This is a genomic window from Clostridium sp. CTA-5, assembly GCF_054768135.1.
The window spans coordinates 346,029-576,714 of the sequence record NZ_BAAAAT010000002.1; the positions used below are offsets into that span (position 1 = coordinate 346,029).

General features: G+C 26.5%; 174 protein-coding genes and 3 pseudogenes (2 of these 177 only partly in view). 20 read left to right on the forward strand and 157 right to left on the reverse strand.

The window, feature by feature from the left end:
- On the reverse strand, positions 1-1,741 hold the 5' portion of the coding sequence (locus ACYUET_RS06775) for a methyl-accepting chemotaxis protein (RefSeq protein WP_460278550.1). The gene continues 323 nt to the left of window position 1, outside the view; the window shows 1,741 of its 2,064 coding nt (coding positions 1-1,741); it begins with the start codon at positions 1,739-1,741; its stop codon lies beyond the left edge, outside the window.
- Between the two features lie 482 nt (positions 1,742-2,223).
- Between ACYUET_RS06775 and ACYUET_RS06780 the strand changes: the two genes are divergently transcribed.
- Positions 2,224-2,811 carry a hypothetical protein gene (locus tag ACYUET_RS06780; RefSeq protein WP_460278551.1) on the forward strand — a complete coding sequence of 196 codons (588 nt, stop codon included), beginning with the start codon at positions 2,224-2,226 and terminating at the stop codon, positions 2,809-2,811.
- Between the two features lie 48 nt (positions 2,812-2,859).
- On the opposite strand, the gene ACYUET_RS06785 is transcribed toward ACYUET_RS06780, so the two are convergent.
- The 19 genes and pseudogenes from ACYUET_RS06785 to ACYUET_RS06875 form a co-directional block, all read right to left on the reverse strand.
- Positions 2,860-4,605 carry a methyl-accepting chemotaxis protein gene (locus tag ACYUET_RS06785; protein WP_460278552.1) on the reverse strand — a complete coding sequence of 582 codons (1,746 nt, stop codon included), beginning with the start codon at positions 4,603-4,605 and terminating at the stop codon, positions 2,860-2,862.
- 260 nt (positions 4,606-4,865) lie between these two features.
- Positions 4,866-6,134 carry a PTS sugar transporter subunit IIC gene (locus tag ACYUET_RS06790; RefSeq protein ID WP_460278553.1) on the reverse strand — a complete coding sequence of 423 codons (1,269 nt, stop codon included), beginning with the start codon at positions 6,132-6,134 and terminating at the stop codon, positions 4,866-4,868.
- 278 nt (positions 6,135-6,412) lie between these two features.
- The gene (locus tag ACYUET_RS06795) at positions 6,413-7,498 is read right to left on the reverse strand and encodes a DUF871 domain-containing protein (protein ID WP_460278554.1); all 1,086 of its coding nucleotides are present in this window, start codon (positions 7,496-7,498) and stop codon (positions 6,413-6,415) included.
- 179 nt (positions 7,499-7,677) lie between these two features.
- On the reverse strand, positions 7,678-8,562 hold the full coding sequence (locus ACYUET_RS06800) for an N-acetylglucosamine kinase (RefSeq protein WP_460278555.1): 885 nt from the start codon (positions 8,560-8,562) through the stop codon (positions 7,678-7,680).
- 210 nt (positions 8,563-8,772) lie between these two features.
- Positions 8,773-9,078 (reverse strand): PTS lactose/cellobiose transporter subunit IIA, encoded by a 306-nt coding sequence (locus ACYUET_RS06805; protein WP_460278556.1) that lies wholly within the window; start codon positions 9,076-9,078, stop codon positions 8,773-8,775.
- A 21-nt stretch (positions 9,079-9,099) separates the two neighbouring features.
- Positions 9,100-9,411, reverse strand: coding sequence for a PTS sugar transporter subunit IIB (locus ACYUET_RS06810; protein ID WP_460278557.1), 312 nt, complete (start codon positions 9,409-9,411; stop codon positions 9,100-9,102).
- Positions 9,412-9,747: 336 nt separating this feature from the next.
- A complete protein-coding gene (locus tag ACYUET_RS06815) occupies positions 9,748-10,032 on the reverse strand; it encodes a hypothetical protein (protein ID WP_460278558.1) in 285 nt (94 codons plus the stop codon).
- 2 nt (positions 10,033-10,034) lie between these two features.
- Positions 10,035-10,277 carry a hypothetical protein gene (locus tag ACYUET_RS06820; RefSeq protein ID WP_460278559.1) on the reverse strand — a complete coding sequence of 81 codons (243 nt, stop codon included), beginning with the start codon at positions 10,275-10,277 and terminating at the stop codon, positions 10,035-10,037.
- Positions 10,278-10,704: 427 nt separating this feature from the next.
- Positions 10,705-10,860 (reverse strand): annotated as a pseudogene (locus ACYUET_RS06825) (Rpn family recombination-promoting nuclease/putative transposase); the annotation flags it as partial.
- Positions 10,861-11,200: 340 nt separating this feature from the next.
- Positions 11,201-11,695 carry an SUKH-3 domain-containing protein gene (locus ACYUET_RS06830; protein WP_460278560.1) on the reverse strand — a complete coding sequence of 165 codons (495 nt, stop codon included), beginning with the start codon at positions 11,693-11,695 and terminating at the stop codon, positions 11,201-11,203.
- Positions 11,696-11,840: 145 nt separating this feature from the next.
- Complete coding sequence (locus ACYUET_RS06835) at positions 11,841-12,644, reverse strand: DUF4176 domain-containing protein (RefSeq protein ID WP_460278561.1); 804 nt, start codon at positions 12,642-12,644, stop codon at positions 11,841-11,843.
- 53 nt (positions 12,645-12,697) lie between these two features.
- Positions 12,698-12,847, reverse strand: a complete 150-nt coding sequence (locus tag ACYUET_RS06840) for a hypothetical protein (protein ID WP_460278562.1) — start codon at positions 12,845-12,847, stop codon at positions 12,698-12,700.
- Between the two features lie 277 nt (positions 12,848-13,124).
- A complete protein-coding gene (locus ACYUET_RS06845; RefSeq protein WP_460278563.1) occupies positions 13,125-13,625 on the reverse strand; it encodes a DUF5673 domain-containing protein in 501 nt (166 codons plus the stop codon).
- Positions 13,626-13,742: 117 nt separating this feature from the next.
- Complete coding sequence (locus tag ACYUET_RS06850; RefSeq protein ID WP_460278564.1) at positions 13,743-14,084, reverse strand: hypothetical protein; 342 nt, start codon at positions 14,082-14,084, stop codon at positions 13,743-13,745.
- Between the two features lie 81 nt (positions 14,085-14,165).
- Positions 14,166-14,486 (reverse strand): metallophosphoesterase, encoded by a 321-nt coding sequence (locus tag ACYUET_RS06855; protein ID WP_460278565.1) that lies wholly within the window; start codon positions 14,484-14,486, stop codon positions 14,166-14,168.
- The gene (locus ACYUET_RS06860) at positions 14,471-15,025 is read right to left on the reverse strand and encodes a metallophosphoesterase (protein ID WP_460278566.1); all 555 of its coding nucleotides are present in this window, start codon (positions 15,023-15,025) and stop codon (positions 14,471-14,473) included. Before ACYUET_RS06860 ends, ACYUET_RS06855 begins: the two co-directional genes overlap by 16 nt.
- Before the next feature lie 381 nt (positions 15,026-15,406).
- Entirely contained in the window at positions 15,407-15,805 is a 399-nt protein-coding gene (locus tag ACYUET_RS06865) for a hypothetical protein (RefSeq protein WP_460278567.1), read from the reverse strand.
- A 238-nt stretch (positions 15,806-16,043) separates the two neighbouring features.
- Entirely contained in the window at positions 16,044-16,619 is a 576-nt protein-coding gene (locus ACYUET_RS06870; RefSeq protein ID WP_460278568.1) for a cupin domain-containing protein, read from the reverse strand.
- 97 nt (positions 16,620-16,716) lie between these two features.
- Positions 16,717-17,538, reverse strand: coding sequence for a DUF4097 family beta strand repeat-containing protein (locus ACYUET_RS06875; protein WP_460278569.1), 822 nt, complete (start codon positions 17,536-17,538; stop codon positions 16,717-16,719).
- Positions 17,539-18,122: 584 nt separating this feature from the next.
- Between ACYUET_RS06875 and ACYUET_RS06880 the strand changes: the two genes are divergently transcribed.
- The gene (locus ACYUET_RS06880) at positions 18,123-19,130 is read left to right on the forward strand and encodes a hypothetical protein (protein ID WP_460278570.1); all 1,008 of its coding nucleotides are present in this window, start codon (positions 18,123-18,125) and stop codon (positions 19,128-19,130) included.
- A 758-nt stretch (positions 19,131-19,888) separates the two neighbouring features.
- On the opposite strand, the gene ACYUET_RS06885 is transcribed toward ACYUET_RS06880, so the two are convergent.
- The 3 genes from ACYUET_RS06885 to ACYUET_RS06895 form a co-directional block, all read right to left on the reverse strand.
- Entirely contained in the window at positions 19,889-20,314 is a 426-nt protein-coding gene (locus ACYUET_RS06885) for a GNAT family N-acetyltransferase (RefSeq protein ID WP_460278571.1), read from the reverse strand.
- Positions 20,315-20,407: 93 nt separating this feature from the next.
- Positions 20,408-20,986, reverse strand: a complete 579-nt coding sequence (locus ACYUET_RS06890) for a DJ-1/PfpI family protein (protein WP_460278572.1) — start codon at positions 20,984-20,986, stop codon at positions 20,408-20,410.
- A 106-nt stretch (positions 20,987-21,092) separates the two neighbouring features.
- Positions 21,093-21,572 (reverse strand): NUDIX domain-containing protein, encoded by a 480-nt coding sequence (locus ACYUET_RS06895; RefSeq protein ID WP_219779269.1) that lies wholly within the window; start codon positions 21,570-21,572, stop codon positions 21,093-21,095.
- Between the two features lie 436 nt (positions 21,573-22,008).
- Between ACYUET_RS06895 and ACYUET_RS06900 the strand changes: the two genes are divergently transcribed.
- Complete coding sequence (locus ACYUET_RS06900) at positions 22,009-22,356, forward strand: four-helix bundle copper-binding protein (protein ID WP_460278573.1); 348 nt, start codon at positions 22,009-22,011, stop codon at positions 22,354-22,356.
- A 569-nt stretch (positions 22,357-22,925) separates the two neighbouring features.
- On the opposite strand, the gene ACYUET_RS06905 is transcribed toward ACYUET_RS06900, so the two are convergent.
- Together ACYUET_RS06905 and ACYUET_RS06910 are read right to left on the reverse strand one after the other, a co-directional pair.
- Positions 22,926-23,345, reverse strand: coding sequence for a GNAT family N-acetyltransferase (locus ACYUET_RS06905; protein WP_460278574.1), 420 nt, complete (start codon positions 23,343-23,345; stop codon positions 22,926-22,928).
- An 839-nt stretch (positions 23,346-24,184) separates the two neighbouring features.
- Positions 24,185-24,748 (reverse strand): nitroreductase family protein, encoded by a 564-nt coding sequence (locus ACYUET_RS06910; protein WP_460278575.1) that lies wholly within the window; start codon positions 24,746-24,748, stop codon positions 24,185-24,187.
- Between the two features lie 197 nt (positions 24,749-24,945).
- On the opposite strand from ACYUET_RS06910, the gene ACYUET_RS06915 reads away from it, so the two are divergent.
- The gene (locus tag ACYUET_RS06915) at positions 24,946-26,157 is read left to right on the forward strand and encodes a CynX/NimT family MFS transporter (protein ID WP_460278576.1); all 1,212 of its coding nucleotides are present in this window, start codon (positions 24,946-24,948) and stop codon (positions 26,155-26,157) included.
- A gap of 58 nt (positions 26,158-26,215) precedes the next feature.
- Here the strand turns inward: ACYUET_RS06915 and ACYUET_RS06920 are convergent, their stop codons facing one another.
- The 16 genes from ACYUET_RS06920 to ACYUET_RS06995 all read right to left on the reverse strand — a co-directional run bounded on the left by ACYUET_RS06920 (position 26,216) and on the right by ACYUET_RS06995 (position 39,957).
- Complete coding sequence (locus ACYUET_RS06920; protein WP_219779276.1) at positions 26,216-26,869, reverse strand: FadR/GntR family transcriptional regulator; 654 nt, start codon at positions 26,867-26,869, stop codon at positions 26,216-26,218.
- Between the two features lie 248 nt (positions 26,870-27,117).
- Entirely contained in the window at positions 27,118-28,032 is a 915-nt protein-coding gene (locus ACYUET_RS06925) for a class I SAM-dependent methyltransferase (RefSeq protein WP_460278577.1), read from the reverse strand.
- Positions 28,033-28,334: 302 nt separating this feature from the next.
- On the reverse strand, positions 28,335-28,946 hold the full coding sequence (locus ACYUET_RS06930) for a cyclase family protein (protein WP_460278578.1): 612 nt from the start codon (positions 28,944-28,946) through the stop codon (positions 28,335-28,337).
- 205 nt (positions 28,947-29,151) lie between these two features.
- Positions 29,152-29,334: a hypothetical protein gene (locus ACYUET_RS06935; protein ID WP_460278579.1), complete on the reverse strand. Its 183-nt coding sequence runs from the start codon at positions 29,332-29,334 to the stop codon at positions 29,152-29,154.
- Positions 29,335-29,393: 59 nt separating this feature from the next.
- Complete coding sequence (locus tag ACYUET_RS06940) at positions 29,394-30,101, reverse strand: hypothetical protein (protein WP_460278580.1); 708 nt, start codon at positions 30,099-30,101, stop codon at positions 29,394-29,396.
- A gap of 132 nt (positions 30,102-30,233) precedes the next feature.
- Positions 30,234-30,719: a hypothetical protein gene (locus tag ACYUET_RS06945; RefSeq protein WP_460278581.1), complete on the reverse strand. Its 486-nt coding sequence runs from the start codon at positions 30,717-30,719 to the stop codon at positions 30,234-30,236.
- 795 nt (positions 30,720-31,514) lie between these two features.
- Positions 31,515-31,988, reverse strand: coding sequence for a hypothetical protein (locus ACYUET_RS06950; RefSeq protein ID WP_460278582.1), 474 nt, complete (start codon positions 31,986-31,988; stop codon positions 31,515-31,517).
- Positions 31,985-32,449 (reverse strand): DUF3990 domain-containing protein, encoded by a 465-nt coding sequence (locus ACYUET_RS06955; protein WP_460278583.1) that lies wholly within the window; start codon positions 32,447-32,449, stop codon positions 31,985-31,987. The genes ACYUET_RS06950 and ACYUET_RS06955 overlap by 4 nt, the downstream gene beginning before the upstream one ends.
- A 255-nt stretch (positions 32,450-32,704) precedes the next feature.
- Entirely contained in the window at positions 32,705-33,394 is a 690-nt protein-coding gene (locus ACYUET_RS06960; protein WP_460278584.1) for a hypothetical protein, read from the reverse strand.
- Between the two features lie 211 nt (positions 33,395-33,605).
- Complete coding sequence (locus tag ACYUET_RS06965) at positions 33,606-33,749, reverse strand: hypothetical protein (RefSeq protein WP_460278585.1); 144 nt, start codon at positions 33,747-33,749, stop codon at positions 33,606-33,608.
- 126 nt (positions 33,750-33,875) lie between these two features.
- Positions 33,876-34,514 carry a hypothetical protein gene (locus ACYUET_RS06970; protein ID WP_460278586.1) on the reverse strand — a complete coding sequence of 213 codons (639 nt, stop codon included), beginning with the start codon at positions 34,512-34,514 and terminating at the stop codon, positions 33,876-33,878.
- Positions 34,515-35,468: 954 nt separating this feature from the next.
- On the reverse strand, positions 35,469-36,083 hold the full coding sequence (locus ACYUET_RS06975) for a type II toxin-antitoxin system PemK/MazF family toxin (RefSeq protein WP_460278587.1): 615 nt from the start codon (positions 36,081-36,083) through the stop codon (positions 35,469-35,471).
- A gap of 715 nt (positions 36,084-36,798) precedes the next feature.
- Positions 36,799-37,515, reverse strand: a complete 717-nt coding sequence (locus ACYUET_RS06980) for an SDR family NAD(P)-dependent oxidoreductase (RefSeq protein WP_460278588.1) — start codon at positions 37,513-37,515, stop codon at positions 36,799-36,801.
- A gap of 46 nt (positions 37,516-37,561) precedes the next feature.
- Positions 37,562-38,026 (reverse strand): glyoxalase/bleomycin resistance/dioxygenase family protein, encoded by a 465-nt coding sequence (locus ACYUET_RS06985; protein WP_460278589.1) that lies wholly within the window; start codon positions 38,024-38,026, stop codon positions 37,562-37,564.
- A gap of 225 nt (positions 38,027-38,251) precedes the next feature.
- The gene (locus ACYUET_RS06990) at positions 38,252-38,740 is read right to left on the reverse strand and encodes a prolyl-tRNA synthetase associated domain-containing protein (RefSeq protein WP_460278590.1); all 489 of its coding nucleotides are present in this window, start codon (positions 38,738-38,740) and stop codon (positions 38,252-38,254) included.
- Between the two features lie 335 nt (positions 38,741-39,075).
- Positions 39,076-39,957, reverse strand: coding sequence for a LysR family transcriptional regulator (locus ACYUET_RS06995; protein WP_460278591.1), 882 nt, complete (start codon positions 39,955-39,957; stop codon positions 39,076-39,078).
- A 132-nt stretch (positions 39,958-40,089) separates the two neighbouring features.
- On the opposite strand from ACYUET_RS06995, the gene ACYUET_RS07000 reads away from it, so the two are divergent.
- Entirely contained in the window at positions 40,090-40,707 is a 618-nt protein-coding gene (locus ACYUET_RS07000) for a histidine phosphatase family protein (RefSeq protein WP_460278592.1), read from the forward strand.
- A 1,360-nt stretch (positions 40,708-42,067) separates the two neighbouring features.
- Here ACYUET_RS07000 and ACYUET_RS07005 read toward each other — a convergent pair.
- From ACYUET_RS07005 to ACYUET_RS07020, 4 genes are all read right to left on the reverse strand, one after another.
- Positions 42,068-42,400, reverse strand: a complete 333-nt coding sequence (locus ACYUET_RS07005) for a hypothetical protein (protein ID WP_460278593.1) — start codon at positions 42,398-42,400, stop codon at positions 42,068-42,070.
- A gap of 42 nt (positions 42,401-42,442) precedes the next feature.
- A complete protein-coding gene (locus ACYUET_RS07010; protein WP_460278594.1) occupies positions 42,443-42,775 on the reverse strand; it encodes a hypothetical protein in 333 nt (110 codons plus the stop codon).
- 244 nt (positions 42,776-43,019) lie between these two features.
- Positions 43,020-43,589: an L-2-amino-thiazoline-4-carboxylic acid hydrolase gene (locus ACYUET_RS07015; protein ID WP_460278595.1), complete on the reverse strand. Its 570-nt coding sequence runs from the start codon at positions 43,587-43,589 to the stop codon at positions 43,020-43,022.
- A gap of 52 nt (positions 43,590-43,641) precedes the next feature.
- Positions 43,642-43,833 carry a hypothetical protein gene (locus tag ACYUET_RS07020; protein WP_460278596.1) on the reverse strand — a complete coding sequence of 64 codons (192 nt, stop codon included), beginning with the start codon at positions 43,831-43,833 and terminating at the stop codon, positions 43,642-43,644.
- Positions 43,834-44,030: 197 nt separating this feature from the next.
- On the opposite strand from ACYUET_RS07020, the gene ACYUET_RS07025 reads away from it, so the two are divergent.
- Positions 44,031-44,408: a hypothetical protein gene (locus ACYUET_RS07025; protein ID WP_460278597.1), complete on the forward strand. Its 378-nt coding sequence runs from the start codon at positions 44,031-44,033 to the stop codon at positions 44,406-44,408.
- Positions 44,409-44,737: 329 nt separating this feature from the next.
- Here ACYUET_RS07025 and ACYUET_RS07030 read toward each other — a convergent pair whose 3' ends face one another.
- The 6 genes from ACYUET_RS07030 to ACYUET_RS07055 all read right to left on the reverse strand — a co-directional run bounded on the left by ACYUET_RS07030 (position 44,738) and on the right by ACYUET_RS07055 (position 48,256).
- On the reverse strand, positions 44,738-45,148 hold the full coding sequence (locus ACYUET_RS07030; RefSeq protein WP_460278598.1) for a GNAT family N-acetyltransferase: 411 nt from the start codon (positions 45,146-45,148) through the stop codon (positions 44,738-44,740).
- Between the two features lie 69 nt (positions 45,149-45,217).
- Positions 45,218-45,592, reverse strand: coding sequence for an RNA 2'-phosphotransferase (locus ACYUET_RS07035; protein ID WP_460278599.1), 375 nt, complete (start codon positions 45,590-45,592; stop codon positions 45,218-45,220).
- Between the two features lie 178 nt (positions 45,593-45,770).
- Complete coding sequence (locus tag ACYUET_RS07040) at positions 45,771-46,199, reverse strand: hypothetical protein (protein ID WP_460278600.1); 429 nt, start codon at positions 46,197-46,199, stop codon at positions 45,771-45,773.
- Positions 46,200-46,458: 259 nt separating this feature from the next.
- Positions 46,459-46,806, reverse strand: coding sequence for a hypothetical protein (locus tag ACYUET_RS07045; protein ID WP_460278601.1), 348 nt, complete (start codon positions 46,804-46,806; stop codon positions 46,459-46,461).
- 71 nt (positions 46,807-46,877) lie between these two features.
- Positions 46,878-47,012 (reverse strand): hypothetical protein, encoded by a 135-nt coding sequence (locus ACYUET_RS07050; protein WP_460278602.1) that lies wholly within the window; start codon positions 47,010-47,012, stop codon positions 46,878-46,880.
- Positions 47,013-47,386: 374 nt separating this feature from the next.
- Entirely contained in the window at positions 47,387-48,256 is an 870-nt protein-coding gene (locus ACYUET_RS07055) for a CPBP family intramembrane glutamic endopeptidase (RefSeq protein ID WP_460278603.1), read from the reverse strand.
- A gap of 464 nt (positions 48,257-48,720) precedes the next feature.
- Here ACYUET_RS07055 and ACYUET_RS07060 point away from each other — a divergent pair, with 464 nt between their 5' ends.
- Positions 48,721-48,975 carry a hypothetical protein gene (locus ACYUET_RS07060; protein WP_460278604.1) on the forward strand — a complete coding sequence of 85 codons (255 nt, stop codon included), beginning with the start codon at positions 48,721-48,723 and terminating at the stop codon, positions 48,973-48,975.
- Positions 48,976-49,049: 74 nt separating this feature from the next.
- On the opposite strand, the gene ACYUET_RS07065 is transcribed toward ACYUET_RS07060, so the two are convergent.
- The 23 genes from ACYUET_RS07065 to ACYUET_RS07175 form a co-directional block, all read right to left on the reverse strand.
- Positions 49,050-49,922, reverse strand: coding sequence for a PdaC/SigV domain-containing protein (locus tag ACYUET_RS07065; protein ID WP_460278605.1), 873 nt, complete (start codon positions 49,920-49,922; stop codon positions 49,050-49,052).
- A 466-nt stretch (positions 49,923-50,388) separates the two neighbouring features.
- Positions 50,389-52,272, reverse strand: coding sequence for an FUSC family protein (locus ACYUET_RS07070; protein ID WP_460278606.1), 1,884 nt, complete (start codon positions 52,270-52,272; stop codon positions 50,389-50,391).
- Positions 52,273-52,297: 25 nt separating this feature from the next.
- Positions 52,298-52,705 carry a MarR family winged helix-turn-helix transcriptional regulator gene (locus tag ACYUET_RS07075; RefSeq protein ID WP_460278607.1) on the reverse strand — a complete coding sequence of 136 codons (408 nt, stop codon included), beginning with the start codon at positions 52,703-52,705 and terminating at the stop codon, positions 52,298-52,300.
- A gap of 166 nt (positions 52,706-52,871) precedes the next feature.
- Positions 52,872-53,651, reverse strand: a complete 780-nt coding sequence (locus ACYUET_RS07080; protein ID WP_460278608.1) for a hypothetical protein — start codon at positions 53,649-53,651, stop codon at positions 52,872-52,874.
- A 343-nt stretch (positions 53,652-53,994) separates the two neighbouring features.
- Positions 53,995-54,855, reverse strand: a complete 861-nt coding sequence (locus ACYUET_RS07085; RefSeq protein ID WP_460278609.1) for an ankyrin repeat domain-containing protein — start codon at positions 54,853-54,855, stop codon at positions 53,995-53,997.
- Positions 54,856-55,775: 920 nt separating this feature from the next.
- Positions 55,776-57,644 (reverse strand): heavy metal translocating P-type ATPase, encoded by a 1,869-nt coding sequence (locus ACYUET_RS07090; RefSeq protein ID WP_460278610.1) that lies wholly within the window; start codon positions 57,642-57,644, stop codon positions 55,776-55,778.
- Between the two features lie 9 nt (positions 57,645-57,653).
- Positions 57,654-57,875: a cation transporter gene (locus tag ACYUET_RS07095; RefSeq protein ID WP_252213985.1), complete on the reverse strand. Its 222-nt coding sequence runs from the start codon at positions 57,873-57,875 to the stop codon at positions 57,654-57,656.
- A gap of 461 nt (positions 57,876-58,336) precedes the next feature.
- On the reverse strand, positions 58,337-59,329 hold the full coding sequence (locus tag ACYUET_RS07100) for a helix-turn-helix domain-containing protein (RefSeq protein WP_460278611.1): 993 nt from the start codon (positions 59,327-59,329) through the stop codon (positions 58,337-58,339).
- 155 nt (positions 59,330-59,484) lie between these two features.
- Positions 59,485-60,855: an MATE family efflux transporter gene (locus ACYUET_RS07105; protein WP_460278612.1), complete on the reverse strand. Its 1,371-nt coding sequence runs from the start codon at positions 60,853-60,855 to the stop codon at positions 59,485-59,487.
- A gap of 80 nt (positions 60,856-60,935) precedes the next feature.
- A complete protein-coding gene (locus ACYUET_RS07110; RefSeq protein WP_460278613.1) occupies positions 60,936-61,073 on the reverse strand; it encodes a FeoB-associated Cys-rich membrane protein in 138 nt (45 codons plus the stop codon).
- A gap of 35 nt (positions 61,074-61,108) precedes the next feature.
- Positions 61,109-63,148, reverse strand: a complete 2,040-nt coding sequence (feoB, locus tag ACYUET_RS07115; protein ID WP_460278614.1) for a ferrous iron transport protein B — start codon at positions 63,146-63,148, stop codon at positions 61,109-61,111.
- A gap of 4 nt (positions 63,149-63,152) precedes the next feature.
- On the reverse strand, positions 63,153-63,371 hold the full coding sequence (locus ACYUET_RS07120) for a FeoA family protein (RefSeq protein ID WP_460278615.1): 219 nt from the start codon (positions 63,369-63,371) through the stop codon (positions 63,153-63,155).
- Positions 63,372-63,859: 488 nt separating this feature from the next.
- Positions 63,860-64,930 (reverse strand): Gfo/Idh/MocA family oxidoreductase, encoded by a 1,071-nt coding sequence (locus tag ACYUET_RS07125; protein WP_460278616.1) that lies wholly within the window; start codon positions 64,928-64,930, stop codon positions 63,860-63,862.
- A 24-nt stretch (positions 64,931-64,954) separates the two neighbouring features.
- Positions 64,955-69,271 (reverse strand): amino acid adenylation domain-containing protein, encoded by a 4,317-nt coding sequence (locus ACYUET_RS07130; protein ID WP_460278617.1) that lies wholly within the window; start codon positions 69,269-69,271, stop codon positions 64,955-64,957.
- Entirely contained in the window at positions 69,271-77,112 is a 7,842-nt protein-coding gene (locus ACYUET_RS07135; protein ID WP_460278618.1) for an amino acid adenylation domain-containing protein, read from the reverse strand. The genes ACYUET_RS07130 and ACYUET_RS07135 overlap by 1 nt, the downstream gene beginning before the upstream one ends.
- A gap of 27 nt (positions 77,113-77,139) precedes the next feature.
- The gene (locus tag ACYUET_RS07140; RefSeq protein ID WP_460278619.1) at positions 77,140-78,693 is read right to left on the reverse strand and encodes an AMP-binding protein; all 1,554 of its coding nucleotides are present in this window, start codon (positions 78,691-78,693) and stop codon (positions 77,140-77,142) included.
- 27 nt (positions 78,694-78,720) lie between these two features.
- A complete protein-coding gene (locus ACYUET_RS07145; RefSeq protein WP_460278620.1) occupies positions 78,721-79,461 on the reverse strand; it encodes a 4'-phosphopantetheinyl transferase family protein in 741 nt (246 codons plus the stop codon).
- A gap of 8 nt (positions 79,462-79,469) precedes the next feature.
- The gene (locus tag ACYUET_RS07150) at positions 79,470-80,216 is read right to left on the reverse strand and encodes a thioesterase II family protein (protein WP_460278621.1); all 747 of its coding nucleotides are present in this window, start codon (positions 80,214-80,216) and stop codon (positions 79,470-79,472) included.
- Positions 80,217-80,633: 417 nt separating this feature from the next.
- Entirely contained in the window at positions 80,634-82,658 is a 2,025-nt protein-coding gene (locus tag ACYUET_RS07155; protein ID WP_460278622.1) for a glycoside hydrolase family protein, read from the reverse strand.
- 192 nt (positions 82,659-82,850) lie between these two features.
- Positions 82,851-83,576 (reverse strand): LytR/AlgR family response regulator transcription factor, encoded by a 726-nt coding sequence (locus ACYUET_RS07160; protein WP_460278623.1) that lies wholly within the window; start codon positions 83,574-83,576, stop codon positions 82,851-82,853.
- A 3-nt stretch (positions 83,577-83,579) separates the two neighbouring features.
- On the reverse strand, positions 83,580-84,890 hold the full coding sequence (locus tag ACYUET_RS07165) for a sensor histidine kinase (RefSeq protein ID WP_460278624.1): 1,311 nt from the start codon (positions 84,888-84,890) through the stop codon (positions 83,580-83,582).
- 195 nt (positions 84,891-85,085) lie between these two features.
- A complete protein-coding gene (locus ACYUET_RS07170; protein ID WP_460278625.1) occupies positions 85,086-85,259 on the reverse strand; it encodes a cyclic lactone autoinducer peptide in 174 nt (57 codons plus the stop codon).
- On the reverse strand, positions 85,231-85,866 hold the full coding sequence (locus ACYUET_RS07175; RefSeq protein WP_460278626.1) for an accessory gene regulator B family protein: 636 nt from the start codon (positions 85,864-85,866) through the stop codon (positions 85,231-85,233). Before ACYUET_RS07175 ends, ACYUET_RS07170 begins: the two co-directional genes overlap by 29 nt.
- Before the next feature lie 1,727 nt (positions 85,867-87,593).
- Here ACYUET_RS07175 and ACYUET_RS07180 point away from each other — a divergent pair.
- Positions 87,594-88,559, forward strand: a complete 966-nt coding sequence (locus ACYUET_RS07180; RefSeq protein WP_460278627.1) for a CAP domain-containing protein — start codon at positions 87,594-87,596, stop codon at positions 88,557-88,559.
- A gap of 447 nt (positions 88,560-89,006) precedes the next feature.
- On the opposite strand, the gene ACYUET_RS07185 is transcribed toward ACYUET_RS07180, so the two are convergent.
- From ACYUET_RS07185 to ACYUET_RS07200, 4 genes are all read right to left on the reverse strand, one after another.
- The gene (locus ACYUET_RS07185) at positions 89,007-91,814 is read right to left on the reverse strand and encodes a sigma 54-interacting transcriptional regulator (protein WP_460278628.1); all 2,808 of its coding nucleotides are present in this window, start codon (positions 91,812-91,814) and stop codon (positions 89,007-89,009) included.
- Positions 91,815-92,115: 301 nt separating this feature from the next.
- Positions 92,116-92,253: a hypothetical protein gene (locus ACYUET_RS07190; RefSeq protein ID WP_460278629.1), complete on the reverse strand. Its 138-nt coding sequence runs from the start codon at positions 92,251-92,253 to the stop codon at positions 92,116-92,118.
- Positions 92,254-92,439: 186 nt separating this feature from the next.
- Complete coding sequence (locus tag ACYUET_RS07195; protein ID WP_460278630.1) at positions 92,440-93,795, reverse strand: 6-phospho-beta-glucosidase; 1,356 nt, start codon at positions 93,793-93,795, stop codon at positions 92,440-92,442.
- Between the two features lie 1,099 nt (positions 93,796-94,894).
- Complete coding sequence (locus ACYUET_RS07200; RefSeq protein WP_460278631.1) at positions 94,895-98,779, reverse strand: leucine-rich repeat protein; 3,885 nt, start codon at positions 98,777-98,779, stop codon at positions 94,895-94,897.
- A gap of 541 nt (positions 98,780-99,320) precedes the next feature.
- Between ACYUET_RS07200 and ACYUET_RS07205 the strand changes: the two genes are divergently transcribed.
- Positions 99,321-100,241, forward strand: coding sequence for a metallophosphoesterase (locus ACYUET_RS07205; protein ID WP_460278632.1), 921 nt, complete (start codon positions 99,321-99,323; stop codon positions 100,239-100,241).
- A gap of 70 nt (positions 100,242-100,311) precedes the next feature.
- On the opposite strand, the gene ACYUET_RS07210 is transcribed toward ACYUET_RS07205, so the two are convergent.
- The 8 genes from ACYUET_RS07210 to ACYUET_RS07245 all read right to left on the reverse strand — a co-directional run bounded on the left by ACYUET_RS07210 (position 100,312) and on the right by ACYUET_RS07245 (position 112,881).
- On the reverse strand, positions 100,312-102,342 hold the full coding sequence (locus tag ACYUET_RS07210) for an N-acetylmuramoyl-L-alanine amidase (RefSeq protein WP_460278633.1): 2,031 nt from the start codon (positions 102,340-102,342) through the stop codon (positions 100,312-100,314).
- 568 nt (positions 102,343-102,910) lie between these two features.
- The gene (locus tag ACYUET_RS07215; protein WP_460278634.1) at positions 102,911-103,633 is read right to left on the reverse strand and encodes a hypothetical protein; all 723 of its coding nucleotides are present in this window, start codon (positions 103,631-103,633) and stop codon (positions 102,911-102,913) included.
- A gap of 370 nt (positions 103,634-104,003) precedes the next feature.
- Positions 104,004-106,499 carry a GH39 family glycosyl hydrolase gene (locus tag ACYUET_RS07220; protein WP_460278635.1) on the reverse strand — a complete coding sequence of 832 codons (2,496 nt, stop codon included), beginning with the start codon at positions 106,497-106,499 and terminating at the stop codon, positions 104,004-104,006.
- A 153-nt stretch (positions 106,500-106,652) separates the two neighbouring features.
- Positions 106,653-107,300 carry a beta-phosphoglucomutase gene (gene pgmB, locus ACYUET_RS07225; protein WP_460278636.1) on the reverse strand — a complete coding sequence of 216 codons (648 nt, stop codon included), beginning with the start codon at positions 107,298-107,300 and terminating at the stop codon, positions 106,653-106,655.
- Complete coding sequence (locus tag ACYUET_RS07230; protein WP_460278637.1) at positions 107,294-108,952, reverse strand: glycoside hydrolase family 3 protein; 1,659 nt, start codon at positions 108,950-108,952, stop codon at positions 107,294-107,296. Before ACYUET_RS07230 ends, pgmB begins: the two co-directional genes overlap by 7 nt.
- Positions 108,946-110,337 carry an MFS transporter gene (locus tag ACYUET_RS07235; protein WP_460278638.1) on the reverse strand — a complete coding sequence of 464 codons (1,392 nt, stop codon included), beginning with the start codon at positions 110,335-110,337 and terminating at the stop codon, positions 108,946-108,948. Before ACYUET_RS07235 ends, ACYUET_RS07230 begins: the two co-directional genes overlap by 7 nt.
- Positions 110,338-110,803: 466 nt before the next feature.
- Entirely contained in the window at positions 110,804-112,207 is a 1,404-nt protein-coding gene (locus ACYUET_RS07240; protein ID WP_460278639.1) for a histidine kinase dimerization/phospho-acceptor domain-containing protein, read from the reverse strand.
- Positions 112,204-112,881 carry a response regulator transcription factor gene (locus ACYUET_RS07245; protein ID WP_460278640.1) on the reverse strand — a complete coding sequence of 226 codons (678 nt, stop codon included), beginning with the start codon at positions 112,879-112,881 and terminating at the stop codon, positions 112,204-112,206. The genes ACYUET_RS07240 and ACYUET_RS07245 overlap by 4 nt, the downstream gene beginning before the upstream one ends.
- 218 nt (positions 112,882-113,099) lie before the next feature.
- Here ACYUET_RS07245 and ACYUET_RS07250 point away from each other — a divergent pair, with 218 nt between their 5' ends.
- A complete protein-coding gene (locus ACYUET_RS07250; RefSeq protein ID WP_460278641.1) occupies positions 113,100-113,306 on the forward strand; it encodes a hypothetical protein in 207 nt (68 codons plus the stop codon).
- A gap of 220 nt (positions 113,307-113,526) precedes the next feature.
- On the opposite strand, the gene ACYUET_RS07255 is transcribed toward ACYUET_RS07250, so the two are convergent.
- The 11 genes and pseudogenes from ACYUET_RS07255 to ACYUET_RS07305 form a co-directional block, all read right to left on the reverse strand.
- The gene (locus ACYUET_RS07255) at positions 113,527-115,632 is read right to left on the reverse strand and encodes a sensor domain-containing diguanylate cyclase (RefSeq protein ID WP_460278642.1); all 2,106 of its coding nucleotides are present in this window, start codon (positions 115,630-115,632) and stop codon (positions 113,527-113,529) included.
- A 549-nt stretch (positions 115,633-116,181) separates the two neighbouring features.
- Positions 116,182-117,606, reverse strand: coding sequence for a cadherin-like beta sandwich domain-containing protein (locus ACYUET_RS07260; protein ID WP_460278643.1), 1,425 nt, complete (start codon positions 117,604-117,606; stop codon positions 116,182-116,184).
- Positions 117,607-119,380: 1,774 nt separating this feature from the next.
- Entirely contained in the window at positions 119,381-120,610 is a 1,230-nt protein-coding gene (locus ACYUET_RS07265; RefSeq protein ID WP_460278644.1) for a cadherin-like beta sandwich domain-containing protein, read from the reverse strand.
- A gap of 613 nt (positions 120,611-121,223) precedes the next feature.
- On the reverse strand, positions 121,224-122,519 hold the full coding sequence (locus ACYUET_RS07270; protein WP_460278645.1) for a cadherin-like beta sandwich domain-containing protein: 1,296 nt from the start codon (positions 122,517-122,519) through the stop codon (positions 121,224-121,226).
- Between the two features lie 474 nt (positions 122,520-122,993).
- Complete coding sequence (locus ACYUET_RS07275; RefSeq protein WP_460278646.1) at positions 122,994-124,631, reverse strand: N-acetylmuramoyl-L-alanine amidase family protein; 1,638 nt, start codon at positions 124,629-124,631, stop codon at positions 122,994-122,996.
- A gap of 1,020 nt (positions 124,632-125,651) precedes the next feature.
- Entirely contained in the window at positions 125,652-127,364 is a 1,713-nt protein-coding gene (locus tag ACYUET_RS07280; protein WP_460278647.1) for a methyl-accepting chemotaxis protein, read from the reverse strand.
- A 739-nt stretch (positions 127,365-128,103) separates the two neighbouring features.
- Complete coding sequence (locus ACYUET_RS07285; protein ID WP_460278648.1) at positions 128,104-128,406, reverse strand: hypothetical protein; 303 nt, start codon at positions 128,404-128,406, stop codon at positions 128,104-128,106.
- Between the two features lie 1,389 nt (positions 128,407-129,795).
- Positions 129,796-132,453 carry a LuxR C-terminal-related transcriptional regulator gene (locus ACYUET_RS07290; RefSeq protein ID WP_460278649.1) on the reverse strand — a complete coding sequence of 886 codons (2,658 nt, stop codon included), beginning with the start codon at positions 132,451-132,453 and terminating at the stop codon, positions 129,796-129,798.
- A 100-nt stretch (positions 132,454-132,553) separates the two neighbouring features.
- Positions 132,554-134,296: pseudogene (locus ACYUET_RS07295) on the reverse strand (N-acetylmuramoyl-L-alanine amidase family protein).
- A gap of 852 nt (positions 134,297-135,148) precedes the next feature.
- Positions 135,149-137,383, reverse strand: a complete 2,235-nt coding sequence (locus tag ACYUET_RS07300) for a cadherin-like beta sandwich domain-containing protein (RefSeq protein ID WP_460278650.1) — start codon at positions 137,381-137,383, stop codon at positions 135,149-135,151.
- A 714-nt stretch (positions 137,384-138,097) separates the two neighbouring features.
- Positions 138,098-139,462 (reverse strand): N-acetylmuramoyl-L-alanine amidase family protein, encoded by a 1,365-nt coding sequence (locus tag ACYUET_RS07305; protein WP_460278651.1) that lies wholly within the window; start codon positions 139,460-139,462, stop codon positions 138,098-138,100.
- A gap of 205 nt (positions 139,463-139,667) precedes the next feature.
- Here ACYUET_RS07305 and ACYUET_RS07310 point away from each other — a divergent pair, with 205 nt between their 5' ends.
- On the forward strand, positions 139,668-141,146 hold the full coding sequence (locus ACYUET_RS07310; RefSeq protein ID WP_460278652.1) for a flotillin family protein: 1,479 nt from the start codon (positions 139,668-139,670) through the stop codon (positions 141,144-141,146).
- A 224-nt stretch (positions 141,147-141,370) separates the two neighbouring features.
- Here ACYUET_RS07310 and ACYUET_RS07315 read toward each other — a convergent pair whose 3' ends face one another.
- The 12 genes from ACYUET_RS07315 to ACYUET_RS07370 form a co-directional block, all read right to left on the reverse strand.
- Positions 141,371-143,083 carry a hypothetical protein gene (locus ACYUET_RS07315; protein ID WP_460278653.1) on the reverse strand — a complete coding sequence of 571 codons (1,713 nt, stop codon included), beginning with the start codon at positions 143,081-143,083 and terminating at the stop codon, positions 141,371-141,373.
- Between the two features lie 135 nt (positions 143,084-143,218).
- The gene (locus ACYUET_RS07320; protein WP_460278654.1) at positions 143,219-144,133 is read right to left on the reverse strand and encodes a hypothetical protein; all 915 of its coding nucleotides are present in this window, start codon (positions 144,131-144,133) and stop codon (positions 143,219-143,221) included.
- A 12-nt stretch (positions 144,134-144,145) separates the two neighbouring features.
- Positions 144,146-144,436, reverse strand: a complete 291-nt coding sequence (locus ACYUET_RS07325; protein WP_460278655.1) for a hypothetical protein — start codon at positions 144,434-144,436, stop codon at positions 144,146-144,148.
- Between the two features lie 230 nt (positions 144,437-144,666).
- Positions 144,667-147,171, reverse strand: a complete 2,505-nt coding sequence (locus tag ACYUET_RS07330) for a hypothetical protein (RefSeq protein ID WP_460278656.1) — start codon at positions 147,169-147,171, stop codon at positions 144,667-144,669.
- A 314-nt stretch (positions 147,172-147,485) separates the two neighbouring features.
- A complete protein-coding gene (locus tag ACYUET_RS07335) occupies positions 147,486-148,634 on the reverse strand; it encodes an N-acetylmuramoyl-L-alanine amidase family protein (RefSeq protein WP_460278657.1) in 1,149 nt (382 codons plus the stop codon).
- Between the two features lie 72 nt (positions 148,635-148,706).
- Positions 148,707-150,188, reverse strand: a complete 1,482-nt coding sequence (locus ACYUET_RS07340; protein WP_460278658.1) for a hypothetical protein — start codon at positions 150,186-150,188, stop codon at positions 148,707-148,709.
- A 31-nt stretch (positions 150,189-150,219) separates the two neighbouring features.
- Positions 150,220-150,912 carry a hypothetical protein gene (locus tag ACYUET_RS07345; RefSeq protein WP_460278659.1) on the reverse strand — a complete coding sequence of 231 codons (693 nt, stop codon included), beginning with the start codon at positions 150,910-150,912 and terminating at the stop codon, positions 150,220-150,222.
- Positions 150,913-151,178: 266 nt separating this feature from the next.
- Positions 151,179-151,691, reverse strand: a complete 513-nt coding sequence (locus ACYUET_RS07350; RefSeq protein ID WP_460278660.1) for a VanZ family protein — start codon at positions 151,689-151,691, stop codon at positions 151,179-151,181.
- Positions 151,692-151,797: 106 nt separating this feature from the next.
- Entirely contained in the window at positions 151,798-152,676 is an 879-nt protein-coding gene (gene galU, locus ACYUET_RS07355) for a UTP--glucose-1-phosphate uridylyltransferase GalU (RefSeq protein WP_460278661.1), read from the reverse strand.
- 299 nt (positions 152,677-152,975) lie between these two features.
- Positions 152,976-154,253 carry a phage replisome organizer N-terminal domain-containing protein gene (locus ACYUET_RS07360; RefSeq protein ID WP_460278662.1) on the reverse strand — a complete coding sequence of 426 codons (1,278 nt, stop codon included), beginning with the start codon at positions 154,251-154,253 and terminating at the stop codon, positions 152,976-152,978.
- A gap of 155 nt (positions 154,254-154,408) precedes the next feature.
- A complete protein-coding gene (locus ACYUET_RS07365; RefSeq protein ID WP_460278663.1) occupies positions 154,409-155,029 on the reverse strand; it encodes a YqaJ viral recombinase family nuclease in 621 nt (206 codons plus the stop codon).
- Positions 155,030-155,129: 100 nt separating this feature from the next.
- The gene (locus tag ACYUET_RS07370) at positions 155,130-155,384 is read right to left on the reverse strand and encodes a helix-turn-helix domain-containing protein (RefSeq protein ID WP_460278664.1); all 255 of its coding nucleotides are present in this window, start codon (positions 155,382-155,384) and stop codon (positions 155,130-155,132) included.
- A gap of 610 nt (positions 155,385-155,994) precedes the next feature.
- On the opposite strand from ACYUET_RS07370, the gene ACYUET_RS07375 reads away from it, so the two are divergent.
- The 4 genes from ACYUET_RS07375 (at position 155,995) to ACYUET_RS07390 (ending at position 157,623) form a co-directional block, all read left to right on the forward strand.
- Positions 155,995-156,561 carry a sigma-70 family RNA polymerase sigma factor gene (locus ACYUET_RS07375; RefSeq protein ID WP_460278665.1) on the forward strand — a complete coding sequence of 189 codons (567 nt, stop codon included), beginning with the start codon at positions 155,995-155,997 and terminating at the stop codon, positions 156,559-156,561.
- Positions 156,562-156,573: 12 nt separating this feature from the next.
- The gene (locus tag ACYUET_RS07380) at positions 156,574-156,753 is read left to right on the forward strand and encodes a YvrJ family protein (RefSeq protein ID WP_460278666.1); all 180 of its coding nucleotides are present in this window, start codon (positions 156,574-156,576) and stop codon (positions 156,751-156,753) included.
- Between the two features lie 184 nt (positions 156,754-156,937).
- On the forward strand, positions 156,938-157,162 hold the full coding sequence (locus ACYUET_RS07385; protein WP_460278667.1) for a DUF1659 domain-containing protein: 225 nt from the start codon (positions 156,938-156,940) through the stop codon (positions 157,160-157,162).
- Between the two features lie 242 nt (positions 157,163-157,404).
- Complete coding sequence (locus ACYUET_RS07390) at positions 157,405-157,623, forward strand: DUF2922 domain-containing protein (protein ID WP_460278668.1); 219 nt, start codon at positions 157,405-157,407, stop codon at positions 157,621-157,623.
- A gap of 446 nt (positions 157,624-158,069) precedes the next feature.
- Here ACYUET_RS07390 and ACYUET_RS07395 read toward each other — a convergent pair whose 3' ends face one another.
- The 4 genes from ACYUET_RS07395 to ACYUET_RS07410 all read right to left on the reverse strand — a co-directional run bounded on the left by ACYUET_RS07395 (position 158,070) and on the right by ACYUET_RS07410 (position 162,976).
- Complete coding sequence (locus tag ACYUET_RS07395) at positions 158,070-159,005, reverse strand: Rpn family recombination-promoting nuclease/putative transposase (protein ID WP_460278669.1); 936 nt, start codon at positions 159,003-159,005, stop codon at positions 158,070-158,072.
- A 584-nt stretch (positions 159,006-159,589) separates the two neighbouring features.
- Entirely contained in the window at positions 159,590-160,258 is a 669-nt protein-coding gene (locus ACYUET_RS07400; RefSeq protein ID WP_460278670.1) for a CatB-related O-acetyltransferase, read from the reverse strand.
- Positions 160,251-161,423 carry a glycosyltransferase family protein gene (locus ACYUET_RS07405; protein WP_460278671.1) on the reverse strand — a complete coding sequence of 391 codons (1,173 nt, stop codon included), beginning with the start codon at positions 161,421-161,423 and terminating at the stop codon, positions 160,251-160,253. The genes ACYUET_RS07400 and ACYUET_RS07405 overlap by 8 nt, the downstream gene beginning before the upstream one ends.
- Positions 161,424-161,512: 89 nt before the next feature.
- Entirely contained in the window at positions 161,513-162,976 is a 1,464-nt protein-coding gene (locus ACYUET_RS07410) for a flippase (RefSeq protein ID WP_460278672.1), read from the reverse strand.
- A 360-nt stretch (positions 162,977-163,336) separates the two neighbouring features.
- On the opposite strand from ACYUET_RS07410, the pseudogene ACYUET_RS07415 reads away from it, so the two are divergent.
- A pseudogene (locus tag ACYUET_RS07415) lies at positions 163,337-163,474 on the forward strand (IS6 family transposase); the annotation flags it as partial.
- A gap of 154 nt (positions 163,475-163,628) precedes the next feature.
- On the opposite strand, the gene ACYUET_RS07420 reads toward ACYUET_RS07415, so the two are convergent.
- From ACYUET_RS07420 to ACYUET_RS07490, 15 genes are all read right to left on the reverse strand, one after another.
- Positions 163,629-164,837, reverse strand: a complete 1,209-nt coding sequence (locus tag ACYUET_RS07420; RefSeq protein WP_460278673.1) for an O-antigen ligase family protein — start codon at positions 164,835-164,837, stop codon at positions 163,629-163,631.
- Positions 164,830-165,576, reverse strand: a complete 747-nt coding sequence (locus ACYUET_RS07425) for a glycosyltransferase family 2 protein (protein ID WP_460278674.1) — start codon at positions 165,574-165,576, stop codon at positions 164,830-164,832. The genes ACYUET_RS07420 and ACYUET_RS07425 overlap by 8 nt, the downstream gene beginning before the upstream one ends.
- Positions 165,573-166,877, reverse strand: a complete 1,305-nt coding sequence (locus ACYUET_RS07430; protein WP_460278675.1) for a glycosyltransferase family 4 protein — start codon at positions 166,875-166,877, stop codon at positions 165,573-165,575. The genes ACYUET_RS07425 and ACYUET_RS07430 overlap by 4 nt, the downstream gene beginning before the upstream one ends.
- A 30-nt stretch (positions 166,878-166,907) precedes the next feature.
- Positions 166,908-168,008 (reverse strand): glycosyltransferase, encoded by a 1,101-nt coding sequence (locus ACYUET_RS07435; protein ID WP_460278676.1) that lies wholly within the window; start codon positions 168,006-168,008, stop codon positions 166,908-166,910.
- A 449-nt stretch (positions 168,009-168,457) separates the two neighbouring features.
- Positions 168,458-169,621, reverse strand: coding sequence for a glycosyltransferase family 4 protein (locus ACYUET_RS07440; protein ID WP_460278677.1), 1,164 nt, complete (start codon positions 169,619-169,621; stop codon positions 168,458-168,460).
- A complete protein-coding gene (locus tag ACYUET_RS07445; RefSeq protein WP_460278678.1) occupies positions 169,621-170,376 on the reverse strand; it encodes a WecB/TagA/CpsF family glycosyltransferase in 756 nt (251 codons plus the stop codon). The genes ACYUET_RS07440 and ACYUET_RS07445 overlap by 1 nt, the downstream gene beginning before the upstream one ends.
- A gap of 13 nt (positions 170,377-170,389) precedes the next feature.
- Positions 170,390-171,325: a GDP-L-fucose synthase family protein gene (locus ACYUET_RS07450; protein ID WP_460278679.1), complete on the reverse strand. Its 936-nt coding sequence runs from the start codon at positions 171,323-171,325 to the stop codon at positions 170,390-170,392.
- A 3-nt stretch (positions 171,326-171,328) separates the two neighbouring features.
- A complete protein-coding gene (locus tag ACYUET_RS07455; protein ID WP_460278680.1) occupies positions 171,329-172,402 on the reverse strand; it encodes a glycosyltransferase in 1,074 nt (357 codons plus the stop codon).
- Positions 172,402-173,487, reverse strand: coding sequence for a GDP-mannose 4,6-dehydratase (gene gmd, locus ACYUET_RS07460; RefSeq protein WP_460278681.1), 1,086 nt, complete (start codon positions 173,485-173,487; stop codon positions 172,402-172,404). Before gmd ends, ACYUET_RS07455 begins: the two co-directional genes overlap by 1 nt.
- A 65-nt stretch (positions 173,488-173,552) precedes the next feature.
- Entirely contained in the window at positions 173,553-174,599 is a 1,047-nt protein-coding gene (locus ACYUET_RS07465; protein WP_460278682.1) for a mannose-1-phosphate guanylyltransferase, read from the reverse strand.
- 19 nt (positions 174,600-174,618) lie between these two features.
- Positions 174,619-175,965 carry a UDP-glucose dehydrogenase family protein gene (locus tag ACYUET_RS07470; RefSeq protein ID WP_460278683.1) on the reverse strand — a complete coding sequence of 449 codons (1,347 nt, stop codon included), beginning with the start codon at positions 175,963-175,965 and terminating at the stop codon, positions 174,619-174,621.
- A 12-nt stretch (positions 175,966-175,977) separates the two neighbouring features.
- Entirely contained in the window at positions 175,978-176,643 is a 666-nt protein-coding gene (locus ACYUET_RS07475; RefSeq protein ID WP_460278805.1) for a sugar transferase, read from the reverse strand.
- Between the two features lie 841 nt (positions 176,644-177,484).
- Positions 177,485-178,252 (reverse strand): tyrosine-protein phosphatase, encoded by a 768-nt coding sequence (locus ACYUET_RS07480; protein WP_460278806.1) that lies wholly within the window; start codon positions 178,250-178,252, stop codon positions 177,485-177,487.
- Positions 178,253-178,801: 549 nt separating this feature from the next.
- On the reverse strand, positions 178,802-179,512 hold the full coding sequence (locus ACYUET_RS07485; RefSeq protein ID WP_460278684.1) for a CpsD/CapB family tyrosine-protein kinase: 711 nt from the start codon (positions 179,510-179,512) through the stop codon (positions 178,802-178,804).
- Positions 179,513-179,529: 17 nt separating this feature from the next.
- Positions 179,530-180,225 (reverse strand): YveK family protein, encoded by a 696-nt coding sequence (locus tag ACYUET_RS07490; protein ID WP_460278685.1) that lies wholly within the window; start codon positions 180,223-180,225, stop codon positions 179,530-179,532.
- 510 nt (positions 180,226-180,735) lie between these two features.
- On the opposite strand from ACYUET_RS07490, the gene ACYUET_RS07495 reads away from it, so the two are divergent.
- Complete coding sequence (locus ACYUET_RS07495; protein ID WP_460278686.1) at positions 180,736-181,926, forward strand: N-acetylmuramoyl-L-alanine amidase family protein; 1,191 nt, start codon at positions 180,736-180,738, stop codon at positions 181,924-181,926.
- A 340-nt stretch (positions 181,927-182,266) separates the two neighbouring features.
- Here the strand turns inward: ACYUET_RS07495 and ACYUET_RS07500 are convergent, their stop codons facing one another.
- The 3 genes from ACYUET_RS07500 to ACYUET_RS07510 all read right to left on the reverse strand — a co-directional run bounded on the left by ACYUET_RS07500 (position 182,267) and on the right by ACYUET_RS07510 (position 189,522).
- A complete protein-coding gene (locus ACYUET_RS07500) occupies positions 182,267-183,976 on the reverse strand; it encodes a methyl-accepting chemotaxis protein (protein ID WP_460278687.1) in 1,710 nt (569 codons plus the stop codon).
- Between the two features lie 1,459 nt (positions 183,977-185,435).
- Positions 185,436-187,280, reverse strand: coding sequence for an N-acetylmuramoyl-L-alanine amidase family protein (locus tag ACYUET_RS07505; RefSeq protein WP_460278688.1), 1,845 nt, complete (start codon positions 187,278-187,280; stop codon positions 185,436-185,438).
- Positions 187,281-187,602: 322 nt separating this feature from the next.
- Positions 187,603-189,522: an N-acetylmuramoyl-L-alanine amidase family protein gene (locus ACYUET_RS07510; RefSeq protein WP_460278689.1), complete on the reverse strand. Its 1,920-nt coding sequence runs from the start codon at positions 189,520-189,522 to the stop codon at positions 187,603-187,605.
- Positions 189,523-190,371: 849 nt separating this feature from the next.
- Here ACYUET_RS07510 and ACYUET_RS07515 point away from each other — a divergent pair.
- Positions 190,372-191,883: a DUF2334 domain-containing protein gene (locus ACYUET_RS07515; RefSeq protein WP_460278690.1), complete on the forward strand. Its 1,512-nt coding sequence runs from the start codon at positions 190,372-190,374 to the stop codon at positions 191,881-191,883.
- Between the two features lie 52 nt (positions 191,884-191,935).
- Here the strand turns inward: ACYUET_RS07515 and ACYUET_RS07520 are convergent, their stop codons facing one another.
- The 21 genes from ACYUET_RS07520 to ACYUET_RS07620 all read right to left on the reverse strand — a co-directional run bounded on the left by ACYUET_RS07520 (position 191,936) and on the right by ACYUET_RS07620 (position 218,787).
- Complete coding sequence (locus ACYUET_RS07520; RefSeq protein ID WP_460278691.1) at positions 191,936-193,246, reverse strand: DUF4026 domain-containing protein; 1,311 nt, start codon at positions 193,244-193,246, stop codon at positions 191,936-191,938.
- A 519-nt stretch (positions 193,247-193,765) separates the two neighbouring features.
- Entirely contained in the window at positions 193,766-195,799 is a 2,034-nt protein-coding gene (locus tag ACYUET_RS07525) for a M13 family metallopeptidase (protein ID WP_460278692.1), read from the reverse strand.
- A 632-nt stretch (positions 195,800-196,431) separates the two neighbouring features.
- The gene (locus ACYUET_RS07530) at positions 196,432-198,081 is read right to left on the reverse strand and encodes a leucine-rich repeat domain-containing protein (protein WP_460278693.1); all 1,650 of its coding nucleotides are present in this window, start codon (positions 198,079-198,081) and stop codon (positions 196,432-196,434) included.
- 533 nt (positions 198,082-198,614) lie between these two features.
- Complete coding sequence (locus ACYUET_RS07535) at positions 198,615-198,881, reverse strand: nucleotidyltransferase domain-containing protein (protein WP_460278694.1); 267 nt, start codon at positions 198,879-198,881, stop codon at positions 198,615-198,617.
- Positions 198,882-199,001: 120 nt separating this feature from the next.
- Complete coding sequence (locus ACYUET_RS07540) at positions 199,002-199,322, reverse strand: hypothetical protein (protein WP_460278695.1); 321 nt, start codon at positions 199,320-199,322, stop codon at positions 199,002-199,004.
- On the reverse strand, positions 199,289-200,245 hold the full coding sequence (locus ACYUET_RS07545) for an LTA synthase family protein (RefSeq protein ID WP_460278696.1): 957 nt from the start codon (positions 200,243-200,245) through the stop codon (positions 199,289-199,291). The genes ACYUET_RS07540 and ACYUET_RS07545 overlap by 34 nt, the downstream gene beginning before the upstream one ends.
- 1,023 nt (positions 200,246-201,268) lie before the next feature.
- Positions 201,269-201,469, reverse strand: coding sequence for a hypothetical protein (locus ACYUET_RS07550; protein WP_460278697.1), 201 nt, complete (start codon positions 201,467-201,469; stop codon positions 201,269-201,271).
- Between the two features lie 233 nt (positions 201,470-201,702).
- Positions 201,703-202,137 (reverse strand): GtrA family protein, encoded by a 435-nt coding sequence (locus ACYUET_RS07555; RefSeq protein WP_460278698.1) that lies wholly within the window; start codon positions 202,135-202,137, stop codon positions 201,703-201,705.
- Positions 202,138-202,151: 14 nt separating this feature from the next.
- Positions 202,152-203,273 (reverse strand): radical SAM/SPASM domain-containing protein, encoded by a 1,122-nt coding sequence (locus ACYUET_RS07560; protein WP_460278699.1) that lies wholly within the window; start codon positions 203,271-203,273, stop codon positions 202,152-202,154.
- Positions 203,274-203,307: 34 nt separating this feature from the next.
- Positions 203,308-203,862, reverse strand: coding sequence for an HAD family hydrolase (locus ACYUET_RS07565; protein WP_460278700.1), 555 nt, complete (start codon positions 203,860-203,862; stop codon positions 203,308-203,310).
- Positions 203,862-205,790: a lysylphosphatidylglycerol synthase transmembrane domain-containing protein gene (locus ACYUET_RS07570; protein ID WP_460278701.1), complete on the reverse strand. Its 1,929-nt coding sequence runs from the start codon at positions 205,788-205,790 to the stop codon at positions 203,862-203,864. The genes ACYUET_RS07565 and ACYUET_RS07570 overlap by 1 nt, the downstream gene beginning before the upstream one ends.
- Complete coding sequence (locus ACYUET_RS07575; protein ID WP_460278702.1) at positions 205,790-206,533, reverse strand: sugar phosphate nucleotidyltransferase; 744 nt, start codon at positions 206,531-206,533, stop codon at positions 205,790-205,792. Before ACYUET_RS07575 ends, ACYUET_RS07570 begins: the two co-directional genes overlap by 1 nt.
- The gene (locus tag ACYUET_RS07580; RefSeq protein ID WP_460278703.1) at positions 206,526-207,338 is read right to left on the reverse strand and encodes a glycosyltransferase family 2 protein; all 813 of its coding nucleotides are present in this window, start codon (positions 207,336-207,338) and stop codon (positions 206,526-206,528) included. Before ACYUET_RS07580 ends, ACYUET_RS07575 begins: the two co-directional genes overlap by 8 nt.
- 80 nt (positions 207,339-207,418) lie before the next feature.
- Positions 207,419-209,014 (reverse strand): hypothetical protein, encoded by a 1,596-nt coding sequence (locus tag ACYUET_RS07585; protein ID WP_460278704.1) that lies wholly within the window; start codon positions 209,012-209,014, stop codon positions 207,419-207,421.
- 108 nt (positions 209,015-209,122) lie between these two features.
- A complete protein-coding gene (locus tag ACYUET_RS07590; RefSeq protein ID WP_460278705.1) occupies positions 209,123-211,750 on the reverse strand; it encodes an acyltransferase family protein in 2,628 nt (875 codons plus the stop codon).
- Between the two features lie 16 nt (positions 211,751-211,766).
- Complete coding sequence (locus tag ACYUET_RS07595; protein WP_460278706.1) at positions 211,767-213,020, reverse strand: glycosyltransferase family 2 protein; 1,254 nt, start codon at positions 213,018-213,020, stop codon at positions 211,767-211,769.
- Entirely contained in the window at positions 213,008-214,000 is a 993-nt protein-coding gene (locus ACYUET_RS07600; RefSeq protein ID WP_460278707.1) for a glycosyltransferase family 2 protein, read from the reverse strand. The genes ACYUET_RS07595 and ACYUET_RS07600 overlap by 13 nt, the downstream gene beginning before the upstream one ends.
- Positions 214,001-214,170: 170 nt before the next feature.
- Positions 214,171-216,405, reverse strand: a complete 2,235-nt coding sequence (locus tag ACYUET_RS07605; protein WP_460278708.1) for a glycosyltransferase — start codon at positions 216,403-216,405, stop codon at positions 214,171-214,173.
- Positions 216,406-216,421: 16 nt separating this feature from the next.
- Entirely contained in the window at positions 216,422-217,150 is a 729-nt protein-coding gene (locus ACYUET_RS07610) for an ABC transporter ATP-binding protein (protein ID WP_460278709.1), read from the reverse strand.
- Between the two features lie 28 nt (positions 217,151-217,178).
- A complete protein-coding gene (locus tag ACYUET_RS07615) occupies positions 217,179-217,964 on the reverse strand; it encodes an ABC transporter permease (RefSeq protein ID WP_460278710.1) in 786 nt (261 codons plus the stop codon).
- Positions 217,951-218,787, reverse strand: coding sequence for a glycosyltransferase family 2 protein (locus ACYUET_RS07620; protein WP_460278711.1), 837 nt, complete (start codon positions 218,785-218,787; stop codon positions 217,951-217,953). The genes ACYUET_RS07615 and ACYUET_RS07620 overlap by 14 nt, the downstream gene beginning before the upstream one ends.
- A gap of 401 nt (positions 218,788-219,188) precedes the next feature.
- Here ACYUET_RS07620 and ACYUET_RS07625 point away from each other — a divergent pair, with 401 nt between their 5' ends.
- Together ACYUET_RS07625 and ACYUET_RS07630 are read left to right on the forward strand one after the other, a co-directional pair.
- Positions 219,189-220,643 (forward strand): undecaprenyl-phosphate glucose phosphotransferase, encoded by a 1,455-nt coding sequence (locus tag ACYUET_RS07625; RefSeq protein WP_460278712.1) that lies wholly within the window; start codon positions 219,189-219,191, stop codon positions 220,641-220,643.
- Positions 220,640-221,773 (forward strand): glycosyltransferase, encoded by a 1,134-nt coding sequence (locus tag ACYUET_RS07630; protein ID WP_460278713.1) that lies wholly within the window; start codon positions 220,640-220,642, stop codon positions 221,771-221,773. Before ACYUET_RS07625 ends, ACYUET_RS07630 begins: the two co-directional genes overlap by 4 nt.
- Positions 221,774-221,788: 15 nt before the next feature.
- Here the strand turns inward: ACYUET_RS07630 and ACYUET_RS07635 are convergent, their stop codons facing one another.
- The 5 genes from ACYUET_RS07635 to ACYUET_RS07655 all read right to left on the reverse strand — a co-directional run.
- Positions 221,789-222,796 carry an acyltransferase family protein gene (locus ACYUET_RS07635; protein WP_460278714.1) on the reverse strand — a complete coding sequence of 336 codons (1,008 nt, stop codon included), beginning with the start codon at positions 222,794-222,796 and terminating at the stop codon, positions 221,789-221,791.
- A 31-nt stretch (positions 222,797-222,827) separates the two neighbouring features.
- Positions 222,828-225,935 (reverse strand): LTA synthase family protein, encoded by a 3,108-nt coding sequence (locus tag ACYUET_RS07640; protein WP_460278715.1) that lies wholly within the window; start codon positions 225,933-225,935, stop codon positions 222,828-222,830.
- Between the two features lie 176 nt (positions 225,936-226,111).
- The gene (locus tag ACYUET_RS07645) at positions 226,112-227,308 is read right to left on the reverse strand and encodes an ABC transporter ATP-binding protein (RefSeq protein WP_460278716.1); all 1,197 of its coding nucleotides are present in this window, start codon (positions 227,306-227,308) and stop codon (positions 226,112-226,114) included.
- Positions 227,309-227,328: 20 nt separating this feature from the next.
- Positions 227,329-228,132 (reverse strand): ABC transporter permease, encoded by an 804-nt coding sequence (locus tag ACYUET_RS07650; protein ID WP_460278717.1) that lies wholly within the window; start codon positions 228,130-228,132, stop codon positions 227,329-227,331.
- A 68-nt stretch (positions 228,133-228,200) separates the two neighbouring features.
- Positions 228,201-230,686 carry the 3' portion of an HAD-IA family hydrolase gene (locus tag ACYUET_RS07655; RefSeq protein ID WP_460278718.1) on the reverse strand. It continues 673 nt past the right edge of the window, so the window shows 2,486 of its 3,159 coding nt (coding positions 674-3,159); its start codon lies beyond the right edge, outside the window; it ends in the stop codon at positions 228,201-228,203.

Consider the following 230,686-nt stretch of genomic DNA (forward strand, 5'->3'; position numbering starts at 1 on the left):
TAACCCCATTTGATTCTGTTGAAATAGTATCCATAAGTTTAATATTTTCATTAATAATATCTTCTATTTCTTTTGCAGCTTGTCTGCTTTGTTCTGCTAAATTTTTAACCTCATCTGCAACAACTGCAAATCCTTTTCCTGCTTCCCCTGCACGTGCTGCTTCAATTGATGCATTTAATGCTAAAAGATTAGTCTGCTGAGACATTCCATTTATAACGCCTATAATTTCCCCAATCTTAGTTATACTGTTTCCTAAAGTTCCTATCTTATTATTAAATTCCTTAACCTTTGAAGAAACATCATCTGAACTAGAAACTATTCCATCCATGATTATCTTATTTTCAATATTAGCTGATTTAACCTCTTTTGCACTACTATTTAAATTATCAATATTTGTAACTATCTTCTTAATCTTTTCATTAAAATCATTTAATACATTATTAATATCCATTAGACTACTTGCTTGTGTACTTGATCCTTCTGCAACATTTTGTACAGATAATAATACTCTGCTTGATGAATTATTTACTGTTGATGAAACATCATTTAATTTAATGATTCCACCTTCAACTTTTTCCACACTTTCATTTAACTGCTCAACCATTCCTCTAATTGAGTCTTTCGTTTTACTTATACTATTATAAATTATTCCAATTTCATCTTTTCTATCTAAAAGTTCTTTTTCAATTTCAATATTTAAATTTCCATCCCCTATATTACCTAATAATTTTATAATTTTATTCATTATATTACTTATCTTCTTACCTAATTTAATCCATATAAAAATTAAAATTATTATTATTAAAATTGTTATTATTGATATAATAGAAACTGTATTTTTTGCACAACCTAACATTTCAGATTTAGATATCATAGAAACTATTGTAAGATCTAAATTATCTTTCTTAAAGTTGTCAATAACAGTTTGATATTTGTTACCCTTATAATTTAAGATCATATTTTTATTTAATAGCTTGTCTTTATACTCATCTTTTAATTCAATATCTTCTATTTTTTTACTAGTATACTCCTTATCACTATCCACAATAATTACCTTATTTGAATCTACAACTAAAATTCTTCCTAAATCACCTGTCTTATAATTTCCTGTAGTATTAACTATTGTATCTAGCGATAAACCTATATTAAAAACTCCTATAACTTCACCATTTACCTTAAGCTGTTTTACAGCAGCAACAGCTAAATTTCCATTAGTAGTTGAGAATATATTGTATTTTATTCCATCTCCATTTAATGCATCTTTATACCAACCTCTTTCTCTTGGGTCATAATTATTCTTTCTGTCTTCTGCTGGATATTGTACATAACCACCATCTTTTTGTGATGCAAAACTCATTGTTTTAATCATAGGATTACTTTCTGTAATACTCTTAAAATAATTATATAAATCTGCTTCAAATTCTCCATTTTGATCTGGTGTCATCTTTACAATTCCACCTTCACCTATTTTATCAACATATGTAGTTATTGAATTATTAGTTAATTCACTTGCATTTTTTGATTTCATAATACCATCTAAATTTAGTTCTATACTATTAAAATATGATGTTAACGTTTGCTCTAAATTTTCATTATACTTATTTGCATTTCCTATAAAATTATCATGATTGTCTTTAACCACCATAAAAAACACAGCTACTGCTAATATCATTATGCTAATAACTGTAACCGTGACTGAACTTATTGCTATTTTTTTGACTATAGATTTTTCCCTCTTCATAATTCCTCCTTACCTATTAATGGTTATTTTATTAAATAATTCATATTCTGCTTTATTATCGTATTTAATTCCCATTTTTTTATATCTATATATCATTTTTAAAAAATTTATATTTTTTCCAATAACTATGTATATTTTTTAATATAATGGATAAATTTCTCTACAAGGTACCCTAGCCATACCCCAGGGGGGATATTTTAAATTCTTACAATTTAGAATATTTAAGTAGAAAACTATCATATATGTTATATTTGTCCTCTAAACAGTTAATACTTATTTTAATATCTTTTATTATGTTAATTTGTTATAATAACTAAATAACATAATAAAAGATATTAAGTACATACGAAGAACAATAGACTGAAATGCTTGTCTATTATTTTTTTGTATGTATCTAAATATAAAGAAAGAAGGTATATATCATAAATACTAATTATAAAACTACAAAGAATGAATTCGAATCTAAAGAAAGCTTTACACTAATGACCATCTTAAAGAAAAACGGAACTCAACTTACTGCTAAAATAGATAATGTTGACTTAGAAAAAGTTAAAAATGCTGGAATTTGGTTTGCTGAATGGCATAAAGATTTTAATAATTATTTAGTTCAAAATATAAGTTCAACTAAGCTTAATAAAAAATCTAAGCCTTTAAAGCAAAGTCTACAAACAGTTATCATGGATGTTAATCCTGCTACACCTGTTATACATATAAATGGTGACACTTTAGACAACAGAAGAGCTAATTTAAGAATCTTTAAAAGAAATGAATTAAACGAAGTTGAAAAAATTGATGATAAAACTATTGCTATAATATTAAAAGATAAATATGGTAATGCACATTCAAAAGCTTTAATTTCCGCTAGAGATTTAAAAACTGTTGTAACTGATGAATATACTTGGGTTAATCATAGAATAAATGGAGAACCTTGTGTTGTGGCCAACACTCCAAATGGTAGAGTTTATTTAGATAGACTTATTTTAAATGCTGATGAAAACAAAAGAGTTCACCACATAAATCTTAATCCATTAGATAATAGAAGAGAAAATTTAGAATCAACTGATATATAAAAATATTAGCACCCCAGGTTTACTTTAGGGGTGCTTTCTATAATGATTTTAATTATGAATACTAAAAACTTTAATTGAATCCTCAAGTTTTTCAGATACCGAATTTAATTCTGAAGCATATCTTAGTATTTCTTCTGAAGACACAAATTGTTCTTCTAATATCTTTGATATACTTTCACAGCTTTTAGATAACTTTTTAATGTTCTCGTCTGCATCTTTAACTGCAATTAAAATATCCTCTGTTTCTTTTGAATAATTATTTATACTTCCTAATACTTCTGAAGTATTATTTTTCACATTATTGCTTGAAGTAAATATATTTTCAAAATATTTTTGTGCCTCTTTTGAAGTTGATGTGCCTTCTTTTAGCTCATTATAAGTTTTATCAATTGATGAAAAAACTTCTTTAGAACTTAAATCAATAGCTTTAAGAATACCTGTTATTTCTTTAGTTACTTTAGAAGATTCATCTGCTAATTTTCTTACTTCTTCAGCAACTACACTAAAGCCTCTTCCAGCCTCTCCAGCTCTAGATGCTTCTATTGAAGCATTCAATGCTAAAAGGTTAGTTTGATCAGAAATGTTAGTTATTACTTCTACAAAATTTGTAATTACATTTATATTTTTGTCCAGTTCTAAGATTTTTTCCTTAGATGCTTCCATACTGTTATTAGCCGTTATAATTTTATCTGTAGAATTCTTTATTATATTTTCACCTTTTTGTGCTTGACTGTATGATGATTCAATTTCTAGTGAAACTTTTTTAAGTTTATTAATAATATTTTCTACTTCTAAATTAATATTTTGTGCCTTTTTTACAATTAATTGTGTTTTATCATACTGTACTTCAGAAAACTCTGCTATTTCTCCAGTTTTAAAAACCACTTGTTTTGCTGAAGATGTAAATTGTTCAGATTGCGCCTTTAAATCGTTAGAATACATAAGTACATCTTCAGAATTATTACCTATATTAATAACCATATCATTTAAATTTCTTCCCATTTCATTCATAGCCTTAGAAATTTTACCTATTTCATCTTCTGATTTTACATCTAAAGAGACATTCAAATTTCCTTTAGCAATACTTAACGCTACATTTTTTATTTTCTTCATAGGCTTTAATGCTCTAACTAAATAAATACCTATACAAATAGCTATAAGAATTCCACCAAAAATCAAGTTAGTTATAATAAAATATGTAATTTTATTTAAACTACTGTTATAATCATTTGCATTCAAATCTGCTGCTAAAATTGCTACTGGTTCATTTTTGCTATTATAAATAGCTACATTAGCACTTATTAAATATCCCCACTCCTCATAATATTCTATGTTTGTAACATAACTTCCAGTTTTTAGAGTTTCATTTTCATTTTTATAATTATCATTCTTTCCTTCTAAAATCTCAACTTTTTCTCCAAATTCCGAAAATTCTTCATTATCTTCATCCAATCCATCTACTAAATAATAAAAATTATTATCCTTAAACTTACCTATTGTATATAAAAATTTAAAATCACTTTTTTCTCTAGCATCTTCTAAATATTGATGTAGATTATCATAATAATCATTACTCTCTTCTCCATTTTTTATCAACTCTTCAAGTTTATCTCCATCTATATTTGCAGTAATTACATTTAATGTATTAATAATATTCTTATTAACTTCTTGCTTAATATTACTCTTGGTTTTTATAGATGTTACTGTTCCTAAAATTACACTATATATCAAAAGCATTATTGTAATAAATGTAACTATTTTTTTAGCTAAAGACCACTTTTTAAAATAAATCATCTAAGCTTACCCCTTATATATCAAAATTTTTTTCTTTATACTTATCGTATAAAATTTAATACACTTAATTTATTAACTTTATTTTTTATTTTGATATTATAAGAATAAATTGTATTATATGGTATTTAAAAAAATCTGCTGAAGCTTATTCTATAAGTATTTATATGTAATAAGCACCCCAGGGGTACACCTGGGGTGCTTTTTGTAAATAAAACATTTATATAATATGGGTTATTTTAAGAGGCAAATTTAAATTAAGTTTATTTATTATTTTTTAATTCTTGTCTTCCAGCTACATATACAAATGGAAGATATATTAATACACTTACAGCTAAACAAATTAAAGCTGTTACTGCACCCATAATTGAGTTAGTTGATAAAAATGCACCTAAAACTGGTGGTGTTGTCCATGTTGCCATAATAGAAACCTTTGGTACAAAGTGTATTACAGTTAAGCCATAAGCTATTACTGCTGATGCTAATGGTGCTAACATAAATGGAATAAAATACATTGGATTTAATACTATTGGCATACCAAAAATTATTGGTTCATTTATATTAAAACATCCTGGTGCTATACTTAAGTTTGCTATCATCTTTTGTTGAGAACCAGCTTTCTTTCCTAAAATATATATTGCTAAAATTAATGCAATTGTAGCTCCAGAACCACCCATATTTACATATGAATCTAAGAATTGGCTACTTACAATATGCTCTGGTTCTAGTCCAGCTTTAACTGCTTCTGTATTCAAAATAAGTAATGGTAGTAATAATGCATTTATAAGTGGTGCAAGTATATTTGAACCATGTAATCCAAAGAACCATAATAATTGAGATACAAAAATTATAAGTAATACTCCACCTAAACTACCTGCAACTCCTTGTAATGGTTGTTGTAATGCTACAAATAATGCTTTATGAATATCAGGAATATTAATTGTTATAAATATTTCTTTAATTCCTGCTGTTATTGCTAATATTATCATTGAAGGAAATAATGCTGCAAAAGATTTAGAAACTGCTGGTGGAACACCATCTGGCATCTTTATTACTAATTTAGGATTTCCTATTAATTTAACAAAAAGTTCTGTTGCTATTAATGCTACTATTATAGAAACAAATAATCCTTGTGCACCTAAAAAATCAAATGGTAATGCACCTTCAGCATTAGTTGCATATAAAATCATTGCTGCTGATAAAGAAACTATTCCAGCAGACATTCCATCTTTACCATAACTGTTAGCTAAATGATATGATATTGTAAATACAATTAATATGGACATTACCCCAAAGGATCCATTCCATATAGCTCCACCCCAATCTGTCCATCCTACCGGTAATAACCAGTTCATAAAGTTTTGATACCATTTAAATCCCAAATTATTGAATAATACCGCAAATGCTCCAGCCATAACTAATGGTGTTATTGTTGCAAAACCATCACGTATTGCTACAAGATGCCTTTGTGAACCAATCTTTGCTGCAATCGGTACAAAATGCTCTTCCATCCAATCAAAAAATTTTTTCATTGATATTTCCTCCTCTATTAAATATTTATTTTAATTCAGTTATTATTCTATTGATTAAATTTTAGATTTTAAGTTATAAGGTTTATATTAAATTTTAAGTTTTAAGTTAATACAAAGTTTTTTAAAAATCAATTTACTAATTTAATATTGTTTTAGTCTAAGTTAAATAATAATTATAATTTCTAATTTTTTTATTTATTTGACTGTGTTTTAAAAATACCTGTTGATATTTTAGGATAAGGTAAAACTAAAAATATCAACTTTTCTTTAAAACATAATTATTTCTTAAAGCCAAAGCTTGTCCAAGGCTTTATATAATCTAATAAAAATATTTCTTCATCTACTATCTTTCCAACAACATTTGTCTTACCAGTATTTTTCATATCTTTTAAAGCAACTTGAAGTTCCCCTGCATATCTTGTATATAAGTCTGAATCTATTAATATATCTCCTCTTTTAATATCTGGAGTATTAACTGCTGGAAAACTTTCTCCTTTGTATTTTACTCTGCTTTGCGTAGATCTTAATATATACTCTGAGACATCCCCCCTATTATAGTGATATTCTTCAAGAACTATTTTTTTATCAAGTTCAGTTGCATATTCATTAAACTGAACATTAAACACTAATTTTTCTTTATTTAAATCACTTAATGCCTTTAGTTCCTCTTCTGATGCAAAAGAATTTGCTATTATTACATCATCAATTAATCCAGTTGCTAAAAAATGTTTAGCTTGTACCTCTATATTTAAATCTCTATGAGATTCCAATGTGCATATCCCTTCTGAAACAGGCCAAGGACCATACTTTGCACTCTTTGAATTTACAAATGCTGCTGTATTTATTCCAAGTTCCTTAAACTGTTTTGAACATTTCATAAAATGTTCAAGTGAAAGCCCTGTGTATTTATGAGGATAAAAATTATGACATCCATATAAATTGTTCACATTAGAATTATAAGAAAGAATGTTATCCACATATTTAGTCCCATTACTCATGTTTAATTCTATTTTTAAACCATACTCATTAAAACTCATGATAGATTCTTCCATTCCACTAAAGCCTAAATCTAATCTTATACCATCTAAGCCCATATCTTTAAACGCTTTCAAATCATATATGGATGCTCCTAAGAACTTAAATACAGCTGGCTCTAAATCTGCAATTACTTCCATATCTTCTTCCTTTGCAGTATTTAACATAAGCTTAAAATCACCTAGTACATCATCTAAATTTTTATCAGCTACAGAAATTAAACACGTAAATATTCTTTTAAATCCATACTTTCCTGCTAAATGTATATATTTAACGATTTCATTTATATCAGTATGATTTGGATATACTGAAATCCCTAATCTCTTCATTCCTTTCCCTCCATTTTCTTCTTTATATTGTATTAATCTAAAAAGTTTAATAATTAATTTCACTAATTTTGTATCTATTATTATCAATCTATAACTCTTACATATAAATAATTGTGCTTTAAAATATTATTTATATTGTGGAATAATGATAAACTAAAATCTGAATTTAACATTTGAAGCTATTGTTTATTCAGATAATAAGCTCCTATCGTAGGAGAAATTTCTTCATCTACAATCTCATTAATAACTATAGTTTCTTTTAAATACTCCTCAAAAGCTTTTCTAAATACCTTTGCTTTTCTAATTACACCTCCAACTAATGCTATAGAACAACTTTCAAAATTTAATTTTTTATATACATTTTCAACTGTCTTTCCAAAACTCCTTGCTTCATCTATTAATATTTTACTTGCTATAATATCTCCTTCTTCAGCTAATCTAGCAACTATTTTTGTTAATGATGCTATCTCATCTTTAGTTGAAGAATATACAAACTTTGTTATTTCATTAACTGAACTAATTTTTAGATTCTCTAAAATCCTTTTAGATAATTCTGATTGCTCTAAAGAATATTCTTCTTCTGATATCATTCTTTTTATTGATTCTATTGCTATTTTATATCCACTACCTTCATCACCTAATAGATTTCCCCAGCCTCCACACTTCACATTTATATTATCTTTAACTCCAAATGCTACTGAGCCTGTCCCTGCTATAACTAATATTCCATCTTTTCCTTTTAACATTGCCTTTAAAGCTATTTCTGCATCATTCATAACTATACAATCAATGTTAAGCTTCTCTTTGACTGCATCCTTTATTACTTTGGAATTGTCTCCAACCTCTACTCCAGCGATACCAAGATATACACCATTAAGTCCTTCATATCCAAGTTTTTCTACTATTTCTTTTATAGAACCTACTATATTTTCTAAAGCTTTTTCCTTATTATTTAATAAATTAGCAAATCCCTTTATTGAAGTCATAATAGCTTTTCCATCTGAAGAATAGGCACTAGCTTCAGTTTTAGTTCCTCCACCGTCAACTCCTATAATATATTTCACATAATCACCACACTTTTTTATTTACTATTCACCCTTTGATTTTGTTCATAAGTTTTATCCAATACCTAGTATCTATAACTTCATGACACCTACGCGCTCCTGGATAACGATTTCTAACCCTTCATTCAAAGGCAAGCTTTTTTTGAAGGCTAAGAACTCTGTTTATACTCCAATATTAACTTTTCCTTAAAATACAACCACAAGACTTTTTTATTTATTTTGCAGTCTTTCATGTATATCTATAATTTCAACTGCAAGAGATTTTACTGTCATGCTTGTCATTAAATGGTCTTGAGCATGTACCATTAATAAAGTAACTTCTGTTTTCTCTCCATTAGCCTCTTTTTGTATTAAAGATGTTTGAACACTATGCGCCCTTGATTCTTCTTCTTCAGCTTTTTTAATAAGTTCTCTTGCTTCATCTATATTTCCACTTTTAGCACATTGAATTGCTTCCATTGAATAACTTCTAACTTCTCCACTGTGTACTATAAGAGTCATTATTATTTCTTCCATTAAGTTTCTCCCCTTCATGCTTTAATTATTTTCTATAACTTCTAAAGCTCTTTCTAAAACTTTTTTACCATTCATTGTTCCATAATCAATTGTGTTTATTACTTCTACTGGTATATTTTTATCTGCTAAACTCTTCTTAAATTTTGATAATAAAAATCTAACTTGTGGACCTAATAATAAAATATCTGTATTATCTATATACTGTTTAACCTCAGCCTCTCCTGTTGCTTGTATATTACACTCAACCCCTTTTTCCTTTGCTGCCTGCTGCATTTTTGAAACCAATAAGCTTGTAGACATTCCCGCACAACAAACCAATAATATATTTTTCATTTATATTCCTCCTATATTTTTTTATTGTGTTTTAATAACTATAATCCTTTTCTAAACATAAATTTCATTCTTCTTGTAAACATATTCATTTAAACTTAATATTCTTTATCGTACACCTTTTATATAAAGCAAATTACATGCCAACTTTTAATATATAGATAAAATTCCTTAAAATGGCTTTATTACTTACTTTCAGATTATTTTTATAGTGTAAAAATAGAAAAAAATAAGTGTGTAAATACACTTACACACATTTTTATTTTACACTATATTCCATTTAGAATTTAATACTTTCACTTCATTTATTAATTACTCCTCCTTTCAGAAGTCTATAATTTAATTCTTTAATATATTAAATATTTTTTTCCATGTAGGTAATATAAATTTTGTAAATACTCGTATAAAAACACAAAGTCCACTAAAAAGTATAGTTCCTGCAAGAATTGTTGCTACTAAGATAGGTAAAATTAATAAACCATACTGACTAATTGATGATATACTTGTAGTATTAAACAATGCTTGTTTAATATAATTTTTTCTAAGAATATATTGTATTAATACAACTCCCAAGCATGCTATATATAATTTATTGGTTATTATTCTTTTTATTAAATTTTTCATAATTATTTGTCCCCCTTTGCTAACTCTTCTAAAGAATATTTTTTATCACATTTGTGGCAGTAATAAAAAAATTTTACTTCATAAGCTCTTCTAGCAGTATTATATTTCCCCCACCTTGTTATACCTATATACTCTTCATTTGTAATTTTTCTCATTTTTGTTCCACAAATTTTACACTTTTTTTTATTAAAAAATAAAAATTTTAGTTCTGCAAAAGTTAATGACACTTCTTTTGATTTTTTCATATTTATCAACTCCATATTTATTAAGTCAGCTATTTTACTACTTTTTTACTTATAAATTTATCTAGATATTTCTACATTAATTGCTAACAACAATTCTAATTTAATACTTAAATATATAAAAAAAACTTATTTTTAATTTTTTACCAAACAAATTTATTATCGATTAATTTGCAATTAGCTTTACTCTTATTACATTTTCCCAAAATAAAAGGCTTAGAATTAACCTTTTATTTGGTTAATTCTAAACCTTTTTTCTATATTTTAATACTTTAATTCATTTCACTTCATACTATAATTATTTTCAAGCTTTAAAATAGTAATTTAATTTTTAATTCTTTAAGTGAATCATAAGTATAGTTTTTCAAATAAAAAATAACAGCAATATCACTATTTCCGATTATCGCTGTTACTTTAATTCATAATTATTTTAATTTAATCTTAATTTCTTTATTTCATCAATGCTAAGGCCTGTTTTTAATGCTATTGTTTCATCATCTAAAACATCTAATAAATTTTTAGCGACCTCAATCTTGCCTTCTTTTTTACCTTCCTCTCTTCCTTCTTCTTTTCCTTTTTCGATTCCTTCTTGAATTCCAACTTCTTTACCTTTTTGTTCATAATACTTTTGTCTTATTTGATCAACAGTCATTTTTACAGCACCTCCTCTTTCTCTTTTATATTCTTCAAATTTTTGTTCTAACTCTTTATCTTTTATTAAAAATAAATATTCCAAAAAATCTGCTAAACTTAATCCATCTTTAGGATAATATTTTTCTACTGAAATTCTTTCTATTGGATACTTTATAAACCACTTTTCTGCTTTAAATATTTTACAGTCATAATTATATCCTTTTTTCTTTTTTACACCTAAATATTCTCCTTCAAATACAAGTATATTATTACCCAATATATCTTGTTACATTTTATAAATACTCTTCATTTTTATATTTTGAACGCTGAATTTTTTTACCTGACTTATAATCTTTCCAATTTAAAAAACCACCCTTATATTCACCAAAAAGTCCATTCCAAAAATTATAACTATTTTCTGCCCACATTCCCTCACTAACAAAGAATTTACCTGACTCAGAAATACATATAATATATTCGCCTTGATATAATTCACACACTGGGATTGTTTGTTCTCCAACTTTTTCATTATAATTTGCATTATGTTCATAATAATATTTCATATCTTCATAACACGTTGAATGTTCATCATAATCTTCTTTTCCAAAAAAATCTATATATTTAGCTCTAATATGCAATTCACCAAACCGTTTCATAAATTTTCTTGCAGCCTCAAATACTTCATATCCATTACTTTCAAGTATTTTAACTTGATTTGTTATATCTATTTTTTTATTTTCAATCCATCCAGCTCTTATCAATACTTTTTTCACTTTTTCTTCCAACATATTATTTCACCTATCTCTCCTTTAAATTTGGCAAATGTATCTATTCCTTTTTCTTTACATAACTCAATCAAATTAGGGTTGTTTTGAAATTGTATTTATTTAATGGACATAAATTAAATTTTTCATCTATAATTTTATAATCAACTTATTTTTTTAAAAGCTCTCTATTCTTTAAAAGTTGTTTATTATATTTTATTTCTTTTTCATCTTCATATCCTCTAAAATATACCTTATTGATATCTTCTGCATTAAATGCATAATTCGTATCTTTATTAATATTTCCTTCTGGATATATACAACCTGCATAATCATATACAGTATCAGAATTATCTCCTTTTATACTTGCAACTCTTCCTATTATCATTAATTTTTTATTACTTCCTTCAACTGTAATTATTGAACCTAATGCTAATAGTTTCTCTTTATCATTAACTATATTTTCTGTTTCATTTTTATTATCTTTATCTATTTTTTCACTATATTTTGTTTCTGTACCTCTTATTTTATTTCTAAAATCTATTAATTGYTTATTATATTCTATTTCATCTTTATCTTCATATCCTCTGAAATATACTTTTTCAATTTGATCTGTATTAAAACCATAACTATCATTATCACTCATAAATCCTCTTGGATATGAACATCCTGAATAATCCCATATCTTTTCAGTTGAATCTCCTGCAAGTCTTTGCATTCTTCCTGTTATAACTAATTCTCTTTTAGAATCCTTTAATAATACAATTGTTCCTAATGGCAACAATTCATCTTTATTATATTCCACTTCACTCTGTTGACTAACTGTTGTATTTTTATCATCTTTTTTATCTGCATTCCCAATTGTTAATTTAAACCCACATCCATTTAACATAACAACTATACTTATTACAAATACTCCCAAAATGATATTTTTCTTGTACAATCTTTTTTCTACTAAATTAATTATTTTCATTTAACTTCCACCTTATATATTAAATACTTATAAATTACTCATTCTAAAATCTTTTAATCTGTATCTTTCTTGTATTCTAATTCAGGACCGCTTCCCATTCTATCAGCTAATCCTACTTCACAATCTCCATTAATAAAATCTTTTGTTGAATTAAAGCCAAGTGCATCCAAATATCCCTCTGCTTTTAAATGATGACTTTTCACAACTATACCTGTTATTGTCGTCTAAATTATGGTTATCTTTACTTAAATTAGATTTAAGGGGACAAAATGGTTTGAGTTGTATTTAGCTAAAAATAAGCAGGAATGAAAAAGTCCCTAAGATAAATACATTCTAAATGTTGCTAAAATAATAATAAAAAAACACTCCATTAAGTAAATTTTATAACAGTACTTTTACTGTATTTACTTAACCAGAGTGTATTTTATTTTAAATGATATGTATAAATACTTATTAATAAGAATAAATAGTCATAGCGTATTATAAAACAATATTTTTCTGTATTACTTCATCTACTATTAATTTAAATTCCTCTTTTATAGTCATTTCAATATTTTGATTAGTTTTTAAAAACGCATTTGCTTTAAATTGAATTGTATTTGATGATATCCAATTATAAGTCTTAATTTTAGACCATTTATAAAAATAGCCAGATCTATATATTCCATTTTCTCTTATTTCTGAACCTTTTAATGATTTTATTATATTTGAGATTGAAAATTCTATCCAAAATATATCTGTTAAAACATTATAAATAACACCATTTTTCTCATAGCTAATATAAAAATTTATATTAGACCAGAGTAATATAAGCCATATTATTAACATCACACTCCAGAAAATAGTTAACTTTTTATTTTCTTTTACCTTTATAACACATTTTCCATGATGGCATGATGCATATAAATCTGTTAATAATAAACCTGTTCCAAGAATAATTAATACTATAGAAAAAATTGTCCATAAAGAAAAGTAATTCAATCAATTCACCGCCTTTTAAATTATTCTATGTCTTAAGTGAATGTTGATATTTTTTAAAACATAGCCTTAAGTTAAATGTATTTACTTGCAAATATGATCAAATTATAACATATTTATTTAGAGCTTTCCTTTATTTGATTTTAGTAAATCATTATATAAAAACATCATAGTCATAATAAAACTTGCTATTACTATTGCTATAAACAAAACATTATTAGATATTAATCCCTTTATAATAGGAATTGCCACAAGAAAATAAACTGCAATTAATGGATATAATAACTTCTTGAAAACCTGTGTTTTGATAGCTTCCAATATGGTAATACCAAATAGCAATACAGTAGATATTATTAACATTATAGATGGAACTTTAATATTTATTAGCAACATAAAAAATTCAATTATAGAAACAATAAATAAAATAATTGTTAGATCCCTTGTAAATAAGTTTTTCTTCACAACACCATCTCCCATCATAAATCATTATTATGTATATGATAAGATATAAAAATTATATAACTAGTGTTTATTTGAATTTATTTATCGTGTTTTTAATGTTACTTGAATGATTTCTGGTCTATTAAAAATTCTTATAGGGAAAATACTGTTACCTAGTCCTCTGCTTACAAACATTGTAGATAAACCTTTGTTGTAACTTCCACTTGTATAATTAGGAAATATCCCTTGATCAGGAGCAACCACACCCCCTATACCTGGAATTCTAAATTGTCCACCATGTGCATGTCCTGTAAAAATCAAGTCCATATTATTTTGAACATACAAATCAAAAAGTTCAGGCCTATGAGAAAGTAAGATTTTAAAATTTTTATCAGTTGACCACCTATTTAATTGTTCTTCCATTTTACTAGTGTCTGTACCATCTCTATAGTTACATGTAAGAAAATCTGGATCAGATAAACCCAATAAGTATATTGAACTACTACCCTTTGAAAGTTTAATGATTTATCATCAAGAATATGAACACCCATGTCTATAAGTTTTTCTTTTATTAAAGGAAATTTTCCAGACCAAGCCTCATGATTACCTGAGACATAATATACAGGAGCAATTTTTACAGCACCTGAAATAAACAGTAAAGCAGTATCTAAATTATATTTACGTCTGTCTACTAAATCACCTGTAATAATGATTATATCTGGAGAAATACTTTTAACTTTATTTAATAACTTAATTTGATTTTTTCCAAACATTTTATTATGCAAATCAGAAACATGAGCTATGGTAAAATTATTAAAATCCTGTGGTATCTTAGAATTGACATAATTATATTTTGAAATCATGATACTATTATTTTGCCAGATGCAAAAAAATATAAATCCAATAATAAACATTATAATAGCTAATAACTTAACAACTTTTCTTGGTATCTTTTTAATCATATTAACCTCACAGAATATAGATTTTATCTACCATTGTTATATGTTTCAATTACATTTTTACATAAAAATTATTTGTAGTTTATTTATTATTACAAGTTTTTAGATGTAGATTTATTATTACAATATATAACTTTAAAACTTACTATTTTCCTTTATTAAAATTATGCTATGTTTTATAAGAATAGAATTACTTAAATTTTTTAAGAATACCTTTAATATTACCCTATTAACTAAACTAGTTAAAATTTCTGCACCATGAGCACTTACACTTTTTTAGACTTATAAAACAAAAAAATACCACATTATCCAAAATGAAAATGTGATATTTCAGTATGTTATCTATTTTTACTTATACATATTATTAAAACTTTATACATTAAACTATTCTAATTCTTTTTCTTTTTTCAAGAATATAATATCAATGAAAGCCAAACCAAAAGATAAACCTAAGGCATGAGAACATGAATTAAATATATCTATATTAGAACTTTTAAAAATATAATCAAAAGCACAATTAACAATAAAAATTGTTATAAATAAAAAAATAAATTTCTTTAATACCTTTTTTATATAATTCCACTTTAAATTCCTTGCATTAAATAGAGTAATTATAGGTATGTACAATAACATAAAGAAAGTGAATAGTGCATATCCGATTACAGCTTTTAAAGCTATATTATTGTTTACATTGTTGTAAATAATAAAAAATGTAAGTATTGTCCATATGATAAATATGGAATAAAGAACCTTTGTAAAAAGTAATGTTTTCCCTTTGTTCATAATACACCTCTAGTATTTTATATTAACATTCATTTGCCCACTGTTGTTAATCAATTATATCATATTTTGTAAATATAATATTATTCAGTTGTAAATTCCTCTGTCCATGAGCTTTATACCATAATATCAATACTATTTTTAAACATAGCTAACAAAAAAAGTCTAACCTATGATATCAATTGATACATGGTTAGACAATATTTGTTTATTCCTTATTATTTATAGTTATTTGATCAAATTATTCAACTGGTTTAGTCACATTAACTACGCCATGAGGATGGTGAGGTGGTGCGTATATAGAATATACTTTAAGTGGTTTATTGCCTGTATTTATAATATTGTGCCATGTACCAGCAGGTATAATAATTGCAAAGTCATCCTGGGCATTTACTTGAAAATCTAATCTTTCTTTACTTCTTCCCATTTTGACAAGTCCTTGTCCTTCTTCAATACGTATGAACTGATCAGTGTCTGGATGAATCTCTAAACCAATATCACCACCAATATTGATACTCATCAAAGTAACTTGAAAATGTTCCCCTGTCCATAAACCAGTACGAAAATTATTGTTTTGCTTTGTAGCTTTATCAATATTAATTACTAAGGGTTGTGGACCATAATCTTTCAATATCATTTGGTTACTGCTCATTTCTGATTGTGAGGAATCAAATCTTAAGCCACACTCTGTGTCATCAAAAAGTGTATTATATGGAACGGCCTTAAAATGAGGACTATTATAATCACAATTATTATTATATATATGGTATGGGGTATCTTGATAATAATCTGATGGATACTTTCTAAAATTATTCATATTGTTTCTTCCTTTATATTAGTTCAGAATTATTATATGTTTTAGGTTTTACAAATGTGCTATATTAGCTATAGATAATTCGTGTGATTCCCCCAACCTAATTTCTTACATTTATTGAACCAACTCCAACCTCTAAATCAAAGGTATACGTTTCCTCACCTGATGTTTTAGCAGCAATATTGCAACGTCCAACACCGTTTCCTGCTAACAACTTAACTGGAGCATTTTTAGGTATTTTAATATCAATATCTCCTACGCCCCCTTGATATTTAAGGTTTCCTCCCACTTCTGCCATCTTAAGTTTTAATTTTCCAACTCCTCCACTAATGTCAATATCTCCACACTTTTCCTTTAAATTTAAATCAAATTCTCCAGCACCTGAACTTAGATTTAACTTATCAAATTTAATACCTTCACATTTTGCTTTTACTGAATCACCAGTAATATCAATATTTTTAACCTTTATTCCTTCTATATCAGCTGTTCCTGCTCCCTGCTTAAATATAAAATTCCCTTTAAATTTTGAAGGGACTAAAATATCAAACTTAGAACCATCATTTTCAACATCAATATCAAGATCTTTTGATTTATCTCTTTTTTCAATTATTTGAATTTTATTACCATCTTTATTTATATCAATATCATTACTTTTTTCTGAAAGTTCACCTGTCACTTTTATATCTTCCCCATCATAACTCTTAATAGATGCCTTTGCTGCACAGATTTCTATATCAATATCGGTTACATTATCAAGATTAATTTTTTCATCTATAACCTTCTTTTTATCTACAACCTTCTTTTCATTTAAAGTCTCAATTTCTTGATTAGATGTAGTGTCTTTAGTTTTAGAATTAGACTTACATCCTATAGATGAAATTAATAATATTCCTGCAATAGTTAAAATTAATACTTTTTTCATTATTATTCCCCCTTAAATACAATAAAGCTTATTTATCTATTATCTAATTATATAATATAAATTCTTCCATATATATTAATTTTTACTTAACTTTAATCTTGGCTATAAACTGAAAAGAGAATTGGAATTTTAATGATATTTTTTGTACATAATATTAATATATAAATTCAAATAAAGTTTGTTCATTAGTATAAATCTTTAAATATTAACCAATAACATAACTTGTCAGTGTAGTAATGAACTTATATAGAAAATTTATATAAATGTATTAACTTAATTAAAACATATATATAACTTCCTAAAATTATTGTTTGTCTTTAGATCTATTTTTTAGCATAGTTTCCTTTTTTGATTAATGATAATTTTGCCATCATTAATAATTATTATATTGATTACAATGTATAAATCATCATTTCTAAAAATACTATCATGATACATTGACAATGAAAAATGAATATGTTATTTTATATATAATGTTCAAATAATGAACACCGCATTTTATAAAAATACCGTTTAGTGAATTTAAAAATAATTGTTAAACAAAGGCTATATTTTAAACAACAAATGAGGAGAGTGGATGGATCTTGATTAAAAAAGGAAATACAATAGGCTTATTTTCTGGATTGACGTGGGGATTATATACGATAATACTATATACAGTGTTAAATTTGTATGCTAATGCAAAAGGAGATCTTTTAAGTTTAAATGGAGTAATGTTAATTATAATTACTACTATTCTAATTTCATTGGTAGATTTATTTTTTAATATTGTATTTGAACTAATTTTAATAAGTAAAAAGAATTTACTTAATGAATTTAAAAGTGTATTATTCTCAAAAAAAGGATTTGGAGTAATTCCAGCAGCTATATTAGCAGGACCATTGGGGTTAATACCCTATGCAATTGCCAGTGCCATATCAGCCCCAGTTGCAGGAGCATTTTCAGCATTATATCCTGTAGTTGGTGCAATAACATCATTTTTAGTCTTTAAAGAAAAATTACCTAAATTAAAGATAATTGGTGGTATAATAGCAGTTTTAGGAGTTATGGCAACTTATCAATTACAAACAGTTAGTTTAATTGTATATATAATAGCACTGATACCTGCTTTTGGTTGGGGATTAGAAGCTATATTTGGTTATAAATTAATTAAAGATGATATAAATCCAATTGTTACAATCACTATAAGACATATTTATTCAATTGTTATATTAGGAATATGTTTGTTAGTATTTTTACTTATAAGTGGAGAATATTCATATGTAATTGAATTTTATAGTGGAATTCAATATTCAGATATGTTTGCATATATTAATAAATCACTTGTAGTACCTACATTTATAATAGGTTCATTTATAGGTGGCGCTTCATATATTCTATGGTATGTTTCAATGAAATATATAAGTGTGGCTCCAGCAATGATTTTAAATATTACTTATGTACTTTGGATACCTATTATACTGATGTTACCTCCTTTTTCACAAACTATTTCACCTAATGTATTATTAGGCTGCACTATAATATTCTTAGGTACTAGTTTAGTTATTATAGGTGACACCATTAAAGCTAAAAGTAGAAAAAAACTTAGTTAATCTTTACTAAATTCAATGCTACTTACAAAAATATTTTAGCTTATTAATCTATCTTGTAATATTATTAGTTACATTTTTAGTCACTGTCTTTGTAACATTATTAATAGTTAAAAATAAGGCTATGTTTTAAGTGAATGTTGATATTGTAGTATAACGCTCATGGACAGGGGAATTCACTTTAAGAACTCTAAAACAAAGCTTAGTCCAATTAATGCGTGTTCCCAATGAAGGATTGTACTCTGTGAAAGTTCGAAGAAGCAAATATAAAATTTGGATTCTCACTTTTGACAAGCAATTAATTGCAAGACTAAAAGGAAACTCGACTCATATACATTCGCTGAGTAAGTTCAAGTAACAAAATATAAAATTTTGACTTTCACTTAAGAGTTCTAAAAAGCAAATTCCAATGCCAGTTCGCTATTATACTACAATATCAACACTGTTTTAAAACACAGCCAAAAATAAAAACATCCTTATAGCTACAAAATCAAAATTATAGCTATAAGGATATTTTATTGTACATCCTATGTTAAGGTTAAACTTATCTTGATGAAGATAATAAAATTTATTTTGAGTGATTTAAATACATCTCATGTTAAGGTTAAACCATAGTAAAATAGTCATTCTTTAAAATCAATAATATAACTAAGGCATTGAAACTTCAAGGTTTGAAAGAAACTTTACCAGGCGATTGTAAAATTCTTAGGGGAATTTAAAAAATCCACCTTATTCCTGTAATTTCAATAGATTAAGGAGTTTTATATATCCTTTTTCATATAATATCTTTTATGATTGTCTGGGCAATCATTTAGTACTCCAAAAATTTCATATCCTTGTTTTATATAAAAATCTTTTGCTTGAAAATCAAATGTATCTAAATGAATTAGCTTACCTCCTCTTTCTATAGCTATTTTTTCAATTTCATTTAAAAGTTTTGTACCAATTTTCTCATTCCGAAAATTATCATCAACCCATAAAGAATCTATATATAAACAATTCCAACAATACATTTTACTATTTATTCCTGCAATAATTTTGCCATCATTATCTTTAATAACTCTATTTATCCACATAAATCCTTGTTCTTGGGTTTGTGGAACTTTAGATAAATTATAATTCACTAAATTTTCTATAACTAACTTAGCTTCACTTTCATTACTTTCTTCTATAATATAATCATTCATAATTATAGCTCCTTAATCCTATTTATATGTACTTATAATTTTTTAATATTTTCAAATTACATATTTTATTGTATAGATTATGCTCACATCCTATTAAAACCCCATAGCGACTTTAACAATTTTCATTTCTTCTTTAGATGTAAGCATTTCTAAAAGTTTAAATGCTACACCTGAAGCTGTTTCTGGACAATATGAAGTAATAATATTTCTATCAACTACAATTGGTTCATTTACAACATTAACACCAAATTCTTTTAACTGTTTTTGCCTATATGCATCCCTTAAATGATATGTAGTAGCTTTACGATTCTTTAATACCCCACTTTTACCTACAGGTAAAGCAGCCACACAAATAGTAGCAATAATTTTTCCTTTTAAATTAAATTCTCTTATCAAATTCAAAAAACGCTCATCATAAGCTTCTTCATAAAAACCAAATTCTTCAAAGCCACCTGGAATAGCAAGTGCATCATAATCATCAACATTAATTTCATCAATTGTTTTATCTACTATTACAGGAATATTAAATGTACTTACAACTTGTTTCTGAAATCCACAAGTTACTACTGAAATATCATGATTATAATCATTTCTAGCCCATCCCATAACATCTACAAATACACTAAATTCCATTGTTTCAAACCCTTTAGCTAAAAAAAGTAGTATTTTCATTTTACAACCTCCATATTCTTATTCTATTAATAACTTTTATGAGGAAATTATAACATATTTTGTAAATATAACATCGTTTAATCTCCAGTTAATTGTAAAAATATTTTTAACCATGATTATATGGTATATGTTCAGAACCAAAAAACTGAGGAGTCTCACTATTTATCATTTTTAAAATATTATCATTTAAAAAACTAGGTAATAAATATATTTTGTTTAAATCATTAATATCAATCCATTCACTTTTGATTTGCATATCATCTATTTCTGTTGGTTCAACAGTTTTATCATTTTTTAATTTACATATAAAAATATGATACATTTTATGAATATATTCTGGATATAACTCTCGAAATTTAGGATTATCGCATATTTCCTCATATAAGGCAGAAAATCTTACTGGAATGACATTGTATCCTGTTTCTTCAAGACATTCTCTTATAGTAGCTTCATGTAAAGTTTCATCTGTATGTTGTCCTCCACCTGGTAATGAATAATAATCCCCATTCTTCTCATCAAAACACTTATTTAATAAAATTTTATTGTTATTTATAATAATCGCTTTTGCTGTACTTCTAATACTCATTTCTTTACCTCCATAATATTTATCTACATCATGTAAAAATTATTGACATAATAAATTACTGTACTAAATCGATTATAGCATATTTTGTAAATATCAAATTATTCAATTTTCAAAAATCATTTTTATTACTTGCTACATCAAATTTAAATACTATACGTTTTAATAGAATTGCATATAAAAAAACACCTAAGATAATTAAATCCTAAATTCTTATAAAAATATTAATTACCTTCTTTTGTCCTAAGATAATCTTAAATTCTTTAGAAAAACTGGTATTTAAAATTAAGAGAACTTATCTTTTTATCAACATATGAATATAAGAAGATAAGAAGCTATATTCTCTAAGAATATTTCAACTTTCAACTTTTGTATAATTATTGATTTATTACGGATAATAATTTTTGTGTAATAAAATAATTTTAAGGAGGCTATTATAATGGGGATAGCAACAAATTCAACAGATAAATTTCAAACCTGCATTGATGAATGCAATAGATGTGCTCAAGCATGTCATGAATGCTTTACAGCATGCTTAAATGAATCTGATGTCGCTGCAAGAAAAAACTGTATAAGCATGCTTGCTGAATGTGCATGTATGTGCCAAATGTCATCATCAATGATGTCTATGAATGCTCAATTTACAAAGGAACATTGTCAACTCTGTGCTACTGTTTGTGATAAATGTGCACAAGAATGTGAAATGTTTACAGATGATCACTGCAAAAAGTGTGCAGCTGAATGTAAAAAATGTTCAACTGAATGCAAAAATATGTCTAGCATGTAATTAATACTCCAAATAGAAAAGTAGTTAGTATAGAAACCACTTTTCTATTATTCTTAAAATTATCACATAAAATCTAAAGATTGTATACTTCAATATAATTACATAAAAAACATCTAAGATAATTAAATCCTAAACATTTCTAAAAGTATTAATTACTTTACTTTCCCAATATAATCTTAAATTCTTTCTCAAAATTGGTATTCAAAATTAAAAGAAGTTATCTTTTTATCAACATATTAATATAAGAAGATAAGAAGCTATGGTCTCTAAGAATATTTCAACTTGTTAATCTCTCTTGTAACATTACTGGTTACATTTTCAGTAACTATTTTTATAACATTATTAAAAGTTATAAATAAAAACATCCTTATAGCTACAAAATCAAAATTATAGCTATAAGGATATTTTATTGTACATCCCATGTTAAGGTTAAACTGAATTAAAACCAGGTGAAATTTTTAGAAAAGAGATATTTAAATACATCCCATGTTAAGGTTAAACCACAGTAAAATAGTCATTCTCTAAAATTAATAATTATATTATTCTATACATTATAGTTTATTATTTAGCTAATAAACTTTTCTAAATCCTCTCACGCTGTCTGTAAAGCCAACTTTTTCATAAAATTGATGTGCATTTTTTCTAAAATCAGATGATACAAGAATTGCATAAGCACAATTTTTTGTTCTAGCAAACTCATCAAGTGATTCCATTAACTTTCGTCCTATACCTTTTCCTTTTACTCCTTCTTTAACAATTACATCTTCAATTACTAAAAAAGATACTGCTAAGCATTTACAACATATCCCAATAGCCGAACCTATAATCTTATCATCTTCCTTAGCAACTGCTAAATAATAATTTTCATTCATTAGCATTTCTTTATATGTTTCAATAGCTTTATCAAAAGAAATTTCAAATGGTATAAGAGTACTATGCAATTCTAATACCTGATAAATGTCTTCTATCTTTAACTTTTCAATAATCATAATCTTAAAATATCCTTTCCTTATAAAGATTAAAGTTTTAATTACTAAATTATATCATATTTACAATTATTACATTATTCAATTTTTGAAGAACATTTTTATCAACATATAAATATAAGAAGATAAGAAGTTGTCTTCTCTAAAAATATTTCAACTTATTAATCTCTCTTGTAACACTACTAGTTACATTTTTAGTAACCATCTTTATAACATTACTAAGGAATTAAAAATAAAAACATCCTTATAGCTACAAAATCAAAATTATAGCTATAAGGATGCTTTATTATACATCTCATGTTAAGGTTAAACTCTTTTGCAAGTTCTACCAATTCTACTAATTGTTCTTTTATTATACATCTCATGTTAAGGTTAAACGTAATTCAAATGCTAATATTAATGTATCTATAGCAGATTTATTATACATCTCATGTTAAGGTTAAACGTTAAATCCTAAGCCTTGTAAAGTTTTAAAATCTTTATTATACATCTCATGTTAAGGTTAAACCATAGTAAAATAGCCATTCTCTAAAACTAATAATATCACTAAAGCATTGAAACCTCAAGCTTTGAAGGAAACTTTACCAGGCGATTGTAAAATTCTCAGGAAAATTTTTAAAACCCACCTTATCCCTGTAATTTCAATGAACTAATGAGTTTTATATAAATTCACGGCTGGTAAAATAGAATGTTTAATATTATAGTAAACTATACACTTTAGTAGTATCACTCAGTAAAAAATCGCAAATTCAATCTCTTGAATAATGCGACTTTACAACCTGTTATTTAATTTTATTAATTCATGATCTAAGAATTTTATGTATTACATATCTAAATAAAATTTATATCCATTTTACAACTTTATCTAGCAACTTTCGTGGTCGTGGATATGGTAATTGGTTGGAGTATCCAATTGCTACTGCTGCTACAAGTTCATCTTTAATATTTAACCATGAATATATTTCTTTGTCACAATGAAATATGTCACAAATCCAAAAAGTTCCTAATTTAAAATCCTGTGCTGCTAAAAGTAGTGTTTGTATAGCAGCACCAATTGATTGAGTATCAGTAAGCAATCTGTAGTGATTATAGTCCTCTTCAAAATTAGAAAATGTATTAAATACTAAAACTACTGCTGATGCTTCATTAATTGAATTAATGCTTAACTCAAAACTACCAGTAGGCTTATTCTGTTTCTTATCTCTATTTAAGGAGAACTTCATAAGGCTTACCAATTCATCTTTTCTTCTATCTTGTAAGACAATAAACCTCCATGGTTGACGATTTTTCCCTGAAGGCGCTTTAGTTGCTAATTCTAAAATTTTTTCTATTATCTCTTTTGATACTGTTTTATCTTGGAACTTTCTTATGCTTCTCCGCTCTTCTATTGCTTTTATTACATCCATATTAGCCCTCCTCAATTAGTACCAAATCTACAATATTCATAATAATTTACGATAATGCACTAATTATAACATACTTTATAATCATCACATTATTCAGTTTTCAAAGGACATCATTTTTATTGACTTTTGAATTATATATTATTATAATTAACTTGTCCAATGATTGGACAAGTTAATTGAAAGAAAGAAGGATTTAAATGAAAAAATCAACAAAAATATTTTTAATTTTAGGAATAATTTTCATATCTTTTAATTTAAGAGCGCCAATTACTTCCGTTGGATCTATAATAAATTTAATAAAAGGCCAATTTAATTTAAGTAATAGTATTGCAGGATTTATTACAACAGTACCTCTTATTATATTTGCTATTTTTTCACCGTTTGTTTCTAAAATAAATTCTAAGTTAGGATATGGGAAAACAATGATGGTTGGTCTAGCATTCATATTTATCGGAGAACTAATACGTTCTTATACAAATGCATTAGGATTATTTTTAGGTACTGCTATTATAGGAATTGGAATCGCTATAGGTAATGTTTTAATTCCAAGTATTATAAAGCTAAAATTCTCAAAAAATACAGGGGTAATTACAAGTGTTTATACAACAAGCATGTGTATTTTAGCAGCAGTAGGATCTGGTATAAGTGTACCATTAGTAAATAAATTCAACTTAAGTTGGAGAAATTCATTATGCATATGGTCAATACTAACATTAATAACTGTGTTTATTTGGATACCACAACTTAAAAATAATAATCAAATTAAAATGTCTAACAATAATACTGAAAACAAACAAAATTCATCTATTTGGAAATCTCCTCTTGCTTGGTGGGTTACTTTGTTTATGGGAATCCAATCCCTAATATTTTATTGCTTAGTTGCATGGCTACCATCAATTATAATTTCAAAAGGAATGAGTTCTGAATTTGCCGGTACTATGTCTTTTTTATTTCAGTTAGTAGGACTTCCAGCTACTCTATTATTTCCTATAATAGCTGATAAGTTTAAAAACCAAAGAGGAATAGCTACTCTATCATCTGCAATATATTTTGTAGGAATGATTTTTCTTATGGTTTTCAAATCAACTTCATTAATAATTATTTCACTTATTTTTGTAGGTATTGGTATGGGCGGAAGTATTAGTCTTGCTATTGCATTTATAGCTCTTCGTTCCCCAAATGATAAAAAAGCAACTGAACTTTCTGGAATGGCTCAATCAGCTGGATATGCATTTGCTGCAATTGGTCCTTTTATGCTAGGATTTATTTTTGATTTTACATCATCATGGATGATCCCCTTAATAATACTAAATTTCTGTATTTTATTATTAATTGGATGTGGATTAAAGTGCGGGAAAAATGAAGTTGTAGATGACTTTTTAGAAGACTTAACTGTAGAAAAGTGTTAAAAACATAAAGATGCTATACTATATCAAATTCACTTTTGATATAGTATAGCATTTTTCTTTATAGATTTAATATTTTTTCTATTGTATTAGATGCTTTATCAGGATTATGAGAAGATATATTTTCAAATAACTCTATATGAAAATTATCTATTTTATTTTCATCTAAGTTTTTAAGATTTTTATTATGTATTTCAGTTTGAATATACTTAGAAATACTTTTGTATAAATCATAAAAAATAGAATTATGACAAGCTTTTGTGATCTCTATATGAAACTTTAGGTCTGCAACAGAATTTTCCTTTACAGTATCTTTAATAGTGTTTCTTTCTAATAAAGCTTCTTTCATATTCCTAATATCATTTTCATTACATCTTTCTGCAGCTAAACGTACAATTTGTTTTTCTAGGAACCATCTAACTTCTGCTATCTCATTAACACTAGATTTTGTTAACATCTCTTTCATATTCGCTTCAAATCTACTACTTGCTATAACATAAGTTCCTGAACCTTGACGTGACGATAAAACACTAGCTTGAATTAATGATTGAAGAGCTTCTCTAATAGTATTTCTACTTACATTAAATTGGGTACACAATTCAGGTTCAGAAGGAATTTTTTCTCCAACTTTCCAATCCCCTCGTAAAATTGCATTTTCAAATTCATCTGCTATTTGTTTAGTTAATGATACTCGAATTGGTTTATTTATACTCATCTAAATTTATCTCCTATAAATTTCAAAAAATAAAATAGTTATATTTACTATATATTATAGACGAATATTATTATGCGAACAATAAATTTGATATCACATTTGCTATAAAAATAGTTTAATTATTTATTAAAACTAATATTCAAAATTAAAAGAAGTTATCTTTTTATCAACATATAAATATAAGAAGTTGTCTTCTCTAAAAACATATTAATTAAGCAAGGATTATACTAATCTCTTAAATTTTGCTTTTAGTTCTTAACTGCCAAACAATAATTCACATTATCAAATGCTTTTATAGGATGCTCTGGATTTGCTTGATTATATTTTTTGAAATACTGCTTAGTTATTTCATTTGGTGTTAAATGTTCATAAATTAAAAAATTGCTATTAGCCAATAGTTTTTCTAGCTCTGAATAAGAATAACTTGCAAGCATTTTTTCATTTGATGCACTAGTGAGTTCAATTTGTTTTTTAACTCTTTCACCTGCCTTTTCAGTATACGTATCTTCATCTTGATAATCAAAAACAATGCTACTGCCTTTTGGCACAATGCTTGAAATAGTATTAATTGCATATGCAAAATCTTTCTTACTCAAATAGTAATTCACCCCAAGTAAACTACAAAAACTTACTTTACTTTGCTCAAATTGAGAACATTTAATTATATTTCTTTCCCAAGTCTTTTCTGTAAAATCAATAGGTATATAGTGTAGATTAGACGGTATTTCTGGCATTACTTTTTGAATACGCTTTTGCTTATCTCTACCAGTTAAAGGATGGTCAAGTTCAAATATTTGAATATTTCTTGCCCAATCAGGCTGACGATATGCAAATGTATCATACCCAACAGCAAAAATCAAATATTGCTTTGCACCAATTTTTACTGCATTTTCAAGCGATCTTTCTGTAAATGCAGCTCTACCAATTGGAGTTGGGGATAACTGATTATCAACAATAAAGCGTAAAGCTTCATCCTGTGTACCCTCAAATGATGGATTAAAAAATTTGATACCTTTTGACATATTACTAGCAATTTGTTCATACTCATTCTGAGTTAGAATATCCTTTGCTAAATAATCATCAAAAACTTTCTCTTTGTTTTTCACTGAATGATATGCTCTTGAAAATGCACTTATGAGTGCAGTCATACTTTTTTGTTCCATAAAATTATCACCTCTAATAATTAATACCAATTTATTAAACATATTACAAGTATTTACATTTTTCGTGTTTTATGGTATACTAGATATAATAAAAGTAAAAAATTCATAAAAACGTCACATTTATAGTGGCGTTTTTTTAATACAATGACATATAAAAATATATATTTGATTTATGAACGATTATTTAAATAATCGTTGCTTCTTATTAATATAGTTAACTTGTATGCTTTAGTAATATTGCAAACAAAAAAATACTGCAAATTCATTTCTGAATAATGCAATATTTTAATTTATAAACTATATTAATATTCTACTAATATTCTTGCTGGGAAAGCATCTAATCCTTCTATCTTCATTGGCAAACAATAAACTTTAAAATTTTCTTCAGGTATACTATCAAGGTTAGCCAAATTTTCTATAGCATAAGTCTTATTTTTACCTAAATAAACATCTACAATTCCATGGTTTCTTCCAACCCCTAAACCTAAAGTATCTATTCCTATCATATTGACCTTTTTATCAACTAAATATTCTATAACTTCTATAGACACTTCAGGATGGTTATTATATTTTTCTTCGTCTTCAAAATACTTATCCCAACCAGTTTGAAAAAATACATAAACACCTTCTTTAATACGGTCAATATCTAAATCACTCAATTTAATAGGTCTATCTACTATATGTGAAACGTCAAACTTTATTCCTTCTGATATTAATCGTTCATTTTCTATTGAAACATCTGCCCCCATTACATCAATATGAGTGCCCATATTGTGAACATCACATGAAAAAGAAGTTGTGGTATACTCACTTCCACCTTTTGAAAAACGCGTAACTTTTTGAACTTTTAAAGGCTCTGAACCTGCCCTATAAACTCTCCCTATTCTAGTCGTTTGTGTAATATCAATTATCATGCAAAATCCTACTTTCTATTATATTGTCTTTATATTTTCATATAGTATAACATTTCTTATAACATAAACCATTATACCTAAATATTCAATTTTTAAAGAATATTTTTAATTACTTACTAAGTAAAATCTATAGATTATGTACTTTTTTTAAAATTGCATAAAAAAACACCTAAGATAATTAAATCCTAAGTGTTTCTATAAAATATTAATTGCTTTCTTTTTTCCTAAGAGCATCTACTTCATCTTCTGTTAATCCAGTTTTTGTAGCTATTGTTTTATTATCTAAAATATCTAATAAATTTTTTGCTATTTCTAATTTCCATTGTTTAATGCCTTCTTCTTTTCCTTGCTGTGTATAATGTCTTCTTCTTATTTCATCAACAGTCATTTTAAATGCTCCTCCCTTTTTCTTTTTACAATTATCATATCTTCTCAACTACAAATTAACTAAAATATAGTATATCTTTTTTCTTCATTTGTTTCTTTATTTAATATAACAATTTGCAAATATGATATTCCTTCAGCCCCCCCTGATTCTTTAGGATAAATTAAATAACATACATTACTATCATCTATTTTAAAGCAATTAGAGACAATATCCATATCAGTATATTTTTTAAAACGTTCAAAATCAAAATAATCTCTTTTATCATAGTCAGGTGTAAATTTTTTAGTATCAGTTTTTTCTAATGTATCATTTTCTATATTATATAAATATATATCTTTGTCATCTTTGTCATCTATGTCATCATTATATATTAATATTTGATTTGCATCTTTGTTTACATCCAATATAGTAACTTTATCACCTTGAATATGATTCATATTAATACATTTTAAATCTATTGCTCTATAAATTTGTTTATTCACCATATTATAAACAATTAATCCAACATCTCCATGCAAAATAACTTTATCTTTTGAAGCATATGCTATTTCAGTAAAACATGCAATTTGTGATTCTCTAATTTCTTTTATAACTTCATTCATATTTTTATCACTTGTTTCTTTGGATGTTTTAATTTCTTTAATATTCTTAGTACCACATCCTATAAAGTAATTTTCCAATGTTATAATCATAATAAGAACTAAAATCATGTTAAATATTCTATTTTTATAAATATTTTTTAATTTAAACAATCGTTTTAATAACATATATTTTTCCTCACTTAATCCATCAAAATATCCCTAATTTATTATAACATATTTTAGAAATATCATATTGTTCAATTTTTAAAAATCACTTTAACCATGTAATTTCAATGGATTAAACAGTTTTATATAAATTTATGGATTATAATTTTCATCTATTTCCAATATATCTGATAAAATATCTTTTGCCGCACAGCTAATAATATCATTTTGATTATTTTCATATTTAAGAAAAATAGGCAAATATTTATTATCACAAGTATGCCATAATGCATATAATGCCTTACTTAAAAGTTTAGGTTCTAATTTTAACAGTTCTATCTTATCAGCTAAATAATCTAATGATTTCTGTGAATAATTTAATAAATCTAAGATATCGTTCTTAACATCTTCATCATTATTTAAAAATAACTGTTCTTGAAGAAGAACACATATATCATCATGATAAGGTAAATTATAGCCATAATATGGATCAATATATTTATCTAAACACAGTAGTAAACTTTTCTTCTCAGAAATATTTGTGCCTCTTAAGACTTCTCTAATAGCATTTATGCCATTTTTAATAATATTACTCTGCCTTTTTGAATATGTTACAAACTCAACTTTATTTTCTCTCATTTAATTCACCTGATTAAACTGTTTACTATCAATAATAAATTATAAGATATTTTGTAAACATCACATTGTTCAAATTTTTAAGAGCATCTACTCTTCCCCTATTAAATCCAGTTTTCATAGCTATAAAATCAAAGTTATAGATATAAAAATATTTTATTGTACATCCTATGTTAAGGTTAAACGAAATTAAATATTTATAGCTGGTAAAAAATAATATTGATTCTATGACTATCAATATTATTCTATTTTCTTATATCCTTTACCTATCTCAAAATAATAAAAATCATTAACTTTATATTTTTCTTTTAATTTTTGTAGTACTTCTGATAAATTTTTATTTATTATTAAATATGAGTTACAAAAGAAAGACATTGTATTTTCATTATTGTATTTTCGTATAGTAAATAATCTATTTTCATTAATATCTTTAAACTCAAGAAGTATAAAATCATAATAGTAGTCTGCTTCTTTATCACAATCTATCTGCCTGTATTTATTTATAAAATATTTTATACCTTTAATGTTCCACTCCCAGTTTTCAAATTCAAATGGCTAATTATATACTAAATTATTTTCTAGCATTACTAACTCTCCTACTAGTAATTAATAATAATTTTCTATTCGGGATTAATTATAGCATATTGGGTAAATGTTATAATAATTCAATTTTTGAAGAACATTTTTTAATTTACTACATTACTAAAAATTATAGACTTTAATAGAAGTGCGTAGAAAAAAACACCTAAGATAATTAAATCCTAAGTGTTTCTATAAAATATAAATGTAATTTATTTTTTAATTAAATGATGAATTATAATAACTTCTAATAATTGTAGGTAGTGGTTCATAATATGCACTAGAATTATAATCATCAATAAATTCACAAACTTTTGAATTATATACTCTTATTAAACCATGAATATAATCTTCATTTGATTCTAATGTATTTAATATTAGTCTTTTATATACTTTTCCCATTTGCGTTTCCGATGGAACTTTTTCAACTAATTCCTTGTCTACATCTAATATATTAAAATCACCTTTTTTTAGATTATATTCTTTAATCCAATCATCTACTACTTTGAGTGGATTTTCACAGTGTAAAACATTTGCAAGGCTAATTTTCTTTACAAGTTCATCATAACCAATTGCATTAACCACATCTCTGTTTCTTGTATGCAAAGTTCTTGCTATTCTTTCAATTATATAACACATAAAATATAAATCATTTTCTGTGATTTTTTCGTCTTTAAAAAATATATTCATCATAAAGAATAACTCCTTTCATATTTTAATGTTTCTAATGCTTTATCATTACAAAAAACTATTTGATGTGTTGGATATTTAAATTTTACTAATACCCAAAATGCTTCTCGTGTAATTTCTCCCTCTATATAATCTTCTATATAATCCCAAATTGTATCATCTGCCATAGGACCTTCTACTAGATCATAGCTATGAGCAATTCCCCTTCTGCACGAAACAACAAAATCTAACCATTCATCTGTCATTTTTTCAAATTTAAGTATATTTAATCCATTATTTTCATTATAAGTATATATATTAACAATATGATTAGGTCTCTTAGACAAAGCCCATCTTTTAGCTTGCTTCTCAATGTTGGTACAATAAAAACCATATCCAAAGTCTTTATAAAATCCACTAATTAATACTTGTGGTTTTTCTACAACTATAGCACTACCATGAAATAATTCTATCTTATTTTCCATATTCCCCTCCCAATAATTAATTATTTTATAAGCTTTAAAATATATATTCATTATACTATTTATTATTCTCCTTGCATAATTTATATATAATACTTAACATAATCTGTATTACTATAACTTTTGCTTATATGCCTTTCTATATAAAATATTTCTTGCTTTCGTTAAACTCAAACCTATCATTGCCAATATAATATATATTGAAAAAATAAAAGACACCCATATTTCTACAAGTGTCATCTAATTACTTAATCTGGTTTAAATACTATTTATTTTAATTTTTTTATTGTGTTTAATTTTGGTTATCTTTAAATATACCTGATTTTGAATTTTAAATTCCTCTACATCATAAATTGTCCAATATAAATTATCAAAAATATCTTTACATTCTATTTCTATTTTTTCTACATTTCCTTCCATTCTATTTCCTTGAGAGTTTCTTATTGAATACTCTTTTATAACTCCATCTTTCTCTAATAAATTGATATAGAATTCACTAATATTAGAATTATTTTTAGTTATTACACTTATTTTTATATCTTTAGCAATCCCTATTCCTACATTTTTTATTTCATGTAAATTTACATTTGCATTATATATTGTGCCAATGCTAAATCTCACTTCTTTAACATAATCATTACCTAAATCTTGTTCTTTTAATATTAATATTGGTTTATTTCGTTTTACATCTTCCAGATATTCTTTGTACATTATAGCTTTCTTATTTTCTTGTTGAATTTTTCTTGTTTCTTCTGTAGTTATAACAACAGCTATTAAAGTTCCCATACCTCCAACAAATCCTCCTAACAGACATCCTATTGTTGAATAATATAACTTATAATCTCCACCTTTACTTATCCATAATAAAAATATACATAAAATAGCTAATACGATTATTATAATAAATGTTATTAAATATTTTTTTATTTTATCTTTATAATTATCCAAATAGGACACCTCCTAAAACAATACTTTACATTAAAACTATCTTATATCTATAAACTGTTATTTAATCAAATCCATAAAATTAGCCTTATTTTTAACTAGCTGCTGCCTAATCCATATTTAATTTTATTGCTATAAATATTTAAATTTCATATTATTATATATATTTACTTTACTGCATAATAAAAGAACCCTATTTCTAGAGTTCATAATTTTAATTTCTATTATATTTTACCCAATTAATAACTTCTTTATGTATTTTATTGCTAGCTTCATCACTCCTACTTATTTCTTCTATTTTATTTTGTCCGGTAACTATTTTTTTAATATTATTAAGAATTAAAAATAAAAACATCATTATATCCACAAAATCGACATTATAGCTATAAAGATGTTTTCTTGTACATCTCATGTTAAGGTTAAACGCAGAAAAGTTTGATGTGGTTGAAAACATAGAAACATTTAAATACATCTCACGTTAAGGTTAATTTTTTATACTACTTTTATCAAAACTAATTACAGTTGCCCCCATATTGTCTGGAGTATCTTTGCTTTCAAGAATAGCATATCTAATCGCATTATCTGAATATGTCTTTACCATTTTAGCGGAATATCTTGGATTCCCTGGTATGAATTTATTTTTATCAGCATACGTATCATATACTAAATCTTTAATTACTTTACCGTCAGTTTCATACTCTTCAAGTTTATTTACTAAAAATGTACCATCCTTTTCGATTATTCCCTTAATTACACGCACATAACCTTCTTTACCATTATTAAATGAATCAATAAAATTATCTAATGATGCTATATTATACACTTCCTGTTCTTTACTATTATATCTATTAATCATTATTACGCTACCATTTTTAAGAGATGCCTCAAAATCCCTAGCTTCTTCTATGTCAGGCTTCTTTAAATCACTTATTTCTTGAAATGATATTTCTAATTCCTTAACTTCTTCCTTTTTAACCTCTTCAGAATCACTTTCTTTTTGAAGTTTAGTAGTTTCACCAGAAACTGCAGACTCATTATTCATACTTTCATTAGTATTATTTGTACATCCACTAATAATTAAAACTACTGTTAGTATACTTACTAATAATATATACCTTTTCATGATCTTCTCTCCTTAAATTTTTTGATTACATACCGAATGGCAATGTAAATTATATAAAAACGTAACAAATTACTCTTGCAACCTATTTCCATAAATATATCATTATTGTATCATATTTTCCAAATACCACACTATTCAATTTTCAAAGAACATTTATATAATTTATCACATCAAATATACAGATTTTATGCTTTTCTAGAATTACATATAAAAAAACACCTAAGATAGTTAAATCTTATGCGTTTATAAAAATATGAAGATAAGAGGGTATATTCTCTAAAATATTTCAACTTAATTTATCTTGTAACATTACTAGTTACATTTTTAGTAACTATTTTTATAACATTATTAATCGTCAAAAATAGAAACATCCTTATAGCCACAAAATTAGGTTATAGCTATAAGGATATTTTATTGTACATCTGATGTTAAGGTTAAACGCTGGTGGCTTATAGTCCTGAACTGAATCTTGACTATTTAAATACATCTCATGTTAAGGTTAAACTAAGAAGATACATATTGTATTCTATTTGCCTTTTCATTTAAATACATCTCATGTTAAGGTTAAACTAGCTCTATCAAGCTTGTCTTTTTGTTCTGCATAAGCATTTAAATACATCTCATGTTAAGGTTAAACCCTAGTAAAATAGCCATTCTCTAAAATCAATAATACCATTAAGGCATTGAAACTTCAAGGTTTCAAGGAAACTTTCCCAGCTATTTATAAAATTCTTAGAAAGATTTTTAAATGTTACTTTAGCCCTGTAAATTCAATAGCTTAAAGAGTTTTATATAAATTCATGGCTGATAAAATATAATGTTTAATATTCTAGTTAACTTGTATACTTTCTTAGCATTACGCAATATTTGATGTATAAAAAATACCACAAATTTATTTTTATTCTGAATAATGCGGTTTCTACTGTATATTTTTTCTACTTTATAATTATAAAATTACAAATTTAATAAAGAAAAATCTATGTTTCCATCTGATAAATCTTTCATGTAGCTATCTGCTATAACATTATGTTTCTTACAAACATCTCTTACCATATTTTTTACAGGATCATGATAAGATTTTAATGCATTTTTAAGTTCTTCTTTTAAGTCCTCTTTTTTAATTAAAAAATTAATTGCTTCTAGGCCCTGTGATGATTCTTTTGCTTCTACTAAAAATTTATAAAAATATTTAAACATAGGCTTAGGAGATTGACTTAACTGTATTGATATTGTCTTATATATCATATATCTATATTCCTTATCTGTAATAGTGCCCCACTTTTCTAGTAAATTTTCCTCATGAAGCATTAACGCTTGTTCCGCTAAAAAAGTAGAATCTTCTTTCAAGCAACTTCTATTGGCTTTTATTAAGAAATGAACCGGAAGTTTCTTTTTTTCTTCCGTTGTCAAACAAAAGCAATTCAACGTAGTTATATATTCATCCCAAGCTGGATCATAATTGCTAACATTCCAAACCACTACAGGTCTAATCCCCTGTTGAACACTCCCTTTTGCCTTAGGTAACTTTGCTAAATAAACGTCATATCTATTATATTCATCTATACTCATAAATACCCCACCTTTATTTACTTTCATAGATAAATTATAGCATATTTGGTATATACTTCATTATTAAATTTTCAAAGAACATTTATAAAAATATGAATATAAGAAGATAAGAAGTTATATTCTCTAAAACATTTTAACTTAATTTATTTTGTAACATTACTAGTTACGTTTTTAGTAACTATTTTTATAACATTATTAAGTGTTAAAAATAAAAACATCTTATGTTAAGGTTAAACTCGAATCAAGCTCAAGGAATAGATATGGTTATAAAGTTTAAATACATCCTATGTTAAGGTTAAACGATTCGTTTAGGCAATTGTACTACAAAAGAACATATATTTAAATACATCCTATGTTAAGGTTAAACGCTTATAAGTAGGATTATAGATATATTAATTACCTATTTAAATACATCCTATGTTAAGGTTAAACCATAGTAAAATAGCCATTCTCTAAAATCAATAATACCATTAAGGTATTAAAACTTCAAGGTTTCAAGGAAACTTTACCAGGCGATTGTAAAATTCTAAGAAAAATTTTCAAAGACCACTTTAGCCCTGTAAATTTAATAGCTTAAAGAGTTTTATATAAATTCACGGCTGGTAAAATATAATGTTTAATATTCTAGTTAATGTATTCACTTTCTTAGTATTGAATAAAAAAATCGCAGATCCAATTCTTTGAATAATGCGATTTTACACTCTGTTATTTATTTTTATAATTTAGAATAAATTCTATCAGGCATATGCTTTAAAATAAACGCCATAACTCCCCATCTTTTAGTTACATATGCTATCTTCTTTTTTTGTTTTATTTTATCATATATTTGATATGATGCTTTCTCAAGTGGTTGAACCCAAAATAATCCTTCTCCCTTAGCCATATCTGTATCTACTAATCCAGGTCTAATATCTGTTATTGTTATATTAGAGTTACTTTTTCTAACCTTACATCTTATCCCCTCTAAATAATTAGAAAGAAATGCTTTAGAAGCGTTATATGAAGGTGCCCCTCTACTTCCTCTTAGACCTCCAACAGATGATATTACCACTAATTGGCCAGAGTTTTTTTCCATAAAATGTTTTAATGAAATATTTATCATTGATGTAACTCCAGATACATTAACATCAATTACTTCTTTTTCTTTATTCCAATCTAATTCCTCATTTAAATCTCCAATGCCTGAAGTTATTATTATTAAATCTACACCACCCATTTCATTAATTAATTCAGTTAATTTGCTCATTGCCTCATCTTGTTTAGAAATATCAATACTTTTTATATATGATTTTGTAGGTAATTCTTTTTGAAGCTCAGATAACAAATTACTTCTTCTTGCAGCTAATCCTAGATTATAATTCTCTTTTGAAAAAATTTTTGCTAATTCTCTTCCAATGCCACTACTTGCACCAATAATAATTGCCTTATTCATAAAACATTCCCCCCTTAAGACCAAATTGTTTAATAAACTGAATTCATCAGCTTTGTTTACACATTTCAACAAATTCAATAGGATGTTGAATAATTTTTGAAGTTTCCTCTATAGAATATCCCTCATTAAGATAACGTTTTGCTATAACTGTCATAGATTCTCCTATCTCTATAATATGATGGTCTGGATCATAAATACGAACAACTCTTTGTTGCCATTCATGTTTTTTAGGCTGATGAACATATTCAATATTTTTGTGCCCCTGTATCTTTTTTATAAATGCTTCAAAGTTATCTACCTCAAAATATAATTCCATATTATTTGACTTCTCCTTAACAGAATTAGGAGATAAATTTGTAAGCCACGCAAAATCCTCTTGTATTGCAAACCCACCACTAAACGTTACATTTTTACCTAAATCAAGAATAACTTTTTGGTCAAATAATTCCTTATAAAACTGTTTAGAGACATTAACATCTTTGACTGCTAATAGTGCCAATTTAAATTCCATATCTTATCTTTAGTAAGAGAGTGTATTATAAGTACCAAACTCTTACTAAAGTTCACCACCTCTCATTTTATATACTTTTAAGTGTATAACAAGTTATTAGTTGACATTGTATTTGAATTACGAATAAAAATACCGAATATTCATTTTTTGAATAATACGGTATTTTAATATGTTATTTATTTTCAAACTCAATAATGTACGAATAAGAAACTGAAATTTAAGGTCTTAAATCTCTATAAACTCTACAGAATTACCATGCTGTTTAATTATCCTCACTAAATCTACTACATTCAACCATATTGTTGCTGTATTTTCATTTGGGTGAATCCCTATAAGACTTTCATTAAATGTATTATCTAATATTACCTTTACTTTTCGCTCATCATCATTGATTATACCCAAGGGTGTTACAGAACCCTTAGAAAGCCCTAAAATAGAATTTAGATCGTTTTCAGAAGCAAAGCTAAGAGGTCTTGAACAAATTTTCTCTTTTAACTTTTTTAAGTTAACCTTCTTTTCATTCCGGATAACCAATAGATAATAATCACGTTTTTTATCATCTCTAACAAATAGATTCTTTGCTATAACATCGGTGTCAGGCAAGTTAAGTTCCATCATCTCATCAATATTATATACTTCCTTATGCTCAATAAATTTAAACCTAATCTCCATCCTATTTAAGAAATCATAAACTTCTTTTGACTTTTTTAACATTTTCGTATGCCCCCATTCATCTCAACACATGAAATTTATTATTATTTCATTTCCCACTTAAACCCAAGTCTTTCTGTGTTTTTAAACAATTATAACATATTTTAATACCATATTATTCAAATTTCAAAGGGCATTGCTCGTGTTTTCATTTATGATAGTTATGTTCCATTTTATACAGATTGTACACTTTCCTAGAATGATGCATCAAAAAATATCACATTTTTTCTAATTAATTCCATTTTTAAGTATTATTTCTTTTTATTAGTTTATAAAAAAATTTATACAATCACTTTTTTATTTCCTCTAAGCGAGCATAACACTAAATTATCTAGCACCTAAGAGTCTATAACAGAAATAAAGTTTTTAACTAAGCTCGGAACTTCTTCATTTTTACGTACACAAATAACAATTTTATTTTTAAGATTAATGTTATCTATATAAATTCTTGATAATTTCCTCATATCAATAAATTCTTTAGCCGCTATTGATGAGCAAAAACTAACACCATAGCCAAATGTAGAAGCCATAAGAGTTTCATGCAATCCATTGAATTCAATTGCTATTTTGGGCAATCTAATACCATAAGTATAACAAAGAGACTCCAAAAATATTCTTGCATAACTTCCTTTTTCCCTCATTATGAATGGTTCCAACATAATATCAGCTAAACTAACTTTCTTATTGGCATATTTGTGATTTGTTGAAGCCACGAACCATAAATCATCATCCATTATTTTAATAGAATTTATTTTATCTATATATTTCATTGCTCCACTTCCTAAGATTGCGACATCAACCTCGTATGAAATAAGATGCCTAATAGCATCTTCAGTATTCATGGTATTAATTTCAATATTGACATCCTCATTCTCTTGTTTCAATTTTGTTACCCACATAGGTATCAAAAAATTAGTTGAAAGATAATTACCTGCTATTTTCAAAGTACCATTTTTACCTTGTTTGTAATTATATATCAGCGTTTCTATTCTATTCTCTATTTTAAAAATCAAATCTGCCTCTTCTACCACTTTCTTACCTATTTCACTTAAACGAATCCCTCTACCTTGCGGTAAAAATAATGTAATACCATTTTCTTTTTCAAATTTTTTAATCTGTGCTGTAATCGCTGGCTGACTAATTTTTAATTGCTCTGCTGCAACTGTTACACTACCTGCTTTAGCTACTATATAAAACAATCTTAATCCATGTAAATTCATATCTTACTCCATTCATATATTTTATTTATGAATATAACAATATAATATATTATACATATATATTATCCTTTGGTATACTTTTCTTATAAATTATTGCCGGCATTTTTTATAAGAAATATATAGGAGGAAAATATGGTACAAACTATTATTTATTTAATTAGACATGGACAAACAGAGTGGAATCTGCAAACACGAATGCAAGGACATAAAGATTCACCTCTAACAAAACTTGGCATAAATCAAGCACAAAAACTACATGATAGACTCGCTAACGAAAAATTTGATTTAATATATTGTAGTGAAAGCAAACGTGCTTATGACACTGCTAATATTATCAAAGGCAATCGAAATATTCCTATGCATACAGCAAAAGAACTAAGAGAAATTCATATGGGAAAATGGGAAGGAATGAAACAATCAGATATAATTAACAGTTACCCAAAAGCATGGATTGACTTTTGGAATAATCCTCTAATATATACTCCAACTGATGAAGGTGAATCTTATCACGAATTAAAAGATAGAGTTATACCTAAAATTAAAGATATTATTAATTTGAATCAAGGTAAAAAAATCATCATTGTAACTCATAGAATTACGTTAAAAGTTATTATGTCACATTTTAAAAATCAGGATGTAAATAGTATTTGTAATAATCCAGATATAGAGCCAGCTAGCCTTTCAAAAGTATCTATCCAAGATGGGTTATCTAAAATCTTATTGTATGGAGATATATCTCATTACAGATAGTAAGTAGCCACCATCTGGTGGCTACTTACTAATGCAATAAATATTTTCTCTTTACTAATTATTGACTTACTTCTAAACATCCTAATAATAAACCAGTGAATGATTATTTTATTAGTTGTTACATCAAATATACAGATTGTACACTTTTTTAGTATTACACAACAAAAAAATATCACACTACTAAAATAATGTGATATTTTAATCTGTTACTTATTTTTGTTGATTTATTTAATAAAAGTGTTAAATTAGAGGATTACCTATTCTTCCTGCTAAATATAATATTATTTACTTTTTCTTGATTTTTCTTTCGATAGAAGGCATATATTAAATAAAATTCCTAGTGTCCCAATAACTCCTGATATAATATACACCAAATCACTTGTTTTTTCCCATATTATAATTGAACTAATTATTGTACAGATTAATACAACCCATAAAATGGAGACAACTATATTTACAATAGTATTATTTAAGGAATTTCTATTGTTGGCGTTTTTATTAAACATAATATATAATCCTTTCTTGAATAATAAAATTATTGGTATATATTAACATTATAATTTAATTATACCACACCATATAAATATCATATTGTTTTGACCTTAAATAGGCCTCTAATTTACCGTCATGATTACAATATTAATCTATCTTGTAACATTACTAGTAACTGGTTCTATAACATTATTAAGAGTTAAAAATAGAAATATCCTTATATCTATAAAATCAAAATTATAGCTATAAGGATATTCTCTTGTACATCTCATGTTAAGGTTAAACTGTTGAAATAAACAGAGCTAAAAATGCTGAATCTACATTTAAATACATCTCATGTTAAGGTTAAACAGCATCAGCGTGGTTACGTTGGGATGAACTTAATAAATTTAAATACATCTCATGTTAAGGTTAAACCTAAAGTAAAATAGCCATTCTCTAAAATCAATAATATCATTAAGGTATTGAAATTTCAAGGTTTCAAGAAAACTTTCCCAACCGATTATGAAATTCTAAGAAAAATTTTCAAAGATCACTTCAGCCCTGTAATTTCAATAGATTAAAGAGTTTTATATAAATTCATGGCTGGTAAAATAAAATGTTTAATATTCTAGTTAACTTATACACTCTTGTAGTATTACGCACTAAAAAAATCACAAACTCAATCTCTTGAATAATGTGATTTTACAATTTGTTACTTGTTTCTATTTATTAATAATATAAAACTATTATGTTACAAGAATAGTCTTTAAAGTTTCATTTACTAAAAATTTCAATAAATATAAGAATCCAATAGCTAATACAACTTATCTTTTTTTCTTTGAAAGGCTGTGATAATTTTTAATTAAGAGTTAAACAAAGTCACTATTTATGCTGATTTTGGAGTGATAGTTACTTCACCGCCACCAGTTACTACAAATGTGTACTCAGACGTCATGGGTACTGTATCGACATTTGATGAATTAGGCTCTAGTTGTAAATCTTGAATTGGAATATAATTTTTATTAAAAATCATCACACGGACACTATTAGTTTTTGAAATATTACTAACAGTATAAATATTACCTGATGCAATCTCAAAATCAGACAAGTTATAAATACCTTGCTTAAAGGTATTGGAAACTGAAAATGCAGGTTTTAATCCGATTGTATTAGAGAATAAACATAAAAAAATTAAGAATAAAATAGTAAACTTCTTCATAAATACATCCCCTTAAATTAAAGTGTTAAACAAAGTCACCATTTATGCTGACCTTGGAGTAATATATACTTCTCCTTTACCAATTATTAAAATGATATAGTTAGACTTGATAGGTATTGTATCAAGTTTTTGTATGCTTGGTATTAATCGTATTGATTCCATTACAACTTGATTTTCATCTAAAATATATAAATACATACCTTCGGTTTGTGAAACATTTTGAATGGTAAAAATACCGGTATTTGGAACGCCAAAATCAGATAATTTATAAATACCTTGAGAAAATATATTTCCAACTGCGAATACAGATACTGATCCAATTACATTAAATGTTAAACATAAAAAAATTAAGAATATAACAGCAAATCTTTTCATCATTCGCCCACCTTTCAGTTTTATTTTACGTAATAAATATATTAATATTCATATACTTTTAGAGCTAACGATAATAAGTATTAGTTCACATTTAATTATCATTACTAATCAATTTATATATTGTAAGTATCACATTATTCAATTTTCAAAGAACATTATTATTAGTTGCTACGTCATTTTTACAAATTGCATATAAAAAAGCACCTAAGATAATTAAATCTTAAGTGTTTCTATAAAATATTATTTACTTGATTTCATTATTTATAAATTTAAAATCACAATATTTTCCGTTGCACCCTAATGTTTGTGTTCTCTCAAAACTTATCTTTTTTATAGTACTATAGCATTCAATATCACCTTTGCAAAAAATTTGACACATTTCAGGACAATTCATCTCTATGCAAGTATCATTCCATATACATTTTTTCATAATAAACACCATTGAATTATTATCATTTTGTACAATTGTACTTTCCCAATTGTCACTTTTTAATGATTCACTAAAATTCATACGTAAAATTTCAAAAAAACACTCGCTTTTTTCCATCTTTTGAAGATTCAATATAACTTTCTGTAAATCTAGCAAAAATACTTTCTCTACAATTTGCAAAGCTAATTCCTTATATTGAGAGATATCTTGCAAAACTTTGTAAAGTGCTATTCTAGGAAGAATACTATTCTTTAGAGTTTCTAACTGTCCTTTACTTTTTCCTGTACTACTTAGTTTTATAAGTCTTTTAAGTTTCTCTTGCTGATGTTTGTATATTTTTTCTCCTTGTTCTTGTCCAAATTCATTAATTAAAAAACCTTTCACATTTTTCACCCTCTAAATTGATTCACGTTAATATTTTATATAATTACAATTATTAATCAATTATATAATATTTAGGATATACCAAATTATTTAACTTATCATTTATTCCATGTTCTTTACATCTTCTTATAGCCACATAAAACTTATACCCTGTCTTATGTAGTCTTAAATACAATCTAAAATCATTGTAGTAGTCAGATAATTCTTTCACTACTGTTTCTACTATCCTTATGCCATATTGCATTAACAAGTTTTTTCTCTAATTTATCACCTCATCCGCTTGTTGAAATGTACAGCAATTCATTTCTTTTAAGTTGTGCTGATTTTTCAATTCGCACAGGACATCAATTAAATAATTAAAACTTTTCTCATTGTAACAAAAGATTTATGCTGTGAATATATTGTAATAAAGTTACTATAACAAATGGAGGTAAAATATTTATGCCTGATATTGAACAAAATATAGATTTAACTGGGACTTGGAAAGGTAACGATGGATCAGTGACTTATTTAAGACAAGTAACACTTGGATCTGGTACTCAAATTTTTTGGGCATCTACTAACGTGTTTTCTCCTGTCTTTTCAAATATATTTACTGGATATCTTTTAGGTTCAAGTATCGTAGGTCAATGGGTTGATGTACCTCAAACATTTCAAGATTCAATTGGGGTATTATCTTTACAAGTAATAGATCCTATGACAATCCAACAAGTTTCTTCTTCTCTTGCTTACAATACACGAATATGGACTAAGATAAGAAGTGGCTTTCCAACTGAAGTAGAAACTAAAGCAAAAGGTGGCTTTCTACCTGAAGCATAAACAAAGAAATAAATTTTTATTTGTGATGTTCAATCCCTATCAACAGTGATTGAACATTTTTTTTCATCAAAAGTTATTGCACAAACATATTCTCAAACTATTATGACCGAAATTATATTTCTAACATTTATTAAAAATATATCTTCTACACTTAAAGTAATATATCCAAAAAATCTATTACTTATATATCCTCCCTATTACATACCTTATTAGAATTACGCACTAAAAAAATCGTAAATTCAATCTCTTGAATAATACAATTTTACAATTTACTATTCATTTTTAGTGATTCATACTGTAAGAAATATTCTGTCGCAACGGTATTTTAATTAAGGTCTATTAAACATAAATTTATAACAATCTTCTTCTTTAAATCCGCACTTCAAATATAATCTTTCAGCATATTTTGTCCAAAGAACTTTACTTGTATCTTTTATACTTGGATGGTTATTTATAAATTCAATTAGTTTTTTTCCCAAGCCATTACCCCTATATTTTTCATCAATAATTACATCTAATATTAGACTGTAGACAGCATAATCACTTACGACTCTTGCAAACCCAATTTGTATATCATTGTGATAAATTGCAAAACAAAGTGAAGTTTCAATCGTTTTAGCAATGGTTTCAACAGGTCGATTTTTACCCCAATGAGATTGCCTTAATAAGTTACAAACCTCATCTAAATTAATCAGAGTAGTGTTGTCTGTAAATATGTATTCATCTTCAATTATTTCCATTGTAAAAGCCCCCTATAAAGCGTTACTAAAATATTTTTATTGTTTATTTTATATTATGTTTGTTACACACTAATTTACTATTCTTAAATATTTAACTGGAACATAATCAGTTAACCATAATTTGTTTTTTGATAAATAAAAATTATAACCATCTTTATACATCTGCTGACTGTCAATCTCGAAAATAATTAAATTACCATGCCTTTTACCTACCTTAGTAGCTGTTTCAATATCTGATGATAGATGAACATATTGCCTCTTCATTTTATCTATTCCACTACAATATATGCCATTAACAGCTTTAGTTGATGTTCCATGATATAATATGTTCGAAGGTTTTATTGCCTCTAATTTAAGATTAACTTCAATAGAATGTCCTTGATTTGCTTTAATTTTTGTTTTATTTTCATTAAAAAAATATCTTTGTTTGTTATCTTCTTTCAATATCTGTGATATTTATTTTAGGCTATGTTAATGAATAGTGTTGATAATATAGTATATAATAATGGAACCCCTTTTCAAGAGTTCCATTATTTCATAATTTAAGAATGAAACGAAGTAAACTAACCCAATAGTTGTAATTTGATGAGCTTCGCATTATGACATTTTGTTTGTGATAATATTACAAGTTATATTTTTGTTGATTTTTATATTTTTTATCATATTTCCAACCCCAAAAAACTGACAACAACAATACTATAATAGCTGGTATAAATGTTAATAATCCTATCCACCCAAATGCTCCACCACATACGACAATACCTAAAAAAATAAATAATAAATAAAATGTAAAAACAAGGATAGGAAAAACAAATTTATTAAGTCCTGTAATTTTAAAGTAATAAAACAAATAAACGGCAACAAAGTAAATCAAAATAGCAGGTGCAATTACGCTTAATGCTTGCAGTACCTGCCAACTTGTGGGACCTACTGCCTCATTTTCATAGCCACCAATATTATTTAAAGCTGGCAAAAACACTTTTAAAATATAAACATATAACATTATGTTAATTAATATAAATCCTCCAAAACCAAATAATTTTCTTCTCATCATTTCACCTTTCTTATCACTAATTCTATTTTAATATTGCATTATAATAATATGAAAATATTCTTTTACCTTGTTATGAATGTATTACAGTATGAAGATTAATTGTTATGCTTTTTTACAATTACATTTGTTATTATTCACATCCTAAATTCACAAAATTTTTCTCTATACTTTAGATTAATGTTAATCTATCTTGTAACATTACCAGTTGCATTATTATTAAAATAATTATTTTCGAATTTAAATTTTATATGATTAATTACATAGTTAAACTCAAAAATATACCTTTAACTAATCCTAATATCACTGGAATTAAAAATAATCCACTTATAATAATAGCAATCTTAGGAAGTATTTTTTTTGAACCTTTTTGAAATATAGAAATTATCCCTAATATGAAACTACTAAAAGAAATTGCAGTTATTATTAATGTTTCTCTTACTAAGTCTATTTTTAATGGCAGAGTTGAAATTTGTGAAGTCTCTGCTTTTGAAAAAGAAATAGGAAATAAAATATCTCGTATAATTATAATGCTAAAAAATATTATCACAGTTAATGTAAGAATAAATGATGAAATTCCTATTTTGGTATGTTTTAAATTACTCAAAATGTTCTCTCCTTTTTGTAATTATCACCTTATGTTTTAATGTACTTGATTTAATTCATACTTTTACTTTACTAAGAATTTTTCTTGATATAAATCTTCAAAGCTTTAATTAATAAGACAAGAGCATAAATTCCTAGTCCCCATACTACTAAAGCTGGGATTCCAAATATTATTAATGGAATAAAACTTAATATTACACTATTCATTAATTCTCCCCCTCCTTTTTGTTATAAAATAATTTAATATATTAATTGTTACGCTTTTTTACAATTACATTTGTTATTATCGTCTAAATTATGGTTATCTTTACTTGGATTAGATTATAAGGGACAAAATGGTTTAAATTATATTACACCTAAAAATAAGTGATAATAAAAACTTTAGAATGAACAATTAAAATGAGAATCAAAATTTTATATTTATTTTTTAATTTTCTTTTTAAAATTTTTATTCTTAATTATTAATTTTAAAAAATCTCTAACAGTAGATTTTATCAAGAGTTAAGACTTTAAAAATTCTATAATTAGTTTGTACAAAAAAAACACCTAAGATAATTAAATCCTAAATGCTTCTAAAAATATTAATTGTTACAGTTTTTAACTTTTCTTTTCATTAAAAACAATGTAAAAGCAATAACAACAATATAACCTAATACAGGAACTATTGATGACTCTATTCCAAATTCTCCACCTGTTAATATAACTGACTCTGACACTAATTTATAAGAATAAATAGCTTTATCATTATAAACACCACTAATATTTAAAATTCTACCTATTATAATTACATTCCAAATTCCATGGACAATAGCACTACACCATACAGAACCACTTTCATATACAATTAGCGAGAACATAATACCGACACTAGTGCCAGCAATAAGAAGTAATAATATACTAATAATATCCATTTTCATCCCAATTAAGTGTATTAGCCCAAAAATAAAAGACGGAAGAATAATAGCTGTCATTTTTCCAAAGCGCTTATCAAAAGCTTTCATTATCATCCCCCTAAAAACCATTTCCTCAACAATACCTGCCCCCAAACCAGCACTAAAGATAGCACGCACTATTATACTTGCTGATTGAAATGTATTAATATGATTTTTTATTAATTCACCAGGAAAACATAATAAAATAGCTGTTACTGTTACTGGTAATACAATTGCAATTATTAACCAAGTTATCTTTATCCTAGGCTTTCCAATAAAACATTCATTCATAGAAATATGTAATATCTTTGTGCAACATAATCTAATAAAATTATATGAAAGTACAATATACAATATACTAGATAATATTGGTGATATTGTATCTGGTAATCGTAATCTATATACTAACCTACTTATTTCTTGTGCTAATATTATTGATGTAATTCCTAAAATAATAGCACGTATTACCTTTTTACTAGTAAAACTATGTTGGATATTTTGTTGTAATTTTGTATTCATAATAATTTCCTCTCTTAATATATATAGATTGCTCACTATACTGGTAATTCATATTATTTATAAATATTCTAAGATTTATATTAATTAACAAACTTTATTAGAACTTATATATTCTAATTTTAAAATCATAGGTTATTGAGTTCTTTCGTGAAAAAAATCCTTATATTTTAAAAAATACCATTATTTTGTTAAATTGTCCTTAAAATTCTCTTAAGCAAATATTAATATTATTTTCCTTTGCTTATATAAAATTTTGTAAATATCACATAATTCTATTTTCAAAGAATATTATTTTTTATTCATTACTGCATCAAACCTGCCGATTGTACGCTTTGATAGTATTGTAGATTGCTACCAATATCCATTCTTCTGTCATTTAAAACTAATCTGTAGATTTCTACTCATATTATTAATTCAATAATCATAATATGTAATATGCAAAATTCTTATAGGTAGGTGCAACAATGACCTGTTTAGATAATCTAAGTCCCGAAGATTTATTAATTTTAACTAATGCAATTGCTATTTCACTTTCAAAAAACAAAACTGCTGATGAAATTAACGTTCTTGGAAATTTTATAGTTGGTATAGGATGTTTAATGTTAACAGTTGCATCTCAGCAACAATATCTAGCAGTATTACAAGAACAATATAAACAACAATGTACTTCCAATACCTCACCAAAAACTACACCAGAAGATGATATAATAATTGGATAATACTTAGTTCTTTTTTCATCATCTACATGAACATAAATTGTAGTTGTTGATTATGCCATATACTCTTTCTTTTATTAATTAACCAATTTAAATTCTCCATAATCTCCAATTGCATGATTAACTTGTACACTAATTACTATTCCATCTTTATCAAGATAACTATATGTTCCTTTTTTAGGACTTTGTATCTCTCCATTTGCTTTATAAAAATCAGCATTTTTAAGCATATTAATTAATTTATCATCCTGAATATTTAAAAGAAAATTTCTTTGTGCTTCTGCTAATTCATCACTTTCTGCAATAACTTTAATATTCTTTGAATCTTTTAATTTCTTTAATATATTATCTATATTTTCATAATCTGAAAGCCTTATACTACTTCCTTTTTCCACATCTATATTAGTTGTATAAAAAATTGAAGTTGGATGTGCTGCCCCTTTTACATTACTTTCTCCTCTATAAACTATTGAAATATACTTTTCATTTTTTAATTTCACTTCATAATTTATACTTAAAGTTAAGGCTATAAGATTTGGATCATCCTCAGAATAATCATCTAAAATCTTTAATGCCGCTTCTTGTAAATCTTTATTAATCAATTTAAGTTTTTCAGAATCATTTAAATTTTTTATTTGAGGATAATTAATTTTAACATTATTTTTAGTGTAATTTTCACTTGTTATTTCATATTCATTTGACTTCTTTGTTGAATTTTTAGAAGTTTCTTTTTCTTTAGTTGTCTCTACTACTTTCTTTGAGGTATTAGCTTTAGTTTCATTTTCTATACTGCTTGTCTTTTTACTCTCAGACTCATTTATTGTTTGATTACCAGATAAATCCGTTTTGTTTTCTGAATTAGTAGCCATTGTTGTATTATTACATCCATTTAATATGCTTGTAATTCCTAATGATAAAATCACTAAGATTATTATTAATTTTGATTTCATATTTATATACTCCTTTTATAGTTATATAATCAATTGTAGAATTTCGTAAGTGTTGGTTTATCTAACTTTTTTAAATTAGATATTTATATTTTCCTCCATTGTATCAAAATAGTATTACCATTACAAAATATAACAAAATAGATGTAAACATCATGTTTTCTATTATTAACTCTAAACAATTGAATTTATTTGATGAAGTTCTAGAATTAAATTATCTTTCAAAAAAAACTTACTACTTTCCTAAAGATAAAAAAAGACAAATGCTATAATACTTCCGAAATACCATGTACAAATAGTAGATTAAATCGCATGATATATGTTTATGTAGATAAACATTTTAAACTTTATTCTGATGTTTAAGGTAATTCATCAAAATCAATTACATATATAAAAATAACCTGCTAAAATCTCATTTATTGATTTTAGCAGGCTTAATCTTGAAGGTGGAATATTCCCATCAAAAGTTTCATTTTATACTTAATGCTTCTTGAAGAGTATTAAGTTCTTCACAAAATTCCGATATTTCATTTATGTCATTAATTTTTCTAGGTTGTATTTGATTTTTTTGTTCAATATCATTTGCCATTGTTTCGTAAACAAGTATTATTTGAGCCAGTTCTTCGTCAGATAAGTTTAGACGTCCCTTTTCTATACAATATTGAGTAAGTAAATAGCTACTATGTTCTAATGAGTAAAATGCTGGCCACATGATTTCAAGCATTTCTTGATTATTAGGAATCTCTCCTAAAGCAGTGTTGTAAGCCATTTTAAAATTCATAAAATCCATTTCCATCTTTTCTTTTATAAGGCTTGTATTATTTCCTTTATTATTTGAACACAAAAATACCAAGACTCTCAAATGACTACGTAACAATTTAACCATTAGATCCGGTAATTTACTTGATGCTGATTTATGTCCAATAATATATGTTCCAATTAATCCTATGGCAGATCCAACAATTATATCTGTAATACGTGCTGTTGTAAAATATTCAACATTATAGATTTTAGTTGAATTTTCTGCAATAAGTATTGAGTTTGGAGTAATAAATATGGCCGCTAGTGCATAATTTTTAGAAATAGCAAGTTCAACCAATGCAGTTAAACACATATTAACTACAACTACCATTAAACCTTGTGGCTCAAAGCTCAAAATAATTATAGCCAATCCTATGCCAATCATTGTTCCAACTGAACGTTGGATTGCTCTATGAAAAGTTGCCATAATAGTTGCTCCACACATTACAGCAGCACAGGATAAGGTAATCCAATATGGTCTTGCAAATGGAAAATTAAATGCTACTATTGCTGATATTGAAAGTACTATTCCAAATCTAATTGAGTTAACAAATATTATTGAATCTTTATTGATACCTTTAATAAGTTTTGTGCTTATTGATGGTTTAGAAATTTCAATATTGTGTCCAATATATTCTAATGGTAAATTAATTATGGATTCAATATCATATATTATCTCTACTAGTTTATAATACTTTTTATCTAGTTCTTCACTTGATTTTCTTATTTTTATTGTTTTCCCATCCTTCAAATCAATTCCTGTTGATAATTCTCTTATCATTTCTATTAGTTCTTTAGATAATTTCTCATTGCTATTTAAATGAATTTCTAGCATTTCCAAAAATAATTTATTAGCATGTTTATTTAATAAAACTAAGCGATTAAATAAAAATGAAATTTTCCAATAAATATATCCCACATTAATAATTTCCTCTGATTCTTTTAAGGAATTAACCACATGATTTCTAATAACACTAATATCTTCATTCCCAACAGCTTCAGCAAATTCAGCCAAAGCTAAATACATGCCTTTAATCTTTTTTAATTCGGGTCCATGAGGATTAAAAAAATATCCTAACATGCTAACTATCCATGAAAACATGCTACTAGCAAATACAACGCCAATAAATATTGGTATTTCAGATTGCTCTATTTTAATCCCTGTTGTCATAGTAAAGCTTAATACAAAAAACATGGCTGCTGGTCCAGGTATTTTAAATATGCCAAATATAAAAGTCGCAATTATTCCAATTAAACCTACTATTAATATTATAAGTACTGGATAAGGTGCTGCAAAAATCCCCAATGTAACTGAAAAAGTAATGCCAAGAGCAATAAAAAATATTTTCTTTACACGTTGTGCATAGGGTTCATTAAACACATATAAATAAGTAAATCCTCCTATTGCACCTAATAATCCAAATTTTGTTTGATTTAATAAAAATCCAATAAGTATTGGAAAACCTCCACATATAGCTGCACTTATTGCCTTTTCCCAAGGGAAAGGATTTTTATTTAATTTAAATGCCTGTTTAATCATAGATATATACATATTATTTCTTCCTTTTATTTTACGTCTAATTTAAATTCAGCATCATTTTCTCTACTACTTTATTAAAAATATCTAATTCTTCTTCACTAATATTAGTTGTAGCTTCTAGTTCTACACTTATAGCCTCTTCATACCATTTAGAAAACTCTTCATTTGCCTTTTCAGTTAGCTTTATATTTTTTTCCCTTTTATCTTTTCCTTCTGTTCTAACTACAAGTCCCATTTTCTCCATTCTAGCTAAGGTTCTAGTTATAGTTGGTGCTTCTACCCCAAGATATTTACATAACTCAATTTGGGTGCATTGTCCTTTTTTATGCAAATATAAAACTATTCCCCACTGCGATGAATACAAACCAAGTGGAGAAATCTTTTCATTCAATTTCTTTGTAAAGTTTCTTCCTAATTGATTTACATTATGACCATATAAAATCATTTCTCTACCTCCAATTACTTACCTAGGTAACAATTACCTAGGTAAGTATATCATTCTATAAAATAATAATCAAGTTATATATTGCAAGTTTATTTAATTCTACGGCTTCTAAAATAAGTAATTATTTTTATATTACTTAAGAATTTCTTCTAAATCTTAAGTTTACTTATTTACTATGAATGAAGTACGGATTGTCTCTCAACAGTTTTTTCAATTTGATATTAGTCTGCTCAATATATTCTTCATCGTGATTAAACATAGTACAATAGAATCCGTCTGCTTTAGATAGTTTTGAAAAAACAGTTAATTTTGTAATAGCATCTGCAACCTTTGCAATAGTAGTCAACACCTTTTCTTCTTCTTTATCATCTAATGGTATATCTACTAAGTTACTACTGGCAAAATCAACATACTCCCAATCAGCAGGAGAATCCTTATCCACGCAATCACAAGTATCAGCAGATAATGAAAGATATCCATGACCAGGATAACACATGAAAGCCATTAACGTAATTTTCTTATCTGAATTTTGTTCTGTAAAACCTAAAATAGATTTTTCCATTTCATTCAAAAGCCTTTGTTCCAACCTTTTATAGTTAATTTTATCAGTAGTATAAACCACTTCTGTGCCACCACTGTCCCAACTTCTAATAATTTTTTGCAGAATACCATTCGATTTATAAAAAAAATTAAAATCAATTCCAATCTCTATTGTGTCCCGTTTTGTTTTGGATGCAATCTTCATAAGACAGGCGTTTTCATAGTAATATTTCTTGTATACTTCACTCTTATCACTACAAAAATAAACTTCTATAGGACCATTCTCTCCTAATAAGTAAACTGTAAAATTATAGAGGGTATCAGCATCCCAATACATTGTTTCTATCATATCATCATGATAAAAATACATAGTTGCATAGTGAAAATGTCCCAAAAACTCACTCATTTCCTCCACGAGAATAATACGCCCTTGCTCATCAAAGGAATATCGATAACAATCATTCTTGCATATTGGCTCAGCAATCTTTTTTCCTTTTACCTTATCTCCATTTAGCTCATTTTCGTATGGAAGTACATTATACAATACACCTTTGCTGATAACGGTACTTACACATTTTAACTGAACATCTGCCATTATTTTTGAGAAATTATTTTTTGCGGCTTTATATTTGATTTTCACATAATTTTCCATTATACTATTCATTGAATTCATCTCTCCTTGTACATTATATAAATTCGCCTGAGGTTATTTTTAGAGCAATCTTTAAACGATAAACTTCATATACTCTTTACATATCATTTTGAGTTGCCAACATATCTACAAAGGAAAGATTTTCTTGAATAAATGTACTTTCTGGGTATTTTTGCAATTTCTCTTTTGCATAGTCATATGGACTGAGTTTTGTTTTTTCTAATCCAAGTGTAACGGCTCGTACAGGAGTTTTTTTGAAATCTACTCCTACTCCAAACAATAATTTAATTATATCCATGCGGCTCCCTCGATTATTCAGTGCCAAAATATTATGATATAAAGACCTTTCTATGCCTTTACAGTTAGTATACATGTCTTCTAAATCTGCACCGTTTTCTAAAAGACATCTTACTGCATCAACAGAATTATAGATAATTGCCCAACAAAGTGCTTTATTCATACTACTGCTATCAATACCATTTGATAGCAAAAAAGAAATCACTTCTCTATTATTAAAGCTTGCTGCGCTTTCTAATAGAGTTTCTTTATGTCTTGCCGTAGCATTTATAATGCATCCTTTGCTCAAAAGGTATTCTGCAAAACTTTTATTCCATGAATAGCAAATTAACTGATTTAGTGCATTTCTATTTTGACATCCTTTTCTATTGATATTGGAGCCTTTTTCAATAAGATATCTTGCCATCTCTAACTTTCCTTTTTTGATGCAAGCAAGCATGGCATTGTTTCCCAAAAAATCTCCTTGCTCTAAATCTGCTCCTGCTGCCAATAAAAGATCCACAGCTTGTGTGTTCTGGTTTTGTGCTGCCAAATGAAGAGGAGTGCCAGTTTCCTGTATACTTTTCTTTAACTGCGATGGTTTTACATCTACAAGTTTTTCCTTTATAAGCTCAATATCATTTATCCAACAAGCATAAAGTAAAGAATTATCATTTTCCATATACATAACTCCTTTAAATATTGTATAACTTTCTTATAGTTCATCCTTTATAAACTGTTTATAGCTAAATAATCATAATCTATAAAAAAATCGCTAAGCGACTGTGGAGCGTCGATTTTTTTAGCTATGCACCCTTTCCAAACGTAGTGCAGGAATAATGGTGCGGCATATGATTATTTTTATTCTTTAGGTTTTATTTCTTAATCTTTAAGCAAAAATATAATCTAAGTTATCCACAGATTTTTTAAAATATAATTTCCCAAAGAATAAAAAAAGTAAAAGGCTACTATATAAGCTACCTTGCACAAGGCAAAAGGTAATGCCTATCAGTAACCTTTTTATAAAGGTATTACAGTTTTTAAATTATGTCAAGAACACTGCTAAATTCCTGTCACAGCTTTTTATATCCATTTTGTAAACCCTCTAAATCGGGAGTAAAAATACCTCCTGTTTCATTGTTGCTTTTAGCGATCTGATAATAAAAAAGTAATCTACAATAAGTTTTGTAGATTACTTTTTTGTTTTAAATTCTGCTTTTTGACTAATTACAAAAATACTCTATATGAACTTAACCTAATTAAGTATTTAAAATAATACATTAATATATCGGATCTAGTAACATTTCTTGTTACAAATTATTGTACAAATCTATTATAAAATTTAGTTACATTTTTACTATTTTTTTGTATAAATTTCTTATATATTTATTGATCTATATACTGTAAATACTATTATATATTAGGTTTCGATATTATTTATTGTTACCTATTTTGTTACTTTAATAATTACAATTCAAGTAACATTTTTAGTTACTATTTATTTAATTATTAAATTCAATTTTTATAAAAGAAGCAAAGTTTATAATCTACTAAATTTATTATGTCACATTACAAAATATAATATATAATCCTAAAAATATACTATTTTATTTTTAAAGCTCTAATAGCATTTAGAATTGCAATTACAGATACTCCAACATCTGCAAATACTGCTTCCCACATATTAGCTAGTCCAAATGCACCTAGCATTAAAACAATAGCCTTTACAATTAGTGCAAATGCAATATTCTCACCTACAATTTTTAATGTCTTACGTGCTATTTTAACTACAGTAGCTATTTTTTGAGGATTATCATCCATTAATACAATGTCAGCAGCTTCTATAGCAGCGTCTGAACCCATGCTTCCCATTGCTATCCCAATATCTGCACGTGATAAAACAGGCGCATCGTTTATTCCATCTCCAGTGAAAGCTAATTTTTGTTTAGATGGTAATTGATTTAAAAGCATCTCAACCTTTTCAACTTTGTCTGCTGGCATTAATTCTGCATAAACTACATCTATTCCTAACTTTTTAGTTACTGCCATACCAACTTCTTCTTTATCACCAGTTAACATAACAGTTTTCTTTACACCAAGTTTTTTCAATTCCTTAATTGCTAAATGTGATTCTTCCTTAATAGTATCAGAAATTACAATACTTCCAATAAACTTTCCATCTAGAGCAATATATACTATCGTTCCCATACTATTGCATTGTAAATAAAATACGTTCATATCCCTCATTAATTTATTATTACCTACAAGAATAGTATGACTATCAATATTTGCCTTTATGCCACGTCCTGATATCTCCTCTACATCTTTCACTAATTCAAGATCTAATTTCTCACCATAAGCCTCTTTAATTGATTTTGAAATTGGATGATCTGAATAACATTCTGCTAATGCAGCATATTTTAACAACGTTTCTTTACTTACACCAGCTGCATTAATCTCTGAAACTTTGAAATCCCCCTTAGTTAAAGTTCCAGTTTTATCAAACACGATAGTGTCCATTTTAGCAAGTACTTGTAAATAGTTGCTTCCTTTTACCAATATTCCAGATTTAGAAGCTGCCCCTATGCCACCAAAAAAGCTAAGTGGGACGGAAATTACTAAAGCACATGGACATGATATTACAAGAAATATGCAAGCACGTCCAATCCACTCTGACCAATTATAACCTAATATTAAAGGTGGAAATAATGCAAGAATTAAAGCTGAATAAACAACTATAGGGGTATAATATCTTGCAAATTTAGTAATGAAATTTTCAACTTCTGCCTTTTTACTGCTTGCATTTTCAACTAAATCTAATATTTTAGATACAGTGGAATCATCAAACTCTTTAGTAACTTTAACTTTTATTAATCCATTAGTATTTACACAACCACTAATAATTTCATCACCAGCATTAACTTTCCTTGGAACTGATTCTCCAGTTAATGCAGCAGTGTCAACCATTGAACTTCCTGAAACTACAATTCCATCTAATGGAATTCTCTCTCCAGCTTTAATAACAATTATATCTCCTATAGAAACATCATCTGGATCAACTTGTTCAAGCTGTCCATCTTTTTCAACATTAGCATACTCAGGACATATATTCATCAATTCTGTTATAGATTGTCTTGAACGATTAACCGCATATGCTTGGAAAAACTCTCCTATTTGATAAAACAACATAACTGCAACTGCTTCTGAATACTCTCCAATTCCAAATGCACCAAATGTAGCTACGCACATCAAAAAGTTTTCATCAAAAACTTGTCCATGTGTAATATTTAAAACAGCTTTATATATAATGTCCCATCCAATTAAAGCATATGGAATTAAAAATAAAATAGACATATAAATTTTAGGTAGACTATATGGTAGTACACTAAAATGATGAATGCATATCAATAAAATATATATGATTGCAGTTAATACAATTCGTGTAACCATTACCTTTTGCTTCTTACTCATCTCTATCCCCTACTCTAACACAATAGTACAATCAGATTCTACTTTTTTACATACAGAAACCACATTCTTCATGATTTCATCGAATCTCTCATCATCTGCATTAATTGTAAGCTTTTGTGCCATAAAACTTATACTTGCTTCATTAACACCTTCAATTTTATTAATAGCATTCTCCATCTTTGCAGCACAATTTGCACAGTCTAAATCCTTTAATTTAAATTTTTTCTTCATTCTAATCTCTCCTTCATTTTTTATTCTGCTATATTTTAAAACATAGCTTTTTATTTCCATTGTAAATTTAAATTTGCATTAATATATAGTCATTTTATTATGTTATCATGTGAACAGTCGTTCATATGAAGGGCAAAAAAAATTAGCCATTAAATTATTAAAATACTCCTCCTTTCTGTGACATAAGTTATTATCTAGTATACTAATATTATATATATTTTTCTCTTTATTGTCTGCTCCAAAAAAACAAATTTTAGCTCCATTTGGACATTTGGGTAAATAAAAAATATAATTTTAGAAATGACTATGTTTTAAAACAATATCAACATTCACTTAAAACATGATATAACTACTTTTTCTTTAACAAATAAATAGCTTGTTCTTATATAAAACATATAAGAACAAGCTATTTAGAATAAGAGTAAAGTTAATACATAACGTCTAATTAAAATCCTTAAATACTAATGCTGTAATATTATATCTTCTAAACATTTTTTTCGATACTCTAAAGGACTTATACCCATAATCTTTTTAAAAACAGCTGCAAATTTACTTTGACTTTCATATCCAACACTTAAAGCCACGTCTGCTATACTATTTTTAGTTTGTCGTAAACTTATTGCTGCATTTTTAATCCGGTATTGCTTAATATATGATGCAATTGAAGTTCCATATACTCCTTTAAAATATGTTTTTAACGTTGTAGGACTTATACAATACATTTTGGCTAATTCTTCAATTGTATATCTGCATTGTATATTTTCTGTAATAAATCTCTTTATTTGCTTAATTATTTCTACTTGATCCTTTGAATAATATTCTTTTTCTTCTTCTTCTGAAGGATCTATAATACTTAAAAATACTAAAAGCTCTAAAACTTTTAACTTAAAATAAGCCTTTTGTACTGATTCTGGCACCGAATATAACTCAGAAAATATATGTTCAATCTTATCTTTAGCTCTCATAATAAAACATTTATTATTATTACAAAATTTCTCTTTCAAACTATATATATCAATATTAACATCCTTCAAAATTTCAGGTACTTTATTAATAATTTCATTCATATATATAATAACTGAAATCCCTTTATAATGCTTAAGTGGAAATCCAATTGTATCTGCATGGTTACTCATCATATTAATAGAAAGGTCACCTTCCCCCATATATAAAGAACTACCATCAAGCAATATACATTCTCCTCTTCCTTCTTTGCAATGATTTATTTCAATTATATTATCGTATACTGGTAAATCGCATAAACAAGTTGTTGCTTCAAATTCATTGTATACTAATTCAATACCCGTAAATACTTTGTATACTGTCATTAATCCAAGACCTTCATTACAATTCATTTTATATATAGTTCTATAATCATCATTATCAAGTTTTTCAACAGAAGAAACTCTGTTTAAAAATTCATGATCTTGAACAATATCTATCCCCTGCATCATAAACTCTACTACTCAAAACTTGTTATTTATTTTTAAATATTTTAATGAGTAGCTTCTCCTTCCTCTTTTTAATTTCTTAATTTTATATTTTAAAGTTTTCTTTTCTTACATATTAATTTCTTCTATAATTAATTACTTTTATTTGTTGCTATATTTTAAACTGCATCAAGATTTGCTTTAACATTTGTTTTTGATGATAAAGATTTAAATTCAAACATCATCATACAAACAGTAATTAAAACAAGTATTCCATCATTTAAACCAATTGCCATCCAAATACCTTTAACTCCAAGCCATTTTGGTAAAATCATAATAAGAGGAATAAAAAGTATTACTTGACGTAATAGTACTACAATACTTGCTTTTTTAGCTTTTCCTAATGATTGGAATAACGTAACAACCATTATGAAAATTCCAAGGAAAATATAAGTACTAAACATAATTCTAAAATTAGATAGTCCTTGTTGAATTATATCAGGCTCTTTAATAAACAATGCTAGAACTGCTCCTGGTGCAATTTCAACTGGTAAATAAAAAACTAAAGATAATACAAGTGCACTTGCAATAAACACTAATGTCATAGTTTTTACTCTATCATATTTTCCAGCACCGTAATTAGTACCTGCAACAGGTTGGAAACCTTGACTGATTCCCCATAATGGAATAAATGAAAATGTTTGAACTCTTAAGGCAGCTCCTAATAAAATTTGAGAAGTTCCTCCACCATACTTTGAAGCACTATGAAAAATAAATGTTTGATATAATAATGTCATTACTTGCATAAGCATTGCTGAAAGTCCAACTGCAAATATTTCAGGTAAAATATTCATAGCCAATTTAATTTTATTAATTTTTAAATTTTCACTTTTTCTTATAAAATACATTAAAGTAATAACAGCTTGTATAAATTGTGAAATTATAGTAGCATAAGCTGCACCTTCAATTCCCATATTAAATTTATTAAATATACTTATTAAGATTGGATCAAGAATTATATTTAAAACAGCTCCACTACCTACAATCAGCATTGATTGTTTTAATGCTCCTTCTCCTCTCATTACCATATTAGCACTTTGAAAGAAATTTACAAATAATGAACCAATAAATATAATTTTAAGATAGCGAACAGCGCCATTTAAAATCTCACCTTCAGCACCAGTAACTGATAGTATTTGTTTTGTAAAAATAATACCAACTACAGTAATTATAAGTGATAATATAAATACAATCATTATAAGATTTCCCATAATTGAATCAATTGTTTTTTGATCTTTTTTACCAATAGCTCTTGATAATACTGATGCAGAACCAACTCCTATAAGCGTTGCAACTCCACTATTAATTAATGTGAATGGATATGAAATTGAGATAGCTCCCATCGCAGTTGAACCAATCATCTGCCCTGCAAATACTGCATCCATCAAATTATAAAGACCTACTACAAGCATACCTAAAACAGCTGGTATACTTAATGAAAGCATAAGCTTAAATGGTGATTCTGTAAGTAATTTTGTTCTATTATTCATTTTACTCTCCTTTTTATTTAACTTTTTAGCTATGTTTTAAGTGAATTTTGATATTATAGTTTTTAATTAATAACTAAGCTTTATTTGCAATTTTTAGATGCACAATTTGAGCAATTGCAATTACAAAACTTCCCTCTTTTAATATCTTTAATTTTTCTTTGTATAATCCAAATAGTGTATGACAATATTGAAAATGTTAATATTATCTTTACAAGCATTCTTTATTCTCCCTTCTATAATCAATTCGGTATATCTAAATCATAATTCCAATATGATATACAATAAATGTAATGCTCCATGCTACAGCAACTTGAAATACTGCAGACAGTGTTGTCCATTTAAAGCTTTCAGATTCTTTTTTTATAGTAGCAAGAGTAGCTACGCATGGAACATATAACAGACAAAATACCATAAGACAGTATGCATTTAATGCTCCAAACCCAGTAGAATTAAGTATACCTGTTAAAGTATTCATGCCTTCTTGTGAATTGATATTAGCTACACCAAATAATACTGCACAGCTTGAAACTACAACTTCTTTAGCTGACACTCCTGCAATCAATGCAACAGCAATTTGCCAAAATCCAAGTCCAATTGGTAAGAAAAATGGTACTATAAATTTTCCAATCGATGCACCAAAGCTAATTGATATATCACTTGAATATCCATTAATTCCAAAATTCAATATAAACCACATAATAATAGAGGCTGCAAATATTGTTGTTCCTGCTTTTGTTAAATAATCTTTCACTTTTTCCCATACATATATTGAAACTGTTCTTCCACTAGGTACTTTATACTCCGGAAGTTCTATTAATAAATTAACCTGACTTATTTTTTTATCAAATATGTGTATAACATAAGACGCCAATAATGCTACAATAATTCCTATTAAATACATTGAATAAGCAACCAAAATCGCATTTTCTTTAAAAAACATTCCTGAAAATAATATATATATTGGGAGTCTTGCACTACATGACATGAAAGGTGTAACAAGCATTGTTTTAAATCGATCACGCTTATTTTCTAATGCTCTTGATGCCATAATTGCTGGTACTGAGCACCCGAAGCCTAATATCATTGGTATAAATGCTCGTCCAGAAAGTCCGAGTTTACCCATAATATCATCCATAACAAATGCAACTCTAGACATGTAACCACTATCCTCTAAAAATGCTAAAGCTAAAAATAATATTGCTATATTAGGTAAAAATGCTAAGATTCCGCCTACCCCTGATATAATTCCATCTACAATAAGAGAAATTAGCATGTCACCAGCATTTATAGATTTTAATCCAATTGTTATAAGTCCTGAAATTAATTCAACAAAAGCTTCAAAGTATTCTTTTAAATAATCTCCTATTGTAAATGTCAAAAAGAATACTGCTGCCATTACAAGTAAAAATATTGGTATACTCAGCCACTTATTAGTAAGAATTCTATCAACTGCATCAGTAGCTGCCTCTTTCTTATTTTTATTAATTATTACCTCTTCAATAACTTCTTCAATAAAGTCATATTTTTGATTGATTATATCCGTTTCATAACTTTTATCAATTACATTTGGTAATTCTAATGGATATTTTTTCGAAACTTCTTTATCTCTTTCAAGAAGTTTAATCGCATGCCAACGGTAATTTTTAATATTATCATGATGTTTTTTTAACTCTCCTATAATAATATCTATTTTATCTTCAATGTTGTCATCATAAACCACAGTATATTCATCATGATGATTATGCTTATGTTTAGTTTCATTAGAATGGTTGTGCACCAATTTATCTGGTTTAGATTCGCTTTTATGATGTATTGCTGCATGAATCAAGACCTCAAGTCCAATTCTTTTTCTTGCTGAGACAGGAATTACAGGCGTACCAAGCATTTCTGGTAATCTGTGCAAATCAATTTCCATGCCCCTTTTTTTAACAATGTCCATCATATTAAGTGCTACAACAACAGGCTTTCCTAACTCAAGTAATTGCAACGTTAAGTATAAGTTGCGTTCTAGTGAAGAAGCATCTACTACATCGATAATAACATCTACATCATCACTTAAAATAAATTGTCTAGAAACTTGTTCTTCCATAGTATATGAAGTCAAACTATATGTTCCTGGCAAATCAATTAATTTTATTTTCATATCCTCATATTTCATAGAGCCTTCTACTTTTTCAACTGTTACACCTGGCCAATTAGCTACTTTAAGATTAGCTCCAGTATAAGCATTAAAAAGAGTTGTTTTACCACAATTAGGATTCCCAATAAAACCAATTGTTAGTTCCTTTCCCATAACATCAACCCCTAATTAAAATATTCCTTGTAATTCCTTTCCCAATAGCAAATCGTGTTCCTCGTACTTTTACTATTACTGTTCCATTACTTTTATTATTTAGAACATCAATTTTGGTTCCAGAAATCATTCCTAAAGACTCCAAACGTTTTTCTACATTCAATGGCAAATTTAACTGTTCGATAGCATACGTATTATCTATTTTTCCTTCTGCTAAATTCATAATATTACCGCCTCTACTTTCATTTATAAATTTAAAGTTATATAGATAAAATAATTAATTACCCTTAATAAAATAAATCTTTTTTGAAATTCGATAATGATAATTATTATCTCTATAATATTAGTTTAGACCATAATAATTAATTTGTACGCTCTACATTGACATTGTTTAGTCCCGTTTAGACATATATTTTCTTTAATGAAAAAATGATAAATTAAACAATCTTAGTTTTTCTCTAACCAAGAATGTTTAATTTTCTCTTTATTTTAAATAAATGTTAATATTGCAGTATAAGGGCGAACTGGCATTGGAATTTGCTTTTTAGAATTCTTAATGAAGATTTGTACAATTAATTGCTTGTCAGCAATCTTTGATTGGGAACATGCATTAATTGGACTAAGCTTTATTTTAGTGTTCTTAAAGTAAATTCCTCTGTCCATGAGCTTTATACTACAATATCAACACGTTCTTAAAACATAGTGTATTTTCTAAATATCATTAACTGTCAAAGCATTTCTATTGTTTGATTCTACTAATTGAGGTTTTCCAAGCATATCTGAAATTTCTTTCCATAATTGACAAGCTGTTAATTGATATTGCATTTGCATAGTTTGAGCTTTTTTATCTTTTATTAATTTTTCAAAATTTGATAAAGCTCTTTGAATCCCTAATGGCCATATATCTTCATAAACATTTTTGTATGTCATATCACATGTATTACTTATTAATTCAGTAACTGGGAGAGAAATATATTTATTATCTCCATACATATCTAAAACTCCATCTTCATTATGTGGCACATACATTTGTGGATTCCATAATACATCTCCATTAGAATCAGTTAAAATTAAACTACCTTCACTAGTTCCTAAAACAATCCTATGCAATAACATTCCATTATTATCTGGATCTTTTGGATCAATTTGATTTTGTACTTTTAATGTAACTGGTATCCCCTTAATCTCGCCAACTACCATACTAAAAGGTGAACTTTCCATTCCTTTTTCCACTGCATGAAGTTTCCATGGTCTAAATCCATTAAGTAATTCCCCTAAAATGTCTATCATAGGAAATAAAACTTGAATACTGCATGATGCATCAATATAAAGAGGAGTACTTTTATCTAATATTTTTTTTCCATATTTAATAAATTTGTGCACACTTGAAACATGTGGATAAAAACTATTTATTTTATATATACAATTATTCTCTCTTGCAATTTTTAATGATTTTACTAGATCATTATAGTGTACTGGATGTTCTTGCAATACGCTTATTCCTTTATTAAGTAACTGATTAGCTATATTTGATCCTTTACCGCCTACTACTGTTGAACGTACTACAACACAAGCTGCATCAAACATTGTTTTATCTATTTCTTTAATATCATTATATAAAGGAACTCCATATTCATTTGCAACTTGTTTAGATTGTTCACTTCCCTTTGATAAAATTCCTGCAATAGAAAATTGGTTTGATTTTTCAATACCCTTTAAATAAACTCGTCCAAAATTTGTACCACAAACTAATAAACGAGATAATTGTTTATTACTACACATCTTACTTTTCCTTTCAACATAAAACTATAAAATTTTAGCTAAATTCTCTGCATATGGTGATTGCATACATATTAAATGATTACCTTCAATTGGTGTGACCTTTAAATCACCAATTGCACATTGTTTCAAAAATTCCTCTGTTCCTGGCTTCATAACTGGTACAAAAGGTGAATCTTTATCAACACAACTAAGTGCATGCAAGTCTCCAACAAAAGGCATTGGCATATATCCAATAGAAGATCTATAATTTCTTCTATATATATAAAATAAAGTTGCTAATTTTTCTAATTCATTTTCTTGCAATTGACCTCCATTTGCTAAAATTGCATCTTTTAAATTATTTAATCGTGTTTCTTGTGAGATTTGTTTTTGCTTATTATAACAATCTGCTAATTCTTTCAATGAACCATCTAATGATAAAATCATATCCTCTGTAATCAACCCATTCTTTTCATTCTTTAAATTTTCTAACATATCTTTTATCATATTATTTTCTTTAACATGTCCAGCTTTTACTATGTCTGCACCTGTCATAAGCCCAAAACTTCTCTCCATTAAAATATCGCCTTCAATATTTAACACAATAGGAATAGTATCAATAGTAACTACAGGTTCAATATCTATGCCACTTTCTAAAAGTACTCTTGCTACTTCTATTGCTATTAAACCACCCATACAATATCCAATTAATTTAAAGTTCTTATATCCACTTTTTATTAAATGCTTAGCATAACGCTGTGCTATATTAATTATATGATTTTTATCATCACCTTTTAAATATAAAGGATCATTACTATAATTAAATCCCATAATTCCTTCTGTTCTATTTGGATCATTTAATAAATTTTGGATTAATGTATTAAACTGTCTAAGAGTACCAATTCCACCTGGGAAGAATACTTTCATGATTCCATTTTCTTTTGGTGCATCTGCAATAATTGTTAATGGGGACTTATTCTTATCTTTATCAGTAATACTTGAAATATTTTCTTTTTGATTTATTCGTAATTCTCTAGCAATTCCAGCAATTGTTGGAGCTTTTAAAAGAGCAATCATTAATCTATCCCATTCCCAATCCTTTGCTTCTGGAATAACTTCTTTCATTTTTGCTACAACTTGTGCGACAAGTAAAGAATCTCCTCCAATATCATAAAAATCATCATCTCTATTTATAACATTGTGATCTAAAGCTTCACACCATATTTTGGAGATATTCTTTTCAAGTAAATCTCTTGGTGGCTCCCCAACTTTGACTTCATTTATATTAAATTCATTAGCTTTTTGTTTTAATAATTTTCTGTTTACTTTTCCATTAGCAGAAAGAGGAATTTCCTTTAATACTTCAATTCTACTAGGCACCATATATTGTGGTAATTGTAATTCTAAATACTTCTTTAATTCTGGTTCTGTAACATTTCCTTGTACAAAAGCTATAATACGATAATTTATTGGAGAATCTCCTATAACTAAAGCTACTGCTGATTCAATAGAATAATGATTTTGTAAAATGCTTTCAATCTCACTTAGCTCAATTCTATGACCATGAATTTTAACCTGAGTATCTTTTCTTCCAAGAAATTCAATAGTTCCATTTGGTAAATAACGTCCTAAATCTCCTGTTTGATATAATCTTTGATTAGTCTCAGGATGATAAATAAACTTCTCTTTAGTTTGTTTTTCATCTCCTAAATATTCAATAGCAAGTCCAATTCCTCCAATGTATAAATCACCTTCTGTCCAGTCTGGACAAGGTTGAAGCCATTCATTTAAAACATAGAAACTTTGATTTGAAAGTGGTTTACCATATGGGATACTTGTAGCGTTATCTTTAACCTCATCTATTACATGATATATTGACCAAATTGCAGCTTCTGTAGCACCACCTAAACTTACAATCTCTGCTTTTTTGCAATGATTTCTGATTGCTTTAGGTAATGTTACAGGTATCCAATCTCCTGATAACATAATAAATCTTAAACCTAATTGTTGTTCATCTAAATTTCTACTTTCTAAGCAAGAAATAAACATTTGCATTTGAGCAGGTACTGAATTCCAAATAGTTACTTTTTGGTTTATTGCTATATCACACCAATGATTAGGATCTTTTTGCTTTTTAGGATCTGGAAGTATTAATGTTCCACCAGCAGTAAATATTCCAAAAATGTCGTAAACTGACAAGTCAAATGCTAAGTTTGCTAAGCCCATAATTTTATCTGATGATGTAACATTAAATTTTTCATTAATATCAATTATTGTATTCATTGCTGCCTTATGACTTACAACAACACCTTTAGGCTTTCCAGTTGTTCCTGACGTATGAATGATATATGCAGGTGAATTAGGATTTACAGAAATATTTATAAGTTCTTTGTTTAAACTTCTTTGCTCTTCTGCTGAAATAATAGTTATATCTCTTTTCCATTCAGAGTCATGTAAACTTTTATGTGTTATTAAAAATTTAACATTTGCATTTTCTAAAATACGATTTTGGCGGGCAATTGGTTGTGATGCATCAATCGGTAAATAAACTCCTCCAGTTAACAGAGTTCCTAAAACAGCTGCAATTTGCCAAACACCTTTTTCTAATACAATTCCAACAAAATCGCCCTTTTTACAGTTATTATCTATTAAACCTTGTTGAATGCTTGATACATATTCAGCTAGCTCTTTATATGTGTAACTTTTTCCTTCACTAATTAAAGCTATAGCATCAGGTCTATTCTGAACCTGTTTAAGAAATCCCTGTTGTAGTAAGCACTCATTAATAACTTTATCAGTTTTATTAACTTTTTTCCGAGTCTTCTCAGTGTAATCTGGCAATTTTACTGGCTGTGGTTCATACCATACACTTTTTTCTATAGTCATTCTTTGTATCAATTGTGTAAAAGAATTAAAAATATCTTCTATCATTCCATGTGGAAATACTCCATCACGAACATCCCAATTAATTAATATACCTCCATTAGATTGTTCAGACACTTGACAGTCAATCCATACTTGTGGAGTTTGACTGATCTTATATGTTAATTGTGCATCTCTCATAAATTCTTTACTTTTATCAATTTTATCTCCAACACCAATTGTGCTTGTATAAACTACAGGAATAATAACCTTCTTATTATGTTGCCTATTAATTTCACGAAGAACATTAATACCATTAAAAGAATTATGTCCTAAGTCTTCCCATAATTGTGTTTGTACCTTCATTGCACGTTCTGAGAAATTACTTGGATATTTTGGAGAAATTTCTAAAATATCTACTTCTGTAAAATCTCCAACTATATTATTTATTTGGTGATGTATATTAGGTCTATTTAAAATAGTGATATCAATACAAAAATTAGGCTGTTTTGACCATCTTCCAATCACTTCTGAATATGCAGCTAAAATGGTACCTGATGGTGTAATTCTATGAACTCTAGCTTGATTACATAAAAATTCCCATTGTTCTTTATTTATTGAATATTTATATTGCTTAAACACTACCTTATCTTTACTCTTCTTTTCAGTTAAAACTGGAAGTTCAGGTGACTCGGGCATTTTTTCAATTCTTTTTAACCAATACTGATAATCTTTTTCCCTATTTTTTAATTTCTGTGGTAATTTTTCTTGCTCTCTTTCAAAAAGTAAAACATCTCTAAAAGAAACCTCTAAGTTTTCTAATTCTTTGTCATTTTCATAATAGTAATGATCTAAATCATTCATAATAGTATTCATACTAATAAAATCTGAAATTAGCATATCAACAGAAAAATGTACGATACTTTCCTTTTCAGTTGTTGTTAAATACAAATCATATAATGGCCACTTATCAGTAGCATATTGTTTTTCTGATAATTCTTCTCTTATACTTTTTATTGTCTTATCAGTCTCTTCTCTATTGAGTCCTCTCATGTCATAAAATTTTAACTTTGGTAACATAACATCCCTTAAAATTTGTTGCATTCCATTTTTTAAAATAATGGATCTTAACATATCATGTCTCATAATTACCTTATGCCATGCCTTTTCTAAGCGAACTTCATCCATTACAGGCATAGTTAATTCAAAATATGCATGGCATCCGACTCCACCATATTCAAAATTACTATTTCTACCAAGTAAATAAGCTGATTGAATTTCAGTAAGTGGGAACGGTTCAAATCTATTTGATAAATCTGCTTTTAATGCAGATTTATCCTCTTTACTAAAATACTTAAGTAACTCATCCTTATTTATTCTTAATTCATTTTTATCTTGTGCATCTAAAGCACCAACAGGTGCTCTAAATCGCAATTGATTATTTTCACTCCAAAACTCTACTCCTTTTTTAGCATATTTCTCTACAATATCTTGAATCATTATAATACACCTTCCTCATAATCAATATCACTATCTTCTTGCTTATCTATTGAAAGCTCTCTAATTTTTTCTGCAAGTAAAGCTATTGTAGGAGCAATAAATAATGTTTGTATTGCTAAATCATCTGTAGATATCCCACGTGCTTTTAATTCACTAACAATTTTTACAGCTTTAAGGCTATCTCCACCACATAAGAAAAAGTCTTCATTTCTTGATATTTTTGTAACACCAATAACTTCTTCCCATACTTTTGAAATATCTCTTTCTAATTCATCCTTAGGTTCTTCATAATTATCATTCTTTAATGTATATTTTTGTTGAGAAGAAAGAATTTCTCTTAATGCTTTATGATCAACTTTTCCATTAATATTTAATGGGAACTTGTCCATAATAATAATTTTATTTGGAACAAGATATTCTGGTAATTTCTTTTGTAAATATTCATGTAATATCTCAACATTTGTTTCTACATTGTCTTGTAATAATACTGCTGCTCCTAAACCGTTTTTGTCCTTTTCAACAATAACAACAGCATTTTTTACATCTTTATGAATTTGTAATACATTTTCAATTTCACCAAGCTCAATTCTATGACCTCTAATTTTTACTTGAGAATCTTCACGTCCTAAAAATTCAATATTTCCATCTGGCCAATATTTACCCAAATCTCCTGTGTAATAAAGACGTTCTCCTGTATATGGATGAATAATAAATCTTTCTTCTGTACGTTTTAAATCATTCCAATAACCTCTTGCTAAACCTCTGCCTGCAATATATAATCTGCCTGGAACCCAAATTGGGCAATCCTTCATTTCATTATCTAAAATATAGAACTTTTGATTAGATAATGGTTTTCCATATGGAATACTTCTCCAGTTTTTATCAATATCTTTTATTTCAAAATAGTTTGACCAAATTGAAGCTTCTGTAGCCCCACCCATGCTTATAACTCTAACATTTTGTGAATGCTTCTTTATGCTATTTGGTAACTCTAATGGTATCCAGTCACCACTCATAATTACTAATTTTAAAGATAGTGAATTTTCTGGTTTACCTGAAAGATATTCCATAAACATTTGCATAAATGCTGGTACACTGTTCCATACTGTGATATCATACTTATTTATTAATTTTAACCAATGAGAAGGTTCTTTAATTTCCTTTGAATTAGGTATCACAATTTGACCTCCAGCAATTAAAAGTCCAAATACATCATATACTGATAAATCAAAGTTTAAGTTAGATAAAGCAATACATTTATCATTTTTTCCAATATTAAAACGTTCGTTAACATCAACAATTGTATTAACAGCACCTTGATGCTCAATCATTACTCCTTTAGGAACCCCTGTTGAACCAGATGTGTATATAACATATGCCAAATCTTGTGATTTTGCTTTACTAGTAAAATCTGTAGTATTCATTTGCTCATAATTTAATTTATCTATACATACCCTTTTAACATTCATTGGCCATTCAATCTTTTTATCTATCCAAGATTGTGTTAATACAACTTTAACATTTGCATTTTTTAATAAGAATTTAATTCGTTCATCTGGATTTTCTGGATCAATCGGTAAATATGCTGCTCCTGATTTTAATACTGCTGTTGCAGCTGGTATCTGCTCCCAACCTTTTTCCATTACAATAGCCACTAAATTATCAGTTTCAATACCATCATCTATTAACATATGTGCAATACCATTAGTGTATTTAAACAAGTCATAATATGATATTTGCTTTTCAGATGATATAATGGCATTTCTATCTGAATTTTCTTTGAATGATCTTTCTAACAATGATATTAGTGTTTCATTAGAAACATTTTTTTCTGTATTGTTTGCTTTTATTCTACTTTCAAGTCTTGGTGTATTTACAAGATTTTTTGTTTGTTTATTCCAAAACTCTTCTCTTTCAGCTAAACTATTTAGTAATTCAATATAAGCACTAAACATATCATCTAACATTCCATCTGGGAATATCTCTCTTACTGCATCCCATGTTAATACTAATTCACCATCTTGTTCAGTAACTTGATGATCAATCCATACTTGTGGAGTTTGTGAAAGCCCATAAACCATTTTTCCAAGATATTCATCATCATCATGTCCTTTTTTGATTCCAAGACCACTAGTGAATACAATTGGCATTATTACTTCTTGTTGCTTATTGTAATTTTTACTTAACTCTCTTTCTAATTCCACCCCACTATAATATGGATGTCCTAAATCTTGCCATAATTGTTTTTGTAAGTTTTTACATCTTTCCATAAACGAAGTTCCATTTGTGTTATCTACAGATAATAATGTTAAAGATGTAAAGTCCCCTACAACATCCATAATTTGATCATGGATAGGTAATCTATTAAATCTTGTTAAGTTAATTGTAAATTTAGAAGCTTTACTCCATTTACCAAGAATTTCTGCATATGCTGTAAGTAAAAATCCTGAAGCAGTAAGCCCATTTTTAGCTGCTATACTTTTTAATGATTTCCATTTTTCTTCTTTTAATTTTGTTTCAAATCTTACAAAATGTTGTGATGAAAGAGATTTTGAGTTTTGAACGACTGGCAAATTTGGTGCTGGGGCTATTTCTTTTAGTCTGTTTTTCCAATATGCCTCATCTCTTTTATATAAGTCTGTTTCTTTAATTTTTTCATATGCTAAAACGTAATCTCTAAAAGATAACTCTAATGGTGGTAATTCTAAATTTTCATTGTCATATAATTTTTTCCATTCTCTCAAAATATAGAACATGCTCCAACCATCAAAAATAATATTATCAAAGCTAATATGCAATCTTACATCTGAATTTGGAAGAGTTGATATCCTTACATCAAATAAGAATAAGCAATCTGTATTAAATGTTTGATGTGACATTTCATTACGTATTTTTTCTATTTCAATTGATGCTTTCGAATCTTTTAAATACCTTAAATTGTATTCTTTGATTTCATATTCTTTCACATTCTTAAATATCCTTTGATTTTGTCCATCAGGTAAGAATACAGCACGCATCATTCCATGTCTTTTTATTAACTTTTGCCATGCAAATTTTAATTTTTCTACATCGACATTCTTACAATTCATCTCAAAATAACAATGTGTAGAAACATCTCCTAATGCAAATCCACCATTTCTACCAATCCAATATGATTGTTGTACATCAGTTAATGGGAATGGTTCATACCAGTTATCTTTATCTGGAATAACCTTAGGTAATTGATCTAATGTTAAGTTTTTTACTTCTTGATCTTCTAATAATGAAGCAATATAAATTACTTGCTCTGAGAAAATTGGTTTTTCAAAAATTGTTTCTAATGGTACATTAATCTTAAATTCTTTATTAACTATAGAATTTAATTGAGTAGCTAGTAATGAATCTCCTCCTAGTTCAAAATAATTATCATTCATTCCAACTTTATCTACCTTAAGTACCTCTTTCCAAATTTTAGCTAATAAAATTTCTAATGAAGTAGATGGTGCAATATATGTTTCACTAGTACTATCTTTTAAAGATATATTAGGCACTGGTAATAACTTTCTATTAATTTTTCCATTTGCTGATAATGGAAGTTCATTCATAATCATAAATGATGTAGGAATCATATATGATGGCAACATATCTTCTAAAAATCCTTTAATACCCTCTGAATTAAATGTTTCAATTGTTAATGGTGACATAGCAATCATTACACTTTGATTGTAAATTTCATTCTTTAAACCTTGGCCTGATATTTTTGCACTCTTTATAAATCCATTTTTATCTAAAGTTTCAATCCATTTATTAGCTGTCAATAAAGGTAATTTTGTTTCTCTTCTACTATCATCAAAATTTATAAAACCTTTTTCTAATATTCCAGTACTTACTTGTTGCATTATAGTATTAGTTGTTGCTTCAACTAAAAGTAATATTCCTCCTGCCTTTAGTAAGTTTTGAGTATATTTAAGAGATTTATTAAGATTTTGACTACGATGAAGCGAATTAAATGAAATTACAATATCATAATTATGAAGAGCAATATCTTGAACAATTGGGTCATCATTAATATCAAATTGTTTGAATTCCACATTTGAATAATTGCTTAATTCAGTTTTTGCAGAATTAATATAAAATACTGAAGAATCTGAGCAAGTATATTCTAAGTTACTTTCTGAAAAATATTTAAGTAAAGTTTTTGTATCTTCAATACTTCTTGCACCTATTTCAAGTATCTTAATAGGTTCATTATCTTTCTTATTTTTATTTAAATATTCAATAGTTTGTCTTATTAATTCATTTTTATAAGTTTCTCCTGGAAGACTTCTCATATACTGAGCAGGTGATATATAATCTTTTGAAAGAAGTAGTTGTGTCGTATCCATTGTTCCAGTTAATAATTTTTTACTATTTTCCTCAAATGGCTTCAAAAATCTAATAAGATTATGTAACACATCTTTAAATTCTGAATTATTCTCAATTATTTCTAATTCATTTGTTACACCTACTGATAATGATTGTATATTCATATATGTTGCATCTGATAACTTCTTAATCATTCCTCTATTTACAAGAGTATCAATCCATTGCATAATTAATACTTTGTAAGATTCATCTATACATCCTTTTTCCATTAAATTATCAATAGAATAAATTTTGTTAGTTTCATATGCAATTTTTAATTTATTAAAAATCCTACAAATATAAATAACACTTATATCGTCAATACATTTGTTTAATATAGGATATTTTTCTTTTTCTGCTACATCCTCAAAATTTAATGCTTGTATATTTTTATAAGACTTATTTATTCCTATCCACTTATTTTCCATTTCATTACTATCAATTTCTTTTTTGCTAAATAAGCTTTCAGGATAACCTTCTTCTGGTACAATATATCCTACTAAATGTTTGTTTCCCTTTGCATCACCAACAGCTGATACTACAGAATTATCTATTCCTGAATATTTTTTCATAGCAGATTCTATTTCACCTAACTCAATACGATGTCCACGAACTTTTACTTGAAAATCTCTTCTTCCTAAAAACTCTATATTTCCATCTGGTAAGTAACGTCCCATATCACCAGTTCTATACCAAATATTTTTATTCCAAGTAACAAAACTTTTCTCTGTTATCTTTGGATCTCCAATGTATCCTTTAGCAACACCAGCTCCACCAATCCATAATTCTCCTGGAACTAAATTGGGGCAATCATACCCTTTATCATCAACAATTCTATAGTACTGATTGGTTAAAGGTTTTCCATATGGTATTGATTTCCACTCGTATGGTATTGGTAATGTAACATCAAAATAATTAGACCAAATAGAAGCTTCTGTAGCTCCACCCATAGCAACTAACTGTGAGTTTTCTGCAATATTTTTAAGCCTCATAGGAATATCTAAACCAATCCAATCACCAGATAACATTACAACCCTAAGTGATGGTATATTCACTTCATTACTTTCTGCTACAATTAAAAGCATATTTAATAAAGTCGGAACAGAATTCCATAATGTAATTCCAACATTATTTACAATATCTAACCAAGCAGCTGCATCTCTATTAATATCTTCTTTTATTAATACTAAACTACCACCTGCGCTTAAAACTCCAAATATATCATATACAGAAAGGTCAAAATCGTATGATGAAACAGCTAAAATCTTATCATTTTCATTAACATTATAACGATTATTAATATCAATAATTGTATTTACTGCTGCTGAGTGAGCAATCTCTACACCCTTTGGTTCTCCAGTTGATCCAGAAGTAAATATGATATAAGCTGAATTGCTATCTTTATAATCTACTATTTCAGAAAGTGGTTCAATATTATTCGCTTCTGATATATTTATTACTTTTATATCTGAAGGCCATTCTAAATTGTTAAGAAAATTTCCATCTGTAATAGAATATCTTATATTAGCCTTCTTATAGATTGATTTACGTCTTTCTAATGGTTGTTTTACATTAATAGGAATATAACATGCTCCAATTGCTAAAATTCCTAAAATTGCAGCAACTTGATTAACTCCTCTAGGTAAAGAAATTGCTACTAAATCCTTTTCTGAAACACCTTCTTTTTGAAGATATGCTGCAACCTTTAAAGCTTTTGTAGATAACTCTTCATAAGTGTATTTTAAGCCATCATTTTGATCAATAAGAGCAATATTAGATTTATTCTTTTTAGATTGTTCAAAGAAAGATGAGTGTAATAACTTATTTGAATTATTATTTAAAACCTTAATATCTTCTATACCTCTTACTTTTGGTAGTTCTTCTAATACATCATATGTATTATTCCAATTATCTTCAGTAAGTAATGATTTAATTAAATTAACATAAGAATTAAACATTTTATCTGGCATACCATCATAAAATAAAGAATCTATAACATCCCATGAAAGATGTAATCCGCCCTCTAATTCGAATACTTGAAAATCAATCCACACTTGTGGAGTTTGAGAAATCATATAATTAAGCTTACCAAATGTTTTAGTAAATTCTTCACTTATAAGTTGATTACCATAATTACAAGAGAAAACAACTGGAGCAATATTCTTTTCACCTGGATGAATTTTTGATAAATCTCTTATTACTTTTACTCCTGAATAAGCACTATGAGCTATATCATTATGAAATTGACTTTCAACTGTTTTTAATCTCTCTAAAAATGTGCATTTATTATTACAATCTGCATTAAATAATAAAACATTAGTAAAATCAGCTACTGCATCATCTACTCCTTCTTCACTTGTTTCACGATCAAAAATTGGTACGTTAATCAAGAATTCTGAATTTGAGCTCCATCTATCAAGTATTTCAATATAAGCTGTTAAAAGAACCATTGCAGGAGTAGTTTGATTTTTAGCTGCTTTTCTTTTAAGTTCATTCCATTGTTTATTATCAAGTAAATATTTTTTTCTATTAAAATGTGGTGACTTAATATTTTCTATTTGAACTGCTAATGGTAATTCTGGTGCTAGTGGCAATTTATTTATCTTTTCTTGCCAATATTGTTTTGACGATTCTAAATCCTTCTTCTTTATCGATTTTTCTTTATTTAAATATGATGCAAAATTCCAGTTTTCTTTAACTTTTGGCTTACTTCCATTAACATATAAAGATGCTAAGTCCCTAAAAATAATTTGTAAACTTTGCATATCCGCAACTAATAAATCTATATCAAAATGTAACATTATTTTGTTGTTGTTAAGAATACTTACTCCTAACTCTGCTACTTGTCCACTTTCTATATTTAACATCCTATGTGATAAATTTTTACGAATATTTTCAAGTTCATTAGGAATATTTTTTTTACCTTGTAAGTGATATATTTTTAACTTATTTGAATAGGGATTTTCAAGAATTTCTTGCATTCCATTAGGTAAAAACCTTGCTCTAAGCATTGAATGATGTTTTTGTAAAAGATACCAAGCTTCTTCTAATCTTTTAATATTTATATCTTGACTTTCAAATTCAAAATATGCATGACATCCATTTCCTCCTAGAACTTGATCACTTCTTCGTCCAATCCAATAAGCATATTGAACATCTGTAAGTTCAAAAGGACCTTCTATATCTTTAACACTATTAACTGTTTCTTCTTGTACGTCTTTCTTATATTCAAAGTTTAATAATTCCCACCATTTTGATACATATGGATAAGAAATCATTTGAGAAAAAGAAATTTTATATCCTTGTCTCCTCCAATTATTTGCTAATCTCATCATTTGTAGTGATGTTAATCCTAATTCCAATAGGTTCCTTTCTTTATCTAAATCTTTATCAAAAGGCACAAACTCACAAATTTGTTTGCAAAACAATTCATAATCTATTTTTTTTATATTTTCCATTAATCTATTTCTCCTTTCATATCAAAATTACATAAGAGCCAATTTTTTTAACTTATTCTTATTTATTTTTCCTATTTTTGTATAAGGCCATTCTTCAACCAATAGTATTTGATCTGGAATTTTATATTGTGCTACTCCTAACCCTGTAAATACCTTATGTATTTCAGATAGTTGTATTACTTTATGTTCTGTTTTTATACAAGCACAACATCTCTCTCCAAGTAATTCATCAGCCACTCCTATTACAATTGCATCATTTATTTTTTCATATGATTTTAAATATTTTTCTATCTCAGAAGGAGTAATTTTTTCCCCACATCTATTTATCTGATCATTAATCCTGCCTTCTACTTTTAAGTAACCTTCAGAATTAATCCTAACCTTATCTCCAGTGTAGAAAAAATTATCATCAGTAAAAAATCCTTTGTTATTTATTCCATAATAACCTTCAAATCTATAAGGACCTCTCACAAGTAACTGTCCAACTTCCCCTACACCTACCTCATTATTATTTTCATCAACAATTTTTATTTCATCATATGGAGATATTGGCTTTCCTTGATAATTACATATAACTTCTTTTGAATCATCAGGATCTGTAAGACTTAAAAATCCTTCTGACATCCCATATGCTTGAATTAATTTGCAATTAACAGTAGATATAAGTCTTGTTGCTGTTTCTTTATCTAATAAGGCTCCACCCACAATAACATATTCTAAGCTAGATATATCAAAAGTATCATCCCATTCTAAAACTTCAAGCCATATCTTTGCTAAAGTAGGAACAAGTGCTGTCATATTAACTTTTTCTTTTTCTATAAGTGGAAAAACATCTTCATAACTAACACTTCTACTCATTATTACTGTTCCTCCAGCAAATAACGTACCCATTATTCCTGGACTAAATAATGTTAACTTATGTTCAACTGGTAAAATTGCTAAGAACTTAGTTTCACTTGTTAATCTACATCTTTCTCCTGCCATTCTTGCATGATAAGCAAGTGCTCCATGAGTAACTGGAATTAATTTAGGGATATTTGTTGTACCACCAGATAATAAAATTAAGGCGATATCATCATATGATAGATCTGCAAAATCTATATTTTCTAATTTAGAACTTGACTTTGCAATATTCATAATGTCTTTCTCTGATAATGTATAACTTATTGAAGAATATCTTCTGCTTAAATTTCTTGTCATATCTAAATAATCAAATCCCATATAATTTATGGGATGTATATATGCCACTGGCTGTGCATGTTCAATTATTTTTTCAAGTTCTTTTTTCATAAGTCCTGGAACAGCAATAATTGGTATAGCACCTATTTTAAAAAGTGCAAAACAACTCATTACAAATTCAAAACTGTTAGGTAATTGTACAATAACTTTATCTTCTTTTTTAATTCCAATACTATGCAATCCATTTGCAAGTTTATTAACATACAATTCTAACTCCTTATATGAATATCTTATTCCTTCATCTATTATTGCTGTATTCATACCGAATTTAAAAGTCCACTCTCTAAGCCACTCATTCATTGTCTTATGATCAATACAATTATATGTTTTTTTCTTATACATACTTTCTTGCCTCCAAAGTCTTACATTCTATCTATTCTTAATAACAACAGCACAAGCATAATTTTTATCTATATTGGGTAATAAATATTCCCACTCTGATTTTTCTAACCAGTTATTAAGTTCAAATATTTTAAAAGAATTTTTGCTTGATACACAAAAAGAATCTAAAGACTGACTTAATCCTTCACCAGTTGCCTTTACAAATGCTTCTTTTATAGTCCATAACTTAAAAAAAACATCCAATTTTTTATCATCTTTGGATTGTTCAACTTTCAAACTCTCATTTCTACAAAAAAAATTTTGTGCTAATTCAACACAATTTGGAATCTCTCTAATTTTTTCAACATCTACACCGATTTCTTCAAATTTTGTAAAACTAAGTACAACCCTATTTTCTGAGTGAGAATGATTAAACGATATTTTTTTACTATTTTGATTTTTATCAAGTTCTATTTTTCCATGTCTACCTTTAGTTAAAACTAAATCACATGCAGAAATTTTAAGATATTTAGATAAAAGTATTCTTAAAAATCCATGTGCAATAATATATCGTTCTCTATCTCTGATCAAATTAAATTTTTGTGCCTTTTCTTTTTCATTAAATGACAACAGATTAAAAAAATATTTAACTTTTCCTCGTAATCTATTCATATCTGCTACCCATATATGAATTTCATTTTTACAAATGTCTAAAGTTTCAAACACTTCTTCAGTATTACAATATTTAATTAATAATTTTTTAGGAACATCTTTATGTGAATATTTCATTTTTCTCTTTATAAATACTGAATAGCTATGTCTGAAACTGAATGAAGTACACTTTCTTCATCTGTACTAATAAAAAAGTGTCCGCCTTTAAAAACTTTCTCATCAAGCCCTACATTTGTATACATATCCCATGCTTTCACAGATTCTGAATCTGTCTCTATATCAGAATCACCATTAAATGAAGTAATCTTAAAGTTAAATTTTTCTCTCTTCTTAAAGATATATTTTTCATCTAAAGTAAAATCTGCTCTAAATATAGGTAAAAATAGCTTCATTAATGCTTCATTTTGAAGGAATTCTTCACTCAATCCTGAATATCTTTTTAATTCTTTTATAAACATTTCATCTGATAATTCATGTAATGGTCTTGGTTCAGAAATATGAGGCGCACGACTTCCTGACACAATAATATGACAAGGCTCTAATCTCCATCTTTCACGAAGTTCACAAGTTACTTCATATAAAATTTTTGCTCCTAAACTGTGTCCAAAGAAAATAAATTTTTTATCAAGATAGGGAATAATTGCTTTTACTATAGCATCTGTTAACTCATTCATATCTGTATAAGCTTTTTCTATTATCCTATTTTCTCTTCCTGGTAATTGAATTGGATATACCCCTACACCTACTGGTAGATTTTTTTCCCAATTCTTATATATTGATGCTCCCCCACCTGCATAAGGAAAACAAAAAATACGAAGTTTATCCGATTCACGAGGAGCTGTTAAAAAAAATGAATTTGTTTTATCTGTCATTAGTATTTACCTCCTAATTACTCTTCACATAGCATCATTTATACTTAAATACTTAAGTACAATTTAACTAATCATAAATGTTTTTATTATGCTAAAATAGTAACATATGTGTTCTTAATTATATTTAAACTATAATAAAATCTCTTTTATTTATATTAAATGAGATAAAATTAGACCTATTTAGCAAAAATTACATTATATGAACACTTTATTCAATTTTTTCTATTTTTTGTATACTTAACTGATTATCATATAAGGCAAAACTAAAAAATTATAATTTCCTAAAGAATAAAAAAAGTAAAAATTCTACACCTAACTAATTAATATAGGTGTAGAATTTTTACTCTTTTATTTAACCGTATTTAGACATAATGAGATATTATCTGTTTTATCATTACTGTCTGTTTAATAAAGTTTTTATGTTATACTTTTCCATGATTTATATATAAATATTAGATCTATATTTATATTACTGCATTTTCTTATTAAACTATATCCATATCCTGTTATACCTTTTGTTAATGATATAGGTTTACTTCCATAATGTATTTCATCATAAATAGCAGGCTCTATAATCTTATTTACCATATCATTAAAAGTATTAACACATCTATTTTTAAGTTCTTTATTGTTTAATACTTCTGCAGCATATTCCAAAATCTCTATATTTACAATCTCATCAATAAACAATGAATTATCATCAAATCCATTATTAATTATATAGTTTAAACCTTCATTTATTTCTTCATTTATTAAATTATCATCATATTCTAATTCTTTTAACCTGATCCTATTAAGTAACATCTTAAAGTAGTTTTTATCTAAAGACTTCTTTCTTTGAAAGTCTAATAATTTTTCTATAGTGTTTTTTATTTCTTTATCTTTCGTTATACTCATAAAATTTATTAAAAAAGCTAAAGTTTCTTCACACTGATCATCAAACTTTATATTTTTATATAATAAATTAGCTAAATCTAATATTAATTCTTGAATTTTATTACATTCAATATTATTATAAATAGCTAATATTACTACCATATTACTAGCTGAAATATGTTCTTTCTTACTTTCTTTAATTATTTTAATGCCCTTATTTATAGTAGATTTTATTGTTTTACTTTTAGTAATAGAATATATTTCGGAAAGAGTAAAAAGTTCATAAAATAAAAATTTGGAATATTCACCCATGTTATCTATAGAATCTATAGATTCCTGCATGATTTCTAAAGCTACATTTATAAAATATTTCTTTTTTGTTAATTCACCTAAGTATACAAAAAATAATGCTATTCCATTGTTTATGTTATATGCATTACATGTTTTTTTACCCAAACCATATAGTATTGAATTTATCCAAGTCCTGCTTATATTCTCATTGTTATACCCAATTATACTCTTTTTTATTAAATAATCACCTAGACTATCAGCAAGTCTAATAAATTTTTTTCTATCTATTATTCCAGTGTTTTCATCATCTGAAAAAATAATCTGATCTCTATAAAACTCATTTTCTGAAAATCTAACATCTATAAGATACAATTGCATTTTTAAGTCTTCTTTATTAAGTATATTAAGTTTAGTTAATACGTTACCTAGGTATTTAATATCATTAATAAATATATCTTTTATAAAAAATATAAAATCAATCTTATTACTTACCATAACATTATACATATACTCAAATCCTGACTTTATAGCCTCTATATCATAGTGATTTAAATATCTTTTGTTAAAAGGCAAAAAATCAATTGTATACACAGAAACTTCTAATATATGATTGGCAACATTACTAGCTGAAAATTTATTTTGAATAATAGGATTTGTTAAAGAGAATAGCTTCTTTGTGTCTTTGCAACATAATAAATACAATACTGCCAGCAATTCTCCAGACTTAAAATAATATTTAGCTAAATCCTTATCGTTAACAAATGCTGAAGCTCCTAAAAAACCGTATTTTTTACAATGTACAATCTTTTTAACATCTAGATAATTTTCTTTAGCAATTTTTTTATTTAAATAACAAATAATCTCATTAAATAGAGAATGTTTTTTTAAAATGCTCTCGTCTAAAAATAAAATTTTACTACCATCTGTAAATGTTAAAATAGATATTTCATTATCTAATAATACTTTAATTCTTTTAATTTTTGATCCTTTCTTTTTAAGTTTCTCTTTTTCTAATTGAGGAAATTTTTTTTTAGTTAAATTCATAGTTTTAATAATTAAATTTAGATATTTTTCAATTTTATTCTTTTCTATTTTATACTTATTAAAATGAGCTAAAATATCTTTAAAAAACTCTTCTTCATTAAATACAATATCTGATATATTTCTAAATAAATTATTTATAATAACTGTTGTAACTGAAGCAGAATATCTATTAATTAAAATTGAATTGATGATTTCTTTAATCTCATCACAAGGATCTGATTTTGATAACATAATCTAATCCCCCCTTTTACTGTTACTAAAATTAACCTTATTATGGGCATAAAAAGAATATAACATGAATTTAAGCTTAAATATTAAATTTATAATATTCGCCAAATTTTTAGTCATTTTCATCTATATCTTTAGATTTTAAGTAAAAAAATTCCCTGTGAACATTTTAATGTACACAAGGGATTTTCAAAGTTAAGCTTTTAATCCTTTCATAAGTCTAGTTGATATAAGACACTGTTCTCCATTTATCATATATATGCATCTATTATTTAAGTCAATTTCTCTAATATTTTCTTTATTAACTATAAAGGATTTATGACACCTATAAAATCTATCATCAAGCTTTTCTTCAATTTCTTTCATCTTTGCATAAAATTCTATCTGTCTATCTGTAGCATGTACTATAACTTTATGAATTTTGGGCGATGTTTCAAAAAACAGTATTTTGCTATACTCTATGTTTACAATCTTATCTTCTGATTTTATAGAAAAAATCTTTTGAAGCTCTGTTGACTTTGCAGAGTATTTTGTATGGGCATCTTCTATACATTGATGTATTCTTTCACTTATATTATTATAATTATCCTTAATTATATAATCCATAGCTTCAACTTTATATATAAAGGTTAAATAACTCATCTCAGCATGAGTAGTTACAAATACAATAAATCCTCTAGGATCATATTTTCTTATTTTTGTTGCAAGCTGTATCCCATTAATTTCCGCTTTTAAATCTATATCAAGAAAATATAACCCTGATAAATCATTATTTGCTATATAATTAATAAGTTCATTTGGATCACTTGTAACTAAACCAAGTTCTATATCATAATTTTCAATTAAAATAATATTCTCAATTATTTTAGACAATCGTTCTCTTTGCTCTTTATTATCTTCACATACAAATACTTTAAGCATTTTTTATATCTCCTTTCCAATTTGAAGAAGTTGTTTAAATTCTCCATGCTCTATTAACGTATCAAGAGAAACATGATTATATTTATTTGTAATTTCTTTTAAATTATAAAGGCCTAATCCTCTGTTTTTACCCTTCGTAGAAAAACCTTTTTGAAAAATTTTATATATTGGAATTTCCTTATTTATACTATTTATTATTACTATAAGTATAGAATTTTCTTTATTTATAATAGCAAATTTTATAGAAGGCTTGTCACATTCTAATGCAGCTTCTACAGCATTATCAAGAAAAATTCCTATAACTCTACTTAAATCAATAATGTCCATATTTATCTTTTCAATAGGCTCCACAATATCTATAAATGTGTCTATCCCTAATTCCTGTGCTCTCATTAATTTTGATGATAAAATACCTTTAATTTCAGTAATTTTCACATTTTTAAGAACGCCTATTTTAAAATTATTAGATTCAACGCCTTTACTTAAAGGTAATATATGCTCATCAAAGTATTTTTCAAGTCCATCAATATCTTTATTCTGTATATATCCTATTAAAGATGATATTATATTTATATAATCATGTCTAAAGCTCCTCATATCTGTATATAACTTTTCCAAATTAGTTGTATATTCTTGTAGGTTTTCAAATTGAATGTGTTTATGTTTTAAATTTATTTCCTTAGTAATACTTGTGATTAATATATATATAGTTACAATAAGTAGTATAAAATATGACAGGAATAGAATTCCATTTACTTTTATAAGTTCTATTCTTAAATTGGTATTATGTTCAAATATAATATTAGTATAAAAAATAATTGTAGTTAAAACTAAGCTTGCAATTATTAAAATACTAAATTTTCTGTTTAAAAATAACTTTGAAGTTTTAATTTTTTTATTAATTAAATTTCCTAAAAGTTTGCTCGTACAAAATACCATCGGGAATTCTAAAGCATATAAGATTAAATACAATTTAATGCTCTCTCTTATTGCCTTTGGACCAATACCAAATGAAATAAAAAAGTTTGTTATTATATAATCAGAAAGTATATATATAAGTATTGAAGTTATAGAAAGTACAACACTTATAGCTATATTTTTATTTTTTTTATATATGAAAAAACCTGGTACAACAATCATAGGTATCATTACTATATATTCACTTAAATTTAATAGTAATATAATCATATTAAAACATTGTCCTAAAGAAATTATGCCAATAAACTCTTTTATATTAAATTTAAGAGAGCTTAAATTTAGCATCAATAAAAATAAAATAACACTTGCTCCCAAAGCTGCTATATATGTATTCACTTTTATTTATCTCCTCCCTTTATCCTATTTTATTACATTATATCACAATATTATACATTTATTCTAAAATTCTCAATTTTATGTAAATTGCTTGATTACTGATGACTACCCAATTTAACAGATGATTTTCTAAATGCTAAAGCATAAAATAAAAGCATCTTAAAATGATTAAAAATCATTTTAAGATGCCCTTATTTACTTTTCTTCTCTTAATAATTCCATTGGGATCTTAGGTTCATATGCACTAAATGCAGCACATCTTCCTCTAGATTTTTCACCTACTTTTATCGAAAAGGTGCATAATTCATTAATTATTTTATCACCTAATCTTTCCCCTGTATTAGCAATGTGTTTTCTCATATTTCTCATAATTCTTATACCCCCTATTTAATATTTTATATGTAATTGGCAATATGCTTATAATATTAAAGCCTACTGCCAATATTATCATAGTCTTTATTACTTCAATTTTAATAATTAGCGTAATAACCATAAATAATAAGGATTTCAAAACAGTTGTTTTTTTAAGTTTTAGTCTTAAATCTTTTCCTAATATAGGATGATTTTCAGTATCTGCTGGTGCATACTTATAAAAACAAAAATTCATAATTATAAATACTAATAATACTATATAATTATTTAATTTAATATGATAACTTACATATGGTCCCACTACAAACATAATAGTTGTTATTAATGTACATACTATACTATTTTTTGCATGAAGTCCAAAAGCAGTAGATCTTATAGTAGCAAAAACCAATGTCATAAATAACGATTCTTTTAAAAGATTAAAGTAACTTGCAATTAAAAATACTATAAAAAATTTACTTATATTTATAAGAAGTATTTCTAATCCTAATTTCATTTTAGCAAGTTCTAAACCTTCTTTTTTTACCTTTACATTAACCCTCTTTATAATTCCTTCTACCAATTTTTCTATAAGGCTCGTTTGACATTTTGTTTTACATATCATTTCTCATCACCCAAGTTAATTATATTATTTTTAATGACATAATTTTGAAAATATAATATATCAAAAAAACTATATAATAATTGTTTTAAAATTTCATCTTATTAGTAAAAACCGCTCTTATTTTTGTAAAAAACGTAGTAGTAATTTAAGCTTTTGTAAATATATTCTAAAATATCAAAATATATAAAAACTGATACTCTTATCTTTTAATATATATAATATCTAATCACAACTAAACATTTCGCTAAATTATTATTTTGTGAAATGTTTTTGGTGCAAAAATATACAATTTTTATAGTTTTAATGAAGTTTATTTATATATGTTGCAAATTTAAATCTTCAATAATGTAATATATATTATCAATCTATATTTTTGAACATTCTATTCATCAATATAGATATTACACATTTATAAATGGTGTTAAAAAACAATTTCAATTTATTTAAAAAATTAAATTAATCTAGTATTTATACATTTTTCATGAATTTAAAATTTAATTTTTCTTAGAATTAAATTTGTTATTTTTGGCTATATTTAGAGTAAATGTTAATACTTTAATATAAATTTAAATTGATATTCTTAACTATATTTTAATAAGATATTAATGATGAAGATGTTAGATCTTATGATTGAAAAGAAAGCTTTCTTTGTTAATGGTGGACTATTAGAAAAATTTGATTCTGCACAATTAACTCAAAGAGAAATCAAAAAATTCAATGTTGCTTAAGGTAAAAAGAGAGAATCTAAATTTTAGGTTATCTCTTTTTTATTTAGTTAAAATTATTAAATTATTCTATTTATTTTTATAAATTAATATTAGTTTATTTACTATTAAATCAAGTATATTCAAGAGTTTAAGTATTAATTATGTTACATTATTTTGTAACACAATTCCTAATATAACTAGTAACCTATTTAGTATCGATTTATGTTATGTTCTTAGTTACTAATTAAGTTACAGTTAAATCCATAGCTAAACTGGTTAATATAGAAGTTAATTTTTGTTTATTTCTCTTATTTTAAAATCATTAATAATAATATTTTTATTCTAAAATATCACACTTATTTTCTTCCAATTAAAATAATACTAATAAATTTAATATAACATTAAAGGGGTTACTTCTTTATTTAAGATTAGTATTGTAATGTAAATATTGTTAAATTAAAAGTATAAGTATATATAGATAATAAAATTTATAATATTATCATTAATTATTCTTTTTCATACTTTAATATATATCATGTTGTCTAAATTCAATATTAATTGGATAGTTAGTGGTACTATCAATGCTTTTATTATTACTTTAATTTTATACTTAAGCCTTGATTAGAATTTTAAAAAATGGCTATGTTTTAAGTGAATGTTGATATTGTAGTATAATGCTCATGGACAGGGGAGTTCGCTCTTATACTACAATATCAACACTGTTTTAAAACATAACCTAAAAAACAATAAGTTTAAATGTATTTTTTAAATATATTTAATTAAATTAAAAATTAAATATAAAATTAAGGAGTATTCTTTAGAATCATTAAAGAATTTCATGATAAAAAGAAGCTAATTTGTTTAAATGCTCTTATTTGTTTGTTGAAAAATGTCGTATATATGTTAGTATAAGAAACATGGATGGCGAAACAAATTTGAATATACAAAAACATTTAACAAAAATGAATATATTTAAATTTAAATACACATCTAAAAATAAATAGCGAGGGAGAGAAACTAATGAAGAAAGCTTTTTTAGGAAGAATATTAGGAGGTCTTGTAGCAGTAGCAACAATTACAAGCCTAAATCCATTAGGGGTATCCGCAGCAGTAAAAAATAATACTAACGATTGTAACATTACTACTAATTGGAGCAAAGTTTATGGAACTTGGTTCTGCTTAGATTCAAATGGAAAAATAAAATTAGAAGATTCTTTAAATAATTATATAAAAAATAATAAGACAAGCTGTAACCTACAATTTGGATGGATGACAAATCCAACTAACACTAATAATTCAGTAATAGCTAATAATGAATCAAATGATAAAACAGTACCAGGAGTTAGCAATGGATCAAACGATTCAAAAGTACCAAATACATCAACAGATAACAAAAAAGTAGATGATACAAAAGTTCCAACTGCACCTGAAACTAATAATGGATCAAATGATTCAAAAGCTCCAAACAATACTGGAAATCAAAATACAACTACAACTGAAAAACCAGTAAATAAGGAAGAAAATGCGCCAACTACAACTGGTGATTCTGTAAATGTAGCAGGATTAAGTAAATTACCAGAAAAGTATTCTATAAGTATTCAAAGTAGTGCAGAAAATAAGATTCTTCAATTAATGAATGAAAAAAGAGTACAAGCTGGCTTAAAACCATTAACTATGGATAATACTTTATTACAAGTAGCTAGATATAAGAGTGATGATATGATTCAAAATAACTTTTTTGATCATACAAATCCAGACGGAACTAAATGGACAAACTGGTTACAAGCAATCGGATATAAATACACTGCTACAGCAGAAAATATAGCATACAATACTTATGATCCAGTAGAATTATTTAACCAATGGTGGAATTCTCCAGGACATAAAGCAAATATGATGAATCCTTCATATACCAAAGTTGGTGTAGGAGTAATTTATGATAAAGATAATAATAAATATATGGGAACACAAACATTCTCAAACTAAGACACATTTTAAAATATACTAATTTTAAAAATTACTTAACAAAATTCTAAATAAGTTTTATAAAAAATCATCAATTCAAATTTGAAAATGAATTTAAATGATATATTTTAGGCAGAGATTTTATCTCTGCCTTTTTTGAATATTGTTTTACATAAAAACTATTATTTAAATCTTTTTTACAACTATATTTGTTATTATGATCTAATCCATGGTTATCTTTACTTAAATTATATTTAAAGATATAAAATGCTTATAATTCTATTAAGACTAAAAACAAACAGGAATGAAAAAACACCTAGGATAAATAAATCCTAAGTGTTGCTAAAATGATGCTACTCTAATTGGATTTTCAATAGTAGATTTTATCAATAGTTAAGACTTTAAAAGTTCTATACTTTTCTTGTACAAAAAATAAAAAGATTAGATTTAACTAATTGAAATAATACCTTAATTTATATTAGAATTTTCTATAACCATTCTAACTATATAAGCTAATTCATCATCATAAATTTTTATTTTATAAATTTTCTCTAAAACGTCTAAATTCTTTCTGATTAATATAAACTCTTTAAAATGTTTACATCGATATTCCTCTAAATTTTTAAATTCAATTTGATTTATACCACGCTTAACCTTGTCTATTAAAAAACTAACATGAATTAAAATTCCCACCTGCACATCATGCTGAATTTTAACATTTAAGCTCTCCTCTATTTGCCTTATCATTTCTCTAATATCACTAATTAATTTTATACAATTTAAATCCTTTATTTCGTTTGTAAGCGCTTTTCTTACTTTTAAAAAATCACTCTCAATATCTATTAATTCATCTAAATGCTTTATTCCTTCTTCCATAAAAATATCTTGGGCAGAAATAAATGCAACTCCTTCAATAAATATATTTACTGTTCCTACAACTGCTAAAATTATATATTTTTCTTTTAATAAACCTACCTTCTTTAAGAAATCTTCCTTATCTAAAATATCTAAAGGTATGATCTTTACTTTTTCTATATTCTTAAGTCCGCAATTTATTCTAGATTTTATTCTTTCTGCTGCGCCTTCTCCTGTAAAGCATGTTGTAATTATTATAAATTCTTTATTACCAGTGTAATCTTCCTTTGGCATTTGGATAGATGTTCTTCCTATCTCCTTGCATGAATTATAAATAGACTTCAAATTCCTACCGTTTATTGCCTTTCTTCCAGCTTCAATAACACTTAATGTTGTTACCCTATCAATTGTTTTGACTTTAATATCTAATTCATTACTAATAATGTCTCCAAAATTAATTAATGATCCCATATCAACTAAAATCAATAAGCCTTTTTTAGTATGCATTTGTTTAATTGTTTCCTTAGCCTTTTCAAGCATACTTTCTGCTTTCATTGTAAGTGGCATATCTAATGCTTGTATATATTCTTCGCCTATCAATGAATTAGCTACCTCAACCATACTACTAGCTGTACTTCTTCCATGCATCATAACAAGTACACCAACTTTTTCTTCTAATTGCTCATTACTTTCATAATCACATGCAGATAAAAACATAGTAACATACCCTATCTCATCTAATGGAACATCTAAATCAAACTCTTTTTCCAAAATTTTAACTATTTCCATTGCTACAATAAATTCTTCTCTACACTGAACTCTAATAACATTAAGTTTAGGATGATATATCTTTTTACCGGATGTAATTCTTTCAATACTTCCTTGCAAATGAAGTGATAATCCAAAATAAACCTTTTGATTAAATTCTCTCTTTAATTTTTCAGATGCTACATCCAACATCTTCTCAACAACTCTTATTATTCTTAAACCAACAATTTTAGATATTTCGTCTTTTTTAAAGCTTGTATTTATTGTGTTTATATATTTTTTAAAATACTGTTCAAAATCAATATTTAAAATATCATTAATATTTTTTTCATCCATGCCTTGATTTTTTAATATTTCTATCTTTTTTTCTATAGTTGAATAAAAACTTTTATTTGAAGAATTTTCTTCTTCACTAACTTCTAATTCAAAATTTCTTGATAAATTATCTTCAGTAGAAAATCTTAAAATATCTGTCATGCTTTTTACCAAAGATTCTATTTCTTTTCTATGCTCTTGAATCTTCATTAGCCCTTTTTGTACTCTAGGCTGTAATTCTCCCTGATCTATTAAAATATAATTATCCTTATTTATTTTATAATTTAAAAATGCCTTGGCACAAGAAAGTTGTACATCACTCTTTAATTGACCAATATTATTTGGACAATCATATAATAAAAATGATATAATTGCATTTTTACTTACATATATACTCTTTCCAAGTCTTAAAGACTCTGCTACTATAAATTCATTTAAAAGATAATATCTTTCCTTTAAACTTCTTTCCCGTAATGGGGGCAAAACTATTGTCATTGGGATTCTTCTAGTAAATGTCTTTAATAAAAATGATTGAGGAGATTCTGTTGTTGCAGCTATAATTTGTACCTCAGCTTTTATTTTTTTCTCTGTATCACCAAGTAGTCTAAAATATCCTTTATCAATAAAAGTAAAAAGCATTTCTTGTCCTTGTGGAGATAGCCTATGTATTTCATCTAAGAAAAATATCCCACCATCTGCCTTTTTTAATAATCCTTCTTTATCGCTATCTGCACCAGTAAATGCTCCTTTTTTAACCCCAAATATCTGTCCCACAACTAATTGAGGATTGTCTGCATAATCTGCACAATTAAACCTAACAAAAGGTGCATCTTCACTTATCATATTTGACTCTTTAGCAAAGTAATACATGACCTCAGCAAATAATGATTTTCCAACACCAGTTTCGCCTAAAATTAAAGTGTGTAAGCCTCTAGGTGGATACAATATTGCTGCTTTAGCTTGTTGTATAGGTAGCTTAAGTGAATGTTTAGCACCTACAAGCATTTCTAAACTATCTTTATTGATTGATACTAAATTTTCTTTATTTCTATTTAAAGAATTATTCTCTTTTAAATCATCTTTGATTTTACTTATTTTATTTTTCTCTATTGAAACTTCATCTTCTATTAAGCTTCCAATACTACTGTATATAACAGGTCTACCCTCTTTTTTATTTATTCTTTTTTCTTTATATAATTCATTTAAATATCTACTTACATTAGTACGATCTAAACCCATGTACGAACTTAATTCTGATGCTGTTACTCCTCCTTTTTTATTCTTTTCAAACTCAATTAGATGTTTCATAACCGTTTCTTTTCTAGTTACTACCCCCATCAAATTCTCCCCTTTATTAAATTCTTACGCTATGTTTTAAAACAGTGTTGATATTATAGTATAAGGGCGAACTGACATTGGAATTTACTTTTTAGAACTCTCAATGAAGATTTGTCCAATTAATTGCTTGTCAACAATCTTTGATTGGGAACATGCATTAATTGGACTAAGCTTTATTTTAGAGTTCTTAAAGTAAATTCATCTGTCCATGAGCTTTATACTATAATATCAACATTCACTTAAAACATAGCCAATTCTTAAAAATAACATTTCAATGGACAATTGACAGTTATGGCTCTTTTTATTTTTTTGATATTTTATTTATTTTTATGAATATACCAATCAATACTATGCTGATTATTGGCAATATAAACATTAATGTTTTTGCAATAATGTATAAAGAATATTCCGAATTCCAATAAGAATCAACTATCTCCATATTTATCCTCCTTTTTCTTAGAAATAACAAGGTGATTTCATCCTAAATTGTCAATCGTCCATTGTCCATTTAAAATATCTCATTTACCTTAGATTTTATCACTCTTTCAGTATTCAGAAATTCTATATTTTTCTATACATAAATAAAAGTGGCTGCCCGGTGTTTCAATTAATAGGTGGCACTTATTTACTTCTCTAACTTACTAATCACATCTTCAAATTTAGGTAAATATTTTTTATGCGCTAACAATAATTCATCTAATACTTCCTTAGCAACTTTTCCACTTGGGACTAAAGGATTTATTGTAAATGCATGAAGTGCTTCATTATAATCCCCATTAATAGCTGCTAAGATTGTTGATTGTTCCATTGATTTCATCAATTGAACCATTCCTCTTGGTGCTACATCCAATCTTCCAAAATTTATTGGCTCTGGACCATGAGATGTTATTATACTTGAAACTTCTGCCACTGAATCATATGGAAGATCTGAAAGTGATCCCTTATTAAGAGTGCTCACAACCATTATTTTCTTTTTATCATTGTATATTGAAGATATAACTTCACATGCAGAGTCACTATAATAAGCTCCTCCACGTTTAGTTAATTGTTCTGGCTTATAATCTAAATTAACATCTTTGTATAATTCAAATAATTCTGCTTCAGTTCTCTTCACAACTTCTGCTCTTGTCTCTCCTTTTGAAAAGCTTTGCAATTCTTCTTTTAACATATCATCTGTAGCATAATAATAATTATGATATGGACAAGGTAATAATCCCAAATCTTTTATTTGTTCATATAAAAATTTTGATTCCTTAATATTAGCTACTACAGCCTCATTATTAGAATCAGCATTTTCTGGGTTATATAATAATTCTATTAACTCTGATGTTTTTTCATTACCATTTTTATCCCAAACTCTATGCCAATGGAAATGATTTATTCCTCCAAACTTAAAAAACAAATCTTCTTCAGGAGTTTCTAAAGCTTTACTATCTTGCTTTATACAATTAATAGGAACATTGCATAGTCCAACTGTTTTTTCCCATCCACCATATTTAATTGCAGCTTCTGTTACCATTCCTGATGGATTTGTAAAATTTATAAGCCATGCATTAGGACATAACTCTTTCATATCTTCTATTATACCTAATATTACTGGGATTGTCCTAAATGCTTTAAACATTCCTCCTGCTCCATTTGTTTCTTGTCCAATTAACCCATGGCTTAAAGGAATTCTTTCATCTTTTATTCTTGCATCTAAAAGTCCCACTCTAAATTGAGTTGATACAAAATCTGCATCCTTTAACGCTTCTCTTCTATCTAAAGTTAAATTAATCTTCCAATCTAACCCGGCTTTTTTAACCATTCTTTTTGCCATAGCACCTACAATTTCTAGCTTTTCTTTTCCATCTTCAATATCAACAAGCCATATCTCTTTAATAGGTAATTCATTACTACGTTTTATAAATCCTTCAATTAATTCTGGAGTATAACTTGAACCCCCTCCAATAGTAACTATTTTTATCTTTTTATTATCCATAAAAATCCCTCCATATTTTTAATTTAAAATTACTGTTGAAAGTTTAGTATAAAGCTCATGGACAGAGGAATTTACTTTAAGAACTCTAAAAATAAAGCTTAGTCCAATTAATGCATGCTCCCAATCAAAGATTGTTGACAAGCAATTAATTGTACAAATCTTCATTAAGAGTTCTAAAAAGCAAATTCTAATGCCAGTTCGCCCTTATACTAAAATTTTAACAATATTAAAAAATATAACATCATTAATTAAAAATTTTATTTATATTTTTACACAAGTATATAAAGCAACTTTTTTAATGGCTATGTTTTAATTAAGTGTTAATATTCATATATAACAATCATTAAAAGAGGAGTGTACTTTAATGATCATGGACCAGCGAATATCAACATTATTTTAAAACATAGCCTTCTTAAGATATAATTTGTTTATTGTTAATTGAAGAATCTAATTTAAATTTTAAGCAAATTCACACTTTATTTAACTTTAAGATTCTTATAACAACTACACGCTTTCAGATTATAATTTCTGAAGCTAAAAGTACTTTATTATACTTTTTTACACTATTTATATAGAGCAATTATTATGCCAAGTTTTAATATATTTAAAATTAATATTTAAAAAAAGTTTAGATATTATAATATAGATAGAATTGTAAATCTTCAAGCAAAGCTTGTCTTTTAGATTAATACTTAAATAAGTCTTTCTACTCTTAAATAAACAACATCTTAAGAACTGTTTAGTTGTTATATAATTATAGCTACTAGCCATAGAATAAAGATTATATAATAAAATAATTTACTTCAATCTAAAGTAAATTATTTTATTATATGTTACAAATTTAAATCTTCAACAAAAGAGTATGCAGTTCTTTGATTTATTGAATAAGTACTATATACAACATATATAATTTAAATATTATTCCATCTATTCTGTGTAAAATTAATAAAAAGTGTGCAATTTACACTTAGGTTTACCCTAAATAAATTACACACCATTTTATATTACACGCTAAATTGTTATCATTAATTAATATAATCTCATCTATTTTGATTTAATTTTAAATTATATTACTGTTTAAAGTTTTCATCTTATAAGTTTATTCAGTCAAAGCTCCATTAGCTCCTAATTCATATCCATCTATTACTGTATTTGATGCCATTGAGCCATTGGAATTGAAGTAATACCATGATCCATCTATCTTCTTCCAACCAGTAGACATAGCTCCATTACTTTCAAGATTATACCAAGTATCTCCTTGTTGTTTCCAACCGGTCTTCATATCTCCAGTTGTTGTATCTAGGAAATACCAGTTTCCATTATTATAATGCCATCCTGTTTTCATCTCACCTTTTTCATCAAAAGCATACCATTTATTATTTATTAAATTCCAATTATTCTCTACTCTTACTTTTGAAGTATCATTAATATAGTACCAAGAATTATTTTCAAGTACCCAACCAGTCTTTAATTCTGAACCTTCAACTCTATAAGTAGATCCATTTACTGTATTCCAGCCTTCCTTTAATACAGCATTATCAGCTGCAGGTGATTTTGCAATATAATAAGTTTGATCTTTCTTTACTGGTAATTCTATATTATTTCCATCAACAGTTATTTCTACTGGAACTTTTATAAATAATTTAGTTACAGAATCATATTGATAAATATATTTTAAATCCTTAATTTCATCATGTCCTATTGATAATTTAGCTATACCTGATTCAGAAGCTGTTATGATAGAACCTTCATATTTTCCATCTTTATTTACTACATTTGAAATTGTTCCACTTAAGTTTTTATCTCCCCAACTATTGGTTAATGTAACTTTGTTATCATTTATTGTTTTTAACATTGAACCTAATTCTAGCTCTTTACTGCTTGGTTCTGCTGTTTTTCCATTACCAGTTTGTTCTTTAATAGTTGTCTCTTTGTTAGAAGAACTATTATCTTTCTTTGATGATTTCTTCTTGCTATGATGACTTGAACCACCACTTGAATCACTATTAGATAACTTAGCTACTATTTTCTTAAAGTAAACATCAATTACATTTCCATCCTCATCTTCTGCATTAACAGTTCCTTCTATATATCCAGCCTTAGCTTTAGTTGCTTTTTCCTTATTAAAATCAGAAATCTTTACTCTAACTGCTGAACCTGTAGTAACTTCAGTTAATGTATCTAGGATTTCACCCTTTGTAGTGTCATTATTTATAGACATCTTATCTAAAGTTTCTCTGATTAAATTTTCTAATTCTGAATTTCCACTCTCATTAGATAATTTGTCTATCATTTTCTTGAAGCAAACTGATACTATATTTCCATCTTTTTCTTCTGCATTAATAGTTCCTTCTATATATCCTTTTTTATTCTCAGTTGCCTTTTTCTTTTTAAAATCAGAAACGCTTATCTTAACTGCTGAACCTGTAGTAACTTGAGTTACAGTCTCTACAATATCATCTTCAGTAGTATCATTATCTACAGACATATCATCTAAAGTTTCCTTTATCATATCTTCTAATTCTGAATCATTATTGTTAGATAATTTGTCTATTATATTCTTAAAGTGAACAGATATTGCACTTCCATCACTTTCTTTTGCATTAATATTTCCTTCTATATATCCTTCTTTATTTTCAGTTGCTTCTTCCTTATTAAAGTCTGAGATAGTTACTATAATTCCTGTACTTTCTTTAACTTGATTTATAATATCATCTAAAGTGGTATTATTATCAACCTTTAACTCTTCTAAAATACTTTCTATTTTACCCTTAATATCTTCAGTATAACTAGCTTTGAATTTTGTTTCACTTACAACAGTATCAAATGTTGATTTTGATTCAGAATCTGTATTAACCCATCCTTTAAAAGTTTTACCTGTTTTAGTTGGTTCATCTGCAAGGCATTTTGCTGACATATATTGTTGTACATAACCAAAACCTAACATTGTAGTTCCATCTTCATCATAAAAATATACTTTATTAAAACCTAGTATATCTAATCTATCCATAGTTTCTTTACTTGCTTTTATTCTTCTTAGGGTTGAATTTGCAAATGCATCTTCTTCTACTCTTTGTATACTATCTGGAAGTGTTACAAAATCCCCTCCATTACAACTATAAAATGCATTTTTACCTATACTTTCTAGACCATTTGTAAGTGTTACCTCTCTTAATCTACCACAATTATAGAATGTAGCTTCCTCTATATTCTTTATACTTCCTGGGATTTCTACACTTGTTAAATCACTACATCCATAGAATCCGTATTTTCCTATGCTTGTCACACTATCAGGTATTGTTATATTTTTTAAATCACTACATCCATAAAATGCACTGCTTCCTATACTTTCTACTGTATCTGGAATTTTTAACTCTGTTAATCCACTACAGAAATTAAAAGCACTATTTCCTATATTTTTTAATCCCTTTGAAAGTGTTAATTCCTTTAATCCTCTACAACCATCAAATGCTTCTTCCTCTATATTTATTACACTCTCTGGAATTATTAAACTTGATAATTCACAATTATAAAATGCACTCTTACCTATACTTGTTACACCGTCTGGAATTGTTATACCTTTTAATTTTGCCAAATTATAAAATGCATTTTCACCTATGCTTGTTACTCTATAATCTTTTCCATTAACATTAATAGACTTAGGTAATTCTACTGACGTATCTTCACTTATTGTGTTACCAACTACAGAAACTGTATTATTATCTCCTTCACTTATATCTTTAAATGTAATATTACCTATAGTACACTTCTTCTCAGCGTTCCATGTTGTTTTAGCCTCTTCATAGGTAGCTTTAAAGCTTGTTTCACTACGAACATCATCAAACTTTGATTTTGATTCAGCATCTGTATTAACCCATTCTTTAAAAGTTTTACCTGGTTTAGTTGGATTCTCTATAAGTCCTGTTGCTGAATAGTATGTTTTTACGTAACCTGCTTCTAGTATCATTGAATTATCTTCATCATAAAAATATACCTTATTAAATTCTGGAATATCTAATTTATCCATAGTTTCTTTACTTGCTTTTATTACTGTTATATTTGAATCTCCACATGCCTTTTCTCCTACACTTGTCACACTGTCTGGGATTGTTAAACTTTTTAACTCCTTACAACCATAAAATGCTTGTGCTCCTATACTCGTTACACCTTCAGGAATTGTTATACTTGTTAAGTTACTTCCATAAAATGTACCTTCATTTATACTTGTTACACTATTGGGAAGAACTATACTTGTTAGTCTACAATTATAAAATGCATAGTTTTCTATATTGGTTACAGTATTGGGAATATTTATACTTTTTAATCCACTACTATAAAATGCACCTTTTCCTATACTTGTTACACCATCTGGAAGAACTATACTTTCCAAATTCCAACAACCATCAAATGAATGTTTACCTATACTTGTTACACTCTTTGGAATTGTTATATTGGTTAATCCTCTACAACCTTGAAATACTTCTTCCTCTATACTTGTCACACCATTTGGAATTTCTACACTTGTTAATCCAATACAATTATACAATGCATTTTTTCCTATACTCTTTACACCATCCGGAATTGTTATACCTGTTAACTTTTCACAACAATAAAATGCCTTATCCCCTATACTTGTTACATTATAAATTGTTCCATCAACTTCAACAGAATTAGGTAATGCTACGGCTTGCTCTTCATTTATTGTGTTACCGATTACAGAAACTGCATGAGTATTTCCTTCACTTATATCATTAAATATAATATTTTTAATAGTACATTTCTTTTCAGAATCAAACTTTATTCCTTCATCTGCCTTCCAAGCTATAGCTAAATCCTTATTAGTATCTTTCGAGCTTGTCTCTTCTTTATTAGAACTAACGTCTCCCATTGCAGTAGTTGTAGCAAAAGTCACCTTAGTATTTACTAAGCTTGTACTAAGTACTACTGCCATAATCCCCGCTATTGTTGCATTTCTTCTTAACATATTTACCCCTCTCAATCACCTTTTTATTTCTAATTTACAAATAATTTAATACTTTTGATATCTTATATATGTGTTATCATTATACATATATCAATCTCTCAAAATATATTAATTTTGTAATATATTCTCATTATATACATGTTATTGATAAAATGTAAACGTTATTTTAAAACAGGTATAAACACTTAAAAATAAGTAAAACATAGCAATAGAGCCAAAGTTCATATGTAAAATACAACTTTACTAAAAATAACATATTAAATTTATGAAGTCTTTAATAATAGTTCAATTAATGGAGGGTTTTATGCGTAATTTTAAATATATATTCTTTATAATAATTTTTCTCCTTATATTTATAGTATTAAATTATTATATAGGCAAACGTATCTTTTCAACTATTTCTAATCTACATAAAATAAATAAGAAAATTTTTTGGATTTTATTTTGGTTTATAGCCTTTTCTTATATAGTTTACGCCTTATTAAATAAATATTTTCCTAAATACTTATCCAGTCCAATTATGTATATAGGAATTCATTATATGGCTATATCTATTTATCTTTTAATACTTTTCTTTATTACAGATATTTTCTTGATAATAAACAAAAAGTTCAACTTTTTCCCTAATATTAAAGATAAGAGCTTACTTTTTTCTTTAATATTTTGCATTTTAATAATAGCTTTAGTAGCCATAGGCAGTTTTAATGCTAATAATTCTTATGTTAAAAATTATGATATTAAAATAGATAAAGATTTCAAAGAAGAAAAACTCAATATAGTACTAATATCTGATATACATCTTGGTGATATTATAGGAAATTCCAGACTTCAAAATATGGTTTCTGAAATAAACAATTTAAATCCTGACATAGTATTAATTTCTGGTGATTTAATAGATAGTTCTATTAAACCCTTTATTGAAAATAATATGGCTTCTCAATTAGGCAAAATTAAAAGTAAATATGGTACATTTTTTTCATTAGGTAATCATGATATTTTTGACAATAAAATTGAACAATTATCTTCTTTACTAACAAATGAAGGAATTAATGTTTTAAGAGATAATTATAAACTTATTAATAATAGTTTTTATATAGTGGGTAGAGATGATGTATCTATTAGTAGAATTAAAGAGAAAAGAAAATATATAAAAGATATAATTAATGATATAGATAATAGTAAACCTATAATACTGATTGACCATAACCCTAGTAGTATAAATGAAAGTCTAGAATCAAACATTGATTTACAAGTATCAGGACATACACACAAAGGTCAACTTATCCCTTTTAATCTTATAACTAAATGTATTTTTGAAAACCATTATGGTTACATGAGAAAAAATAACTTTAATATAGTAGTTTCTTCTGGTTACGGAACTTGGGGGCCACCATTAAGAATAGGTAGCCGTTCAGAAATAGTTAATATAACACTTCAAAAAATCCACAATGTTAATCCATAACATTGTGGATTTTAATACCCCAGCCTTACCCTTAGGGGTACCCCTGAGGTAATGCTGAGGCAAGTTAAAATTAAAAATTTTCTTTAATAACTTTTGCAATTGCTTCTGCTACTTTTCGTTGACTACGTGAATCTGCACATCTTTCTGCTTCTTCTTTATTTGTTATAAATCCACACTCTACTAACACTGCTGGCATATTAGTATTTCTAAGGACAAATAATGTACGTTCTGAATCACTCTTTGCACCTCTATCTTTTGTATCAACTTGGTTTACAATACTAGTATTTATAGCCTTAGCTAATTTTCTGCTTATTTCAAGTCTGTTTTGATCTATTCCACCACCATATTTATCATCCTTAGGAGCTGTACTATAATAAGTTTCAACTCCTTTTGCAGTTTCTACTGCTGAATTATGATGTATACTTATAAAGAAATCTGCATTTTCATTATTTGCTAAATCTACTCTATGTGCAAGACTTGCATTTAAACTTTCATATGATGGTCTTTCATCACTTCCTCTTGTCATTATTACATCAAAGCCCATATCTTCTAATTCATCTCTAAGTTTAGATGCAACTTCAATATTTAAAACTGTTTCTTTATAAGTTGTTCCATTAATAGTATTTTGAGAACCATAATCTGGACCATAATCATGTCCTGCATCTACCACTATTATTTTTTCATCATTATCTTTCTTATCTCTATCATTTTTACTATCTTTATTATTTTTGTCTTTATCATTAGGATTTGACTTACTATCTTTTTCTTTATCTGAATCATTATCTATAATCACTTTTTTACCATCAGGACCTATTTTATGACCATCCACTGCCATATTAGTAACCATTTTTCCGCAAACTGGATCAAAATAATATGAATCACTACCTATGTTAATCCAACCTGTTGCCATTGTTCCATTGTTGTTCAAATAATATTTGCCTCCATCATTTATAAAACCACTTGCCATACTTCCATCATTATTAAAGTAATGCCAAGCATTATTTATCATAGCCCATCCAGTTTTCATCTTTCCACTATCAGTAAAGAAGTAACATTTATCATCAACTCTTTTAAATCCTTTAACCATTGATCCATCCCCTTGAAGGAAGTACCATGAATTATCCAATTGAATCCAACCTTTAGTCATATTTCCTGAATACTTAAAATAATACCATGTACCATTATCATTAAGCCACCCAGTTGCCATCTTTCCATCATCTTTTAAATAATACCAATTACTATCAGGTTTAATCCAACCTGTTGCCTTTGTATTATCTGATTTGTAATAATACCAATCACCATTTTCTATTTTCCATCCATTTGTTGATGTAATATTAGGGGTATTATTTTCTGATTGTTTAATAACATCACTTGCATTTGATGAATTAGGAATATTTACTTTAGTTATATCATTTTTATTAGATGTATTTTGATTATTTTCTTTATTTTTATCTACATTTGAACTGCTATTATTGTTTATTTTATTAGAATTATCTGCTTCTTTAAGTCCTGAATAAACAAGTAAACTATCATATAAACTATATAACTCATCTCCATATGTAGTACTTGGACACCATCTTCCATTTAACTCTTTTATTGTAGTTGCTTTTCCCTTAATAGTTACAAAATGTCTTGGATCATAAGTATCGCTCTTTGGATAACCACTTGCTCCTGCATATAAAGCTAAATGATCCATGTGAGCTTGTACTCCTTCATCCCAACTATCAAATTTTTTGTGAGCATTTTTATCATCATCTGCTCCTGATTTTGCTGTCTTAAGCCCGCAAGGATTACAAAAACTTTCATTAAGTACCCCAGTAAATTTTCCAAAGTTAGTTTCCTTAGCTGCTTGAACATATGCAATAGAAGGATTAACATCTCCACACTCTTCGGAATACTTAAAATAAAGATCTGCTAAATCAATAAACGTTTCAGTTGCTCCTCTAGATTTAGCCCATTTTTTTGCTTGTTTTGCAGTAACTTCACTATCTGATATTATGTAAACATCATTAGTAATAGCTTGTACTTTTATATTTGGAAATAATCCTAACATTATTGCAAAGGCAAATATAAAAGCAATTATCTTATTCTTATTTTTCATAACACTTCTCCCCTTCCCCTCATTTTTAAATACTATCATTTTTTACACTTAATTACAATTTATACCATAAAGAATTAATTAAAATTTAAGAATTATAAATTTTAATGCAAGACTAGTTATAACATGTTTTGATAAACAATTTACAGTTGACAATAAATAAAAAGCCTATCCCAAAACATCTTTATAGATTTGGGATAGACTTCTATTTATTTACTATATTCTAAATAAAAATTTATATTGTAGAGAGGTAAAATTTATATTGATTGATGATTTTTAATACTTAGTTAAAGACAAGCTCAACCTTAAACTAAGTATTTTATTTATCCATAGCTAGTATCTGTAATTTTATAACAGACACACTCTTGAGTGGGGTACTACTTTAGTGGATAACAACTTCTAACTATCACTTGAAGGCAAGCTTCATGTGAAACTAAGAATTCTGTTTATCCTACAATATTAACATTATTTTAGAATATAAATTTATTTTAAAAGCTTATCTATATTGTATTAGGGGGACTAACACTAATATACGCTTTTATTATATAACTCTTAAATTAAGAGGAATAATCTAACTAACTGTTTCTGTTGGTTGTGCTTCTACTGGTTGCGCATCTGTTGGCTGTGTTACCACTGGTTGCGTTGGTTGAACCTCTGTTGGCTGTACTTCCGTTGGTTGTGTTACCACTGGTTGTATTGCTTGTTGTTCTGCTTCTTTTATTGCTTGTTTTATTTGATCTATTGAAAGACCAGTAATATCTATATTTAATTGCTTTGCTTTCTCTACAAGCTTATCAAAGATAAGTTCTTTTTTATCTCCAATTGCTAACTTTATTTTTTCCTTAATTTGTTCATTTGTTAGGCCAGTAGTATCTATTCCAAAAGCTGCTGCTTTTGCTACTAATCTATTAGAGATTTCATCTGCTAATTTAACTCTAGCTTGTTCAACTGTAAGCCCATCTATATTTACACCAAGTTTAGTAGCTCTTTCCTTAAGCTTTGCAAGTTGCATAGCTTGAACTTGTTGTCTTTTTAGTTCTTGTTCTTGTTGTTTTTGTAACTGTTTTGCTTGTTGCTTTTCAACTTTTGCCTCTTGTTTTGCTGTCTTTACTTCTTGTTTCTTTAATTCTTTTGTTTCTTTTTGTTTAGCTTTTTCTTGTTGTTTTATTGCTTTTGCTTCTTGCTTTACAACTTGTTTTGGAGAATTCTTAGCACCTTTTTCAGCAGCGAAAGCTGGAACTGAACTTACCATAGTCATTATAGCCACAATAGCAATTACCTTTTTAGTTATCATAATTAATCTCTCCCTTTTTACCTTAGTTTCAAAACCCATATATCATAAATTTTCTATATAAGTTCCTCATAATAGTGGTTAGATCATTTATAAATATTTTAAGATTTATATTAGTGAACAAACTTTATTGAAACTTATATACTTTAATTCGTTATATTTATATAATAAACCCCTTTTGTGAAATCTTTGTGAAATATACATAATATTTTCCTCAAAATATATTTATTAAGAATAATACTATATTTTAATCAAGCTTTTATATTGTAGTATAAAGTTATGTCAACATTAATATAAAAGAATTAATACACTAAGTAAAAAAATCTGTAACTAATTAGTTACAGATTTTTAGTATGTACTTAATAAAAAATATTTATAAAATAGGAGTTAATTTTAATATTGTAATTTCATGTACTTCTAAATCAACAGTGAGACTCAATTCACCTTGGATAGTTGTTTCCCAAAAATCCATTTTAGGAATAGATATATTTTTTAAATATTTTTCATATTCTAAGGTTAAATTTTCACCTCCTGAATTGATCCAATTATCAAAAGCAGATCCGAAACTTCTATTAACTCTTTCTCTTACTATAGAGTACTTTCCAAAGATATTGTTAAGAACTATTTTAACAAATTTGTTTTTTTCATTTGTAAATACACTATATCTATTTTTTAAATTTATATGAGATGTATTAAAACTTTTATATAATTGATCATATTCTTGAAAATTATGAATTAAAATTTGAAAACTTCCATAATTATCTTTTGTAATAATCATATTATCATCTTTATAAAGAATAATAGGTCCCAAATCATTTAAAAACTTAAAAGCATAGTAAGCAGGCTTCTTTATTCCTTCCACTGTCATTAATCCAAATCCACCATGAAAAGTATCAGAAGATAATATATGTTCATCAAATATATCAGATAATGTCCAATAGCTCATAATATCTACGTATCCAATACAATCAATTATATTTTTAATAATAAAAGATCCCATAAAAGCCGTATCATGTAATAAATCTCTTGGATCTGAAGAAGAATTCCATTCAGTTATTATACACTTATTATTTTTAATACATTTAGAATTTCTAACTATTTGATTAATTTTCTCTACACTTTTTAAAATATAGCTAGATTCTGCATAACAATACCTTCCTTTTCTATTAGCATCCCAATGTTCAAAATAAGTTTCATCTATATTCCATTGAATTGGGTATAGATGATATGTAAAGTTATCAAGAATAATATTATTTTTTTCTAAGAAATTAAAGGCATTTTGTGTCCAATTAGTATCTAAAACAGACCAACTAGTACCACTAAACCCACTAACCTTAAGGTTTGAATTTACATTTTTTATAGAAATATATGTTGCTTTAAAAAATTCAAGATATTCTTCTTGTGATTTGTGCCAATAGTATCCATCTAAATGTGGTTCATTCCAAATTTCAAAATCCCAAGTTTCTACTTTATTTTTACTATAACGGTTAATAAGATGTTTAACAAATGATTCCACTAAATATATCCAATGTTCTAAATTTTTAGGAGCAGATGTGTTGGCATTCCAATGATATATACTTTTATTACCAGAGGCTAAATCTTTAGGCATAAACCCAATTTCAATAAAAGGTATAATATCATTAGAAACAAAAAAATCAAAAATGAGATTAATATAACGAAAATTTAGCTGAGGAATTCCATCCTTTAATGAAAAAACCATTAGGTTATCTGAAAATATTCCATGAAACCTTACACGATTAAATCCCACTTCATTTTTCGCAGTAATAAGTTGTTCCTGTATACTTACGTTTAAAAAATCGCTAGCACGTCCAATTCCTATCATTCTTGTTAAATTTGATGGATATACCCCCTTTTCTTCATCTGTGTTCACTGTAATCATTTTACAATCTGAAGCTGGTATATTTTGAGGTATTTCTATTATATTTTCTTTATCATATTCAAAAAGTTGATTAAAAGGATTTGTTGAAATTAAGTTGATATAGTTAAATAAAGCAGACGAAACAATATTCTTTTCTAAGACTACATCCTGTTTATTATTTTTGCGAAAATCTTTAGGAGAAATTTCAAAGTATTTTTTAAAACGTTCATTAAATGTGCTAATAGAATTAAATCCTCTTTCAAAAGCTATATCACTAATTTTTTTATTAGTAAGAACAAGATCAGAACAGGCAAGTTGCAATCTATAAATAGTTACATATGTCATAATATTGATACCAGTTTCTTTCTTAAAAAGCTTAGATAGATATGCTGGACTCATATTAAACTCTTTTGCAATATCATTCAAAGAAAAACATTTAGAAATATTATCATTAATATATAATATAAAATCTAAAGTCTTTCCTTGAGATGATAATACTTTCTTATCTTTATTATTTATAGAAAAACGTTGCTTTAATATATTTAATATATTTAATATTTCTAAAATTGTTATCTTTCGCAAAAGATCAATATTATCATTCTTTTTGATATCTAATAAAGCTAACTTAGAAAGATACTTTTTAAGCAAAAACAGATCATTTGAATTAGTATTTTCTAAGACACTAAAAGCTATCGTATCTAAATCCTTAATTTCACTTTTTAACAAAGTTTCTTTTATTTGAAGAGTATAAACAATATTTTTTTCAGATATAGCCTTAGCAGAATGTCTATAAAAACTATTTACAATGTAAACTTCATCCTTATGAAGTTCCATAATTTCATTTTCTACATTTAATTCAATAGATCCATCAAGAACTAAAATAATCTCTAAAAAGTCATGCCAATGATAAGGAACTATTTTTAAATTATGAATAAAAACTTTATATGGAATTTTGTGGTGTGATGGTATCTCAATATTTTCATAAAACACTTAAAATCCCTCCTAAATAAATAAGTTTTCTAATATAACATAAGATAATATAAATTAATAATGGTTCAAAGCAGAAACTATCACAACTTTAAGATAAATAATGCATATTAAAAATAAGAATACTCAACCTATATATAATTAAATAAAAAAATGTTAAGGTATATTTTTTAAGTCAATTTCAATCAATGAATTTACATTGTAATTGGCTTCTTTTAAATAGTCAAAATTTCCAACCCCTATAGAATACATACCTGCAGCATTAATGGCTTTAATTCCAGCTGATGAATCTTCAATTCCAATACAATTTTTTGTCTGTAAATTTAATTCTTTTGCTGCTAAAAGAAATATTCCAGGATCAGGCTTCCCTTTCGATACTAATTCCGGATTTGCAATGATGTCAAAGAATGATGTTAAAGCTAACTTTTCTAATATAAGTGGTGCATTTTTACTTGCAGATGCCAATCCTATTTTTATATTTGCATTTTTAAGTTCTTTTAGAAGAACTAAAACCCCAGGTAATATGTTCTCTTTAGATAAATTAGAGATCCAGTTTAAATAATATTTATTCTTTTTATCTAGCAAATTAATTTTTTCATCGTTTGTATAATTAGAACTTTTATTATTTTGTTTTAAAATTAATTCTAAAGAATCTTCTCTCGATAAGCCTTTAAGTCCTTCGTTAAATTCTCTCGATATAGAAACACCTATTTCATCAGCAAGTTTTTTCCAAGCTTTATAATGACCTTCAGCTGTATCTGTAATTACTCCATCCAAATCAAAAATAACTCCTTTAGTTAACATCTAGTATCAAACCTCCCACAAAATGGATCTATAGGATTGATTCCTTTGAATTCACTTTTACCTATAAGCTTTTTTACTACCAATTCAATATTTGCTTTTTGATTACTATAAGCATTTATATAAGTTGGTATACGTGGTGCATCACATAAGTGGAATGGATTACCTAGAGATATCATAACTACAGGAATTTCTTTAACAAACCATGGCATAAATTGAGCAAAAGGCATTCCCCATTCAATTCTATTTGAAGTTTGATTACTTTTAGTTTGATAATCAACTCCATATATTACAATATCATATTTGTTTTTAAATTTTTCAATAGAACCAATGATTAACTCTAAGTCAAGTTTATTATTATCTAATACAGTAACTTTAAAACCTGATTTTTCAAGTTCCTCTGAGAAAATTGTTTTACTTTTGGTTTCATTTCCTAAATGAATAAATAAAACTTTTTCGTATTTTTCAGGAAGGATTGGTAAAATATTTTCATTATTTTTTACAAGAGTAATTGATTTATCAAAAATTTCTGTTGATAAATTTTTATACTCTTTAATTTTATCATTAGAAATTTTTTTTAAATTTTTATACTGTTCCTTAGTTGCTAAAATACGAAGAGCCGCTTCATTTAGTCTGTCTTCTGAAATTGCACCGCTTAAAACACCTTCAAGAATAGCTGAAAAATCTTCTTTTAAATCTTTAGTAAATAATATCATATCACATCCTGCATTAATACATTGGATTAAAGTTTCTTTTCTTGTCGCAAATGAATTAAAACCACCCATAAGTGTTGCATCCGTAATAATTAATCCATTAAAATTTAACTCTTTTCTTAATAAATCTTTAAGGAGATGTTTAGATAATGTAGCAGGTCTTAAGTCTTTATCTTCTATAGATTTATCTATACTTCTTTCAAAACAAGGAAGAAGTATATGACCTGCCATTATACAAGGAACACCAAAATCAATCAACTCTTTATAAATACTTCCATAAGTTTCATTCCATTTTTCTAAAGTCATATCATTTACTGAAGGTAGCACATGATGATCCCTATCATCTTTACCATCTCCAGGAAAGTGTTTAATTACTGGAATAACCCCACCATCTTCTAATCCTTTACAAAACTGCTTTGAAAAAGACTTAACACGAGAAGTATTATCACCAAAAGCTCTAGTCCCAGTAATAGGATTTAAATAATTAACATTTAAATCAACAACAGGCGAAAAAGTCATGTTTAAACCTAATTTAAAACTTTCTAATCCTATATAGTGTGAAGCTTCATAACTAAGATTTAAATCATTAGTAGCTGAAATTTGCATAGCACTTCCAAAACTCTCACCTTCACTTAAAATACCATTAACACCATTTTCTAAATTAGCAGAAATAAAAGGCTTTATTTTGCTATTACTATTAATTATTTCTATAACTTCTTTTGCTAAATTTTTAGTTACAGGCCTTAACATGATTCCACCAGGTTGAATTTTTTGAATAGTTTCAATAAGTTGTTCTTCTGTAATTTCAATGTTATGCATTAGAAAAAACAATTGGCCTACTTTTTCTTTTAATGACATTTTATTTAATTTATCCTTAATACCTTCAATTTGATTTTTATCCAAATTAAATGGTTGTTTTTTTAATAATTCTAAATCTAACACGCTTGTTTACTCTCCTTATTCCTGATTTCTAAGTCTTTAACTATATTGTTATACATTTCTGAAGTAAGCTTGTACCTTGATAAAATAATAATTGCTATTCCATAACCTACAACAGGTATCCATACAATTGCATTATGAAGATTAGATAATGTTTCCATGCTTTGAACCTTACCAGGTATATATCCTATTCCATTTAAAATCCATCCACTAATAGCAGCTGACATACCTGAGGTTAATTTAGAGCTAATAGTATTAGTAGAAAGAATTATGCTTTCAAGTCTTGTGTTTGTTTTCCATTCACCATACTCCACTGTAGAAACTACCATATTAGTAATAACTAGTGAATACATACCTACAATAGCACTTGATAATCCATCAATTATAATATAGAAATAAGACACCTTAAAATTAATTATGTATATAAATGAAATTATTACGCTAATACCTAAAAAATATGACATAACCTTTTTATTACCATATTTCTTTAATAGTTTAGGAGATATAGCTATTAAAATTAATGTCACAGGTAAAGCAATTAAATTTGAAAAAGAGCCAAGTTTATCATTTCCAAGAGAAAATTTATAAAAATAAATTAATAGACTCGTCTTTATGTACAATGCTGTGTATATGAATAATTTAGCTGAAATTACATTAATCAATGGGGAATTAGCTAAAAGAGCTTTTATCATATCTGATAGTTTAAGTTTATTATTCTTCTTGACTTTTTTATCTTTAATTTCAGAAGCTTTACTTAAACCCAAGTCCTTAAGAGATTCATTTGAAAATAATTCTTTAGATAACATAAGGCCAAAAATTAAAAATAAACTTCCTAAAATTACACTTAAAAGAAAAAAACCTTTTAAGTAACTTCCGTTACCTAATATATCAACTAATGGCATCTGAGCTATACCAAATCCAAATATCGCAAAAACTGAAGCCGTTTTAACACTTTGTAGGAGTTTAAAGCGGAAATTTTCATCTTTAGTAATAGCGGGAATAATTGACCAAAAAGCAATATCAAAGAATGCGTAAGCAGTCCAAAAAAGTATTGTTACAACGTATACATAAATAATATGAGTTCCTGAACTTAAATTTGGTCTAAAAAATAGTGCAATAAGTAAAATACTTATAATAGGAGGCATAGAAATAATATACGGCTTATATTTCCCCCATTTAGTGTTTGTTTTTTCTATTATTACAGCTATAATTGGATCAACAATCAATCCATAAATACGGACTACAAATAAAAGTGTACCAATAGTAGCTGCTGATAAACCAACTCCTTCAGTAAAGAAAAATAAAAATGCCGACATTAGAGCATAAACTAAATTTTGCCCGAGACCTCCCATTGCAAAACAACGGTTAATTTTTTTAGAATTTAACATAAATACAACTCCTCTCATTAATACAAGACAATTATAAGTTTTTTTTTGGCGAAAATCTCTCAAATTATCCACTTCTTATCTATAGCTTCTTATCTATTTAAAAGTTTTCATTCTAAAAAAGTTTAATCTGTAGCTATTTTGTTACAGATTTTTGTTATTTCTTTAATTTGTAAAAATATTTATAAAGTCTAAGTTAATTTTAAGGTTGTAATTTATGTACTTATAAATTAACAGTGAGTGTTGATTGATATTGGTTATTTTTATAAAGTTATAAATTCTCAGTGATTTGTCTAACATAATTTTTTTAAATATTTTTCTGAAATAATAAAGGACGAGTCACTCTCATTTATCTTCATGAGCATAACTCGTCCTATCAATTATAACCTCTAATATAACCTTTAATTTATCAATATAACTTAACACATACTTAATTTATGATACAATATCAATACTATATTTTAAGAATCTATGGCAAATCTATAAAAAATAAAACTCCATCATCTACATTTTCTACTCCAGCTATTCCACCATGAAGTTCTGCTATTAACTTTACTATAGAAAGTCCAATTCCATGTCCTCCATATTGTCTTGATCTAGCTTTATCTACTTTGTAAAATACATCCCAAATATTTCTCAATTCATTTTCTGGTATGTGATTACCACTATTAAATACAGATACCCTTACTCCAGATTCTTTCTTTTCTCCAATTATTCTTATAACCTTCTTTTCATCTAAGTGATGTAAAGCATTTATAATATAATTGTTTATAACACGTTCAATAAGCCCATAATCAGCTAATACCACTAAATCCTTTTGAATATTCAAATCTAAAGTTATATATTTTTCAACAAATGTAGGATTAAACCTATCTACTATATTTTTAATAAGTCCTTCTATATCAAATTTAGATTTTTTTAATTCAAATACTTCTGATTCCATCATTGAAAGATTTAATAACTCCTTAACCATTCTGTTCATCCTATCACACTCTTCTGAAATAACCATACAATATTTTTCTCTATTTTCCTTATCATTAGCGACACCATATTTTAATCCTTCTGCATATCCTTTAATCACACCTATAGGTGTTTTCAATTCATGAGATATGTTTCTGACAAGTTGTTTTCTACGTTCAACATCATGTTTTAATACGTCCATAGCATCTTTTAATTTTTCCGACATCTTATTTATACTCTTTCCAAGACTTCCTATTTCATCTTGTGAATCATAAACTACACGTTCATTAAAATTAAGATTAGATATATCCTCAGCAATATTACTAATTTGTCTGATTGGTTTAGTAATTCTATTTGAAAAAATAAATATAATTATAATTCCTATAGATATTATAAAACCCCCTACAATAATATAAAACTGATTTGAAATAGATACACTTTCACTAATGCCTTTCATTGATTTTCTTAAAATAATAAGTTCTCCATTATCCATCTTTGATAAAAATACTACTTTAGGTTCCTGATCATTTGATTTTTCAATAATAGAATATACATATGTATTTGAGAGTTTTTCCTCATTATCTTTAAAAATTTTTTCAACATCTTTAGGTAGTTTTAATGGATTAAATCCTCCTCTTCTAGTAATAGAGGTATATTGTACTTGAAGATTGCTATCAGTAACTATACAATTGACATTTTCAATTTCATTAATAAATTTTATATAATCAGAGAAATTTTCTCTATCATTAACATATTTATCTTTAATCTTATCATTTATATCTATAAAAATATTTTTATTTTTATAGATATAATATTTTTCTAAAAATAAATTATTTATAACTACACCTAAAATAATCATAAAAAACATTGCTATAGCAAATATTAAAGAAATCTTTGTCCTTATGCTCCTCATAAATCACCCACCTCAAACATATATCCAGATCCTCTTATAGTCTTTATATAATCACCACATTTTAATAATTTAGCTCTTAAAGTCTTTACATGGGTATCTATAGTGCGAATATCACCCTCAAAATTATGTCCCCATATTCTATATAGTATTTGTTCTCTAGTTAATACTCTTCCACTATTTTGAGTAAAATAAATAAGGAGATTATATTCTTTTCTGTTTAAATCAATTTCTATATCATTTATCATTACCTTGTGTGCCTTCTGATTTATTTTTATATCTCCAACTATAATATCATCAGTACGCTCTTTTCTTATCTTAGTTAACAATCTATTAAGTCTAGCAATAAATACCTGATAACTAAATGGTTTTGAAATATAATCATCAGCTCCATTTTTAAATCCCATAACCTCATTTTTTTCATCACCTAATGCAGTTAACATAATTATAGGTACATCAGAATATTCTCTTATTTGTGTAAGAACCTCCCATCCGTCATATATAGGCATCATTACATCTAATATAAGTAAATCAATATCATTTAAATTAAAATATGTATCAATAGCCTGTTGTCCATCACAAGCTTCTATAGGAATACATCCTTCTTTCCTTACAATATCACATACAAGTTCCCTAAAAACATTATCATCATCAGCAATAAGAACTTTTATATCCACATAAATCCCCCCTTATAATTATTATTATCAAGTTAGCTATTATGTAACAAGTTATTTTATAAAAATCATGTGAAATTTACGTGAAAAAATTATGTTATTTTTAGATATTTCTATATTTTTTTCTTTAAAATACAAAAAATCTTAGATAGGATGTCTAATATATATAGTAAAATAATATAGATAATACCATATATTATTATTAATTTGAGAGGTATTTAATGAGAAAAATACATTTTTTTATAATTCAATTTATAGTTTTTTTGGGGTACGTATTTTGTGCTTGTTATCTTAGAAAAACAGTACAAAATCCAGAAAATATTCACTTATTATTTGACGGAACAGCTAGATATATTTTAAATTTAAAAAATATTTTAGGTTTAATTATGGCTTTGCTTGGAGTATGTATTATTTTAAAAAAAAATTAAATATTATTTTATAATATAACATGAAACATTTCTTATAGACAGGATATTCATAGGCTAGTATATTATCACTAGTTTATAAATCTGTAATTTCATAACAGCTGAATTCTCCTGAATAACAAGTTCTACCCCTCAGATGAAAGCAAGTTTCACTGAGGGGTAGAACTTTGTTTATACTATAATATCAACATTAACTTAAAATATAGCGTTAATATAAAATTTTCTATTGTGCCTCTTCTCTCTCCATATAAGCTACACTTCTGTTTCTTCCTAACGTTTTTGCCATATAAAGAACCTTATCAGCTTTTTTTAAGCCTTCATAAAAATTACATTCATCTTTTTTAAATTCATAAATTCCTAAGCTTAAAGTTATATTATTAAAAGTTTTATTATCTATACAACAACTATGATTTTCAACAGCTTTTCTTATTCTTTCACTAATCATTCTTGCTGCCTCTAATTCAACCTTAGGTAATAAAACTAAAAATTCTTCTCCACCATATCTTCCTATAATAGCATCTTTTCTTATTTCATGTTTTATTATAGAAGTTACTTCTTTAAGTACAATATCTCCTGTATTATGTCCATAAGTATCATTTATTTTCTTAAAATAATCGATATCAATCATTATTATAGAAAATTTCTTTTTATTTCTAGTACTAGACTTTAAAATCTTTTTGCCTTCCTTTAATATAACACTTCTATTAAAAACTCCAGTTAATGAATCATAGGTTGCAAAATATTTAACCTTATTAAAAAGTCTACTATTTTCTAAAGCAACTCCTATATAAGATGCTAATACTTTAAGTTCACTAACATGATTTTTGTTGTATGCATTCTTTTTATAACGTTGCATAGTTATTACACCTATAGGGTTACCTTTAATTAAAATAGGTACATAAATTATTGATTTAGATTTAATTTTTATATCATTAGCATTTTTTATCGAGGTATACTTTGAATATTCACTAAAAAAATCATTAATCAATAAATCTTTTTTATTTCTAAAACAATAACTTGAAAGATTTTTTTTATCATCTATCTTTATAATTTCCAAATTTACCGTCTTTTTATTCTCTATAAATAACTTATAATTTAATTGTTTAAGTTTATCTTCATATAAAGCAATTCCAAAAATATCTGCTTCAACCCTCTCTCCAACTTCAGCATAAATTACCTTAAACATTTCGTCTATTTCTAAAGTTGATGTTATTTTTTTGCCCAGTTCTGAAATAACATCCATTTTTTTATATAAATCCTTGTACAACTTTGCTTCTTCTACTACATTCTCATATTTTAAAATTGTAAACCAAACACTATTAAATGAATTGTAAATAATCTTTTCACAATCATTAAACTTTTCAATAGCATCACAGGCTTGTTTATATTGTCCTAATTTTTTATATATATCACTTAATCCACTATATGCTTTAGATTCTAAAATAATAAACTCTGAATTTTTTAAATACTCTAATGCTTCAAGAAATTTCTTTTCTGCAAAAACATATCTTTCATAATTGGCATCACATTTTGCCCATCTTATTAAAGTTTTTATCTTTAAATATTCTCTATTATTTTTATTACATATATTAATTACATCATTAAATTTATTTACTGCTTCTTCATATTCACCTAATCTATAAATAATCTCAGATTTAATTGATAATATTTTAATCTTATAAATATTATTATTATTTTCATTTATTAAATCTAAAGCTTTATCACAATACTCTTTTGCTTTTTCCAAATCTTTAAATTTTAATTTACATTCTGCTAATATTATATAGAATTCAATTTTATCACTTAATCTAAAATTATTTTCATAAATTTCTAACTTATCAATTATTTTTAGTGCTTCTTCATAATTATTACTCTCAATATATGCATGCACTGTATTTATTAATAACTCAACTAAAAGATTTGGATCCTCTATTTGATTTGCTAATTTTATTCCTTTTAAACCATTCATAATTGCCAAATCAAATTTCCCAAGTTTTGCATATTCTAAAATAAGTAAAGCATATGTTATAATACGTCCTTTTGCACTACCAGTATCTTCAAAAAATGCATTTGCTTTCAAGTTGAAATCTATAGCTTTTCTAAAATTACAATTCATACTTTCGTACCAGCCAATATAGACAAAACACCAGTTTTTACTATATTCATAATTATTTTGTTCTGAAATTTGTAGTAAGCGATCCATTATATCTTTCACGTATTTAGGATTATATTTAATATTTTCTATAGCCAAGCTTTTAAAATACTCAATATAATTTTCATCTTGCTTAAAATTATTAATATGCTCCTCCAATTCAGGATAATTATTCATGTCTACCCCCCATATTAATCATGTTTAAATATATCCATATATTTAAATTAATTAATTTTTTGCTTAATGAACTAAAAAAATATGACTTATTAATACTATCTATTTAAACTTAACTTCTGATTCTGAAAATGTTGATATTTTAAGATAAATTCCCCTTTATACTAAAATATCAACACTATTTAAAACATAGTCAAACTTTAAAATAAGAATAAAAAATGGTATCGATTCCTCTCATATAGTTTATTATTGAAATCAATATTATTATAATATTAAATTCATTCTTCCTTAGTTACATTTAATAATCTTTTGCCAAATTCATTTCAGCACCACCAAACTCTTCTTAAATATAAGCTAAGAAAAGTTAAAAAGCTGAACACCTTACTTAATTAAATATATAAATTCCTCCAAATATAAATCAATATTATTATTAATTCTATTTTATTAAAACTAAAGATATAATTGAAAAAGTACATTAATCACATATTAATTACATAATAATTAAAAAATAATCTTAACTTATATATTTAATCAATCATATCTTTATTGCAACTAATTAAAATTTAATGATCCATCTTCATTAAAATTACAAGTATATCCATCAATAATTGTAATGCTTGTACTCATAGTTCCATCTTCATTTAGATAGTAATATTTATTATTTTGAGATAACCATCCTGTTCTCATGGTACCAATGTAATTTATATAATACCATTTTCCATTATTATACATCCATTCTCCACTTTTCATAGAACCATCACTATTTAAATAATACCAGTATCCCTTATATTGAAGCCATCCTTCTTCCATTGCGCCATATGGATTTAAAAAATATTTTTTTCCATCATATATAACCCATCCTGTAACCATAGCTCCAGAATTATCTAATAAGTACCAGTTACCATCAACTTGTATCCAACCTTTTTTCATCATTCCTGCTTCATTTAAATAATACCACTTATCATTATTATAAAGCCATCCTGTTTGCATTACTCCATTTCCATCAAGATAATACCAATCCCCATCTTCTAAAAGCCATCCTGTTTGCATTGCACCATGGATAGCTAAATAATACCATTTACCATCTACAGTTATCCATCCTGTTTGCATATTACCTCTTTTATTAAAATGGAAATAGCTATCATAGTATCTATCATAAAACCAAGTATCGTTTAAACATTCTCCTAATGAATCATTATATCTCCACCTACCATTTATGATTACCCATTGATTTGGTTTAATTACAGAATTAATAGAATTAGATATATCCGGAGATATAGGAATCCCTACATACATATTTAATGTATATTCCTTAAATCTTTTAGTTTCTATATCAGTAACTTTAACTTTAATGATATATTTCCCAATCTCACCAAATCTTATTTTTATTAAATTAGGTTCATCTAGTTCTGTGCCATTAACTGATACCTTATAATTTTCATCCTCAGTAACAGCATTAAGAAGTACCTTTGATGTATCATGGTCAATTTCTATATTATAAGAAGATTTTTCTTTTTCAAATCCAATATTACTAGAATCAATATTTATATCTTTTAAATATATAGTATCTTTTCCACCTCTATATATGTACAAAGTATATAAGCTTGTATTAGCACTATTATCATCTCTAACTTCTATTTCTATTTTGTTTTTTCCCTCTTTTAAGTTTAGTATCTTTCTATACTTATCGTCCCTTTTTAATAATTCTCCATTAATTTTTACTTTATCATCCTCATCTTCTGGTCTTGCTCTAACTATTATCTCATCTAATGATTTATCAACATCTAAAATATAAGAATATTTATTTTCAGAAAAATTAATATCGTATCCATCACTTAAAGATATACTCTTTAAATATACCTTGCTTGCAGCATAAGCTGTTGTATCTGTTAAATTCAAATAATCTGTCGGCCAAAATATATTAAAAGCATTAATAATCAAGATTGATGTAACTATATTTTTTAAGCTTTTCTTCAAAATTTATCCCCCCTTAGGCACATAAAATAAAATAATAGTTCAAATATATAAGTATATTGGTCTATTATTTTTATCCGCCTTATATAGTTGATATAATATATAATTTTACCACTATATTACTATAAGGTAAATTAATATTACCTTAATATAAGATTAACTTTTAAAGAAGGATATAGAAGCAAACATCCCTTATTCTTACACAATTATTCTATATTGTTTTTTATGTTTATACCTTAGTTATTTCTTATTTTAATTAATATTCTTTAGTTATATTTATATATATTTTTTAATTAAGTTGATCCATTTATAATCTTTTATATAATTTTTATAGAAAATTATATATTTAGACACATGAAATAAAATAATATACCAAAGAAGCGTTGTATATTCTGTGTCAGACAAAGAAGCAAGTTCAGTTAATAGCAAGTTACTGACGAAGTAATACGCAAAATAGATGAGCTTACTGATCTATTATTTTTTTGAATGTGCCTTATAATTAATATTATCTAGTTAAAAAAATATATATGATAAATTTCCTATATAAGTTCCTCACTATACTGGTAAGTAATGTTATTTATAAGTATTTTAAGATTTATATTAATGAACAAATTTTATTGAAACTTATATATTTAAATTATAGCAAAATAACATATGTATAACAAATATAATGTATTTATTCCAATATATATATAATAAATTATTAAAATAATAATTATTAAAATAGTAAATGCACGGAATTTATAAAATTTTAATTATTAAAAATTCTACAAATTATATATTTTTTAATAATTTTATAATACCAAAATTAAGCACATACTTCATATGTAATATTTCCCACAATATAATTACCAATTTATTATTATATACTATCCATTGTGAACTCAAAAATATAAATCTAACTAATATGAAGATATTAAATTGTAAATTTCCATATACACATCATCAATTTAAAAATTTACTTTTTCCTTATATTTTATCTGATTTTCTGACTTAAAAATCCACATAATTTTCTATATAAAAAAAAGTTGTATTACCACAATATAGTAATACAACTTTTCTCTCTTTAATAATTTGTCGATATAATTAAAACTTAACTTTATTATAACATATTTAAAACTTTATTCAATATTTTTTGTAAACCTTTATATTTTTTTACTATTAATCCAATTTTATCTTTAAGTTTAACAAACCTTCATTTCTATATACCATATTTCAAAGATAATCTCTATGTAAAAATACAAGAGTATATAATTGACGAAAATGTATTGAAACAAACTTTTAGTGTTTCATCATTTATTTAAACTACTTAGCATTAAGTAATAACTATTGTTTGAGCCTTTAGGCGATTTTAGTTGTTTTAGCTAAGTTGATTAAATAAAATTTATTTCTGTATTTTCTATAAGATACTCTGCCTAAAAAAGAACAATTAATACGAAATGATGCATAAAAAAAATGAACTTTAGTATTTCTTGATTTAAATAGGAGGTTTACGTTAAGAATATTGTTACTGTTTGAGTGCTTGATAGTCTATTTTTTCAAAGATAATCTCTATGTAAAAATATAAGAGTATATATAATTGACGAAGATGCATTGAAACAAGCTTTTAGTGTTTCATCATTTATTTAAACTACTTAGCGTTAAGAAATAACTATTGTTTGAGCCTTTATGCGAGTTTAGTTATTTTAGCTAAGTTGATTAAATAAATTATAGAAACTCTTAAGCGTAGTTTCTTAGCATCTAGAGTCAATTATATATACTCTTTTTTATTTATAGATTATCTTATCCAAGCTCCATTCCAGCCTAATCTATATCCACCTATTGTTGTATTAGAAAGCATTGCTCCTGAACCATTACAATAGTACCATGTTCCATTATCATATATCCAACCTGTTTGCATTGCTCCACTATATTGGTTTAAGTAATACCATGTTCCATTAACATATGTCCAACCTGTTTGCATTTGTCCAGTGTATGGATTTAAGTAATACCATGTTCCTCCAGTATATGCCCAACCTTTTCTAGCATATCCATATCCATCAAATAAATACCATGTTCCAAAATTTCTATCAAGGAACCAAGAATTCTTAATAGGATTTCCTGTTGAATCATTATACATTAAGTTTCCATTAACAGTTACCCATTGATCTGCCTTAACTGGCTTACTTGCTTCTTCAGTACTTTCTTTATCATCACTATCTTTATCTGAAGATTTTCCTCTATTAATAGTTAATGTATACTTTCTTCTATCATCATCATTTCTAAGTTTTATTTCAAATTCATTTTTGCCTTCTTTTAAATTTACAGTCTTCTTATAATCATTATCTTCATCAACTTCTTTACCATCAATTTTAACTTCAACCTCATCATCCTCTGGTTTAGCTACTACTTTAACTGATGAAGTTGATCTATCAACATCTGTGCTATAAGAAGTTTTACTTTTCTTTAATTTTATAGTTTCTCCGCCTACTTTAAGCTTATCTAAATAGATATCATCACCATCATCATCGTCATCATCATCGTCGTCATCGTCTCTATCTTTATCACATTGAACATATATTGTATAAGTTTTACTCTTAGAGTCTTCATTTTTTGGCCAAACTTCTACTGATATTTTAGTTGAAGATGAACTTACAGGTATCTTTTCATTTTCATCATATTTCTTAGAACCCTTTTTTATTTTATAATCATATGTTCCCTCAACATCTAAATCTATATATACCCTATTACCTGATTTTATATTGACATAATATTTTGTGTTTTTTTCATCAAAATCAACTTTATCCTTACTTTTACATTTTTTACTGTCATATAATTGTAATTCACTACTACCAGATGATTTTTTTACCTCTATCTCTTTTACTTTGAAATTTGTTTTAGAATCATTTGTTGTATCTGCAGCATGAGCCTGTGTAGTCATTAAATTAATATATTTTGCTGGTTCAATTGTAGCAAATGCTGATACAGTAAGTAGCGTAGCAACTACTCTTTTGAATATTTTATTCATTTTACCACTCCTCCCCCTATTAACATACATTTTACCATGGAATTATTAAACTGTAAATTAAGATAACCTTAAGATATTCTTAATTGAATAATTATCAAATATTTGATATGAAATTTCAAAATTAGATATGATAATAATAGTTATGATTTTGAATCTCATTAATATATACAATTTTCTTTGAAAATATTGGTACCTTTTTCGTGAATATTTGGAAATTTACTAATAATATCAATATTTCAATGGACAATTGACAGTTGATAATCTACAATTATGGTTGAAATCATTCGGCTTTCTTTAAATTATATATTTTAGAAATCATAAGGTAATCCAATCCTGAATTGTCAATCGTCCATTGTCCATTGCGAATTCAAAATATCCCATTTACCTTAGATTTTATCAGTCTTTTAGGCTTAAGAAATTATATACTTTTCTAGACATTTAAAAAAATAAGTATATGTAACTAACCCATATTTAGGAAATTACATATACTTATTTATAAAATATATAATTATCTTCTTAACTATATTTTAAACGTATTTTGATATTATACCATGATAATCCAATATTTGCTCAAAATATAAATTACTTTTTTATATATTCTGTTATTAAAAATTTATCCTCTTATCCATGCTCCATCTGAGCCTAATTTGTATCCATTAATTGTTGTATTATTTAACATTGCTCCTGATTGACTTAAGTAGTAGTACTTACCATTGTCTATTATCCAACCAGTTTTCATTGCTCCTGATTCACTTAGATAATACCATTTACCTCCATTACTTAACCAGCCTGTTTGCATTGCTCCACTTTCATCTAGATAGTACCAAGTTCCAGCACTAGTTAACCAACCAGTCTCCATGTTTCCATCTGAATTTAAGAAATACCATTTTCCTGAAGACATATCTTTATACCAGTTACTCTTTATTGCTCTTCCGTTTGAATCATTATATTGCCATCTTCCATTAACAGTTACCCATTGATTACATTTTAATTGTACACTTGGGCCTGGGTTATTTGAATTATTGTTTGTATTATTGCTTGGTTTAGTAGTATTTGTATTGTTATTTGTTTTATCTTTATCTTTTTTATCTTCTGAAGTCTTGTCTGTTCTATTTATATTTAATGTGTAAGTTCTTTTATTATCATCATCATCTTCAACAGTGATTTTGATTTTATTCTTACTCTTCTCTAAATCAACTTCTCTTCTATATTTATCATCATCATTGACTTCATGTCCATCAATTTCAACTGTGTAATCTTCATTTGCTGGTTTAGCTTTAATCTTTACAGATTTAACTGATTCAGGAACAGTTATATCATATGAGCTTGTTTTCTTTGAAAAATCTATTTTTCCTTCACTTAATGTAATATCATCTAAATAAATCTTATCATTTGAATCCTCATCGTCATCATCATCTTTATCTCTTTTTGAATCAGACTTATCATATACATGTATTTCGTAAGTTTTTTCAGCATGTTTTTTTACATTATCGTCATCAAATTCGCCTTTTTCGTATATTCTTAGATAAAGAGTATCACCTGAGCTTACTTTTATCTCATCACCTAATTCGTTTTTATCCTTTTTACTACCTTTAAAAACATATGCCTCATAATCACCATCTACATCAGCATCTATACTAATTTTTTTATCATCCTTACCTGGCTTTACATAATATTTTGTAGTGCTATATTTAAACTTTGTTTTATCTTTACATTTTGAATCACTGTAAAGCTTAAGGTCATCACTATCACCCTTAACTTTAAAATCCTCAATGTCATCTTTGCTAATACTAGAAGATTTAGCATAAGCTGTAGTTGTCCCAAAATTAATAGCACTTGCTGGTGCTACTGCAGTAAATGCACTTATAACAAGTGTAGCTGCAATAATGTGTTTTAAACGTTTATTCATGTTCTTTCCCCCTCATTCAATATAAGTATAATTTTACCACACGAGGGAGGTTTTATGAATACATTTAATCTTAAATAATTCTTAAGAGAAATTTAATACCCCTCAAGTCAAAAATAAAAATCATATTACAATATGTGTTCTAATTAAGTTATTACATTTATAATCTTTTGTAAAATCTTTATAAAAAAATTATATCTTAAATTAATAGTATCTACTTAGAAGCATATATATCATAAATTTTCTATATAAGTTCCTCAGTATGCTGGTAAGTGATGTTGTTTATAAATATTTTAATATTTATATTAATGAACAAACTTTATTGAAACTCATATAATTTAAAAATAAATTTAATAAAATTCTCATATTCCTGAAAATAAAAATTGATATTGTTGAATAAAGAGAACTGGCATAGGAATTTACTTAAATCCCTCTGTCCATGATTTCTATTCAACAATATCAATATTATTTTAAAATTTATTGTAAACTTCCATCTTCATTGAAGTAGTACTTAGTTCCATCTATATATCTTGATTTTGTTATCATAATACCATTTATATTAAAGTAATACCATTTTCCATCAATTAAAACCCATTCATTTTTCTTCATTTGACCTGATTGTTCATCTAAGTAGCACCATCCATCACTTGAATATGCCCATCCTGTTTTCATTGCTCCATTTTCATCTACACAATACCAGTTTCCATCATGTCTAAACCAACCTGTATACATAGCTCCTGATGGATCTTTAAAGCAATACCATTTTCCATTTACTAAATTCCAATCTATAGCTGCTGCACCATTCTCTTTTAAATAGTACCACTCTCCATCAACCCATTTCCAAGCTGAACTTTCCATATGACCATAATTATCAAAGTAATACCAATCTTCTCTATCAACCTTAAACCAGCCTGTAGCCAAAGTTCCGTCTGCCTTTAAATAACATGCCTTACCACCATCTTGAGCCCATTGTGATTTTCTTACTTCACCATTTCCATCAAGACAATATATCTTGTCCCCATCTTTTATCCATTGAGCATATAATTGATAACCTTGCTTTGGAGAGAAGTAACATCTCTTACCATCAACAATTTGCCAGCCTGTTTCCATAGCTCCATCAATTCTATTAAAGTAATAATTTTTACCCTCTATTTCATGCACTCCTCTATATTTAATACCATCTTCATCATAGTAATAAATATATCCATCTGTCTTGTCCCATCCTTCATCTTTGTTAATTCTATCAAAGAAGTCATCAGTATGGTCATCTAACTCATCAAATAAATCAGTTATTGAATTTGTAACCTTATCTACAGAATGAGCTATATCATCTAACCCATCAGTAATTGAGCCTGTAATATTGCCTATTTTTCCTATTATTCCATCTACGTCACCTTTTATTTTATCTCCTAAATTTTTTATTACCTCTTCTAATTTATCAATTAACTCAGGTAAAGCTGCATTCCCTACAGCTCCTAACTTCGTAGTATCAACATATATAGGTTTTTCTCCAGATTTTAATAACATTGCTGTAATTGGTCCACCAGCTATAATTCCCATTCCTACTACTGTACCATCATTCTTTACTGCTGAATATTGATATACAGGTATTTGTTGTGCTGCACTTTGTAATTGTGTGCCTGCTGCCTCAATTGCACCTGGTAATACTTGTGCAACTACTTCTTTAACTTTGGCATCAATTTTAGGTTGAATCATTTGTGCAATTTTTTCATCTGGTAATGCAGCCAGTTCTGGATGTTCTGCTTTTGCTGTAGCAACTGCCTGTGCTGTTACCATTGCTGTCACCTTAGATGTTACCTCTTTAGTTACCATTGGTGTTACTATCTTTTCTGCTGTTTGTTTACTTAAATCCACCTTAACATATTTCATAAATGTAAGCTTAACATCATCTGCATTATTATATACATTGCTCTTCAAATAATTTTTTAATCCCACTTGTACATTAGCTTCATCTGTTGCTGTCCAGCCACCTGTTGCAGATGTTGTTGCTGCATATGCTGAAACATTTCCTGTAAATATATCCTTAGGTGCTATAGCCACAACTGAAGTTGCTACTAATACTAATGCCATCACTTTCTTAATTCTTTTTATCATATTTCTTCCCCCTTGATAATTCCCGCGATTTAAAATAAAAAAATCTATACCCCTGGGGTACCCCTGAGGTACCCCAGGGGTATAGATTGAAGTTTAAGATTTAAACTATAAGATTAAAATTTTAATTTATAGCTTGTCTGTCATGTAAATTCCATAATTACATATTAAATTTAATTAATTATATTTTACATCATAAAATCAAAATACAGGAAATAAATCCACAATAATATTGATATAAAATATTATACCACTTATACTGACCAGTTTAAATACAAAATTGACCAACGTTCATTGTTAATTTATGCTAATAGATCTAGCTATTATTAAACTAAAATTCTAAGATTAAAATTAGATACTATAAACTGGTTTAATTGCCCTGATTGGTATAAAGATAGGGTTAAAAAATTAATATTTACTAGATGTGACATTATAGATTCTCTTTAAAAATACTCTATGCTTTAAGTGAATTTTGATATTGTAGAATAAGACGAACTGTCATTAGAATTCCTCTGTCCATGATCTCTATTTTAAAAATAAATTCAATTAAAAATAGTAGTGATATTGGTAAGCAGACATTTGAAAATAAGCTGTTGATGTTCTTAAGTAAGAATCCAAAAGTGAAAATCCAAATTTTATATTTGGTTATTTGAACTTTCACAGCGTGCATTTTATATTTGGTTCTTCGAACTTACTGGACGAATGTAAATGAGTCAAGTTTCCTTTTTGTCATATCCATTAATTACTTGTCCAAAGTTTATCTTTGGAGTAAGTAGGATTGGGTGCAACTTTTCATCTAGAAACATCCAGTGAAATTTTCATAGTCTTGCAAAATAATATCACTATTATTAGTAAAACATATTTAAGACACATTCAAAAAAAATAATAGACAAGTATGCTCATCTATTTTGTGTGATACTGCATTAGCAAATTTAGTTAATAGCTCGCTATTAACTAAATTTACTTTCTTGTCTGACACAAAATATGCAAAGCCTCTTTGATCTATTATTTTATTTCATGTTCCTAAATCTTAAATTTTTGTACCATTTCAGCAAGTTTTTGTGCAAGCTCTGCTTGACTTTGTGCTGATATAGCTATCTCATTTATTCCTCTTGTATTTTCATCAACACTTTGCTTAATTAACTCTACCTTTTCATTAGAATTTTGAGCAATTGTCTCCATCTTTTGAATTGCCATACTAACCTCACCAATTGTAGCTGCAACTTCTTGAGACATACATGAAATCTCATCTGACATTTTACTTACAAAATCTGAATCATTGTAATAATGGTGTCCAGCATCCCCATAAGCATCAAATTGTTTTTGTATATCTGTATTAATAAATTCAAGCATATCCTTACCAGTATTAATACTCATTTTAAATGCTTTATTAACATCATTAATAGTTTCTTGTATTCCAACTACAGATAATGAAGATTGTTCTGCAAGTTTTCTAACTTCATCTGCAACAACAGCAAATCCCTTCCCTTGTTCTCCTGCTCTTGCTGCTTCTATTGCTGCATTTAATGCAAGTAAATTAGTTTGCTCTGCTATACTTGCAATTGTATCTGCCATAACTTTTATATTTTCAACTACCTTACCATCTTCAATAGCTTTTAGCATTCTCTCTTCTTTTTCACTACATAATTTTTCAGTTTCTTCAATAGCATTTTTACTTTTTTCTTGAACTACAGTAGCTTTTTTCTTAAATTCATTTGCATTATCACTACCTTGCATTGCTTTAGCTGAAAGCTCATTTATATTGGCATCAACTTCTTCAACTGAGGCTGTTATTTGCTCAGATGCTGCACTCGTTTCATACATTCCACTTGAAATTTCACTTACTGCTTCATTTATATGTGCAGCACTAGCTGATAACTCCTCAACAGTAGCTGAAAGTTCTTCACTAGATGAACTTATATCTTGAGAATCATTCATTATACTTTTTACTAATTCTCTTACGTTTCCTTGTACTTTATTTAAAGCATCAGCAGTTTGTCCAAATTCATTAGTAGTACCAATATCAATAGGTGTTGAGAAATCATATGAAGCTAATTTTTCTGCAAAATCCTTCATTTTATTTAATAACTTAGAAATACTAAGTGATGAACTTAGTGCAAGTATAATTGCAATTACAATTGATATTATAGTTATAACATCAATATATAATTTAGATTTATTAAAGGTGTTTTTATTGATTTCATTAGTTTCTGCTGCAATACTTTGATTTATATCTGCAAGTTCATTTAAACTATTTACCATTTTATTTTGTATAGGTTGTAAATTTAAATAATTTTTTTCAGCATCTTCAAATTTACCTTCATAAATACAAGTAAGTACGTTTTCTCTTTCTTTTCTGTATTCTACTAAATTTTCTTTAAATTTATCCCATGCTTGTTTCTCTTTATCAGAAACATTTAAACCTTCATATTCTTCTATAAGTGCACTATTTTCATTAATTTTTTTAGTTATCTCTGGTTTAGCATCTTGTAACATATCCTGATGATCACTATGCATCCCTAGTAATATTTTTCCATTTATCATCTCTAAATTGGCCTTCATAGATAAAATTTTATCCATAGCTTGTAAATTGACATTATACATATCTCTTCCATTATCATTTATTTTTACCAAAGCTGTGCTTCCAACATAGCCAATCAATATTACAATCATTGCCATAAATAAAAATGATATCATTAATCTTGTTTTTACCTTCAAATTTTTATAAAAATCCATACTATGTACATCCTTTCCTATTTAAATTCTTCATATATGATGCTAATTGAATAGTATTAATACATATATTTATTTTCTATAAAAATTAAATAAGAAATTATAAATGTATTAACTTAATTAGAACCTATATACTTATCTTTCGTTTAATATTAATCTACCTTTATGTATTTATAAGTAAAATTTTTGAATTTAAGCTATATCTTAAATTTATTTAAGTATTATTTTTATAACACTTAAACATAAGATAAATATTACTATCTTAAATAATACAAATTTCAAAATTCTTACTTTATATTAATGAAATTATAATATACTAAACATTACATATAAATATAAAGAATAATTCAATATATGTCACTACTTTTTTATACTTTAGGAGTATTAATCATATATTTAAAATACAATATTATAAAGTTCTCCTCAGATTGTCAAGCAATATAATTTTCTAAGAAACTCAAAAAAATCACACCCCAAGAGTGCAATTTTTTTAATTGGCTATGTGTTGATATTTTAGTATAAGGGCGAACTGGCATTGGAATTTATTTTTTAGAACTCTTAATGAAGATTTGTCAAATTAATTGCTTGTCAACAATCTCTGATTGGGAGCATGCATTAATTGGACTAAGCTTTATTTTAGAGTTCTTAAAGAAATTCCCCTGTCCATGAGCTTTATACTACAATATAAACATTCACTTAAAACATAGCCTTTTAATTATAAATTTTTAACTATCTTTTTAATTTAAGCTCCTACTGTGTGTATCATTCCATTTTTATTTGTATAATATTGTGCACCACAATCTTCTATACATCCTGTTTGCATTACTCCCTTTGAATTAGCAAAATAATCTGCCTCTCCATCTTTAAACCAACCAGTTTGCATTTCTCCATCATCATTTAGATAGTACCAAGCATGTCCATCTTGAATCCAACCAAATTGCATCTCTCCATCTTCATTAAAAAAGTGCCACTTTCCATCAATATATTCCCATCCAATATGTTTCTTATTGTCTACTGGTTCATGTGTAATTTCTGCTGTTTGCATTAACAAAATCCCCCTTAATCTTTAGTGTTTGTATTTAAGGCCTATTCAAAAAATAATATATCAATATGTTTTTGATTTATTAAATTCTTTCATATGCCTAATGTTATTCTAAAAATATTAAGTTAAAAATTTCTTAATATTTATAATGCCTACCTATACTTTTCTTAAATAAAAAGTTTTAATTCAATTCCACAAATTTAATCTAAAAGTTTTAATCCAAATTTAAATGTAAGCTAAAATTTGGGTTAAATATGCTGTCTATTCAATAATTAAATAGTTAGCTAATAGTAAAAAAATATGATCATATTTAGGCATATGCCTGAAAATAGCAAGTCCAAAATGCCCTAATTATTTTTCTTAGGCAAGGAAGTAGATTCTTCTCATAGTAAACTTATTGATAAAATTTGCTAATGCAGTATAATGTAAAATAAGCTTACAGATGAACTTATCATTTTGTGATTATGTCTTAACTTCAAGTAAATTATATCAAGTGTAATATTTTCTGTAACTACCCCAAAGGGTAGGTTGCATTTTTAATTAGCTTTGTAATTTTTTCATCATCTGTTTAAATATATGGTAATGAATTAATAAGAGGAATTACTCCTTAACTTTTCCGATAAAAATCCCGTATATCAACAAATATGTATAAGTTAAATTTAGTTCTCATGTTATAATTTGTTGCTTTATTATAATATTGTATTAAAATTTTCAAGTGCAAATTTTAATACAATAAACATAGTTAAATTTTTATAGTTATACAAAACAATTTATTTAAAATAAAAATAAATGTATATGAGTCAAGTTTCCTATTTTGCTTCTGTCAATCAGCTATATTTTAAATATATACATTGCAATAATAATCATTCAATAAATTACATAGCTATATATTCTTTTGTTGAAAATTTAAATTTGCAATATATATATTCTAATTAAGTTATTACATTTATAATCTTTTATACAATTTTTATAGAAAATTATATCTTTAATTAATAATATCCAGTTAGAAGCATATATATCATAAATTTTCTATATAAGTTCCTCACTATAATGATTAGTAATATCATTTATAAATATTTTTTAATTTATATTAATGAACAAACTCTATTGGAACTTATATACTTAATAAATAAAAATAGTAGTGATGTTGTTGCAGCAAACATTTGAAAATAAACTGTTGATGTTCTTAAGTAAGAATCCAAATTTTATATTTGGTTCTTCGAACTTACTGGACGAATGTAAATGAGTCAAGTTTCCTTTTTGTCATATTCATTAATTACTTGTCTAAAGTTAACCTTTGGAACAAGTAGGAATGGGGGCAACTTTTCATTTAGATAAATCCAGTGAAATTTTCATAGTTCTGCGAAATAATCATCACTACTGTTTTTAAAGTTATTTATTAATAATTCCAATATTTTTAGCTACCTGTACTGCTTTAATTCTATTTTTCACATTAAGTTTACTATATATATTTTTAGTATGAAACTTAATTGTATCTTTTGTTACATTTAAATGTTCACTTATTTCTATATTAGACATTCCTTTATTTAATAAATTTAACACCTGAATCTCTGACTTTGTAAGATTAACCTTTAATAACTTATCATTATCAAGATATTTAGGATATAATTCTCCAAATTCTTTTGTCCTTCTTAATATATTTTTTAAATATCCTTTGTCTATACTCTTATTTAATTTATTAATTTTTTCATATTTAGATAATATATCATAGCAGGGCTTTCCCTCATCAGCAAAAACTCTTACATATTTAAATTGTGATGATATCTTTAAAGCTTTTTCAATTTTTTCTAATGCTAAAGCCTCCTGATCATCCTTATTTAATGCTATTGCTTGAAGTATACAACACTCTGCCATATTTAATGTTTGATTATACTTACAATTCAATTTATATAAATTCTCTAAAAAATAATTTGCTTTTTTATATTCCTTATTAAGAATAAAGACTCTTGCCCTTACCATATATTGATACATTTCTAAAAAGTTATAATTCATCTCTCGATAATTAGAAGGATTAGTAATCCATTTTTTAGGTTCATCTACATTTCCCATTAAAAGATTAAATCTTATATCATAAGATTCAAGGTTTTTCATAAGATAAAGAGCATTTTTTTCTTCTATAAGATTTTTTATATTGCTAATAGTTATTTTTGCTTCATTTATATAGCCATTTGCACACATGCACCTAGCAAAGATTATATAACTTACAAATAAAATATCAATATTTCCCTCTATCTTATACTTTGCTATTTCTCCAGCCAATTTAACTAATGCTACTTCTATATCATCTCTTTCATAATCAACTTCAGCAGAAGTAATATTAACTAGTCCAAGTATACCTTCACTACCATCAGTTACATTTAACTCATTATTATCATTTAAAAATTTTTCATAATCAGCATATATATTAGATAAATCTCTTAATCCTCTTAATAGACTTGGATTATTTCCTGTTATACTTAAATTATTAAGGATTTTATTAATATCTTTATTTTCTTTATATAACTGATTAAATTTGTCCATCATTTTCTGATTACTAACCTGTGGTAAACTCATATATACATAGAAAATCTTTTTTTCAATATCTTCAAGCTGATTCTTTAAATCTGTTTTGTTTAAAGAATTGTCAATATAAAAATTATCTTCTTTAACACTTGTGACTTTGCCATTTTTAGTTTCCTTATTATTAGAATTATTTTTTTGTAAAATATCCCCTTCGTTTTTCTTAATATCATTACAATTTAAATTATTTTCTTTATTTGAAATATTCTTATGCTTTTTATCATTATCTTTACATAAAATTTCTATTTCACTTAAAATATTTTCCCTTATCTTTATTAATTTTTCATACCATTTTTCTGCTTGCTTTGGCCTATATAATATCACCTCAATAAATGCCATAACAGTACATAAAGTTGCGTTTTTTTCCAACCTAAAATCAGGTAATTCTCTTATATATTTTTCTACATTAAAAAACTGTATGATGTTATTATCTTTACAAAATTTCTCCAAACTTTTAATCTCATTTTCAAAATCTTTTGAGACGTAATAAATATGAGCGGACTCTAAATATCTATTATTCTTTTCAAACCACAACCCTGCTCTTTGATAAAATTCTAATAAATCTTTTTGATTAAACTCATTGTATTTTGACTTTAAAAAATTTAAAAATATAGGATTAAACTTATACGTACTATCTTCTTGTAATATTAAAAATTCGTCTAATATATCTTTACAATTATCATTACCTGTCATGTCTAAACATAATTCTAATTCAACATTTTGAAAAGAAGAAATAACCATAAGAAGTTTTTGAGTTTCATAATCAATTTTAGTCCAAATATTCTCTCCAAAAAAATAAGTCAAATACTCATTATTTTTAAACATCTCATTTAAGTTTGAATATTCACCCATTTTTAAATATAAAAAAGCTATGTTTATACACGATGGCCAACCATAAGTGTTATGGATTAATTTTTCAATATTATCATCATTAATATCAATTTTACTATTAGAACAATACTCCTTAACTTCTTGTGCATTAAATTTTAAATCATCTTTAGTTATTATTTTAAGTTCACTATTTGCAATAAAATGACTAAAATATACAGGAACCTTATTTCTACTTAAAAATATAAACTTACAATTGTTAGGCATATCCTCAATTAAATTTACTAATGCCTTAAAAATTGATTTATTACTTATACGTTCAAAATTATCAAATACTATTACCCGTTTTAAATTATCAGTAACACTTTTTTTAATATTTGATATTGATTTTAAAACTTCATAATCATCATCATCTTTTTCAAACTTAACCCAAATAACCCTTGAAAAAGAATCTTTAACATAATTAGCTGCTGTAATACTTTTTCCCCAACCAATTGGTGCAAAAATATAAACTATTCTACTAAAAGACATGATTTTATCTATTTTTTTACTTATCCTTATTCTATCAACTGTATAATTCGTATCAATTATCTTTAACGCATCTGGATTTATAATCATATCTATACCCTTCCTGTCTTTCACTTCATTTACTACCCATCAAGTGTAAAAAAAAGAAACTTCCCAGATAAGGGAAGTTTCTAATGTATTAATTTTCCACCCTGGGGTGTAAATTTCTATTAGATTATCTGATCCAAGCTCCGTTAGCTCCTAATTTGTAACCATCTACAGTTGTGTTAGAAAGCATAGCTCCTGAAGCGTTAGTGTAGTACCAAGTTCCATTGTTGTTGATCCATCCTGTTTGCATAGCTCCTGATGCATTTAAGAAGTACCAAGTTCCGTTTACATTAACCCATCCAGTTTGCATAGCTCCTGAAGCGTTAGTGTAGTACCAAGTTCCGCCTGCATTGATTCAACCTGTTTGCATAGCTCCTGATGCATTAGTGTAGTACCAAGTTCCGTTGTTGTTGATCCAACCTGTTTGCATTACACCTGAAGCATTTAAGAAGTACCAAGTTCCGTTTAAGTTTAACCAACCAGTAGCTTTAGTTCCATCTTCTTTAACATAAGTCCAAGTTCCATCTGCAGCTTGTACCCATCCTTTAGTTACTTCAACTGGTTTTTCTTCTTCTTTGTTTCCGATTACTGAGTAAACTTCATCTTTTTCATTCCAAACAACCATGTTGTCTTTGTTGTAAACTGACATTTCGTTCATAGAACCGTCTACTTTGTAAACTTTGTTCCATTCATCTACGTTATCGAATTTGTAAACAAATCCACCTTTTAACATCCACATGCTACCATCAACGTCTTTATCGAAAGCTATTGCATCTTTTTCAGTAGTAGCATCTTCGATTTCAGTGTAAGTATATCCTTTTGTAGTTGATAATTTAACTTCTCTAGTTTCAACTGTTGTTAAACCGCTAGCTGTAGTTGTTTTATAAGCTATTAATTTTCCGTCAACTACGTTGAATGACATACCAGTTAATTTAGCAGTTGCATCTACACCATCTTCATCTGTGATAGCATAGTTAGCTACTGTTTTAGCATATTTAGCTCCATCTATATTATCAGAAGCTTGAGCTTTTGATATTTTTTGAATAACTTTGAAGCTTACTGTTGATCCTGGAGTTACTGCAACATTGTTTATTTTTGATATTGAATCAGTTCCTGCAGTTAATTGGATAGTTGCAGTTCTGTAGATGTAGTTAGAATCTTGTCCAATTACGTCTGCTGCTGTTATTGTAGCTCCAACTTTTTGTCCAGCTGTGATTGAATCTTCTTTATCTTCAGTGTTGTTTAAAGTTACTGTTTTAGCAGATGTTCCTGTAGTAACTTCAACTTTTACTTTTCCTACACTGTAGTCAGCATCTATATAGTCTCCTTTAACATTTGTGTAAAGGTTCTTTCCATCATATTTAACGCCATACCAACTGTCAGTGAATTTAGCTCCTTCAAGTAATGTAAAATCTGAAGCAGATTTTAAAGTAGCGTGTTCAGTTGTATATCTGTCATCAGCTTTATCTTTGATTTGTTTTCTTAAAGCTACTGCTAAATCATCTAAGTTATTATCTTTTACATCTTCGTCAGTTACTTTACCATTACTTAAATCAATATAGTAATCTCCACCTTCAACTGAAAGGTATTTGTCTGAGTATGCTCCGTCAACACTTACTCCAGTATCAATATTTTCTAAATCAGAATATTTTCCACCGTTTAAGTAGTAAGCTGCGTCAGTATCTCCATCTTTAACATTTCCATCTACGAAGAATTTTCCATCTTTGTAAGCTACTGCTGAATATACAGTTCCTTCTTTTGATTCTATTCTTTGGTAATCTGCAGCGTTAACCCCTGTTGCTGGAACTATAGAAGCTACTGCTGTAGCTGCTACTAATAGAGCTGTTAATTTGTTCATTCTTTTTATCATATTCTTTTCTCTCCCTTTGTTTTAACTTAATTAAACTATTTTATAAATAATTGCTTGTCTTTTGTTAAGTACGGCTTGTCTGTATAAAAAACTTACTTTTAATTTAGAAACAATCTTTATTAATTAATTTAGAACTCTTATCTAACTTAGTTAATTAGTTTTTGCATTTATTCTTTTTATTAGGGCGTACTTAAAATAAGAAGTCTAATAAATTTTTAATAAATATGAACTGTTATTTCTTAATTGTTATTTCTTAATTGCTATTTCTTTAAGTAATTTTTTTATACCTCGGTTGCCATGACTTTATTCTATCACCATTCGACAAACTTGCAAATAGTTTTTTATAAATTTATACTTAAATTATATTTCCTTAAAAAACATTAAAATGTATTTAGAATATTTAAAACCATCACTGTAATATTATTCATTTACATATTATTCTTAAGTATCCTTATTATTAGTTTATATCCATAACTATAGCCATAATAGCTAGTATACTTGTTAAAAATAGATAATATTTAACTAATTTTTCTTAATAAAAAACCTCTAAAATAACTGTTTAATTAATGATTTTTTGCTTTTCTGCTTTTTTAATACTTAAAAAGTCTCTAAAATAACTATTGTATTTCTATTTTTACTTAATATCTAACTATTGCATTTCTATTTTTTTACTTAATATCGTTTTTTATCATATAAAACTAATTATAAAGAATATACATTTTTCATGTTTTGTAATTTTGATTATAGATAATATCATAAAATAGTATAAAAAAAAGATATTATAGGATAAAGTCAAACTTACATTGAAATTCGCTTTATCCTACAATATCAAATTTAGGTATATTTAAAATTTTATCTTACTAATGAACCATCTGAACCTAAAAGATACCACTTTCCATCTAAGAATAGATTTCCAGTTTTCATTTTTCCGTTAAAGTCAAAATAGTACCATTGACCACCAATTTCTTGCCAGCCAGTTCTCATCATTCCATGGTAATCTAAATAATAGAAATCTTTTCCTGTGAATAGCCATCCATTTCTCATAGTTCCATCATCATTTAGATAGTACCAGTTTTTATCATAATATTGCCATCCCTTTTTCATTGTTCCATTGTCTTGTAAGAAATACCAGTATCCATCTCTTAACATCCACCCAGTTTGCATCATTCCATTGTCATTAAATATATACCACTGCTTGTCATATTGTCCCCAACCAGTATTCTTCATTTTTCCATCACCTTGAAGGTAATACCAATATCCATTATCCTTAATCCAGCCAGTTTGCATAACGCCATCTTTATCTAAATAGTACCAATTTCCACTTTCATAAAGCCAGCCATTGCTTTCTCTATATCCGCTTACATTTATAAAATACCACTTATTATCATAGATAACCCAGCTGTTTTTAACTTGTATTCCATTTGCATCATAAAAAGTCCAATCATCTCCTGAAAGAACCCATTCATTAACAGCAGATACCTTGTCTCTTATTACGCTTAATTTATAACTAGTTGTTGTTTTCTTATCCTCAGCCACTACCTCAATATTAATAAGGTTTGCTCCAATCTTTAAATCAATATAATCTGATTGTTGAGCACTTGTATATTCTTTACCATTTATTTTAATAGTTGCTTTATCATTTTGCGCAGCAAATGTAACTTTTATCTTTGAAGTAGCTCTATCCACCTTAACTGTATAAAGGTAAGTTTCTGGATCAAACTTTGGAGATAAAGTTCCTTCTGAAGTTTTAAGACTTCCAAGTCTTACATTATCTTTTCCATATCTTCTTGTTATATAAAGAGTATAAGTACTACTATCCCCTTTATCATCAGTAACAACCACTTCTATTTCATTAGAACCTTCATCTAAACTTATAAATCCAGTTGTACCTCCGTTTGCAACACTCTTACCATTAACCTTTATAGTAGATGTTGCATATTCAGCTGTAGGTGTAACTGTAATTGCTGTAACCTTATTATCAACAGTTCCTGTATACTCAAAAGTTTCCTTATTAAAAGATGGCATAAGAGTTCCTGTATTTAATTTAATTGACTTTAAATATGAACTTCTTGGTGCTTCAGTACGAGTAACCTCAATACTATAAACATTACTTTGTCCATCTTTAGTAGTAACTCTTACTGTAATGTTATTTTTACCTTCTTTTAATTTAATAGGTTGACTATTTGCTCCACTATTTACAGTAGACCCATTAACTCTTATAGTAGATGAATTATCAGTTGCTGTTGGCTTTAAAGTAATAGATGTTGTTGCCGTTGGTACAGTAGCTGTATAATCATACTCATCTGATTTAAATGTTGGTGACAGTGTAACACCTGTTAATGATTTTAATGTTGCAGTCCCCTTTTTAGAAATTATTAATTTAAATATTTTAGTACGACCATTTACAGTCCTACTTATAGTAATCTCATTATCTCCTCCAGATAATTTAAATACTCCTGTTTTACCATCCATAGTTATTTTAACGCCTGTAGTTATAGGTTTCCCATTCTCATCAACAATACTAACTCTAGCTGTATCTAAAGTATCATCTAAATTAGATAAATTATATTCATCAGTATTAGCACTATAATCTAAATCTAAATTTACATTTTCACCATTACCTGATGCATTTATAACTATTTTGTTAAATTTAAATATTTCAGCATTTTCTTCTTTAAATTTAAATCTAACAGTATAAGATTTAACTTCTTTAGTTCCTAAATCTCTAACTTTTATAGTTGCATCAAAATCATTATATTTACTTACAGCTATTTTTGCAGAAGTAACACCATTGGTTGTTGAAGTAGCAATCTTCACTCCACTAGCACTTGTAGTTACACTTTCAATGTTATAGTATGACGTATCACTTGGTCTTATATTAATAGTTGATACTGACATATCTATTTCATCAGTAAAGTAACTTGAACCACTCTTATTCATGTCTACTATACTTCCACCTGCTTCGACAGTAAAACCTAAATCTAAGTCTACCGCATTAACCCCTTTAATATTTCCAATTTGTACTGTTGCTATCATTAAGGCCAATACTAAAAGCTGTGATATAAACCTTTTGAAATATACTTTCATTTTTATCAATTGCCATTTATAGGCAATTTTCCTCCCCTCTTTTTAATGTGATTAATCAAAAATTCCCATAATATTATAGTTTTCGTACACTTTTACATAAACTTTATAACAAAACCATATAATATTAAATTTAGTATTTAAAATATTTTTTGATATATTTATATTTTTTTACCCCAGTGGTGCTCAGAGGTACCCTATGAGTAAAAAGACATTATTAAGTGTACAAACTATAACAAGAATATTGTAGCACATATAGTCACAAATTTGAAAACTTATCAACATTTTTTTCTATATTTGTATAAAAAGTTGTTAATAATTTTAAACATTTACACAACATATAATGCTATTTTTAGCACTTTAAATTATAATAAAAAATTAAGCTTAAAATTTGCAGAATTTCTAAAGTTCTATAATTGTTGTAAAACAAAAAATACCCAAGGGATATAAATTATTGTGACTTTTTTTAATTTACATCCTCGGATATTTTTAATTTTCCTAAACTCAATATAATTTAGTAACACTCATCAACATCTGGTGAATTTTCATATATTTCAAAAGGATCTATATCTAAACAGGTACTTTCATTATATATACCCTCTAAATCCCATGCTAATGTTCCATTTAAAACAGTACATGTATCTTTAAATCTTGTAATTTAACAAGTACACCTTGCTTCATTAAATTCTTAGCATCATATACTTTTTATTCTGTGTTTTATTTTAATTCCCCATTTTCACCAAAATTGTATGTTTGTCCATTAATTGTTTTTGTTCCTATTTGCATAGAACCATCACCATTTAAATAGTATTTCTTATTTCCTTCTTGTAGCCATCCTGTTCTCATAGAACCATCAGCATTTAAGTAATACCATGTTCCATTTGGTTTTATCCATCCAGTAACCATTGAACCATCACTATTTAAATAATACCATTTATTATCATCATTTGCCCAACCTATTGTCATTTCCCCATTTTCGTCTAAGTAATACCATCTCCAATATTTTTTATTATCATAAAACCACTTTTTCTTTAAAAGATTTCCGTTTTCATCATAATATCTCCATTTACCTGTTGAAGTTTTTATCCAATTATTCTTATTAGAAGTTGAATTATTAGTTGTATTTGTTCCTGGAGCTACATTAGTTTCATTTGTTCCTGAATTAGAATTATCAGTTTTATTTGGGAATATAGCATTTCCTGGTGTATTGTTAGTTTGAGTTGAAGTATTTGATTCTGAATTGTTATTATTATTTTTTTTATCTGAATCCTTTTTACCTCTATTTATATTTAATTTGTAAGTTCTTTTATTATCATCATCATCCTCAACAATAACCCTAATTAAATTCTTCCCCTTACTTAACTTAACATCTTTTCTATATTTATCATCAGAAGTAACTTCATCACCATCAATTTTTACTGTATAATCTTCATCTTCTGGTTCAGCTTTAATTCTTATAGAATCATCTGATTCATCAACATTTATATCATATGAAGTAACTTTTTTGCTAAATTTAAAATCATCACCCCTATTTAAAGTTAAATCTTCTAAATAAATTTTATCTTGTCTATCCTCATCTTTTTTAGAATTACTTGATCCACCTCTATCAACATAAATCTTATATTCATTTACAGCATTACTCTTAACATCATTTTTATCAAATTTACCATCTTTATAAACTCTTACATAAAGTGTTGTAACACCACTCTTATCTAATTTAATTTCTTCACCATTATCATATGCAGTAGATCGTTTATTATTATCAGCAAAAATCTTTGCTTCATAATTACTAGACTCCAAATCAAAAGTTACATTAACGCTTTTTAATGTTGTTTTAGTATAATAGTCTTTTCTACTAGTTTTAAATTGAGCCTTTGTATCATAATCATCATCTGTATATAATTTAATTTCCTTCTTATTATCATCTTTCTTATTAAGTTGTAATTCACTAAGCTTGCTACTACTTTTACTAGATGCATAAGCTTTTGTAGTTGTCATATTAAAATACTTAGTTGGCTCTATTGTTGAAAAAGCACTAATTGTAAGTGCAATTGCTATTATTCTTTTTAATCTTTTATTCATAATTATCCCCCTTAATACATGTCATACTACAATTTTACCATTTTTGCCTCAATTAAGGAAGTTCCAACTCGCATTTGTTGAAAAGTTGTAACTTTTTTGTAATTTTAATATACCTTTGGGGTAAGACTGGAGTGACCCTGGGGTATATTTTTACTAATACTTAAATATAAATATATGATTTGATATTTAAAGGGGGATAAATAAAATGCATGCCATAGGCACAATTTTTTCAAAAGTGAGTGTTATTATTCCTATTGTAATAATAATAGTCCTAATTCTTTCATTCTGGCGTAAAGTTCCTGCTGATAAAGCCATGGTTATAACAGGTATTAAAAAAAGAGTACTAACTGGTAAAGGTGGTTTTATAATTCCATTTCTTGAAACTTCATGTATTATTTCATTAGAGAATATTTCAATGACAACTGATGTAAAGGAAGCGCCATCTCAGCAAGGCATTTTCGTTGATGTCACTGGTACTGCTGTTGTTAAAGTTGAAAATCAAATTGAAAGTATATATAAAGCGGTGGAACAATTTTGTAATGGAAATGCTGATAATACCACTGGTGTAATAAGACGAATGGTTGAACCTGTTCTTGAAGGACGTTTAAGAGGTATAGTTTCTACAATGACAGTTGAACAAATCAATAATGACCGTTCTGCATTTGAGAAAAAAGTAGAAGAAGATATTAAACGTGAACTTAGTGAAATGGGACTTGAACTTATTTCTTATTCAATATTACAAATTTCAACTCAAGGTGGATATCTTGAAAATAGAGCTAGACCACAAGTAGCACAATCTAAAGCAGATGCTGAAGTTGCTGAAGCGGAAAGAAAAAGAGATACAGATATAAAAACAGCTGAAGCTACTAGAGAAGGAGAAAAAGTTAAGCTTGCTGCTGATGCTGAAGTTGCTGCTGCTGAGAGAGATAAATGCATAAAAGTAGAGCAATTTAGAGCAGAACAAGATAGAGCAAAAGCTGAAGCTGATATAGCTTATAGTTTAAAAGAAATAGAAAAACAATCAGAAGTTGAAATACAAAAAGCAACTCTAGCAGAACAAGAAGCTATAAGAGTTGAAAAAGAACTTATTGCTAAAGTTGAAAAACCTGCTGATGCTGAAAAACGTAAAATTGAAATATACGCTGAAGCAAATAAAATTCAAGCAATAAAAGAAGCTGAAGCTGAGGCCGAAAAAATCAGAATTGAAGCAATTGCAAAAGCTGAAGCTAGAAAAATAGAAGCTGAGGCTGAATCTGAAGCTATAAGAATGCGTGGAGAAGCAGAAGCATCATCAATTAAAGCAAAAGGTATTGCAGATGCTGAAGCTAAAGATAAACTTGCAGATGCCATGGCTAAATATGGTGATGCTGCACTAGTAGAAATGCTTATTTCAAGACTACCAGAAATAATGAGTGAAGTAGCTAAACCAATGTCTAATATAGATAAAATTACAGTTATAGATACCGGGAACGGTAAATCTGGAGCATCAAAAGTTGCAAAAACAGTAACAAATGTTGCTGGTACTGGTTTTGAAGTACTAAAAGATTTAACTGGACTTGATGTTGCAGAAATGCTTAAGTCTTTTGTAGATAAAGGTAAACCTATTATCCCAAATAGTGATGAAACTAAAAATAGTACTATTAATCAAAATGATCATATTAACCAAAATGATCATATTAACTAATGTTAATATACAAATAAAAACATGGAAAAAATAGATAAAGTTTATTAGAGCTTATATATTTAAATGAAACTGATAATATATATGAACTCTATTTTTTACCCCTGGGCTATCCCAGGGGTATGTATATTATTTTTATCTACTATTTAATTTAGCAAATCCCCATAACAAAAATATTACAATTCCTAAAATCACAATAATACCCATATAATCTTTCCTCCCCTACGTTATAAAACTCCTATAAATTCATTCCACTCAGAATCAAAATCTATATTCATATCAAATATTTTATTAATGCCTTCTAAATCTTCTTGGACATTATCATTATACATATCTAAATTCTTTAATCTAAACTTAACTATTGATATTTCTTCTTCAACACCATTTAATATTTCATCAATTTTATCATTTGCATTTTCATTTAATGAACTAAAAGAAGCTAAATAAGATTCCTTAGTTTCTTCAAAGGCTTTTTCTATATTTGCAACAAGTAGTCCATATTTAGTATTAAACAAGTCCATTTTTTCTAAAATCAACATTACTATATTAGTTGTAAACACAATAGCAAGAATCTCAATTACTTCCCATAACCAACTTGGAAGTGGAATAGCTTTTGCATATTCTAATATTTCCTGAACAACAACATTTGATATTGTTATACTTATCAAATTAAATATAGCTTCAGCTTTTTGGACTTTAGTAGCATCTTTATTAAGTAATATCTTTGCTGAATCTACTAAAGCTAAAACAAGTGATTTAGCTAATTTCATTACCTTTTCAACTGCGCCCTTAACCAAACTTAATAATATATCAAAGAATACCTTTAAAAACTTCTTTAATGAATTTACACCCAAAGCCACCATTATATCTTTTAAATTAGTTTTAATATAATTAATTATTCTTTTAGATGATTCTTTAATTTTAGATAAAAAATTCTGCAATGTTATGAATTTATCTTTTAATAATATTCTTATCTCATAAACTAAAGGTGGAAGAGCATAATATAACATCTGTCCTGCAAATATTTTTCCTAAACCTTTTTTAGTATCCTTAAAAGCCTCTTTTGATATTTCATTATATTTTGCATGCTTTATAGCTTTTAGACTCTCAGTATTTTCTATAGAATTAAAGTTTTTCTTTAAATTCTTTTTAACATCACTAGGCACATCCCCATTCTTATCTAAATAACCCTTTTCTTGAAGATGTTCTTTTAATTCACCAGTTGCATTCTCCCATCTTTCAATTGTGCCTTCATAAGTTGGTATATCACTTTTTGATTGATTTGCTCTACCATCTATCCACTGCATATTTTTAGGTGAATTATAAATCTTATCAATCTCTTCAACATAAGACTCGTCCATATATTTTGAATTATAAGTAGCTGAATTCATAGCCCTAACATGATCACCATGAACACTTGATCCATCAACCATTTTCCCTGTTAAACTATCCCTTACTTTATTATCATCTGAAACAAGCTCACTATTCTTATAATCACTTCTTGTATTATACTTCTTGTCGCCATCATAAAAACTTTCAGTGCCACTTCTCTCATCCTGATAAACTTTAACTGTATTTAAATTATTAACCTTATTTATCTCATTTATTGAAGATGAAAATTCCTTTGAATCACTATAGTTATATACATTTTTAATAATAGCTTGTTGATCCTTAAGTGGATCATATTCATTATTATAATCAAACTTTAAAATTCTTTCTGCTAATTGATCTGCTGTTATATATAAATCACTTAAATCAAAAAAACGCCTAATAGCTTCTCCAGATATATCCCTTGCTATATTATTAACTAGTTTTGAACCATAATTGACATCAATTAATTCCTTATGTTTTGTATTAAGAATATTTATAGAATTTATGTACAACTTTTTTTCTTCATTAAATAAGTCTTCCCTTATTCTTATAGCCTGCTTTAATTCCATGCCCTTCTCCTATCCCCTATAAATAATTGCTTGCACTTGAATTTTAATATTAACTATCCCAGTCTTTGTTAAAACTGTAAAACACCAGACTTTTACTACAATATTAATATCAGATAATAAATAAATCTAAGCTAGCTAGTCTTCTCTTATACTAAATTCAAGTAACCTTTTTTCTTTAATATGTACAATTTGCTTTTGCTCTGATAAAAGCTTTAAATCATCTTTATTTGAGTCATTATTTATTAACCTAGTTAATATAGGCGTATCATATATCTTTGATGATATAGTATAAAACATAAATGCATTCTTTATAAAATTATAATGTTTTTCATAAATCGTACCTTTTAAACATCTTATATCATTAGTTAAATTCATCTTAGAATTTAACTCTCTATTAGCTATAATATTGTTTTTTATAACCTCAACACTAAGCATTGCATCTATAAGTTCCATTTCTGGTATAACCAAATTTTCTATTGTATTATCAATACATTTTACTGTATCTTGATAGAGATTAGAAATGTCAGTGTGCATTTTCACTTCTTCATCTTTTAAATATAAATTATTTTCCTTACTTTTTATTTCAAGCTTATAATTATCCCTTTCAGCTCTCATATCTATATTATGGCTTTTAGTTTTAATTCTAGCTCCAAAAATAGTAGTAAAAAATGTATCATTAAATACCTTGTCACTTGACCAATCAATATCCTCTATATAATTTTCAGCTTTTTCAAATTGTTTCAAAGAAACATGCATTCTACTTTTATCATCTTCTTTAACACAATTTTTTGTATTTTTAATATTACCAAACTTACTTAGAAAATTATAAAGTTTGTTAATCTTAGGTCTTAAATTCTTCTCCCTTATCTCATTCAACGTTTCTATCGTATCATTAAAGATAGCTATGCTATTATTTATTATATTTATTATTAAGCTTACATTTTCCTTATGATTTTCATGTATTTCTTTAAATTCTTGAACTAATTCTCTTCTTTCCTTCTCACCAGTAAAAGTTTGTACCTTATCACTAGCCCAATCCAATATTCCCATAAATATTCCTCTCTAATACTTAATAAATCTTTTGTGTCTTTTAATATCCTTACATGAAATAATAATTCCATTTTTAACTTCAAATTCGAATCTATCATCCTTCACTATAATAAAATCATCTTCATTGCCTGAAATTTTAAAATTACCACTTTCATGATTTAATTCTTCATTTATAACCCTAATCTTAGCACATTGATTTATATTATCCTTACGATTTCTACTTCTATATGCTTTATAAATATATATAATAATACAAACTAATGCACATATCCTGATTAATGTAAATATACAGCCCACCTCCAATGAATAATACTTACTTTCCTGAAATATACACCTAATTATCACACAGCAATTATAATTTGACAATCTTTTCACTAACAAAATTTATGATTAATATAGAAACAAATTAACCTATCCACATTTCAATTAATAATTAACAATTTTAGTGAAAATCTCTACACAATTTTTATATAATAAAAAAATACCCTTTGGGGTATATTCTTGCCCTAGGGTATTTTTTATTAGAGTATGCTTTAATACATTTCTCCTGATGCATTTATTTCATATCCATCAACACTTGTGCTATATGCCATAGTCCCATTTGGATACATATAATACCATCTTCCATCTATCTTTTGCCATCCTGTAGCCATCTCTCCAGTATCTTTTAAATAATATAATTTACCACTTAAGTACATCCAACCAGTCTGCATTACTCCATATTCACCTAAGTAATACCACTTTGCATCAAGCTTTAACCACCCTGTTTGCATTATTCCATATTCATCCATATAGTACCATCTATTATCAACACTTGCCCATCCAGTTACAATCAATCCATTGTATAAAATTTGCCACTTACCATCTGATAACTGCTTCCATTTTATATTAGCTGAAGTATATTTATTATAATTTGCATCTGTTCCTATCATTCCTGGGTTGCCATTATTTCCTTGGAAATTACCTGTTTCATCATAATTACCTAATATACTTCCCTCTGTCATTAAATCATTAGAAGTAATATCTCCATTAATGTCGTCATTTGCATTAATTGTACTCTCATCAAAACCAGAATTTGCAACAGCTCCATTAATTGGAGTTTTACTCAAAACATAATCTGAACAATGTGTAATTGTAAATGCTGCTTTGCCATCTTTAACATTAACATTAGAAGAAACTGATTCTAACACATTTTTTGAAGGATTATAGTAATACAAATATCTATTACTTCCATCAAATTCTTCCCCAACATTAATCTCAACTTTTGCTTTTCCTGGTAACATACCATTATAGTTAAAATAAATATTAGCAACATCTGCACCATTTGTTAGTCTATTAATTTTTGATGCATTTGGAGAATTACTCTCTACTTTTGAGTTAAATTTCGTCTTCATTTTAGATATATTAATTAAATCATTAGTATCAAAACTCCATGTACAATTACCTGATTCTATAACCAAACTCTTATAAGAATATTCCTTAACCAATAAAAACATCTCTTTATCAACATTTGGACTATATGAGGCATTGACATACATTTTTTCTTCATTTAATTCATCTGAATCAATTTGACCATTATCAAAATCATCGTCAAAATCACTTTTCTTTGACTCTGAAGAAGAACTTGAATACTTTTCATCAATGGAAGATGTCCTGTCACTTGTTTTGGTTTCATTTAAACTCCCTGATAGTGTTACCCTTACTTTTATATAACAATCCTCATCAGCACTTTTAAGTTTATATTCACTATCAGTTGCTCCTGATATTTCTTTGTAATCCCCATCCCTTTTACTTGATCTTAACCATTGATAAGATATTTTAGGTTTAACTGATGGTTTATTACTATTGTAATTTAATTTCGCAGTTAAAGTCTTTCCTACCCTTTCAGTTCCAGATATAGAAACTGATTTTAATGCACTTGTTGATGCACCAGGATCAGTAGGCTCTCCACCAGTCCCTGGATTAGTACCTGCTTTAAATGGTACATAATGTATTGTTATTTTAATTGCAGAATCATCACTTGCACCTACATATTTAAAATAAATATTACTATCACGAGCCTCTTCGTCATATTTAGGTGCACCATTTTTATTTGCAGCCATAAAATAATTTATTGTCCCAGTATTTTCACTAAGATCTATAAAATTAGTTCCTGTAAAACTGTATGATATTTGATTATTACCTTTAATATTATTTTTAATTACAAGACCAAACCATTTGTTAAGTGTCTTGTTAGTGTTTGATCTTTCACATACCCTTAGTTCTTCACTAGCTGTAACAGTTATTTGATATTCATGATTACTGCCAGTAACTTCACTCAATTTAAGTTTTTTATAATTTTCTCCCTTATCTAAGGAAAAGGTATTTATTATAGGCGCTCCTAATATTCCACTTTCTATATCTTCTCCTGGAACATTACCTGGATTTTCTTCACCATTATCACTAGGATTTTCTCCATTATTGTCTCCTGTCTTACCCCCTTGATTATCTTCATTATTCTTTTTCTCATCATTACTTCCTGAAGTTTTCCCACCTATTGCTTCTGGATTTTCTTTATCATTCTCATCTGGAACCTTAAATAAATTTCCCTCTCCATTATTATTTGATGCTTGTCCTGAACCTTCATCTGGATTTTTTGTAGAATCTCCATTTAAAGTTTGTCCTAAATTCTCCCCAAAATATTTTCTATTATATTGATCTGAAAATTTATTATGTTGATATTCTGTCCTAGTACTCTCCTCTTTGTTTAAACCACTCTTTATTTGACAAGTCTTATTATCATTTTTATTACCACTTAGGCTTTTTTCTAAACTGAAATCCACTGCATTATCTGAATGTATATCTTTATTTACACATTTATTTTGATACATATCTAAATTTACATTCTTAGCAGCATATGTATCACTTGTCACATCACCATAAGCCTTACAACTAATATTCCCAATTATATTTCCCAAATTGCTAAATTGCACAACTGTAACTGTAGAAACAACAATCGCAATTGTTTTTAAGTGCATCCTTCCTCTCAAATTTCTCATAACTCAAATCTCCCCCTTTACATAAACAGAATTCTCGCTCTTAAATTAAAAATTCCCCCTCCTTTAAAAATTAGAAATCATTATTCTGAAACATGCATCCTTTATACATTAAATGAGTCTCTAGTTTCCTAATTGAAAAATAAGAGTATTTTACAACGCCAATTCTATACAAACGTTTTCATATAGAATAAATAACCTATATAGATAATTATAATACCAAACTGGAAAAAAATGCACCCCTTATGTTGTAAATTATTCCAAAATTACTTAACATAATAATAGAAATACCCCAGGAGTACCCCTGGGGTATTATATTATTTAGAAACTATTATTGTATATGTGATAGGTTTTTCATATTCTACTGTACCATCTTTATACTTACGAATGACTACTTTTACCTTTATTTTACCTGGTTCAGTAACTGTACAAGTTCCATTCTTTACTTTTAAATAAGCATCTGTTCCATCTGCATTAGTAACATATAAATCTTTTGTTACATAATATTCGTCTTGCTCACCTTTATATTGAAACTCTGAATTAAATCCTGTATTAAATTCACATTTTTCACCATCAAATTTTGCTGTATAATTATTTTCTGAAACTTTTTGAAGATTATATTTATTATCAGCGTTGATAGTAAGTTTTAAATCTTGAGCATATTTATTATCACTTGATGAATCATTATGATGATGTGATCCACCACCACCTCCACCACCATGTGATCTTTCTTCTTCTGCCTTATTTTCGCTCTCTGCAGGCTTTTCTTCTGGTTTTTCTGATGGTTTATTTACGGAATTACCTGCTCCATCAAATGCATTGTCTACTTTTGGAGCTGTTCCAACTGCTGCACCATCTGCACCAAATGTATAAACCTTATCTCCAATCATTACATTGCCTGTTAACATTGCTCCTGTTGTTGCTAATACATATACTTTTCCATTAACATCAACAACACCTGTTTGCATTGCTCCTGATGCATTTGTATAATACCAAGTTCCATTATCATTTATCCAGCCTGTTTGCATTGCTCCTGATGCTTCTGCATAGTACCAAGTTCCATTATCATTTATCCAACCTGTCTTCATTCCACCCCATGGTTGTAAGTAATACCAATTCCCATTATTATTTGCCCAACCAGTTTGCATTGCTCCTGAGCCATTTGCATAATACCAAGTTCCATTATCATTTATCCAACCTGTCTTCATAGCTCCTGATGCTTCTGTGTAGTACCAAGTTCCATTATCATTTACCCAACCTGTTTGCATAGTACCATTTTCATCAAACTTGTACCATTCTCCGTCAATAGCTTTCCATCCTGTAGCTTTTGTTCCACTTTCAGTCCAGCTCCAGTTATTACTATTATCTTGTCTCCATGCTGCTGAAGCCGCTACTGGAGAAATAGTTGATATAGTTGTCGCTGCAACTGCAACTGCTATTATCTTCTTTAATCTTGAACTCTTCATTATTATATAATCCTCCTCATTATAATACCCCAGGGGGTACCTCAGGGGTACCCCTGGGGTATTATTATCAAACTATTTTTTTATTTTTCTTCTAAAAAAACTTTTACCCAAAATATTATCAATATTAGGTATCATTAAAATTAATCCTAAAATAAATAAAATAAGACCACATTTAGATAAAGTTATTAAAAAATAACTCATTATACTAGAAACCGCTTCTTTTAAATATATAGTATTAATATTCACCATTTCATAAGCCTTTGAAGTATATATACCAAAAAATACAGTAGATAAAAGTATCCCTGCCAATATTGCTCCAATAGATGTATATTTTAATATAGAATTAATGTCCCTTTTATTTACTAAAATTAATATTCCTATAAATAAAATAGGAGATAATATAAATATCAAATTAAATGTATTAAATATTGAAGTTGTTTTAGCAGCAACTCTAATAACATTAGATTTCATTAATCCATTTATACTTATCTTTTCAAATTCTTTATCTATAATAGCCCCTGCTTCATCTAATAACTTATTTGCTATTGCATCAACCTTAGCTTGTACAGATGTAGTTGCATTTTTTTCATCATCTAATTTATTGTTAGATTGTGAAACTTCTTTGTTATTCTCACTTACTGAATTATTATTTCCAGCAGAATTTCCAGCTTCTTGTCCTTCTTTTTCTCCTGATGCTTTATCATTTTTATTACCAGATGAATTATTCTCATCAAGATATCCTTCTTCTGCTAACATTCTCCATACGTCATCTTCAGTTAATCCTTTTTCAGCAAGCTTTTGTCTTGCCTGAGCCTCAGATAAACCTTTTTCTCTTAACATAGCTCTTCCCTGTGCTTCCAATTCAGCTCGAGATGCTAACTTTTCAGCTACTACACAATCATCTTTACATGATGATTTTTCTTTTTTAACAACCATATTATCAAATCTTGCCTCTTTATTAACATAGGTCAAATTTTCAAAATTTGATTCTTTACCATAAACCATATTATCAAGATTTAACTTTTGATTATAGTTAATTATCCCCTCATAATTTGGTTTACCTTTAATACAAATTGTATTATAAGACTTCATATGATTACTAAATGATGAATTACTATTATCCCCTATAATATTAGGGACAACAAAAGACAAGTCCTTATCAAGTGAAGTATTCTCACCAATAAAAGACTTTAATACATCCCTTACTCTTTCCTTATATATATCAGTATTTACAGAAGAAGTATTATTCTCTCCAGTTTTTAAATATAATATAAGGTTATCAATTGCATTATCAGCTTCATTTTTGATATCATCCTCTGTCAATATAGATTCCTTAATATCAACACTTACTCCCTTAGCACTTAATATAGAATCTATTTTTTTATATAAAGATTCTGTAACCTTTTTATAAATATCATTTTCGTTAAATATATTTACATAAGTATTCTTATTTAACACCATATTATTTACAAATATAGATACAACTCCAAGCATAATACTAAACATTAATAATATTCCTAAAATAAAATTAATACACCTCTTATTTTTTTTCATCCTATGTATTAATCCTCCTTAAGTCCTAGCATTATTTAGCTCTAGATCCATTTACAAAAGCTTTTATTGTTTCAACATTTTTACTCTTAAGAATAGTTAAAAGATCCTTAACATTTTTAAAAGTAACTTGACCAATTATTTTACCCTCTTTATCTTCAACTGATAAAGTTGTTGAATCATCATTATTTTTACCAAAGCTTACATTATATCCTTCAAACATTGTATATTGAACTAAACCTAAAGCTATTTTTTCTTTATCACGTCTATATTCACCATCATTTTTATTATTAATTTCATCTATAAGATTTTCAGTAACTTCTATAACATGTTTATATTCCTTTTGAGTCATTTGATCTAACATTTTATTTCCATTACTTGCGATGCTTCCATCTTTAGCTATCATGCCTACATACTTCTTAAATATTGGATCATTTTTATATGTTTCATAATAATGATATTTCTTTATTTCTTTTTTTACGGCATCTGTATCATTAATAAAATCTCCAACTGTTTTATCCTTACTAACTTCTATACCACTTACTTTAACAGTTTTGCCTGATATTATTTTTCTAGCTACTTCTCTCATTACTGCTAAATCATTATATTCAACTTTTACTTCTGCATCATTAATTTTTACATTTTCTGCTGCAAATGATGTAACTGATACAGAACAAGTCATAGCTAATGTTAATGCTCCTATTGATAATAGTTTTTTCATTTTCATCCTTATTCTATCCCCTTCCAATTTATAAAATATGTAGCTTTATACAAAGCAAAAATCCACAAAATTTTCCTATTGTAATTTAATTCTACATATACATATTTTATACTATTTTAATTTTAATTACAACTTATGTTATAATCTGTTTATTTAATGTAGTTTAATTAAAGTATTATTAAATAAATTATTATAAACAAAGAAAACTGTTCTAAAAAAAATAAAGCTATATTCAATAGCTTTATAAAATATAAATTTATAATAAAATTTCTTTATCTTTCCCTTTTAAAAATATGAAGTAGTACCATCCCTATAATTCCACCACAAAAATCTATAATCACATCAATGACATTTGAATTCCTTCCTGGAATATATAATTGAAAAAACTCATCTAAAACTGCTGAAAGCAAGACTATAAATAAACTATAGATAATGACATTATTCTTCTTAACATGAAAAGAATAAAATGTTAGAGCAAGTACAATAGATAATAGAAAAAATTCGAATCCATGAGCACATTTTCTAATAATAAGATTAAGTTCATCCTTTGTAAGTTTATTATCCAATTTATTAGCCAATCTATCACTTAGATTATCAACTAATTCATCACTGAATAAATTCTTACTTAATATATTATTAACTTTACTTTCATTTATTACTGTAACCACCTTATCTACTAAGTTGTGACTTCTTTCATTAGATGAACTTCCTGTTTGACTTGAATTAAAAAATATAAATCCTAAACTCAAAAAACATAAAAGACTTAAAAATACCCCTTTTCTCATATCAAACCTCCTCCTTATAACCAAGGTATTATAAACCCCACATCTACCCCAGAGATACCCTTGGGATAGATGTGGGGTTATATATGAGGTACCACTATGGACAATATTAAAGATTCTTTAATATACTTTCCAAGTATTCTGTAAAATCACCCTTTAAATCTTCTTTTCTTAATGCATATTCCACAGTTGCTTGCAAGTATCCAAGCTTATCCCCAACATCATATCTTCTTCCCTCAAAATTATAAGCATACATAGCTTCTTCATTAATAAGTTCAAGTAAAGCATCAGTAAGTTGAATTTCATTACCTTTACCTGGTTTAGTTCTATCTAATATCTCGAATATTTTTGGAGTAACTATATATCTTCCTAATATTGCTGTATTAGATGGTGCCTCTTCAACTGAAGGTTTTTCAACTAATCCCTTAACTTTGCATACTCTCTCCTCTATCTCTATTCCATCAACAATTCCATATTTACATACATCCTCAGATGCTACAGATTGAACACCTAAAATGCTTGTATTATATTCATCATAACAATCAATAAGTTGTTTTAAACAAGGAGTTCCTTCATTATATACAATGTCATCACCAAGAAGAATTGCAAAAGGTTCATCCCCAACAAAAGTTTTAGCACAATTAATAGCATGTCCTAATCCTCTAGGTTCTTTTTGTCTTATATAATGAATATCAACCATATCAGATATAGTTTGAACTAAATGTAATAATTCTTTCTTATTACTCTTTTCAAGTTCCATCTCAAGTTCAACAGATTTATCAAAATGATCTTCTATACATTTTTTATTTCTACCTGTTACAATAAGTATTTCCTCTATTCCTGAAGCAACAGCTTCTTCTATAATATATTGAATTGTAGGCTTATCTACTATAGGAAGCATTTCCTTAGGTTGAGCCTTTGTTGCAGGTAAAAATCTTGTCCCCAAACCTGCTGCGGGAATTATAGCTTTTCTTATCTTTTTATTCATATGTATCTCCTATAAAATAATTATTAATTTTAAAGATTTTTATTTAAAAATATTGTACTTAAAAAATCCACATTCATCTGTTCTGTATTAATATTAACTAATAGTTTTTTATAACACAAAATAAGCTAGACTAAATCAACATTTCACATAAAAAATCTCTTATATATCATTTTTTATGTAAATTATAGTACAGTTATTAATATAACATAAAACGTCTTCAAAATAAATATTCCTTACATATTTATCCTAATCATTCTTAAGTCTTACACCTGGGGTACCCCAGGTGTAAAACTCTTTATTCACCAGCCTAGTAGTGACTTTTCAAGCTTATCATAATCATAACTTCTAGCTTCAAAGTCATTAAATTTTAATATTTTTGTCTTACTATAATCATTTCTTAAATTACCACATACAGAATCTTTATAATTATTTGATTGCTCTGCTTCACTTTTCCAATTTTTTAATATTCCATTTACATAGTTCATTCTAGGCTTGTTTACTTCTAACGCTTTTTGAATAGCCAATTTCACATTACTTGCACCATAAATAGAAACTGCTAGTTTTACCGTTTCTTCATTACCCCCAATAATCTTTACACCTAAACTTTTAATATATTTAACTATATCGCTTTTATTAAAATCTTCAGTTAAATCCATATCTATATTTTCACATTCAAAAGATTTGTCCATCAATCCATTTGAACTCATTTCTATTGACCCTGATGTTTGAAGTTCACAAACAGAAGATCTATCTATATTCCCACCAAGTTCTCCACTCCCCCTACTATCTCTACTATCTCCAATACTTTCAATATCTCTAATCCCACTACTATCTCTACTACCTTCAACCTCTCCAATACTCCTACTACCTTCAATATCTTTAATTTCTTTAGTCACTATATTATTTCTAATACATCTAATCTCTTCTGAATCTTCTATGCTCTTAATCTCTTTCTTATTCTTAAGCTTTTTCTTCTTCTCCATCTTATTCTGTGGCGTTACAGTAACGTTACAGTTTGTTACAGCATTTTTTTGTAATTCTTCCTGAAAAATCTCTTCATTATTATATGCATTATTGCTGTGCAAATTTTTATCATCACACTCATATTCATTATTTAAATTATAAACTTCTTTTACTTTATCACCAGCTCTATTATTAGAGTTATCATCTTCCATTGATTCTCCCTCTAATTTTTTCTTTGCTCTGTGCTTTGCAACCCTTTTTCTTGCTTGTTCCCTTATCTTTTCCATACCCTCAACATTTTGATGTTTTTCCCAATTTATAATCCTTATAAAATTCTTTTTATCTATTTCTATCATATTTAATTCAGATAAAATCCTTAACGAATCATCTATCACCTTAACTGGCCTATTAAATATTATAGAAAGCATTTCGTTACTATATGGAATATCTTCATTTAAAAATATATTACCTGCAGAATTAGTTTTCCCTGCTTGAATAAGTAATCTCATCCATACATAATGAATACTATCTCTATCATTCATAGAATCTATCAATTTAATCTTCTCATCATCAAACATATCTATCTCTACCTTAATCCATACAATTTTGCCCATTTAATTTCCCTCCTTTAGTTACTTTTCCATCTTTGTTTTACCCATGGGTAAGCCTTTGATATTGCTGTGGTACCCTTGGGGTATTTTATAAAGATATTTTTTTACCCCTAGGCAAACTTTATTATTTTTCCCCAGGGGTAATTCCTCTAATTTTCTTAGCTAAGTTTAGGTGGAATATTTTTTAAAACATTATTAAACCAAAAATCTTTCTCTATTTGAATAATCATATTAATCAACTTATCATCTCTTAAAATTTCCTTATAAACAAATTTCTTGCCTTCAATTAATGATGCCACATAACATTTATCTGCCTTAAAAATCCTCATATAATGTTGTGCCTGAAGTATATAACTTACTGGAATACTCCCACCATTCCACTCTATTGGAAAATTTACATTTGAAGTTTTGCACATCAATATTGAATTTTCCCCAACAATCTTTCTATCCACACTTCCCACCATAAAATCATATTCTTCATCTTTTAACTTTTTATTTTCTTTCCTTACCTTTTTTCCACTTCTTATTGAAAATTCTTTTGCAATAATTTCTTTAAAAGTATTGTCCCAATAATTAGCTTCTTTTGATTTTACTAGTCCATCTTTTTGATTTAACTCCTCCTTATTAGAGTTAATCTTATCTAAATATATATCATAGGGTGTTTTAGTTTTATTTACCCCCATAATAATTGCAATATCAGACCCATCAATTCCTTTTAAAAATTCATTAATTGAATTTCCACTAATTGAACATCCCTTAATCAAATTCCCTTCTATCATAAACTCCTCCACTACCCTTTTTATATTCTGTTAAGTTATTTTATATTCTTTGTTTCTTACTTTAGTTTTATCTATTTTTGCTTGTTTAAAATTTTTTATATCAAAACTTGTATTCCTTAGGTGATCCAAAAATAGTTTTTTCATTAACCCCTAATACTGATGCTATTATTTTTTGATTCCTCTTTGTCGGAAATGTATGTCCCTTTTCCCAATTCCAAACACACTTTTCACTTATAATGCACTTTTCAGCAAACTCTTTTTGAGTCATATTAAGATATCTTCTTAAATAAACTATTCTTTCACAAGGCTTGCTGTTTAAAAAACTTTCTTGAGCTAATCTTAGTATATCCTTCATTACCATTTCCCCCTTATACATCTGTCTTAGTATATTTTAAGTAAATGTTTATATTTCAATATAAAACAAATTCCAATGCCAATTTGCCCTTATACTACAATATCAACACTATTTTTAAAACGTAACTAAAAGATTAATTTAATTATATTTTGTAAATATTTAACATATATTAATTTTATACATATTTTTATACGAACACAAGTTCGTATTTTCTTTATATTTATTATTTTAATGCAATAACTTTATTTATACTTACCTTTTCGCTATTATAATACGTTTTATATATATAACGACGTTAAAGCTGTAATTCCAGATAATTTTATTCTATTTTTTTACAATTTAATATGTTAGAATTTCCCTTAACACATATATATTAAGCAAATAAGGTCTATACTTTTATATCTTATTTAAGGCAGATTCAAAAAAAATAATAGACTAGTATGCTCATCTATTTTATGTGATACTACATCAGTAGATTTGCTAATAGGATCGCTATCAGACTAATCTACTTTCTTGGCTAATGAAAAATAGTGATGGCATTTTGGACTTATTATTTTTCTTCATATGCCTAAGAGATAAAAATATATTAAAGATCTAGGAGGGTATAAAATTGAATTTTAAACAAATTGAATCTTTAGTTTCACAAGCTAAAGACAAAAATAACTTATCAAAAGAATTATTAGCTAAAGAGTTTACTCCATTTATATTAAACCTTTCTAAAAAAACATTTATTGATGGCTATGATATAAACGATATACAAAACGAATGTTATAGGATACTCTTTAAATGCGTTGAAGCATATGACATAAAAAAGCATAGATTTGTTGCTTATGCAACCATTGGAATTAAAAATTGTATTAATGATTTGATTAAAAAAGGTAAAAATAGAAGTTCTTCTGAAGGATCAGAGGCACTTATACTTTCTGATAATTTAGAAAATGTGCTAACTTCTGATTCTCCTAGTTTAGATGAAATGTTTAGTAATAGGTCAGATTATGAGGAATTGCAAAAAGCAGTTGATACTTTAAATCATGAAGAAAAAGAGTTAATTTTATTTGTTTTCTTTAAGAATAATAGTTTAAGAAGTTACGCTTATTGGAAAAACATGTGTTATTCAACAGCAAATTATAAAAAAAGAGCATTAATTCAAAAGCTGCGAAGTCAGTTATGTTTTTAAGGAGGTGAGGTTATGACTGTTAATGAATTGATAGGACTTGTTGGTAATGTTGGTTTTCCTGTTGCTGTGAGTGCTTATTTGCTCATACGTTTGGAAAAACAATTGAATTCTTTATCTAATTCTATTAATAAATTAAACACCATAATATCAGCTAAACTTGGTATGGTTATTGATAGCTCTGAAGATAATTAAAAATACATTCGCTGAGTAAGTTCGAATAACAAAATATAAAATTTTGATTCTTAGAGGAAACTCGACTCATTGCATTCGCTGAGTAAGTTCGAATAACAAAATATAAAATTTTGATTCTCACTTATGTTAACTTTTGGATTTAACCATATATATTATATGACAAAGAAAAAAGGGGGAAATGAAAATGGCTGTAAACAAAATTGTAAAGGAAACTATTATGAGCATTGAGGTGCAAAAGGGGGTGGATAAATCAGGTGATCCAATTTATTCTAAGAAGAATTTTTCTAGTATAAAAGACGATGCAGATGCACAAAACATCTACGATGTAGCTGAAGCTATTAAAAAGGTTATAGAAGAGGATACTAGAAACACTTTTATCACTGTATCTTCAAAACTAATGAAAGCTTAATTATATAAAAAATAAGTAATAAGGAATAAATAATCTGAATCTGATAATAAGGCATAATCAAAAAATAACAAGTTCATATGCCTAAAAGAATAAATTAAATAACTTAAAATTTAAAAAACTTTGATATTGTAATAATTCTGATCATTATTAGTTTTTTTACAATATCAGAGTATCAAAATTTGATTAAAAATTTGGGAATTAAAAAATATAAAAATTTATAATATTTAAGGGGGAAATATTTTATGGAATATACATTAACAATGACTTTTTTAACTTCTACAGGAAAAAAGGTAAATATAAATATAGGTGGAGTTAAATCTGAACTTACTAAAGAAGAGGCTAGTTCTTTGATGGATACTATAATTGAAAAAGATATCTTTTTCATGAATTCTGGTTCTTTAGTTAGCAAAGATGGGGCTAAGTTAACTGAAAGAAAAGTTACTAAATATGAATTAAACTAATAAAAAAAGATCCAATCCCTTATTTAGAGATTGGATCTTTTTTTAACTACAATTATTTTATTTACATAAGGCACACGAAATAACAATAATATTCTTTATAATTCTAAATAATAATTTTTCATTTTTAAAACAAAAATAGATAAACCCTAAAATAACATTTCATCTGCTTCTATAAAGCATAATCAAAAATAAAAAATATCCATTATAACTTTGAACTTGTCATTTATTTTCATCTGACTAATAAAATAAATGTTTATTTTTCTTTTAAATTTGTTATAATATAAGAAAAGCCTAGTGCGGCAAACACTAAGCTAATCCTAGAACGTTTTTAAGAGGGCTATTAGATTATATGATTAACAGATGTAGAACGCTTAATCTTGCGATGATGGGGCGTTCTTTTCTGTTGTATTAAAACTAAATTCAAAACATTTAATGCTTAATTTTTACTAATGATTTTGCTCTTTTCTTATATCATTTATTTCTTTCTCACTTAACCCAGTTAACTCATTTATTACTTCGTTGGTCATTCCCATTTTAATTGCCTTTATTGCTGTTTTTTTTGCTTGTTTTTCTATACCCTTTTTCTCTATATTATCTAAAGTTTTTTCTAAATTATGAACCATAAAATCAACCTCCTCTTGATTACTATTTTCAAGAACATCTTCAATTTCATCTTTTAAATCATCTCTAACTCTTGGTTTAACTATATTTTTAAGCCATTGCTTAAATACACTAAACTGTTCTGGTGAAACTTTCTTTAATATATATATCATCTTTTTAAGTCTTCTTATTAGTTCTTCTTCATCTATCTCTTGATCTAATAAAAATACTGCTGATATCATGTTTGATATGTTTAATAATTCATCATCAGAATATCTATTTATATCAAATAACATATAATTAAAATCTAATATATTACCTTCAAATAATTCATAACCACTTAATATTTCCTTAAAACTAACCTTTGCAGTCCATTTATTCTTTCCATTATATAAGACTAGTGGCACAATTGATGGTAATTTAAAACTCTTTCTTATTCTATTATTCTTATCAGTATTTTTAAGTACATCTCTCCAAATTTCTGTCATGTAAAATAACAATCTCATAGGCATTTGAAAATCAACTTTTGATTGAAATTCTAATAATACATAAAATATAACTTCTTTATCATTAATATTTGCTTTATATAAAATATCAGATTCCTCTTCTTCAAAATCTGAAAGTATATAGGATTTATCAACTAAAATTAAATCTTCTTCTTTAATTAAATTTGCCCATTCTTTTTTAGTAAAACTTCTTAAAAACTCTAAAAAAGTTTCCTTATGTGAAAATATATGCTTATATCCTACATCGTGTTCATGATGCACATTACCATTTTTCAAAACATCACTCCTACTATTTATTATCTTAATTATAACCCATATTTTATCTTCTTAAAACAAAAACAGATGGAATTTAAAATCTTCTATCTATTCCTATAAAGCACAATCAAAAATATCAATTGCAACTTTAAACTTATTATTTATTTTCATATGACTAATAAAATAAATGTTTATTTTTCTACTAAATTTGTTATAATATAAATAAGAAAAGCCTAGTGCGGCAAACACTAAGCTAATCCTAGAACGTTTTTAAGTTTTAGGGCTATTGAATATTATATGATTAACAGATGTAGAACGCTTAATCTTGCGATGATGGGGCGTTCTTTTCTGTTGTATTATAATAGTAATCTTTTCCCCAGACCTGCTACTGGGATTATTGCTTTTCTTATTTTTTTATTCATTTTTTAATTCCTACTAAATTATTTTTTTCATAATATAAGCAAATAATTTAGTTTATCAACTGCTATATTTATCCATATATTTGCTTAAACCTATACCTAGTAATTTATCACAAAAATCTAACCCCTTTGTGAGAGAAATATTCCCAAACTTGCTAACGCTCTTGCTTGGCATACACTCATTTGCTAATAATTATCTTTCAAATCATCTATATTTCTCATTAATTTACTATTATTTTTAAACCACTCCTCATCTTTATTCCACCATTCTAAGCTTTCTAAAAAATCTATATCTGCTTGTTTAAATCTAAATTTTATTAGTTTAGCTGGTACTCCGCCAACAATTGCATATGGTTTTACATCTTTTATAACAATACTTCCGGCTGCTATTATTGCTCCATTTCCTATATTAACTCCATCTTTTATAAAAACATTGCCTCCTATCCAAACATCATTTCCAATATTTATTTGCTGAATTTCATTAAAGTACTCCTTTTCAACAAATGTTTTTCCACATTGTTTTCGTATTGAATAAAATGCTGGATGTGTTGATACAAATGTATTAGTTGGATGATTTCCTCCTCCTAAGGTTACATTTGGTCCTATACTACAAAATTTTCCTACTGTTGAATTAAACATTCTACATTTTTCACTTACATATGTATATTGTCCCATTATTACATTTGATAATTCACAATTTTTAGATATGGATATATTCTCTTCTAATTTGCATCCATTTAGTTGAGACATATATCCTAATGAAATATTTAATCTTTTTAATTTTAATTTTCTTATTTTCCAAAGTATGCAATCACTAATTGGACTTTTAAAAATTTCTTTAATATAATTAATCACTTATTTTTCTCCTTATTTTTCTCTTTATTTTAATCAGATAATTATATTTCAAGGTTTGAATTAAATCTTTAGTTGATGCATAATTAACTATTTTATTTAAACTTTTTATCTTTGAATTTATTGTAAAAATCTTTTTATTGCTTACATCTTTTGATATATTATATAAAAAAATATCATTTCCACTAATTTGATTAATAATATTTAATTCATACGGAATTAACGATCCATCATAACTTTTTAAAATTTCATAATCTAATCTTTTGCTTGTTAATAAATACTTAGTTTTTATTTTATTGTATTTTTGACCATAAAAATCTATTAATACTTGTTTTTTATTTATTTTATTATTATATAAATCTATAATTTTCATGTTCTCAAAAAAAGCATCATAAATTGATATTGAATCATTTATGTCCTTAAATTTATAATTTACATCTTTTCTGGATGTTAATGGTACTTGATAAATGCCTGTATCCATTGAAAAGTGTGTTCCTTTATCACCATAATTTGTAGAAAATGATTCATTAGGATAAACAAAAAACTTATTGGTTTCAATCATATAGCTTATAAAATATTTTAACCAAGATGATTCAGGCCAATTTAAAACATTATCTGGAATATTCTTTTTGTTTTTTAATTCATTACAGTTATTTTTATACCATTTTTTGAATGAATCCCATTGTTTACATGTCCAAGATTGTCCCCATGAAGATGGAAATTGCATAAAGAAAATATCCGATTCATCTCGTAAATTATAAAATATTTTATTATTATGAACATTTCTTTTATGAGAATATAATGATATTCCAGCTATTTTATCATTGTTTTCGTAATATTTTATAGCACTTTGAGCAAAATTATAAAATCCTGGTGCAACAAATAAATCATCTTCCAACATTATTATATTTCCATATTTGTAAGTTAAATCTCCACATTTTAAAACATGCTTTCTAAGTCCTAAGTTTTCTGATTGATATATAACTATTTTTTCACCATTATTCCATATAAATTTATTAGAATATTCTAAAACATCTTGATTATCATTTCCTTTATCAATACTAATTATTAGATTTGCCTTTTGAGCGTATTCTGCTAAAGATATTGATGATAAAAGTCTTTTAAGTGAATCTAATCTATTAAATGCTATAATAACTATTGTTAACATACTTATACTCCTTATTTATATTAATCTTTTTAGTAATTCAATTTAACCATATTATTATCAAATTTCTCATTTCAATTAGCTATAATATGTTAATGTGTTGAAAACTTTTTTGATATTAAATTATTTTTTAATCCTAAAATCATATTAACTAATATATCATCTTTTAAAATAATTATCATTCCAAAATATACAATTGGCGAAATTATAATTGACAATATAATGAGCAACAAACAATTATTTATTATATTTCTTAAAATAATAATTCCTATTCCCATTATTATCACAGATATCATATATTTTATAAAAGATTTATTAATATAATTTATTTTTATATTTTTACATTTAATTTTTATAAGTATTAAACCAACAATTGCTAAACTAGTTTCTGTTACAACCCAAACAATTGAAGCTCCTATATATGAAAATTTACTTATTAATAACATATTTAAAATTATGCTTAATATTGCCCCTCCTAATTGCATCCTAAATGCTAACTTTTCTAACCCATTAGGAATAAGTATTTGATTTACTTGCCATGAACCAACTGATGTTATCAATATTAAAGAACTTATTATCTGTAGTGATGGTGTTGCTAATAGAAATTCTTCTTTTCCTAAGAGTAACATTATTTCTTTAGCTAGTAACAATATTCCAACCATACATGGTAATGCAAGTATATAAATATAATTAATTGATTTTTGTATTATTTTTTTATATTCACAATAATTTTTTTGTATTAAATAAGATGTTCTTGGAATAAATACAGTAACTATAGAACTAGTTATATTAAAACCTATACTTTGAATAGTTTTACTTCTAAGATAATATGCTAAATCTACTTGTGATTTAATTCCTATCATTGTTTGATCTAAAGTAGCATATAATGCTACTACTAACGTAGTCATAAAATAAACTTTTAATTGTTTAAAATAATAGAGTAATTTAAATTTATACACTTTATTATCAACATATTTTTTAGTATGTATATAATTTAATACATTATTAAAACTTAATCCAATAATATTAATTAATGCATAAATTAAATAATCTTCTCTATGCTTTACCATAATAAAAATTAATAATATACTAATTAATTTCACTATAATATTTCTAATAGTTATATAACCATACTCTTCTATCCCTTGGTAAAACCAATCAATAGAGAATACATTTAAAATCAGCATTACAATCATCAACATATATAAATTAAAATTGTTTTCAAAACTTTCTATACTAAAAATTATTATTAAATAAAAAATTAATGCTATTATGGATAGTATTAATTGTATAATAATTAAATTCCAAAATGACATTGACATTTTTTTTCTATCATATCTATTCCTGGCAATTTCTCTCACTCCATATCTCGGTATACCAAATGTGGCAAATAAAATAAACCAATTTATAATTGATGTAGCATAATTTATTTTTCCTATATTTTCTGCCCCTAAAATTGATGATAAATAGGGTGATGTAATAAGTGGAAAAATCATATTTGCAGTCATTAATATTACATTATATATATAATTCTGTTTTAGAGAGTTACCCTTCACATTTATTCTCCTTATTATTTTATACATTCGTTAAGTTATCCGAATATTGATCTTCTTTATCTTAGGAAATACAATAAGTTTGATTAGAACCGAATTCCCCACTTGAAATGAGAAGAACAGCAACAGTAAATTGTTCTCGTTGTAATTCTGACCAATTGTATAAGTTTGGTTTAGACAAACAGACTAATCAAAAATATCAATATAGATGATAATTTATTGTAAACAATATTCTATAATTACCCAAACTAAATTATCCTATATATCCTAATTGTCATAAAACAACTTTTCTTTATCACTCTTATGAATACTACACTTGTTATAAATGTAGTAATAAAAAGCTGATTCATTTAAAGATAAATTAGATTTATATTAGTATTTCATCTAACTAAATCTCACAATGAAGACTCCTCATTCATTTTAACTAATCAAGCTAAATCAGTTGGTAAACCAATGCACTTTATTACTGATAGATTATCATCATATAACCAAGTTACTGCTTAAATTTAAAATTGATAGCTTTGATTGGCCTGCAAAAACCTTTATTCATTGAAGGCTTATTTGCTATACAATAAATTAATCAAACTTATACAATTTTAAAAGAATGAGTAATTCTACGAAATATTAAACTTTTTTTCATAACAACCTAACAGAATCATTTTATCAATTTAATTATATTATTTTTTTTAGTAGAAATAAAACTTAAACTAATTAAAAGTATATAATTAAATACATTTACATATTGATACGAAAAAAGTATTGGCTCTGCTAATGATATAATAAATATAAATATTAAAGTGATATATGAAAATTTTATATCTATATAATTATATAGTTTTTTTTCCCTTAAATTTTTAATATTATTCCATAAACATATCCACACCACAATTGTTCCAATTATACCCAACTCTAATATCATCTCTAAGATTCCATTATGTGCATGTCCACCATTATAATACTTATAATTATAATAGTCTGAATATGAATTAGTTCCCCAAAATGTCCCTAACCCATATCCTATTTTTCTCATATCAATCATTTCCATTATTCCTTTCCAAATACTCGTCCTACCAGTTAAAGTTAGATTTACATTTGCTAAAATAGAAATTCTTTCAATTATAGGTATCATAGCAACATATATTATTGATACAATATTTGAAATAAATATTATTATGGATCCTTTTATATAAAATTTATTGTTAATAATCACTATTAATCCAACTATTAATAATGCAATAAAAGCCGTCTGACTTTTAGATTTATCTATAAAATATATACATGATATAATATTAAATATTGAAATTATTTTGTTAAAACCTTTAATCCTATTAATAAGATTAATATATGATATTATTATTATTAAAGCACAGCATATAGATAAATGAATTCTATGTCCTGTTATTCCTTGTAAAGTAATGCCATATCTAAAATCTATATATTCAACCTTATTGGGATATATATATATATATATATAATTTAAAATTAAAAATATGAAGCAACCAAAATTAATGTTAAATAATATATTTATCTTTCCATCTATACATTTAATAATGATATTTATTATATATACACTCATACAAATTAATACAATAGCTAACTTTATACTTTGCAATTTATCTATTGAATTAAATGAACTTATAATTAGAAGTAATATAGGATATAATAATACACTTTTAAATTGCAAAAATTTTTTAATATTATTAGTTAATATAATATCTAATATTGATATAATACCTAATACTATTACAACTAATTTTATATTTTCAATATTAAAAATATATTCATTTTCAAATAAAATTCTATTAATAGGAAATAGAGCAATAATAAGATATACGTTTATACCATTTAAAATTAACTTATACATTTTTAACATCCTTTAGTGACTTTAATCTTCTTTTTATATTTCCTAATATTCTTTTTATATATATTAATATTACAACTTTTTTATTAAATTGCTTTTTTAATATATTTATAGATTCTTTACTTATTAATTTTATTGATTCTTCCGATGTACTAAAACCAGTACAATCATATACACTAATAATTTCATCTATATATTTAAATGATCTATTATTTTTAAAATTATTTATTAACCAATACCTATCTGCACATACTTTATAATTCAAGTCAAATAAGTTGTTTTCAAAACATTTCTTTGATGCAAAAATAGTTTGATGACAAAGCATTTTTTCTCTTATAAAAAAAAGTTTATTAATTTTTTCTTTATCATTATTTATAATTAAGTTATTAACCTTATAATTTCCATATAGTATATCACAATCATTAAACTTTTTATCTATTTTTTCTAATATCATATTATTGTAAAAAATATCTCCTGCATTTAAGAAAAATAGTATCTCACCATCTGCCAAATATATTCCTTTATTCATTGCATCGTATATTCCATCATCCTCTTCACTTAATAATTTAAAATGTTTAAATTTTTTTGAATAATTTTCTATTATTTTTAAAGTACTATCTTTTGATTTTCCATCTATAAAAATCATCTCATAATCTTTAAATTCTTGATTCATTACTGATTCTATAGTTTGCTTTATTAATTTTTCACAATTATAGCAAACTGTAATAATTGAAAATCTCACTTTATAAAATACTCCTTTGTTAATTTAATAATATTTTTAATAATTTCTTTAACATATAATTTTAAATATGAATAACTGTACAATTTATTTGCAAACGAATTTCCATTTCTAATTTTCCCATATATAACTTTTAAAAATTTAAACCCAAAAAATATATTTGTTATTTTACATTCAGGATATTTTTCATTATTTAATATTAAATTAAATAAATTTAACCATTCATCTAATGTCTTATAAATATCAAACTTATTTCTCGCAAAATTTATTCCTTGTTTTGAAAAATTGTTATTTAATTCATTATCGTTTAATAAATCACAAATTTTCTTTCTTAAGTTATATCCATTATTAATTAAATATCCACTCTTTTTATTGTTTACTGTTTCTAAATAACCAACACATTTTTTGGTTACTACAGGCACCCCACTTGCTTGAAATTCTAGTGCTGTAAGTCCAAATGTTTCTGTTTTTCCACTTGGGTTAGATATTCCAACCTTAGTTTGTTTTATAATATATTTTTTTTCTTCTCCTAAAATTCCATGAAATACAACTGATGGTAACAACTTATTATCTTTATCGGTTATATATTTTATAAACATTTTTTCATATTTTTCGGAAGTTAATTTCAATGAACCTAATTTAGCATTTCTGTCATATAAATTTCCTCCACCAATTACATGAAGTTCAGCCTCTGGAATATCTTTAATAATTTTCTTCCATTGTTTTGCAATAATATGAAATCCTTTTTCCTTAGTTAAACTTCCTATATAAGTTACAATTTTGTTCTTTGCTTCTGCTTCTACAATATTTTCTTTATACCTATCAGTATCAAATAGATTATATATATAGAGAGACTTTTTGTAAATATTGTCATCTATATAATACAGCAATTGTTCTTTGCTAACAAATACATTTGCCCTTATATATTTATTTGCATATATCTCTTTTAAAATTTTGCTATTTGTTATAAAATTATGACTCCATAATACAGTTTTCACTTTATTTCTAGCAATTTCACTATAAATTTTCATATCATTAATTGTTCGTATTATGAATATATCAATAAAATGTTTTTTACAATAAGCAATTGCTCCATAAATATTTTCTACTTGAATATTATTTATATTATATGGTAATTTTTGCAATTTGCTAGTTAATAATATTATTTCTATTTTTTTACTAAGATAATATGTTAGTAAAAAAAACATATATTCTGTTCCTCCTATTCCAGGATTTCCATTATATATATTTGAACAATCTATGTTTTCTATAGTTTTATTATCTATATAAAATGCAATTTTCATTTTAAACCTCATTTCAATATAATTGTTATATTATAATTTATTTAAAGCAAATCGTATTGAATTAACAAATTGTAAACTTACATTTTTCAATGTGAATTTTTCTAAAAAATTCACATTATTTTCAATCATATTTTTACATAATTCTTTATTATTTATTAAAGTTTTTATTTTATTACTAAATTCAATTGAATCATAAGGATCTACTATATATCCATTTACTCCATCTTTTATAAGATCCTTACTTCCATCTGCATACTTAGATGAAATTATTATCAAATTATTACACATTGCTTCTAATACTACTAATCCAAAACAATCTTCTCTCGTAGGCAATATAAATATATCACATTTCTTATAGTATTCTCTAAGTTCATATTCCTGCTTAAATCCTAAGAACTCTATTTTTTCTAAAATTCCTAATTTTTTTGCTTGTTTTTCTAAATTTTTTCTTTCCGATCCTTCTCCTATTATCATCAATTTATAATCATTTTTCACTTTACTTAATGCACTAAACAATAAATCTATGCCTTTTCTTTTAATTAGGCTTCCAACATATAATAGATTATAATTATTGTATGTATCTTTCTTATATAAATATTTATCTATATCTACAGTTAAATAACTAATATATATTTTTTTTTCATCTGCTCCATAAAATATTTGCGCTTCTTTTGTCTTTGTACTGCTAGCTATGTAAGCTACTGCTCCTAATATAATTATTTTTCGTGAGACTTTTTGAATTACATTAATATTTTTTTCTGAATTTAATGTTCCATCAGACCAACTAATAAATTTTTTCTTTCTAAGCTTACACCATATTAAACTTTGTAATACTGTTGGATTATATTCTGATGCTACTACTACATCTGGATTAAAATTATTTAAAACTGACATTGTATTGAATGGAATATGTATATATTTGTTATCATTTCTTTTTTTTATTTTCATAGTAACAGATTTTAGAAAAATACTGTTTAATAAACTTTGTGACTTTATAGTCCACTTTCTATTATCTTCATTTTTACTTGAATATATTATTTTAAACTCAAATTCTTTATAAGTTTTAATTAAATAATTAAATAAATCAATTCTATATGGTGATGGTATATTTGTTATTATTGCTACTTTCATAATTAATTTATATACTCCTTAAAACTATATTTTATATAATAAATCATTTCTAATTAAACTGTTTCCCTAATAAATTAAGTTAATTTAAGGTATAAATACCTTAGACTGAAAGTCATTGTTCTATTTTAAATATATATTCTTTAATTTTGGAATTTCATGTTGTATCAACATCTGAACATAATCTTTTCAATCATGCCCACTAATTGTAATTTCTCTCACTTAATGCTTTATTTTAATCTCCATATAATATAACACTTTATATCATATATAGTACTACTTTTTTTATTATACATAATCACACTACTAAACTATTCTTTGTCATTATTATTGTCATATTTACAGCTTATTCAAAGGTCAAAATCTCCTACTCTGTAAACATGGTATATTTAACTAAATAAAATGAGAAATTTTAAAAAAATAAAAAGTATGCCGTAACAAACCAGAACCATCTATAATTTATATATCTCTAATAAAATCTTATAATTTTTTTCCACTGTATATTTCTTTTTATAATCAACATACGCTCCATTAATATATTTATCTAAGATTTTATAATCTGAAAATATATTTATGCAATTAACTAATTCATCTATTGAGTTTACTGTAAATTTAATTCCATTTTTATCATTTAACACATCTGAAAAAGCTCCAATATTACTTGCAATAACAGGTGTTCCTACTGAAAATGCTTCTATATTTACCATTCCAAAAGTTTCATACCAAATTGACGGTGCAATTAAAGCCTTAGCTTTTGATATTACCTTTTTCACTTCTTTATTTTCTACTAATCCAAGTATTTTTATATTGTTAATATTATTTTCTTCAATAAATTTTTTTACATATAATTCTTCAGGTCCTTTTCCAATAATCAACAATTCTTCATTTTTTATATTTTTCCATGTATTTAATAAAACTTTAATTCCCTTAAGTTGATCTATTCTTCCTAAAAATACAAAATATTCTCGATTTTCAGCTGGTAAAATATCCATATTGATATTTTCAGTAAAATTTGGTTTTACGAATATTTTATTTTTATGAATAAACTTACTAATTTTCTCTTTCGAAAATTTTGTTAAAGCTATATAAGCATCTACTTTATCATAACTACCAATAATTCTATTTATCTTCAACATAAGTACAACTATTAATGTCTGAATTGCAGAATCCCTATAACACTTATTTTGAATGGCACACTTAAGACCTTTACTCATACACTTTTCACATATTTCACCATTACAAGTAAAAGTAGCTCCAGGACAAAGTAATCTAAAATTATGTACAGTTTGTACTACTTTGACTCCACAATCTTTCGCAGCTTTATAAACCGAAGGACTTATTAAAGGCAAAGTATTATGCACATGGACTATATCTATATTATTTTCTCTAATTATTTCTTTTACTTCTTTAATAGTCTTAAAAGAATATATAGTTTCAAATAGCAACTTTATCTTTCCCCATATACCACTTTCTTTTATCTCATCATTATGTCTTGTATAGATAAATACTTCATGTCCATTATCTTCAAGCATCTTTTTCTCATTTGCAACTACAGTATCTTCTCCACCAGGCACTTGATAATAATTATGAACTATTAAAACTTTTTCTTTATTCATTACCTATCAAGTCCTTTCATAAAACTTTTATTGAACAGTGTTAAATACATAAACTTACTATTTGTAGTTACATATCTTTTTAATAATCTCTTAGGGTCTTGCATTAATCTATATAGCCATTCAAGACTACATTTTTGCATCCAAATTGGTGCTCTTTTTATCTTTTCAGCATAATAGTCAAAGCCTGCTCCAACTCCAAACATTATTGCATTAACTTTACCTTTATGAATAGACATCCACTTTTCCTGCTTAGGGGCACCTAATCCAATCCATAAAAAATCTACTTTTTCACTATTTATCTCATTTAAAATTTTTTCATCTTCTAGAGATACTTCTGACTTAAATGGTGGTGAATACATTCCTACTATATTTAACTTAGGATATTTCTCTTTAAGTTTAACTTTAAGCAATTCTAAGGTTTCTTCTGTACTCCCATAAAAATAATGATTATAACCTTTTTCCTCTGACTCTTTAAATAATTCTCCCATCAAATCTGGTCCTGTTACTCTTTGAGCATTTTTAAATCCTAGTTTCTTGCTTAAAACTGAAAGAGGTTTTCCATCAGGAAGTGCTAATGCACCTCCATTTTGAATTTTCCTATATTCCTTATCTTCATAAGCTGTAACAGTAGTATGAACGTTAGAAACACAAATATAGTTTCCTTTAAGTGTCTCTAAGTTTTCTTCAATATAATTAACTGTTTCATTAAGATTAGTAACGGCTATATTTACACCAAGTATATTACAAGTTTCCATTACAAAATCTCCTTTAGTTATTAATATAATTTTCTACGAACCACTTATAAGCCTTTTCAATACCATCTCTAAGTTCAACTTTATATTTCCAACCTGCTTCTTCAAGTCTACTTACATCAAGAAGCTTTCTAGGAGTTCCATCTGGCTTAGTAGAATCAAATACTAATTTACCTTCATAACCTACAACTTCCTTAACCATTTCTGCAAGTCCTCTTATAGTTATTTCTTTACCTGTACCTATATTAAAAAAATCATTACCTTCATATGTTTCCATTAAATAAATACATGCATCTGCCATATCTTCTGAATATAAAAATTCTCTAAGAGGTGTTCCACTTCCCCATACTACAACTTCTGGATCATTATTTTCTTTTGCTTCATGGAATCTTCTAATTAACGCTGGCATTACATGAGAATTTTCTCCTGAAAAATTATCATAAGGTCCATATAAATTTGTAGGCATCACACTTATGTAATTTGTACCATATTGTTTATTAAAAAATTGACACATCTTAAGTCCTGATATTTTAGCTAAAGCATATCCTTCATTTGTCTCTTCTAAATATCCTGAAAGTAAATATTCTTCCTTTATAGGTTGAGGACACATTTTAGGATAAATGCAAGAACTTCCTAAAAACATAAGTCTTTTAACTTCATACTTCTTTGCCATTCCTATAACATTATTTTGTATTTGTAAGTTTTCATATATAAAATCTGCTGGATAATTACTATTTGCAAGAATTCCACCTACTTTAGCTGCTGCTAAAAATACATACTCTGGTTTTTCTATTTTAAAAAATTCTTCAACTTCAATTGAATTTGTTAAATCAAGCTCACTATGACTTCTTCCTATTATATTAGTAAAGCCTTTAGCTTCTAGTCCTCTTACAATTGCAGAACCAACTAATCCTCTATGTCCTGCCACATAAATTTTACTATCTTTATTCATAATCTATCTTTCTCCTATATAAGACATTATTTTATTGGCAATATCTTTATATTGATTTTTAAATTTATAATCTTTATTGTTAATATTTAATTTATTTAAATCTTTTAATATATTTTCAATATTAAAATTTTCTTCATATTTTACTTCTACTGCTAAATTCATACTCTTTAATTTTTCTATTGTCTTTCTATCTTCAGCAATAGAATTTCTTGATAAAACAGCACATCTCTTATTAGCACATAAAACTTCTGCTACCGTTCCCCATCCTGCTTTAGTAATAACATAATCACTTGCTTTAATATAATCCTGAGTATTAGTAATTTCTTTAGGTAAATATGTTACATTACTTCCTACAATATTTATTCCTTCTGTTACTATAAAATCATAATTTAAATTTTCAACATTAATACTATTTTTTAATTCAACAGATCTTCCTACACTAATAAAAATTATTTTCTTTGTATGTTCTTTTTTGATATTATTGATACTTTCCTCATTAAAGCTTCTACAACATAATCCTACTTGTTCAAAATTATTCAAATAACTTTTCATAGTCTCAATATATAGCAAATATAAAAATGCTTTATCTGCAAGTTTATAACATTGCTTATATTTCTCACAAATTTCCTCACTTAAATGTTCTTTATAAATATCTACCCATGTAAAATTTGAAATTAATATACTCGGTATATTTAATTTATTACTACATTTAAATATCCAAGGAACAATATCACTAACAATTAAATCTACATTATAATAATGAAGGAATTCATTTTCTTTGGTTACTTTTTCCTCAAAACTATTTATATACTTTAATACATTATTCTCTAATTTAACTTTATCAATATCTAAACTTCCTTCTTTTAAAACCAAACCAGCATCCATATCCTCAAAGTAATAATCTACTCTATCATGAAACTCATTTAATAAATTTTTTATAAATTCTCCTTGATTTTTTCCTGTTTTTATTATTACTTTAATGTTTTTATAAACCTCAAGAATATACCTAATAATAGGTATATTCCTTGAAGCATGTCCAAATCCATGGTCTGAAATATAAAATGCTATTGTTTTCATTACTTAGTAACTGCAACTTCTTGCTTTGCTATAAATTCTTGTGATCCTATGCCTGCTATTTCTTTCATATCAGAATCAACCATCATTGAAACTAAATCCCTAAAGCTAACTTTTCTCTTCCATTCTAGTTCTTTTTCTGCTTTAGTAGAGTCACCCCATAAAAGTTCTACTTCTGCTGGTCTAAAATATCTTGGATTAACATCTACTAATACCTTACCAGTTGCTTTATCTATTCCCTTTTCATCTACTCCAGTTCCTTGCCATTCTATTTCAACTCCAACTTCTGCAAAAGCAAGATCAACGAATTCTCTTACAGTATGAGTTTCATTTGTAGCTAAAACATAATCTTTAGGTTCATCTTGTTGAAGTATTCTCCACATTCCTTCAACATAATCTCCAGCAAATCCCCAATCTCTCTTTGCATCCATATTTCCAAGACTTAATTTTTCTTGCTTACCAGCCATTATTGAAGCTACTGCTCTTGTAATTTTTCTTGTTACAAATGTTTCACCTCTTCTTGGTGATTCATGATTAAATAATATTCCGTTACATGCAAATACACCATATGATTCTCTATAGTTAACAGTTATCCAATATGAATAAAGTTTTGCTACACCATATGGACTCTTTGGATAAAATGCAGTTTTTTCACTTTGAGGTGCTGTATCTGGAAGTCCTCCAAAAAGTTCTGAAGTTGAAGCTTGATAAAATTTACACTTTAAGCCACTTTCTCTTATTGCATCAAGAAGTCTTAATGTTCCTACCCCTGTAGCTTCTGCAGTATATTCAGGAACTTCAAAAGATACTGCAACATGAGATTGTGCTGCTAAATTATATATTTCATTTGGTCTTATTTTTTCTATTAATCTATTTAAATTACTTGAATCTGTTAAATCTCCGTAATGTAAAAATAGCTTTTTGTTTCCTATTTTAGAATCTTCAAATAAATGATCTATTCTAGTTGTACTGATAGTACTATGTCTTCTTATAATTCCATGTACTTCATACCCTTTTTCTAATAATAATTCGGTTAAATAAGACCCATCCTGCCCTGTTATTCCTGTTATTAATGCTACTTTACTCATACTTTTTCTCCTTTAGCTCTACATAATATTGTCTTTCTATTTTTAAATTCAAACATACATAATATTTAAACTATACTCTTATAATCTCTCAGATTATCCATATATTCTTTATTAACAATATAGATACTATCCTCTGTTTCTAAAGTCATGACATCATCAATTCCAATCATAACAACTCTCTTTCCGTTATTAATTGCTATATTAGAATTTGATTCAATAACTCTTGCGTTTCCTTCAATAATATTATTGTTAATATCTTTTTTCTTGTATCTTTCAACTGATTTCCATGTTCCTATATCATCCCATCCAAACTCACTTGGAATAACATATATATTCTTTGATTTTTCTAGAACTGCGTAATCTATAGATATTGATTCTGTCTTGTGATAAGTTTTATTGATAAGCTCTTGTAGATTTTCCTCATCTACTTCTTTTATTTGATGAATTGCCTCATATGTATCAGGAGAATATTTTTTTATTTCTTCTAATATGTTTAAAGTCTTCCACAAAAACATTCCACCATTCCAAAGATATGAACCATCTTCTAAATACCTTTTAGCTTTTTCTTCATTTGGTTTTTCAACAAATTTATCTACTTTAAATACACTAATATCATCTTTTTTAGTGATTTGTTCATTATATTTTATATAACCATAACCTGTTTCTGCTCTACTTGGTTTCATCCCAAGAGTTACTATTGCCTTATTATTTTCTTCTACAAATTCATCTGCTTTTAGAGTTATGTTTCTAAAGCAATCTTCATCTTGTATTAAATGATCTGATGGCAATACTACCATAGTTGAATCTTTATAATATCTATCAATTACTAAAGCAGATAAAGCAATACAAGGTGCTGTGTTTCTTCCTTCTGGTTCAACTATTATGTTTCTTTCAGGAAGTTCTGGAAGCTGCTTTTTAACTAAATCAATGTACAATTCTCCAGTGCATACAAATATCCTTTCTATTGGTATAATAGGTTTCACCCTATTTACTGTCATTTGTATCATTGTTTCTTCACCTATTAAATTTAAAAATTGTTTAGGTTTTTGTTCTGTTGATAAAGGCCAAAATCTAGTACCTTTACCCCCTGCCATTATTAAAGCACAAAGCATTAAATTTCCCCCCCTCATATTACATTCTTGTCGCTGCAACTTCACTTCTAGCTTCTTCTAAATTTAAAACTGCCTTTCTTCCAATAGAATGATATTCAATTCTTTTCTCTTTTACATTATTAATTGCATAACAATTTCTCCCATCATATATAATAGGAGTATTCATAACTTCACTATATATATTTAGATTCAAAGATTTTATTTCACCCCATTCTGTAAATATGAATGCTAAATCTGCTTCTTTTAATGCTTCTTCTGGAGATTTTACATACTCTATTTCTGTTGGATATATCTTTTTAAAGTTTTCTTCTCCTACTGGATCATATGCAACTATTTCTGCACCTTCATCTAATAATCTTCTTACATTAGGTATTGATGGTGCTTCTCTTAAATCATCTGTTCCTGGCTTAAATGTTAATCCAAGTACTGCAACTTTTAATCCTTTTAAACTTCCAAATCTTTGTTTAGCTGCTCTAAATAATTTATATTTTTGATTTTGATTTACTTCAATTGTTGCTTTTATTGTCTTAAGTTCATATCCATTATCATTTGCAAGCCAATGAAGTGCCTTAGTATCCTTAGGGAAACAAGAACCTCCATATCCTATTCCTGCATTTAAGAATTTATTTCCTATTCTTGGGTCATAACTCATACCTTTTGCTACATCTTGAATGTCTGCTCCAACTATTTCACAAAAGTTAGCTATTTCATTCATAAAAGAAATCTTAAGAGCTAAAAAATCATTTGAAGCATATTTAATCATTTCCGCACTTCTTCTGTTTGTAACAACTATTGGTTGATTAAATCTTTCATATACTTCTCTTAAAATATTTTCTGCTTTCTTAGATTCAACCCCGATTACTATTCTTTTAGCATATAAAGTATCTTTAACTGCTGTTCCTTGTGCCAAGAATTCTGGATTTGATGCAACTTCTATATGTACATCATTATTAACATTTTCTTTTAAAAATTCTTCCACTTTATCATTAGTACCTATTGGAACTGTTGATTTAACTACAACTAAACAATCATTTTCCACATTATCAGCAATTTGTTTGCATACTCCAAATACATAATCTAAATTTGCAGATCCATCTTCTCTTTCAGGAGTACCCACCCCTATGAATACTAAATCTGCATCTTTATATGCACTTACATAATCTGTTGTAAAATCTAATCTATTTTCCTTATAGTTTCTTTTTAATAATTCATCTAATCCTGGTTCATATATAGGGGAAATTCCTTTTTTCATTGTTTGAACTTTTCTTTCATCTATATCAACACAAGTTACATTATGTCCCATTTCAGAAAGACAAGCTCCAGTAACTAACCCTACGTATCCTGTTCCTGCAACAACTATTTTCATTTACTTATCCCCCTAACTAGCATGTTCATCACCAAACAACACAAAGAATGTTTTAAATATTAACTTTATGTCAATTAATGTACTTCTTTCTTCTACGTATTTAACATCCAAAGCCATCCATTCCTTGAATCCAATATCGTTTCTTCCTGAAACTTGCCAGTAGCATGTTAATCCCGGTTTTACATAGAATCTTTTTTTCATCCACTCTTCAAAATGAATGACTTCATTTTCAAGTGATGGTCTTGGTCCAACTAAACTCATTTCCCCTTTTAATACATTTAATAATTGAGGTAATTCATCAACACTTGTCTTTCTTATGAACTTCCCAATCTTTGTTACTCTAGGATCATTTTTCATTTTAAACATTGGACCAGTCATTTCATTCCTGTCCCTTAGCTTCTTTTTTAGCTCTTCTGCATTTACAACCATTGACCTAAACTTGTACATATTAAATATAATTCCATTAATTCCGACTCTCTTTTGTTTAAATATAATAGGTCCTTTTGATTCTAGTCTTATGCATGCGGCTACTATTAATAGTAATGGACTTAATACTATCAACCCTAGCAAGGAACAAACTATGTCTATAGTTCTCTTTAAAAAACAATATCCTATACTAACTTCTCTTCTTTGTTTTTTAAACAAAACTTCTTCTGTCCCGAGATTTAATTGTTGCACCATATCTCCCCCCTTTAAGCATTTAGGCATATTCAAAAAAATACTAGATTAGTATGTTTATATATTTTTGCTTCATACTCTGGTTTATATACCCAGCTAGTAACTGATTTTGTCTTCTTATCTGAAACAAAATATACAGTACATCTTTAAACTATTATTTCTTTCATATACCTTAGGCATCTCCAAATAAATAACTAATCAGTATCCTTATCTTTTTTGTACTATGCTGCATCATCAAATGCAGCTAATATCAGTAGTAAACTACATTTACTTGCTTTTCTAGTTCAAAAAACCTTACAAATTTTTAACTAGTTATTTATTTTATAATGCCTTAATTAAATCAAGACAAATATTATCATAGGCTTGTACATAATATACCTGTACAGATTATGCAAATTTCCTATTTTAGGGCGCGAAAACACATCATATTAAAATCTTTTATAAAATAAGGATTTTAATACTATGTCTCTAACTATATATTCCTTATATTCCCCTTTTTAAATATTTTTTATATTTCTGTATTTTAACTTAATTTATTATATTTTATAGTATATTTGCCTATAATATCCTTTTTTTATAGAAATATTATAACACACTTTTCTTTTTATGTTAATATTTATTACTTTTTTATTAAATTAAATTAATCATAGAAACATTTTTAAAAATTTATTGATATATTAAAGTTTGATCAACGTACTTTTAGCATAAATACTATTTATGTTAAATAATGGTTAATTGTGATAAATTAATTTCTTAGTCTCAGCTAAAAAGTTTTATATGAGACTAAGATTTTTATTGGTACTATAACTTTATTTTTAACTCACGTTTTAAAATACAATGATCATCTTTTTAAAAATGAAAATATTGATTTCTTTTCTTTAATTTTTTCACCTGAAAATTCAACTGATTCGTTTAGTAGTATTTTCACTGAATTATTTTTAAATGTTTCTCCAAGTACATTTTGTTTTTTACCTAACAGATTTAATGCATTTCTTAATCCAGTACATCTATTAGTATTATTATGTGCGTCAGATCCAATAAAACTATATATCCCATTTTCCATAAGAATTTCAGAAGTTTTTTTAACCCTATTTCCAAATTTACCTTCTAAACTTCCTGCATTTACTTGAAATAAATATCCTTCACTTATGAATTTATTTATAAGTGAAGGGGTTTCTATAATTTCTCTATATCTTTCTGGATGAGCTATGATTGGTACAATATCTCTGATTTGAAGTTCATAAATTATATCAAATATGTTTTCATCAAATTTTCTCATTGAAAATTCTATAAGCATATATCTTGAGTCATTTAAGGTTCCTATATTTCCTTCCATATAATCTTTTATTATATTTTCAGTAAAATAAACTTCCTGTCCACTATAAACAGATATATTTAATTTATTAGTTTTTATTATTTCATTAATTTTAGCTACATGTTCTTTAACCTGATTTATATTTGCTTCTCCATATTCAAGTAAATAGTGTGGAGTAGCAATTATATCAGTTGTGCCTTCTTTTTCTGCATTTTTAAGCATATCTAAAGTCATTTCCATACTCTTAGAACCATCATCAATCCCTGGTATTATATGTGAATGAATATCTATCATAACTACTCCTCGCTTCACCTTTAAATTCCCCTGCCCATGAGCTTTATCCGATAGCTAGTATCTGTAATTTCATAAAAGCTACTAGTCCCACCTTTTTTAGTATGTTTTAAGTGAATTTTGATATTGTAGTATAAGAGCGAACTGGCATTGGAATTTGTTTTTTATACTCTCCTAAGTGAGAATCCAAAAGTGAAAATCCAAATTTTATATTTGGTTATTTGAACTTTCACAGAGTGCATTTTATATTTGGTTCTTCGAACTTACTGGACGAATGTACATGAGTCAAGTTTCATTTTAGTTTCACAATTAATTGCTTGTCAGCAATCTTTGATTGGGAACATGCATTAATTGGACTAATCTTTATTTTTGGAGTTATTAAAACAACTTCCCTTGTCCATGAGCTCTATCCGATAGCTAGTATCTGTAATTTCATAACAGCTACACGCTCCTGGATAACGACTTCTAACCCTTCATTCAAAGTGCAACTTTTTCTGAAGGCTAAGAATTCTGTTTATACTATAATATCAATTCCACATTAAAACATAACTATTAATTTTCATTATTTCCATAGTAGTAGTAATACTTACCCTTAGTGTTTTCTACTGCATGAAGTACTGTTCCTATTATATTAGCTCCAACTTTAGTTAAAAGATTTTTAGCTTCTAATACTGATTCTATCCTTGTTCTTTCCGCTCTTATAACAAGTATTGTTCCATCTACCTTTGTTGATAAAATTTGTGCATCTGTAACTGCTTGAAGTGGCGCACTATCTAAAATTACTATGTCATACTTTTCTTTTAGTCTTTTTAATAGTTCACTCATAGCTTTTGATGATAACATTTCTGATGGATTTGGTGGTAATTTTCCTGAAGGTAATATATCTAAGTTTTCATTACGTGATTGTATTGTTTCTTCTAAACTTGCCTTACCTATAAGTACTTCTGAAAGACCAATTAAATTTGATATCTTAAAGTTTTTATGTACTGCAGGTTTTCTTAAATCACAATCTACAATGATTACTTTCTTTTCATTTTGTGCAAATGATAAGGCAAGATTTCCTGATACTGTTGATTTTCCTTCTGCTGCTTCAGAACTTGTTACAACTATAGTTCTTATTTCTTTATCAAATGAGGAATATTGTATATTTGTTCTTAATGTTCTATATGCTTCTGAAACTACAGATTTAGGTTTTTGCTCAACTATAAATCCTTTATATTCTTGACTTTGAACTGCTTTTTCTAATTTTCTTCTACTAAACATACTTTCACTATCCCCCTTTAATTTAAATCATCTGGTATTGCACCAAGTACAGGTAAACCTACTAATTGTTCTAATTGTTCTTTATTTTTAAATGTATTATTCATAAATTCTAATAAGAAAGCTAGTCCAACACTAACCATTAATCCAAGTAAGAATGCTATTGCTATATTCATTGTTTTATTAGGGCTTACTGCTTTATCTGGCATTTTTACACTTTCTATTATTTTTACATTCCCATTTGGTATAAGCTCTTTTGATGATTTAATGAACTCTGTTGTAATTGAATCTACTACATTCTTAGATAATTCTTTATCTTTACTTATATATTTAATTTCTAGAATTTGAGTATCTGCTCTTGGCGTAACTGTTAAACTTTTAAGTACATCTTCTGATGATATGTTTATATTGATATTGCTACTAAGTGCTGATTTAACTAAATCGTTAGTAGTTATAACTTCTGCATATGTCTTTAATAATTTTTGATACATTTGGACATCATTATTGTTATAATTTTGATCTTGGGTGTTTTCTTTTCCTATGAACACCTTAGTGCTTGCCTCATATTTAGGTGCAATCACAAAAAAACTAATGATTCCTGATAGTAATGTTGCAATAATTGTTATTAAAATTATCATTTTCCATCTTTTCATTAGTATATTTACTATGTCTTCAATTTTTATGATTTCTTCATTTTGTATAATTTGTTCACTCATTCCCTCGCTCCTTGTAAATTGTAATTTTAAACACATTCTTGTAATATTGTAACATTTATAATAACTTATGTTAATATTTTGTTATATTTTATATATATTACTTTTTATTCCTTATATTTTTATTCTTTTTATAATATTTACAATCTTTTCAAAAGATAAATTTGAAAAATTACTTACTCCTTCTAAATTTTACCTCAACTATAATATATTACAACTTTTTGTGATATATTTCAACACCTCATTATATCTCCCTTTCTCTCTATCTTTTTACCCCTGGGGTACCCCAGGGGTAATGTGTGGATATTTTTTATATAAATATACATACTTTACATTTATGGTATTATAATGGTAAATTATAATATGATAAATATTTTACTTTTTTGGGGATTAGTTACTTGAAAATGGCTTAATTGTAATAATTCCGTGCCAAATCTATGTTGATATTGTAACTACAGTATCAGCATTCACTTAAAATACATCATAAAATTTTTAAAATAAAGGAGTCTAAAAATGAAAAGTTTAAAACTAAAAAAGTTAATAGCTGCTTCATTAGTAACATTAGTAGCTATGACAACTACTTTTTCTGAGAAAGCTTCAGCTGCTTGGAGACAAGACGGTAATGGAAGTTGGGGTTATACAAATGAAAATTCATTAGCTAGAGGCTGGAATTCTATTGATAATAATTGGTATTTCTTTGATGCTAATGGAGCAATGAAAACTGGTTGGTTTCTTGATGGAAGCTCATGGTACTACTCAGATCAATCTGGTGCAATGAAGACTGGTTGGGTAAATAATAATGGTACTTGGTATCACATGGGTGCTTCTGGTTCTATGCAAACTGGTTGGATAAATGACAATGGGGCTTGGTACTATGCTCAAACATCTGGTGCAATGAAGACTGGTTGGTTAAATGACAATGGGTCTTGGTATTATTTAAGTCCTGCTGGATTAATGCAAACTGGTTGGATAAACAATAATGGCGCTTGGTATTATACAAATGCTATTGGTGTTATGCAAAAAGGATTAGTTGAAATAAATAATAAAACTTACTATTTAAATGATAGTGGAGTAATGCAAACTGGTAATGTTACAATTAATGGTCAAACTTATACATTTGGAGCTAATGGTGAAAAAATAACTTCAAATGAAAATTCAACTAATACAAATTCAAACAATGCATCATCTACTGATTCAAATGCTGATAATTCTAGTACAAGCTCATCTGGTAAATCAGGTGGTTCTGGGGGATCAGGCGGATCTGGTGGATCAGGCGGATCTGGTGGTTCTGGAAGTTCATCTAAAGATAAAGATAAAGACGATTCTGTAAGCTATAAAAAAGTATTTGGTACTTGGAAAATTGCAAGATATATACCATCAAATATAGCTGCAGATAAAGATATAGAACCAATGGTTCCTACAGTTATTGGTGAAGATGTTACTATAAAAGAAGATAATATAAAGGCATCTATTTATTCTTTTGATGGACCTGTATTTAAATCAGAGACTTTAAGTGCATCTGATTTTAAAGATACTTGGAATGAGACTTTTGAAAACATAGGTATAAAAGGTGATTCAGTTGATTATATAACAATATATAAGAACAAAGATTCTAATACAAAAGTATATGTATTATTCGATAAAAACGGTAAAGTTTACACTATTGCTAAAGGTTATGTATTCCAATTAAAGAAAATAAAATAAATGTTTATTTTTAATTTATTATAATATAAATAAGAAAAGCTTAGTGTTGGTAACACTAAGTTAATCCTGGAACATTTTTATGTTTTAGGGGTATTGGATTTTATTTTTTGAATAGAAATAGAACGCTTAATCATTGTCAGATGGAGCGTTCTTTTCTGTTGTATTAAAACTAAACTCAAAACATTTAATGCTAAATTTAATTCTGATATCACAATTCTTAGAACTATGTCTTAAAGCCTTGTTTAACACATTTGACTACTTAATGAAATAAATTTTGGGTATAAAATTATACCTCTGGAGCATCCCAGAGGTATTTTCATAATTATGTTAACTAAATTAATTAATTTACTTTAAATTTTTGGACCATTTCATTAATTTTTTGTGCTAATTCTGCTTGATTTTGTGCTGTTATTGCTAATTGTTCTACTGATTTTGCAGTTTCATGTACTCCATCTTTTACTGCAATAATTTCTTCACTAGATTTTTGAGCAGTTTCAGCCATATTTTGAATTGCTCCACTTACTTGTCCAACTGTTGCTGTAATTTCTTCTGACATAGATGCAATTTCATCTGACATTTGACTTACAAAGCTTGAAGCATTGTAATACTCATTACCTGTTTGTCCATAAGCATCAAATTGTTCATAGACTTTTGTATCTATAAATTTTAATATATCACTACCTGTACCAACACTGCTTTTAAATGCATTTTGTACTTTTTCAATAGTTTCTTTAATGCTTGCTACTGCTTCTGATGACTGCTCTGCAAGTGTTCTTACTTCGTCTGCTACAACTGCAAATCCTTTTCCTTGTTCTCCTGCTCTTGCTGCCTCTATAGCTGCATTTAATGCTAGTAAATTAGTTTGTTCAGCAATACCTGATATAGTATCTGCCATAACTTTTATACTATCTACTACCTTTCCATCTTCTATTGCTTTTTCCATATTCTTTTGTTTTTCATCATATATTTTTCTTGTTTCTTCTATAGCTTTTTGACTATTATCTTTAACTTTTATGGCATGTTCTTTAAACTCACTTGAATTATTACTTCCAGTAGTAGCCTTTGATGATAACATATTTATGCTTGAATCTACTTCCTGAATTGATGCACTTAATTCCTCTGTTGTAGCACTTGATTCTTGTATTCCAGAAGCAATATTATTTATAGATTCATCAATTTCTTCTGCTTTTGATGACACTTCTTCAACTGTAGCTGAAAGTTCTTCTGAAGATGCACTTATTTCTTCTAACTTGTTCATGATTATTTTAACTAATTCTCTTACATTCTTTTGTGCCTTATTTAAAGCAATACCCGTTTGTGCAAATTCATCTTTTCTTGTAACTGTAATTGGAGTTGAAAAATCATAGTTTGCTAATTCTTCTGCAAATTTTTTCATTCTGTTTAAAGGTTTTTCTATATCTATTGATATAAAATATCCTATTATAATTGCAATTAAAAGACCTACTATACTTAATATTTTCATTAAAGTACTACATTTAACATATACAAAATATGTATTATCATTAACCTCTTTAGCATCATTTTCATTAATATGTATTACTTTCTCAAGATTATTCATCATGCTTTCTTTAACTGATTGTATATTGTCATACTCTTTTTGAGCTGTATCATAATCATTAAGTTTTACTGCACTAATAATATTATTTCTTATTTTTCTATACTTGTATAAATCACCTTTAAAGTTTGTCCAAAATTCTTTTTCCTCTTCTATAAAAGGTAAATTATCATACTCTTCAATATCTTTGTTAGTTTGTTCTGCTATATTGTTAATATTTTTTTCTGCCTCTGCAATTTTAGCTGGATCTTTTTCATTTAAGATAACTAAAATTTCACCTTTTACTTCACCTAAACTTTTTCTTATATTTAAAAGTCTATCAATACTTTTAAAATTCATAGTATACATTTCTTCACTGTTTTTATACACTTTTTCAAGTGCTATTCCACCTATCATTCCTACTACACAGACAAGTATTGCTACTATTAAAAATGAACCAATTAATTTTGTTTTTACTTTTGCTGTTTTCAACATAATTATGTATCCTCCCTTTTCTTTTTTATTTTAAATTTTAAAACAGTATTGATTATTTGTAGTGTAAGTGTAAACTGGTATGTATTTTTTTCTGTCCGCGAACTTAACTTTATACGCTATCTAAAATTAGTAAATTACTTAACAGCTACACACTCCTAAATAACAATTTCTTAGTAAAACTTATAAATTTGTTTACACTAAAATATCAATATTTATTTAAAGCATATTCTGTTTTAAAAATATTTTTATTCAACTCCATAATATAAATAAAATAATAAATTAAAAATAATAAATATATTCTGCATCAACTAAAAAGATTATATTTTATAAAAAGCTATAATATAAAATAAAGTCTAGCATAGTTGCATACAAAACATATTAGCATACAGATTTATTATTTCTTAATTGACTCAAACAAAATAAGTTTTAAAAAATTAATTAATATTTATTTTGCACAAATATAATTGGTTATAATTTTAGTATTTTTTTACTTTACCAATTTATTTTTACAATTTTTATTCCTTTGATAACATTTTTTGTTAAATATTAATAATACACAACATTTTATATTATATTGCATTTTATGTTTTTTATAAATAACAAATAAATATTTTGTAAATTTGAATAAATAAATACTTAATTGCAATAGTTTAATTTAAAAATTATATAAAAATTTCGTTCTAAATTATGAATTATAAAATGTACAATTTTAATTAAAAGATATCTATATTTGAATACTTTGACTAACTCACAATAACCTAATTAAAGTTTAATTTATATCTACCTTTAACAAGATCCTTTAAATAAATGTAGAATTTAAATTCCAATATATATATATTAATGAAATAAAAAAGCAGATAAGATTTTTTATTTTTTATCTTATCCTTCTAATATAATCTATAGTTTAAACTAAAATGGTAGATATATTTGCGTAGTAATACATTGTAAATTTTGATTTAGTGTTTCATCATTTCTGGAGTAAAATTTGTCACTGTTTGAACCTTTAGATGGGTTTAACAAAACATCCTCATATACATATTATTTTTTCAATGATAATCTATATAAAAAAAGAACAATTAATACGAAATGATGTATCAAGAAAAATGTGCTTTAGTATTTCTTAATTTTAATATAAGTTTTACGTTAAGAATATTGTTACTGTTTGAGTGCTTGCACGAGTTTATTTTTATGCAACTCATTTTGTCAAAGATAATCTGTATAAAAGATAATCTGCATAGAAAAATATAAGAGTATATATAATTGACGAAGGTGCATTGAAACAAGCTTTTTAGTGTTTCATTATTTGTTTAAACTGCTTAGCGTTAAGAAATAACTATTGTTTGAACCTTTAGGTGAGTTTAGTTATTTTAGCTAAGTTGATTAAACAAATGATAGAAACTCTTAAGCGTAGTTTCTTCGCAACTAAAGTCAATTATATATACTCTTTTTAACTTCTAGATTATCTTATCCAAGCTCCATTCCAGCCTAGTTTATATCCATCAACAGTTGTATTTCTTGCCATAGATCCATCTGAATACATATAATACCATGTACCCATATCATCTACCCAACCTGTTAACATTTTTCCGTCATCTCTTAAGTAATACCACTTATCACCCAAAAGCTTCCATCCTGTTGCCATATCTCCACTATAATTTAAATAATACCATGAGCCATCTAAATTAACCCATCCTCTTTGCATTGTTCCAAGTGCATCCATGAAATACCATCTACCATCAATAAAGTTCCATCCTATAACATTATTTCCAAATGAAATATATTGCCAATTCCCGTCATTAAACATCTTCCATCCTTCTCCAGAACTTGTTGCTAGTGAAGCTGAAAGTGGAGTTTCACTTAAAACATAATCTCCTACTTTATTTATTGAAAATTCTATTTCATCATCATCTACTTTAATATTTGAATCTATCAATTCTAAAGATTTTGAGTTCTTATTATAATAGTACACATACATTTTCTTATCATTATATTTTGATCCTATGTCGACTTTAACTTTTGCTTTACCCGGTAATTTTCCATCATATTTAAAGTATAAGTTAACAACGTTTGCACCATTTAAAACATTCTTTATCTCTGATTCATTTGGAGATGTTGTTTCAATTGTTGTATCCAATTTACCATCCATATCAGAAACATTTTTAATATCTTTTGTTTTAAATGTCCAAGTGTAGTCATCTCCTTCAAGTACTAAAGTTCTATCATCTTTATCCTTTAAATATTCGAAAACTTCTTTTTCTACCTTTGGATAATCAGAAACATCATAAGAAGCCTCATCATCTTTGGCATCCTTAATCTCATCCTTGATTTCATCAGTATCAGCAGTACTTCCAGAACCCCTACTTGATGATCTATGAGATCTGTGGGAACTTCTTTTATCAATACTGCCAGTTCTATCATTAACCTCTATTGTTTCACCATTTACTGTGACTTTTGCAATTACTTTTATATATTTATCTTCATCCCTACTAACTATCTTATACTTCTTATCTCGCTCGCCAGAAATACTATCGAAATCTCCATCTTTTTTCTTACATCTATACCATTCATATTCTACTTTATCTGGAGTTACAATACTTCCATTTTTAGAAGCTGTTACATCAGCTTCTAAAGTCTTACCAACTCTTTCACTTCCTGAAATTGATACTTTTGCTGATAAAGCTTTTTGAATTTCTACCTTTAATTCAGTTTTAGCCAAAACGATATTACCATCATTAAGCCATTCATATTTACAAGTTGGTAATATTCCTTCACTCTTAGGTATCCAAGTTCCTTTACTATCTTTAGTTGCTACTTCTATATATTTAATGTATTTACCATCAAGTATCTCATCATTGTTTGATAATTTTAAATTTCCTGATAAATTATAAATATTATCACTATTTTTTAATAAATCTTTTATTTTACTTATACTAACTGCTGGAGATGTAGTAACTTTGGGTGTAGTAAATTGAATTACTATATAAGCTTTATTAAATGTTGATTGATCATTTCCTTTTAATTTTTCTAATGCTGTAATATTCTCCTTAGTAAAATTATTAGGCACTATTATATTTACCGCACCAGATGTTGTAGTCTGAACTTTTATATCTGCTTTTTCATAATCTTTACTTTTAGAACATATTGTTGTGACCTGCTCAGTTTCTTTTACCTCATTATTATTAATATCCTCTGCATAAGCCTTAGTATTAACTCCCTCAAATTTTTGTGCAATTCCACTTGCCTGTACTCCTGTTATCGCTACAAGAACTAATGCTAATGTCTTTGCATGCATATTTCTTTTCATTAATTATCTCCCCCTTATCTTTTCCATTACCTTTATCATTTCATATACGCCTGTGGTAGCACAGTGATATATTTTTTCCATACAAATGCACTTCTTATATAATTATAACATTAATGTAAAATATTTTCATATAAAGCATGAAAAATATCCTTAAGTAGACTAATAACAATCTACTTAAAGGGGGTAAATTATAATAATTTAAACACTCATTTTAAATATATAAAAAACTAAAAAGAGACCCCCATTAAGGGAGTCTCCTAATCAATTGCTATTTGTACTTAAAAGTACATTACAATTATTATGCTATTTAACTTTTATCAGACTATCTAATCCAAGCTCCGTTAGCTCCTAAAGTGTAACCATCAACAACTGTGTTAGCTTGCATAGCTCCTGAACCATTACAGAAGTACCAGTTTCCGCTGTTATCTTGTACCCATCCAGTTTGCATAGCACCTGAAGCATTTAAGAAGTACCAAGTACCATTTGGATTAACCCATCCAGTTTGCATAGCACCTGAATTGTTACAGTAGTACCAATTTCCGCCATCTTGTACCCAACCAGTCTTCATAATATTAGTTGTTGGATCTAAGTAATACCAAGTTCCAGCTAAGTTTGTCCAACCAGCAGCTTTAACTCCATTATCGTTAACGTAAGTCCAAGTTCCATCTGTAGCTTGTACCCATCCTTTAGTTTGAGTTGCTTCATCTTTCTTATCTTCTTCTTTTTCTTCTTTTCCACCAACTAGTGAATAAGATTCATTATCTTCACTCCAAGCAACTAGGTTATCTTTATTATAAACTGATAATTCATTCATTGCTCCGTCTACTCTGTAAACTTTATCCCAACCATCATCATTATCAAATTTATAAATATAACCGCCATCTAATCTCCAAAGATTTCCGTCAACATCTACGTCAACTGCCATCTTATCATCATTAATTTCTACATCTTCACTACAATCACCTTTAACATCTGTGTAGTATATTCCATTCTTTGATTTTAGATTTAAAGCTTGAGCCATTACTTTCTCTTCGCCATTCTCTTTACCATAAGCAATAACTGTTCCATTATTAGCTACTGTAAAGTGAATACCATCAGCAACTTCTTCAAATTCTGTATCTGATGTATAATCTTTACCAGTTATAAATTTTCCAAAATTAGCAACATCTTCATTGCCACCTTTAGACTTTAATAATTTTCCATCATCTGTAGAAAGTACATAAGTTCCTGCAGTTTTAGCATACTTAGCACCATCTATTGTATCAGAAGCTTGTTCTTTTGAAATCTTTTGAATAACATTGAATGAAACTTCACTTCCATCTTTTTCCTTAAATGCAGTAATATTTCCATCTTTATTGTCTTTAGATATTTCTTTTCCACCAATTTCTTTAATGGCAATACCATATGCATTTCCATCTTCAGTACCAACTTTTACTGTTACTCTAGCTAATCTATAAATGTTCTTATCATCTTGTCCTATTGTCTTTATATGTTTTACAGATGCAGTAGCATTTATTTTTTCTCCTTTTTCCTTACCTTCCACATCAACTCTAGCAACTTGTTTCTTTGAATCAGTATTTTCTACATTTATAGTTTTATCTAAATCTCTAACTGCAGATGGTGTTGTTGCTACTACTCCAACTTTAATTTTTCCTAAATTATAGTCAGCATCAATGTAGTTTCCTTTTACATCAGTATATACTCTTAAAGCATTGCCTCCATTAGTCTTCTTATCTTCATTTTCATATACACCTTCATACCAAGTTTCAGCGAATTTGTTTCCTGATATTTCTTTTAAATCAATTTCTGTTTCATGATTGGCATATCTATCATCTGCTTTGTCTTTAACTTTTTTCTTTAAAGCTGATTCAGCATCAGTTTTATTATCTTCTTTTATATCATCATCTGATACTTTTCCATTGTCTAAATCAACAAAGTAATCTCCTTCAGATATATTAACATATTTTGCACCATATGCTTCTGCTGAATCACCTGTATCAACATTTTCTAATTTAGAGTATTTACCGTCTTTTAAGTAGTAAGCATCTTCATCATCCTTATCTTGTGCATCCCCATCAATGTAGAACTTACCATCTTTATAAGCTATTGCATTATAAACTTTACCTTCTTTAGATTCTATTCTTTTGTAATCTGCAGCATTAACTCCTGTTGCTGGAACTAATGAAACTACAGCAGCAGCAGCTACTAATAAAGCTGTCATTTTGTTTGCTCTTTTAAACATAATTTTCTTTCCCTCCTAATTTTTCTAATTCACGATAAATTATACCATTCCTACATATTATTGTAAAGTTAGATATTCTCTATCCTAAATATTATTTACAATATTACATTTATTTTACTGGGTTTTTTTTCATTAAAAACCTACTTTTATCATTATATCAAAATACTTGTCCATGTCAATCTATTTTTGGTATAATGTTGTTTAATTTCAAACATATTATATCTTATTATTATTTTTCTATTTGTGGTTTTTAATTCCATTAAACTCTCTGTTATACAATACAGTACTTTTTTTTATTTAGGGTCCTTTTTTTAAAAAATAAATTAAAATATTTTTATTTATTTTTTACTTCTGAGTACCAAAAGAATAATCTCAATGTAAAGTAAATAAAAATACATAATTATTTTTTAGATTCAGTAGTTAACATTTCGTGCTAAACCTCTTCTTGAAACATATTGTTATCTATTCATAATTTTTAAAAAGTAAACTTCTTTTAAATTTAGGCACATTCAAAAAAATAATAGACTAGCATGCTCATCTATTTTGTGTGATACTGCGTCGCAAATTTAGCTAATAGCTTGCTATTAACTAAATTTACTTCCTTGTCTGACACAAAATATACAATGCCTCTTTGATCTATTATTTTATTTCATGTGCCTTATTCGAGAATATTATGAAATGCTAAAGGAAAATATATAAAATGAAACTCCAAGAGTTCGAGGCTAAAAATGAGAATCTAAACGTGAGAATTCAAAAGTGAGAATCCAAATTTCATATTTGGCTTTTTCAAACTTTACCTCAGAACATTTTATATTTTTTTAAATTTACTTAATGAAAGGATTAAACTTAATGTTAAAAAAAACTTGTACTTATATTTTTTTATTATTTATTGTAATTTTTTTAACAGCTTGTACTATAAAAAACAAAACACAACCTGAAAATAATCTTCAGTCAAAAGCTGAAGCTTCAACAAATAATGATACTAGCAATGATATAAATACTGAGCTTGAAAGTGATTATTCTAAATTTACTGGTTTTGATATGAGTAAAGATGATGTTAATCTTAAAATTGATGGTAAACTTTTAGATTTTACTTTACCAATATATTTAAATAAAAATAGATATTATTTTCCTTTAAATGAAATTATATATGATACAAATGGAAAAGGAGAAAAAAGTAATAATTCACTATACATAACTATTAATAATGTAAATTATTCTATTAACCTTTCAGATAATACTGTTAAGTGCCCTAATAGAAAATTCTCTTTAAAGGAAAAACTTTTAACTAAAGATAATATTTATTACATTGGATTTTCTGATTTATCTAATATGCTTGATTTATATACAAGATGGGATAAAGATAAGAAAATAATTATTTGTAAAACAAATTCTGATAATGTAGCTCATAAAACCAGTATTAATACAGAGAAGAATATTAACATAACTAATAATAAAGAACTATTCATTAATATTAATAGTTCACAGGATAATTCAATTAATACTAATAATCTTAATTATGTACAAAATAACACTCAAAATAATTCTAAAAATGTCCAAATAGGATTAATACGACTTGAAGATATATGTTTAACTTCTATGTCTTACGACAAAAACTATTTTGAGAATCTTAGAGTAATTGGAATGTACTTAAATCAAAAGAATATTCCTTATCATATTGCTTGGATCCCTCGTTATGTTAACCCTAAACTTAATATTGATAATGATCCATTAACAAAGAACAATTTTGAACTTGGGGAGATGGTTTATACCCTTGATTATTTAAAAACACATAATGGGACAATTGGACTACATGGATATACTCATCAGTTTGGAAATCATGAATCTGCCATTGGATTCGAATTTGGTAAATATGAACCATCTGAAGCTATATTTAGAGAAAAGATTAGAAAAGCTATTGAAACTGCTAAGTATTTAAATATACCAATAGACTTTTTTGAAGTTCCACATTATGAAATAACTTCAAAACAAAACAAAATTGCAGAAGAATATTTTAAGATACTCTATTATCCATTTAAAGATTATGGACTTGATAAAATAGATTTAACTAAACCTCAATTAAGTTCCTATAACAAATCTTCTTATTATATATCAACTCCATTAGATTATCTTCCTGAAGGAAAAGAAGATGCTGCATTAGAAAGAATTAAGAATGCTGATATTAAAAATATGGGCAGTGTATTTTATCACCCTAGATTAGAAGATAAATTTATTTCATTAATTGAAGATTCTAATGGATTGCCAACATTTAAATATGAAGATAGCTCAACTTTAAAAAAATTAATATCCATTTTGGAAGAAAAAGGTTTTAAGATGATTAAAGTGACAGATATAAAATAATAATACCCCAGGGGTACCCCTGGGGTATTATTATTCTTCCAGTGGGGTATTATTATTCTTCCAGTAGATAAACACTGTCTGGTGTTACTTCACCATTAGGTGTATAAAGAATCCAATCTGTTAAATCATCTAAGTTTAATTCAACTTCACTATTAACAGTTAGATTACTAATATAATAGGGCTCTTGAGTAAGAATTCCTTTTATAATTTTAGAATCATCCATTTCTTTTACATCAAACCAAATATGTTCTCTCTCTTCTCCATTTGATGCTCTATCTTTATCTCTATATTCTTCATCAACTAATAATCCAAACTTCATAAGTCCATGTATATCTGAATCTTTAATTGCTTCTTTAAAGTAATTCAATCTTTCTTTTGCTAATTTACTCATACGAATTGTTTCTTCTGTTGTAATCATAAGTATTGGATTGTCAGAAAGATACTTATCTATACAAGAAACATGATGAAATTTTTTATTATCACAATCTTTTGGAGATAGATATAAATAAAGTACTCCTGTATCCCTATTATGTCCATTAAATTCTCCTATTCGATCTTTCATAGAACCAATTATATTCTTATCATAAAATGTTGTAGCTAATGTCCATGAAATCCATGTTCCTATTACTGGTTGCCTATTATTAAGATAGGCAATTAAAAAAGCCTCCTCTTCATCAGCGATTCCACCATTTGAAACTACTCTTTTAGCAATTGTTTGCAATATACTAAAGTGATTTTTATATGTATCCTTATTAGAGTTTAATATTTCAAATTCAATTGAACCACAACGGTTAAGTCCATGAGTATGAAGCCATACAGTGCCATCTTCATCTGATACAGCTTGTACAGAATAAATATAATCTGGTGATGGTGGAATATTAGATTCAGCTGCTAGTTTTAACCACACACTTGAAATTATTTTTTCTGTAGAAAAATCAACTAATCCAATCATATCAGGTAACATAGAATATAAAACCTTAAGTTGAAGGTGATACGAATCTATATTAGATTCCCTAAATTTCATAGCTGTTGTTAATCCATAATCTGCCTTCATCATTGCATTATAATTTTCATCTGTAAAATGATGATTAATTGTAAACATCTCAGATATGTCAAATTTTTCTGGAATTAATTCAATCTCATAAATTTTTTCTTTATATTCTATTTGTGCAACAATATTTTTTTCTACTCTAATACCTATAAGGTTAAATAAAGTTGAATTCTTTAAACGCTCTATACATACTTCTGGATCTTTTATCTCTTCTACATTTTTAGGAACTGCCATAATATAAGAAATATCTTTCTTGATAGTTCCACTTTTAAGTTCTCTCTTTTTCTTCTTACCAAAGAATTTACCAAACATTAATAATCACTCCATTTTTTATTTAATCTACATATTTTCCAGACTAGTTGGTAATTAGATAGTCTTAGAAAAAGCTAGTCTTAAGTTACCTTTATTTTATCGGACTTTTCCTGTAAATATTTACTCCTAATGGATATTTTTATTCATAGAATGCTTTTTTCTGTTAAAATATCATCGATATTTTAATATATATTTCCTAATTAAATTAATACATTTATAAAAATATAGGTGTTATCCAATTTCAAATAATAACTATCTATTAAATCAAAAATCTCTAACACTAAATTTTATCAATATTTTATCTAAAAAAATTCTGTAATATCCTGGATATAAAAAAACAAATGACTTAAATACTATAATTTAAATCATTTGCTTTTTTAATCTACCTTATCTTATAAGTTTCTTCTAAAATAATTTGCACCTAAATATATATTGTAATAAGAATTATTCAATAAATTAAAGAACTGCATAATATTTTGCTGTACATTTAAATTTGCAACATATATATATAATGTTCATTTACCAAATTTGTAATCTCTCTTGTGGTTTTATATACATTTGGTCATTTTCCTTAATTCCATATATTTCATAGAATTTATCAAATTGTGCTAAAACTACATTAGCTCTTACTTTATTAGGTGAATGTTCATCTCTTTGAAGCCTAAGTTCATTGTATTCTTTTGTATTAATTTCACGCCATACAGTAGCATTACTTTCAAAGAATTCTTTGTAATTAGCATTTGGCATTTTATCTAATATATCTAATACACAAGCTATTCCTCCAATATCAGCTATATTTTCTCCTACAGTAGTATCTCCATTTACGTTCTTACCATTATCAAATTTTACATTATTATAAAAATTTCTAACCTTGTTAGTTTTCTCTTCAAACTTTTTATAATCTTCTTCAGTCCACCAGCTATCTAAGTTTCCATCTGCATCAAACTTGGCTCCATTATTATCAAAAGCATGACTAATTTCATGACCTATAATAGCTCCAATTGCACCTAAGTTATGTTCTTTTGAAGCATTTTCATCATAAAATCCTTTTTGAAGAATTCCTGCTGGAACTGTAATTGTGTTTTTAGTTGGATTATAAAACGCATTTAATGTTTGAGGAGGACAGTTAAATTCTGTTTTATCTATACGCTCATTTAATTTACTTATTTGTTTTTCCTCAAAAAAGTCACCTATATTTTTTACATTTTCCCAAAGAGATCCGCCTTCTTCATAAGATCTTATCTCTAATTTAGAATAATCATCCCATTTTTCCGGACATCCAATTTGAACACCTATTTTATTTAACTTATCAGTTGCTCTTTTTTTAGTTTCTTCACTCATCCAGTCTAAATTATTTATTCTCTTTTCATAAGTTTTAATAACTTCATCTGTAATATTTTGAACATTTTCTTTAGTTTTCTTTGAGAAATATTTTTCACTATATATTTTACCAAATGGCATTGCCAATAAACCATTTACTGCATTTATAGCCTTTTCTTCCTTAGGAATTTCACCTTTTGTTCCTAAATATCCATTAGAAAATTCTTTTGCTGCTTCTTGAAAATCATCTCCTAATAATCCTGCTACTCCAGCTATATTATTAATTTCAATATAATCTTTAATAAGAGGTAAGTTCTCTTCAGTATAAATATCATTTAATGCTTTTAACCATTCAGGTTCTGTTAAGATTATCTTATTAGCATTATCTAATTTTGAATCTTTCATAAGAGTACTTATTTTTAAATTTGGTGCTAAAGCATCAAGCTTATCTAATGTATAAACATTATATATTTCATCTATTGCATTTGGATTCTTTGAAGTTTCTTCTTTTCCTTTCATTGATGGTGCTATCATATATTCAAATTTAAATAAATTATCAACCTTTTCTTTTGCTTGTTCAGGAGTATATCCAACTAAAGTTAAAAGTTTTTTATAGTAATTCTCTGTTAAACCTTTATTTTTTGGGGTATTTTCTTTTGGTTTTACATATTCATCTGAATCTCCTAAACTAAGACCAGTTGAGTAAATATATGCTGCATATCTAGTTGCATCTTTAAAATCAACATTACATCCAATGTTTACTATAGGATTTGCTATATCCTCTTTACTAAGATTTGTAATATCATCTAAAGTTTTAATATTTTTAATCTTATTTAACATATCCTTTATAGGTTCTATTCCTTGCTTATTTCTGGCTTCTGTATTTAACATATTTTTATATAAATTAATTATCTTCTTCTCATCACTATCTTTTGAATAATTTTTTTCATTTGCTAATAAATCTTTTATTATCTCTTTTTTTTGTTCAATTAATGTATTATTAACTTCTTCAAATGTTGAATTAGCCACCTTTCCCTCTGCAATCTTTGCAGTATTTAGCCAATCTTTATTAGTTACACTATAAAAATCGTCCTGTAACCTCAAACTATCTGATACTATTTTATTACTTGTGTTTACTGGTACTTCTGCTGCTTTAACATATGTTGCTTGAGACATAAAAAGTGAAAATGCTAAAGCACATGCTACAATTCTTGTTTTCTTTAATCTTCCCATTTCAGAATTCATCCCCATTTCTTTTTTTAAACTTTTTAATATATATGCTCTAATTAAGTTATTACATTTATAATCTTTTATAGAATTTTTATAGAAAATTCTATTTTTAATTAACAATATCTAGTTAGAAGCATATATATCATAAATTTTCTATATAAGTCCCTCACTATATTAGTGAGCCATACCCTTTATCAATATTCTAATATTTATATTAATAAACAAACTTTATTGGAACTTATATATATTTTTCAAAATTAACCTTCTTTAATATACCACTTTTTGTCTATTAAGTAAAATAAAGTAGAGTTTTTTTATAATCCGCATAATTAATTGGTAGTGTCTAAAGTTTCTCAGAAAGTCCAAATTTAAATAAAACTAAAATAATTAAAAACTAAGTAAAATTAATTAACTATTATATACTTAACCCTTCAGTATTAATATAACTAAAAGCAAGTAAAATTATTAATTAATCTTAGGCACATTCAAAAAAATAATAGACCAGTATGCTCCTCTCTTTGATCTATTATTTTATTTCATGTGCCTTACCTACTTTTCTAATTTTATAATATTTTTTGAGATGCTTACTCCTAGGGTACCCCAGATCCACCCTTGATTCACCCCAGGGGTATTTTTTAATATGGATAATAATAAAAACGTGTAGCTGGATCAGTATCATAATAAGGATCAAAGTCTTTAACATTTCTCTTATGGACTACACTATTTCCAAATTTATTTTTTTGATTATCTGCAATATAAGCATTCCATCCATCAGCCCAACACATAAACAGATATACATGAGAATCATTTCGTGTAAATAAAATGTCTCCCGGTTTTAATTGATTTAAATCATAACAGGCTACAAACCCCATACTCTGTAATTGTCTTTCTAATTGACCTACATTTGCAGTATATGTAGGAATACTAAAACCATTTCTTCTTAAAAGTTCTGATTGAAAATATACACAATTGTTACTTTCCTCTCCTCCATGTAAACTTATAGCTCTATTATGAACACTTACTTGGTTGTCCGTATTAGTCATATATTTAAATAAATTATAATTATTATATGAATGAGAGTAATTATTATATGTATTTACACATTCCCCATTATATTGAGAATATTTATAGTTATCCAACCATACATTTTCAGCAAGGGTACCATCAGAATAGAACTTATAATTCTTTCCATCTATAAATTTTTCTTCATTTGATAACATTACACCAGTATTTTTATCTAGATAGTACCATTTTCCATTCAATTTTTTCCAACCATTTTCCATTGCTCCTGATTGTGAAAGATAATACCACTTATTATTTTCAAGCTGCCAACCTATTGACATTACCCCACTATTATTAAAATGATATTTTACTCCATTGATGTTTTGTATGCCTTTTTGCATTATCCCATCACTATTGAAATAATACCATTTACCAGATAAATCTTTCCAAGTATTTTTAAGCATTCCTTTTATTGAATCATAATAATACCAAGAATCATTTCTCTTATACCATCCAGTTAAAGTTAATCCTTCTTCTGTAAATTCATACTTTTGTCCATCTATTACATGGCTCCCTTTTAGCGTGTCCCCATTTTTATCATAATAGTACCATTTACCTTTTAAATAGTGCCATCCTTCTTTAAAAGTAATCTTATTTTCTTCTAAATTACAATACTCATATTTACCATTTATAATTTTAGATTCAAACTCTTTATCTAACTCATCAATTTTATTATCTGCTAAATTTAAATATTTCAGTTTTTCTAATTTTGCTATAGAATCATCTATTTTCCCTTCAATTTTACAAGAACTTAAGTTTAAATACTCTAAATTCTTTAAAAAGCTTATAGATGATGGTATCTCTTCATTAATTCTTTCATCTGATAAATCAATCTTTTTAATAGCTAAAAAATCTTTTTCATCAAGATCCCTTACTTCTAAATTTAATTGTTTTGCTACTTCCCTATTTAACCAATTATCTTCAGTTAAAGTTTTGTTTCTCTCTTTAGTTTCATCTTTATCAAAAAAATCATCTTTATTTAAAATTTTATTTTCATCTAAATTTTTATTTATTTTTAAAGATTTAGACTCTTCTAAAGTTTTATCTGATTTTGAAGATTTATCTACTACTAAAGTTTTGCTTTTATTTAATGTTTTATCTTGTTCTATTAATTTAGTTTCCTGAGAATTTATGATTTGACTTGCAAATGCTACTTTTGGTATGCCATTAATGCATAACGCTAGTGCTAACATTACTATTAATTTTATTTTCTTTTGTTTCACCAGTTATTCCCCTTATCTTTTGTGTAGTTTTTCTTTTGTTTATATGTTTAATAAAATATATAAGGCACATTTTAAAAAATAATTTACCAGTAAGCTCGTATATTTTACGTCATACTACGTCAGCAAATTCAGCTATTAACTAGCTATTAACTGTACTTACTGTCTTGTCTAACACAGAATATACAAGGCCTCTTTGGTCTATTATTTTATTTTATGTGCCTAATGCAAGTGTAATTTTTTCAAATTTAATCATTATTAAACAATATATACTAAATTTATCGTTACTTATTAATTAATCTTTAACGTTATTTATATAAATTTTTAATTTTCACCTCACCTATACTCCAGGGGTACCCCTGAAGTATGGGTGGGGTATGATAACATAAAAAATAGATAAGACTTTTACATCTTATCTAATATAATAATTAACAACAGTTTAAACTATTTAAAAATTTTATATAAAATAACCTATTCTTTAAATTAATTCATAATTATAAATCTCTACTATATATAATTTTCCCATAATCATTTATCTATTGTTTTAATTTTCCATTACTTATATTTTCATAATGCAATAAATCAAAAAAATATGGTATAGGACATTCTTCATTTAAATATTCATAAAGTTCTCTTAATATATCATCACTTATTTCACCTCCTAATATTGACAAATCAATATCTGACCCCTTTTTATAATTCACTATTATTCTACTTTTAAAAATTACCGACTTCTCTGTTTCCTTGAACTTACTTAAACCATACATAATATAATTTAAATCTTTATCTAATGATCCATACATAAATTATACTTCTACAACCTATATATAATCTTCCTAAAACAAAAAGCAGATAAGACTTTAATCTCCATCTTATCTACTTCAACTAATCTACATATTATTTTTGCTTTAAAACCATTTATATTAATTATTATTTTCTAACCATTTAAGATAATTACCTCTTGCAAATTTATCTGCTATTTGTAATGAATTTTCTAAATGTTTTTTCTCATCATCGTTTCTAACTTCACCTTTTATAGTACCATCATTTAAAATAGTACTATTTCTTTCCGTATTAATCAATACTCTTCCCATAATCGTAGTTTCAAATTCTTGTCTATATATACCCAGCATATAGGCTATAGTTGAGAGTATATCAATTTGTCCTCCATAAGTATTTATTACTTCTGCTTCTTGACCTAGGGTATATATTATAAGAGGTATCCTTTTTTCGGCTCCTTCCACCAATTTTCCTCAGTCTTAATGTCCACTATTTCATTGTGGTAATTTTTATGTAAAATAGTATAATCACCATATATTACAAAAACAGTATTTTTAAAATTTAAATCATTTTCAATACTATCTATAAATTTCCCTATTTGTTCATCAGTATATCTAAAATTTTGTAGATAACCTCCCAATAATGTTTTATTTAAATTTTGAGGTAAATCCAAATATTTATATTTATCTTGTAATCCATCAAAAGGACCATGGCTTGTTAGTGTAATCGAATAATTAAAAAATGGTTCTTTAAGATTTTCAATTTTTCTGACAACTGCTTCTAAATAAGATTTATCTGATAATCCAAGAACGATCTTTTCATTGTCAGAATCTAATTGTGTTGCATCATAAATTTCATCAAAATTTAAAGCTGCTTTATGTGCTTCTTGCCAATTCAAACCACCAAGACAATGGTCTAATTCAGGATGAGAAGATATTGTAGTATGTCCATTTTTCCTTAAAAGTGATGCCATTGTAGTAAATTTTGTATCTGGATACTCAAAAAATGTTCTTCCATCTGATATTGGCAATACAGAAGTATTGGCCATTAAATCACAATCAGAACTTGATCCACTACCGTTTTGCTCATATATATTATCAAAATATATACTATTCTTTAATAATTTATTTAAATTAGGGGTTACTTCTTGTCCATTTATTTTTTGGTTTATAGCCACTCTTTCTAAAGATTCTACTTGAAGAAATATAACATTTTTCCCACTATATTTACCTTTATACTTATTATCAGGTAAATTCTCCCTATTTTCATCAATCCATTCAGTTACATCTGAAAGTCCTTTTCTTTGCAGTTTATAACAAAAGCGCTTTTCTTTTAAAGTTATAAATACATCATATGCATGAAATCCTAATGGAGTCATATTATACATTGCTTCTGATTCAACCCAAGCATCTTTAAATAATACAGAATCATTTTTAGTAATATTTTGTTTATCTAATACATAATGGAACTTTAATATTATAGAAGTACATAATATTAAAATTAATATAAAATATTTAATTCCTCTTTGTGATTTATATTTAATGTTTTTATTAAAAAATATTAAATATAAAATAATATTATATCAATTATAAATAATATATCAATTAATTTTAAATTAATCATTGATTTATTTAATGGATTAAATAAATTAGGATTTATTACATGTTTTAAAGATAAAACGGTTCCTGTAACTCTCCAATAACTCATATCAAATAAAAATAGCACACTTATTAGTATATTTATTCCCAATAATATGTATGTTCTCTTTTTATCTTTGAATAAAAAACCTAAACTAGCAATTACTAAAACTATAGCAAAATGAGGTGCAAATAATATTTTATTATACTATGTAACAATATATTTAATATCAATAGTGTCAAATTTATTGCTACGTAATATTGAAAGAAATATTATGCTTTTTATGAACAAAATTATTCCTATAATAATAGGATTTATATTAATTATTTTATCCATAAATCTTTTTTTAATATATCGTGTATAAATAATTTATTTTTCGTAGATGTATTCTTCATATTTGTTTTTTTGCTCCCGATTATAATTTATAAATTTTGTTTAACCTTAAAATTTTTTAATTTTAATTTACTTATCATTAAGTATGAACCGATAATCATCAAAATTACGATTATGTAATTTGGAATTGCGATTTTAATATTAATTAATACAAAAATAGCCATAATACAACCTACTATGGTTATTGGAACTCCTGTAAAAGCCCTAGTAAAGGAATTGTATTAAATTTTGATAATCTATATGCTCCACATATTAGAAACAATAATAAAATCGTTAAACCTATTACTCCATTATATCCGAAATTCGAAAGTTCGAATATAATATATATCAATATAGATAGTGTAACTACAAAAGAAACAAGATCAGCCAAAGAATCCAATTATTTACCTAAATCACTTTGTACATTTAAAAATCCTATTTTAACTGCCAAATTTATACCTATAAATTTATATATAGATTTATCAACTATATATTTATAAATTTCTTTAACAATTAATGTAATACCTAAAGACACAACTATAATTAACAGCATTGTAAAAATAAAATGGTATTTTTCTACTGTTATTCCGAAGTAGTTCATAAATTTGCAGATAATCCAATCTAATATTCTTTCATTATTTAACTAAATCTGTGCATCTACACTAGTAAGATTAGAATACGTATCTGTTCCTAAATGTTAAATGTAAATATAACATAAACTAATAGTGTTAAAACCAAATTAGATAAAAATTAATAAAAATACACCTTCTGTTTTTCTTAATGTAATAATTACAAAAATAAATTTCAACAAGAATGGTGTATATATTTATACTCTTATAATTTTTCACTCAAAACTTTCATTATAAAAAAGTTTATTAGCATTGTAACTGGTGTTATAAAAATTTTAACAAGCATTTCTAAATTACTAGATATAAATAAATAATTCATTAATGTTGTCGTACTCACTCTATTGAAAATTACTTGTGCCAAACTTGAAATCAAACTAATTAATATTATTTGATATAAAAAATAAATCAAGTATTTCTGAGGCAAGCTAAATTTACTACTGGTATTACTAAATATTTTTTTTGTTGATACTATAAATACAAATGTAATAGCTGGAATTGCACTAATTACATTTGCTACTCCTACATATAAACCTAACTTACTTGTAATTATATAATATATTGAGAAATCAATAATCCACCCTGTTCCTGAAATTAGAATAAACTTTAAAAATTGCTTTACTATTTTATTTAAATTATACATCTATTTTATCCTTACTAATCTTCGTTATTGTGTTTATCCTGTTTATTTTGTAGATTATCTACCCACTTCTTATAAACCATTAATTCTTCAACACGCTCATTATATACTTGTGTCAATTTATCATATTCTTTTTGTAAATCTAGTACTTGTTTTTCAAGATTTTCAACCCAATTCTTATAATCTTTAGCTTCTTTTATCCTATCATTATATCTTTGTTCTGCTTTTTCATTCTCAGATTTAAACTGTAAAATTTGTTCCTGTAATTGCTTATTCCATTCAATGTATAGCCTATAGTCATCATATATTTCATTTATATTTCTAGCATTTATACAATCTCTACACAGGATATCTTTTTGTTCATCTTTAAGACCACATCTTATATAATTAGATTCTTCACTCTCATAAATTTCATCATATGATTGTTCTAATAAATTGCCTAATACATGTTTCATACCATAATCCATACAACATAATAGAAGTGTCCCATCGGGAAGTAACACATTGTGATTCAAATCTAGTTCACAGTTAATACATACAATTTCACCAACATTCTTCTTATTAACAACATTTTCCTCATTGACATTTCCTGCCCTATTATGAATCTCTGTAATTAATCTGGAATCTTCTGGTATTGCTGTTAATATATCAGGATGAATTCCTGCATGGCAGGAAACCCCTGTGACAAGTTTTTTACCATTTTTCTCATACTTCGTAATATGCTCTAGTAAGTTAATATATTCTTTGGTTACATTAATGTGAGTATTACTTTTATCATCTGGAATGTGAATTACAAATTCCTCAAAAGGTATATCTTTAATTTGATTAAAATCCTCCATTTTCATCCCTACCAACGTAGTATAGATTGCAATAGGCAACTTCTTTTCATATGCATATTTCACCATTTTTGTGCACTCTGGATTAAGCCACGGTTCAGCCATTCCGGAAAAGTCAATTCTTGTATTTTGTGGTAACTTATTAATGCAAGTTTTAAATCTTTCTAGCGATAACATCATGTCAGTCTTCGGATTTTTACATTTTTTAAGATATTCACTAATTAATAATTGCTGTGGACAATATACACAATTACAACTACATCCTATTTTGGTTGTTATTTCAAGCCTTCCTGCCCTTTTCATATAATCCTTCTTTCATTAATAAATTTATTTCTTACTAAAACTTTTCAACCTTTATAACTGTTGCCTCAGATTTTAATGCTGCCTCTATGCCTACTTCTGAATCTTCATATATGACAGTATTCGATGGTCCAATATTATAATATTCCATAGCTTTATAAAATCCTTCTGGATTAGGCTTTACCTTTATAACATCCTCATGAGAAATTATTAATTCAAATAAATCGTACTTACCAAACTGTTTCAATATCTCTGTACTATTTTTTTTAGAAGCAGTTGTTACTAATGCAATATAATATTCTTCACTCATATATTTTATCATATTAAATAAATGTATATTAACAATGGCTTTATCAAGGTAATTTTTATATACATTCTTTTTAAGATGGTGAATCTCTTCTATATTATCTGGTGTACCCATGATAATAGGTAAAAATTCTGTATAATGCCTTCCATTACACTTAGTTACAAAATAATTATAATCTAATGTATAATGATATTGCTCTAAAGCTTCTTTATAAGCATAATAATTTACATTTCTAGTATCAAATAAAGTTCCGTCTAAATCAAATATTGCTAATTTATCTTTCATTAATCATCTTCTCCATACATTTCTATTACATCATGTAACACAATTAATAATCCTGCATAAAACAGTATTGATTTTTCCTCATCTTTTTCTATTTTATAAGGCATTAATCGCAACCAATGTATAATTTCATGAAAATATGTACTTTTAACCCTATCTTTTGAAAACTTTTCTTCCATATATTGCTTAAGCATCATATGCAATTTAATATAAGCTTGAGATTTTGTAAATAGAAAGTTAATCTTATTTTTGTTTATTTCAACTTTTTTAGTAGTCATTAAAAATTCATAGTTGCCATGAATGGATTGTAGTAATTTAGCATAATCTAAGTTTGAGCAATCATGAATATTTCCTGTATTAGGATCAATAATATAAAAGTCATCTTTCCCAGTAGAATCTCTTGTACATATAATATTTTCAATTGTTAAATCTCCATGAATATCTGAATAAATATCTTTTGCAAATACTTCGCTAAGATATTCAATCGAAAGGTATTTTTCATAATATTTTAAGTTTTTATAACCAACACCGTTAATAATAATTTCATCATATTCTTGTAATGAATTAATTTTTTTAGATGTAAGTATTCTATCAATATTTTTTGTAACTTTACCTTCGATATACTTTTTTATTGTCTTTTTATCTGCCGGTTTTACATTGCACTTATAAATAGATGCTTCTAAACACTCTAATGCACCTTTTATCATGTTCCATCCGTTTTCTAACGGCATAGAATGTGCATAATTAAATAGCCCTACTGCATTTCCTAAATACGGCATATCATAATAACAATATGTTTCCTCTTTCTCATACTTGGTAATTTGTGGAAGAGGTAACATTGATTTATATTTCTGCAACCATTGGACCTGTTGATATAGTTTATCACCATCATCTCCAAAAGCATACTTTCTAAAAAAAGTACTTTTCTCATTCATGCACAACATTGTCGTTGCATTAGATCCTGCTGAAAAATCACGAATAATTGATATATCTTGATTAATTTTTAAATAATTCTTTAAATACTCATTTTTATTTGTTGAAAAATATTCCTCTAAAAAGTTTAATCTTTCTTTTTTATCGATATGCGGTAATAAATTTAAATAAGATTCATCTCCAGTAGATATATCTCCAGTGTAATTTTTTTGAAATATAGAAATAATTAATATTATAATAAGTGGTGCAATCATATAAATCGCCATTGCAAATGGAAATGAACCCAATAATTGCGTTGACATTCTAGATATCACTAACGTGCCCATTTCAATGCTATTTTTAGCAAATAAAATTGTAAAAATATCTGTCCATAAAAATGTTGAACCTTCTTTAGATATGAATTCTGCAAAGAAATAATATGACGTTAGGTAAAAAAACCACATTCCTACTGTTGTAACAATTAATAAAATCTTATTAATCTTCAAGAAGATATCTTTAAAATTACATATTAAAGACCAACATAATTTTAATAAGCTACATTCTATTGTTTCATTAAATATACTGGCAATTTTTCTAAGTATCTTTTTTAGATACCCTCTAAACACAAATGCAAAAATTGTTAATAGCATAATGAAAGCAGATAAAAATATATAAAAATAAGTAGATTTAATTCCATTATCACTATTAATACCTGTTAATGTAAATACAAAGAATATTATTCCTACCACAAGTATATCTAAATAACGGTCGACTATTACTGTGGATAGTGCAAAAGTTTTTCCGTTTTTCATTTTTCTTCCTGAATACCATGCTCTAAACAGATCTCCAAGTTTAAATGGCAAAAAGAAATTAAATAAGTATCCTAAAGATAAAGCTTGTACAAGATTTCTATCTTTAGGTTTTTCATATATTTTTACGAATAATCTCCAGCGAAGTACTCTTATATAATGAGCTATGCAAATTAATGTTATGGCTATAATTAAATACATATATCGCATTACAATAATGCCTCTAATCTGCTGTTTGTAACAGCCTCGTCATACTCATCTGGTGTCCCAAAAGAAATATGTTCATCTACTCTAAAACTTTTAATTATATCTCCTCTATTAGCCATCTCATTATATACGCCACTTAAAAAAAATTCATTATATCTACACGCCATTAAATACTTCTCTACTGCTGTTTTAAAAATATCTTTATTTCTAAAATAATATGCCCCGCATATTGCTTCGTTACTAATTACTTTTTTCTCTACTGTTCTACATACTTTCCCTGTACTATCAAACCCCAAAAAGCTATATTTAGAATCATTTGATTCAAATGTTAACATTGCACCATCCATTTGGTTAAATACCGCTGTTTTACAAAAATCATAAAATGAATTACATATAAAGGCATGGTCACAGTCATTAAACACTATTGGCAAATCATCTTCAATAACTTTTATTCCTTCCATACAAGTAAGAACTGCTCCATTAAGTACTTTTGGTACAATTTGTATCTTAGCATCTGGATAATACTCTTTTATCCTATTCACTATATCAAATCTTTCAATATGTTCTTTTAAAACTACAAACGTAATGTCTTTCACTTCCATAAATTTCACAATAGATTGCGTTGCCCAGTAGAAAAAAGGCTTTCCTTGTAACTCAATCAATGGCTTAGGCAGGTTAAATCCTTTATTTCCAAATCTAGTTCCACCACCGCCCATTGGCATTATCAAATGTACTTTTTTACTCATGATTTTCCCCCTTATATTCATATACTACTTCATAATCATAGTTAATTTTTGAGTACTCATTTTCCTTAGCATTAAATACTTTTTTAGGTGCAAATACTGTTTTAAATGTCAAACCTGCAATCTCCTTAGATTGCTTTATAAATTTAGCATTACTTATTTGATCCTCTTCTCGCCATGTTAATGGCTCAAATCTAAACTTACTTTTAGTAATTACACCATAGTTAAGCATATACACATTAAATGTTAGGTTATTCGGAAAATTCATATAGAATTTTTTCTTTAAATACTTAACACTATACATATTTAATCCTGATCCTAAATCCGTAATTCTTCTTTGTAGCATTATTGTCATAAAAACATTAAATATATGATTTCCCCATATTCTAATCTTTGAATAATTAATGAGTTTAGATTTTTTTTCAAATCTACTTCCTAATATACTATCGTACTTTAAATATGTTTTTCTTTTTAATATATTTTCAAAATCATGAACATTGCCTTGATCATCTCCATGTAAAACAATAACATAATCAAAGCCATTATCTATTGCATATTGAAATGCTACCTTATGAGACCCTCCTAAGCCATAATTATCATTATTTCTTAGTAATTTAATATCCACATAGGTCTTATGCTTCTGCAAATAGTCTTGTATTGCCATTTCTCCATTGTCTGTACTTCTGTTATTCACTATAATAACTTGGTTAATATATTTACTTATTTGCCTATCTAATTGGCCTAAAACACGTACTACTTGCTTTTCACAATTATAACATGGTATGAATAGTAAAATTTTATCTTTCATATCTCGTTCTCCCTATAAGAATTTTTTACTTATATATTTTTACAAATAGACCATTTAAAATAATCTATTTATATTTTATATTATGCTATCTCTTTTATATTTTGGTTTATTAAAACATAAAATAGAAACAGGCTATAACCAATAAGATATATTGGATAATAATACATAAATAACCCTCCTGGTGCAGTAGCAAAAATTATTGGCACCTTAATTAATACTAATATTCCCATTGCAGCTAATAGGTATTTCTTATTTAAAATTTGATAAATAGCACAAATAATCAATAATATAGTCGGAATTAAACTATTATACAATAAACTCTTTAAAATTATATATTTAGAATCTAATAATTCTATTAGTGTTATAACTTCTTTTCTTAAATCTATAGATGTAGGTCTCGTAAATTTTTGTTTAAAAAACATATTTTGTACCACTTCTTTATCGTATAATTCTACTCCCTCATCATACAATTGTTCTGTACTAAAAATAAATGGTGTACCTAATGTCATTCCATTTGCATTTATATACTTTGGAATCTGACACTTAGCAAAAGTTATAGGATGCTTTATAACCAATTCCATATATGCTTTCATATATTTTTTAAATTCATTATATGTATAGTTATCTCTTATCAATCCAACATCGTTCCACACTACTTGACTTCCAAATTCTTTCAAAATAGCTAGATCTACTACTTTATCAACATCTTCTAATACCTCTTTTTCTGCGGAAGCAACTTTTTCATTTTTAACTACGTTTTCAATATAATCAAGAGTAGTTATAACCGTGTTTTGATCTCCTATAGTCTTTGATAATAAGTTATCTTGATAACTTATACCTATCCATGATAATAAAATAATGGATATTACTAATATGATATTTTTACGCACTGATATATTTTTTCTAAATACTATAATAAATAGTAATGGTGCTAGCAATAAATAATATATATTTTCACTTCTCCATACAGCTAATATAATACTTAATACAATATATCCTATGTAAAATTCATTGCTGCATTGATTACCTATATTTTCACTAAGCCTTTTCTTTTCAAAAAGGATATTAAATATAAATAAAAGCTCTATAAAAGAACATATTGAACTTCTTATAGGATATAAATTACTATCAATTACAGGAAGTAATATAAATGGTACTATCATTAGTATACTTTTTTTCCTATTACTTATATAATATTTATCAATATTTTTTATTATATAACTTAGAATAAGTGAATTTAATAATACTTGAGCAATTACAACACCTGTTGGAAATGGCAATATCATTAATACAATTATATAAAAATAAGATGTAAAATAGTGTTGGTATGAATTTAGTAAGAGGTACTTACTTCCATCCAAAATATGAAATTCATCCCAACGCCATACACCTGGCCACGTTACATATAGCGCCATCATCATTATTATAAAATACCCTCCAAAAATAGCCATTGCAAATAACATGTTTTTGTCTTTAGATAAGCATCTTTTGATAATATAGCACGCTAATTGTCCTAAAAGTAATAAAACTATCAGTAACAATATTTTTGCAATAAAATATTTAATATTATCGGCTCGTAGTACTGATTTGTCAAACCAAAACTTTTCTGTAAAAAAGCTCATTAAAAATATACTTATAGATACTATTAATCCTTTTTTATCCATTTTAAAATTCATTCATTTTCCCCTCTTTATCCATTTTAAAATTCATTCATTTTCTCCTATACATATAGCAATATATTATTCCTGCTTATCTGATGTTTTATAAACAGGAATAATGTTTTGTTAATTAATACTTATCTTCTTATTTCCTATAATAGATAGTAAATATAAAATTGATAGCACATATCCTAGTAAATAAAATTGATAAAAGTACATAACGTGATTAGTTGGAACCATAAGGTATACCAATATTAAATGAATATAATATATTAAGCTTATTATAACAAATCCAAATTTTTTCTTTATCAAACTTACAACTGACATAAGAAATAATAAAATAATTGGTATTAACTGATTCCAGTAAATATAAAATGCAACTGGCCCATTTCCATTGTTAATTCTATACATACCTGTTAAAGCATATATAATTTTACTTCTTTGCATTTGATTAAATGAATTTAAAAATGCACTTATATCCTCAGATATGTTATATGCCCTTAAAACCCCTTTTAGCTCTTCTTCATTTGGAACTGGCGGAACCCATCTATATTGAGTGCTGACTCCCGTAGATTGAATAAAAATATCTGATTTTACTTTAATGTATTTTATTGGATTATTTATAATAAGCTTTATTGCACTGCCTATAAATTTTTTATACTCTTCATCAGTAAACTCGAGGGGACCAACTGTCTCCTGTAAAAGTTCTACATTTGTAGTGCTCGCATTTAAAGTCAATCGATCAATTGGCATTATATTGTTAATATTATTTAAATCCTCTTCTAAATTATTAGAACGAAGATTATCATCTTGTAAAAGAACACTAAATCCAGTCATAAAAGACCATAATGTTGCCTTTTTTTCTAGTTCTTTATCCGCTTGTTTATTTATACAATTAAAAATTGTAGCTAATACTATTATTATACAAATAGTCTTAGCAATTACTTTATTTCCAACGTATTTTCTAAAAAATATCAACATTATTATAGGTATCAGTATTGTTAGACATATGCTCTCTCCTCTAAAATAGGCAACTATAGTTGTTAAAATACCTATAAAATATAATTTTTTAGCCGATGTGTATTTATCTTCAAAAATTTGATACAACTCAAATAATAATAATAAAAACATTATTGAATAAAGCCCTATTCTTAAAGGATACAGCATAAAATATAGAGTCGGGATAGAAAAGAAAACTGGTAATATAAACCATGATTTTTTACCAAATCGATAAAATGATTGTGTCATAATATATGATATTATACTTGCAAATATTATTGCTTGAACTAATACAATCCCTCCTGCGAATGGCATTAACATTAGACATAAAACATAAAATATATTGGTAAAAATACTTTGATGGAAAACAAAATTAAATGACCTAACACAACTTAATATAAATATTTCATCATTATTCCAGTTTCCTGGCCATGTTGTATAAACTAAAATACCATAAATAATCATAATTAATATAAAAAATCTAATAAAAACTTTATATTTTTCCTCACCATTTCTAATCATTTTTATCATATGACTTATTAATGCTATTATCCCTATTACAGTAATACAAAACAAAATTTTACATAAAACATATGTTATTTTTTGGTTGTCATTTAATCCTTTGAATTCAAAAAATTTTCTTTCAGTAAAAAATGATATTGTTATTAAAGTAAATGAAATTATTAATATAGTATACTTTTTATTAGTAGTAACCATTTTAAACTTAGATCTTTTTTGCCACATTTGCTTTACAAAAGTGTCTAGTTGCTTTAAAAATACTCCATATAAAATACAAAGGGATACAATAGCTATTGTTGAAATAATAGGTGTTTCTGCTAATGGCCATGGAGATAAAAATCCAAACTTAACCATAATCAACATATGGCCTAGATAAATCCCAATACTAATTTTACCCAAATAATCACTTATATTATTTGATAGTAATTTCGATAAAATAGTGCAATTTAAAAATGAAATTATTATAATTCCCATAAATATTATGGTCCACAAATATCTAGATATTTGTATATCCGGATTAAATAATCCTAAAAATAACGTTATAATTAATCCTATTTCTATTAAATTAATTAATATTATATATTTACCTGCCCTAGGTTTAAACCATTCTACAAATCTTCTTATTGCTCCCCCTAATAGCATAAAGCTAATACCATTTAATAAATTATTTAGACCTGAACCTACTAGATGTTTATTTATTAGAATTACACCAAAGCTTCCTATCATTAATGAAGCAATATAATAATTTAATTTATACTTTGACATAATTGCCCATAAAATAAGTATTAAAAAACTTGATATTAATAAAATAGAAATATACCAACTTGGTCCATTAGCATGGAGTTGTACTGTAAAAATTCCATTTAACATAAAAAACTCTGGAACAACTCCTCCTATATATTCTGTTATTTGTTGTTTTGTATATATGCTATTGTATATGTGTACTCTGTAAAAAAATACTATAAATAATGTGATATACCACAAGGGCATAAAATTAAATATCTTCTTTTTTATTATTCGAACTGCTTGATTCCATATATTGCCTCTACAATCAATCTTATTAAATGTATTCATTAATAAATATCCTGATAATATAAAGAAAAAGTCTACAACCAAATACCCCTTAAAGAACTGAGGATATATTAAAGCTGTACTATTACTTATATGAAATAATACTACAGTAATTGTAAAAATAAATCTCCAAAATTGTATATATTTATTTTTCTCTAATTGCATAAGTTAACTCCGTTCTTTATCTATTATTATAGTTTATTATTTTTTTTACTGTTCTCTTAATGCCACAATTAATTAAGTTTTCTCTTACTTGCCATAATTTTTCCGACTTTGTAATCCTCACCAATCCCGCAACTAACTTAACTAATACTTTATTAATGATTCCTGGTGCTCTATCTTCTGGCCTAATAATATTATTATCTTCGATTGTTTGAGTCACTTTTTCTAGCTGTTCTTGGCAGTATTTTTTACTGCAAATTATTTTGCATCGAGAATAAACTTTTTCAACATCTGAAAACTCTATAGCATCTTTTATCCACCTAAAACCTTCATCTATCCATATAGCTTTTTCAATATTATCTCTAATCATATCTTCATTTAACATTCTTGCTATATGTGCTTTCTTTTGATTCTCTGTCATTTCACATTCTTCTCTAAATAGTTCTTTTAAACAACGTAACATGTATCCTATTACATAGCTTGCAAAATGTTTTTCGCCTTCTGGAGTCCATGCCTTATTATCATCCATGAGTTTTTCAAACGCATGGATTAGTTTCATCTGATTCTCAAATCGGTCTTCACGCATTTTTTTTGTAAGTGCCTCTGAATTTTGTTGCATATAATAATAATAACTTTTTTCTAAAAATACAGCTCCATTACACGCATTATAATACTCCATATTTACCAAAAAATCTTCACCTAAAGAGACATCTTCGGCAAATTCTAATTTTAATTCATCAAATATATCTTTTCTATAAATTTTATTACACGGACCTTCTAGTAATACTGTATTTAACATTATGTATGGCAATTTTTCCATAAATACTTTATTCGTTAAAACACATTCTTTCCCCATTACCTTTGACGAAAAATCAATTCTACTTTTAACTCGTTGATTATCATCCAATGTGATCATACTCATTCCACAAAATACTATATCCATCTTGTATGTTTCTATGGCCACTACTAATCTTTCAATCATCTCTGGTGCTATTGTATCATCTGAATCAACAAATTGTAGATATTTTCCACTTGCCGTGCTAATCCCTATATTTCTTGCACTACTAACACCTTTGTTGGGGGTTGTTATAACTTTTACACGTTTGTCAATATTTTCATAATTTCTACATATCTTTAAAGAACCATCAGTAGATCCATCATCTATTAGAATCACTTCTATATTACGATATGTTTGATTAAGTATTGAATTAATACAATAGCCTACATACTGTTCCGAGTTATATACTGGAACAATAACACTTACTTTTTGCATTCACTAATCCCCCACTTTTCTTTTATTATATTAGTATCTCTATACTCTCCATATTCCGCTAATCCATGTTTTAGTATAGTTATTCGTCTTATATATTCTTCATTTACATCTTCTTTTTTTATCCACTCAAAATCATCTAATATTAACTTTGTTACTTGGTCAACTAAATCTCCAGATATATTATTTAAATAACAGTTATATAAAGCTTCTAGTACATGCCAACAGTATATATTAATCATCTTATTTTGTAATGATTTAATGTTATGTTCTTTAAAAAAATCTACGCGTTCTCTAAATGCTAAAGAGGCATATAAATTGGCTTCTCTAAAATCTTCTCCTGTTATACTATCTACCCTTCTTCTGTCATAATTATATTTTGATACATCTACGTATACAATTTTATTGGCATTATATATATATTTGTACGTCGTAAATTCATCCTCATGTATTTTCCCTTTTGGATAGCGTACATCTTTAAATACTGATTTTTTATAAAGTTTATTCCATGCTACTGGTTTGAAATATTTCCAATCTAGCATACCCTCAAGAGCCAAAATTCTATCTGCTTCGATTATTTCTGCTGTACATTTAGTTTCCTCTATAATTCCGTCCATATAAAGGTTTCTGTAACTGCACTCTGCTATTTCTGCATCTCTTTGTTCGCATAAATTATATAATAGCTCTATCATGTCTAAATCAAGCCAGTCATCACTATCTACAAATGCTAAGTACTCACCTTTGGCTAATTCAATTCCTACGTTTCTTGCATCTGACAGTCCACCATTGACTTTATGTATAACTTTTATACGTTTGTCTTTTTTTTCCAATTTATCACACATCTCACCACAGGAGTCTGGTGATCCATCATCTACTAAAATAATTTCTAAGTTTTTATATGTCTGCTTTTGTATTGATTCAACACATCTAATTAGATACTTTTCTACTTTATAAATTGGAACAATTACACTCACTAACTTCATTTTATCTTCCCGTCTCCTTTAATTCATATGTGCAATACGTATAGTCTTATCGCTGAATCCTTTTCATATCTCAAATATTTACAAGTATATTCATTGCACATTTTTAATTCAAGTTAGCATAAGAATCTCTTTCTAGAGAGTTTTCTTTATGCAATAACTTGAATCAATATTTATTTAAACAATTTATTTAATTTTAATTTGAATGCTAATCTAATAATTCTTGAACCCCACTTAGAATTTGCGAGTCTCATCAATTCATTCTTTGTATCTGCTTTATATGTATTTTTAAATGAATTTTCTAAAAGTTCATATTCTGTATAAAGTGTTAAATAGTCATTTATTAGACATTCATATTGTTTTAAATCCTTTGATACTTTAAGACGTTTTTCTAAACAAGCTGGCGACATAAGTTCTTTAAATTCTTTTTCTAAATTCTCTATCATCATATCAGTTGAAAAACTTTCTTCTATTCTGCTTCTACAATTATCACATAGCCTATGATATTTTTCTTCGTCTTTTAAAATATCACAAATTGAATTTACATATTGCATAATCTCTTCATTTGAGAATTCTCTTGAATCTAAGGCCTCTCCTTCAATCTGAAGAAGTGGCAAAATTGCACCGACTTCATTGTCGATAAGTTCTGCTTGTCCGCCTACATCTGAGCTGATAACCGGTGTTCCCATTGACAATGATTCATATGCAGTTAAGGCTAACCCTTCTTTTAATGAGCAAATTAGTGTCAATTTACTTTCTTTATAATATTTTCGAACATCCGTTTGTCTGCCTGCAAAATAAACAGTATTTTCTAGATTCGCATCCTTCGCTTTTATTTGTAATTCATTTAGTTGTGGCCCATCTCCGACTACTATAAAAGCTATATCTGGTATTAGTTTCTTTGTCTCTTTAGCAATTTCAAGCATCAAAAAAGGTCTTTTTTGTGGATGTATTCTACATGGAAATAAAATAGTTGGACGTTGTTCTTTTATCCCTAGTTTTTCTTTTACGTTTGATTTTGGTGTATTATTGCTATTATACTTATCTTTATCTACACCAATATAGATCGTTTTTACAGTATCTTTTTCTCGTTTGAAATTGTTGATCAAGATATTTCTCGTTCTATTATTACACACATAAGTACGCTCAGTTATCTCCCCTAATGCTCCCGTTGTTCTTGCATATCCACCATTTCGCCAATACCATTCTTCCATGTGTACATAATCTACTATTGCTACGTGTGGAAATTCTTTTCTAATCCATGGTATCAAATAATATCCATAATATGAATTAGTTAAAAATACAATATCTATTTGTCTTGATTTAATAAAATAACTAATAAAGATTGCATATTGATCTACTTCTAAAAAAGTTGGTAGTTCAAAAATATCTTGTGTATTTTCTTCAAATAATGATCTCCATGTATTTTCTGCTGGCACTGTCGTAAGTATACTTAATTGGTATTTTGATTTATCCAATTTCCTTACAACATCTAAATTAAATAAATCTGCTCCCCCCATCTCCATCCAAGGAAGAATCATCATAATATTCACTTTATCGTGTTTACTAGATATTCTTTTATTCCATTCTGTATTTTCTGGTATATTAAACTTATTACTTTGATTTAATGGGTATTCTTTTGCCTCTATTGTATTCGTTATATTCTGTGCTGCTTTTTTAATAATATTTTGTGACTGATTTAAAATGTCACTATTTTTTCTAACTTGACTTCCCATTCCATTGCTAGTACGTCTATACCAAAAGGCTATTTGATCTAAATGTACTGGTTTTTTACCTTTTGCTAATAAATCTAACCATAGTTTCCAATCCTCATCATAGTGTTTAGAAACCTCGTCATATCCCCCAACCTCTATAAAATCTTGCTTTCTAATAGCTGCTGTACAAGTAAGTATATTATCTTTTTTCATTACATCTGAAGAAAATTCTTTTTTCCAAACATATTCTTGTTCTCCAAAACCCACACTATCTGTATAGCACCAACTATATCCTGGATTAAGTTTAAGTCCCCAATAAATACATTCTAAATATGTTGGAATAATTAAATCGTCTGCATCTAATGGAACAATTATTTCCGTTGTACTATTAGATGCAGCATTATTTCTAGCATTTGCCTGTCCTCTATTTTGTTGTGTTATTATTTTTATCCTTACATCTTTTTTAGCAAGTACTTTTAATCTTGCTATATCTTCTTTATCGGTACTTCCATCATCTACAATAATCCATTCAAACCATGGAAATGTTTGATTGAGTACACAATTAAATGTCTGTTCAAAATATTTACCTGCATTATAGTAAGGTGTAATAATACTTATTAAAGGAATTTCGCCTTTATTTATATCTCTATCAAAAAGCACCTTCCCAGGTTCATTACTAAAATTAAATTTCATTTTCTTCCTCCTACTACTATGCCATGTATTGCTTACATACTTCTTCTACATCACCCATCATTACCATCTCACCTTTTGATAACCATACAACCTTATTACATAATTTTTGAACTTGTTCTATCGTATGAGATACAAATATTATCGTTGCTCCATGTGAGATAATCTTATTCATCCTTTTCTCACATTTTTCTTGAAACTTATAGTCTCCAACCCCTAAAATTTCATCTACAATTAAAATATCTGGAATACGAGCAGTTGCAATTGCAAAACCAAGCCTTGCTACCATTCCTGATGAATAATTTTTAACAGGTAGATCTACAAAATCCCATAACTCTGCGAAATCCATAATTTCTTCAAACTTTTCTTTCATCTGAGCCCTGCTATAACCTAATACCGCTCCATTTAAAAAAATATTTTCTCTAGCAGATAAATCCATATCAAAACCTGCACCTAATTCAATAAGGGGTGCTACTGAACCATATACATTAACGCTACCTTTTGTTGGTTTCATTACTTGAGCAATAATTTTTAATAATGTGCTTTTTCCTGAACCATTAAGTCCCACAATGCCAATAGCTTCACCTTTTTTTATACTAAATGATACATCTTTTAATGCCCAAAATTCTTCAAACATAAGATTTCTTTTAGCTATCTTTACTATATATTCTTTTATATTATCTATTTTCTCACTACTTTTATTAAACATCATTGAAACATTATTAATCTCAACGGCATTATTATCCATTTTACTCACTCCTATGCAAAGTCTTTAATTAAATGTATAGAATAAATTTATCTTGATTTTTATAGAAAAATATTAATCCTAATACTAATGTTATACTACCTATTAATAAACACGTTATATTTTGACCTAATGTTGGAATTTGATTATATAATACTATATTTCTAAAATATTCTATAAAATGATACATCGGATTTAATGTAAGTACTAAACTAGCCTTTTCTTGTAATAATGAAACTGGATAAAAAATTGGAGTTAAATACATCCATGCCATTGTAAGAACTCCATATAAATGAGCTATATCTCTAAAAAATACTACTGATACAGATAATATTAATCCCAATCCAGTTGTAAACAATATTGTATAAAATATTATTAATGGACTTAAAATCATTGTTCCATGAAATGGTGCCCTAGTTGCAATCATAACTATTAACATAGCAATAAATGCAAAAAATAAATTAACAACACTTGAAAGTACTTTTGATACTGGAAATAAATATTTCGGAATATATACCTTTTTAATCAAACTAGCATTTCCTGTAATTCCATAAAGACAATTAGTAGTTGCCTCTGTATTAAAAGTAAAAAGTATATTTGCAGTAAAAAAATATACTGGAAAGTTTTCTATATCAAATCTAAATAAATGTGAGAATACAATTGTCATAACTGTCATCATTAGTACTGGATTTAATAATGTCCAAAGTAATCCTAGTACAGATCTTCTATAACGTATTTTTATATCTCTTATAACTAATTCATATAACAGATTTTTATATTTATATAATCCTGATAACATAACTTTAAATTTGTTCATTAATTAACTTGTCTCCCTCTTTTTTGGTGTAATATATTTTTTTAATTTTATTTAATAATTTTATTGGAATTAACCCCACAATAAGTGGTTTAATCACAAAAACAATTCCTATTGGCATTAACTTTAATGCCTTAAATCCTTTATATTTTACTATTGATTCATTTATTCGATATCTATATTTTCTTCTTTTAAAAGTATTCTTATCTTGTCTTATATAATATAAAGTATTAGAAATATTAGCTCCCTTACAACCATTAACATATAATTTCATTAATAGATCATAATCTTCTGACCTCATTACCTTTTTGCTTGTAGAATATCCAGAAACTTTAAGTAAACTTTCTTTTTTAAACATAATAGATGCATGTACAAAAGGAAGTGTAACTAAAAAGTCTTTTGGTTTAGGATATTTACAAAACCAATATTCATCATTAGTATCATTAATTTTTTTATTAAAATATTTTCCTTTACATCCTACAAAATCAAATTCAGCATTTTTTATTAAAAAGTTTTTTTGTTTTTCTAATCTTTCCGGTGCTGAATAATCATCCGCATCCATTATAGCTATAAATTCACCTTTTGCCTCTTTTAAACATCTATTTCTAGCCACACCTGCTTTTAAATTTATATTATTTCTCAACAATTTTATCCTTTTATCTTTTTGGGCTATACATTGCAAAACTTTATATGTATTATCATTAGATCCATCATCACATATAATAAACTCGAAATTTTTATATGTTTGGTTCAATATAGAATCAATAGAAGTTCTAAGTATATCCTTATTGCCAATATTATATACCCCCATAATTACAGATATCATCAGTATTAATTCTACACCTCCTTATTATATATACATTTATTATGTAAAAAAATAACAAATCAATTTTTTCTTGACTCATTATTTTTTAATTGACATTATAATTTAATTAAATAATAAATTATTTTATAACACACTTTATTTAGCTTTATATAATACCATATTATCTTTCTCATTTTAACACATTACCCTCAATAAATAAACAATTAGTGAAATATCTGCATTAGTTGATAATACCTTCCTTGAAAATTGAATTTTTTTTCATAAAATGATATCATAAAGCTTATATTTAACATTGAAAATTTAGCTAAACAATTATTTTTAAGACATAGCGTTAAAATATAATATTTTTTTAATAACTTAATTACCAACTTAAATTTATATAGATTAAAGGAGAACACTTTATGATAAAAGAAAATCAAAATTTATTAAATAAAATTAATGCATTTTCAGATATTGTAATCTTATTTATATCAATTATCTTAGCTTACTTAATTCGTTTTTACATATTTTCTCCTGATGAATATTACATTAAATTAATTAATTATATAAAATTTACGATTTTAATTATTCCAATAAACCTTATTATCTATAATTTTTTCAATTTATATCATTCATTTAGAACAATAAATTTTAGTAAAGAATGCTCTAATATAATCAGAGCAAATACAGTATTAACAGGTATTTTATTATCTTTACTATTCATTGTTAAATTTGTAGATATATCTAGATTTGTTATTGTAATCTTTTATTTTATAAACATTACTTTAGTTTTATCTAAAAGATTAATATTAAGGAAATCATTATCGAGGATGCGTTTAAATGGAATGAATTTAAAGCATGTAATAATTATAGGTGCTGGTGAAGTTGCTGGTGAATATTTAAATGTAATAAAAAACAACAAAAGCTTTGGTTATAGCTATGCTGGATATGTAGCTAATTCTTCAAATTTTGAAGGTGAAAAATTAGGAAACTATGATAATTTGTTTGATGTTTTAAATAAATATAATGTTGATGAAGTTGTTTGTGCACTTGATATAGATGATTCAAAATATATAGAAAGTATAGTTTCTGCTTGTGAAAAAAGTGGTACCAAAATTTCTATAATACCTTTTTGTTATAAGTATATTCCTAGTAAACCATACATTGATCAAATAGGCAGTATTCCTCTTATTAATGTTAGAAGAATACCTCTTGATAACTTTGGAAATGCTTTTATGAAAAGAGCTTTAGACATAATTGGTTCTCTTACATTAATTATATTGACAAGCCCTATAATGATAATTACTGCATTAATAATAAAATGTACTTCTAAAGGCCCTACTATATTTAAACAAAAACGTGTTGGTTTAAATAAAAATATATTTACAATGTACAAGTTTAGATCTATGAGGGTTAATCCTGAAGAACAAACGGGTTGGAGTACAAATAACGATCCTAGAAAAACTAAATTTGGTTCTTTAATTCGTAAATTCTCTATAGATGAATTACCTCAATTTTTTAATGTATTAAAAGGTGATATGAGTTTGGTTGGTCCAAGACCGGAACTTCCTCATTTTGTTGATGAATTTAAAAATGAAATACCTCTTTATATGGTAAAACACCAAGTAAAACCTGGCATAACTGGACTAGCTCAAATAAATGGATATAGAGGTGATACTTCTATTAAAAAGAGAATTGAGTATGATATACATTATATTGAAAATTGGGACATGCTTATGGATATAGGAATATTATTCAAAACAGCTTTTAAAGGATTTAAAAACAATGAAAAGCTAATAATAAAAGAAAAAACAATAGTCCAAAATAATAAAAGTTTAAATTGCAATAAAATAAAAGATAATGGAGCACAATTATGAAGAAAATATTATTTGTAGCATCAACCTTATCACATATAGAAAATTTTCATCTACCATATTTAGAACAATTTAAAAATAAAGGGTATATTGTACATGTTATGGGTAAAACAAATAACAAATCAGATATTCCATATGCTGATAAAGTTATACCTGTTTCATTTGAAAAAAGTATGTTTTCAATTAATAATTTTTCTAATTCAATCAAAATATTAAAAATTATTAAATCTGAAAATTATGATATAGTAAGTCTTCATACTACATTAGCTGCATTTTTTACAAGACTTTCTATAATGATGTTATTAAATAAACCTAAATTAGTTATAAATACTGTTCATGGATACTTATTTGATGATGATACTTCTTTTTTTAAAAAAACAATTATGCTTTTAGCTGAAAAGCTAACAAAATGTGTTACTGACATTATTATGGTAATGAACTCCTCCGATTATAATATTGCTAAAAAACATAAGTTATTTAAATATAAAATATATCTAATAAATGGTATGGGAGTTGATTTATCACGTTTCCCTTCAATATCTAATGAAGAAAAAATGCTTATGAGAAAAGAACATGATTTTTCAAGTGAAGATTTTATTTTAATATATGTTGCTGAATTTTCTAAACGTAAAAATCAAATATTTTTATTAAATTCTTTGAAACAATTAATAGATGATGGCAACAAAAACATTAAATTATTGCTCTTAGGAGATGGTAAATTATTTGATGAATTCAAACTTTATGCTGAAAAATTAGGTATTAATAATAATGTAATTTTTACTGGATATACCAAAGATACTTGTAAGTATTATCAAATGTCAGATGTATGCGTATCTTCAAGTAGAATTGAAGGATTACCATTTAATATTATGGAAGCTATGTCTGTTGGATTACCTATAGTTGCATCTAATGTTAAAGGGCACAGTGATTTGATTGTTCAAAATAAAAATGGATTTTTATTCGAGTATGATAATATAGACCAATTTTGTAACTATATTAAAAGTTTATATGAGAATGAAGAACTACAAAATAATATGAAAATTAAAAGTAAAGAATTTGCTAACAAATATTCAATAGATAATGTTCTATCTAATACAGTTAACATTATTTCTAATGAATATATAAAAAAATAACACAGAAAAACTGTGTTATTTTTTTATATACGATATTACATTTTTATTAATTCTATATAGCACATTTGACATGATAGCTATAACTATAATTGATATTAAAAGTAAAAAATACATTTCTGTTTTTGTACTTTCTATTCCAACAAATCTTCTTTGAATTTGATTTATTACAACATGATGTGTTAAAAACACTGCATATGAATACTTACTTATTAATGTAAATAAACTTTTTACTTTATTTTGCGTAATCTGTTGCCCTAAATATGATAATACTATAAAAAGTGCACTTCCGGTAATTGTTATCTCATACATATGATTTATATTTATAGGAACGTATAACATTATTGCACTAACTATTAATGCAATAACAAATTGATAATTATGTACCTTTTTTATATATTTAAAAAAATACATTCCTAATACAATATCAAATATTCTAGTTAAAATATTCCAATCAATTGGTATTGTAGAATTATATGTGCTAACAACTATTATATAATATATAAAAATTGAACCTAACAACAATTTTGGCCATTTTATCAATAGTATTCTAAGTATAGGGAAACATAAATAGAATATTATTATACATCCTAAAAACCATTCCCCTAATATATAGAAATTAGGTATTATAGGTAACAAATAACCATCCAATCCTAAAAAGCTTAATAAAATTCTGGATTTTGGTATATCATGATTAATTGATTTATTTATATAAAAGAAGTATAAAAGTGCACTAGAATAAGCAATCCAGAACATTGGATATATAGCAATAAATCTTCTTTTCAAATATTCCTTTATATCTAATTTTTCTTCATAGGTTTTCATTAATACAACCCCAGAAATAATAAAAAATAATGATACTCCTATTTCTCCCATATATCCATTAGCATTATAAGGATGTAAAATCCCATTTTGACTTATATAGTTTTCTCTTAATGATGAATTAAAATGCCAAACTATAATTAATATAGTTGCTATTGCCCTAATAAAATCTAAGTAAAATATTCTCTGTTTAATTGTATTCATATATTTCTCCCAACTTACTTAAAACATAACGCTATTTTAAAATATATTGTTTCCCAAATAACATATCATATTGCATTAGCTGATATTTTTTTATCATTTCATCATTTGCATCTATATTAAAACTCTTATGAACTATAGGATATTTTTTTCTTAAATCATATATATAGTCAAAGTAACTACTATAAGAAATACCTGCATCCTTAAGAACTTGATGTGCTAGTTGATTTGGTGTTATGTAATCATTACCAATATTTATATCTTTATAATTAGAATAAGCAACTAATGGTGTACCAAATAAATTATAAACATTATCTAAATACCCTAGATTATTAAAAGCAGATAAAGCTGGCAGATGATCCCCCCAAACATAAACAATAGTTGGTCTACTGCTATTTTTAGCATCTTCCATAGTTCTTCCTATAAAATCATTTGCATCTGACAACCCTCCAGCATATGACTCTGCCTCATATATCTGTGAATCTGAAAGTTTATTAGAAGAAATTTTTATATTATTATTTGAATCTTTTGAATTATATAATCCATGATTTTCTATCGTTACTGCAAATATAAATTGTGGATTGTCTGTAGAATTTAATTGGTTTTCAATTACAGAATTTACTTCTGAATCTAGCACAAATCCCCTACTACTTCTTTCTGTATGACCTGTAAAATCATCAATACTTAAAAATTTATTAAATCCCATAGCTTGATATATTTGATTTCTATTATAAAAATCAGGATCATTAGGATGAATTGCAGTTGTAGTATAACCATTATTATTAAATTCTCTAGCTATACTTGGTATATTATCATCCCCATTCCAATAAGTAACGTATTGAATAACATCATCCGGAAAAAACATATTAGAAAATCCTGTTAATGCTTCAAACTCAACTGAAGCTGTTCCTCCACCAAATCTTGGGGAAATAACAGTACCTTTTTGATATTTTTTGATATTTGAATCTATAGTCTTAGAAAATTTAAGATCATTTATTTTCTGTATATCAAACATAGATTCTTCCATTATTAATATAACATTGGGGTTAACATTACTAATATTTTTATTTGGATTTAATGAATCAATTTCATTTTTTAATTGATTCATTGTCTGTTCATTATAATTTTTAGGTTTTGAGATTTTAACTTCATTAATAGCTTCTATATTAAAATAGTTATAAATAAAAAATCCTTCTTTATCTACTTTAACCTTGTCTCCTAACCAATCTATCTCTTTAGTAATTTCAACATCTTTAAACTTTTCTTGATTTAAACAAGTTGTAAAAAACAATAAAGATATTCCCATTAAAATAGCCATAAATATATTAGGTGAAGGTTTAAAAATAGAAATAATATTATATTTAAATTTAATAATGCAAACACCTAATATAAGAATAACTAATGCAGATAATAATATTACTATATATATATTCAAAAAGTTTTTAGCTATATTAAACAGTTCTTTTATCTGCAAAAAATCATTAGGCTTTAATAAACTATTTTGATATCTAATCTTAATGAAATTACCAACTAATATTATTATTCCAATAAATGAAAGCAAGCTTTTACCTAATTTATTCCCAAAAACAAATATAATTAGGTAATATATTATTGAAAGCAATATAAAATTATATAAACATTTAGGAGTAAAAATATAATTTAATATAAAAATATGTATGCTACCTTTATTGAGATAATATTCAACAAACGCTTCAAAAAATAATAATATAAATGCTATTACACATAAATTTATAAAAAATACTTTTATTTTTTCATCTAAACGAATCTCTATTAAAGCTTGTACTTCTTTTATATTATTATTTTTAACTTTAAAATCAATTAAGTTTGTTTCTATTCTTAATATTAATAATATTAAAATGAATGTAGCTACATACATTAATCCATGAATCTCAGTATATAGAGTTATTGAAAATATATATGTAACAAAAAATAAATATATATTTTTTATTTTTAAAATATTAATTATCTCTATTTTTTTCCTTATTTTTTTAATTGATAAAATACTAAATCCAATAAACCAACTTATTAGAATCATTACAATTATAGATAATTTTATATTACTAGTATCAAAGTTATTCCAAAGCATAGACATATCATTTATATTAAAAATAAACTTTAATAATACTATAATTGATAACATTAAAATAATTTTAATTACTAGATTATTTTTACTTTCAGTAATTTTAAATTTATCATAAGTAAACCCAAATAAGTAAAAAGGATAAAATGCTAAGTATATAAATAAAATTTTAATATCCAAATAAATAGTAAAACAACATAGCATAAAAATAATTGTTAATAGAGATTGTACATTAATTTTAATTATTTTATTGATCTTTTGATACAAATATAAAAAAGCTTTTGTTAATAAATAATATATCAAAATTCCACTTAAAAAAGCACATATACTAATAAAAATAAAATAAATTATATTATTAATAGCATTAAATTTATGTAAAACTCCTAAACCAATCAAACTACCTACAAATGTTGCAAATCCAAACTTATTTAGTTTTGATTTTTTTAATCCTAGCTTAAATAACAATATAGGAGTAATACATAATACTAATAACAACATTCCTTTTGCTATGTCTTCTTTATATTGTTTTATAAATATATTTTTAATAATAGATTGAGTATCATTGAATACTATATCTTCAATTTCTATTTTTGTATCATCTTTGTTAACTAAATTAAATCTAAATCCTTTTATTGGGTTTCCATCATTAATATTTTTAGGAATATTAATGATATTTTCCCCTTCTTTAATTTGAAATTTAATACATCTGTCTAAATCTCTAACATATACTTCTGATGGAGCAGTATCTTCACTTAAATATTTTACATCTAATTTTATCTGTGTAACTTTATCAAAATCAACTTCTGGTGAATTATAAAGTATCCATGGGTAACTAGATAATGAATTCAATACGCCATTATCATTTTCAAAGTCCTTTAAGTTTTCATTTTCCTTTAAAAATTCCTGATTAGATATTTTAGTCATAGGATATTTATTTTGTACATATTCTTTAAGCAAAAATGGTATATCCATAAATGTTGTAAGCATTATAATAAAAATAAGTACTATAAAATATCCCTTTTTATGCTTATTATTAACCATAATTTTTCCTCTTTCGTTTTTTATCACGCTTTAGAATAATATTGATATTGCAACATTAAGTTACTTGAGAGTAAAATTTACAATATCAACCTCAACATAAAGCAACTCTACTATTTTTTCATTAGTTTATAATACATCTACAGATTTTAATTAGACGTTAAATTCACTTAAATTTTCTATTTAGATTCAATTTGAGACCATGTATGCTCTATATTAGTAACTCCTTCACATAATTCTTTTAAAGAAGTTATCTCTATTGCATCCTTCATAATATAATCACTTAAAACTACTGTACCAGATGGATTGTAACATACACTCCATACAGTATATATATCTTTATAAAGATTAAATCCTTTATAAGATAATTTAAGTTTATGATGTCCTAAAGTTATATCTGGTTTAAATCCATCTAACTTAGTATTTAACCCATTTACATATACTGTTTGACTATTTTTCATTCCCACACCAAAAAAACAATCATCAAGTTCTCCCAAAATTTCATATTCGATAATAACATCAAACTGCTCTCCAACTTTAAAACTCCTTGAAATTTCTCCTGATTTATTTACAAAATATGTTTTATGTATTTTTACTAAATCACTAACAGAACTTTGCATTATATCAATTTTACGATTAGACCTATTAGGAAGGATATTCCTTTCATATCTATCTAATATTCCAACAATATCATATCCGACCTCTATTATTTCACCATTTTCTAACCACACTATTCTATCGCAAAAATATTTAATTGAATGTAGATCATGAGAAACAAATAATACGGTTTTACCTATTTCCATTAAGTTTTTCATTTTTTGTATACATTTATTTTGAAATGCAGTATCTCCTACACTTAATATTTCATCTGCAATTAAAATATCTGGTTCAACATTTATGGCAACAGCAAATGCTAATCTTGAAAACATTCCTGACGAATATGTTTTTACTTGATTATTTATAAAATCTCCTATGTCTGCAAAACCGATAATTTCTTGTAATTTTTCTTGCATTTGAGAACGACTTAGACCCATCATTGTGCCATATAAAAATATATTTTGAATTCCAGTATATTCAGGATTAAATGCCGTACCAAGTTCAAGCAATGCTGTTATTCTTCCATTTACTGAAACACTCCCGTTTGTTACCTCTGTAACTCCCGTTATAACTTTTAACAAAGTAGATTTTCCTGCACCATTTTTTCCTACAAATCCTGTAATCTCTCCACTTTTAATTGTTAAATTAATATCTTTTAATGCATAATGGTCTCTGTGATAACTTTTTTTACTAAGACTAAACGCTTCTTTTATTCTATCAATTGGTTTTTCATATAATCTATAAACCTTTGATGCATTTTCTATTTTAATTATATCCATTTGTCTCATCCACCTCTTATCTATATCACATCATTAAAATAAGGTTTAAGTTTTGAAAATATGCTAATACCTAATAGTACTACAACTAAACAAACACCCCAAAAATAAAGAGTATCTGGTAACCTTTGTATAATTGATACTTTATAAATTAAAGAATCTCTATATCCTTGAATTATGTAAAAAAGAGGATTTATTTTAAAAATCCAAAGCATATTAGTTGGAGCAATTCCAATATCCCATAAAATTGGAGTAAACCACATTCCAATTTGCAAAAATACATTAATCATTTCTTCAATATCAGCAAAAAATAATTTTATAGATGATGTTAACCATGAGAGTCCTAATAAAAAAACTATCATACATATAAAATAATATATTGTTTGTAGCCAATACCAATTAGGTGTCATTCCATTAACAAACATAACAATAATCATTAATAATGCAAATATTGCATGTGTAAAAATACATGATATAATTTTTACAAATGGTATAATACTTGGTGTAAAAGACATTTGTTTTAAAATAAAACGATATTCAATTAAACTATTTGACGAACTTGCCAGTGCCTCTGAAAAATAGTACCAGGGAACTAATCCTGATAACATCCAACATATAAAAGGTACATCTTTTACATTAGTGGAACGAAATCCCACACTAAAAACCATCCATAACACTAATGTAGTTATTAAAGGTTGTACAAAAGGCCATAAAAGTCCAAAAGATGAACCTATAAATCTTTTACGAAAATCTTCCAAAGATAATCTAAATATAATTGGTAATTTTAAAAATGTTTCTTTTGTGAATCTATATACTTCTCTAAACATTTGAGTTATCCTTTCGTAATTTCATAAAGTAATTCTTAACTAAATAATAAAGTTAAACTTTAATTTTTTTACTCTATAATTTTCTTTATTATCTTTTTTAATACTGCTTTAATAGCCTTAAGTGGATGTTTTAATGCTTTCTTAAAGTTTGACTTACTAAAGAATTTATTTGAATATTCTTGATATATATCTTTAGGCAATCTTTCTATATTATTTTTTTTAAGAAAATCTTCATACTCTTGCTTGCTTTCTATTCCATCAATAGTATATGCGTAACGCCATAAATTAAATTTAGTTTCATCCCATATTGTTTCAATATCATTAATTACTTCTTTTTTAGAATAAGATGTAACATACGATTTTTCTTCAGCATCATATGAAACAAAATTAGAAATCTTACGGAACTCCATCATATCATTATAATCTCTATTTATAATAAAGTTCCTATATAAATCTGTACATCCTTCAACAGAAATGCCTGTTAAATATTCATCATATTCAATAAATTCATCAATGATTTTAAGCGCTCCATTTTGTAGTGTAGACGTATATTCTTTATTTTCTATAAAATCACGGAATACTGGAATACATTTTCCATCTTTTTTAGTGAAACTTAATAATTGTGGTTGAGGACAAGTAAATATAAATTCATACATCATAAGATTTTCTAAACAAAATGAACTATGAACCCATGGAATAGAATAATCAAAATAATAACCAAACGTATTATCAACAATGTCTGCATAGACAAATTGATTTGTTCCTAAATAGTATCCATAAATATTAACTTTTTTATTTATACCCTTTGATTCATAATAATGATTAAAAAACTTCTGCATAGAATATTGAATGCTTCCTCTCCATCCTATATCAACAATATTTAATCTATCATATTTAAATAATCCTTCTTGTTCAAGATATTCTTCTACTAACTTACACTTTTTCTCTAATACAGAAACTATATCTGAATAAACAAATTGTATAAGTTTTTTAGCCATGTGTCTTGTTTCAGCATTAATTACATCTTTTGTAGAATTAAATTCAAAGTTCTTAATTACATCTAAATAATCATTTGCATCAAGACCTGCATTTTTAAACATTTCACTAATTGTAAGCTTATGTCCAAATGCCTCACTACTTTGAGTTAAATTCTCTACCATCTCACCTTTTCCCATATATGCCATACATGGTAATTGATATGCTTTCCTAGAAGTGTAAAGATATATAGAATCTACTGTATCTAATTTTCTTTTTAATTTAATTTTATCAAATACAAGTTTTGGAATATATCCATCCCTAGATAAAAATACTACATTATCACTTTTTTCATTTAACCTTGCAATCCAATCGCTTAACCCATAATAAATAGGTGCAATATACTTAACCCCAAATTTTTCCCAATAAGGTATATCTAATCCACAATATACTTTATTGTACTGAATAGCTCTCATAATAGATGTCTTAATATCAATTGATTCATCTGACATATTTGCTCGTTCTCTAATTGACTTATAATAATAACCTTTAATTTTTAAACTTTCTGCATTTTTTACATCTGCTTGATAATTATCACCTATATGCATCCAGTTCTCAGGTTTTATGTCTGAATAATTTTCTAATATGTATTTATATACGGTTTTATTAGCTTTAGTCTTATCTAATTCACTTGAAACAAATAGTCTTTCATATCCATCATACCCCAAATCTTTTAATATTCCTTCTAAGAATGGAGCTTTAAGATACATATCTGATATAATAAATATTTTTTTATTTAAATTTTTAGCATAATCAAATACTTGCTTCATTAACGGATTAATTACAATAAATCTTTTTTCAAGTTCAAGTTCTTTTTCTTTTATATTATTACAATCAAACCTCAACTCTTTTGATATAGTATCGTAAATTTCATCAATATTAATGTCTTCTTTTTTAATACCTTCCCTTGTATGCATTTCTAACTTAGCTCTTAAATTATAAAAATCTTCGATTTGGTATTTTTCTTTTACATATACATCTAATAATTTAAATATATCTTTTGGAAATAATACATTTCTAAAAACCAATGTATCGAAAATATCAAAAGATATTACATCATATTTGTCTACCATACTTTTTATTTTATTTAATTCACTATTCATGCACACGTCTCCCACTATTAGTTTTTTAATTATATCTGATTTTCTATTAATTATAATTTTAATCTTATCTCCCTTTGAAAAATTATAATTAATATTAATTCTTTGTTTATTTAAATTGATAAAATTTCCGTTCTCAATATTTATATTTCCATCATTAACTGAGAAACTCCAAAACTTATATAAATTTCCATTTATCCATGCTTTTATCGAATATTCACATGGTCTAATTGTAGGTTCAATATAAATAGATTGTATATTATCTTGCTTAACAGAATATTCAATCTCTTCTCCATTTTCATAATAATAAAGTTTTTCATTATCTCCTTCATATATACGTACTTCATCATATTCATCTAATGAAAGTTGGTATAATGGTGGTTCTTCCCCCTCAAAATCTTCTTCTTTTCCAAGTATAA

Coding starts and splice junctions, on each gene's coding strand:
- ACYUET_RS07405 (WP_460278671.1), bottom strand. CDS start 161,423: ATGTTAACAATAGTTATTATAGCATTTAATAGATTAGATTCACTTAAA.
- ACYUET_RS06870 (WP_460278568.1), bottom strand. CDS start 16,619: ATGAATAATTTTAGAAAGTATCCATCAGATTATTATCAAGATACCCCA.
- ACYUET_RS07240 (WP_460278639.1), bottom strand. CDS start 112,207: ATGAGGAGCATAAGGACAAAGATTTCTTTAATATTTGCTATAGCAATG.
- ACYUET_RS06985 (WP_460278589.1), bottom strand. CDS start 38,026: ATGGAATTTAAATTGGCACTATTAGCAGTCAAAGATGTTAATGTCTCT.
- ACYUET_RS07095 (WP_252213985.1), bottom strand. CDS start 57,875: ATGAAGAAAAAATTTAAATTAAAGGATTTAGACTGTGCAAATTGTGCT.
- ACYUET_RS06955 (WP_460278583.1), bottom strand. CDS start 32,449: ATGGAAAATAAGATAGAATTATTTCATGGTAGTGCTATAGTTGTAGAA.
- ACYUET_RS07570 (WP_460278701.1), bottom strand. CDS start 205,790: ATGCGATATATGTATTTAATTATAGCCATAACATTAATTTGCATAGCT.
- ACYUET_RS07010 (WP_460278594.1), bottom strand. CDS start 42,775: ATGAAAAGATTTGCTGTTATATTCTTAATTTTTTTATGTTTAACATTT.
- gmd (WP_460278681.1), bottom strand. CDS start 173,487: ATGAGTAAAGTAGCATTAATAACAGGAATAACAGGGCAGGATGGGTCT.
- ACYUET_RS07360 (WP_460278662.1), bottom strand. CDS start 154,253: ATGGGCAAAATTGTATGGATTAAGGTAGAGATAGATATGTTTGATGAT.
- ACYUET_RS07535 (WP_460278694.1), bottom strand. CDS start 198,881: ATGTATGGATCATTAGATAAAGATTTAAATTATATTATGTATGGTTTA.
- ACYUET_RS06915 (WP_460278576.1), top strand. CDS start 24,946: ATGAAAAAATCAACAAAAATATTTTTAATTTTAGGAATAATTTTCATA.
- ACYUET_RS06830 (WP_460278560.1), bottom strand. CDS start 11,695: ATGTTGGAAGAAAAAGTGAAAAAAGTATTGATAAGAGCTGGATGGATT.
- ACYUET_RS07440 (WP_460278677.1), bottom strand. CDS start 169,621: ATGAATAAAGAAAAAGTTTTAATAGTTCATAATTATTATCAAGTGCCT.
- ACYUET_RS07625 (WP_460278712.1), top strand. CDS start 219,189: ATGATAAAAGAAAATCAAAATTTATTAAATAAAATTAATGCATTTTCA.
- ACYUET_RS07210 (WP_460278633.1), bottom strand. CDS start 102,342: ATGAAAAATAAGAATAAGATAATTGCTTTTATATTTGCCTTTGCAATA.
- ACYUET_RS07580 (WP_460278703.1), bottom strand. CDS start 207,338: ATGAAAGATAAAATTTTACTATTCATACCATGTTATAATTGTGAAAAG.
- ACYUET_RS06965 (WP_460278585.1), bottom strand. CDS start 33,749: ATGATGTTTTTATTTTTAATTCTTAATAATATTAAAAAAATAGTTACC.
- ACYUET_RS07310 (WP_460278652.1), top strand. CDS start 139,668: ATGCATGCCATAGGCACAATTTTTTCAAAAGTGAGTGTTATTATTCCT.
- ACYUET_RS07055 (WP_460278603.1), bottom strand. CDS start 48,256: ATGAATACAAAATTACAACAAAATATCCAACATAGTTTTACTAGTAAA.
- ACYUET_RS07565 (WP_460278700.1), bottom strand. CDS start 203,862: ATGAAAGATAAATTAGCAATATTTGATTTAGACGGAACTTTATTTGAT.
- ACYUET_RS07610 (WP_460278709.1), bottom strand. CDS start 217,150: ATGGATAATAATGCCGTTGAGATTAATAATGTTTCAATGATGTTTAAT.
- ACYUET_RS07110 (WP_460278613.1), bottom strand. CDS start 61,073: ATGCTTGTAAAGATAATATTAACATTTTCAATATTGTCATACACTATT.
- ACYUET_RS06910 (WP_460278575.1), bottom strand. CDS start 24,748: ATGGATGTAATAAAAGCAATAGAAGAGCGGAGAAGCATAAGAAAGTTC.
- ACYUET_RS07265 (WP_460278644.1), bottom strand. CDS start 120,610: ATGAATAAAATATTCAAAAGAGTAGTTGCTACGCTACTTACTGTATCA.
- ACYUET_RS07200 (WP_460278631.1), bottom strand. CDS start 98,779: ATGTTAAGAAGAAATGCAACAATAGCGGGGATTATGGCAGTAGTACTT.
- ACYUET_RS06895 (WP_219779269.1), bottom strand. CDS start 21,572: ATGAGTATTAGAAGTACAGCAAAAGCGATTATTATAAATAACAATAAA.
- ACYUET_RS07590 (WP_460278705.1), bottom strand. CDS start 211,750: ATGCAATTAGAGAAAAATAAATATATACAATTTTGGAGATTTATTTTT.
- ACYUET_RS07080 (WP_460278608.1), bottom strand. CDS start 53,651: ATGAGTGAGTTTTTGGGACATTTTCACTATGCAACTATGTATTTTTAT.
- ACYUET_RS07595 (WP_460278706.1), bottom strand. CDS start 213,020: ATGCAAAAAGTAAGTGTTATTGTTCCAGTATATAACTCGGAACAGTAT.
- ACYUET_RS06795 (WP_460278554.1), bottom strand. CDS start 7,498: ATGAAGAGATTAGGGATTTCAGTATATCCAAATCATACTGATATAAAT.
- ACYUET_RS07130 (WP_460278617.1), bottom strand. CDS start 69,271: ATGATTCAAGATATTGTAGAGAAATATGCTAAAAAAGGAGTAGAGTTT.
- ACYUET_RS07170 (WP_460278625.1), bottom strand. CDS start 85,259: ATGAGAAATATGAGAAAACACATTGCTAATACAGGGGAAAGATTAGGT.
- ACYUET_RS07300 (WP_460278650.1), bottom strand. CDS start 137,383: ATGAAAGTATATTTCAAAAGGTTTATATCACAGCTTTTAGTATTGGCC.
- ACYUET_RS07205 (WP_460278632.1), top strand. CDS start 99,321: ATGGCTATATCTATTTATCTTTTAATACTTTTCTTTATTACAGATATT.
- ACYUET_RS06815 (WP_460278558.1), bottom strand. CDS start 10,032: ATGAAAAATTTAATAAAAAGAATAATAACCAATAAATTATATATAGCA.
- ACYUET_RS07470 (WP_460278683.1), bottom strand. CDS start 175,965: ATGAAAATAGTTGTTGCAGGAACAGGATACGTAGGGTTAGTTACTGGA.
- ACYUET_RS07175 (WP_460278626.1), bottom strand. CDS start 85,866: ATGATATGTAAAACAAAATGTCAAACGAGCCTTATAGAAAAATTGGTA.
- ACYUET_RS07340 (WP_460278658.1), bottom strand. CDS start 150,188: ATGAAAAAAAATAAGAGGTGTATTAATTTTATTTTAGGAATATTATTA.
- ACYUET_RS07510 (WP_460278689.1), bottom strand. CDS start 189,522: ATGTTTAAAAGAGCAAACAAAATGACAGCTTTATTAGTAGCTGCTGCT.
- ACYUET_RS06790 (WP_460278553.1), bottom strand. CDS start 6,134: ATGAAAAAATTTTTTGATTGGATGGAAGAGCATTTTGTACCGATTGCA.
- ACYUET_RS07385 (WP_460278667.1), top strand. CDS start 156,938: ATGGCTGTAAACAAAATTGTAAAGGAAACTATTATGAGCATTGAGGTG.
- ACYUET_RS07090 (WP_460278610.1), bottom strand. CDS start 57,644: ATGAGTAAGAAGCAAAAGGTAATGGTTACACGAATTGTATTAACTGCA.
- feoB (WP_460278614.1), bottom strand. CDS start 63,148: ATGGGAAAGGAACTAACAATTGGTTTTATTGGGAATCCTAATTGTGGT.
- ACYUET_RS06860 (WP_460278566.1), bottom strand. CDS start 15,025: ATGATTAAAAAGATACCAAGAAAAGTTGTTAAGTTATTAGCTATTATA.
- ACYUET_RS07560 (WP_460278699.1), bottom strand. CDS start 203,273: ATGAAAAGGGCAGGAAGGCTTGAAATAACAACCAAAATAGGATGTAGT.
- ACYUET_RS07635 (WP_460278714.1), bottom strand. CDS start 222,796: ATGAATACAATTAAACAGAGAATATTTTACTTAGATTTTATTAGGGCA.
- ACYUET_RS07050 (WP_460278602.1), bottom strand. CDS start 47,012: ATGAATAGTGTAATATTAAGTTTTATTCCATTAATAATATTTGGAATC.
- ACYUET_RS07345 (WP_460278659.1), bottom strand. CDS start 150,912: ATGAAAATGAAAAAACTATTATCAATAGGAGCATTAACATTAGCTATG.
- ACYUET_RS06905 (WP_460278574.1), bottom strand. CDS start 23,345: ATGATTATTGAAAAGTTAAAGATAGAAGACATTTATCAGGTATTAGAA.
- ACYUET_RS07480 (WP_460278806.1), bottom strand. CDS start 178,252: ATGATAGATATTCATTCACATATAATACCAGGGATTGATGATGGTTCT.
- ACYUET_RS07330 (WP_460278656.1), bottom strand. CDS start 147,171: ATGAGAAATTTGAGAGGAAGGATGCACTTAAAAACAATTGCGATTGTT.
- ACYUET_RS06780 (WP_460278551.1), top strand. CDS start 2,224: ATGACCATCTTAAAGAAAAACGGAACTCAACTTACTGCTAAAATAGAT.
- ACYUET_RS07305 (WP_460278651.1), bottom strand. CDS start 139,462: ATGAATAAAAGATTAAAAAGAATAATAGCAATTGCACTTACAATTAGT.
- ACYUET_RS07430 (WP_460278675.1), bottom strand. CDS start 166,877: ATGAAAATTGCATTTTATATAGATAATAAAACTATAGAAAACATAGAT.
- ACYUET_RS07620 (WP_460278711.1), bottom strand. CDS start 218,787: ATGATATCTGTAATTATGGGGGTATATAATATTGGCAATAAGGATATA.
- ACYUET_RS07605 (WP_460278708.1), bottom strand. CDS start 216,405: ATGAAATTTAATTTTAGTAATGAACCTGGGAAGGTGCTTTTTGATAGA.
- ACYUET_RS06975 (WP_460278587.1), bottom strand. CDS start 36,083: ATGAGTATAGATGAATATAATAGATATGACGTTTATTTAGCAAAGTTA.
- ACYUET_RS07145 (WP_460278620.1), bottom strand. CDS start 79,461: ATGAAATATTCACATAAAGATGTTCCTAAAAAATTATTAATTAAATAT.
- ACYUET_RS07550 (WP_460278697.1), bottom strand. CDS start 201,469: ATGAACTACTTCGGAATAACAGTAGAAAAATACCATTTTATTTTTACA.
- ACYUET_RS07060 (WP_460278604.1), top strand. CDS start 48,721: ATGACCTGTTTAGATAATCTAAGTCCCGAAGATTTATTAATTTTAACT.
- ACYUET_RS07250 (WP_460278641.1), top strand. CDS start 113,100: ATGAGAAAAATACATTTTTTTATAATTCAATTTATAGTTTTTTTGGGG.
- ACYUET_RS07185 (WP_460278628.1), bottom strand. CDS start 91,814: ATGGGGGTAGTAACTAGAAAAGAAACGGTTATGAAACATCTAATTGAG.
- ACYUET_RS06940 (WP_460278580.1), bottom strand. CDS start 30,101: ATGTTATTAAAACGATTGTTTAAATTAAAAAATATTTATAAAAATAGA.
- ACYUET_RS06935 (WP_460278579.1), bottom strand. CDS start 29,334: ATGACTGTTGATGAAATAAGAAGAAGACATTATACACAGCAAGGAAAA.
- ACYUET_RS07520 (WP_460278691.1), bottom strand. CDS start 193,246: ATGTTTGGTAAATTCTTTGGTAAGAAGAAAAAGAGAGAACTTAAAAGT.
- ACYUET_RS07455 (WP_460278680.1), bottom strand. CDS start 172,402: ATGAAAACAATAGCATTTTATATTTCAGACCATGGATTTGGACATGCT.
- ACYUET_RS07600 (WP_460278707.1), bottom strand. CDS start 214,000: ATGAAGTTAGTGAGTGTAATTGTTCCAATTTATAAAGTAGAAAAGTAT.
- ACYUET_RS07105 (WP_460278612.1), bottom strand. CDS start 60,855: ATGAATAATAGAACAAAATTACTTACAGAATCACCATTTAAGCTTATG.
- ACYUET_RS07195 (WP_460278630.1), bottom strand. CDS start 93,795: ATGGATAATAAAAAGATAAAAATAGTTACTATTGGAGGGGGTTCAAGT.
- ACYUET_RS06785 (WP_460278552.1), bottom strand. CDS start 4,605: ATGATTTATTTTAAAAAGTGGTCTTTAGCTAAAAAAATAGTTACATTT.
- ACYUET_RS07495 (WP_460278686.1), top strand. CDS start 180,736: ATGAAAAGTTTAAAACTAAAAAAGTTAATAGCTGCTTCATTAGTAACA.
- ACYUET_RS07285 (WP_460278648.1), bottom strand. CDS start 128,406: ATGCAAACAGCAGAAATTACACATGAACCAGTAGACAATAAGAAACAT.
- ACYUET_RS07275 (WP_460278646.1), bottom strand. CDS start 124,631: ATGATAAAAAGAATTAAGAAAGTGATGGCATTAGTATTAGTAGCAACT.
- ACYUET_RS06930 (WP_460278578.1), bottom strand. CDS start 28,946: ATGATAATTGATATTACACAAACGACTAGAATAGGGAGAGTTTATAGG.
- ACYUET_RS07500 (WP_460278687.1), bottom strand. CDS start 183,976: ATGTTGAAAACAGCAAAAGTAAAAACAAAATTAATTGGTTCATTTTTA.
- ACYUET_RS07065 (WP_460278605.1), bottom strand. CDS start 49,922: ATGAAATCAAAATTAATAATAATCTTAGTGATTTTATCATTAGGAATT.
- ACYUET_RS07645 (WP_460278716.1), bottom strand. CDS start 227,308: ATGGATATAATTAAAATAGAAAATGCATCAAAGGTTTATAGATTATAT.
- ACYUET_RS07315 (WP_460278653.1), bottom strand. CDS start 143,083: ATGGAATTAAAGCAGGCTATAAGAATAAGGGAAGACTTATTTAATGAA.
- ACYUET_RS06920 (WP_219779276.1), bottom strand. CDS start 26,869: ATGAGTATAAATAAACCAATTCGAGTATCATTAACTAAACAAATAGCA.
- ACYUET_RS07270 (WP_460278645.1), bottom strand. CDS start 122,519: ATGAATAAACGTTTAAAACACATTATTGCAGCTACACTTGTTATAAGT.
- ACYUET_RS07235 (WP_460278638.1), bottom strand. CDS start 110,337: ATGTTAAATTCTAAAAAAATTAACCGTTGTTTTGCAATGGGAGGTCTC.
- ACYUET_RS07085 (WP_460278609.1), bottom strand. CDS start 54,855: ATGGAAAATGATAATTCTTTACTTTATGCTTGTTGGATAAATGATATT.
- ACYUET_RS07160 (WP_460278623.1), bottom strand. CDS start 83,576: ATGCTTAAAGTATTTGTATGTGAAGATAATAAAGAGCAAAGAGAACGA.
- ACYUET_RS07490 (WP_460278685.1), bottom strand. CDS start 180,225: ATGAGTGAACAAATTATACAAAATGAAGAAATCATAAAAATTGAAGAC.
- ACYUET_RS06980 (WP_460278588.1), bottom strand. CDS start 37,515: ATGAATAAGGCAATTATTATTGGTGCAAGTAGTGGCATTGGAAGAGAA.
- ACYUET_RS07575 (WP_460278702.1), bottom strand. CDS start 206,533: ATGAGTAAAAAAGTACATTTGATAATGCCAATGGGCGGTGGTGGAACT.
- ACYUET_RS06950 (WP_460278582.1), bottom strand. CDS start 31,988: ATGATGAATATATTTTTTAAAGACGAAAAAATCACAGAAAATGATTTA.
- ACYUET_RS07370 (WP_460278664.1), bottom strand. CDS start 155,384: ATGAAGGATATACTAAGATTAGCTCAAGAAAGTTTTTTAAACAGCAAG.
- ACYUET_RS07320 (WP_460278654.1), bottom strand. CDS start 144,133: ATGGGAATATTGGATTGGGCTAGTGATAAGGTACAAACTTTTACTGGT.
- ACYUET_RS06945 (WP_460278581.1), bottom strand. CDS start 30,719: ATGAGAGAAAATAAAGTTGAGTTTGTAACATATTCAAAAAGGCAGAGT.
- ACYUET_RS07255 (WP_460278642.1), bottom strand. CDS start 115,632: ATGAATAATTATCCTGAATTGGAGGAGCATATTAATAATTTTAAGCAA.
- ACYUET_RS07525 (WP_460278692.1), bottom strand. CDS start 195,799: ATGGGAAGATTAAAGAAAACAAGAATTGTAGCATGTGCTTTAGCATTT.
- galU (WP_460278661.1), bottom strand. CDS start 152,676: ATGAATAAAAAGATAAGAAAAGCTATAATTCCCGCAGCAGGTTTGGGG.
- ACYUET_RS07070 (WP_460278606.1), bottom strand. CDS start 52,272: ATGTATATATCTATGATTAAACAGGCATTTAAATTAAATAAAAATCCT.
- pgmB (WP_460278636.1), bottom strand. CDS start 107,300: ATGTTAACTAAAGGAGTTATTTTTGATTTGGATGGAGTAATTACAGAT.
- ACYUET_RS07100 (WP_460278611.1), bottom strand. CDS start 59,329: ATGATGCAGGGGATAGATATTGTTCAAGATCATGAATTTTTAAACAGA.
- ACYUET_RS07030 (WP_460278598.1), bottom strand. CDS start 45,148: ATGGAAATAATTGAAGATGAATACATATTTACAGACAACACTACTCTG.
- ACYUET_RS07585 (WP_460278704.1), bottom strand. CDS start 209,014: ATGAATTTTAAAATGGATAAAAAAGGATTAATAGTATCTATAAGTATA.
- ACYUET_RS07140 (WP_460278619.1), bottom strand. CDS start 78,693: ATGTATAAGAAAAAAACATATAATTGTATTGATCATAAGACAATGAAT.
- ACYUET_RS07215 (WP_460278634.1), bottom strand. CDS start 103,633: ATGATAACTAAAAAGGTAATTGCTATTGTGGCTATAATGACTATGGTA.
- ACYUET_RS07465 (WP_460278682.1), bottom strand. CDS start 174,599: ATGCTTTGTGCTTTAATAATGGCAGGGGGTAAAGGTACTAGATTTTGG.
- ACYUET_RS07025 (WP_460278597.1), top strand. CDS start 44,031: ATGCCTGATATTGAACAAAATATAGATTTAACTGGGACTTGGAAAGGT.
- ACYUET_RS07555 (WP_460278698.1), bottom strand. CDS start 202,137: ATGTATAATTTAAATAAAATAGTAAAGCAATTTTTAAAGTTTATTCTA.
- ACYUET_RS07630 (WP_460278713.1), top strand. CDS start 220,640: ATGAAGAAAATATTATTTGTAGCATCAACCTTATCACATATAGAAAAT.
- ACYUET_RS06885 (WP_460278571.1), bottom strand. CDS start 20,314: ATGAATGATTATATTATAGAAGAAAGTAATGAAAGTGAAGCTAAGTTA.
- ACYUET_RS06875 (WP_460278569.1), bottom strand. CDS start 17,538: ATGAAAAAAGTATTAATTTTAACTATTGCAGGAATATTATTAATTTCA.
- ACYUET_RS06900 (WP_460278573.1), top strand. CDS start 22,009: ATGGGGATAGCAACAAATTCAACAGATAAATTTCAAACCTGCATTGAT.
- ACYUET_RS06805 (WP_460278556.1), bottom strand. CDS start 9,078: ATGGAAGAAATAATAATGACTCTTATAGTACACAGTGGAGAAGTTAGA.
- ACYUET_RS07445 (WP_460278678.1), bottom strand. CDS start 170,376: ATGGAAACTTGTAATATACTTGGTGTAAATATAGCCGTTACTAATCTT.
- ACYUET_RS06865 (WP_460278567.1), bottom strand. CDS start 15,805: ATGAACAAAGGGAAAACATTACTTTTTACAAAGGTTCTTTATTCCATA.
- ACYUET_RS06925 (WP_460278577.1), bottom strand. CDS start 28,032: ATGGAACAAAAAAGTATGACTGCACTCATAAGTGCATTTTCAAGAGCA.
- ACYUET_RS07615 (WP_460278710.1), bottom strand. CDS start 217,964: ATGAACAAATTTAAAGTTATGTTATCAGGATTATATAAATATAAAAAT.
- ACYUET_RS07125 (WP_460278616.1), bottom strand. CDS start 64,930: ATGTGTAGTAATAAACAATTATCTCGTTTATTAGTTTGTGGTACAAAT.
- ACYUET_RS07135 (WP_460278618.1), bottom strand. CDS start 77,112: ATGGAAAATATAAAAAAAATAGATTATGAATTGTTTTGCAAACAAATT.
- ACYUET_RS06820 (WP_460278559.1), bottom strand. CDS start 10,277: ATGAAAAAATCAAAAGAAGTGTCATTAACTTTTGCAGAACTAAAATTT.
- ACYUET_RS07640 (WP_460278715.1), bottom strand. CDS start 225,935: ATGGTTAATAATAAGCATAAAAAGGGATATTTTATAGTACTTATTTTT.
- ACYUET_RS06890 (WP_460278572.1), bottom strand. CDS start 20,986: ATGAAAATACTACTTTTTTTAGCTAAAGGGTTTGAAACAATGGAATTT.
- ACYUET_RS07420 (WP_460278673.1), bottom strand. CDS start 164,837: ATGTATAAGTTAATTTTAAATGGTATAAACGTATATCTTATTATTGCT.
- ACYUET_RS07120 (WP_460278615.1), bottom strand. CDS start 63,371: ATGAATTTAGCAGAAGGAAAAATAGATAATACGTATGCTATCGAACAG.
- ACYUET_RS07365 (WP_460278663.1), bottom strand. CDS start 155,029: ATGATAGAAGGGAATTTGATTAAGGGATGTTCAATTAGTGGAAATTCA.
- ACYUET_RS07390 (WP_460278668.1), top strand. CDS start 157,405: ATGGAATATACATTAACAATGACTTTTTTAACTTCTACAGGAAAAAAG.
- ACYUET_RS07435 (WP_460278676.1), bottom strand. CDS start 168,008: ATGAAAGTAGCAATAATAACAAATATACCATCACCATATAGAATTGAT.
- ACYUET_RS06810 (WP_460278557.1), bottom strand. CDS start 9,411: ATGAAAAATATATTATTGGTTTGTTGTGCGGGAATGTCTACAAGCTTA.
- ACYUET_RS07155 (WP_460278622.1), bottom strand. CDS start 82,658: ATGTTATCAAAATCAGATCCTTGTGATGAGATTAAAGAAATCATCAAT.
- ACYUET_RS07545 (WP_460278696.1), bottom strand. CDS start 200,245: ATGTATAATATGACTCCATTAGGATTTCATGCATATGATGTATTTATA.
- ACYUET_RS07005 (WP_460278593.1), bottom strand. CDS start 42,400: ATGAAGAAGTTTACTATTTTATTCTTAATTTTTTTATGTTTATTCTCT.
- ACYUET_RS07350 (WP_460278660.1), bottom strand. CDS start 151,691: ATGAGAAAAGGGGTATTTTTAAGTCTTTTATGTTTTTTGAGTTTAGGA.
- ACYUET_RS07020 (WP_460278596.1), bottom strand. CDS start 43,833: ATGCAATATGGCATAAGGATAGTAGAAACAGTAGTGAAAGAATTATCT.
- ACYUET_RS07335 (WP_460278657.1), bottom strand. CDS start 148,634: ATGAAGAGTTCAAGATTAAAGAAGATAATAGCAGTTGCAGTTGCAGCG.
- ACYUET_RS07505 (WP_460278688.1), bottom strand. CDS start 187,280: ATGAAAAGAAATATGCATGCAAAGACATTAGCATTAGTTCTTGTAGCG.
- ACYUET_RS07380 (WP_460278666.1), top strand. CDS start 156,574: ATGACTGTTAATGAATTGATAGGACTTGTTGGTAATGTTGGTTTTCCT.
- ACYUET_RS07485 (WP_460278684.1), bottom strand. CDS start 179,512: ATGTTTAGTAGAAGAAAATTAGAAAAAGCAGTTCAAAGTCAAGAATAT.
- ACYUET_RS07000 (WP_460278592.1), top strand. CDS start 40,090: ATGGTACAAACTATTATTTATTTAATTAGACATGGACAAACAGAGTGG.
- ACYUET_RS07180 (WP_460278627.1), top strand. CDS start 87,594: ATGAAGAAAGCTTTTTTAGGAAGAATATTAGGAGGTCTTGTAGCAGTA.
- ACYUET_RS07190 (WP_460278629.1), bottom strand. CDS start 92,253: ATGGAGATAGTTGATTCTTATTGGAATTCGGAATATTCTTTATACATT.
- ACYUET_RS06995 (WP_460278591.1), bottom strand. CDS start 39,957: ATGAATTTACATGGATTAAGATTGTTTTATATAGTAGCTAAAGCAGGT.
- ACYUET_RS06990 (WP_460278590.1), bottom strand. CDS start 38,740: ATGTTAAAAAAGTCAAAAGAAGTTTATGATTTCTTAAATAGGATGGAG.
- ACYUET_RS06970 (WP_460278586.1), bottom strand. CDS start 34,514: ATGAAAAGGTATATATTATTAGTAAGTATACTAACAGTAGTTTTAATT.
- ACYUET_RS07650 (WP_460278717.1), bottom strand. CDS start 228,132: ATGTTTAGAGAAGTATATAGATTCACAAAAGAAACATTTTTAAAATTA.
- ACYUET_RS07280 (WP_460278647.1), bottom strand. CDS start 127,364: ATGGATTTTTATAAAAATTTGAAGGTAAAAACAAGATTAATGATATCA.
- ACYUET_RS07450 (WP_460278679.1), bottom strand. CDS start 171,325: ATGAATAAAGATAGTAAAATTTATGTGGCAGGACATAGAGGATTAGTT.
- ACYUET_RS06855 (WP_460278565.1), bottom strand. CDS start 14,486: ATGGAAGAACAATTAAATAGGTGGTCAACTGATAAAAATTTTAAAATC.
- ACYUET_RS07075 (WP_460278607.1), bottom strand. CDS start 52,705: ATGATTTTATATGGTCATAATGTAAATCAATTAGGAAGAAACTTTACA.
- ACYUET_RS07515 (WP_460278690.1), top strand. CDS start 190,372: ATGTTAAAAAAAACTTGTACTTATATTTTTTTATTATTTATTGTAATT.
- ACYUET_RS07040 (WP_460278600.1), bottom strand. CDS start 46,199: ATGAGAAGAAAATTATTTGGTTTTGGAGGATTTATATTAATTAACATA.
- ACYUET_RS07150 (WP_460278621.1), bottom strand. CDS start 80,216: ATGACAGATAAAACAAATTCATTTTTTTTAACAGCTCCTCGTGAATCG.